This window comes from Desulfosediminicola sp. (assembly GCF_048381775.1).
GTDB classification, from domain to species: Bacteria; Desulfobacterota; Desulfobulbia; order Desulfobulbales; family Desulfocapsaceae; genus Desulfopila; species Desulfopila ganghwensis.
Genome location: NZ_JBLXGE010000005.1, coordinates 173,014 through 379,810, shown reverse-complemented (window position 1 = coordinate 379,810; position 206,797 = coordinate 173,014). Strand labels below are relative to the sequence as shown.

Below are 206,797 nucleotides of genomic sequence, written 5' to 3'. Positions count from 1 at the left end.
CAGCTCTTTTTGAGCAGGAGTGGTGGGATAGGGACAAAACGGCTTAACTAGGGTTCCACTTTATTGTTGCAAGATCAAAAGGTCTTCTCCAAAAGCCGGTTGAATAATGATTCCGGTGACTGGTACGATTGCCAATCGGTCACAGCTCACGTTTATCTGATCACCTTTTCAAGCTGAAGATTAGAGGTAATCAGGTTAAAAAATACAAAGAAGACAACGCCGAATATGAAAAAAGCTCCAATGTATACCCGTTATGCCCGAGAATATGAGCGTGCTATAGAGGATAATATCTATAATGCCCGTTTCGAGCGGCCATCCCTGCTGTCGATGTTACCCGATGTGGCTGGCAGATCGGTCCTTGATCTTGGCTGTGGTCCCGGAGTTTACGCAGAAATACTATTGCAGCGCGGAGCAGAGGTTACCGCGGTAGATGGTTCCAGCGAGATGGTGGCACGGGTGAAAGAAAAGTTTGGCTCAAGGATTAAAACGTACATTCGGGATGTGAGTGAGGGGTTGCCGCAGGAAGCCGACTTTAGCCATGACCTTGTCATTTGCCCTTTGGCTGTTCACTATATTGAGGAGCTGACGCCTCTTTTTCAGGAAATATATCGGGTGCTGAAGCATGATGGAACCTTTCTCTTTTCAACCCACCACCCGATGATGGATTTTCAGTCATCTCCTTCGGGGAATTATTTCAGAAGGGAACTCGTTACCGAGACCTGGGATACTATCGGCAATCCGGTCGATGTTCAGTTTTACAGGCGTTCCTTAACTGAATTGTTCGGTTCGATTACAGAGGCTGGGCTATATATCTCGAATTTCAGCGAGGGTATACCAGACAAGATGATCGAAGAGGTTTCTCCTGCGGATTACCAGCGCTTGTCAAAACTACCAACGTTCATGTTCATTGAGTGCAAAAAGAACAACTGATATCTTTGGCGACCAGGCTCGGTTGTGGTTGCTATAGTAACAAGCTGTTCAGGCGTTGATTACGACGCTGTATGGCTTCAGGATAACAGAAAACGAGGCACAGCCGTTTTGCCTGAGACAGTGGTGGGGACTGTCTGAGCAATTCATCGACTGCAAAAAAATGTTATCGGCTGTTTAACATTTCGGTTATTCGAACCCGATATTCAACAATATCATTGCGAAGTGAGGAGAGGCTTGCCATCTTCTCGTCTACCTTGGAGATATGTTGATCGAGGATTTCGATAAGCTTAGGAGTGATGGTGTTGAAGTTTTGCGCGTTGATGTCGAATATATCACTTAATTCCTGAATTTCTTTTAGAGATATTCCTAATTGCTTGAGCTTGAGAATAAACTTCAGTCTCAGCACGTCATCCTGGTTGTAGGTCCTGGTGCCACCGCCCAACCGTTCACTCGAACCCATAAGTCCGATCTCTTCGTAATACCGTATTGTTCTGGTGGTGATATTCAGCCGTTTGGCTAACTCACCGATCTGTACAAACGGTTCATTTTTACTGGACATTTTTTTAACCTCATAAAACTACAAAATTACCCTTGGATAATCGGGCATTTTTCATAAGTGTGGCTGATACCTGGTGAAAGGTTCACCCCGTTCTGAAACAACCTTATCAGGAATAAATTTAGTTGAAGCAACTCTTGGGATTTACCTTTACGTAATTTTTCAGAACAAGTTAGCATAGGGGATGAAGTGGTGTCAAATAAAAATAGTTAATTAGATGGTTTTGTAAAGATTGTGTGTGTAAAGCGATGTCCGCTCGATGTGAAAAATTCTTGACCTTTACGTAAACAAGGGATATATAAGGGGGAATATTTCTGCATGATTTCACTTATTGCTCAGGTTATCAACTGGAGAGTGGTTTATGATCTTTGAACTAACGGAAGAACAGGCGCTTATTCGCAGCATGGTACGGGAATTCGCAGAAAAAGAAGTTGCACCTTCTGCAGGTGAGCGCGATGAAAATGAGCGTTTTGACCGGGAACTGATGTTTGATCGGCTGGCAGAGTTGGGCCTGACGGGCATCGTATTTCCTGAAGAATATGGCGGCGCCGGCGCCGATTACATCAGTTATGCAATTGCTGTGGAAGAGCTTTCGAGGGTGTGCGCATCCACTGGTGTGACACTTTCGGCCCATCTTTCCCTGGGAGCCAACCCCATATTTCTGTTCGGTTCCGAGCAGCAGAAGCAGAAGTATCTGGCTCCTCTTGCTTCCGGTGAGAAAATGGGTGCTTTCGGGTTGACAGAGCCTGGGGCGGGATCGGATGCCGGTGGTACCAAAACCGTGGCCAGTCTCGATGGCGAGGAATGGGTAATCAATGGTTCAAAGATTTTTATAACCAACGGCGGCGATGCCGATACCTATGTGGTTTTTGCCCGGACAGACAAAGAGGCTGAAAAACATCATGGCATAAGTGCTTTTATCATTGAGAAAGGCACCCCGGGGTTTAGTTTTGGCAAAAAAGAGCAGAAGATGGGGATTCGCTCCTCACCTACCCTGGAGCTGGTCTTTGAAGATTGCCGTATCCCCAGGGAAAACCTGCTTGGTGAAGAAGGACAAGGTTTTCGGGTGGCGATGAAGACCCTTGATGGCGGGAGAATTGGTATTGCCTCCCAGGCATTGGGCATTGCCCAGGGCGCACTGGATGCCGCTGTGGACTATGCGCGGGAACGCAAACAGTTTAATAGCTCCATAGCCAGTTTTCAGGGCATTCAGTTTCAACTTGCAGATATGGCTACCCAGGTGGAGTCAGCGCGTTTGCTGGTTTATAACGCTGCCTATCGGGCGAGTAATGGCCTCGGCTACTCTCAACAGTCGGCGATGGCAAAGCTGATGGCCAGTGAAACCGCAATGAAGGTGAGTACACAGGCTGTTCAGATTTTTGGTGGTTACGGCTATACCAGGGAGTTTCCGGTAGAGCGCATGATGCGCGATGCCAAGATCACCGAGATCTATGAAGGAACCAGTGAGGTGCAGAGAATCGTAATCGGTTCCGCTCTCACCAGATAGTAAACGAGTGGGCTTTATATGCAGTAAAAGGCGTGGGCGAGGACGCCTGTTTTTGAGGCACGAGTGTAAGTACAAAAGAGTTCAATGGAGAGAGCGATGGAATTTACCCGTGAGATTTATTGGAACGTGGGGCATGGCGCTGCAACCCTTGTCCCTATGTATCTTCTAGTAGTCGTTGCTGTAGGTGTTGTTGTATGGGCTTTTCGTAAAAAACTGGATGTGTACAGGCAGGGGCTGCCGCTGGAACGAACGGATCAGCTCGGTAGCCGGATAGGCGCAATGCTGAACAATGCCATCTTCCAGAAAAAAGTAACCCAGGTGAAGATTCCTGGTCTATTCCACGGCATATTCTTCTGGGGCTGGTTTCTGCTGCTTATAGGAACCACGCTTATCGTTATTCAGGCGGATTTCACAGACCTGCTTTTCGGTTATAAATTTCTGGTCGGCAATTTCTATAAAATCTTTTCAGTTACTCTGGATATCGCCGGACTCGCTTCAATTGTTTTTTTGAGCGCTCTCTTTGTCCGGCGGTATTTTTTCAGACCTGAAGGACTCGAGACCAAAAGAGACGATGCCATTATGCACGGGCTGATGACCATCATCCTGCTTACCGGCTTCGTAATTGAAGGTAGCCGCATGGCCGTCACCGAGCTGGGAACGCCGGTCGCGCTCTGGTCTCCCGTAGGTTATCTGCTGGCGCAGTCTGTAGCCTGGATGGGTGAAGACAGCCTGCGGCTTATCCATAAACTTACCTGGTGGTTTCATCTGCTGCTGGTGATGGGCTTTATTGCTCTTATTCCATTCACCAAGTTTCGTCATATACTTACTACCAGCGCGAATTACATTTTTGCAGACAGGGGCCCGAAAGGAAAGCTTCGTTCCCTCGATCTTGAGGACGAGGATGCTGAAACCTTTGGTGCAACTTCTGTAAAGGAGCTGACCTGGAAAGATATCTTCGATGCCGACGCCTGCACCCTGTGCAAGCGCTGTCAGGATCGCTGCCCGGCCTGGAATACCGAGAAACCTTTGTCACCCATGAAAGTGGTCAATCAGATCGGCGAGGTTGCCTACAACGATCCCGAGGCGAATCTGATAGAGACCCTCAGCCGGGACGTTCTCTGGTCATGTACCACCTGTCGGGCCTGTCAGGAAATCTGCCCGGCTTCCATCGAGCATGTGAGCAAGATTGTCGACGTTCGTCGCTCCATGGTGCTTATGGAGGGTGAGTTCCCTGATGATGCGACAATGGCAGCCATGGAGGCAACCGAGGTCAATGGTAACCCGCTGGGACTGGGCTATGCCTCCCGTGGTGATTGGGCGGCTGAGCTTGGGGTGAAAACCCTGGCTGAAGATCCGGAAGTTGATGTACTCTACTTTGTCGGTTGTTACGCTTCATTTGATAAACGCAATATCGCAGTGGCCAAGAGCTTCATTCAACTCTGTGAGGCTGCAGGCGTGAAAGTGGGAATCCTCGGCAAAGAAGAGAAGTGCTGCGGTGAGCCGATGCGTAAGATGGGCAACGAATACCTGTACCAGAGTCTTGCCATGGAGAATGTTGAGCTGATCAATGGCTATGGTGTCAAGAAAATCGTTACAACATGCCCGCATTGTTACAACACTCTGGAAAAAGATTACCGTGACTTTGAGCTTGAAGCTGAAGTGGAAAGTTACACTGTATTCCTCGAGCGACTGCTGAAAACAGGCCGCCTCAAGCTCAAAGCCGAAGGGCTGGATTGCACCTATCATGACTCCTGCTATCTTGGCCGTCACAACGATATCTACGATGCGCCTCGTGCGCTTATTGAAGCCGCTGGCGGGACCATCAGAGAGATGGAGAAAAGCAGGGCTGAAGGGTTCTGTTGCAGTGCCGGTGGCGGGCGTATCATGGCCGAGGAGAAAATAGGCGAAAGGATAAGTGTCAAGCGGGTGAATATGGCAGTAGAGACAGGTGCGCCGACGCTGTTGTCAAACTGTCCTTTCTGTCTGACAATGTTTGAAGATGGTGTGAAGGGGGCAGAGGCCGAAGATAAACTGAGACCTCGTGACATCGCCGAGTTGCTTGCTGAGAGATTGTAATTGCGGTTGTAGTAAAGCAGCTCGGGCACTAGGCTTGAATTGAACAAAGCTGAAAAAAGCGAATCGTTATCGGAGGATGGAGAATGAACATTCTGGTATGCATTAAGCAGGTTCCCGACATGGAATCAAAGTTTAAAGTTGCCGCGAACGGTACCTGGTATGACAATCAGGATCTGGCCTGGCGGATGAATGAATATGATGAATATGCAGTTGAACAGGCGGTTCAGCTGAAAGAGCAGGTCAAGGATGCTGACCTCACCGTGCTGTGCATCGGCTCGGACAAGGTCAAGGAGACCATGAAGAAGGCGCTGGCAATGGGCTGTGATCGTGGCGCCCATATCGACGACGCCGATTCCTGGGCCAAGGAGCCTTTCGAAATAGCCGGAATTATATCTGAATACGCCAAGGATAAAAGCTTTGACGTCATTTTTACCGGTATGCAGTCCCAGGACCGCGGCAGTGGTCAGGTCGGTGTACTGGTGGCAGAGATGCTTGGTATTGCCAGTGTCTCAACCATCGTGGATTTCGCTTTTGATGATGGCACAATCAAGGCCAAGCGTGAACTTGAGGGTGGAATCAAGGCCAATGTTACGGTTCAGGTTCCGGCCCTGGTGACCTGTCAGCTTGGTTTGAACACCCCACGCTACCCCACCTTGCCTAATATCATGAAGGCCAAGAAAAAGGAGTTGCTTACTATTCCGGTTGCAGATGTGCTGAAGGTGGATGCACGTATGGAGACTTCTGCCATGTACTTCCCTGAGAAGAAGGGCGGCGGACTGGTGCTGGAAGGTGAGGCAGGTGATCTGGCTGACAAGCTGATTTCGATTCTCAAAGAAAAAACAAGTGTCCTGAAGTAGGAGGGGAATCATGAAAATAGTATTGATCGCGGAATACAGGGATGGACAGATGCTCTCAGGCTACACCGAGTTGCTCGGCTTTGCCGAGACCATGGGAGCAGAAACAGTGATGTTTGTTGCCGGCAGTGATGCTGTTTTACCAGCCTATGACGGCAAACTTTATCTGGCAGATGCTGCTGTCTGTGGCGAATATAATCCTGATTTGCATAAGCAGATGATCCTGGATGTTGTTGCCAAAGAACAACCTGATATGGTTGCTTTTTGTCACTCATCTTATGGCTGGGATCTCGCCCCACGAGTGGCCTTTGGCATGAAGGCTGCCCAGGTCTCTGAAGTGGTTGAGGTAAAAGACGGAGCCATGGTCGCTCCCGCCTGCAACTCCAAGCTGCGCCGTACTGTAACTTGCAAGACCGGGCAGACAGTGGTGACTCTGCAGGCAGGCGCATTTGCCCCGGTTGAGGGCGGTGGTACTCCAGAGGTTGAGAAAATTGTCGTTGACGGTCAGGGACGAGTTGTCTTTGAGGGGTATGAGGAAGCCGAGGCCGGTGGCGTTGATCTGAGTAAAGCCGAAGTCATTGTCAGTGCCGGCCGTGGTATTGGCAAACCGGAAAATGTCGAGATGATATCTGCTCTGGCTAAAGCACTCGGTGGGGAATATGGCGCAAGCCGTCCGGTTGTCGATTCTGAATGGGTTGAACATAACCGCCAGGTCGGTACCACCGGACAGACGGTTGCACCCAAGCTCTATCTCGCCTGCGGTATTTCAGGTGCTATTCAGCATCTGGCCGGTATGAAGAAGTCTGAGTTTGTGGTTGCCGTGAATACCGACAAAGATGCACCCATTGGTGAGGTGGCAGACGTGCTGATAGTAGCCGATCTGTTACAGTTTGTACCCGCGCTGACTGAAAAAGTTCAGGCGCTCTAATTGCCATAGGGAGGAATCTGAAAATGTTAGATGATACATTCAGCCAGATGGCTGAGTCCTTCGTCAAGGATGCGGTCGATGGGCAGAAGAGCTTCTATTTCTCTTTAGCTGATGTGAAAAAGACTGTGGTGGTGAGTGGTTCTGAATGTACCATCACCGAGGGCAAAACTGTAGAGCAGGCTGATTGCGTTTGTAAGACCAGCCCTGAGTTTTTTCTGCGGATCTGGGATGATGGTTATCGGCCAGGAATGGCGGATTTTATGAAGGGTACGATCAAGTCGAATGATCCTTCTCTGCTGCAAACCTTTCTGAAATGTTTCGGTAAAGAGTAGGCTGAGAATCAGCACACCACGGTGACCGTTCGAAGGGATGGGAACTCAGGTGGCGACGGAGTTGCCGTGGTGTGTGTTGTGCAAAGTGTTGAAATTGTAAATCTCAGTTGTGTTGAGTGTGCCTATCTTATAGGTGGTGATTTCATAATGTTTGTTAGACAGGGGATAGGGGAATTACATGGATGCTCTGACGGAAATTAAAGTACGTGGATATCATGCAGACTTTTACGGTCATGTTAATAACGCCAGGTACCTTGAGTTTTTTGAGGAAGATCGCTGGGCCAGGCTTGAATCCCATATAGATCTTATGAAATGGGCTGCCCGGGGGTTAGGTTTTCTGGTCGTGAATATTAACGTAAACTACCGAAAGGCTGTACAGGTCGGCCACACAGTTGTGGTTACCACTGGAATAGAGCAGGTCAATCAGAAGAGTGCGGTGTTGAAACAGGAGATACAATTCAAAGGATCCAGCGAGGTTGCGGCCGATGCGATGATCACTTTTGTGATAATTGACTCGAGTGGTAAGGCGGTTCCCCTTGAGGGAGAAATTCTTGAAGAATTACAGATGTTAGGACAATAGGTATAAATAATTGAATTTCTACAGTATAAATAATTGTCCTAGGTGAAATATCTAGACGAATCAACAGGTTTTACAACTTTTTAAGCTCTATTTATAGTTGACATTTGTGTAATTTATATTAGACAAATGAGAATATGACGATTTGCTGATCGTGGTGCTTGTGTTGTGAAAAAGAATTCACCATTACGTAAACGTCATATCATCCATTTGTTGTTCTGCTGGAAAGAGAGAGCTGGTAGGACGGAGATGTACCCGTAAAAAACATTTTGCTTCAGGTGGGCAGTTCGGCTGAAGCAGATTCAGGAGAGATGGGGCGCATCACACATCAATTGATAGAAGGGGAGATAAGCATGAAAAAAGTATTATCCGTAGTAGCATTGGCTTCGTTGTTTGGAGCCACATCCGTAATGGCATCCGGTTTCCGTATTCCGGAGCAGTCTGTTGATTCTACCGCTAAGGCGGGCGCCAACATTGCCTCTGCTAAGAAGGCAGATACTGCTTACTTCAACCCGGCGGGTATGAACCAAATGGAGGATACCTGGCATGTGGAAGCTGATCTTTCCTATATTCACCTGACCAGTATCGATTTTGAGGGAACCGGTTACCTCCCTAATGCTGCATCCCCGACTGGCAGGGTGCCGGCTGGTGGAGATGCTTCCTCTGAGAAGGAACACTTCTTTGTGCCAACCATTTTTGTGGTTTCCCCTGACTATAACGGTTTTCGCTTTGGTTTCTCATCTGTCGCTCCGTTTGGCCTGGCCAAGCGTTGGCGAGATGACTATTATGCAAGCCTAGTATCCAGCAGGTTTTCTCTGCAGGTGATTGAACTCAATCCAACGGTATCTTATGCCTTCAACGATATGTTCTCCCTCGCCGGTGGCGTGCGGATGACCTATAGTAAGGCAACCGTAATTAACGAGGCGTATCCTAATCCATCAGCCCCTTCCGGTATAGCGGTTCCTGGCAGGTATCTGGATGGTGATACAGTGGATTGGGGCTATAACCTTGCCGCGAACTTTAAGCCAAGTAAAGATTGGAATTTCGCAGTAACCTACCGCTCCAACATCGATCTCGATTTTGAGGACGGTGATACAGAATTTGATTTTGGTCTTGGGGGCATTCTGCACACCAAGGGTGATGTAACCGTTTCCACCCCGGGCGTTCTTTCCTTCTCTGCAGCCTATACCTACGATAAGTGGACTTTTGACCTCACCGTTGACCAGACCCAGTGGTCCGAATATGAGAGTCTTGATTTCACCTATGAGTCTGGTCCCTCTCCTGTACCGGGTTACAATTCTTCGGAGAAAGACTGGGATGATGTATGGGCGATCAGACTTGGCGTGGAATATGCCTTAAATCCAAAAATTACTCTGATGGGCGGTATTGCCTATGACGAGAACCCGGTTCCCGAAGAGAATGCGAGCTTCGAATTACCGGATTCTGACGCCTGGCTGTTCTCGGCTGGTGCCCGCTATGCCTACAGCGATAATCTGGAACTTGGTTTAGCTGTGCTCTATGATTACAAAGAAGAGCGTGATTTCAGCAATAATAGTATTGATGGCGAATTTTCCAACGCAGCAGCCATCCTCGTCACCGCTGGCCTGACCTATAAGTTCTAAAGCAGAAAATTTTCAGAGTGTAATAAAAAAGCCCCCTGGCTGTCAGCCAGGGGGCTTTTTTTATTGTGATGGATAGAGCTACAAAGCCCGCATATATTCAGGCTTCAAGTTCACCTTTCCTGCAAGTGCCTTTTGAATCAACTCCAGCGTCTTCACCTTGTCTTCAGGCAATTTCGCCTTAATCGGCAGATAATTTGAAGCATGGTTGGCATGGAAATAGCCATTGCTCAATTCAGTTGCCGCCAGCATAGAGCCGAGTTCTTCCAGCATTCCATTGGCATCCGGCAGTTGCCACCTCCCTTGCTGCTGATCAACAAAAAGTGGTGTATTCGGTGTCAGCATCAAGCTCAAAGCCCCAACATATTCCGGGTCTATCGCAGACAAGACTCTGCCGGTCTCAGTGGCATGCTGCTGTGACCTCTCCGTTCCGCCAACTCCCAGCAACACCGTAATTGAAAGCTTAATTCCGGCAGAACGAATTTTTCGACCCATCTCAATCATCTTTTTTGAATCGGCACCTTTCTTTATTGCGGTAAGTGTTACATCATCTCCGGACTCAAGGCCCATATAGGCGATACCGATTCCCAGTTGCCGTAACTCTTTCAGCTCATCAACACTCTTTCTTTGTATACTTTTGGTGTTGGCATAGACGCCGATCCGCTCAAGCCATGGCAGTTTTTTCCGCACTGTCTCCAGTATCTTCACCAGTCGCTTTTGTGGAATTATCAAAGCATCACCATCGCAAAGAAACAGCCGGTTTTGCCTGCGGCAATGTTTGGCGGCAAAATCAATATCAGCCATGATGGTGGCGTCGTCTTTGATGGAGAACCTGGTACCTTTATACATTCCGCAAAAGGTACATTTGTTGTGGGAGCAACCGGTGGTGACCTGTAACAGAATCGAATGCGCCTCGCTGGGTGGCCGAAAGATATTGCCCTGATAATCCATGGATCTCTCCTTGTCGTAAACGTCATGGTGTATTTCCTGTAAAGATATAGTATACTCACTCTTTCTTTCGCAAGAAGATTTAATTATTTTAGTACTATGTTGTTCGGGCACCTGAATTCAATCAAAGAAGGCTGCAAGCGCTTACCCGCAAAGGACGAAATGGTATGACATCAACACAATCCCCGTTCCCCCTCCTGTTTCAACCCCTGGACCTGGGTTTTACCCAACTGAAAAATCGCATACTGATGGGCTCGATGCATACCGGCCTGGAAGAAGAGAAGGGTGGATTCAGCCGAATGGCTGAATACTTTCGCCTGCGGGCCGCAGGTGGGGTCGGGCTGATCGTTACCGGCGGAGTAGCTCCCAACAGAGCCGGCTGGGTGGCGCCTTTTTCCCTGCGGCTGAGTAATAAGGATCAGGTTAAGGACCATAAGCGAGTGACCGAAGCGGTACATGGTGAAGATGGCAAGATCTGTATGCAGATCCTGCACTCCGGCCGATATGGGTATCATCCTTTCTGCGTGGCTCCTTCGAAACTGAAAGCACCAATAAATCGTTTCAGGCCCTGGGCTTTGAGTGTTAAGGGGATTCATTCGACCATAGCAGACTTTACCAAATGCGCTGTTTTGGCCAGAGACGCTGGCTATGACGGAGTTGAGGTGATGGGCTCTGAAGGGTATTTGATTAACCAGTTTATTGCCTCTAAAACAAATAAGCGTGATGATGACTGGGGTGGCTCGTTCACGAACCGTATTCGTTTCCCTCTTGAGATCATCCGTTCTATCCGAAAAGCGGCAGGGCCTGATTTTATCATCATTTACCGCCTCTCCATGCTCGATCTGGTCAAAGACGGCTCCAGTTGGGATGAGGTGGTGCAGTTGGCCAAAGAGGTGGAGGCAGCCGGTGCGACCATCATCAATACCGGCATCGGCTGGCATGAGGCGCGGGTGCCGACCATCGCCACCATGGTGCCACGGGCGGGATTTGCCTGGGTCACCAAAAGGTTGATGGGTAAAGTCGGAATTCCCCTCATTACCACCAACCGTATCAACATGCCCCAGGTGGCGGAATCGGTGCTGGCCGATGGTTGTGCTGACATGATCAGTATGGCCAGACCATTCCTGGCAGACCCGGATTGGCCAAACAAGGCCGCTGAAGGCAGAGAGCAGGAGATCAACACCTGTATCGGCTGTAATCAGGCCTGTCTTGATCATATCTTCCAACAAAAAACAGCTACCTGCCTGGTGAATCCGAGGGCTTGCCGGGAAACGGAAAAGGTCTTTCAACCTGCTTCGGTCAAAAAGCGGGTGGCTGTGGTTGGTGGTGGCCCTGCCGGAATGGCCTGTGCGACCACTGCGGCAGCCCGTGGTCACGAGGTTGTGCTTTTTGAGGCGGGTGAAAAGCTGGGCGGCCAGTTTCTTCTGGCCAGAAATATTCCGGGCAAAGATGAGTTTGCCGAAACCCTTCGATATTTTCATAACCAGCTTGAGCTTCATGGGGTTGACGTGAAGTTGGGCTATCGGGCGGAGCTGTCTGATCTTGAGGGATTTGATGAGGTTGTGATGGCCTCGGGTGTGGTTCCCAGAAAAGTTGATATCCCCGGTTGCAATTTGGACCATGTTGTTGCCTATAATGATGTCCTCTCCGGCAAGGCTGAGATAGGCCCGAGGGTAGCAATTATCGGAGCTGGTGGGATTGGTTTTGATATGGCCGGATATCTCTTGCAGCATGATCGGAAAGACGATGAAAGAAATCAGGTGGAAGAGTTTATGTCGGAATGGGGGGTGGATATGGATTACGGGCAGCGTGGAGGGCTGGGGATAGCGGTGGTTCCAGCTCCGGCGAGGCAGATTCACCTGCTCCAGAGAAAGAAAACCAAGCCTGGCGCGACCCTTGGCAAAACAACGGGTTGGATACATCGGTTGGAGTTGAAAAAGAATGGTGTCAGATTCTGGAACGGTGTGGACTATCTCAGTGTTGATGAAAACGGATTATGGATCAGCCATAATGATGAGGACCGGTTCATAGCCGTGGATAATATAGTGATCTGTGCCGGCCAGGTCTCGGAGCTGACCCTGGCACATGAGTTGGATGGTGCTGCAATAAAGTATCATCTTATCGGCGGTGCGTTAAAGGCGGCTGAGCTGGATGCGCAGCGGGCTATTGCGCAGGGGGTTGAAGTGGCCGACAAATTATAGATAGTGTGAGAGCTGAGAAGTGAGAAGTAAGAAGTAAGAAGTTAGAAGTTAGGGGTTAGGAGAAGGAAAATGGTTAAGGTTAAAATGACTGAAGGTGAAATTGCTCCGGCAAAAATTGTCTGTATAGGCAGGAACTATGTGGCCCATATTGAAGAGTTGGGCAATGAGGTTCCCGAAGAGATGGTGGTGTTCTGTAAACCCAATTCTTCTATAGCCCCGGTTTTGCATTCATCCCATGCTGGTCAGCAACTGCATTATGAAACGGAAATCTGCTATATGGTACAGGGCGGCCAGTTTGCGGCGGTTGCCTGTGGGCTTGATCTGACCAAGCGCGAGTTGCAAAGTGGTTTGAAAAAGAAGGGATTACCCTGGGAACGGGCCAAGGCATTTGACGGCTCAGCCCTGTTCAGCCCCTTTGTACCGATACCGGAAGGTGAAGCCGAGCTTACCTTAGAACTGTATGTAAATGGGGAACTGCGCCAGCAAGGTACGACCTCGATGATGATCTATTCCCCCAGAGTTATTCTCCAGGAGATTGGTTCATTCATGACCCTGGATGACGGTGACATTGTTATGACCGGTACCCCGGCAGGTGTTGGCGAGGTGCTTTCAGGGGACCAGTTTAAAGCACGCCTGCTGGCCGGAGAAACACTGCTTACAGAGGCAAGTTGGAAAGCGGCCTGAGGCCTCCTGCCAAATCTGAGCCGTTAATTTCTCAGGGTAGCCCGTAGCCTGTCAGGTAAAAGTAGCAGGTCTAACGCATCCAGTATAGAGGTGGTTACCACATCCGCAGCTTGCAGTGCACCCGAGGCTGCCCCTTCCTGCTGAATTATGCAGATGCCGAGGCTGGCAGCTTTCAGCATCTGCACATCATTTCTGCCATTACCAGCGGCTACAACAAACTGGGTACCAAGTTCTTCGACAAACCGCCGCTTCGCGGCAACCTGATCCTGTAATCCTATGACATGCACGGCTATATCGGTGGCGCGTAATTTTTCCCTGACCGTACCGTGGGTGTCGGCGGTCAGGACATGAATTGTCAGGCTCCTGCGCAATTGTTCCAGGCGCTGGACTACTCCGGGCAGCAATTCACCATCAAGCGCGATTGTGCCGTTATAATCCAAAACAAGATGGGTCAACGTCAAAGGGGCAGAGCCGGGTATATCAATGGTCAGCATAAGGCAAAGTACTCTCGTTGTGAATGTGCAAAATGTTACACTGGTTTGAGCGGGCTAATAATCTCTTACCGTTGTCAGCCTTACCTCTGGTTACATGTTCAGTCAAGAATAAGTTCAGGAATTGATAACGATAATTTCTCTTAAAATGGTACAGCTTCCTTGACCGGATCATGATCAGGTATTACATGGTAATACATACGAGAAAGGAGGTGTATTATGAAAAAAGAACGGGTCTTTACCTTTAAGGCGGATGAAGAGCTTGCGGAAATACTCGACCGGATTCCCAATAAATCGGAATTCATCAGAAAGGCCATTGAAATGGCAATGGAAAATCGATGTCCCTTGTGCAACGGCACCGGCTCTCTGACACCTGCGCAACATAATCATATGAAGCATTTTATGGCGGTGCACTCCCTTAAGCGCTGTGATGAGTGTGATGCGGTACACTTCGTGTGCGGTAAAGGGGAAGAAAAAGGATTGCACTGATCTGCAAAAAAAGAGGGTTGAGCGATGATGAGATTTTTAGAAAAGCAAATAGCCTTTGTGGCCTTTGGCATAGCGCTGGTCTTCCCGTCTGCCGGCTGGGCCATTGATGTCTTTGTCACTGTCCCACCGCAGAAATGGGTGGTGGAGAATATCCTCGGCAATGGGGGAACAGTCAATGTTCTGGTGAAGAATGGTCAAGACCCTCATACCTTTGAGCCGACGCCAAAGCAGATAATGGCCCTTTCCAGGGCGAAAATCTGGTTTACCATGAACATGCCTTTCGAGAACAGGCTGCGGAACAAAGTCGGCCAGGTTGCTCCTGATCTGCGCATAGTCGATATGATCGGGGATATTGAGAAACATTCCATCCATGATGATCATGGTCATGACGATCATGACCAAGAAGCCAAGGATCCCCATGTCTGGTTGTCGCCGGTCAACCTGCAGGTCATGGCGGCGACGACAGCAGCCGTTTTAAGTGAAGAGGATGCAGAAAACATGCAGCAATATAACCAGAATCTGCAAGCAGTGCAGAAAAGCCTGACAGAACTGCATGCCCGGATCGGGCAGCAATTGGCCCCATATGCAGGCTCTTCGTTCTATGTTTTTCACCCTTCCTTTGGTTATTTCGCAGAGGAGTACGGTTTGCAGCAGAAAGCTGTTGAAGCAGGCGGGAAGTCTCCGGGGCCGCGGCAGATTGCAGCGCTGGTGGCAAAGGCCAGGGAAGATCAGGTAAAGGTGATTTTTGTGCAGCCTCAGTTTGATCAGAAAAGTGGTGAGACAATAGCCAGGGCAATCGATGGCGAGGTCGTCTCCCTGGATGCCCTGGCAGAGGATGTGCCCGCAAACCTCACAGTGATGGCAGATAGCATTGAGCAGGCATTGAGTGAAAGGGGGACAAAGTGACAGAGGATAGCCGACCGGCCATAGAGATTGAAGGAGTTGATTTCGGTTATGAGAACAGGCAGATTCTGATCGATGTCAATTTGCAGATCGATGTCAAAGATTCAATCTGTATAGTGGGCCCTAATGGTGGAGGCAAGACCACCTTGGTAAAGCTGATGATTGGCTTACTGGCACCTGATCGCGGCCGGATCAATATCTTCGGCAAGAAGGTTGAGGAGGGTAATCGGCTGATCGGCTATGTGCCGCAGTATGCAGAGTATGATAAGCAGTTCCCCATTTCGGTGAAAGAAGTGGTCTGTATGGGCAGGCTGGGCAATTCCTTCATGAACCGATATTCGAAGGCTGACTGGGAAAAAACCATGGAGGCACTGCGGGAAGTCCGGTTGGAGGACTATGCGGATCGATCATTTGCGGCCCTTTCAGGAGGGCAGCGTCAGCGGGTGCTTATTGCCCGTGCCCTCGCTGCGGGTGGCAAAATTCTTATTCTCGATGAGCCCACCGCAAATATCGACCAGGAGGCAGAATCACATCTCTTTGAGCTACTTGAAGGGTTAAATACCAGAATGACAATTTTGATGGTTACCCACGATGTCGGTTTTGCATCGAAATTTTTTAAACGTATCGCCTGTGTCAACAAGAGGGTGGTTATTCACCCGACCAGTGAGCTGACCGGGGAACTGATAAAGGATATGTATGGGGGCGACTTACGCATGATCCGTCATGATCACACCTGTAGCGAGGAGGGACACCTGCATGAGTGAGTTCCTCGCTGCTCTTATGGACCCGAATCTGCCTTTTATCCGGTATGCTTTCATTACTGGCATTCTTGCCTCCGTTCCTTTTGGCATCATAGGCACCTTCGTGGTTGTGCGACGAATCAGTTATATTGCCGGGGCAATTTCTCACTGTATTCTGGGCGGGATAGGTATTGGCCTGTATCTGCAGAATGCGGTAGGCGTTGGCTGGTTTACGCCGCTTTATGGGGCGGTAATCGTGGCATTATTGGCGGCGGTGGTGCTCTCTTTAGTGAGCATGTTTGCCAAACAGAGGGAAGACAGTGTGATAGGCGCGCTCTGGGCCGCAGGCATGGGAATTGGTCTGCTGTTTCTGGCAAAGACTCCGGGGTATGTGGACCCGATGAGCTATCTGTTTGGTAACATTCTGCTGATAACCAGAACTGATATCTTTCTCGTGCTGGCGCTGGATTTGCTGGTGGTGGGTGTGGTAGCGCTCTTTTATAACGTCTTTCTGGCGATCTGCTTCGATGATGAGTTCGCCGGGTTACGTGGTATTCATACCCATTGGTTTTATTTAGTATTACTCTGCCTCACAGCACTGACCATTGTGCTTCTGGTTCGGGTGGTCGGGATTGTGATGGTGATCGCCTTGCTCACGCTTCCGGCGGCCATAGCCGGTAATTTTGCATCCAGTATCAAACAGATGATGATACTATCCGTGTTGCTCTGTGGTGTTTTTATTCTCTCCGGGTTGAGTACCAGCTACACCTTGGATTTACCCAGCGGACCGGTAATTATTGTGATTGCTGCGGGAGTTTATCTCACGGTGGTGGTGGGCACAAAACTGTTTGCCCGGCGCCGTGCCTAACCTTTTTCCATCTAAAGTACCTCTTGTGCATCCCTCGCCTTGCCTGGTCGATACGATTCAAGTATATCGGCCAGGCCTTCTTCTCCCTATGAGCATATGAGCTTGTTTCTAATTTTTTTCGTTTCGATCCTATATTATCTGAAGATAGTTCAAAAAACAGCTGACAAAATTGTATTTATGACGGTTTCGGTAGAATTTTAGCTCGGCTTTTGCGGAAAAATGAGTTATGCAGACTGCTGCTTGATCAAATGCTAAGAGTAGTAATTGTATTGTGAGGACCTTGCAGAAATAGGAGCAACAAATGGAAGGATTGCAAAAGAAGTATGGTTTCTGGACCGCTACCGCCATGGTTATTGGTATCGTTATAGGTTCAGGTGTATTTTTCAAGGCTGATGATGTTCTGAAGGCAGCCAACGGCAGTTTGCCGATTGCACTGCTGGCATGGCTCATCGGTGGTTGCATCATGGTGGTGACCGCATATGTTTTTGCCAGAATTGCCACTCGAATTCAGAAGGTTAATGGCCTGGTCGATTATTTCGAAGAGGCATACGGCTGGCGTGCAGGCTATCTTGTTGCCTGGTTTATGACCTTTATCTACTATCCGACACTGGTTGCCGTTCTCGCCTGGGTTTCCGCAAACTATACAAGTGGATTGCTTGGCCTTGATGGTGCGGTCTGGTTGATTGCCGCCATTTATATGGTGTTCTTCTTTCTGCTGAATATACTTTCGCCTGTGCTTGCCGGTAAATGGCAGGTATCTGCAACCGTTATAAAACTGATTCCACTTTTTCTGGTGGCAGTGGTTGGTATCTGCAGCGGTATTACAACCGGACAGACCTTTTCCAGTTTTACCGTCTCCGCCCAGAGTGTCTCAAACGGTGGCGGTCTGGCAGTGGCAACTCTTGCCACAGCGTTTGCTTATGAGGGTTGGATTATCGCGACCACCATTAACGCGGAGCTGAAAGATGCCAAAAAGACTTTACCAAGGGCTCTTTTCCTCGGTTCGATCGCGGTAGTGATCATTTACATGCTCTACTATCTTGGTATTTCCGGTGTGCTGTCAAATGAAGAAGTGATCCAGGCTGGCAATAATGCCCCTGTAGAAGTTATTTCCATGATTTTTGGACGCCTGGGCGGAACCCTGCTCACAGTGTTCGTCATCATTTCCTGTCTCGGAACCCTTAATGGTCTTATTATGGGCTCTTCCCGCGGGATGTTCTCTATCGCCTCGCGTGGACTGGGACCAAAGGCGAAATTCTTCGCAGCCATCAATCACAGCTATAACAGCACGGTAAACTCTGCCATGGTCGGCTTTGTGCTATCCGCCTTCTGGCTCATGGTATGGTACGGCAACTTTGCAGGCTGGTTTGGTGCCTTTATGGATATCTCCGAGCTGCCCATTGCCTTCCTCTATGTGATCTATCTTTCCCTGTATCTCTGGGTAATGAGGACATTTACGGATCTGGGCCCTGTCAGCAGGTTTGTAGCACCATTTCTGGCAGGAGCCGGTTCACTCTATATCATCTGGGGTGCAATCCAGAAGGATATGTTCATTCATTTCCTTATCCTCGCTCTGGCTATTGTTGCCGCCGGTATCCCGTTTATGAGGGTAAAAAAAGACTGATACAGGGAAGGTGGTTGAGTTGACCGGTATAAAGGCAATTCAATAGTTGCTCTTGAAAAGATTAAGGCTGTATCCGTTAAAGGCGGATATAGCCTTTTTTATTGTGAAAAATTTAAGGAATAACTAGTCCTCTTTTGGAGAGGTGAGAGGTGAGAGGTGAGAGGTGAGAGGTGAGAGGTGAGAGGTGAGAGGTGAGAGGTGAGAGGTGATACTTCTCACCCCTGTCTCCTTACTTGGCTAACAGTTTTGGCACGTTTAAGCTTTTGGCCAATCCAGAATGACCAGAGGAGCAGTAACAGGTGAATACCTGCCCAGCCACCAACCAGAACCGAGTAGCTGTTAAGACCTTTCATCAGATAAATGGTCACTGTCCAATAGATTTCAGCCGCGACAAACATGAAAAAGCTGAACAGGCCCCACCACGTACCATGCAGTTCGTATGTAATCCAGCAACTCCAGCAATGGAGCAGCAGACCAAATGCCGCTGATATGGTAAGGATCAGCTTGATAGTTGAGTGTAGATAAAGTTCCGGGGGCGGAGCCGGTTTCGGTGGGATGACTTTTTTCTTTCGTTTCTTCTTTGCCATTTATGAATACTATACGGTAATATTTTGATTTTCGTACGTGAATACGCGCTACTCTACTGTAAATAGTCAATAAAAGGCAACCCTCTCCTGAAAGGACGATAGAAAATTATGGACTTTACCGCCACCTTGGAAAAATGCCGGGTAATGCTCACTGAAGGGGCTGTTGCAGAGCGATTGCGGCGCCGAAAAGATATTGAGCTGCACCCAACCTTGTTCAATACCCCCCTTGTCAACAACGACTATGGCAGGCGGTGTATGCGAGAGATATACCGTCAGTATCGTGAGATTGCGCGCAGGGCCCAGGTACCGTCGTTACTGTGTGCACCGACCTGGCGGGTCAATCTCGAACGGCTAGAGGCTGCCGGGCAGTCAACAGAGCTGAACAGGGATGCGGTCTCCTTCATGCAGCAATTAAAGGATGAATGGCAGGATGAGACGTCGCCGCTCTTTGTCGGTGGATTGATTGGACCACGAAACGATTGCTATAAGCCGGATGAGGCACTCTCAATCGAGGAAGCTGAACAGTTTCACAGCTGGCAATTGCATAAACTTGCAGCGGCAGGGGTGGATGTTGTCATTTGCCAGACATTTCCAGCTGTATCAGAGGCAATCGGTGTGATCAGGGCCTGCGCTTCGATTGGTGTTCCATGTATCATGAGCTGTGTCATCAACCGTCGCGGGCTGGTGCTCGACCAGACCGACCTGGCAGAAGCTGTTCGAATTATGGACGAAGCTTCAGGCAACAGTCCGTTGGGGTATATGGTAAACTGCGTGCACCCGACTTTTGTGCTGCCGGAGAAACAACCACCCGAACTTTTCAGGAGACTGATCGGTATCCAGGCCAATGCCTCTTCCCTGGACCATGAGGACCTGGATGGCTCGGCAGTACTGATGCAGAGTGATATGCAGGAGTGGGGGGAGCTGATGCTCGAGCTGAACACAACCTACGGCATGAAAATTCTTGGCGGTTGCTGTGGAACCGATGAGAAGTATCTGGGCTATATCAGTTCCAGGATAAAGAGCTGAAATGTCAAATTGCAATAGTGTTGGTCAAGCGACGAGCGGCACTGTTTTCTTGCGTAAAGGCAGCAGGATCGATTCAATCTCGTAATAAAATCTATCGGGCTTGATGGGTTTGGAGATATAGCCGTCCATTCCCGCTTCCAGGCAGCGTTTCCGGTCACCTTTTACTGCATATGCAGTCATGGCAATTACCGGGACATGGTTTCCGGTAATCCGTTCCAACTCACGTATACAGCGCGTCGCCTGGAAACCGTCCATTCTCGGCATCTGAATATCCATAAGGATCAGGTCAAAGTCCTTTTTATGATCCCGGATCATCTCCACTGCTTCCTGACCATCTTTCGCAGAAGTTACCTGCCAGCCGGCACGTTCAAGTACTGTGGTGGCAACGGTGCGGTTGATGGGTTCGTCCTCGGCCAGCAGTACCTTAAGGGAATCCCTCAGTTTCGGATCGGTGCTGAATGTTTGGTTATGGGGGATAAGGCTTAAGACAGGTGAGGCCGGCAGCCTGAATTCCGCGGAGAAGTGAAATGTCGTTTCGCGGCCCGGTGTACTCGCTACCTGGATTGTACCACCCATCTTCTCGACTAATTCAGCGACAATGACCAAGCCGAGCCCTGTGCCGCGCTTATTGCAGTCCAGTCTTGTGCCGACCTGGCTGAATGGGCGAAAAACATGATTGAGTTTGTCGGAGGGGATTCCCACACCGGTATCCCGAACCTTGAATTGAAGTTCGAGTTGCTGAGAACCCGGAGTATGTTTTTGCGTTCTCGCCACGGAGAGCAATACCTGGCCATAGTCCGTGAATTTAATGCTGTTGCTGATGAGGTTGGTGATAATCTGGCAGAGCCGGGTTGCATCCCCGATCACTATCTTTGGTATGGTCTCGTCCCAGGTGAATTCCAGATGCACGTGTTTTTTCTCGATCCCGATTTTCAGAAGCTCGAGGGTCTCAGTTATTTCTTTATGGATATCGAATGGGAAGGTGACGAGATCGAGCTTACCTGCTTCTATTTTGGAAAAGTCCAGGATGTCGTTTATTAGTGAAAGCAAACGGTTAGATGAAGTTTTAACCATGCCAAGATATGTTCGAACATCGTTTTCGAGTGGTTTGTCCAGGGCAATTTCAGTCATGCCGATAATACCGTTCATGGGAGTTCGGATTTCATGACTCATAGTTGCCAGAAAGGCACTCTTTTTCTGTTCTGCCTGTTCCGCTTTCTCTTTTGCTTTATGTAGCTGCTTTATCTGTTGTTTGCGGGCGAGGGCGTCACCGATATAACGGGCAACAAAGGACATGAAACGCATGTCGTGACCAGAATAAACGATGTCTGTAAAGCATTGTAATATCAAAGCACCTGAGATGTTCCCTCGTCGGAACGGTACCCCAAGCCAGGAGACCGGCCGGGGGCCGGTGAGGTGGAGGCCATGGGTATCGATGAGTTCTTCAATGTTCTCCGGGGTGATGAGGAGCGGATCCGGATGGGAAAAGAGAAGGGAGTATAATTCTTTTTGGCCCGGATCATATTCCACACGTTGGCAGCTGTGATAGGGGAATTGTGTGTCGGAAACGTACGGGAACGAGTAGTAGAGTTTCCCGTCCTTTTCGTACCAGGTCATAATGCTGAAATTCGCTGCATGAACAAGTGTGCTTATAGTGCTATGGATTTGTTGATAGAGTTGCGGGAGTGATTTGAAATTATGGGATTGCTCACTGATCTGAAAAAGAGCAGAACGAATTTGTTCGGAGCGTTCGAGTGCCTGCATGGAGAATTTCAGCTGTCTGATGGTGTCCATGCTTTTTAAGCGTGAACCGATGACGGAGCAGAGTGTCATAAGTCCGGTGAGCTGTTCGGCGCTGAAGGTGCAGGCTTCGGCGGAGCCGATGTAGAGTGTTCCTACGATGGTGTTCTGGTCAAAAATAGGAGTAACTATATGGGTTGAGTTGCCTGTTTGTCGCAACCATTCGGGTTGCTCTTCAGCCTGAATGATGGTCGGACTTCGTGTGGAAAACGGCTCTAGGAAACGTTCCTCGTCGAGGGCAATTGAAGAGGGGATACGCGAGCGGAGTGTCGTTGCAGCATTGGCTGGTGGTTTCAGATTTCTCGTGTTGTTCTCCGAGATAAGATAAAGCTGGATTGCAAAGTTACCGATTTTAGGGAAAATCCTTTTGTGCAGAAAGTTGTGCAAGCGGACTGGTGTGTCAGCTGTGCGTTGGCCGATGGTCAATTCCTGAATGAGTTCCAGGAAAGTGGCTGAGGCAATAGGAGCTGCAGCGAAAAGGTGTCTGGGCATAATTACCTGTTGTCATGATTACGTGGGAATTGTTGCTGGTTACGTCATTGTATTATCGATAAAAATTAGCACGACAGACCAATCATATCAAAAATAGAGATGAGGTTGAAGGGTAAGTGGAAAAAAGGATGTTAAAAAAATCGGGCGACTATCTGATTTGCCATTTCTACTCAGCTCTGAGTTACCGAGAGAAAAGTAATTGATGCAATATCCAGTCAAACTCTTGGCATCGGTGAGTGGTAGAAGATATATTTTTTGATAACTGCTGTGATACACTTCATTTGAGTACAGGTTGCGCAAATTCTAAGAGCTATACAACTTGATGGGGAGTACTGATGAAAACTATGAAAGCCCTGGTCAAGGCAAAAAAAGAACCAGGATTGTGGTTGCAGGATCTTCCGCTGCCCGACCCGGGGAAAAGTGATGTGCTCATTCGTATTGAACGGACCGCAATTTGTGGCACCGATGTTCATATCTACAATTGGGATGCCTGGGCACAAAAGACGATTCCTGTACCCATGGCCATCGGGCATGAGTTTGTCGGCAGAGTTGCCTCGGTTGGAGAAAATGTCCAAGATTTCAAGCCAGGTGATCTGGTTTCGGGAGAAGGACATCTGGTCTGCGGGCATTGCCGGAATTGTCTGGCTGGCAGAAGGCATCTCTGCCCCAACACAAGTGGTGTCGGTGTCAACAGGACAGGTGCGTATGCTGAATATCTCTGTATCCCGCAAACTAATGTATGGTACTGCGACTCTGCCATTCCTCTCGATATTCTGACCTGCTTTGATCCTCTGGGCAACGCAGTGCATACCGCGCTGTCTTTTGATGTGCTGGGGGAGGATGTGCTTATAACCGGAGCGGGGCCCATAGGCTGCATGGCTGCCGCTGTTGCACGACATGCCGGGGCACGGCATGTGGTGGTAACTGATATCAACCCCTACCGACTGGAACTTGCCAAAAAAGCGGGGGCGACCCTCGTGGTCAATGCGGCTGACACCGACCTGAGGGATGTACAGAATGCCCTGGGCATGAAAGAGGGATTTGATGTGGCCATGGAGATGTCAGGCAGTCCGGCGGCCCTGAACTCAATCCTTGAGAATATGTGTCATGGCGGCAAGATCGCCATGCTGGGCATTATACCTGAGAATACCGAAGTAAACTGGAATACAGTGGTCTTCAATGGTCTGACGATCAAAGGAATCTACGGGCGTGAGATGTTTGAAACCTGGTATAAAATGACAGCCATGATCCAGAGCGGTCTGGATATTTCCGAACTGATTACCCACCGTTTTCGCTATACTGAATTTGAAGAGGCGTTTGCCGTTATGCGCTCGGGCAATTCCGGTAAGGTTGTGTTGAGCTGGGGAGAGGAGAAAGAATAATGTCCACAGAAAAACTTGACGCAGCCCTTGTAGCTGAATTGAAGTCCCTGGAGGAAGAAGGCAGGGCAAAGCCGCCGGAGAGGGTGATTACCGGTTATATCCCCCCTAAAGACGAGCGTGGTCCCAGATATACCCTTGCGGGTGTTGATGGCGAATTTATCCGGCTGAATTCCAACTCCTATCTATCTCTTTCCAATCACTCCGCGCTTATTTCCGCCGCCGATGAGGCGACTCACGCCTGTGGGGTGGGGCCCGGGGCAGTGCGCTTTATAGATGGCACGTTCAGTTATCATAAAAAGCTGGAAGAACGAATTGCCGCGTTTGTCGGTAAGCCTGCGGCCAAGATCTTTAATTCTGCCTATACCTCAAACTGTGGTCTGGCTCTGACCATAGGTAACAGGAAAACCCATTGGATTGGTGATCAGCTTAATCATAATTCCATTATCCGTGGCATGCGGATTTCCGGGGTGCCGAGTAATCACAAGGGAATTTTTGCCCATAATGACATGGGTGACCTGCGTCGCTGTTTTGCCGAAGTGGCGGATGACATCGAACGGGTTGTGGTAATTTTTGACGGTATCTTCTCCATGCGCGGAGATTTTGCTCCCATCGACAGGATTATTGAAATATGCAAAGAGAATGAAAATCGTTTTCGTGACGGTGTAATCACAGTGGTCGATGATTCCCACGGTATTGGTGCCTACGGCGATACCGGCAGAGGAACACCGGAGCACGCTGGCGCTGTGCCTGACATTATTATCGGAACTTTTGGCAAGGCTTTCGGAGTGAATGGCGGCTTTATCGCGGCCAGCGAGATGGTGGTGGAAGCCGTGCGCCAGAAGGCGGACACCTATATTTATACGAACCCGTTAAGCGTTGCTGATTGTGCAGCCGCCACCAAAGCCCTGGATATTTGTGACAGTGAAGAAGGGCTTGAGCTGTTAGCCAATCTGAAAAACAGGACGACACAGTTCAGGGAGGGGCTCGTCGATTTGGGTCTGGAGTCTATTCCCGGCCCTCATCCAGTGGTGCCGCTGATGGTACGTGATACAACCAAAACGCGCCGGATGGTGGAGCATCTCTTCAACAAAGGAGTATTGGTTGTCGGCTTGACCTTTCCTGTCGTGCCCCGGGGAGATGAGTCGATTCGCTTTCAGATCAATGCTGCTCATACCAGGAGTGATATCGAGTATGTACTTGCCTGCCTTGCGGAAAAAAACTGATCTCCGCAGTTCATTTCACAAATTCGATATGGCACCATTTATTATGTAAAAATAGATGGAGATGGTGCCAGCCCGATCGAATTTCTCATAATTTCGCATTTTCGCCATACCATCCAGATTTTTCCCAAAAGATCTTGTTCTGCAAGGAGTAATTATTCAAGGGGCTTCGTTTTATTTCCTATATATTTAGGTGTTTATGCCTATTTACAGCTGCGATTTATACTGGCTAATTAATACAGCAAGGAACTATGGAATGAGCCGCTGTGTCTGGTAGTGGCAAAAAACAGGCATAAATAGTTGGCCATGAGACATCCCTCGTACACAACAAGGAGATTTGATGAAGCGACTGACTTTTGTACTGCTGTTGGTTCTCGGAGCAGTATTGACAGGCTGTGCACAGAAGCTGCCTGTCAACACCGGTAATGATGTGGGGGTTCTCGCTATTCCGATGATGGGGCAAAAGAGTGGCAGGGGAGAGTTCATTTTCAGTTATGAGCTTACCCATTCGATGAACCATGAGATTGCTATCAGGATAACTCCTGGGGCAGGTGAAAAATTTGTTTTTTCTGAGGCTCTGCCAGCGGGTAGTTACACTTTCGACACTGTGACCATGTATGCGAAGCCAACAATAACCACGCTATCCTCTGTAAATAAGCTCTCCCGAAAATTGGATCCTCCTGTTCGTATCCAGATAGAGGCAGGGAAAGTAGTTCTTCTGCCTTCACGGTTACGGGTCTCTATTAAACCTGGAGATGCCGAGGAATTTTATCAGGTTACCAGTTGGGAAGAAATGGATGAAGAAACCATTGTTACTATGAAAAAAAGATTGGAGTCAATGGAGAACGCCGATGGTTGGCAGATACAATAGTACTCCTATAATGTTTTGGGATCTTAACTATATACGATAACCGTACCGTTCATTACGAAGGGGCATCTGTTATGCACTCAAGGCCCCGTATTCTTATCATATTCATCGTGCATTCACTTGTTGCAGGGTCCGTTTGAATGAGCTCTTTCCTGTACAGATTGCGTTCTGCAATTGGTACAGAATGAAAGTTTTCGTTTATCAGCACAATGGGAAGCGTTCAGGGTGAGAGGTTACACTAAAACATGTTTTCAGGGGGAATTATGAAACGTCTGATGTTGCTTTTGTGTTTGCTTGCTGTATTGAGTGGCTGCGGTCAGAAGGTGCCGGTTCTAGGTGATGGTGAGAATTTGGGAATGCTTGCGGTTCCCATGGATGTATACAATAACACCGGTTTTCCTTTCACCAGATACTTTGTCCTGTCAAATAGCGAAAATCCGGATTTTTCAGTGAGGCTTGATCCGTGTGTTGGTCGCTATTTTGCACTTTCAGAACCGGTTCCACCGGGCGAATATGTTTTTGACACTGAAACTACCTATCTCGTTCCATCATCCCGTTTTTCTTCTAGCACCCATAAGGGAAGCAGACGGTTAAATCCTCCCTGGAAAGTACAGGTTGAGAAAGAGACCCTGTTAATTGCAGGGCAAAAATACTCAGTAATGTTCAAAAAGGGCGAAAACCATATGTATTGGACAAATACCGATATTACTCATCTGGACTGGAATGAGAGAAAAGATTACACGGAAAAACTGAGCCAATTGGAAAATGCAGACAAATGGCGTATTTTAGGGCAATGGGAGCAGTATTGAGAGGAAATGACAATCCTGGCAATCTAAAGCAGTAGACGGGTTTTGTGGTAGAGACGCTGCGGCTTTCGGCAGTTTGCTCTGTGTTTGTAGTAAAGAGTAGGTATAACAGCTGGTTGTAATCGGGCTGGAGATCAGGGATGATCTCCAGCTTTTTTTATTTGGTCTCACCTGCGGGGGTGTTAACTGATTATTGTTCCTTTTGTATTGTAAAAGTGACAGGAGGGGGGCTTGGAGAATTAAATTCAGCAAATGATGAAGTTTGGGTAAAAAAATAATGAATAATAGCTCTACGGCGGATTTTCCATTGCCCACTTGTCACTGTTTTGTTAGTAATATTTGGATTCGTTTCTTGTATACAAAAAATCGGGGGATACTGTGATTTCGTTTAATAAGGTCAACAAGTGGTATGGGGACTTCCACGTCCTGAAGAATATTGATCTTGAGATAGAGCATGGTGAGGTTGTCGTTGTCTGCGGTCCGTCCGGGTCCGGTAAAAGTACGTTGATCAGGTGTATCAACAGGCTTGAGCCGATTCAGGAGGGAAGCATCGTCGTTGACGGTATGGACGTGAACGATCCTCGCACAAATATGACCCATCTACGGGCTGAGGTTGGTTTTGTTTTTCAGCAATTTAACCTCTATCCTCATATGACCGTGCTGGATAACATAATGTTGGCCCCGACCTTGGTGCGTCGCATAAACAAGGATGAGGCCAGAAAAATTGCTATGGATCTGCTGCATAAGGTAGATATTCCAGATAAAGCAAATTCTTACCCTTCTCAACTGTCCGGTGGTCAGCAGCAGCGTGTGGCAATTGCACGAGGCCTTGCCATGCGTCCGAAGATCATGCTCTTTGACGAGCCGACAAGTGCACTTGACCCCGAGATGATTAATGAAGTTCTGGATGTAATGAAGTCTCTGGCCCGTGAGGGCATGACTATGATCTGCGTTACCCATGAGATGGGTTTTGCCCGTGAGGTTGCCGACAGGGTAATCTTCATGGACGACGGCAATCTGGTTGAGCAGAACAGCCCGGAGGAGTTCTTTAACAATCCACAGAACAGACGTACCAAAGACTTCTTAAGCAAGATTCTCAGTCATTAACGGCTGAGGGAGAAGAGGCAGAACCCGTCGGTATAGAGCCTGCGGGGAGTACTAATCATTATTATAGGAGAAGATATGAAATTTCTGAAAGTTGGTGCAATGGCAGCGGCTTTCTGCATTGCCACCGCAAGCATGGCATTTGCAGGCCCCACCTATGACCGTGTTATGGGTGACAAGGTTGTAAAGGCAGGTATTTCCAACAAAGGTAAACCTTTTGGCTTCATCGATGCCAACAACGAGTGGGTTGGCTTTGACATGGACATGGCAAAAGAGATCGCCAATCGTCTTGGCGTGAAGTTTGAGCCTGTCGTCGTAAACAACAAAACCCGCATCTCCTTTCTGCAGACCAATCCACCCAAAGTAGATATGGTTCTGTCCAACATGACCCACAAGCGTGTACGTGATGAGAAAATCGACTTCTCCATCACCTACTTCTTCGATGGTCAGAAGTTCCTCGCCAAGAAAGGTGCAATTGCTGATGGCAAGGATCTCGCAGGCAAGAAAATCGGTTCCATGCAGGGCACAACTTCCATCGTAAACGCGAAAGCATACCTTGAGAAGATGGGTGACACTGATCCTAAGGTAACCGGTTACCAGAACGAGGTTGAGATGTTTGAGGCTCTCCGTTCCGGTCGTGTTCAGGCTATCTCCACTGATTCCACTCTGCTGATCGCTCTTGCAGCCAAAGAGCCGGGTAAATACGAGCTGGTAGGTGAATTCATTTCTGATGAGCCTTATGGCGTAGGTCTGCCGCAGGATGATTCCGCATGGCGCGATATCGTCAACTTCACCATCCAGGATATGTGGAAAGATGGTAAGTACATGGAGATCTACAACAAGTGGTTCGGACCAGATACCGAGACCCCATTCCCGATGACTGAAAAAATTGAAATGTGGCCGTAATCAATTAACCCGGTTACAGATTTTCAAATTTTCCTTATCCCGGGACCCATGGTTCCGGGATTTGTCTGTTGATGGATGCCAATGTTTACGCACTACATGAATAAGACCTGGGTGCAGAACCTGTCACTGGTTCTCATGCTGGGATTGATAGCCTATTATTTCGGGTTTGTTTTCAACTTCGATTACAAGTTCAACTGGAGTGTTCTCTACACTGAGACCGAGTATGGCAATATGGGCCATATGCTCCTGAATGGCTTGAATCTGACGGTGAGTATCTCGTTGTACTCTGCTGTGCTTGCCCTGGGGCTCGGTACTCTGTTTGGATTAGCCCGATTATCGAATTTTAAACCGGTGTATGTGTTTGCAAGCGCATATGTCGAGTTTTTCCGTAACACCCCGCTGCTGGTACAGCTCTTCTTCTGGAACTTCGCCCTGCCTGCAGGTTTGCCTGAAGAACTGAAGATGAAGCTCTTTGAACTCGATTTCGAGTTCTGGGTGGCAACCCTCGGGCTGGGTATTTATACCAGTTCATTCATGGCGGAGGTTATCCGTGCAGGTATCCAGTCTGTCCCGAAAGGGTTGCTTGAGGCTTCATACTCTTCCGGCCTTACCTACAGTCAGTCACTGAGAAAGATCATCCTGCCACTGGCTTTTCGTGAGATTATTCCACCCCTGGGATCGGAATTTCTCAATAATATGAAAAACTCCTCCCTGGCGATGACCGTCGGTGTGGCTGAGGTGTGCTGGTCTGCCCAGGAGGTTGAAGCCCTGACCTACTCCGGTTTTGAGGCAACCGCAGCAGCGACTGCTATTTACCTGACCCTTTCGCTTATTATTGCAATTTTCCTGAACCTGGTGAATGCCAAGCTGAAGATCGTGGGCAACGATGGTGCCACCACGACCCGCAGAATAGCGGATCTGATCTTCCTGCCAGTGGTGAAGGTTTCACAGATTCTTTCCGATCTGCTCTGGCATCTGGGCAAGGCTCCTGTCGATTCCCGCACGCTCTCACCGGGTGCTGCGGCATGGTTGAAATTTCGGACAACCTGCTGGGCGGCCATTGTGTTCACAGTCAAGGCGCTGTTTGTCGCTTTCCTTTTGGGGATTGTATATCAGACGGTGAAAGGGCTTGCCTCGTTCAATTACCAGATAATCTGGGACAATCTCCGTGCGCTTCTGATCTGGCGCTTTCCCAATGGTGGCTCCACCGAGGTATTCTGGGGGCTTGGTGGTCTTTCTATGTCCATCATCATGGCCGTAATCAGTATCTCGCTGAGTTTCATTATTGGCCTGGTTGTCGGTGTCGGTCGTACTTCTGACAACCGTGCGATCAAGGTTCCCTGTATGTTCTATATTGAACTTATTCGAGGGAATCCGTTGATTATGGTAATTTTCTGGGTCTATTTCTTTCTGCCGCCGATTCTCAAGATTCAGCTTGATGTATTCTGGAGTGCGACCCTGGCCATGACCATCTTTTTTGGTGCCTATATTGCCGAGATCGTACGCGGTGGTATTGAAAATATTCCTAAAGGACAGGTGGAAGCGGCCGTATCAACTGGACTCGACTATTTCCAGACCATGCGAAGGGTCATCCTGCCGCAGGCGCTCAAACAGATGCTTCCCGCCATTGTCGGCATGTTTATCGCTGCGTTCAAGGATACCTCTTTAGCCTATATCATAGGTGTTATGGAACTGACCACGGCGGCATACTCCATCAACAACCGTTTGATGCTCTATCCATTTGAAATCTATACTACTATTGCGGTATTGTATTTTGTCTGCTGCTACATCATGAGTCTTTACGCCAGGAGGCTTGAGCGTAAGCTCAGCCCAGAGAGCGTTCGCCTGGCAATGTAATATTCATAAAAAACCTCCGGGGAATTCCTTCCCGGAGGTTTTTTTCTCTTCCCTTCCCCTTCGTTTGAAGGTTGTTGGTTTGATAATGAAAATCGTTTTCATTTCAGACTGATACCTTTTCTTTTCAAGATCTCTGATATATCCTTTCTCTAGACTATTTCTTTTGCTGTAAGCTCTACCGTATTGGCTTTTTATTATTGGAACGAATATCGAAAGAGGAAGCTATGTTCAGAATAATACTGGTTTTGAGTGCCTGTTTTTTACTACTCTCTGCCGTTGGTAATGTCGGGGCTATGGAGGCCGGGACTCCTTTTAAAGTAGTCGCGTCCACCACCCAGATTGCCGATTTTGCCAGGCAGATAGTTGGTGATCGCGGCGAAGTACTGAGTGTACTGGCACCGGGCGCCGATCCCCACACCTACCAGCCGACGCCGGCTGATGTACAGTTGGTTCTGGCGGCAGATCTCTGCCTTGAAAACGGAATACATCTGGAAGGCAAGAGCTGGATGGCCACTCTGGCCAAAGATGCCGGTAAACCTCTGGTAACGACTACCGAAGGACTGGCGCCTTTGAGTATAGACCAGGGTGGCGAAAGTATCATGGACCCCCACGCCTGGTTTTCACCGAAAAATGTGGCTCTGTATGTCAATAATATCACCAGGGCCATGATGAAATTTGATCCCGAAAATTCCAGCGAATATCAAGCCCGGGCTAAACTCTATCTGCAGCAACTCAGGGTCCTCGACGGCTGGGTACGCGAGCAGGTGAATCGCATTCCGCCGGAGCGCCGTATCCTGGTAACTACCCATGATGCTTTCAACTACTTTTGCCGGGAATATAAGTTCAACCCGAATAATGATTTTCTCTCTATTGCCCCGGTCGGCTGGTCTACAGGCGCTGAAGTGGGTGCGGGTATTACGCCCGAGCGCCGGCGAATGGTGGTACAGTCGATCAAGGACTCAGGTGCTCCCGCAATTTTTGTCGAAACTACTATCAACCCCAAGCAAATCAGGGAAATCGCCAGTGAGACAGGGGTGAAAATCGGCGGGGCGCTCTATTCCGACTCCATGGGGCCCGAAGGAAGCGCCGGGGAAACCTATATCGGCATGATGCGGGAGAATGTGCTGCTGATAGTGAATGCACTCAGTCAATAATTGCCAGTGTTAAGGAGTTGTCATGAGATTTGTCCTTACAGCAGTAATCTGGATCGTCATAGTGGGAGGGCTGTGGGGATACACCCGGCAGCGGCTGCAGGCTGAGGCCGGAATTGAGCGCATTCAGCCGCAGCTGGTTCAGGTTACACAGAAGTTCGATCTTATCCTGACACCTACTTTTTCCGTTGAGCCCGACCCTTTTGCGCTGCAGGTAACGGATGAGCTTGCGGTCACTATGGATTTGCGTATCAATGGCCAGCAGGTCGCAATTGCCGCTGATAGTCTGCAGCGAGGAGTCCCGTTGGTGATTGAGGATATTCGTGGCCTGGTGGAAGGGCAGAATGAGATTTATGTCCAGGCTAGCCCACCGTTATCTGAGAGCGAAAAATCACACGCGGTGAGAGTCCAGCTCAGGAGAGCGAGTTCATCACTGATGGATAACACTATCTGGGCAAGTCAGGGAGCGAGAGTGCTGGGTACGGTAAATTTTGTTTTAACCGCCAGGGGTGATAGTGGAACAGGGGAAGCGGATGAACACTGAAAAAACAGTTGAGGCACGATCAGATTTTGCGGTTGAGGTGGAACATTTGACGGTCAGCTATCATGCGCGGGCGGCCCTGCTCGATGTAAGCGTGAGTATTGAGCATGATCAACTGGTAGGGGTTATTGGCCCCAATGGTGCAGGAAAATCCACTTTTATCAAGGCAGTTCTCGGTTTCGTCAAGCCGGATCTCGGCACGGTGAGAATCAACGGCAAGAATGTGCAGAAGGTAAAGGGGCAGGTGGCCTATGTGCCCCAGCGTGGCTCTGTTGATTGGGATTTTCCCATCACGGTCCAGGAAGTGGCGCTGATGGGACGTTATCAGAAAATTCCCTGGTATACAACACCAGGCCGTCGTGATCGGGAAGCTGCCCTGGAAGCCCTCGAAATGGTGCGAATGGAGGATTTTGCCGACCGGCAGATAGGTGAACTCTCAGGCGGACAGCAACAGCGGGTGTTTCTTGCCAGGGCGCTCTCCCAGGGAAGTGATATTCTCCTGCTTGATGAACCTTTTGCCGGAGTAGATGCGGCCACTGAAAGGGCCATCCTCGATGTGCTTGGCAGGGCCAAAGAGGCTGGCAAAACCCTGGTGGTGGTACACCATGACCTTGCGACAGCTGCAGAGTATTTCGACAAGCTCATCCTGATCAAACAGCGACTTTATGCCTACGGCACGCCGGAGATGGTGTTGCAGGAAGAACTGCTCAGTAAAGTATATGAAGGCCGCTTGCGGATCTTTGCAGATCTGAAAATGGGCGGGGCGGCTGCAGGCACACCTGTAGGGACAGTAAAGGAGGAGAGCAATGCTTGATGCATTTCTTGCACCGCTTCAGGAGACCTATTTTCAAAAGGCGCTCATTGGTGGGTCCATTGTAGCGGTGGTGGCCGGTGTGGTTGGCTGCCTGGTGGTGTTGCGGCGTATGGCGTTTTTGGGTGATGCCCTCTCCCACGCCATGATTGCCGGTGTGGCCGGCGGTTACCTGGTTATGAAGATGTTCTTTGGCCTTGAGGCCCATGCCCCGGGTATGCTGCTCGGTTCCTTGATCGCAGCAATAGCCACAGTGGCTTTGATCAGCTTTGTGTCAAGGGTATCGCGTATCAAGGAGGACACCACCATCGGGATCATGTATACCGGGATTTTCGCCCTTGGTGTTGTCGCAGTTTCCATCTTTCGGCACTATATCCATATTGATCTCATGCATTTTATCATGGGTGATATTCTCGGGGTGGCCGATACCGATCTCTGGGTAAGTGCTTTTACAGCAGCGATAGTGCTGACAATTATCATCCTCTTTTTCAGGCATTTTCAGATTGCCACATTTGACCCGGTCATGGCGGCCTCCATCGGCCTGCCTGTGCTGTTGCTCGACTACCTGTTGACGATATGCGTTTCCCTGGTGGTGGTGAGTGCAGTGAGCATGGTTGGAGTGATCCTGGTGGTCGGGCTGCTTATCACTCCCGCCGCAACCGCTTACCTGCTCAGTGACCGGTTGGATCGCATGATGGTACTCGCCGGAATTTTTGGGGTGACCAGTGTTATCGGCGGTCTCTACCTTTGTGTCTGGCTTGATTCCGCCGGTGGTGGCGCGGTGATGCTGTTTTGCACCCTGCAGTTTCTGGTGGTTCTGGCTGTCGCTCCCAAATATGGCCTGCTGGCCCGTTGGCTGCGCCTGAAACGACTTGTTCCCCAGCAAGTGGTCGAAGATGTGCTGACCACCATCCTAAGGCATGGTAAAGCCACTTCACTTCCAGTGATTCGAACCTATGTGGAAAGTGGTCAGGGGGGGCTGCGAAAAGCACTCAAGCGTATGATTCAGGATGGCCTTATCGCAGAAGAGGTCGAGGGGTATGTTCTCACGGCAGAAGGTCGCAAGGAAGCGGATAAGGTGCTCAGAGCGCACAGGCTCTGGGAGGCATATCTGGAGCGGATTGGAACACCGAAAGAAGAGCTGCATACCACCGCCCATCAACTGGAGCACATCGGCGATGCTGCCGAATATCTTGACGAGCGATTGGGGAAAACAAAGAAAGATCCGCATGGACAGGTTATCCCGGAACCTCGTTAATGTGCGGTAGCTTTTAACTAATTATAAACCGGAAAATTCAGCAGTTCAGACGGCGTCATATTCGAAGTTTTCGGCAATACACTATAGATTGTCCTATGTGTATTGCCGAAACACTGAAGAAGATGGCGCCGTATGGTTTGCTGAATTCTATAGATTAATAGCTGTTCTCACCTAGCTGCACCTTCCCTCTAAATGTCCAGTAAATGATCGCGGTGTAGGAAAGGACCATGGGCATACCAATTGCCACGATCAACAGGCCGATCTTCTGGGTCAGTGGGCTTGAGGCTCCGTTGAAGATGGTGATTGAGTATTCAGGGTTGTTTGTCGCCGGCAGCAGGTTTGGGTAAAGAGCTGCGCTGAACAGGAAAACCAGCACCGCAATGGCGAAACAACTGCTGATAAAGGCATAAAAGGGTTTTTTCTGCTGAATGGCCCTGTATATATTAGCAATGGCCAGAAAATTGAGCAGGGGAACGAGCCAGAGAATCGGGTAGTCGCTGAAATGGTGGATGGAGGCGGGTACAAAGAGTGTTGACCAGAGAGTGACAACTATAAAGAGAGCCAGGAAAGCAAAATATGTACCTTTCATCCAGTGAAAGAGGCGATCCTGTAACTCTCCTTCCGTTTTCATGTACAAATAGATTGATCCGTGCATGGCGAGGAGCGCCACGGTCATCAGACCAACATTGATACTGAAACCGTTGAGCATATCGAGCATTGTACCCTGGTAGTCACCGAGTTCCGAGATGTTCAAACCTTGCATCAGCGTACCAATTGCCACACCGAAGAGCAGTGCCGCCAGTGTCGATCCTGTAAAAAAAAGAATGTCCCATAGGGTGCGCCAGGCTTTGCCCGATCGTTTTGAGCGAAACTCGAGTGAGACGGCGCGGAAAATCAGGGCAAAGAGCAAAGCAACGAAGGGGATATAGAAGGCGCTGAATATTGAGGCGTAGGCGTTGGGGAACATGGCAAAGAGTGCCCCGCCAAAAGTCACCAGCCACACTTCGTTGCCGTCCCAAAGGGGGCCTATTGAGTTCATTACCAGTCGCCGCTCAACATCCGTCTTTGCCACAAAAGGATGCAGTATTCCTACTCCCAGATCGAATCCGTCCAGGATGGCATAGCCGATCAACAGTACATTAAGCAGAATAAACCAGATTATACAGAGTAATTCGGTACTCATATCGAGCCTCCCTCTGTCTCTTCTTTATCAAGGCGGGCGTGCTGGCGGTCCATTGCAGCGTGCCGAATGCCATGGGTGTCGGTTTCGTCATGTTCTTTAAGTGGTGTGGGGCCGGTTCGTATTTTCCTGTCGAGCACCATGATCCACACCGCAGCAAGTGCAAGATAGAGCAGGGTGAAAAGCGCCAGTGAGGTCTTTGCTTCTTCGACACTTACTGCTGCACTCACGGAGTTACTGGTCCTGAGGCCGAGAGTCTCATCATAGTTATAAAAACCGTCGGGACCTGTAACGAGGTCTGTACCATCGTCAGTCCACACAATTGGCGGATGAACGGTCCAGGGTTGGCGACCCACCTCTGCAGCTATCCAGCCTGCCTGGTTGGCAACCATGACAAAGCCGATGGCGAAAACGAAACTCCAGAGTAGCCATCGCTTATTCTGTATTGTTTTTCTATAGTTGTAGTACAACCCAAGTCCGGTGAGGACGATCATAAGTCCGCCAAAGCCAACCATGGCGCGCCAGGAAAGATAGGGGATAATGATAGGCGGCCGATCTTCTTTTTTGAAACGGTCGAGCCCTACGACTTTCTTGCTGAAGGTGAAGTCATCAAACATCATGAAGCTGAGGCCGCCGGGGATGCTCAGATCAAAGTGTATCTTCTCCGCCTCACCGTCCGGCCAGCCGATAAGGTTCAGGTCTCCCCGGCCGGTGTCAAAGTGTGCTTCAAAAGCGGCCAGCTTCTCCGGTTGATATCTGTAGGTGTTCTGGGCCTGGGTATGACCATTTATTCCTAGACCCAATGAGGCGATAAATGCAAGGACCAAAGCGCCATTAAAGGATTGCTTGGCGAATAGCTGGTGGCGATTTTTCAGGAGGTAGTAAGCAGAGACCGAGAGCACGAAGAACGCGCCGACAGCAGCTGCCCCAAGTAAGGTGTGGCTGAGCCGTTGTACCGTGGTGGGGTTAAAGACCAGATCCCAGAAATTGACTATTTCAGCCCTGCGCTGAACGACTCCATCAACCACCCAGGGAGCGAGGCTTGTTGTACCGTCGGTCAGGGTCTGTTCGCGCATGATCTCCACGATATGATGTCCGGCGGGTGTCTGCTGCCAACTGTTGGCCACGATGATCCAGATGGCCGAGAAGGTAGAGCCGAGCGCGACCATGTACACACTGAAGAGATAAAAGCCCCGCTTCACTCTTTCCCTGCCGAAAGCGACAATGGCAAGAAAGCCGGACTCCAGAAAGAACGCAAAGATTCCCTCCGCGGCAAGGGCGCTGCCGAAGACATCCCCGACAAAACGTGAGTAGGTGGCCCAGTTGGTGCCGAACTGAAACTCCATGACAATGCCACTGGCGACGCCGATGGCAAAGTTCAGGATGAAGATCCTGGTCCAGAACTGGCAGGCCACCGCGAATGATTTGTCCTTGCTGAGGTAGTTTCTCGTTTCCAGGTAGGCCAGAATGATGCCCAGACCGATGGTCAGGGGGGGGAAGATGTAATGGAACATTATCGTGAAGGCAAACTGTAGTCGCGAAAGTAGAACAACATCCATAAATGAACCTCCCAAAGACTGAGCTGTCGGAGTTTGACTCTATTGACTGACGCATTACGACGAGAATTGCCATTGTGGATATAGCAATCCTATCGTAAAAAAAACATGAAAACAAATGGATCATGCAGGGAAAGAAGGACGTTGGGGGAGTTCATGGCTTACATGAGATAAACGCTGTCAGAAGCGGGGTAGTGAATACGGTGCAGGCAATTATCTTTTTAGCTGAAAAGAGGCATTGCCTCGCATCTCCATGAGGCGACGAGGGTAGTCTTTTCTTGATGGCCTCACCAACTGTCTACGCATTGGCATCTACAGAAAAAACTCTGAATGCTTGCTAGATGTAATAGGGGAAAAAGGAATAACTCATATATCCAGTTATCTGATTCTTAGAGATGTTTTACGATTATTATCCCTGTCTTGCTGGTTGTGCAAAGAATATGTGCACATTGAAGAACGAACCAATTGATAGCAGGGGAAGAATTTCGTGCGTATTTTTCTTGATGTCAACGAGTCCAGTGCTTACCTGATAACACAAACATTGTGCCCGGGGGGGTATGGAACTAATCGCTCTAAATCCGATGGTTATTTGCCATGCAAATCTCCGGGAGGATGAAAACGCAAGGCGATTTTAATTTTAACCTGATATTTGAAGAGTTTTGTTTGTGACGTTCTGGAGTTCCAATTTTTCTGGTGTATAGAACGTGAGTGAAAAACAGCGTCAAAGATCACAGGCGAACGTTTTTTTGTAGCAATTATGTCATGTCTTGTGTAATGTGCGCGGTTTTCTGAAGAGCTTTTCGGTTGTCAGGCGAACAGCATGCCTGTTGAAGTGAAGTTCCCAGAGTTTTGAATGTTTCTCAGAGTGTCAGGATTAACGACCTGGTTTTGCTTGGGAGACCGTAGTTTATAGGGAACCGCAAGCCTGACGGGAACATGCGGGGCGATGCTTACAGTGTTCAATTCCTGACCTTGATACGTAGCATATCAGTCGAATAGGGAGTTGCAGAGTGCTGTAGCTCCTTATTTTTTTTCATTACCCAAATGACAGACAGTGGGGCCGGAACCATTCCGGTGTGCAGAGTTGGTAGAGGATAGCAGCCATGAGAGATTTATCAAAAGTACGTAATATTGGTATCAGTGCCCATATCGATTCGGGTAAAACTACCCTGACCGAGCGTATTCTGTTTTACACAGACAGAATTCACGCAATTCACGAGGTTCGCGGCAAAGATGGTGTCGGCGCTAAGATGGACTCCATGGAACTGGAGAAAGAGCGTGGTATTACCATTCAGTCCGCAGCGACGTATTGTTCCTGGAAAGATCTCGATATCAATATTATCGATACCCCAGGCCACGTTGACTTTACCGTAGAGGTTGAGCGTGCACTGCGTGTTCTTGACGGTGCGATTCTGGTTCTCTGCTCCGTTGGTGGTGTACAGTCCCAGTCCATTACCGTTAACCGCCAGATGACCCGCTACAACGTTCCGCGCATCGCTTTCATTAATAAGTGTGACCGTACTGGTGCCAACCCTGCGAAAGTAACCCAGCAGCTCCAGGAGAAGCTTGAGCTGAACGCGCACATGCTGCAGATGCCGATTGGCCTCGAGAACGACCTTGAAGGTGTTATCGACCTGATCACCATGAAGGCAATCTACTTCGATGGCGACAATGGTGAGATAATCCGCGAGGAAGAGATCCCTGCCGATATGCTCGACGAAGCTCAGGAGAGACGTGAGTCTCTGCTCGAAGAGATCTCCATGTTCTCCGAAGAGCTGATGGAAGCACTGCTGGAAGAAGGTGAAGTAGATACGCAGCTCATCTGGGATGCCGTACGAAAAGGTACTCTTGCGCTTGAGTTCACCCCGGTTCTCATGGGTTCTGCTTACAAGAACAAAGGTGTTCAGAAGCTTCTGGATGCGGTAGAACTCTTCCTGCCAGGACCAAAAGACGTTGTCAACATGGCCCTCGACCTGAAAAATGAAGAGGAAGAATTTGCGGTAACCAACGATCCTGCAGACCCGCTGATCGCCCTGGCGTTCAAACTGGAAGACGGTCGCTACGGTCAGCTCACCTATATCCGTACCTATCAGGGTACGCTGAACAAAGGTGACACCGTAATCAACACCCGTACCGGTAAAAAAGTGAAGATCGGTCGTCTCTGCCGCATGCACTCCGACGAGATGGAAGAGATCGATTCATGTGGTTCCGGTGACATCGTGGCGCTGTTCGGTATTGACTGTGCTTCAGGCGACACCTTCTGTGCTGAAGCCGTTTCCGCATCCATGACCTCCATGCACATTCCTGAGCCGGTTATTTCTCTGGCGATTATCCCGGTTGATAACAAGGCCCAGGTTAACATGTCCAAGGCGCTCAACCGCTTCACCAAAGAAGATCCAACTTTCCGCTCTTTCGTGGACAAGGAGACCGGTGAGACCATTATCTCCGGTATGGGCGAGCTTCACCTTGAAGTGTACACGGAGCGCATGAAGCGTGAGTATAAGGCAGAGGTTGAGGTTGGTGCTCCGCAGGTTGCATATCGTGAGGCGATCTCCCAGCGTGCAGAGTTCAACTACACCCACAAGAAGCAGACTGGTGGTTCCGGTCAGTTTGGTCGTGTTGCTGGTTTCCTCGAGCCGCTTGAGGACGAAGAGTACGAATTTGTTGATTCCATCGTGGGTGGTGTTATTCCACGTGAGTTTATCAGTTCCTGTGATAAAGGTTTCAAGAAGGCGATCGCTAAAGGTTCTCTTATCGGTGCTCCTATCACCGGTGTCAAGGTTACTATCAACGATGGTGCCTTCCATGCGGTTGACTCCTCCGACGTTGCCTTCCAGCTCGCTTCCGTAGGTGCTTTCAAAGAAGGTTACATGAAGGCGAAGCCGCAGATCCTCGAGCCGATCATGAAGGTTGCTGTTGAAGGTCCTTCCGAGTTCCAGGGTGGTATCATGGGTTCCATCAACCAGCGCCGTGGTATGATTATCGGTTCTATGGAAGAAGGTCTCTATACCGTAATCGAGGCAGAGGTGCCGTTGTCGGAGATGTTTGGTTACTCAACCGTTCTTCGCTCCCTTACCCAGGGTAAAGCGGAGTTCACCATGGAATTTGCAAGCTTCAAGCCTGTGCCGAAGACTGTTAGTGAAGAACTGATCAAAGCTTTTCAGGAAGAGAAGAAGAACGGTTGATTCTAAATCAATAACCGTTTAGATATAAAAGATATCGGGAGCATCGAATGGACTCCCGGTATGTTTTAAGCTGCATGAGAAGACGTGCACACGCAACCACGAAATATGACGAGGTGATTTCATGGCGAGCAATGATTTGGTAGTGAACAACCCTCTCAAGGCTATCGGCCTTGAAGAGAAGGCGAAGAGCGGAAGCAAAAGTATGGGCCTGGTTATGTCCCGCGCTGGTTTGGGCAAAACCGCAGTGTTGGTCCAGTTTGCACTCGACTGCATGCTGCTTGGTAACAAAGTTCTGCACATATCCATTGGTGAGACAGTGGATAAAACCAGAGCCTGGTATGATGATATTCTCTCCCTCATTGCTGATGGTGAGAAGCTTGAAGATCTCCCGGCCGTAATGCAGAACAGAATGATCATGACCTTCAAGGAGAGCTCTTTCTCCAAAGCGGTACTGGAAGAGCGCCTGGACGATCTGGTAGAGCAGGATATTTACAAGCCGGAGTGTCTGATCATCGATGGGTTTGACTTTGCTTCAGCTGATCGTGCTACAGTGGAGGAAATGCGCAGCTTCATGGAACAGCGTGGACTGAAAATGATCTGGTTCTCAGCTATTCGTCATCGCGATGACGAGAGATTGAGCTCCGATGGTGTTCCTGCTCCGTGTCACGAGATCGACGATCTGTTCGACACTGTTCTGGTAATCAATCCAGCCGGTGAAGAAATGAATCTCGACATCGTGAAATGCGATGAGTGCACAGTTGATCCCGGTACTTCTTTGAAGCTCGACCCTTCTACCATGCTTATTCAGAAGGTATAAGAGCTGGAGTCGTCATCGACTTTGCAGTAGAACCATAGTAAATGGAAACGGGATGTCCGCTTGTCGGGTATCCCGTTTTTTTGTTTTTGAGGGACAGTATGAAATTCAGACCATGTATTGACCTGCATAACGGCACGGTGAAACAGATTGTCGGCTCCTCACTCAGTGATAGTCAGCCAGGTGAACTGAAAACCAACTTCACTGCGGAAAAGCCATCCTCGTATTATGCCGAGATGTATAAACGGGATAATCTCACTGGAGGGCATATAATCAAATTGGGCCCTGGTAACGATGAGGCAGCGCGTGAGGCCTTGGCAGCCTGGCCCGGGGGAATGCAGATCGGTGGGGGAATTACCGCCGACAATGCTGCCCAGTGGCTTGATTTTGGGGCAAGTCATGTGATCGTTACTTCATATGTCTTCTCAGCGGGTAAAATTGATCGGGAACGGTTGCAGAAGCTCTATGCAACTGTCGGACGTGAACGGCTGGTTCTCGATCTCAGTTGCCGGAGAAGAGGTGATGAGTATTTCATTGTTACTGATCGTTGGCAGAAGTTTACTGATGTGATCATAAGTAAAGAAGTTCTGGAAGATCTGGCTGGATACTGTGACGAGTTTCTGATTCACGCCGCAGATGTGGAAGGGAAATGCTCCGGAATAGAAAAGGTGCTGGTGGAAAAGCTGGGTGAGTGGTGTCCCATTCCAGCAACATACGCCGGTGGAGTCCGGGATTTAACCGATTTGCAGGCCATCCGTGATCTGAGCAGTGGTCGCCTTGACGTTACAGTGGGCAGTGCGCTTGATATTTTTGGCGGTACCACCCTCAGCTACAGTGATGCAGTGCAATTTTGCAGAAAGGGAGAATCTGCAGCCTAGCATTGGTGATCTACGCTGCTTCATTGGCGATTCAGACATTCTTACGGAATGATTACAAACGAGAGATGCCTGAATCTTGACCTACTGACTTTCTTTATCTACAATGCCCCGGATCGCACAGATGATGAGCTGGATGTGATGGGAAGAGAATATTGTGAGCCGGGGAAGTACGGTGAGACAGAAGTTATGATCGCCGTCGAAGGCAGGTTGCTGACCGTTTAGCGGGGCGGGGGCAGCGCAAAAAACGATTGCACGGTCTTATCAAAATATGCAGCTGATTCACCTGAAGCGCTATGGTGGTGTCTGCACTTACAGGGTGTATCGTCTTTTAATCCGCTCCACGCAGGTGAGATCCGCCTGAAATGGCAGGGGTGGTGCCAGGGCATGGGGCAGTTTCAGCTCTTTCGCGAAAGGAGTCTGGGAAATATTCCTGTTGTAGGCCTCTATCATCAACTGCTCAAGGTTTACCGTATCTTCTATATTATAGGCCAAGAGAGTTTCAAGAGCCGATTCGTCATTATAGCTTTCATATTCCCGCCAGAGCAGAACCGCAAAGTAGCCATCTACTCCTTCCAGGCCACCTCGGTCTATCCCTAACATTTTTTCACAGCCTTTCAGGCCGCCCTTGAAGCCGAGCCGGGCAAGCACATATCGGAGATCTATCTGGGCGTGATCTAAGGTGATCTTGAAATATCTTTCCAGAAACGGGATATCGAATGATTTGCCGTTGTAGCTGACCAGTACCTTGTATTTCCAGATATCATTCAGGAAATCATCGAGGTTGCGGCCGTTGACATAGTATTTGACCTCCGCACCATCATAGAGGGCGATGGTGGTAAGGTCGGCATCTTCGGCAAGACCGGTGGTTTCTATATCGATATAGGCAGTCTGGTGCCGGTATTGCGGAAATATGCGCCAGACTTCATGGGAAGCCAGTCTTTCGGTAAAAAAAGACGGGTCGGTGTCGAGGGCCTCATCGGAGTTCTCGAGGAGGCTTATAATCTCATTTCTGCTGCTGTTTGGCAGGCGAACAGGTGCAGGTTCCTGCCACTGGTCCCAACTTGTCACTCCAGCTTCCCAGAGTTTTTTTTCCGTGGCCGGGCCGATACCCGGGATGTGACAAAATGTATTTTGCAGCATTTCTGAGAATGTGATTGAAACAGCGAGCAGAGTTATAATGCTCTGCTCGCCGTAGGATTATCTGTTTTCTCCTATACAGGAGAGAGGATCATGCCGCTTTTGAACGTGAGCTATTGCTCTTGGCAAGACTTTTCTGGCGAGGGCCCTTTTTGAAGTTGTTTCTGCGGGGCTTGTCACTGCGTGTCTTGCGGCCGTCGTTGCCAAAATTGTCACCATCCGGCTGGTCGTCAGCTATTCTGGTTCGCATCAGGCGGCCATTCACACGGACATTCTGCAACATGCGCAGTACCGGTTTTGGCATGCCATTGGGCAGGTCAACGGTGCTATAATCCTCAAAAATGGAAATGCGACCGATATATTCACTGCTGATATCCGCTTCGTTAGCTATGGCGCCAACAATATTGGCAGGGCGAACACCGTGGACTTCTCCAACTTCTATGCGGTACCTGTCGAAACCATCCTGGGAGTTGTGGTTCTCGTGTTTTTTGCCACGAACTTTCCTGTCGCTGCGTTTGCCACGCTCCTGCTCACCATATTGATCTCTGGAATTTTTGCGAGGCGCAGGCTTGGGAAGATCTTTCAACAGCAGTGGAGTTTTGCCCTGGGCAATTTTGGCCAGGGCTGCAGCAACATCTTCAGCAGAAGTTTCAGTCTCCTGGCAATATTCACTGATCAGCTGGGAGAAAAAATCGCAGTTACCTGAAAGGGTTTCTGTGATTCTGTTCTTATAGGCCGCAATACGTTTCTGGTTAATCTCCTTAACCGATGGCAGCTCTATCTGCTCAATACGTTTTCTGGATGCACGCTCAATGGATTTGAGCATGGATCGCTCACGTGGGGTCAGAAACAGGATGGCTTTACCTTCACGACCAGCTCTGCCGGTTCTGCCGATACGGTGGATATATGCCTCGGCATCGAAGGGGACATCGTAATTGACGACGTGACTCACCCGTTCTACATCCAGGCCACGTGCGGCAACATCGGTGGCGACCAGAATATCGAGCTTACCGGACTTCAGCTGCTCGACGGTACGTACTCGCTGGCTTTGCGCGATATCTCCGTTCAGGGCTGCGCATGAGTAGCCAAGATCACTGAGTTGTTCTGCAAGCTCAACAGTTTGCATTTTGGTACGAACAAAGATCAGCATCCCTTCAAATTCTTCAATTTCAAGGATTCGGTTCAGCGCTTCCTTTTTGAGCTGAAAATTTTTCACGATCAGGTACTGCTGGCTGATGGTGGAAGCGGTTGCCGTCTTATTCTGGATTGTAATTTCAATTGGCTCATTCAGATGAGTAACCGCAATGCGCCTGATGGAAGGCGGCATGGTAGCGGAGAAAAGAGCAATTTGCCGCTCTTTCGGTGCCTGGTCCAGGATCCACTCAACGTCTTCCAGAAAGCCCATCTTGAGCATTTCATCAGCTTCATCAAGTACAATGGATTCGATAGTGGAAAGGTCGAGGCTGCCCCGGCGAATATGGTCCATAACCCGGCCTGGTGTACCGACAACTACATGTACACCGCGGTCCAGCTGTTGAAGCTGGCCGACGTAGTCCTGGCCACCATAGATTGGCAGTACCCGCAACTGTTTCATGTTGGTGCCATACTGCTTAAAAGAATCACTGACCTGAATAGCCAGTTCGCGGGTGGGAGCTAAAACCAGCACCTTGGGCCTGGCCTTTTTGACGGGCTGAATCCGACTCAGCAGCGGCAGGGCGAATGCCGCAGTTTTACCGGTTCCGGTCTGGGCTTGGCCGACAACATCTTTTCCGGCCAGGACATGGGGAATCATCTTGGATTGAATTGGAGTCGGCTCGGTATAACCTGCGCTGTCAAGTGCGCGGAGAAGTGGTTCGGTGAGACCGAGTTCACGGAAATCCTGCGGCATTATGGTAAGAAAATCGTTAGACATGGTACATCCTATGCTGTTGTATTGATTCCTTCTGGAGAGGCGTTTGACGTCATCTACTCGGGAAATGATGGCGGTATCACTGAAGGCAAGGAAAACTATCTCTGCCTGTTATCGCTTAATCGGGGAACTCCCCACCGCCGCTCAGTGCCTCTCCAGATTTCTCAGCATGTCCATGGCTGATCTTGCTAAGCGCCGCTTAGTTATAGTTAGGTAATGTTCTTAATACCCGTTGTATAACGTTCGCGCTTTATACTGGTCCGACACTCACATAAAAAACCTTCTATCTAACAGCTATCCGTAGTATCTGCAATGCTTTTCTTTCAGGCAACGGATAGCCTCCGAAAATATTGTGCAAAAAAACAAGGATAACTGCTCAACACTTTTGACATTTATTGAAAAGATGCTGAATTCTGTTTAAATCAGTACCCATTTAAAATAGTTTCAATACCATATTCTGCAAAATAAAGTGTCCGGTAAAATGAAAAATGGCAGAAATCGATTACGAGTAACGCTGATGGAATAGATGATATCACACAATGAGCAATTATGGCGGGCCGTCGTGCACTCTTCTGAAGCTGAACTTTCTGCAAAGGCTTGAGTGATGCCGTCCTTGAGTTCTCTGAATCCTAAGGAAAGTCTGGTGGGGCGATGAAATTGAACAGGAAAAAATTACAGGAGGCGGTGGGCGCTGAGATTCTCTCCAACGAGCAGGCGGACAGACTCTGGAGCTTTTTAGAAAAACATCCCACCGCCGGGCCCCGCTTTGACTTTACCCATGTCCTCTATTATATGGGAGGGCTGACCGCTATCGGCGCAATGACCGTTTTCATGACTCTCGGCTGGGAGAATTTCGGTGGTTGGGGAATATTCGGTATCTCCATGGCGTATGCTGTGTTCGGCGTGTTCATGGCCAACATGTTCAGGTCAAGAGGATATCATGTGCCTGCAGCGATCTGTGCAACCTTTACCGTGGCGATGACTCCGCTGGCAATTTATGGTCTGCAACAGGCCATGGGATGGTGGCCTGATTCAACACAGTACCAGGATTACCATCGCTATATCCGTTATCACTGGTTGTATATTGAATTCGGTACATTGGTGGTCGGGGCCGTAATGGCCTATGTCTATCGCTACCCGTTTCTGCAGATGGTTATCGCTGCAACACTCTGGTATCTTTCAATGGATCTGGCTGCAATGATCGCCGGCGGCAGGCCGGACTGGGAGTTGCGTGCCAATGTCTCCATGTGGTTTGGCCTGGCCAATATTCTTTTTGCCTTCTATGTTGATTTTCGATCAAGGAAGTCTGCAGATTATTCATTCTGGCTGTACCTCGCCGGAGTACTGGCTTTTTGGGGTGGCATGACCTCTCTTGATTCCAGCAGTGAAGTTTCGCGTTTTTTCTATTTCGTCATTAACCTGTTAATGATCGGTTTCGGGGTATTGATCTCAAGGCGTGTTTTTGTGATATTTGGTGGAATTGGGTGTTCTTTTTATTTGGGACACCTCGCTTTCAGCGTATTCAAGGCGAGTTGGTTATTTCCCATTGCATTGGCGGCGATCGGTTTTGTTATTATTTATCTCGGAGTGCTATGGCAGAAAAATGAGAAGAAAATGACCGCAACGATGCGATCGTATCTGCCTGATTCGTTGAAAGAGATGCTTGATAATCGATCGGCCTGAAAGTGAGTGTTTTCGAATCAAAAACGCTGCAAAGCTGAATGCAGCATAAGCTCTGATTGTGGTTGAGATTATAGGATATGCCGAGATTGCTTCATAAAGCTGCCGGGATAATTGTTCAGGACAATTCGCTGCTGGTGCTTCGTTCCCTGGGGAAAACTCTTTTCTTTGCACCTGGCGGCAAGCTGGAGCGGCACGAGACTCCGCGACAAGCTCTGGTACGGGAGCTCTCTGAAGAAATCTCGATAGAGGTGGATGAGGCCAAATTGAGATTTTTTTCCACATTTACCGCTCCCGCAGCGGGTCTGGAAGAAATTACTCTCTGCATGGACGTGTTCGTTGTTCAGTGTTATGAAGGTCTGATATCGCCCCGAAATGAGATTGCCGAGTGCTGCTGGATTAACTCCGGGAATATAGATAGCATCGAGATCGGTTCAATTTTTCGTGATCAGGTTTTTCCGCGACTGCTCTCGGCCGGGCAGGTTCAATAATCGGCTTATGGACCAGCACGAAACGGTGTTGTCGCTTCGATATATGATCCTGAACCATTAGATGTAATGACAGATAAACCAGACATCTTTCTATTTGCAGATTTTGCGCAGGTCCCGCTGAGAAGTGGTATGAGCTTTTCAACACGGGTCGCGCGAGCAGATGATCTCGCTTTTCTGGACGCGCTCTATAGCGACAATATGAAGGGCTATGTGGAGCGGGTGGGCACCTGGGACCCGGATATGTTTCGGGGGAATTTCGAACCGTCCGCTATTGAATTGATAGAGGTGCAGGGGGATAGAGCGGGTTTTTTCAAGCTGGTACCTGAGCGGGATTCTATCTACCTCGCGGAATTGCAGGTGGGCAAAAAATACCAGGGGAACGGAATTGGAAGTTCGATCCTGGAAAAGCTTATTGACTATGCCGGTAAAAAGGAGAGCCTCATCACCCTGAAGGTGATTCGTGGCAATCCTGCGGAATTTCTCTATTTGAGGTACGGCTTCAGAACCTTTAAAAAGACGGGTCTCCATTCGCACCTGAGCCTCAACCCGTCAAGAAAACTCTAATAATGAACAGGGCGCCGGTGATTGGAGAAAAAATTGCGAAATGTTGTCTTGCAAAAGATAAGCGCTGCCGGGAAGAGTCGATGAAAGTGAACATCCGAATACGACAGGCTACTCCCGAGGATCACCAACGTATTGTCGAAGTGATGCGGCAATGGTGGGATGGTCGTGACCTGAGTTCAGGCCTGCTGAAAATATTTTTCCATCATTTTCAGGAAACATGTTTTGTAGCTGAGAATAGTGATACCCTGGTAGGTTTTCTGGTCGGCTTTTTCTCCCAGTCAAAGCCCGAAGAAGCATATATACATTTTGCAGGGGTAGCGCCCGAATACCGCAGGCAGGGTGTTGGCCGGGCATTATATCGGAGATATTATACTGTCTGCCAGAGGCATGGCAAAACTGTCGTCACCTCCTGTACTTCTCCCGTCAACCTGCAGTCCATTGCGTACCACCAGCGTATGGGGTTTACTCTGGTTGAGGGGAATGGGGAAGTGGACGGGTTCCCTGTATTTACTGATTATCTTCGCCCGAACGACCCCAAGGTCCTGTTCAGGTTGGAGATTACCGACTAATGGATGATTACTTGATGGCTGATCGTTTGGTATGCCGCCTTTGCGGTGCTGATGAGGTAACGTTTTTCCATGCTGATGACACTCGGGAGTATTACAGGTGTCGAGAATGTAAACTGGTGTTTGTGCCTCAACAGTTCTGGCTGAGTGCAAAAAAAGAGAAGGCCGAATATGATCTTCATCAAAACAGTGAAGATGATAGCGGGTACAGAAAATTTCTTTCCCGTCTGAGTGGCCCTGTAATCAGCCGCCTCAACGCTGGAGCACACGGTCTGGATTTTGGCTGCGGACCGGGCTCGCCTCTCGCGAAACTATTTGCAGAGCAAGGGTTTTCTGTAGAGCTCTACGATCCTCTCTATCGCAATGAACCGTCACTGCTGGAAAAGCAGTATGATTTTATCTGTGCGACTGAGGTGGCAGAGCATTTCAAGGAGCCTGGTAAAGAATTTCAGTCACTGTTTGGTATGCTCAAGCATGGTGGTCTGCTCGGTATCATGACAAAGCGGGTACTGGGACTGCAAGCTTTCCGAAACTGGCATTATATTCGTGATTCAACCCATGTCAGCTTTTTCAGTGAAGAAACATTTGATTACCTGGCCAACCAGTATAACGCCGAGTTGAGTGTTGAAGGTAATGATGTTGTTCTGTTTAACAGGCAATGAGAGAGCACATGAGAGATTCCGGCCCGTTGCCTCTCAATCTATTGGTGTTGTTGCTGAAATGTTTTTGCCGCGAAGCGGATATTCATAATTTGGGGTAGAAAAAAAGAGAGTTGCTCCATCGGGTTTCATTAACACGTCGTATTCTAAGATCAGTAACCTTGGATGCTTTTAGCAGCGTGGTTGGTTTTCAAAACAGGCCAAAGAAGAGTGCAATTTAATGAAGGCCTTGTCTATAAAAGAATAAATGCTTGTTGTGGAGGGCGGATGTTGCGTAACATGTCGCTTTTACCACTAAAAAAAGATACGTGTAGTCGATTCTTGTTGCAAAGAAAAGCCTAACATGAGAAATTAAGCAATAATAGAAGAAACTGGCAGATTACCGTTTTCTGTGAATTCTATATAAAGACCAGCCTGTTGTGGTATGAGGCTGCCACGTACTGAAGGCCTTGGAACTCTTCGAAATCTAAAATCTAAAGCAGATTGATGACTGGCCGGGGTTTTGGTCTGAACTCCCTGCCTGCACTGTTTTATCATAATACGCTATAATAGAAGACGAAGTACATGCCGACACATTCTTATTGAGTGCTTCCATGCCATACGGATCATCGGGAAAAAGAGCGGTGCCCGATGTTGTGCAACATCTGAGGAGAGCTATATATGGAAAGGCGTGTGGTAATCTATGGTGGTTCGGGTGGTATAGGTTCAGCGACGGCGCGTCTGCTTAGCCAACAGGGCTGCGTGGTACATCTTGTTGGCCGCAATATTGCGCGATTATCGTCGATAGCTGAAGAGCTCGGTGCAGGTTATACGGTAGGCGATATAGAGCAAAGCGAAACATTCAGCCAGGTGCAGCAGGATTTCTCAGCCCCATGGGATGGCCTGGTGTACTCCATAGGAACGATTAATCTTATGAGTCTTCGCAGGCTGACCCGGGAGCATTTTATTAAGGATTTTCAGGTGAACTGTATAGGTGCAGCCATGGCTGTGCAGACCGGACTAGCTGCTTTGAAAAAAAGTGAACATGGTGCATCGGTGGTTCTCTACTCGAGTGTAGCTGCGAGGCAGGGCTTTGCCTTTCACGCTTCTGTGGGAATGGCGAAAGGTGCCATCAATGGTCTGACTCTGGCTCTGGCAGCAGAATTGGCACCTCGCGTCCGTGTTAACGCCATTGCCCCTTCAATTGTCAGGACCTCTTTGTCTGAACCTCTTCTCGTCAATGAAAAGATGGTGGAAACTATATCGCAGATGCATGCGATGAAGAGGCTTGGGTCAGCTGAGGATATTGCAGGATTGACGGGGTACTTGCTCTCTGCAGATTCCGGCTGGATAACCGGGCAGATTTTCGGTGTGGATGGTGGAAGATCCACGGTCAGACCGTCCGGTTGAGTATTGGAAAAATCATAATATTTTAACACTGCAGTAAACTTCAGGGTAGAGACTCGCAATAGAAGCTTTGTTGGGAGATTGTCAGGTGGTAACCCACTTTGTACTGAAATTCAACTCGGAGTGGTATTATGTCTTCTGTCGCACAACGACATCGACGTGGTGGCCCGGATACCAGAAATTATGGTGGGCGAAGGATCAAGGCCGGCGAAAAACAGGCCATGGTGGAGCGGTATGTCTATGCGTACAATGCCTTTGATATAGATACCATGCTTTCTTTGCTGCATCCGGCTGTTGAATTCCAGAATATCTCAAATGGTCAGGTGACCGTTCAGACCAAGGGGATTGACGAGTTCCATGCCCTCGCTTTGCAGGGCAAGACATTGTTTTCTTCAAGAAAACAGACAATTATGCACTATTCCGAAAAGACCAATAGTGCCACCATAGAGGTTGTATATGCCGGGGTTCTGGCAATAGACCTCCCGGAAGGCCTGAAAGCCGGTGAAACACTAAATCTTTCAGGCAAGTCGGAGTTCACGTTTCGTGATGGAAAAATTTATAGCCTGACTGACATTGTTCTTGATTAGCTGCCGACCGTCTTCTCCCTGCCAGATCACTCATTTTAGATTTTCTATCTTCCGAAATTCCAGTTTTTATCATTATCAGAGACAAGTTTAAGCAGAAGGTTCGGCTTGGTATTCAGCCATTCCGTCGGCCTCTTTTGCTTACAGGTGGCTCAAAGGCTCGCGATTCCGTTGACATGGTACATTAAGGAGTTAGCATATTTTTGTAGCCTTTGAGTATTTTCTGTGCAAATTGCAGGAAACTTTTGACCACAAAAGTTGGTGACTTGGCTCAACGGGCGCTGGAAGTCTGCCGGGTTAAGCCCTTTATCAATTTCCCGTTATGCTTTCTAAGCTGCTCAACCCGGCATTATCGAGAGGACAGTTGTGAAAAAAAGTTAAATACTGCGACAGGCTTTCAGGGTATCGAAATGGTGCCGAAGGGCACCGTCTTTTTTTCTATTTGAGGGTGGGGTAATGAAAACACGATCAGTTCTCACGGTTACGCTCAATCCCGCAATTGATCAGACTATCTACATTGATGATTTTGCAATAAGTAAAGTGAATCGGGTACGTGATCAAAGGGAGGATGCCGGAGGTAAAGGAGTTAATGTTGCCGGATTTCTTGCCGATTACGGCATGCATGTGACCGCAACGGGTTTCCTTGGCACAGGTAATTCCCTTATTTTCAGTCAGTATTTTTCCGGCAAGGGTATACAGGATAAGTTCTTTCGTCTTAAGGGGCACACCCGAACAGGAATCAAGATAGCTGATCTGAAAAACAGAACTACCACCAATATTAATTTCCCGGGAATCGGTCCGGGGAGCGGAGATATGACCGATCTGTACGATTTGATTCGGGAGGTTGGTGCTGATTATGCATGGGCAGTGTTAGCCGGAAGTGTCCCCGAAGGTATTCCGCTTGATTGTTACGCAAACCTGATAAAGGATTTGAAGAATGTCGGTGTGAAAGTCGCCCTGGACGCAAGTGGTGAAAGTTATCGTCAAGGCCTGAAAGAAATCCCGAATCTTATTAAGCCAAATCTGGCGGAGTTGGAAGAATATTGCGGTAACACTTTAAAGTCGAAAGAGCAGGTAATTAGTGCCGGGCAGAAATTGTTGACCGAGGGAATTGAGACGGTGATCGTTTCCATGGGAGAGGAGGGTGCTCTATTTTTTGAAGGTGAGGACGTCATTCACACCATTGGAGAGAAAGTGACTGTTGAATCAACTGCCGGGGCCGGTGATGCAATGGTCAGCGGCATGATTGCAGGAAAGATTGACCAGAAATCCTTTGCTGATTGTGCACGGTTAGCAACAGCCTTTTCTGTGTTAGCGGTTACTACTGTTGGTGCAGGTATTGAGTCTATGAGTGATTTACATAAGATCGAAAAGACCATTAAGGTTATGGGAAGAAACTAAAGGTTACTGCATGTTACCCGGTTAAGACCGGTACCCGGCATGTGGTTGCGTCAGCTCAGGAACTTGATTGGCAGTTGGTAATTGTGTTTATCTTGAAAAAACTTACAGATAAAGTGAGGTAGTACATGGTTGCCCGACTTGAAGAGATGATTTGCGGTATTATTTTCTCTGATACCATGTAATCACTGCATGATAGAACAATGGTAGTTGTCACTATTGCAGATTTTTGCAATAAAATGGAAAAATGATAGCCTGGAGCTGCGTAAGGGGAGGGAGTGGCTCAAACCAAATATCCTGCTGTGTATTACATTGGACTTCTAATCGGTACTAGCCTGCAATTAAAAGGTATTCTGAATTTTCAGTAAAATGCTCATGAGGGCTCTGAGCTAATCCTCCACCTTTAGAGGGAAGATACTATGCCTAAGTTGATCGCCTATACAGAACTTGGTCTGGTGAACACCAGGAAGATGTTTCAGGATGCAATGAAAGGGCAATATGCAGTTCCTGCCTATAACTTTAACAATATGGAACAGCTACAGGCCATCATCACGGCCTGTGCCGAGTCCAACTCGCCGGTAATACTTCAGGTATCGGGAAGTGCAAGAAAATATGCCAACCCCGTTTTTCTACCCTGCATGGTGAAAGGAGCAGTCGAAATGGCCAGGGAAATGGGCAGCACTATCCCTGTTGCCCTGCATCTGGATCATGGCAGCAGCCTTGAGCTGGCAAAGGAGTGTATTGATAGCGGGTTCTCTTCGGTAATGATTGATGCTTCACATCACTCGTTTGAGGAAAACATTCGTCTTACTGCTGATGTCGTCAAATATGCCCATGAGCGTGATGTCACGGTAGAGGCTGAACTCGGTGTGCTGGCCGGTGTTGAGGATGAGGTTTCCCATGAAGTTTCCAGTTATACCCAGCCGGACGAGGTAGAGGAATTTGTCGAGAAGAGTGGGGCTGACAGTCTGGCCATCTCCATTGGTACCTCGCATGGCGCATACAAATTCAAGTTGAAGCCGGGTGAACCTCCGCCAACTTTGCGATTCGATATTCTGGAGGAGATCGAACGTCGTCTCCCCGGCTATCCGATCGTGCTGCACGGCGCATCATCTGTTACTCCGGAGCATGTGAAGATGATAAATACCTACGGCGGCAAGATGGATAGCGCAGTGGGGATTCCAGCCGAGCAGTTGCGTCGTGCAGCCAAGTCAGCAGTTTGCAAAATTAATATCGACAGTGACGGCAGACTCGCGATGACAGCAATAATACGAAAAATTTTCGCTGAAAATCCAGGAGAATTCGATCCACGAAAATATCTGGGGCCTGCCCGCGATGAGTTAATATCACTCATTAAAGATAAAAACACCAATGTGCTGGGCAGTGCCGGTAACGGCTAACTCTTTTTCATGGCCATTATGGCGGAATTTCACCTGCTGCCCATCAGCATTGTAAAGTGAGGCGCAGCTGTGGTGAAGATTATTCATTCCTCGAATGAGTAATCCGGCCATCCTGCCTTGAAGAATTTGTGAAAAAATCTCAAGTTATGTACTATATGCAGCAGTGTGGCCGGGACGTTGGCTGAACAACGTCTCGGCTTTTTTTGTAATGTTATCATTATAGAGGTGTATATGAGAAAAATTATCGTAATCCTGGCATGTTTGCTGGCAGCAGGCCCGGCATTCGCGGGGAAAGATCACGGCAAGCACAATGGTAAAGCTCTGCCGCCAGGACTTCAGAAAAAGGTTGAGCGCGGTGATGGCTTGCCTCCCGGTTGGCAGAAGAAGCTTACCAGGGGGTCGATTATGGGGGATGAGTACTATTCCCGGTCGGTGGTGATTCCTCGTACCTCACCAGAATATGTTCCTTATAAAACCCCGGGGACGGAGTTACTCAAAATTCAGGATAATATTTATAGAATCAAACGGGATACCAGAGAGATCGTTGATATTGTCACCGGCAAGGGAGGCCACTGATCGCCTGATCAGGCAATCAGTGCAATTCCCTGCGGGCAAATTTGAAATTGAGCCCAAGCTTTTATAGCTGTGGATTCCTTAGGGGGGAAGCCCGCTGCCGGCTCAGGAGAATGGATGTGAGAATTGGAGTATTGTCGGATATTCATAGTAATGTTTTTGCGCTGGAGTCGGTGCTGGAAGATCTTCAACATAGAGATGTCGATGCCATAGTCGACCTCGGAGACATTGTCTACGGCCCCATCGCTCCCCGGGCAACCTGTGAGCTTTTGCAGGAGCAGTCGATAAAGCATGTGCAGGGTAATCAGGACCGTATGCTCCATGAAGTAAAAGATCTTGAAATAGCAAACAATCCTACCCTGCAGCTGATGTTTGACGAGCTGTCAACAGACCAGTTGACCTGGCTGAAGGCATTACCCTATGACCTGTATTTGGAAGATGATGTGTATCTCTGTCACGGTTCTCCGCGAAGTGATACGGATTATCTGTTAGAAGATATATCCGGTGGAACCCCGAGGGTGAAAGAAGATAGCGCAATTTTGAAGATGCTGGGCAATGTTACAGCACCGCTTATCCTCTGCGGGCATACCCACGTGCCCCGTATCGTCGAACTCTCCACCGGTCAGATCGTTGTAAATGCAGGCAGTGTTGGGCTTCCGGCCTACAGGGATGACCTCCCTGAAGTTCATCGGATGGAGAATTTTTCCCATCATGCAAACTATTCTATAGTTGATAAACGTTCCGTCGGCTGGTGTATTGAGCAGATTCGCGTGCCGTATGACTTCGGCAGAGCACTGGAGATGGTCCGCAGCAATCAGCGCGAGAATTGGGTGAGATTGCTGGAAGAGGGGAGAGCCTGATGGGTCTTGTCGTTTATTCTATCTTTTTCCGCAGTTTTTTTACCTGACTGTGTTTTGTCTTGCTTTCAAGCCGACGTTTATGGGCAGCCTTGCTTGGCTTGGTTGGTTTGCGTTTCTTGTGCACCACTGTTGCCTGGCGGATGAATTCTGCCAATCGGTTTAAGGCATCTTCTCTGTTTTTTTCCAGGCTTCTGAATTGCTGAGCTTTGATGATTAACGCGCCGTCTGAAGTGATGCGCTTGTCGGGCAGGGCTATCAGTCGTTCTTTGATATGTTGTGGTAATGATGAGCCGTAAATGTCAAATCGCAGATGTACGGCGCTCGATACCTTGTTGACATTCTGGCCCCCTGCACCTTGAGCCCTGATTGCGGTAAACTCCACCTCGTTTTCGGGCAGTGAGAGAGATGGGGTAATTTGTAATCTTGCCATGATGTTATCCCTGACTAATAGTAATGTTAGACGCGATGTTGATATAATTCTTTGGATTTGCTATGTTTTTTTTGAAGACCATTTTGGGGAAAAGTGGTTACGAGGTCAAGAGAAGAAGGTATTCTACACGATCCTGACATAAAATCTTCTCTAAATCTTTATTAAATATAGTTCATTATCGGGGGAAATAATGGAGAATGGCAATATTCGGTGTCCCAAGTGCACGCATGAACAGGCCGGCGGTACCGAATGTGAGGTGTGTGGAGTTATTTTTGCACGTTATCAACAGATTCTGGCCAGAAAAGCCAAAGCACTCGAAGAACAGCGGGCCAGACAGGAAGAACTGGCGCAAAAAAGTAAAGGTGCTGGTAAGGGGCCGCTCATTGCGATAACCGTGCTGATGTTGGTCGTCCTGACTGCCGGTGCCACGTACTATCTTGTCCGACCCGATTCCCCGACCCCGTCAGGCGAGCAACTCGCCAATGTGGTTCCTGAGCAAAAGATAACAGAGGCTGAGCAGAAATTGCCGGTTCCGACTGCGGCTGAATCGAGTCGAAATCCGGAAAATCAGTCAAACTCGGCTCCGGGACAGGATACCAGACAATTGAGAGCAAGCGGTGGCACTATCGAGCAGGCAAGAAGAGCTACGGTATCCATCGAAACCCCCTGGGGGACAGGCTCTGGTTTTTTTATCAACGACAACTATATAGTTACCAACCGTCATGTTATTGAGCTCGATCAGAATCAGCTCGCCGAGTTTCGCAGAAAAGTGGAGGCAACCCGCGATCTGGTTGAACTGGAGAAGAAAAAACTTGGTGACTATCGGGCCGAGATGAAACGTCTACCCCAGGGAGCAACCCGCAGCCAGCTCGCGATTATCATTAAAGAGAGTGAACGGGAGCTGAATAAGGTGCTCCCCCGGTTGCAGGAAGCGGAAGAACGGCTCAGCAGAATGGAAGATAGTCTGCTGCCGTCTGATATCAAGATCATCCTTGCCGACGGCGCCAGTCATTCTGCCAATTACCTGATGGTAAGTGAAAAGCACGACCTGGCGATTATGTCTCTTTATGTCAAAGATACGCCATATCTTAAACGGGCACCCAAGAACGTTCCAATCCAGCAGGGGGACAAGGTTTTCACCATTGGCAGCCCGGTAGGGCTGAGGAATACCGTCACCTCCGGAGTTTTTTCCGGTTACAGGAAAGATGGTGCCAGCGGCAAGGTCTTTCTGCAGACCGACGCTCCGATCAACCCCGGCAACAGCGGCGGCCCTCTGATCGATGAGCGTGGCTATGTCCATGGGGTGAACACCATGATAATTAAGGATACCGAAGGCATAGGTTTTGCGATTCCGATTGCGACGGTTTTCGAGGAGTTTGGTTCATCGATCTATTGAACGCAGGGCGCTGTTGAACGTCTCTTCAGAACTCTCTTCTGCTCAGCTATCGTTTGCTTCAGCGAGCATTTTGCTGAGAAACAAGAGACACCGAGACACATCAATGCATTGGGATGATTCTAGTTTATTTTAATTGGGCAAAGCAATCCTGAGGAATTGGGGCCAGGAGAAAGCGCGACAGGCTCGAAGCCATGTACTTCGTGCCTGTCGTTTCATTGGATGGGATGGGACTATTTACCGCGTAGACTGCCGTAGCATATCTGACCGGTTGAACCATCGATCGTCACGGTCTGGTCATTTTCAAACAGCTTGGTGGCATTGGTCACGTTGCAGATAACCGGTATCCCCAGTTCACGCCCAATAATGGCAGCATGAGAGGTAAGACCGGCCTGCTCGGCAATTATGCCGCGAACAGAGGTAAGTTTATCCAGCATCGAATGATCGGTCCCCTCTAAAACGACAATGGATTCCTTTGGCAGGTGGTTCCAGTCTTCCTCCGATTCGATGATGCGCACCGTACCATCGGTGATTGCAGAACCGATACCCTGACCAGTAAAGCAGACATCAGCGACAGTATGTACTTTCAGCATATTGGTCGTGCCTATGGTTTGAATGGGGAGGCCTGCGGTAATGACTACCAGGTCTCCGTTTTTAATCAGCTGCGCCTGGGTGGAAGCGTGAATGGACATATCCAGCTGTTCGTCCATATTCGATGCGGGAGCGCAGAGTAAAGGCACTACGCCGCGAATCAGCTGAAGCTGGCGAATTGCGTCTTTGCTGGGGCTTGCTGCAATAATAGGAGCTTTGGGGCGATATCTTGCCACCATCCTGGCGGTGGAACCTGAAGTGGTGGTAGCGATTATAGCTGCGGCTTCAAGATCGGCGGCGGTGGCGCAACTGGCGTAAGAAATGGCGTCGGTCACTACCGGTCGACGGTGTCTCAGCCCTGCGGCAAGAATCTCCTCGTAGTTCAGCGAAGATTCAGCTATCTGCGCACAGCGGGTAAGAAAATTTAAAGCATCGATGGGGTTCTTGCCCACAGCGGTTTCGGCGGAGAGCATTACCGCATCAGTGCCGTCAAAGATGGCGTTGGTCACATCGCTTGCTTCGGCCCTGGTGGGGGTGGGATTGGTGATCATCGACTCCAGCATCTGAGTGGCAGTGATAACCGGTTTACCGGCGAAATTGGCAGCGCGAATAAGCATTTTCTGGATAACCGGAACTTCCTCGGCCGGCATCTCAACTCCGAGATCGCCACGGGCCACCATCAACCCATCGGCAGCGTTAATAATTTCGTCGATGTTTTCCACGCCCTGGCGGTTCTCGATTTTCGCGATAATCGCCTGGCGGCCACCATTGTCTTCGATGATTTTTCGTACCGCCCAGACATCGTCTGCCTGGCGTACAAAAGAGGCGGCTATAAAATCGACACCCTGCTTCACACCGAAGGCGATGTCCTCTTCGTCTTTTTGCGATAATGAAGGCAGGTTGACCTGCATGTCCGGCAGAGCCACACGTTTTCTGCTGGAGAGGGAGCCGCCCACCAGCACTCTGGTGTAGACGTCATCGCCTTCTATGTGCATAACTTCAAGTGCCATCTTACCATCATCGAGCAGCACCTTGCAGCCGACTTCAACGTCACTGGCAAAACCGGTATAGTTTACACCTATACGCTCTTTGCTTGCGTCCTCCGGTTTTATCATGGTCCCGTTGAGGATCAGCTCCTGGCCCGGGATCAGGCCGATATTTCCATCAAGCTCCTGCACCCTCATCTCAGGGCCGCGCGTATCGAGCAGGATAGCTGTGTCGGCATCCGCCTCTCTACGAGCCTCCTTGACCACTGCGATCAGGTGCTCATGGCTTTCACGATCGCCATGGGAGAGGTTGATGCGGGCGACATTCATGCCGGCTTTGATAAAGTTCACCAGCTGATCGACAGACTGGCTCTGGGGTCCCAGGGTGGCAATAATCTTGGTCTTGTTCATGGTGATGTCACTTACACTTTATAAAACAGGTGAAAAAGCTGAGCTCTTTGAGAGTAGCGTGCACTTAATTGAATCGTCAAAACTCTTTTGCTATAAGAAACTTCATTTCAAACATGATTACTACAGTGGTTACAAAAGAAAAAGAAGAAAAATAACAAAGCAAAACAGATGAGTTCAGCTGATGAAGGGCTTCAGAATTACTGATGTGCATGGTTCCGGTAAACGGCTGTCAGATAATGATCCGACTCAGGTTGTTTATCGATTCTCTACAACATGTTAGCAGAGAGAAAGGGCATGTATGTTCAGTGTACACTAGGCCCGGTGGGCAGTGACCTTTTTTTCGTAGCAGTAAAATCTGCCTTTTCGAAATTTCACCATACCGGCTCTATGATAGCCAAGCCTTTCATAGAGAATCAGTGCCCTTGGGTTGTTGGCAAACGCGTCGAGGCGGATTGTGTCATAGCCGTTTTTAGCAGCCATGGCCTCGGCGTGATGCATCAGCTTTGTGGCAAAGCCTCTGGACTGGCAGTTGGGGGAGACGGTGAGGCGATGGATGACAAGTACCCGGCCGCTATTGCGCCAGGCCACTTCACTGTACTCCGGTGCCTCTTGCCTGTTGATCGTGATAAAGCCGCAAATCGTGCCATGGCGGCTTGTGACGTACATCTCCTGTTGCCGGATGTCGGTTTCCAGGATCTCCCTGTCCGGGTAAATCTCGTCCCACTGATCGATGTTATGGGCTCTCATGTGCTGTATAGCGTCTTGCACAATTGCCTCTATCACAGGATAATCGAAAAGTTTGGCAGGTCGTATGGTGTTCACCCTGAAGTTTGTCCTTTGTTGCAGAGCCTGCAGGTTAGCCCCGGCATCTTGTTCAAATCGATGGAATTGTTGGCTAATGTAAACCTAGCGCAAAAATAGCTTTGGGCAACCATTTATCTCACCAACCCTGGACAAAGGCGGAAAATAATGAAAATCTGTCGGAATAGTCAGGATTCACACAGAACTTGAATGGATTTTGTGCTGTGCTATATATAGTGCCAGTTCATCGGTTACATGACCTGTGCAGCTCATTCTCGGGGATTGGGGGATATTCGCAATGCCTGTGATAAATATGGATGAAAGGTGATAATCGGTGCGTCAGGTAAAGGGTGGAGATATTTTTCGAGTCAGATGGAGCAATCAGGAAATTAATGATTAATATCTGGCTTCAATCGTGAATGTAAAACCGTTTACTCAGTGCGATATTTATACATTATTAAAACAAGGAGCAGTGATGCAGCAGGTAAAAAGTGGTGACACAGTAAAAGTACATTACACAGGTACTCTTGAAGATGGTTCAGTTTTTGATAGCTCAGAGGGACACGATCCACTTGAATTCACAGTAGGCAGCGGCCAGGTTATTGCTGGTTTTGATAACGCTGTGACCGGAATGGCTATCGGTGAGAAGAAGAGTGTATTTATTCCATGCGCAGAGGCTTACGGTGAAGCAAACTCTGACCTGGTGATGACTGTTCCCCAGGAGCAGGTACCACCCGATCTGAAGCCTGAAGTTGGTATGCTTCTCGAGGTTGGTGGTGCAAATGGTGAAGTGCTTAGAGTTACAGTGGTTGAAGTTTCTGAAGAGGTCATCATCCTCGATGCCAATCCACCGCTGGCAGGAAAAGATCTTACCTTTGCTCTGGAACTGGTCTCTATAGGCTAGAACAGTACCAAAGTTATCAAACCCGGTACGAACCATCGTCACCGGGTTTTTTTATGCCTTGTATCCCATCAATTGGTTATGAAACAGTGCAGCGTGGTTTGATGTGAAAAGGGTCGGATCATTCTGTAATATCCGTAGCAGCTTCGGGTCCCGCCTGAATTCATTGTCGAGGAACCTGCGTATCTCTTTACGGGCCCAACCTCTCGGGTGTTTGAAATCGCTGTAGATTGAAAGATCGCCCTCATAAAAATTCTGAATGTCCAGATCTTTTAGCTGGGGACTGCCAAGGGGAAGGTTAAATATTGCCAGGTTGAGAAAGGTAATCTCTTTATGGAACTCGCTGGTAAATGCCATGGTCTGTCGCGCTTCGGCCAGCGACTCACCAGGAGTGCCGAACAATAGGTATACATAGGTCATGATTCCAGCCTGGTGCAGGGCGGGAAGCACTTTGCGTACCAGTTGCAGATCAATCCCCTTTTCCATTTCATTAAGTACATCCTGACTGCCCGATTCAAGACCAAGTTTCAACATTAAGCAGCCGGAGGCCCTTAATCTCCTGCAGAAGTCAACGTCTGCAAGTTGTTTTGTGAAGCGTACGAAACCGTACCACGGAACAGGCGTCCCGTTGCGGTCTGTCGGCGGTGTATCTGCCAGACCCTTCAGGACCGCAGGGCTGACTGCGTTGTCCAGAAAATGAATCAGGCTCGGCGAGGTTTGCTTAGAGAGTTGTTGTACTTCCTGCAGCACGGTTGCACAGCTAACGGGGTGATACGGATTTTGCTCGCTGGTTTCAGGACAGAATAGACATTTCCTCCAGAAACAGCCGGTAGAAGTTGCATAGGGCAGTACAAATCCCGGAGATAGATAACGGTAATCTAAAAAATCACTGTAATCAGGGCAAAATCTTGCGTGTTGCGAGTTGAGGCCGAGCAATTCCGGTAGCAGATTTTCACCCGGTCCCGCTACCATATTATCTACTAAACCACTAAAAAGGTTCTGCCCATTTTGATTGTGCGGGCTTTGCAGCCAGGTGGTGACGAGTCCGCCGCCCAGAATAATCCGTATGCCCGGGTAGTGCTCCCGTAGATAACCGATGATGGCAAAACTACAGAGTGCCTGGCTGAGAAAGTTCAGTGAGATTCCGACACTCTCTATTGAATGTTGTTCAATGAGCGAGGCGAGCCTTTTAGAGAAAAACGGGTAGTAGAGGTTTTTGCGATAATCTGCTGCAGCCTGAATAAGCTCTTCACTCTTTAAAGGAGAAAGATTCTTTTCACCGTAATTGGCCAGACTGACATTTGCCCCGCATGCTTTGCCGGCGTTATCGATCAACTTGTTTATGTCGGTAACGGCTCTGGCATATTTGGAAAGATTGTCGTAGGTGGCCGGGTTGTTGAGCGCCTCAAGATTGCGTTGGCGGTTTTTTGCTGCCCGTTTGCTCCATGTGTCTGTGGCGGGATGGGCTTGTTCCAGAAGATAGTGCACTCCCTCTATGTTAAGGTCACATAGAGTGCAGTTGCACCCCCTCGCCCTGAGAGCGGATGCGAGCAGAGGTAATCCTGCAGGAGGTTCAGAAGGCTTGGCCTGGGGAGGGTGCAAAAGGAGTATGTTCATTGATAATGATCAGCTGATAAAAATTATCCTCATGCGAGGCGGTTGAGCGTGAGCCTGATAACGTAACCATTTTTCATGTTATGCAACAGTGATCCGACAGGAGTGGTGGATTGGTAGCGGTTGATATAGGTATCACGGCAGTTGCATATCGGCAAGAAAATAGCTCAATCCTGTTATTACAAAAAAACAAATGTTGTGAAATCATGCAGCAATTGACATTGGGAATCGATGAGCAGTATGTTTTTGCTAGGCTTTTGTGGGCGGGAATGTCAATGTTGAGACGGGGGAGAGCAGGAACAGGAGCAGGAGTGGTAAAAGCTGATAGAAGTCTTTGCTGCCAGAATGGCCCATGACCTGAATAATATAATTTCGGCAATTATCGACTATACGGATCTGAGCCTCACCTCGGAAAATCTGCCTCAAAATAACAAAAGCAATCTCCTGCAACTGCAGAAAGTATCCAGGTCCGCCTGCTATTTCATTAACAATATCGGCTTAATCAGTAGCAGAGGAATAGCAGCCCGCTGTATGTGTATGGATCCTCTTATCAGTGCGTCCCTCGAAACAATTCAAAAGAATTTCCCACCCAATATCGACATGGTAATCTCGGCACCGGAGAGGCTGGATAAGGTCAATATCGAGCCGACCCTCCTCGATCTGCTATTGGTGCAACTCTGTAAAAATGCGGTACAGGCGATTGAGAATAGTAATGGGGTTTTGCATGTAAAATATGAAAGAAAGACAGCAGGCAGTGAACCAGCCCTGAAAGTAATTGGTTCGTAGCAGACATATATGTAACTGAGTATTGCAGATACGAGGTAGGCATTCCGGCGGAGGTATTGCTTTATATTTATGCACCCTACATCACAACGAGGCGCCATGGAGAGGGCAAGGGGTTCGGTCTTTCCATCGTAAAAGGTCGTGTTATTGGCTGTGTGTGGGGGGGGGATTTAGTGGACAGCCAGCCAGGCAAAGGGAGTTGTTTCAGTCTCTGCTTTCCCTGTTACCAGTTCAAGGTAAAGCTGTTATCGGTGTCGTTATGCTGGGCTGCCTGGAACTGGTATTGCGTTGTTCTGCAAAAGTAATGTGCCATCTCATCATATTCCCGACGCTCTTGCTCCCCGGTAATTTGTGCTTATACTACAACTGGTTCCAGCAGCTTATGTGTTTGGTTATACCAAGACCCGAAAAGCACTTTCGCAGGCAGTCTGCAACCCTTGTAAACTTCGATTTTGCATGACAAGTCGTCCACCTCCTGATAAGTTCCCCTGCAGGATGTGCCGCGGGTTTTACTGGATCTGGCGAAGCCCGCTGAAACGAATTTAAACATAAACTGAAAAAAACAAATTAAAAATATGGTTAATTTTCACAAGAGATTTGTTCCGGTTCTCCTGGTGCTTTTTGGATGTTTCATCCTGGGAGGAGGACTGATGGTCGACACGGCTGAGGCCAGGTCGAAAATTGGTGGTAAATCGTTCCGTTCTGCGCCGAAATCAGCCCCGGTTCAGCAGAGAACACCTGCACAGAATACCCAAGGTCAGCAGAGCGGTTCATTTGGCAAAGGTCTTGCCGGTGGTCTGCTTGGTGGTGCGCTTGGCGGTATGTTGTTTGGATCTATGTTCGGTATGGGTGGCAGTGGTATGGGTATCCTGCCGATGCTGCTTCTGGCGGGTGGCGGATATTTTCTCTACCGCAGGTTCAAGAGTTCGCAGCAGGCTGGAGGCGCTGGATATCAGCAACAGGGCGGAGGCGGTTTGGGAGGCTTCCCCGGCAGCGGTCAGCAGGGCGGAGCCTTTGGTCAGACCGGAGGCGCTGGGGGGATGACGGACATACCACCGCCACCGCCAGGATCACCGATGGCGGTGGAAGCGGGACTTGATGAGATTCGTCAGAGCGATCGCAATTTTGATGCTGCGCATTTTAAAGAAGTTGCCTCTGATGTGTTCTTTCAGGTTCAGGCTGGCTGGATGCGTCGGGATGTTGCCTCGTACCGTCATCTGCTTGGAGAGCAACTGGCGGGCGAGTATGAGCAGCATTTTGAGGAAATGAAGGGTAACGGAATTATTAACAAGCTCGAATCCATTGCTATTCGCAAGATTGAGATTGTTGACGCAGGTTGTACCGGTACCGAAGATTTTATTACCGTTCTGTTCACAGCAAACCTGCTTGATTATAAAGTTGATGAGAAGACAGGCGATGTGGTTGAAGGCAGCAATAGCCAACCTGTCAAATTTGCTGAAGAGTGGACTTGGGCCCGGCCAATCAATACCGAGGATTGGAAGCTTGAAGGCATAAAAATAGCGGATGAGTAGCATAAACCGGCACCACAAGCCGGTAGCTTTTCCCAGTATTTGAGGAATATTACGTGGATTTAAGTCAGTTTCGCAGGGAGTATTTGAAAGGTGGTTTGAGCCGCTCTGATCTGGAACGCGATCCCCAGAAGCAGTTCAGCCTCTGGTTTGAGCAGGCGCGTAAGACCAGTGTTGCAGATCCAACGGCAATGATTCTGGCCACTGTAGGACCAAACGGCCAGCCAAGTCAGCGTACGGTATTGCTGAAGTATTACGATGACCAGGGTTATGTGTTCTTCACTAATTTTGAGAGCCGTAAAGCCCGCGAGATTGCGCAGAATCAGAAAGTGAGTCTTCTTTTTGTCTGGCTCGAGCTTGAGCGTCAGGTGCAGATCAACGGTATAGCAGAGCGTATCTCTACCGCAGAATCGGCAAAGTATTTTATGACCAGGCCCAAAGAGAGCCAGATCGCTGCCTGGGTTTCCAGCCAGAGTCATAAGCTCTCTTCCAGACAGATCCTTTTGCAGAAGTTCCAGGAGATGAAACATAAGATAGGCGAAGGCAAGGTGCCCTTGCCATCATTCTGGGGAGGTTATAGGGTAAAGCCTGAAGAAATTGAGTTCTGGCAGGGTCGCAAGAGCCGCCTCCATGATCGATTTCTTTATACCCATTCCAGTGAGTCTGAGTCAGGCTGGAAGCTCGAAAGACTTCAGCCCTGATCCGCGCGTAAGTATATTTTCGCAAAAAGAGCCATCCTGATTTGGGGTGGCTCTTTTTTTGTATAGGCTTTTTGTCACGAGGGAAGGAATACGTTGAAAGTGAATGGGGGACAGGATACCTCACCCTTCGTCTTCCGCCTCGTAAACTGCCTTTTTCCGCCGTTTTTATTGCCGGGTAAGTATGATAAAAAATTATCAATATAAAATTCCATTTCAACTAGCTGAAAGTCTGGATATTATTTTAGACTGTGTGAAGGAAGTCCCACAGTGGGATCTCGTAATTTTAGAGGAGCAAGCCGGTGTTGTGGAATGGAAACAGAAGGTATGGCCAAGGCTGGGAGTAACTAAAATCAGGGCGTATCTCAGAGAGCCAAGACCCCGGGACACTTTGGTTACTCTATATATCAATCGGCCATTCATGTTGGCTGATCCATTTAAAACCTGCGATAGAACGTTTGAGACACTGGAAGCAAAGCTCAACGACAAAATCAATACGCTGAAAGAATGCCGATAACCGGCCCATTAGGCCATCTGTGAAATGATCAAGTCAACTCAAGGGTAGATTGGCAGTCTCCTTTTTAATAATAACTGAACGAGCCAAGCAAGGACCAAACTGATTTAACGGAGGAGATGTAATGGAACTGTGGATAACATTCGCCCTGGCCAGTACCTTGATCCTGGTAATTCCGGGACCAACCATAATCCTGGTGATTACTCAATCTGTATCCTGTGGCAGGAGATCGGTGGTGCCCTTGGTGATAGGAGTGTTGTTGGGCGACTTCACGGCAATGACCATGTCTCTGTTGGGCTTAGGGGCTATTATGACCACTTCAGCTGCAGTTTTCACCTTCTTTAAATGGGTTGGCGCTCTCTATCTCTTTTATCTCGGTTTCAAGATGTTGAAGTCAAAACCAGCGGAATATGATGATGAAAAAACTTATGGCGAGAACCTGGAGACATCACATTCGCTTTTTAGAAGTTCGTTTATCGTCACAGCCTTGAATCCTAAAAGTATTGCCTTTTTTGTTGCGTTCCTCCCTCAGTTTATCAGTCCTGATAAGCCCATCGTGGCGCAATCGTTTGTTTTGGGAAGCACCTTTCTCATACTGGCAACAATAAATGCGGCGATTTATGCAATATTTGCCAGTCAGCTCAAAGAAAAGATCAGAAGAGAGTCAGTGCAGAGATGGTTTAATCGTTGCGGCGGCAGTGCCCTGATTGGGGCTGGTGTTATTACAGCCAGTATGAAGCAGTCCACTTAGCCCTCATATTTCATGAAAATCAACCGTCAGACTCCAGTGAGTGTTATAACCCTCAAGTCTCCCGGTCGGCAGACTGTCTCAACATGATAAATATTCGGGGTAGAGCGCTCGATGTCTGTTATGTAGCTGTTCTGTGATTTCAATTTCAGAACGATGAAACCAGACCTGTTTACAAAATTGAGCTTTGTTGCGCCTGGATGGCGGAACCCAGGATTGGTGTTGACGTTCACTACACGAACCCGCAATCAAGATAAATACAATGGAATGTATGCATACCTGGATTAAAGAATTACTCACCAGCTTGGATGACCTGGTTGATGAAAAAACAAAACAAAAGGTTCTGGAAAGGTGCGGGGAGAAATGCCCCTTCAGTCACATGCCTGATGAGCAACTCATGGACCTGCGAAAAAAGGCAGCTGATGAGCAGGAATTTCTGAACCAATTAAGTGATCAATGGCGTTTAACAAAAGAGGATGGGCAATACTACGTGGTGTTTGATCAATGTTACTGTCCTCTGGTAAATAAAGACATCAAGGAGGCTTCGCAAACAATGTGCTACTGCACATTGGGCAATCTGAAGCGCAAATTTTCCATCAGTCTCGGCCGAACGATTGAAGTTGAAATGAGAAAAACGGTCCTGGCAGGAGACGATGAGTGTAGATTTAGAGTTTTGATATAAAGCCCATCAACGGCCATGGCCGAAAGTGTGCATTGAGCAAAATTTCTATTGGTGCAGTAGCAGTTGTACATTATGGCGCATAGCATTCTACCCGAATACATATATCCTGAATAACTTCAGGAAGATCTTGGCACCCTTCCGGATTGGTGTTGTTGCGGCGCCCACATCCAGCCAGGTTATGCTGCAGATAACCACCTCCCAAAACACTTGAAGATTGGATGCAGATCTGGCAGGATGCTGCTCCGAATTGGAACAGGTCTGGCATATTCATATCCGGAAGAGGTGACTGCCAGATCAGGAAAGATCAACGTCTAATAAATGAAATTTACACAAACACAATGACATATGTCTACCTTGCATTGGCGATAACCTTCGAGGTTATTGCCACAAGTGCCTTAAAAGCATCAGAAGAATTTACCAGAGTAATCCCCAGTATAATAGTCGTTGTCGGTTATGGATTGGCGTTCTATCTGTTGAGTTTGGTTTTGAGAACCATGCCTGTCGGAGTAGCTTATGCGCTGTGGTGTGGTCTTGGTGTGGTGTTGGTATCCCTGGTGAGTATGGTTGTTTATAAGCAATCACTCGATATGCCTGCGGTTATCGGTATGGCTGTAATTGTTCTCGGGGTAGTTATCATCAATGTTTTTTCTAAAACAGTGAGTCATTAAGTAAAATAGCTCAATATCTCAATATACCTCGCCCAAACAGCTGCCATCTTCCGCTTGATATCCTACCAGTTTTTGCTCGGCTTCAGGGGGAATCAGATCTGGATTGAGCTTTTCAACTCTTACCCGACTTCCTGACTGGTAACCGGCAGTGTTTGGAAAAATGCTCAGTCTGGAGCACGTGAAATTCATAGGCAGAATAATATTACCTGAAGAAGACCCTGGATTTTGACACATAGTGTCCGGTAACAGAATCGTGTCATGGCACACCCCACCATCTGGTCGCTTCGATGAAGTGAAGCACCTCCCTCTTGAATGAACCATCCGAATAAAATAGAAACACGGCCAATCTTCTCTTTCAGCCCGGCTGGCCACCACGTGGCACATTGTTTGCAACTGATATACCGAGGATCATGTTGGGTACGAGGATTGGAATGTAAAGGTTTTGATTTGATCGGTCAGCCTGATGCGAGCCTTGTCCGTTGGGGTGAGAACTGGTTGAGAGTTTTTTTTTCACATTTTCATTTTTAATGAAAAGAGAGGATGTGATTTGTGCGAAGTGGTACCCAAAGAGCAGTGGGCATAACGGAAAGGGCCAAGGTTTTTGGTGCTGATTTAGCGGGGATTGTAAGTCTCGAAGATTTGATCCATTCCCCTGCCTATCTGCTGGCCCCTAAGCTGGGATTTTTCGCTAACAGGAACAAAGATAAAGAAAGGGAAATACGGCGAGATTTGCCCTGCTGGCTGGTTGAAGCAAAGTCCGCAATTGTAATAGCTGTCCGGCACCCCGAGTATGAACCTCAGCTGGATTGGTGGAGTTCCCAAAACGGTTCAGTGGGAAATACCGAAGGAAACGTGATTCTGATGAGGATCATGGCAAAGTTGGCAGACTGGCTGGAAATCGAGCAGGGGATTCGATGCTTCAAAGTCCCATACAATGTCGAACGGGGTGGAGTTTTCATGAAAGATACCGCAGTACTTGGCGGGCTCGGCTGCATTGGCAAAAACAACCTTCTGCTAACACCTGAATTTGGTCCCAGAGTGCGACTGCGGGCAATGTTGTTGTCTGTAGACTTGCCCTCAACAGGTACGATGAACTTTGTCCCGTGCGAAAAGTGTGAAGAACTTTGCCGTAAAGCGTGTCCGCAAAAAGCATTTGCCAAACAGGTGTATTCTCCGGATGAGTTTGGTATTAAAACCCTGCCAGGTCAAAGCGGTATGTATAACCGGGTACGCTGCAATAACGAAATGGTGAGGAATGAGTCTGAAGCTGAAATCGTTACCAGTGAGGACGACACTGGAAGAAGGGAACTCGTGAAATATTGTCGGCTATGTGAATTGGTTTGTCCTGTAGGTACTCAATAGGGCAGCATCTTATGAGCGGATGGTTGCCTGTAGCACATCGTGCAGTTTTACGCGTAACCCGCGATGTGACCGGTTATGGGGAATGGTTCAATACTCATTGTGGTGATAATTGCGGCACAGGTTGGTAAAAGATCTGTCTATGCTGATATTGTCTCCATCGCGTTTTTTTTCTGGAATTTGAGCTGAAACTGTTTGTAGTTGATCTGCTACCCGGCATCTCGGCCAGTACAGTCGCTGCAATTCTCACGTGTATATCCTGCTCTCTGGTTTAAACCGCGGCAGCCATAACGGCCCATCGAATATTGGTGAGAGAGATCGATTCAGTGGCTGGCAAAGCGGTATAATTCTCTCCGATGAAGAGATGAAGGCGAAAAAGGCGAATGAGAGGGACGTTCCCTTAATTGCTGATGTGTTTTCGCTGCTCCTCTAATCAAGTATTGACGGACGGTGTTAATGCTCAGCCTGCTGTACCGGTATTGGCCAGTGCCGGTTCATCCCTGGTCCGGAAATGTCATGTGTTTGCCGTGCTCCCGGCTAAAAAATAGTTTTCTACTGTTAACTCCCTATGACACCGAACTTTTGAGGGAAATTGTTCTGCTGTCATCGGAAATTATCCCTACAACAAGGATCAGTTTTCTTCTGTCCTTTACGAAGTGGAGAAATTTGGTATTTTGCTTCCAAAACAAATATGAAACCTCTGTTTCATAATTGCATGAAACAAGCTTTTTGAGTTGGAGTGTATGATACTTGACGAACACAACCTGTCGCGCTTCTGATGCTTTTGTTCGTTCCTTCAAAATTTGCTGAACCTATTCTGTGTGTCAATGTTACAGGGCTGACCTGCGGGGAATAACTTTTTTAAACATAGAAGTTGTAATAGATATCTCATGATTGAAAAGAAATATGAAGTAGATGATTTCAAAGAAAAGTATGGTCATCTCTTCGGTCATTTAGATAGTATCTTCAACGTGTTGCATGAAGGTGTTTGTGTAAGTAACGCGGAAGGGGTAATTATCAAGATGAATCCCATGTATGAAAGGCTTTCCGGCCTTGCCCCCGAAGCGTTACTTGGCAAAAAGGTTAGTTATCTGAATAGCAAAGATGGGGTCTTTGATGAAGCGGAACCAAATGCTGAACAGGTAGAAAAACAGGAAGGCATTTTCATGGGGGCTGTCAGTCCTCTCATTCTCAAGTCAAAACGGCCTGCAAATTCCATTCAGACGACCACAGGGGGAAGGAAGAATCTTCTCCATGGTTATCCCCTACTGAGCAGTGAAGGGGAAATTGAACTTATTATCACCTTTATTCGTGATATCAGCCACCTCACACTGTTCAAAGAGCAGATGGCCACGCATAAGGATATTCTCTCTGCTTTTCAAAGTACTTCGTCGAATGTCTATACCGATCAACAGGCTGATCCATCTCTGATTATTGAAAGTCCAAAGATGAAAAAGGTCCTGGGGCAGGTGGATAAGATCGGAAAAACCGACGCAACAGTACTCATCCTGGGTGCGACAGGAGTAGGTAAAGGGGTCGTGGCCCGCCAGATTCACTCACGGAGCAAAAGGGCGGATAAGGTGTTCTTTTATGCCGATTGTACCACTATTCCCGATAGTCTTGTTGAGTCGGAACTTTTTGGCTATGCGCCTGGTGCCTTTTCAGGAGCAAATCGTGAAGGGAAAAAGGGCTATTTTGAAATGGCTAACAATGGCACAATCTTTCTCGATGAGATAGGTGAGCTATCGCCTCCGATGCAGGCGAAATTATTACGTGTCATTGAAGATCAGGAAATTATGCAGGTTGGCAGCAACAGCCCTAAAAAAGTTAATGTTCGTATAATTGCAGCTACCAATGTTGATCTGGAAGATGCTGTCGCCAAGGGTAATTTCAGGCAGGATCTCTATTACCGCCTCCATGTGAGCGTTGTGAAAATTCCACAGTTGCGTGACCGGGTTGAGGATATTCTGCCGCTCGTGTCCCGATTTGTGCAAAGCTATAATAGCAAGTACAAAAAGAAAATAGCTTTTTCAGAGCAGGCCTTGATCTTGTTTCTGAACCACAGTTGGCCGGGGAATGTTCGTGAATTACAGAACCTTGTTCAAGGTATTATAATTGCACACGAAACAGATGTCGTGGAGCCTGAAGATCTGCCGACCTTGCTGGGTAGAGAGAACATTCGATCCAGTTGTCGTAAGTCGGTGTTGACCCAGGCGACCCATTCGGGCCAATCTTTGAAAGATATTGTCAACGCATTTGAGTACGAGATCCTTCAGCATGCGATGCTTGAGCATGGGTCAATGACTAAGGTTGCCAAACTGTTCAAATTGAATCGCTCTACTGTGTCGAGAAAGCTTCAGGGTGGCAAAAACTAGTCTGAATCTCTCATCCTTTTTGACTTTCCATACGTAAAATATCTTTCACGGCAAAGCCGGTGCTCTGCCATGAAAGATCCCGCTTGGCTTATCTGAAAAGTATCTTCAGCCACAAACTGTGGCAAGTTACCATACGCGTTTTTTGACGAAGCGGAGCGCAAAAAGAGCTATTGGCATTGCGATAAGATAGGCAATGAACACCGGAAGCATGAAAGATCCCTCTGTTGGCACAAAGGGAAGATTCAGGTAGATGATCTGCACAATTGGGAGAATGAACACGTTCATTATTGCAAGCTCAACTGCAGCCGGAGATTTGAAGTCGGGGTCGACGATGCGAAGTAACAGAATACCTGATGCCACTGTACCGGTGTAACAACCGAGGATTGCAAGCCCGCGTTCGAACCCATATTCAGGCATACGACGTGCAAAATACATAATTACAAGATAGGTTAAGAAACCTGCTGCCAAGACAGTAATGATGAATGGCACAAGGATTGTCTGAATATCACTCATGGAAATACCCATGAATACGGCGCAGATCATGTAATCAATAGTGCTGCTGGTGATGCGGCGAGTGCTAGCTGGGTCGAGAATGTGAATGCAATTGATCTTGTCGAGCACCTTGCGAGTGATAAGGCCTGTGATCATACCCCAGGTATAGAGAAGACCAAATCCAAGCCCGCTCACACCTTTTGGCAAAGTGAGCGACCAAGCGAGGGCAAACATGTAGCCGACTGCATAAAGAGCCGCCATAACAGCAATGTGAAAGGCGAAGTTATCAATATTTGCAGGGTGGGTAGTGCTGTTTGCGCAGTTCTCAGACTCACCTTTGGCCATCATGCCTTTACGTAATGATTCGGGCAGGGCGGCTGCGGTCTTTTCAGAAACCCACCCATTTTTGATACCGCGATTGGCAAGTGGAATACCAAAACAGATGGCACAGAGAAAGCCCATAGCGCCAAAGGCCAGGCCAACACTGCTTGCCCCCTGGATACCGTATTCACTCTCCCAGATAGTACCAAAAGCGTGTGCGGCACCTGGTGATTGAGAAAAGCCGGAGCCAATGAGATAACCGAAACCTGTAAAGAAGTCTCCGCCAATAACAAGCTTGTAGAGTTCAAACACGGTCTTTCCGGTGATGCCCTGGATTGCATAAACCATGCAGTAAATAAGCGCCATCCACAGGGCACCGCTACGCAGCCAGTTGGTGCCTGCTTCACTGGTCTTTGATTTTGCCTGTTGCATCAGGCCGATTCCTACAAAGCCGAATGCAAAAAGATGATAGACAAGAACACCAAAAACCTTTGAAGGAATAATCACCCAGCCCTCAGCGGTAGGCATGCCGATAAGACCTGTGTTCATCAGGACAAAACCGATAAGACCACCGATCAGTGCCGAAGGGATAAGTCTTTTTTGCAGGAATGAAATTTTCGCACGCAGGTAGGATCCTAAGACCAGCAATATACTGATCCAGATGAACGCTCCTACATATGGGTAAAATGTAGCTGACATAAGGTTTTTCTCTCTTTTACAGGTAGGGGCTTAGGGGGCCTGCGCTCTCACTGCAGAATGCAATAATCAGTTGGTAAAATTGTGTCGTTTTACAAAAGCTGCTTTTAGACACGAGCGTGTAACTGACTGGAAGTAGCAATAAAAATGCCATGTTAGCTGGTAGATGTGAGCGACTCGTTGTTAAGGGGTTGAAAATGAGAGAAAAAACTTGGTTTATTGAGATCAGGTCAAGTGCAGTAGAAAGGTGACGTCTTAGACCTCTTGCAGAGTTGCACAAGGGTGCTTTGTTTATCGTGCTAATAGTACGTAAAAGATACCGACAGGTGCAAAAGGCACAGGGGTGCAGAAAAGCACTGTTGAGAGAAATTGTCAACAAGTAGCAGTGAGGAGAACTATTTTTTCAAGATATGAGCATCAACGGGCGGTACATGTCGGTGAATGCGTCAGCTGTAATTTGCTGAAAATCTGAAAGGGGACGGTGTGACTATGACTGATCAAGCCGGAGTGGAGGCGGTGAGAGGTGCCTGCATACTCGACACGACTCGAAATACCCTTTTACTGAGTCGTGTCGATAAAGCTGTGTGGTTATCCCTGGCTCTTTTTTACATAGGATGCGGCAAGTCCGCCAAGGGAAGTCTCACGATAGAGTGAAAGCATGTCATGGCCGGTCTTCTGCATGGTTTCAACGACCTTGTCAAATGAGATAAGGTGGTTGCCATCAGTGAGCAGGGCATAGTCTGCGCAAGCAATGGCTTTTACTGCAGCAAAAGCATTTCTTTCAATGCACGGGACCTGAACAAGCCCTAATACAGGGTCGCAGGTGAGACCAAGATGGTGTTCAAGGGCCATTTCCGCAGCATATTCAATTTGTCGTGGTGAGCCACCCATAAGTTGAGCAGCAGCAGCTGCCGCCATGGCACAGGCAACACCCACTTCACCCTGGCAGCCAACTTCTGCGCCGGAGATCGAAGCGTTCTCTTTAACCAGGTTGCCTATAATACCCGCGGTGGCAAGAGCATTGAGAATGGACCTGTTGCTGTGGCCCTTATCATAAGAGTAATAGTAGAGCACGCTAGGCATAATTCCGCATGAGCCACAGGTCGGTGCGGTAACCACATAGCCGCCATCCGCATTCTCTTCCGAAACAGCAAGAGCATATCCGGAGAGAAGGCCACTGCGGGCCTCAATGTCTTTCAGCCTTCTGGCCTGAACCATGAAATCTCTGGCTTTTCTGGGCAGATTCAGGCCACCGTGAAGTACGCCTTCCTTCTTTAAACCGTTATTGATGCTGGTCTGCATCTTTCGCCAGATATCGCCAAGATAATCGTTTATAAAACCATCTTCTTCCACTTCGTCAACCAGTTGCCATAATGGTCTTCCTGTGCTTGCCGCCCACTGAAGAACTTCTTCCATTGATTTTTGGCTGTAAATATGGGGTTGCTCACTGACCGAATCGTTTTCACTACGCAGTTCACCGCCGCCTATGCTGTAGGTAGTCCACTCTTCTATAAGCTGTCCCTGGCCATCAAGCGCTTCAAGCTTCATGCCGTTGGGGTGAAAAGGAAGTTCTTCTTCGTGCCAGACCAGCTCGCAGGGAGAGGGTGCGAGACCGTCTATGATGGCCTTATCTGTGAGGTGACCGACTCCGGTGAGACTGAGGCTGCCATAGAGATGGACTCTATAACTCATAGCTTCGGGAGTTCTGGCTTTGAATCGTTTCGCGGCGTTATTGGGGCCAATGGTATGACTGGAAGAAGGTCCCATACCATAGCGATAAAGATATTTGAGTGATTGCACTTGCACACCTCGTGTTTGCGTGTAACAGCTCGATAGATAGCCTGATTTGCCAGCGGTGAAACCCTTGCTGGCAAATCAGGCTGTATTACCGCTTATGACAAACAGGATAGTTCGTCAGTGAGCATACTGCTCAGTGTTATTAATAGATGTCCAGACCGAGTTCAGCAATTTTTTCAGGGCTTGGGGTGCCTGTTGCAACATCCCAGCCGCAGGCTGCGTAATAGCTGTCGAGCAGCTTGGAGTAATCACTGATAACGCATTTTTCTTCATCTTTGTATGTACCGAATTCCGGAACGGAAAGAACTCTTTTCGGCAGCATATCATCTTCACGGCCAAGGCCTTCACGCATATTGAACATGCGCTGAAGATTATGGACACGCTCACCAACCTGAAGAAGCTCTGCTGCATCCATGTCCCAACCAGTGGTCTCTGCAACCAGCAGCGCCCAGTCTTCAGGGTTGATACCTGCATAGCTCATGAATTTACAGGTGCAGAGAACGTCCGGCAGAATCATTGCCCGCTGCAGCAGTGCGCAGTCCTCGCCTTTGCCTTCTTCGTCCCAGCGATCGATGGTTTCAGGGTCACGGGCGCCATGCGCTTTCATGCCCCAGTCGAGCTTACCCCGATCAAAGGCCATGCCTTCGAGCGGATGCATGTGGCACATACCACGGTTACCTGTGCCGTAGGCGATACCGAGAAGCTTGCCGGAGCGTGGATCATGGGCCGGGCCTTCGAGACCTTTAACATGAATCGCGAACTCTCTGGTGGCTTCACCAAGGGTTTCTGATGCATTACGAACACCGTTTGCGAGAATGTCGCCAAAACCTTCTCTGAAGGTCATCATCTTCAAGAGAACAGGCAGGGCTGAAGCGTTACCCCAGGTCAGATCGAGACCATCGACATCATCTGAAGTGATGATGCCCTTCTCGTAACATTCCATGGCAAAAGCAATCATGGCACCGGCAGAGATGCTGTCAATACCCCACTTATTACAAAGATAATCACAATGTACGGCGGCATCCATGTTTTTGTTGAGAACAAATGATGTGAACACACTGATGCTTTCATATTCGCCACCCTCATGAACAGGGGTCTTGAACTCACCTTCTTTTACTTCACAGACACGGCCACAACCAATAGGGCAACCGGTGTAACAGCGTTTGGAGCTAACGAGATTCTGCTCTTGAAAGTGGTCGAAAAGGCGTGCGCCTTCGCCCCAACTGTTGGAGCGCCAGTTCTGAGATGGCCAGTCACCGTCTTCATCGTTGGCAGGCATGTCGCCAATGGTACCGAATTCGTTGAAGCCACCACAAATTTCATTGCTGCGAACAGTCTTCATGGTCGCCTTGCTGGCGTCACGAAAACCTGCCTTGTTGGCAGATTCAGGCTGACTACCACCTGCAACCGAGATAGCGAGAAGGTTTTTCGCGCCCATAACAGCGCCACCACCATTACGTCCGGCAGCCCTGTCCCGGGACATGATGGCAGCAAAGAGAACTTTCTCCTCACCGGCCTGACCAATGCACATAACGCTTGGTTTCTTGCCGTTAAAGCTTTCATTCTCTTCAAGAAAGTCGGTCTTCTCATACACATCTTTACCAACCAGTGCAGATGCGTCTTCAAGTCGCGGAGTGCCGTCAGCAATAGCAAGGTAAAGAGGTGAGTCTGATGCACCTTCAACGATGATATGGTCAAAGCCTGCGCGGCGCAGATCCGGTCCAAAGTTACCACCACATCGGGATTCACCCCAGGCACCGGTTGCCGGTGACTTGAAGCAGACCATGATGGAGCCTCCACCTGCAACGGTATTGCAGGTAACCGGGCTGGTTGCGAATACAATTTTATTGTCAGGGCCGAGGGGATCTACGCCGGCTTTTACTTCATTGTAGAGTACTTCCGCACCAAAACCGGCTCCACCGAGGAACTTACGTGCTTTTTCCACATTCAGCGGCTCTATGTCACATTGTCTGGTGCTGAGGTTGACCCGCAGTACCTGTCCAGAATATCCGTTGGCCATTTTAGCCTCCTATAAGAAATCTTTTTAATTCTACTACCTGCCCCTCATGCAAGAGGGTGGTATCCTTTTTCAATACTCCGTTTTCAGAGCGAAGAATAACCGGACCCCGGGGCCTGCTTTTTTCGTTGTTCCATACGGCAGGCGATATCTCAGCCCCGGCAACGCGGCCGATTTCCTCGTACAGATCGGAGAGTTGCGCTCCCTCCTTGAGTTTGACTTCAAACTCAAGGGCCGGGAAAAACCTCTCCATGTTGGAGTGTATGTGTATTGTGATTTTCATGGTTAACCCTCCTCACTACAGGCGATACAGTTGTTGACCTGCTCAAACTCAAAGTTCTCCATAGTGCAGTTCAGCCCGTCAAAGACAACGAACCGGTTTGTGCAGAGTTCACCGGATCTGGTGAGGTATTTAACCACTTCGGTAGCCTGTAATCCTGCCACGATAGCTACAGAACTCCCTAGCGAAGGCGGCGGAGTGTCGCCAGCTTTATCGCTTTCTGATACAGGACAGATCGGGCATGCAGTTTTACCGGGTATAAAGGTGGATATTTGTCCCATCAGCCCTTCCACTGCGCCATGGATGAGCGGGATGCCATGCCGGCTGGCAGCAGCGATCAGCTCAATTCTGCTGGCCAGATTGTCAAGACAATCAACGATGATATCGGGCTGGTATCGCGATATCATCTCGTCATTGTAGAGCTCGCACAACGCAACTATGTCAGTATCGGGGTTGATCTTCTGCAGTCGTTCTGAGGCGATATCGACTTTGTTGCAACCAATCTCATCTTCGCGATATAAGGTCTGACGATTGAGATTGGACATGGCAATAGTGTCATGATCGCAGAGAATGAGCCTGCCCACTCCAGCCATGGTCAGATTGGTGGCAACGTTTGTTCCCAATCCGCCGACCCCAGCGATGAGGGCGGTTGCGTCTTGCAGTGCAGTCTGATCAAAATTCGGTGTTAAACCGCGTTGACGGCTGTATCTCTCTTTTATCACGTCGTCTTAGCGTAAAGTCCGGGCGAATAAAATTATGTCGTTTAAAAGCAACTCTGGCTCTTCAAGGGAAGAGAAGTGCCCACCTCTAGGCATCTTGGTCCATCTGGTAATATTGTAAAGGCGCTCGGCGTAGGAGCGTGGTGGCCATGGAAAGCTCTCAGCAGGAAACATTGCTGCGGCAGTTGGAACTTCAACACGAGGACGCTCTTTGGTGCCAAGAATACGGCCACCTTCCTCGCGTCGGCCATAGTAAATCCAGGTGGAGGTGTTAAAACTTCTGGTCGCCAGATACACCATGATATTGGTGAGCATACCGTCTTTGGAATGGGCACTTTCCACATCGTCGTTTTCAAGATCTGACCAGGCGTGAAATTTCTCAACAATCCAGGCGGCAACACCGACAGGACTATCCATCATGGCGTAGCTGAGGGTCTGTGGCTTGGTGGCCTGCTGGGTGCGGTAACCATCCTGTAAAACAACGCGCGGGCTGGTTTCACACTCGTGCGCCCACGCTTCTTCTTCCGGCGTCTGAGGGCCGTCAATGTGACGCATGGTCGGAAAACAGATATGGATACCATCGCAGTGTGCACCATGATCGTAACCGAGCCAGCTGGAGATCGCGGAACCCCAGTCAGCGCCGTGGGCAACATAGTTCTGGTAGCCAAGCACATCAACCATCAGGCTGTTGAGTACAGCAGCAATTTTGCGCGGCCCATAAGGCCGTGGTGGCCTTCCGGAGAAGCCGAAACCAGGCAGAGATGGAACGATGACATCAAAGGCGTCTGCGACATCGCCACCGAAACGCTCCGGGTGGGCAAGACGCTCGATAATCTCGACACTTTCAACAAACGATCCCGGCCAGCCATGGCTGATAAGCAGCGGGGTAGGGTTATCGCCACTACCTTTCTCGACGATGAAGTGCATATCGATGCCGTCAACAGGAGCTTTGAAATGGGAGAATTGGTTTATCGCTGCTTCCTGTTTTTTCCAGTCATACTCTTCAAGCCAATAAGAACACAGCTCTTTCATATAACCCAGATTGGTGCCATAATCCCAACCAGCCTCATCCGGCATTTCGTGCCAGGGGTAGTTTGCGACTTTTTTTCTGATATTGTCCAGGGTCTCTTGTGGAATATCTATGGTAAATGGCTTCATCATTATGTTCCTTTAAAAATCCTTTAGAGCGGTGTTTTCACAGCGCTCTAAAGGTAATTAGATAGTAATGTATTGAAATATTAGTATCTGTAGATCAGGGCTCGGTGCCCGCGGACCATGTATATGTTCAATCTTGTTACCAGATACGTTGTTTGACGAAGCGCAGGGTGTAGAGCGCAATCGGCATCAAAATCAGGTAGGCAACAAATATCGGCAGCATCATTGAACCCTCTGATGGAACAAAAGGAAGGTTCAGGTAGACTATCTGAATGATAGGCAGAATGAAAACATTCATAATCGCGAGTTCAACTGCAGCAGGGGATTTGAACTCAGGATCAACAATACGAAGAAGCAGCATACCCGAGGCGACGGTGCCGGTGTAGCAACCAAGTATCGCCAGGCCACGCTCAAAGCCATATTCCGGCATACGGCGGGCAAAGTACATGATGGCGAGGTAGGTCAGGGAACCGGCAACTATGACAGTGATGATGAATGGCACCAGGATCGCCTGAATATCACTCATCGAGATACCCAGAAATACGGCACAAATCATATAATCGATAGTGGAGCTGGTAATACGACGGGTGGTAGCCGGGTCGAGGATATGAATGTTGCCGATTTTATCCAGCGTCTTACGGGTGATGATACCAGCGATCATCGACCAGGTGTAGAGCAGCCCAAAGCCAAGGCCACTGACTCCCGGTGGAAAATTGACTGACCATGCAAGGGCAAACATGTAACCAACAGCATAGAGAGCTGCCATTACTGCAATATGAAAGGCGAAGTTATCAATATTCGCAGGGTGCGTGGTTGTGTTGGCACAATTTTCAGACTCGCCTTTGCCCATCATACCTTTACGCAGGGATTCAGGAAGGGTGGCAGCAGTTTTTTCAGAAATCCAGCCGTTTTTGATACCGCGGTTGGCAAGTGGAATACCAAAACAGATAGCGCAGAGAAAGCCCATGGCGCCGAAGGCGAGACCAACACTGCTGGCACCTACTATACCGTACTCACCTTCCCAGATGGTACCGAAGGCGTGAGCAGCGCCAGGGGACTGGGAAAATCCGGAGCCGATGAGGTAACCGAACCCTGTAAAGAAATCTCCACCAACAACCAGCCTGTACAGTTCGAATACAGTTTTACCGGTAAGGGACTGAATTGCGTATACCAGGCAGTAGATGAGTGCCATCCACAGAGCACCGCTACGTAGCCAACTCGTACCTTCATCACTGGTAGTGGATTTACTCTGCTGCATAAGGCCAATACCGACAAAACCAAAGGCAAAGAGATGGAAAACAAGAACGCCGAAGACGGAAGGAACGATAGTTATCCAGCCTTCTGCAGTAGGCATACCGATGAGTCCTGTGTTCATCAGGATGAAACCGATGATACCGCCAATCAGCGCTGATGGGATGAGCCCTTTTTGCAGGAAAGGGATTTTGGCACGTAAAAAGGCACCTAAAACTAGCAGAATACTGATCCAGATAAACGCACCCACATATGGGTAAAATGTAGCTGACATGAGACACTCCTCTTTTGTTCAGGGCGATTCGGAAACCCAATTTTTTAAAATGCAACTATCTATTCCTCGGCCTTTCCAGAAAACACTTATCTGGCAAAGGCGACGTATCTTGCCGCTAGATAGCAATTAAAGTGCCATTGAGGTGCGTGAGTTGAGTCTTGGGGGTTAAATGTCTGTAAGTACGAGTTAAAAATTGAGTAGTTGCAAGGGGGGGATGCATTTGGGAATTATGGCAACAATACGACGTGCAAAAAAGCACAGGGTGGTTTGGCTAAATGGTCGATTGTGCGAATAAAGGCAAAGGGTGAGAGAAATGCACAGGGGGTGCAAAAAAGCACGGGGTGCGGAACTGCACAGAGAGGTTTAGATTAATAGTAATAATTTCAAATCATTGCAGGGGCTATCCGGTTGGAAGTTTTGGCGCAAGGACCGTGAAATATTGAGTTAACCTTTAATTACAGCCAATGGTTGCAACCTGGTTTCTGTTTCGATGAGATCTTGCTGCTGGGAAATGACTTCCTCAATATCTTTATATGCTCCTGCGGCCTCGTCGAGATCGCGTTTACTGCGAATGGTGTGGAGGATATTCTGCCTGTCCAGTCGCTTGACCTCCTCCGCGAGGTCAAGGCTTTTCTGGGCCTGCTTTCTACCGAGCCTTCGACCGGCACCATGGGAGCAGGAAGAGAGGCTATCGGGGTTTCCTCTGCCGCTGACTATATAACTGGATGTCCCCTGTGACCCGGGGATGATGCCGGTTTCACCGGCTCCGGCCCGTGTCGCCCCCTTGCGGTGGACGATGACCTCCTGACCGAAATGTTGCTCGAAAGCAGCGTAATTATGAGCTACATTGATCATTCCAGAGAAATGCACCGGCGGACAAAACTGTTGCATTACGTCGATGACCCGTTCCATCATCAGTCGTCTGTTACATAATGCAAAATCCACACAGTATCTCATTTCAGCAAGATAGAGGCGGCCCTGGGGGGAGTCGATGGGCAGGAAAGAAAGTTGCCAGTTCGGGGGCACGATCATACCCTGCTGCTTGTTGTATTCGATAGCCAGTTTGTTGTAATGATTGGCCACCTGGTAGCCGATATTTCTGCTGCCCGAGTGGATCATCAACCAGATATAACCATCATCACCTTTCTGGATCTCTATAAAATGATTGCCTCCACCGAGAGTGCCGACCTGGCACCTGCCGCTACTATATTCCCTCGAAACGATTGGCAGATCGCGCAGGGTCATTCCCCCGGGAGGTTTGGGCATATAGTGAGGAGGCTGGGCCTTTTTATGGTGCTTGAAGCCGAGCGGCACCTGCTGCCTGATACCGGCCAGAATGTTTTTCAGTTCTTTCCTGCCGATGTTATGCAGTGAAGTTTGTACTGCACACATACCACAGCCGATATCGACTCCGACAGCGTTTGGAATAATGATATCCTTGGTGGCTGCGACACCCCCGATTGGCATGCCATAGCCAACATGGGCATCCGGCATGATGGCGACATGGCCCACCAGCCCGGGGTGATTGGCAAGGTTTTTGGCTTGTTGGAGAGTGTCGGTATCGATATCCGGAAGCCAGAGCTTGATCGGTTTTGCTTCGGTGGTGATTGTCTGTTCCATAATAAGATCCATCTACTTAATGGCGTGGTTATCACTGTCGCTGTTAGAGATGCGCATCATTTCACTTTTGAGAATTTGTGAGAGCTTCAGACCATGTTCGGCAATATTGTTTTTCTCGCCGGTCACGGCAGAAAACCATGCCTTGCAGACACGTACATTCTCAGCCGGCCAGGCAGTGGTGAAGCCTTCTGAACCGGCTGTTTCCGGTACGGCCAGATCACGCGATTGCTGCGGTGACTGATAGTCCCGACGCCCATGGGCCCAGTTGATGGTGTGTTGGTAAAAGAGCAGAGCCCTGTTGATGAGTATGAGCATCAGGCTGATATTGGTGGCAGGCCCGATTTTCAGCTGTTCACCACCCAGATTGAGGCCGAGAACATTTTTTATTTTACTCAATTTTTTGCCACCGGCAAGTGCACCGATGGCACCTGCCGCACTTCCCAGGCCGGTAAATACCCCGAAGGAGAGTCCGGCTGCCAGTATATCGAGTTTGGCTCCGACCACGGCTCCACCAACGGCACCGGCGATAGCGACCTGTTTCTTACTCATCCCCAGCAGGTGCCAGGTCTTCTCGCTGAAAAGATCTTCGTTGAGGATGGAGTGCGGTGGTAACTGGTAGTTGAAAATATTGTGTTTGAACAGGGCGCGAATCTGTTCGTGGGCTTTGCGTTCCTTGCTGGCGATGGAACTGCGGTACTTGTGCAGCAATTTTTGCTGGGCTAGATTCTGGTCTTCAGTTTTTTCACCAAGCCCGGCGGAGACAGAGTAATTGAGGCACTCGGTCAGCAACTCAAGCAGGATATCCACTGTCGCTTCAGTTCGTGCTTCCCAGTCTCTGCGAAAAGCACGGACCACTCCATCCAGGGTTGGCTGCCAGTCCTGATCAATAGATTTCAGCGCTTCAAACAGCAGGATGCGTTCTGCATACGTGGCGCGGTGGGCGTTGAATACCCGGTTGGAGTTAAAGTTTTTGCGAAACTCGTTCTTCCAGTTGTCGAGCTGGCTGAAATCGTCGTTCTTGCAATTGATGATGGCCATGCGCGGCCTGCCGGTGAGGCGGAGGATCTCCATTTCTGCTCTGTCCACATTGCGCACCGGCCGGGAGCCATCAACCACATAAATAATGCCGGCTCCCCGCTCAACCGGTAGCAACAGCTCGATATCGTCTCGAAGTTCGGGGACATCTTTGAATTGCGCCCGGAAATCACGTACGGCGTCACTGCTGACAGCAGCGATCTTACGCATCTCTGCCACCACCCGCAAAGGGTTTTGAAAGCCTGGAGTGTCGGTAAAGCGAAGGAGTTCCCGCCCGTCGATCACCACAGGAAAGGTCCTGCACTGAGTGGTCTCGCCAGGAATTGCGCTGACCCGTACAGAATCATCTTCGGCAAGGGTGGAAAGCACCGAAGATTTGCCCTCGTTCGGGTGACCGAGCAGGGCGATTTCCGGTGCTGCAAGAGAATTTGAACTATTTGTTTTATCAGTCATTATTCCTCAATCAGCGGCCGGATTTCCATATACGGGTCGCCCAGGGTATCGAGTTTTTGCTGCCACACTTTGAGACTGAGTTCGTCGCTCACTGGCGTGAAAATCGAGGTGGTGTCCGGCTTGCCGGTCAATCGGATCGTTATGGGCAGGGAACCGACTGCGCCACGCATTTCTTTTAAATAGCTTAAAAAGCTCACCAGTGGTGGCATCCATGCTTCTTGTATAATAGTGATTCCGGCAGAATCGGCCCACTCGGATTGGTGGAATTTTTTCAACAGTTGCTGGTCTTTTTCGTAATCGGCCATAAAGCGATGGGTGTCAGCTATGGTGAGGCCTTCCTGCTCCAGAATGTGAGCCAGTTGCTGCCGATCACAAGAATCATGAATTTCATCTGGCAGCAGTAAAGTAGTTGGTTGCAGATCTTGAGGTTCCTGCCTGGGAACCTCAAGATCTGCTGGTTCGATTGCGTGTGTAGCTGTGAATGCATCAGACTCAGGTCCGGCCTGGGTGCGTACCACCGGGGTTTTCATGCGTCGCACTATCTGTCGAGCTGACGGGGTATCGAATTTGAGGCGTTTTGCAGCACGTTGGGCGGAGAATTTACCCCAGGCATAAAACAGCAGTCGGGTAAACAGCCCGTAGAACAGAACCGAAAGCAGCAAAAATGGCCACCATGATACCAGATCTGGTGTCTGCAGGTTAACGATACCTTCCTTCAAAACTATGCGGCTGCCTTCTATTTCGCTGAGACCGGGATGCCCGATCGGGGCCGGGAGAAACCAGGACCAGGGGAGAGCCAGCCAACTTATGAAATTATAGAGAGACTGGGCAGAAAACTGCAAGGTGGACTGCCAGCCGAAAGCGATATCGCTGACTGCAATTTTCAGCATGGTTGCTGCCAGCAGCCCGAAATTGAAGCATATTCCGAAAAGCTGTACGACCAGAAACAGAGGCCAGTAGAATATACCCCTGTAGATGCTGTCTGTGGCTTGAATTCTGCCAAGTGCGGCCTGCATGGTAAGGCGTTTTTCAGCGTCCATTTCCTGTTCATTGCGGCGCAGCAGCCAAGCACCCAGACGGGCAACAGCTGTAGCAACAAACTGAAAGGATAGGGTATTTGACAGCTTAGCGCTTCTCTTCCCCAGTTTGGCAAATAATCCCCGCGAAAGTAGAAGCAGGCTCATTACCAGCTGGCTGAATACGAAGACAACCAGAAAATTCAGTACATTTATTGGGGTAGAACCGGAATAGCCAAAAAAAGCAAAGCCTGCTGAGCTGCCGATAAAAAGCCCGAGAAGTATAAGCAGAATCCGCAGCAGTCCATGGGCCTCCGCAGCGTAATTTCCAGGTAGAATTGTATCTGCGGGCGACGTTTTTCGACGGGCATCCAGCCAAAACTTTAACAGAGCGGGGGGATCGGTTTGTTCGGTTAATCCGCCTGGCTCATCGTTGGTCTTGGCCTGCTGCAAATATATTTCACGGTCCCGTTTTTGCAGTTCTTCGGTACGGACTTTGACGTCACGCTGCAAAAAGTACTCAAGGTCGATGATATCCTGATAATTCCAATTGCTTTTCATGGCACAACTATACCAGAAGCGAAGGGCTATTCCATCCATCTTCTTCACCCATTGGCCTGTTGTATGATAGGTTCTTACTGGCGGGTGTGGCTGGCACCTATCATTTCACTCCTTCAGTTTTCTTGCAATATCGGCCGGTGGTGTGTCGTATTATTTCGGCCCGGCAACGTTTTTACCCCGAATTGTAACCAGCATGCCAACGGTAACTCAATAGAATTTCAGGAGAGTGATGAATGCTCGGGGTGTGATTCAAGTCGCACGCCCTGCAGGTTAAAGAGGTGCAGCTGTGTCAGATCCGGTGCCAGGAGGATCTTTTCCGGTAGCTGGTGGAGATTGCCTGGCAGTCGGGCGGCCATGACGTGTTGCTGAAGGGTCTCGGTTGGCTCGGCGACGGTGCTCTTCGGTGAAGAGAAGTAGAGAAGGGTTTCATGCCCGAGGAGTTCACGACCGGTTATGGTGATCTCAACCTGACCGGTTGCGGCCTCTGTCGTTTTGGGCAACCGAAACGACTCCGGCCGCAGCCCGCAGATAAGCGCATCACCCGGCTGCATTCCTGCCGGGTCAAGTACCTTACTCAATTGGCGTGGTAAGGGGAGCACGGTGCTGTTCCAGTAAATCCCAGGTAGGCCGTCTGCCGTATGCCCAAGATGAGTCTGGAACAGGTTCATGCCGGGAGTGCCTATGAAATCTGCCACAAAAATGTTGGCCGGGCGGTTATAGAGTGTTGCAGGGCTGGCGACCTGCTGGAGTTCCCCTCCGCTGAGTATGGCCACCCGATGGCCGAGTGTCATGGCTTCGACCTGATCATGGGTGACGTAGAGTGTGGTGGTGCCCATGTTCTGCTGCAGCGAAACAATATCACGCCGTATCTGTACCCTGAGTTTGGCGTCGAGGTTTGAGAGCGGCTCATCCATCAGAAAAACCGTGGGCTCACGAACGATGGCCCTGCCCATGGCAACCCTTTGACTCTGGCCGCCCGAAAGTTGAGCAGGTTTACGGTTCATCAGCTCACCAAGCGATAATATTCTCTCGGCCTCTACAACTCTTTTCCGTATCTGGTCCCGGCCATACCCCCGTACTTTTAGCGGAAATTCAAGGTTTTTTCGAACGTTCATGTGCGGATAGAGCGAGTAATTCTGAAAAACCATGGCGACGTTTCGCTCCTGGGGCGTCTGTTCGTTGACGCGCTGCCCATTTATAGATACCTCTCCGCTGCTGCATTGCTCAAGGCCTGCCAAAAGGCGCAAGGCTGTGGATTTACCGCAGCCTGACGGCCCAACCAGCACCATAAACTCACCATCCCTGATGGTGAGTGAAAAATCATTCAAGGCACAGGTGTCGGGCTCGAATATCTTTGTTACCTCTTTGAATTCAACCCTGGACATGGATTTACCCTTTAATTCCAGTGGCTGCCACGCCACGCACAAACCAGCCCTGGAACAGGAGAAAAACAACAAGTACCGGCAGTACCATCATTACGCTGAAGGCGAAGATATCTCCCCATTGCAGAGGGGGCAGGGTATAAAACATTGCAATGCCAAGCGGTAGCGGTCGTACTCTCTCACCGCTGGTCACCATTAAAGGCCAGAGGAAAACGGACCAGTGCGAGAGAAAGGTAAGAATGGCTACGGTGGCGAAAACCGGTTTGGAATTTGGCAGAATGATGGCGAAAAATGTCCTGAAAAGTCCAGCCCCGTCAATATAGGCGGACTCTTCAAACTCACGGGGCAGTTCAAGGAAAAAGGTGTAGAAGAGGTAGATGGAAAAAGCGTTGGCCACGAAAGGGAGAATCTGCACCAGGTAGGTGTCGCGCCAGCCGAGCATGGTGACCTGGTAAAAGAGCGGCACGGCGATGGCTTCCAGCGGGATGATCATGATTGCGGTCACGGCAGCAAAGAGCAGCTTTCGGCCTCTGAAGCGGAGTCTGGCAAAGGCATAGCCTGCCATGGAGTTGATGGCAAGCCCCACCACTACCACTGTGGTTGTGATATAGAGTGAGTTCAGGCAATATCGCAGGAAGTCGGCACGCCTGAAGACATCACGATAGTTTTGCAGACTGGCCCCGGTGGGCCGGAAAGCGAGCAGGGACCCTGATTCAATCAATACCTTATCATCGGGTTTCAGGCTGCCGATCAGCATTACCAGCAGCGGGGAGATAAAGACGGTGGCGCTGATACCAAGTACAATTATCACGCTATAGCGAAGCAGTAGATGAGTTGTCTTTCTTTTCATGAATTATGCTCTCCCGATCCGGATTTATTAGCCAACGTACTGCGCCGAACCAGATAGCGCTGCATGAGCGTGAGCAGCAACACGATGAGAAAAAGTATCACGGTCATTGCAGATCCTTTTGCTATTTGTAAACGCACAAAGGCGGTCTGCACTGCTTCATACATAACGGTGGTTGAACCGTCGTTGGGTCCACCTCTGGTCATCACCTGTACCTGATCGAAGAGCCGGAAGGAGAGAATGGTGGTGACCAGGATCACGAACAACAGGGTATTACGGAGCATGGGTAAGGTGATGCGGAAAAGCTGCTGCAGCCGATTGGCTCCATCGACTGCGGCTGCTTCGTAAAGGTTTTGGGGTATAGCCTGAAGTCCGGCCAGGATAATGATCATCTGGAAGCCGACGCCCTGCCAGATTGAGGTGAGCATTATTGAGGGCAGGGCGAGATATGGGTCTCGCAGAAAATTTTTTGGTTGCCAGTGACCGAAAGTGACATATTCCAGAAAGCTGTTCAGCATCCCGTCCGGACCCGGTGCCAGGATAAGCACCCAGATTACAGCCACCAGCGAGAGTGGGAAAATCACCGGCATGAAAAAGAGTGTCCTGAAGACTGCCATACCGCGAAGCGGGGTGTTCAGCATCAGGGCCAGCAACAGGGCGCAGATGGTCTGCAGGGGAACAACCACTGCGGCAAAGAGGCTATTGTTGATAATAGCCTGTCGGAAGGTGGGGTCGGAGAGGATTCGCTGATACTGACGCAGGCCAACAAATTCTGATGGTACTGGTGAGCCGAGCCGCACGTTGGTCAGTGACAGGATAATTGCCAGCACGAACGGCAGCAGCACGAAAATGGTAAGCCCGGTGAGTGCCGGAGCTGTAAAAAAAAATGTGCTGAATGTTACCGCCCGACCAGAGGGCGGAGGTGGTTTTTTCATGGTTGTTACGCAAAAAACGCTCCAGGAAGCATAGTGCGAAGTGAAGCACCTCCATTGCGGCGAGTCTACTTTATGACAGACTTGTATCCCGTATCCTCAATGTCTTCGTCTATCAGCTTCGCTGCCCGGTCCAGGGTATCCTGTATTGGTGCCTTGTTGATGATTTTCATAAAGCTGCTCTGAAAGGTTGAAGAGATTATCGGGTACGCGGGGGTACGTGGTCGCGGAACTGAGTAGCCTTCCAGTAGCTGCTCGGAAAAGAGGTGAAGTGGTCCGTCCGGGCCATAGAGATCTGATTTGGCGATGGCGTCTTTGGTGGCCGGGACAGCACCATTACCATTAGCCATGGCGAGAACCTGGTCCGTTTCCAGTAGAAAACTTAAAAAGTCAATCGCTGCATCCGGGTTACTGCAGGCTTTGGTGATGCCCCAATTCCACGAGCCCTGACCGGTTTTGCTGCCGCTGCCGAAATCGGGGAGGGGAACAATGGCGAGTTTTTCACCAAGCGCTTTGGAGTAGCGGTCGTATTCCCAGTGGCCAACCCAGGAGATTGCCACTCTGCCAGTGGTAAAGGCGGCATCGTCGGTGTTGTAGTCCACCAATTCCTGCGCTACCCAGTTTTGTATATACTTCAGGGCAGTCACTGCAGAGTCGCTGTTCAGTACGCCGGTGGCGAACATGGTCTCCCGGTTTATCAGGTCGGCTCCGGCAGACTGCAGAACAGGGGAGAAGGCATAGCTGTACCACTCTCCGCTATAGTTCAGCTTAAGATCAAGCACTGCACCGTCCGGGTCTTCATCAGAGAGTCTGGTCAGGATGGTGTTGAACTCATCAATGGTCCAGGCATCGCCGGCCGAGGTTGGGATCCTGGCATTAATGGCCTCGAGCATGTCTTTATTGACATAAAGTCCCAACCCCGAGTCAAAAGTCGCCACAGAATACAGGCTGCCCTGGTAGGTTCCCTGGGCGATGATGGAGGGGAGCAGGTCCTCTTTGATTTTTTGCGGGATATAGTCGTCGAGGGGGAGCAGGTGGTTCTGCCAGACATAGTTGTAGAGGTACGGGCCGTCAAACTCGAGTACATCCGGCAAATCGTCAGCCATTGCTGCGGCCTGGATCTGGGCATTGTAGTCGCGTTCGGGGATAAAGGTGAGGTTCACTTCCACCGTTTTCCGGCTTTCGTTGAAACGGATAACCTGCTCCTGAATAATCTCGCGTTCGGCTTCCTGCCCGGCATGGAACCACACATCAAGGGTGGTTTTCCCGGCTGAGGTCGACTCCATTTCAGCAGGATTGCCGCTGAGTGCGCACATGATAACCACTAAGGCCTGAAGTTTCTGAGAGGGGAGCGCACTAAGCATGATCTCTTCTCCGTTACAGCATATATCCAAGAAAGATAATTTGTGATCTTTTTGCTTGTCAGGCTGATGCTCCATCGTAACATAATAATTTGATAAGGGTCAAATTGTACCTGCACGTGATATATGCGCCGACAGCCCTGAGAATGGGCGAATGAGGGAGAGAGGCTGCTCTCTTCTGATTTCAGAAGGGTGGTGTTGAGGTGTAGCTCAATCGTTCTCCGGAAACGGGGTGGATAAAGCTGAGCATACTGGCATGGAGCAGCATTCGGTCGCCATCAACGCCCCTGCCGTAAAGACTGTCACCAACTATTGGAAAACCAAGGCCAAGTTCATGGGCAGCATGGATTCTGAGCTGGTGAGTACGGCCGGTAAGGGGGATGAAATGCACCCGACTGCGGTTATTCTCATGGCCAATCAGGCTCCAGCGCGTGGTACCCATTTTACCATGAACAGGGTCATACATCTGCAGGGGGCGGTTGTCCAGGTCCACCCTAAAGGCAAGCTCGATTTCACCGGATTCATGTTGGATCTCTCCATCCAGCAGCGCTGTATATTCCTTGTCGACCAGTCGCTGTTCAAACTGCCGGTTGAGATGTCGGTGCGCTTCCCGGGTAATAGCGACAACCATCAGGCCGGAGGTGTACATGTCGAGCCTGTGTACCGATGGTTGCTCGATCATTTCCGGATAGATCTGCCGCAACCGGCTGGTGACGCAATCCTGCTTATCGGCGCCGCGGCCGGGCACGGACAGCAGCCCGCCGGGCTTGTTGATCACCACCAGTTGCTGGTCTTCATCGACTATTTCTATATCACCGTATATCATTGCCACCTGTATAGCCCTTGTTCGCTGCTCTTTCACCTTTGTCACTTTCCTGCGCTCCGCAGAGCAGGTAGCCGAGTATCGGCTGGCACTTTTCCCTGCATGAAGGATAAAAGCGGCCATGATGGCGGGTATTGGATTTATTATCAAGTCCCCAGTAAAATTCCGCGATGGAAACCGGGGTCAGCCGCATTCGGGCTGCGTGGTTAAGTAATTTCGGCGCGCAGCAGTCACCAGTGCCGGTGGGGATACCGTTTTCACCTGCATAGGCTTTGCTGAGGCTGACAACCTGATCACGAAAATTGTGAAGTTGATACAGCCCATGAAGATCCTTCATCAACTGGCGGGACATGCTCCGTCTCATCTGGCGGAGTGTGCGCCACTCTTCTGAACCGTGTTCCAGCCCCTCCATCTGCGTTCCAAGTGCCTTTATCTGCCGTTCAACCGGGTTGTTGGTGTTTTTGAATTCAGTCAGATCAAACAGGGGAGGTGCCCAGCCGGCTACGCTCCACTCGCCATTGTACTGGCCTGAAAAGGCCCGAATAATGACGGTTGTACCCTCGGTGTCAAGGCATTCGAGTACCCCGAACATCTTGCCCCGTGCTCTACCGAAAAGGTAGTCGGTGGAGAGCTGCCTCTCGGCTCTGCCCGTTACTGTTGATTCTTTGTCGAAGTCAAGATCGATGGTTTCATTCTGCTGAAAATGGTGTATCAATTCCTGGCAATGGTACTGTGCTCTGCCCATGGGAAGACCATGAATCACTTTACATTTCCGGCAATATCCGGATGTGGCGACAATCCCATTCTCCTGAAGAGGCAGCTGGTGCGCTGGTGGTGGCATGTATTTTTCCGGGACCTGGGGCATTACGATTTACCGGTGATAAAGGTAACGATGTGTTAATCTACTGTTTGGGAAATACCATATAACATAGATTAATCTTTCCGGTGATCAATAAAAAAACAACAGCCAGTGCAGGCTGGGAGCGATATGCAGATAACTCAATATGAAGACCACATCTTTCACGATCTGGGCCCGGACCTGGTGCTCGGCCTGGTTGAGAAACATCTCGGTGTTGAACTGACCAACCTGTTTCGTCCACTTAATAGCTATATTAACAGGGTCTACGAGCTTGAGCAGGACGATGGCAATGGTCTGGTGGTGAAGTTCTATCGTCCCGGTCGCTGGTCCACCGAAGCGCTCAAAGAGGAACATGAGTTCCTGGCTGAGCTTGCAACGGAGGAAATTCCGGTTATCGCTCCGCTGCCGCTGAAAAATGGCGAGACCCTCGGTAATCACGAAGGTGCGAATTTTGCAGTGTTTCCAAAGCGTGGCGGCCGCAGTGTCGATGAATTTGATGACGAGCAGTGGCTGCAGCTTGGCCGGCTGCTTGGTCGTGTTCACGCTATTGGAGAGAGAAAACAGTCACGTAGTCGGCCGATTATGTCCCCTACTGAATCCACCAGACAGCAGCTCGATTATCTGCTTGCTTCCGGACAGGTGCCGCCCGAAACACAACCTGCCCTGAAGCGGGTTATTGAGGAAATTATCGCTGAGATAGAGCCGGTATTTGAAGGAGTCCAGCCTATCCGTATTCATGGTGACTGTCATTTTGCCAACTTTATCTACCGGCCGGGAGAGTCGTTTTACCTGATAGACTTCGATGACATGGTCATGGGCCCGCCGGTGCAGGATATCTGGATGCTGTTACCGGGAACCCTCGAGGATGCTTTCGTCGAGATGGATCTTCTTCTTGAAGGGTATGAAACCTTCCGACGTTTCGACCGTCGCTCTTTCAGGATGATCGAGCCGCTCAGAGCCATGCGATTTGTTCATTATATGGCCTGGTGCGCCCATCAGGTGGCAGCAGACGGTATGACCCGGGTGGTGGACGACTTTGGCACCCATGCCTACTGGTCGAAAGAGATCGCCGATCTCCATGATCAACTGGAACGCATAAGAGAAGGGGCAGCAGACAACATCGGGAATATGTTGTGATACCAATTGTAAGAAATGAAGAGAGGAGTTAGGGGAGAGGGGAGTGGATGTCAGAGGTATCGCAGAAACCAGCGTAAGCGTGCTGGCAGTTTCATGTTTTTTCTGATTGCCAGCTTGCCGATGGTGTTGAATTCTATCTGGTATTTCTCCTGGAGGTTTCTGGACTGTGCTTTTCCGGGCAATAACCGTTGCCAGGCAATTGGCTTGTGCAGCATATTGGCGATAACATTGCCCCTGTAAGGTATTGGCAGCAGGTAGTTGTGTGGAAAACTACTCTGCAGCCCCCTGATTACGCTTGAAATGACAGTCTTTTTGTTGTGCCAGATATTGAAGCTGGCCACGCCATCCGGGTGTAATCTGTCACTGCAGAGCGTGAAAAATGAAGCTTCATAGATTCCTGTGGCCATGCCCTCTTCATCGAAAGCGTCAATGAGGATGAGATCATACGGTAAAGGTGAAGGGGGCGAGGCCAGAAACTCCCTGCCGTCGCAACAATGAATGGCCACCCGGTCACATTCCTTTACCTCAAAAAAATCCTCGGCGATCTCGATAATCCGTTTCGAGTGGTCAACGCAATCAATATGGCAATCAGGGAAATGATGGCGTAGGAAATGTATGAGTGAGCCAGCGCCAAGGCCTATGATCAGTACCCGGCGAAGTTCCGGGAGCAGCAATAGCGCCGAGACCATGTAGCGTGTATAGACCAGTGCAAGCCGCTCCGGTTCGTTGTGCAGCATCTGAGACTGCAGGTACTTCCCACCGAAATAGAGAAAGCGGCTTTCCCTGGTGTCAAAGATCTCCACCAGACGGGGCCCGAGAAGCTCCCTGTGGATTTTATGTTTGATGTTCAGGTCCATGAATTTTAGCAAACTCCTGCTTCTGGCAGCTTACCATATTTCATCTCACCTAGAAAAAACCGGCCTGCTGCAAAGGCTGGATAAATCGAATTTCTGCTCTGTTTCAAGCTAATTTTATTGACTGGAATCAAACACATCTGGCATAGTATCCCTGCTGCTTTTTCTCCGGGGGAGAAGAGTGGAAAATAGTGGGAGAATATTGAATTGTCGAATATAAGCACCAAAGGTAAAGTCCTCATTCTGGATGATGAGGAGATGGTTGGAGAGATAACCTGTCACATGTTGAGTTACCTTGGCTACCAGGCAACCCTGGTTGAGGAAGGTGAACTGGCAGTCACAGAATATCAGCAGAAGTTCCGCGACGGTGAACCATACGATCTGGTCATAATGGACCTGATGGTTCCGGCAGGGATGGGGGGCAAAGAAGCTACCCGGGAAATCCTGGCCATTAATCCCGCAGCACGGGTCATTGTTTCCAGCGGACTCGGCACAGATCCCGTGATGACCGATTATGCTGATTACGGTTTCGCCGGCACACTCAATAAACCGTTCAACCTGGATATCCTGCAGAGTTCATTGGAAATGTTCAGCACATTTTCAGCCTGATCGCCAATGAGTTACGATGTGAATTTCAAACTTCTGCAATTCATGATGGCGGATTGGGCCGGATGCATTCAGGCTCAATCCGTTTTTTTATGTCGTGCTTCTTTTTCAATCACCAGCATATGTTGCCATTTCCCGGTGAGATATCGCCCGGCAGAGAGTAGAAACAGGGCTACTACAAACAGCAGGACACAGGACCAGGCTCCGGTAATTCCCATACCGAACCTGGTGATGCCGAGATAGACGGGCAGCACCAGGCAGACCAGGGAAGAAATCCCCACACTCACCATAATAAAACGGGTATCGCCCGCACCTTTCAAAACTCCGCTAAACACCATATAGAGCGCGTCCAGCAGTAGGTAGATGGAGATAATCTTTAACAGGGCCGCTCCAGTCGTCATGATGGCAGCCACAGATTCCGTGTCCCGCTCACCATGGATGAAGGGGCTCAGCACCTGTTCAGGGAAGAAGATAAAGAGCAGATCAATGAACAGAATGTAGAGCATTAAAAGATGAATCGATGACCAGATTGCCCTCTTGGCGAGGATTGGTTTTCCCTTGCCCAGCGCCTGGCCCACCATGATGCTTACCCCATGACTGACGCCCATGGACGGCATAAAGGCCACGGCATTGATGGAAAGTACGATGTTGGTGGCGGCAAGTTCAAGAGTACCTATGCGGCCCACTAAAAGAATAAAGAGAGTAAAGGCCAGGATGTCGAGGGTGAACTGCAACGAGCCCGGAATGCCATAGTGCAAAAGTCTTTTAAACAGCTTTGTATTGAGTCTGTAGCCGCTGAAAATCCCGAATCTGCAATTGTCTTTTCTGCAGAAAATCAGTACGGCCAGGATCAGCGCATTGACTCCCCAGGCAAGTACAGTGGCGATACCTGCGCCGGTGATGCCCATCTCAGGCAATCCCCAACGGCCATAAATGAGTGCGTAGTTGAGCGGAATATTGAGAAGGACAGAGGCGAAGGTTATCAGCATCACCGGCCGGGTGATTCCCCGGCCGGTAAAAAATGTTCCCAGAGTGTTTGCGGCCACCTGCAGGACAGCGCCCTTGCAGAGTATGGAAAAATAGATCTCCTCAAGTTCGCGTACCGCCGGTTCATGTCCGGCCAGGGCGAATATCGGTTGGGTGGCGAAGAGCGCCAGCAGCCAGAAAACCAGGCCTGAAAAGAGGGTAAAGTAAATGCCTTGCCAGAGTACTTTGCCGATTCTGTCATTTGCACCGCTGCCGTAATACTGGGCGATGAACACGCCGGCGTAGCTGCCCACGCCCCCAAAGAAAGCGATGAACAGAAATGCAGTAATACCAGCGGGGACTGCGGCGGAAATTGCCTCTATACTGTAATTGCTTAAAAAGGCGCGGTCGGTGAACTCCATTACCGTGGTGGCAGACATACCCAGCACCAGCGGCAGGCACACTTTGATCACTTCGCTGTAATTATATCGGCGCTTCCAGTGCCGCAGGATGTTATGCATTATCTATCGCCTCAACGGTGTTCCGCTGTTTACGAAAAGTAGTGAAATGGCAGCCCTCTGTTTGAGCAAGTGGCGTAACCATGGAAACTTGTTAATAGTTCGCAGGGTGGGTATTGTGTACCATATAATTTTTATTGGCAAGCGCTTAACCCGAATACATCAATTTCCGGCAAAATACTCATGGGAAATCCGGGTTGACAGAATTTATTACGACTTTCCGACAGAGGATAATGAAAAATCCTGTAAACATAGACAGTGTAGTTATTAATGGCGAGGTATGCACGGGTTGTGCTCTCTGTGTAGATGTCTGCCCGCATCGGTTGCTGGCGTTGAAGAAGGAGAAGGCCGTATTTGACAACGGGCAGGACCAGGATTGTATGGAATGCGGCCATTGTGCGGCCATATGCCCGTTGGAGGCGGTAAGCGTTGAAGGTGTGTCGGCCATCCTTGATTTCCAGACATTTCCTGAGAAGCTGAAGGTTTTGAAGCCCGAGGAATGCGATTGCTCCTCTCTGGTGCAGTTGATGCGTTCGCGGAGATCGTGTCGAAAGTATACCAGCCAGCCTGTGGAAACGGCCCTGTTGGAAGATCTGGTGAAGATCGGTATCACCGCTCCATCCGGCACCAACAGTCAGTCGTGGGATTTTGTTATTTTACCGACGCGGGCAGATGTGGAAGCACTCGGCAACCTGACCGCAGACTTTTATCGCAAACTCAACTCCCAGGCGGCCAACCCGTTATACCGTCTGCTGGCAAAGTTTTTTGCCAATGATGCTCTGAACCGATATTACCAAAATTATTACCAGTCGGTTGCAGAAGCGCTTCGGGAGTGGGATGAAGATGGTGTGGATCGCCTCTTCCACGGGGCAACTGCGGCGATTGTGGTGACTGGTAGAAAAGATGCGAGTTGCCCTGCCGAAGATGCGCTGCTGGCCACCCAGAATATCCTTCTCGCTGCCCATACCATGGGGTTAGGGAGTTGCCTGATCGGTTTTGCAGTGGAGGCTGTCAAGAGGAGCACATCTGCCAGGGCTGCGCTTGCTATGGCAGGTAATGAAGAGATCTACAGCGTAATCGCTCTTGGCTATCCGGCGGTGACATTTCGTCAGGTAGCAGGTCGAAAAGAAGTTCAACCGCGGGTGCTTCATCTGGCAGGGGGGACGCTTGTAAGGTAGAGTCAAATCGCAGGGAGCGGTGAAAGAAGGATGGGTGAGTTGTACTGTGAAGAAGAGTTTTTTGAGAAACGGGACTTTACCAGCACCCGGCTGAAAAAGGGTACATATGAATATTGCACCTTTGTGGAATGTGATTTTTCAGCTACAGACCTGATGGGTATGAAGTTCATGGAGTGCGAATTTGAAAGGTGTAATCTGAGCATGGTGAAGCTGGCAGGTACCGTGCTGAGAGATGTCAAATTCAAAGGGAGCAAGCTCCTCGGGGTGCAGTTCGAGAGATGTAGCGATCTGTTACTCTCGGTTATGTTTGATAATTGTATATTCAGTCACGCCTCATTTTTTAACCTCAGCCTGAGAAAGACGGTATTCAGTCATTCCAACCTTCAGGAGGTAGATTTTTCTCAGGCTGATTTAACCGAGGCGGTCTTTACCAGTTGTGATCTTGCCGATGCCATTTTTAACAGGACAAACCTTGAGAAAGCTGATCTTGCCACATCATGGAATTACCTGATAGATCCTGACGAGAATCGAATACGAAAGGCACGGCTCAGTATAGCCGGAGCTCTGGGTATGTTGATGAAATATGATATTGAAATCAGCTGATATAAAAAAAATTGTAATCACACGTTAAAAATAGAAGAGGCGAGCGCATGGGTGGGGAGAGCACGACTGAAGAGTTTGAGCTGACCATTTTTTCATTTGGGTTCAAGTATGGTTCACCGGGGGACGATGCCACCATGGTCTGGGATGTGCGGTTTCTCCCTAACCCGTACTGGCAAAAAGCAATGCGAGACCGCAACGGTTTGGAAAAAGATGTCGCCAGCTTTGTGCTCGAGAGTGTCTCCGGTAGTTCTTTTTTTGAAAAATTATTGCCGATGATTGAATTTCTGATTGAGCAGAACAGGCAGGCAGGCAAGGCCGAAATGAAAGTAGCAATTGGTTGCACCGGCGGCCATCACAGATCAGTTGCAGTGGTGGAGAGACTCGCGGAGGAATTGGCTGGCGAAAAACTTTTAAAACTGCACGTTTACCACCGGGATATCAAAAAAGAGTAACCAGCGTAATCGGCTGCTGTGAAAAGATGACGCCTGGCCGAATGTTCCTTGGATATCCGGTTCGTTTCCGGGTAGCCCTTGTAATCCTGTCGACGTAGCTAGGGCTAAGGGAGACTGATTGCACCCAGCGTGATGATGCTCAAAATAGCACCGAGCACCAGTCCAAGCAGAAAGAGCGTTCCCAGCAGTATATAGATAATACATCTGAATGAAAGCCTGGTTATTGCCCGAATGGTTCCGAATAACAGGGAAAGGCTCAAACTCACTATTGTGACGACAAAGGCGATGAGCCAGGTGAAGAGTGATACAGTTGCCGTGCTCAGCAGTGCTGTGATGGATGGGCGGCGCGTAACGTGCTGCATTGCAATTGAATTAGCTGTGTTCATTCTGTAAGTTATAGGTAATCCGTTATATTTTAATAGAACAATTGTGTCGTACGTACATTTGCAACATGAAATGCAAAATGCGGTCCAGTTTCAGAGAGTTAGAGTGTTTGATGTGGGGTAGATTTTTATGTGGTTGATAAGGCGTGGTAAAAAGGCCTGTGGGGGGTGTGTTCGCTGGGCGAAATAGAAGGGCAATGCCTGATAACCCGCACAAATGTGCACAATAGAGTGTAAAAAATTTCGATATTGTGTGTTTTACGCAACAGTTGTCCGGGAATCTTCGGACTCTACGTTTATCTGCAGTGAACTCCAGGCGATGGCGGTATTTCGCCCCACAGCCTTGGCGTGATAGAGCGCTTTGTCTGCTTTTTTCACCAGCTGTTCGACGCTGTCGCCGGGGCTATACTGTGCTACACCGATTGAGGTTGTAACTCGTAAGGGGATTGAGGTATTCAGTCCTTCAAGAAAGCTGTTCCTAATGCGCTCTGCAAAGCCCAGAGCCTTTTTCTCATCAGTATCAGGCAACAGGATGATGAACTCTTCACCTTCCCAGCGGGCCAGGTTGTCGTATGGTCGGCAGTTTTGTACCAGATGCTCCGCCGCTACACTGAGAATTTCGGCTCCAACCTGGTGTCCGAACCTGTCATTGATAGACTTGAAATGATCTAGATCGATAAAGACGAGTGAAAGCGGTGTTCTTTTACGCCTGTTACGGGCGAGTTCTTCTGAGAAATTCTCAAGAAAATAGCGTCTGTTACTAATACCGGTGAGCGGATCGAGGATTGCTTTCCTGTTTAGAATTTCAACCTTTTCCAGTACTTTTCTTGATTTCTCCTGGTATAAGGTGCCGATTATGCCGAACAGCCAGCCTGAGATGAGTGGCGGGATAAGCAACAGCCAATATTCCGGTTGCATGGCGAGCAAGGAAGATAGAGTTCCGCTTGGCGCTGCGGAATCAACAACCAGGTGAGTACTGTGAAAGAGAACAAGAGCAAGCGGTATAGGGAGCGCAACTGCTATTCCAAGCGGAATGAAATAGTTTTTTAACGGGTTGTAACTCTGGGCGCACAAGGCTGCGGCAAGAATTTTTTTGGTATACTTGCGCAGGTTATCTTGCATCGTCATGTTTTTTGAATGTATTTTCAGATTATCTGCCTGCTATCGCCTGGCATCCTGCTTTAAAATTTGCTCGCCTTCGCAACAAGGTGAAAAGCTGTTTCTTGTGCAAAGAAAAATACCGTTACCTGGTCAGTTAATCAAATTTAAAGAGTAATTACTTAATCTGATAGTCTCTTGGTCTTGCGAAATGTGCATATACCTTTCTTATAACGTATTGTATCTAATAAAGAAATACCATTGCAGAATGGCCTTACGTTGTTTTTGAGTAAATATATCATGTACATATCATTTTAATTCTTTCTGTGTGCGCGGCTTTGTCTGCCATGGGAGGAAATAGGCTGGAAGTCTGTTTGTATTTCAACCATATGACCGGAAAAAAAGTATTCACCAGCCGGATGCGGGTGGGTAATAATTATACAGCAGCAAGGGGCTGGCAGACTGGCACGGATAGTGTTTTGAATTATAAACAACAATATATTAGTTAGTTAGTCTCTTTGTGGTCGATGTGGCACATGACTTGCTTTATATTCTGCAAGAAGTGAAAAGGCAATGTCAAGCCAGTTGATCGCATTATGCATCAACTGAGAGAAAGACAAATTATGTTGCAAGGAGTCAGGTTATGAAAAAGAAAATAATTGCAGCGGTTCTGGTATCCGGGTTGGCAGTTTCTACAGTGGCAATGGCAGGTTGGGGTCGAGGTGGTGGAAATCCGGCTGGTTGTTACTGTGGTCAGCAGGGCGGTTACTATCAGCAGTTAGATCCAGCCACTCAAGAGAAGCTTGATGCTTTCTACAACGATACCGCAGATCTCCGCAAACAGATGGTCATGAAGCAGGCAGAGCATCGTGCGCTGCTTAACAGTGATAACCCCGATCCCGCGGCGGCGAGCAAACTGGCAGGCGAGCTTTTTGATCTGCGCACCAGTATAACAGAAAAAGCCGAGGCTGCCGGAGTTGACCAGTACGTAGGACCACGAGGCCCTAGAGGCGGCGGAATGGGCAGAGGCATGATGGGCGGTGGTGGCAACCGCTTCTAGATTCAGCAGATAAGCATTCTTTCTTCTCCTCCCCTAAAACCCCCCAGGTGACCCTCCCTTCACCTGGGGGGTTTTGTTTTCAGCCATGATGTTCATATGGGGAGTTCAGGTAGGTTCTCACCCGTTTTTGAGAAGTGCATGAGCATTATGCAGTTGTTCAAGAAACAACTCGGTTATTGCGGGATACTTTTGCTGGATTTCCTCAAAATTAACAGCTTTTATAAATGAGGCATCATTGCCCTGAACCCAGGCACTGCCATTGTTCAGCATCCCATAGCGTGTGCGGGAAAATTCCTCTAAATCCCAGCCACGGCGCAGGTTGTAGAGCCAATGGATAAAGCGCAGATTGATTGTGCCCGGGCAGTTTTTCCAATGGGGCAGTTCATCCCAGTTTGCTTCAGGGCGTCTATGACCGGTTTTCTCTACCATTCTTTCTTCAAGTTTTCGGATGATATCGAGCACCAGTGGTGTCCGCTCAGTGGTGTCCGCTGCCTTGAGATGTTCGTCGAAATCGCTTGTTCTGCTCGCGCCTACACTGATACTGGTGACTCCTGGCTGGCTGAGGCAATAGCTGTCATTGAACAGAATAGGTGAGATTGGTTCACAGAGCGTTTTTAGCGTCTCAGGCGGGTTGTGCAGCATACCACCCTTGTCGGTTGGGCTGATGATGTAGACTCCCAGGTCGCGTTTTGCCGCGCGCTCTATAGCTGGCTGATTAACGTTATAAATATAGTACCAGTGCAGGTTGACGAAATCGAAGCCGCCGTCTTGCTCATGGTTGATAGCCTCCAGGATAACGTCAAGCGGGCCATGGCCGGAAAAGCCAATATGCAGGGCTTTTCCCTGTTGCTGCAGCTTCCTGGCTGCAGCAAGGCAGCCGCCTGGCCGGCAGCTTTGCCAGAGTGACTGGTGGTCGTTTATGCCGTGGATGGCAAGTAACTCGACATGCTTCACCTGGAGTCTCGCTAGGGAGTCGTGGAAGTTGGCCGTAAATTCTTCCGGGTCATCTGTGGGGCCGATTTTGGTCTGCAGAATATATTTGTCACGTTGAAATTTCGGCAAAACCAGACCTAATTGTCTCTCCGATGAGCCATACCCGCGGGCTGTCTCGAAATGGTTTATACCATGGGAGAGTGCAGTGCGGACAATAGATTCAAGTGTTGTAGTAGAGTCTTCTGGTATCTGGTTGAAATTGGTGTCTGTCCAGCTGTGCATTGAGCGCATGCAGCCAAAACTTATGACCGGCATTTGTAGCTCTGTCTTGCCAAAACGTCTGTAGCGCATTGTCTTTCCTTGCAGTATTTCAGGTGAATAACGGTACTGCCTGTTGTCCCTTGATCCTGTATAGTTGGGAATATCAGCCTCAGTAAATTATGCAGGGTACGTAGCTGAAGGTGTTTTTCCACAGGGGACGAATATTGATTATCAGATTTTCAGGCTATTGATAGCCCATGACTATAACCAAAAATCGTCAAAGGGCAAAAGAAACTGCTCCAGGCTCAAGGAGGACCAGCGTACCAATGACTTTAGATAATGTAATTGAAAGCGATGAAATGAAGGTCAGAACTATCTGCTGTGGCTATGATAATTTCAGTTATCTGCTGATCTGCAAGGCAACGGGCGAGGCGGCGGTAATTGACCCTACAGAGGCCTATCCAGTCTGGCGGGAGGTTGAGGCGAGTGGGGTACGGTTGGTCGCGGCACTCTGCACCCATCATCACAATGATCATATAGCAGGGCTGGAAGATTTGCTGGCTGAGCAACCCGGGCTTGCCGTTTACGGTTTTGAGAATGAGGCATTGCGTATTGCACATTTGACAAGGCAATTAAAAGACGGCGACAGCCTCACCATAGGCAAACTGAGTGGCAGGGCTCTGCATACGCCCGGGCATACTACCGGCAGTATCTGTTATCTGTTCGGTGACAGGCTCTTCACAGGTGACACTCTGTTCGGTGGCGGTTGTGGCCGCCTTTTTGAAGGTACAGCCGAACAGATGTACGTTTCGCTCAATAATGTAATCGGTGCATTGCCTGATGACACGCTGCTCTACTTCGGCCATGAATACACGGAGCAGAATCTGAGGTTCGCAGCCCAGGTTGAGCAATCTAACCGGGAGATAACCAGGCGCCTTGAAGGAGTGCAGCAGGCCAAAATCTCCGGCCGGCATTCGACTCCCTCATCACTTGGGACTGAAAAAGCGACCAATCCTTTTTTGCGTTGCAAAAGTGATGCGATTCGCAAACCGTTTTCGGAGGCTGGTTCAACTGCATCGGGAGCAGAAATTTTTTCCCTGCTCAGAACCATGCGGAATAGCTTTAAAGGCTGATGTATCAGCGCGTGAATACATGTTTTGTTGCGGTAAATTGGGCTTTTGTCAGCGATTGTGAAAAGATTTTGGGTAAATGGAACATTGCCAAAAAGACAATAATGGTATAGATGTTCGGCGTTAAAAACATCATCGTCAATGGCAGAGAAAGTTGTGATTGTCGAGGATGTTTTCCGGATATTTACGGCAGATTTTTATGATTACCTGACGGAGGAGAAGATATGAAGCGGATTATGTTCGCGGCCCTGGCCATGGTTGCCATATGCGGCCTTGCGGCGCAGAGTGTCAGCGCCCAGACCTACACAATTTCAGTTAACCAGTTTGTTGAGCATCCAGCTCTGGACGCGGTATTGAAGGGTTTTCAGGATTACCTGAAAGAAAATAATATTGATGTGGAATACAACGTTCATAATGCTCAGGCCAATATGGGAACTGCAACTCAGATCGCCCAGCAGATGATCGGTGAAAATCCTGATCTCCTTATGGCAATTGCTACCCCTTCTGCCCAGGCTGTTGCTCAGGCGAATGCCAAGGCTCCTGAGAACATGAAACGGCCATATCTTTTCACCGCGGTTACCGATCCGGTTGCAGCTGGTCTGGTAAAAGATATTGAGCATCCGGGCGGATTGACCACCGGTGTTTCCGATCTGCTGCCGCTCGATAAGCATATCGAGATGGTTCTCACCTATATGCCGAACCTGAAAAAGCTCGGTATCCTCTACAACGCAGGTGAGGCAAACTCCAAGGCCAATGTGGCAGGCATCAAGGAACTTGGCGAGAAGATGGGTTTTGAGGTGGTTGAAGCAACTGCCGCCAAGACCGCAGATGTCTACCAGGCTGCAAAAAGTCTGATAGGCAAGGTTGACGCGATATTCATCCCGACTGACAATACTATTATCTCGGCACTTGAGTCTGTGTTGAAAATTGGTATTCAGAACAAGCTGCCCATCTTCTGTGCTGACACCGACTCTGTTGAGCGTGGTGCGATTGCGGCCATGGGCTTTGATTACTACAAGCATGGCTACCAGACAGGTGCTGTTGCCCAGCGTATCCTCGGCGGTGAGAAGCCGGCCGACATCCCGGTGGAGTTCCAGAAAGATCTCCAGCTGCACATCAATACGAAAGCTTCCGCACAGATGGGTGTAACCCCACCTGAGGCACTGCTGCAGAAAGCGACCAAGATTTACGAATAGTGAGCGGTACTGAAATATGACAATTTATGCAGCACTTGGTGCCGTAGAGCAGGGACTGGTCTACGGCATCATGGTTATCGGGGTGTACCTGACTTTCAGGATTCTCGATTTCCCTGATTTGACTGTCGATGGCAGCCTGCCGCTGGGGGCCTCTATCTCAGCGGTGGCTATCACCAGTGGCCTGAACCCTTACCTGTCTCTGCTTCTGGCAGTGGCAGGCGGTTTTCTGGCCGGTATGATTACCGCAGTCTTGAATACCAAGTTCAAGATTTTGCATCTGCTGGCTTCTATCCTCACCATGATTGCCCTCTACTCGATCAATATCCGCATCATGAGCGGGCCGAATGTGGCCCTGCTTGGTGCCGATACCGTTTTTGATCCGGTAATTGCCATGGGGGTTCCTTCTCAATACGCAGGAATTCTGGTCTTCGGGCTGTTTGCCGTGTTGGTTGTGAGCTTTATCGTCTGGTTCCTCGGCACCGAGCTGGGGCAGGCTGTACTGGCAACGGGCGACAATCCCCAGATGATCACCAGTCTTGGTGTAAACACCCATACCATCATCATCCTCGGTGTCGGCATGTCAAATGCCCTGGTGGCGCTTTCCGGTGCCCTGGTGGCCCAGAATCAGGGTGCGGCTGATGTGGGGATGGGTATTGGTACCATTATCGCCGGCCTGGCCTCGGTTATCATTGGTGAGACGGTATTTGGTTGCAAAACCATCCTGCGTGCGTTTATTGCGGCCCTGCTTGGCTCTGTGCTGTATCGACTGGTGATTGCCATGGCACTCGGCGTCGAGTTTGGTTCATTTAAGTTCAATCCCAGTGATCTCAACCTTATTACCGCTCTGCTGGTAATTTGTGCGTTGATTACCCCCCAAATCAAGAAGAGACTTATCGAGCGGTGATTTCCTTACAAAACATTCAGAAATACTTCCATAAGGGGAGTGTCAACGAGGTATTTGCCCTCAACAACATCAATCTTGAGATTGAAGAGGGTGATTTTATCACGGTGATTGGTTCCAACGGTGCGGGAAAGTCGACGCTTTTAAACTGTATTGCCGGTTCTTTTTTTCCTGACTCAGGCTCCATCACCATTAACAACTCCGACGTGACCGCTTGGCCCGAATATAAGCGGGCAAAGTTTATTTCCCGTGTTTTTCAGGATCCACTGCTCGGTACCTGTCCTTCTGCCACCATTATGCAGAATATGGCGCTGGCAGTTCGCCGCGGCATGAAACGTGGCCTGGCACCGGGAGTGAAAAAGAAAGATAAGGTGATGTTTCGCGAACAACTCGCCCATCTTGGCCTCGGCCTTGAAGAGAGATTGTTGGATACAGTTGGCCTGCTCTCGGGTGGCCAGCGCCAGGCGCTGACCATGCTGATGGCCACCATGATCAGGCCGGACGTGCTGTTGCTCGATGAGCATATTGCCGCCCTCGACCCGAAAACCGCCAATCAGATCCTCAACCTGACCCGGGATATCGTGCGTGAGCAGAACCTCACCACCCTGATGATTACCCACAATATGAAACACGCCATCGGCTTCGGCAACAGGCTGATCATGCTGCATCAGGGCAGAATAATTCTCGACCTTAAAGGCAAGGAGAAGGAGAATCTTACCGTTAAGGATCTGCTTACCAAATTTTACCAGTCGCAGGGGGAGGAGCTGGCTAACGACTCTCTCCTCCTCGGGTAAATCTGCAGCGAGTCGATCAGGCCGCTCTTCTTCGTCGCTTTTGAGACCCACACACTAAAAGTGTAGTGGATCTCAAGTTTCTAGCTGGGAGGCGCTTTTTCAGGGCTGCTTTGCATATCGTGGTACAGCCCCTGTATTGATTTTATCCCCGTTCGGTGCGTATAACTAAAAGAGCACCTGACGGGGATTTTTTTATGCTTTGTGGGTGAAGATGATCTATTTTCATAAAATCGGTGCAAGTGATTATCGTTGCGGCTATAGTGTGCTGCCTGAAATTGGGATGAGAACTTTGAAATAACGCACACAGGCCGGCTTAACCATTTTGGGTTGGTACGGTGAGTGCTGATAAATAAAGAGTATTACGCACCAGGATTGGTGCGGCAGCTTGTGAAGACCGGAGGTAATTGTGGATAATAACGATGTATTACGGCGTGTACGCTATATACTTGATCTTGAAGATGACAAAATGATAGCGACCTTTGCGGCAGCTGATTGCAGGGTGTCGCGGACGCGTCTCAGCAACTGGCTCAAACGGGATGATGATCCTGCCTTCAAGCATATAGATGACAAGCATCTTGCAATTTTCCTCAATGGTCTGATCACCAGGATTCGCGGCAAGCGTGAGGGGGAGCAACCTGCTCCGGAGGACCGCCTCGACAACAATATTATCCTCAGAAAGCTGAAAATTGCCTTTGACTTGCGCGATGATGAAATTCTTGAGATTGTCGCACTGGCTGGTTTTGCCTTGGGTAAATCGGAATTGAGCGCTTTTTTCAGGAGCAGGGGACACAAGAATTACCGGGCCTGCAAGGATCAGATTCTCCGCTATTTCCTGCTCGGACTCCAGGCTAAGTATCGTGATAATGTACTCAAGCGGGTCAAAGAGGCGGAGAAACAGAAACGTCAGGGGGTCAAGTTGCCATCCGGAGTGATGGTGCGACGCAAGAACGGATAATCCCCGGTTTCTGACTGGATACCCAGGGATTTTGAACCGCTGATCGGCTTGGGCCGGTTGGCGGTTTTTTTTGAAGTGAGGAGTGATGAGGGCAAGGCAAAAAAAAACGGTCTTCAAAAAATGAAGACCGTTTTTATATATGGAGCGGGAAACGAGATTCGAACTCGCGACGTCAACCTTGGCAAGGTTGCACTCTACCACTGAGTTATTCCCGCAAATGCGTTGTTGGAGAAGGACTATTTACCAAAACCCTTGTTTGAAGTCAAGCTTCTATTTTAAGAATTTCGGTACCTGATATACTCAGGTTACGTAGTCATTCTATTGGCCGGTTTGATCCGGCCTTGTGTTTGCAATCAGCATTTTGAGAGAAAAAAGCGACTTCCAAAAATTTGAAAGCCGCTTTTTATATATGGAGCGGGAAACGAGATTCGAACTCGCGACGTCAACCTTGGCAAGGTTGCACTCTACCACTGAGTTATTCCCGCAAATGCTGCGCTGCAGTGAGGCGATTATTTACCAAAAGCGGTGGAGAGGGTCAACACCTTTTTTGCTCTTTTTTAGATTTTTTCAGAGTGGATTTTCGATGTGACGGAAATTGCGTCGAAAAGTCAATTGTCGCATAAATCACCATGCAATAGCGGATGATACCTGACCTTTCTCCCTGTGATATAACCTCGACCTTCTAATTTTGTTCCCCATCACCTCTACAGCAGGTTACCTGCAAATTCGAGTTGTTAAAAATCGTATCTTTTCTTTTATTCGGCTGAAATCACGTTCAAGGTTTCAGCCACTCCCTGAACTCCGGTTCTGTATCTTTCATATCTTCGTAAATCCAGACCATGCGGTCGACAAACCAGACCTTGGGGTAGATGGTTACCATGTTGCCGAGGGCTATCAGCAGTAGTTGGTTGGTATACAGTCCGTATATGAGAGCAGGTAACCCCAGCCCGGCGAGCACTGAAAGGATATAGGCTATCCGGATATGATGGCCGGGGATTGTCAGTTTTTTGCGTCTGAGAAAAATTCTCTCTCCAAATGTACCCTTTGAGGCCCAATTATTGGTTGAGGTTGGCGGTGGAAAGGCTCTGGGGTTGTACCATATCCAGAATAATGAGAGAGAAATTGGAATGAGCGACCAGAGTCCGAGATACTCACGCGACCAAATTGCCAGCGACAGCAGCGGCAGGCAACTGAAGCGGGTGTAGACACTCATCGGGTTTGAATGTCTTGCCCAGGCTTTCTCATCCATTGTCATTAGTTTCTCTGCCGACTTAAACATATTCATTCAGTTCCGGTTGATCTGTCGGGGTGGGGGCGCTGGTTGTCGTATTAAAGGATAGTCAATACTTACCCTTCAAGAATAAAAAGCGTACATTCAGCATTATCTAGACGCATTTGCTTTACCGGTGCATATTCCTCGGAATCAATAAAGGTCTGGGCACTTTCCACATCAGGAAATTCGACGATTACAATACGGGTAGGACTCCAGAGTTCGCTCTGGTGGATCTCCATGGCTCCGCCACGAGCCCGGTAAACACCGCCGAATTTCTCGACGATGGGCCTGGCAAGTTTCTTGTACTCTTCGTAGGCTTCAGGGTTGTTGATTTTGGTGTCAACCACTAAAAATGCGCTCATAGTTCCTCCGTAAGAAGTAAGATAATGCGATTATATGGTACTATTTTCCATCCGATAGCGTTTGAGTTATTGGAGTTTTGTATTACAAGGCAAGATCTTCGTTGACCACTATTACTTTTATCCCGCCTTTTGGATAAGACTTATTTTTTATTGTCAACCTATTGCAGATTCGATCCGGACTTTTGCAGTTATGGCAGCGGCCGATTTTAACACAGGGCGAAGAACAGCCACACATTATTTTGAATGGCCTCCCCACCCCTCGATGAGGCGTATATCCCTGATCAATCCACCCTGGAGGGCTGCAACGGCCTTCTGGTAGGCATCGCTGTTGTGGTGAGCCAATGCAGCTTCAAAGCTCACCAACTCGACAATTATCGATCGTTCTTCAATAGCACATTCCAGAAGAGGAGCGGGGGGAGTATCAGGTGATCAGGATAGATGCCCGAAAGAATGGAACAGAAAAAACAGAAAAGTAACTCGATTCGATCTTGATAGCCTTAACCAGCCAGGTGCTAAAAGAGAAAAGAGATTTATAAAGCCATATGCAATCCAGATCTCTCTAAATGATCTGCTGGTTAAGATGTTTCCTGAGTATACGCAACAGAATCCATCAGAAGAATTTAGGATGCTATTTTCTTCGACAACTCAAGCTAAGTAACTGCTCCTGGAAAAAAGTGGAGGTCTCAGCCAAGTTTATATAGGAAGGCATAGTATCGGATATCTTCTACACCACTCAGAGACTCACGCAATTGACAAGAGAATCCTCTATCAGAGGCAGGTATACAGTGAAGCTAGATCCCTTACCAACCTCGCTTTGAACAGAGATGTTTCCCCCTTGATCCTGGATAATCTGGTTGATCAAAGCCAAGCCCAACCCGGTTCCGCCATTTTTGCGCTTGGTTGTAAAGTACGGATCAAAAATCCGCTCTATATCAGCCTCCTCAATACCATCACCGTTATCACTCACAGTTAGGCAGAAGTAGTCTCCGAATAGCGATTTCACCTGTTCAACGTGTTTTGTCCGTTCAATTCGCGCCCGGGTTAAGCTGATGTGAACGACGCCTTTTCGGCCCCTCATGGCGTCCGCCGCATTCAAGCATAAATTCATCAGTATCTGATAGAGCTTAGTGGGCTCCAGCTGAATCCTTTCATTATCAATGTTAATTTCCTGACAAAGTTTGATGTTTGGTGGCAGAGCCGCCTGAATAAATTCCAACACCTCCCTCATGAGAGGTGTTAACATGACAGGCTTATTATTGTTTTCGCCAGTACGACTGAAGGAGAGTATCTGTGCTACAAGGTCTTTTGCTCGACCTGAAGCCTTTAACGCCTGGCTGAGATTTGCACGTATATTTGGTGTAATATGTTTGTCAACCATCGACATCTGCAGACAACCATTGATAACGAAGAGAACATTATTAAAATCGTGAGCAATACCGCTGGCCAGGTTACCCAAGGCTTCCATTTTATGAGCTTGCTGTAACCTTTCCATCAGGTACTGGTTCTTCTCTTCCAGGCTTCGATTCAACTCAATCAACTGATCAGCTTCGCTGGCCTGCCGGCTGATAACACCGCCGCCATTTCTCAAGGTATAATCGTCAACTGCTGTCTTGATAATCCGCTTCAACTCCATCTCATCCCAGGGTTTAAAGATAAGGTTGTAGATGTGCCCCTTGTTGACAGCATTCAGGATTATGTTCATCTCCTGGTAAGCGGTCATGAGGATGCGGATGGTAGCTGGCCACTGATGTTTTATCTTCTCCAGGAAATCGGTGCCGCACATTTCAGGCATGCGATGATCTGAGACAACTACGGCGAAATCAATTTCATCCATGAGTTTCAAGGCTTCCTGTGGTGTTTTGCACGTCAAGCAGCCATAAGGTTCATCAGAAAAAGTCCACTCCAGAGCGTCGAGTATTGATGAGTCGTCGTCAACGAACAGTATATTGCTTTGCATGGTTATCTGTTTCTCTTACTTTCTCATTAGTGCAGTACAACAGCGGCAATATCTTCCACTTCGTCCACATCAAGGGGTTTTTGCAGGTATTTGTACACACCGTACTCGTAGGCCAGCTCTTTGTATTGCTCCTGCGGTAATGCGGTAACGACGACGATGACAGTCGATAAATTTCTCGCTGCCAGATTTTTCAACAGTTCCAAACCATTCATCCGCGGCATTTTTAAATCCAGGAACATCAGGCAAGGCTGGTGCCGATCCAGATATTCCAATGCATCGACACCGTTGTTCACCATATGCAGTGGATAGTCATCGCCCAGCATGGCATCGAAAGAATCCAAAATACCTTGGTCATCATCTACGACAAAGATTGACTCGTTTTGTATTGTTTCCATCTCATACTCCAATTTTATAACTCTGATTGCGTCAAGGTATTCAGGCATGACGGCCCTGAAATCACTTTGTAAACAGCTTCACTGCTACGACTGGAATTTTGCAAATATGGTGCCAACACAATTGACTGCATAATCAGCAAAGCACGGATGGATCTTTAAAGAGACCTGGCTTGAAATGTTATTTCAGTATTCTAGTACCTTATATCTTGTTCGTTGCACTCACCCAGCCGATCAAATTCTTCCAAATCCAGCCTGCCTCCAATAAGAAACCGGTCCATCGGTCCTTATTCGCTGCACATTTTTATGTGCACAGCACAGGAATGTGTGCATATTGCGTTTATCGACGCTAATTCAGAGTCTTAAGCACGCATCTCTTAGATGACTCACACTACTGTGTTCAATCTCCCAAATCTGTTCGAACCTTGGCGTTACACAATAATAACACGCACATACAACCATTTGCCCGGATGTTCGGGGGCGGGAGTAATTGGCATGGACATTGCTTTAATGGGATGCAAAGACGAGAAATTCCATTCTTGAGTTCGAATGGGGAATACCTGATAACAACAGTTGCATCAAGAAAACTCAGAAAGAGGAAATGAAGATGAAAAAAGTAATGATCCAGCTCTTTATCGTTAGTGTTGCAGTTGCCAGCTATGCCTTACCTGCTTTGGCAAGGGGTGGAGCCGGATTCTGATTTGAGATAGAAATACCTCATCATACTTTCGGAACCACAGTGACTTTTGCTCGGAGCAGCCATCAATGAAGATCTGTCCCAGCACTATGCCACCTTTATCGAATTGATAAATCAGCAACATCGAGAAAACTCAGCAGGAGAAAATGAGAATGAAAAAAGTAATGATTCAGCTTTTTATCGTCAGTGTTGCAGTTGCAAGTTATGCTTTACCAGTTTTAGCACGTGGTGGAGCCGGATTCTGATTTGAGATAGAAATATCCAATTAGATTTGTGTAACCACCGTGATTTTTATACTAAGCATGCTATGAATCATAGCCAGCTTTCGGCATCATGGTCCCTTGCCGCCTGGGTCAACATTATTGGCCTGGGCGGGGCAGGGAATGACACAGAATCACCTGCTGTATCTCGTGCCTAACGTGTTGGAGTCGCACTGGTGGGGTTGGTAAGGAACCTGTAGTGCTTCAGTGATGATATCCTCTTGTTTGACCGAATAATGATGTGAAAAATACGGTAGTAGCCTTCACGCCACCTCGCCCTTTAAGGGTTCTTCTTAACGTTATGTCCCCTACCCTGTAGAGCTGTTGCTGCTGTTGTACATCCAGCTACATCTTTAAGCCTATCCTGGTTTTCAGGTCTACGCATATCCCCCTCCGCTCAAATAGTGCCAGAAAACGCATAATGGTCAGGGGCAACAATAACAGATACCCCAACTACTACTTTTTACCATCAGTCACATAAAGCTATTACATTACAATGTATAATCTGATATCCTACAGCCCTATTTATAATCGAGGGAGGGGGTTGAATGGGTTCGTACCGATTTCCGAGGCTGATGTTTATCTGCATCGGCTTCCTTGTTCTATTCTTTATCAGTTCATGTGAGCAGTCAGCTGAAAAAAAGGCAGGAACGATAAATACCGCCGGCCAAGGTGAAAAACAGGTAACAAAGGGAGGCACGTACCACGCACCTTTGTTGAATAGCCCTGCCACCCTTGACCCTGCTTATGTGCAGGATCAATATGGCACAGCGGTGGTCCAGCAGCTTTTTGACGGCCTGGTTCGTTTCGACCCTTATCTCCTGGTGCTTCCGGCCCTGGCTGAAACCTGGCAGGTGGAAGAGCAAGGCAAAAGCTACAGATTTACCCTTCAGAAAAGTGCCCATTTCCATAATGGTGAACAGGTCACTGCCGAAGATGTTATCTTTTCTCTCAGTCGCCTCCTAAGAGTTACACCTTCTCCTGCGACGTTACCTCACCTGCTCAAAATACAAGGGGCACAAGCATATCACGACCACCAGACTGAGGTTGTAGCTGGATTACAGGCTATCGATGAGCACACCGTATTAATACAGCTCGAAGAACCCCATGCCCCATTTCTTACAGCTTTGGGCATGTACCAGGCCAAAATTGTCCCCAAAGCAGTAGTACTCAAGTCAGAAGAGGAGTTTGGTCGAAATCCGGTGGGCAGTGGGCCGTTTCGATTTGTCTCATGGGAGCCGGACAAACGCATCCGGTTGGAGCGTTATTCAGACCATTTTGCAGGGGAGGCCCTCCTGGATGGGGTGGAGTATAAGATTTACCCCGGGGTGGAAATTGATCAAATACTCACTGATTTTCAAAATGGTGAACTTGATGAAATGATTGTTCTGGGCAGTATACGGAAGAAACTGTCTTCACAAAAAGATCTCCAGTGGTTTCACCGGCCCGCCCTGAGTCTAATGTTCTACGGTCTCAAGGTTGATCACCCCAATCTGAATAATCCTGAATTCCGCAGGAAACTTTCTGCAGCAATCGATCGTGAAAAATTACTCAATGAGGTCTATGGTGGTCAGTTCGAACCGGCTGAGAGGATTCTGCCGCCCGTTATGCCAGGTGTGAGTCAGGAAAGTAAGCAATCAGGTACCGGTGCAACCCACGTGACCAGTTCGACAACCACCAGTAGCACCTTGAAAGAAAAAAACGGGGACACTATCTCTGTTGAAATTGTTTCTGGCTCGCAGTCCGCCTATGCGCAGGCCGAGCTGAGTTTTGTCCGTCAGGCATGGGCTGAATTGGGAATCGACTTAACAATAAAATACATCACCGACTGGTCTCAGTTCGAAAAATATATCAATTCTGATAAGGTGCAGATTTTTCGTTACGCCTGGTTTGCAGATATGCCGGACCCGGACAGTTTTTTGGATCCGCTTTTCGCATCCAATTCTCCGGCCAACTTCATGGGATTCAAGGATGAAAAGGTAAACCGCCTGCTTTTGTCTGCCCGAGGAGAGAGCGACCCTGCTGAACGAACAGCAATGTACCGTGAAATAGAAGCGTTGATAATGGAATCTACGCCCATTATCCCATTAATTTATCCGAGTGTTGACCGGGTTTATACGTCCCGTGTTCAGGGCGCCCAGCCAAGTGCCTTAGGAGCTGATTACATGCCTCTGCATCGGGTCTGGATAAAGAACGATGCCTCAACTCAGTAGTTACATGTTCGATCAGCATTATTATCATGCAAAACTGGCCACTCCAGCTTCGACTGTTCCGCAAACCCCGCTTTATTCCGCTTCGGTATCGAGTTGTTCTGGCCAGTGCCGGCATGCTTATCCTGCTTCTTGGAGTTCTCCTTCTTACGCTGGTGTGGTTTCAGAATCGCAGCATCCGTCATCAGTTGGAGCAACGCGGAAAAGCTATTGCCCAAAGTCTTGTGGCCACCTCTACCAAGGCACTGCTCAATTACGACTATATAACCCTAGAACAATTCGCCAATCGGGCGGCTCAAGACCCAAATATCCTCTACGTTGTTGTACATGACAAAGAGCACCGTGTAGCTGGTTTTAGTAATCGGCCGGAACTTCAGGGGCAAAAGTTAACCGATGCGATCAGCCTCGATGCAGTTGCTACCACCTTCCCGCTGGTCCAAAGATTTGAGGAGGGGTTCGGCTCACAGCCTGGGCTGGATGTGGCCCTGCCTGTTTTTCTGCCGGATTCGACGAACCGATGGGGAACCATACGGGTTGGGTTATCCCTGACGTCCATGTATCGACAAATACGCCAGACGATCTGGATAATTGCAGGAATCGGCATGGTAGCATTGTTTACAGGAACCATAATATCCGTGCTGGGCGCCCAGCGGGTGACCCGGTCATTGGGTGAACTGGTATGGGCTACCAAGGATGTTGCCGAGGGGAATTTCACCTATAAGGTAGGTGTTAAAACCGGAGATGAAGTTGAAGTGCTGGCAGCCAATTTTGCTGTAATGACCAAGGAAATCCTGGAACACCAGGAAAGGCAGGGGGAGCAACTTAAAGAGATACAGCGACTCCAGGACTACACTGAAAAGTTGATGATTACCATGGCCGATGGTCTGTTGTCGGTGGATATGAAAGGGACTGTTGTAACCATTAATCCTGCGGCCAGGACGCTCCTGGGACTCTCGTCCGTCAATGGGGTTGAGGGAAAAAACATTGCAGCCATCCTCGGTGAATCCTGCCAGCTTGTTTCGCTGGTGCAGAAGATCATTCATCAGTCGGCCGCAGTTGCTCACCGGGAGATTGAAATTACAAAAGAGCCAGAAAGTCAAACAATCCTGGTTGGTTCCAGTATTTTGCATGGTGACCAGGGACAACCCCTCGAGATTATTCTGAACCTGCACGACATCACCGAGCTCAAGAAACTTGAAGCCCGTATTCGCCAATCAGAGCGGTTGGCAGGATTAGGCACATTAGCTGCAGGTATGGCCCATGAGATTAGGAATCCGCTATCGGCCATCAAGACATTTGTTCAATTGCTTCCCCGTAAGGTCGACAAACCCGGATTTCTGGAGAAATTCAATCGAACGGTTCCAAGGGAGACAGAGCGGATAAACTTTCTGGTTGATGAACTCCTGGAACTCTCTCGATTGCCCAGGTATGAATTCGCTGCAACCGATATCAACGGATTATTGAGACAGGCAATTGATACAACGGAAGAAGAGTTACAGCGCTGCAATATTGAATACCAGCAGGACCTGCAAGATAAACTGCCCCCTGTACAGGCCGATTCGAACCAACTTATTAAAGCGTTTAACAATTTGATTCGAAATGCAATCCAGGCTATGCCCACCGGAGGTCAATTGACAATCAGAACATTTATTGCCGAATCAACCGATTCGGGAAAAAGGGCAAGCGGAAACACAGACAGTAAGGTCGTGATAATTTTCCAGGATACTGGCCAGGGGATAGCCTCGAAGGAACTCAAGCAGATTTTCAATCCATTTTTTACCACCAAAGACGCCGGTACCGGCCTTGGACTGGCTATAACACATAAGGTGGTTACCGAACATGGGGGGCTGATCGAAGCGGAAAGTAAAAAGGAACAAGGCACCATGTTCACCATCCAGCTGCCCCTGGATGATACGATCTCTGTTCAGGCAGTATCCAGTCTGGAATTGATATAGGTATTTCCAGGCTGCCGGATGAGATGATACAGTTTACGCCCGTATACCAGCACCATCTCTTTAGCTGCGGGGCCGGATATTCAGGGTTTTCATCTTTTGGATAAGGGTATTTCTATGAATTTTCAGCAGCCGCGCAGCCTCGGTCTGGTTCCAGTTACATTTTCGCAGCGCCTGCATTATATAGCTCAGCTCGAAAGAGTGGCGGGCTTGTAATAACCCGATATTGCTTCCTTCAGGTCCCGGCAAATTATGCACGGTCTCTTCGTGAAAAAGGACGTCATAAGGTAGGTCCCCCTGGTCTATCCTGGTATCATCAGTTCCTAAGACCACCATACGCTCGATCAGATTTTCCAGTTCGCGGATATTTCCCGGCCAGGGATATGTTTCTAAAACCGCCATGGCCTCTGTTGTTATAGCTTTTATATTCTTATTCAATTTTCGGTTGAATTTTGCCAGGAAGTATTGTGCCAAGAGAGACACATCTCCTTCGCGATGACGCAATGGAGGCACATTAATGGGAATCACATTCAGCCGGAAAAAGAGATCTTCGCGGAATGTACCTTCACGGACCATGTCTTCCAGTTTGGTGTTGGTGGCTGCAAGGATTCGCACATCCACCTTTATTACCCTGTGTCCTCCAACACGTGTAAATTCACGCTCCTGTAAGACTCGTAACAACTGGGCCTGAAATTCACTTCTGAGTGAGGAAATCTCATCCAGCAACAAGGTTCCACCATTGGCGAATTCAAACTTGCCAGGGGCACGGTGATGCGCACCTGTGAATGCGCCTTTTTCATGACCGAACAATTCGCTCTCGATCAACTCTGAAGGAATTGAAGCACAATTCAAGGCCACGAAGGGTTTCTGAACTCGCTCGCTGGCGTTATGGATTGCCCTGGCAATCAATTCCTTTCCAGTGCCACTTTCACCTGTAATCAGTACATTACTCGAAGTTCCCGCCACCTTCTTGATAGTCTGGAAAACCTCCTGCATCTGTTTAGACTGACTTATGATTTGCGACTGTTCAGAGCGCTCCGCCATTTCGGAGCGCAGAAAGGATACCTCCTGTTCGAGATATCGCTTCTGCAAGGCACGATCAACCCTGGTGAGAATGGTTTCCGGGTCAAAAGGTTTGGTGAGATAGTCGTAAGCACCTTTTTGAATAGCGGAAGTCGCTTCCAACGCCCGATCGATGGCCGACACAATAATCACATCAAGAGACTTGTCGTGACTCTTAATCTTCTCGAGGGCTTCAATGCCACTCATTTTGGGCATCGACATGTCGAGCAGCACGAGGTCGAATTCCTCTTTTTGGATGACAGCCAGAGCTTTCTGCCCGTCTTCGACACAGACCACTTGATAGTCATCTTCAAGAATAGCTTCAAGAGACTCTCGTGCACCTGCTTCGTCATCGACGACAAGCAGCCTGGCTTTTTTAGGAAAATCTATAGAAGTCATGAAAATATCAAACCAGATAACAAGTAAAGCATAATGTTGAGCTCAGCAGCCCCAGGGCCATATAAAAAAATATAAGTAAATATTACGTAAATATACCTAGTAACTATTGGTTATGCCAGCCCTTTGCTGCCAGCTATGTGATAACCCATTTTCTGACATGAAGCACTCTTTGGCTCAATCTGCACAAACTTTAGCTGAATTGCAAGTTGAACTTCTTCCTGAAGATCCTGAAAATCCTGAGGCACCTCTTCGAGGAAAATGTCAGATAGGGTTGAACCCTGCTATCCAGATCCGTCAGGGATGATCACGATTTCTTGCCTTATAATTGTCTGGTTACGTTGCTGCCGGATCATCTCGGAGTCTGTAATGACTCCTTGTCCGGGCGTTAACAGGTTGGGGACCCGGCCTCTTGCATTGCACTTCTGAAATGAAGGCTATATATTAGCGGCCTTTTCCATGAGTGTGTCGGACGGAGCCATTTCCCCCATCGCTTCTTTATCAGAAAAAAAAATCATGATTTCAGGTGGGCGAGCACAATGTGGCTCTGCTTAAAGAGTGCAATTTCGGCAAGCCGGTGGGGTGTTGTCACCGGCGATACGATATTCTTTGGTCCTTCGTGCCGGGAAATTGTATATCAATATAGAAGTTATCCCCCTATCTACAGGTTTAAATATTATGGAGTTTTTAGCTCAATACGGTTATCTCGGTTTGTTTTCCTCAGCGTTTCTTGCTGCGACTCTTTTACCGTTAAGTTCAGAGGTTGTACTCTCAGTGCTGCTGTACAACGAACTGAGTCCGATGTTGCTGGTAATAGTCGCTACCCTGGGCAATGTCCTGGGTTCTGTGGTGAATTACGGCATGGGGCTGGGTGGTGGGAAACTCTTTAAAAAGAAATTTTCCACCGCCTCAGAAAAGGAGGTAAATGCTGCACTTTCAAGGTTTGAGAAATACGGGACCTACTCGCTGCTCTTTGCCTGGGTGCCGGGAATAGGTGACCCGTTGACCGTCGCAGCAGGTGTTTTACGGGTGAATTTCATACTGTTTTTGCTGCTGGTCACCGCGGGTAAACTTGGGCGTTATATTGTTCTGTCGTATTTAGTGCTGAAAAATATGCCATCATAATTCGGGTGTTATGATAAAATAACTCCTGAATTCAACACATAGGGATCTAAGCCATGAAAACACTCTTTGACAAAACAACTATTGGCACGATGACCTTGAAAAACAGGCTCTGGCGATCGGCTACCTGGGAGAATATGGCAGACGAGAAAGGGCATCTCACTGACCGGTTGCGTACTGTTTATCGAGGTCTTGCCCAGGGCGGTATTGGTACTATCATCACCGGTTACGCCTTTGTGCTGGAGGAGGAGCAACCAAATCCGGGCATGATGGGTATTTATGATGACAGCTTTATTTCTGAATATAAGGAATTAACAACAGAAGTTCAGGCCGAAGGGGCGAATATCGTCATGCAGATCGTCTATGGTGGTTCGAGCACCGGTTTCAACATTGGTGAGCGGGATATCATGGGGCCTTCTGCTGTGCCCAATCCATCGCGCGGCGTCGTACCCAGAGAGATGACCCGCGATGATATAGCCAGGGTGGTTGAAGCATTTGCCCAGGCAGCGCGCAGGTGCAAAGCGGCAGGTTTTGACGGAGTGCAGATTCACGGAGCCCACGGCTATCTGCTCAGTCAGTTTCTCTCACCCTATTTTAACCGCAGAAAGGACGAATACGGCGGTGAGATCCATAACAGGGCCAGGATAATATACGAAACCCTTGAGGCGGTTCGAGCTACTGTGGGGCTTGATTATCCGGTATTTATCAAGATGCACTGTACAGATCACTGGGACAGTAACGGTTTGAGTGTCGAGGATAGCCTGCAGGTGGCGCTTGAGCTACAGCGACGTGGAATCACCGGAATCGAGTTCAGCGGCGGCAACCCGGATGCTGATAACTATCCCGGTAAAGCACCGATCCGTAATAAGATTATCGCTGAAGAAAAACAGTCCTACTTTGCCATAGAGACGGCTCAGATTGCCGAAAAGCTGGTTGTCCCGGTGATTTCTGTCGGCGGGCATCGCAGCCCTACGAAGATGAAAGAGCTGTTGAACACCACCTCAATCAACTATTTTGCCATGTCCAGAACTTTGCTGAGTGAACCGGACCTGCCAAATCGCTGGCAGCGGGGGGATTTTAGCCGGCCACGGTGTGTTTCCTGCGGCAAGTGCTGGGATGCGGCTGGCAACATCTGTATTCTCGATAGGAAAAAGAACGACTCCGATGATGATTAAAGCGATGCGGGTAATGGTGCTGCTGGTGCTGTTGCTCTGTTCCGGTTGTATTGGTCAGCGGGAGCAGCAACTGGAGGGGGAATTTCTGTTCGAGAATACGGGGCTGGTGCTGCAGCTCCCCGAAAATTGGCAGGCTGTGGTTATTCCAGGCTCCGAATGGCCGCTGCTGGCTACAGAGATCGATTATGGTATACGTCCCAATATCCGCTTGCTTCGATACTCCAGCGATCCCTCCCTGACCAGTGACGTTGAGTCTTTTTTGGCTCAGGAGCAGAAGGCGGATTCCTCCTACCGGGTAGTGACAGAGGAAAATTTCCCGGTAGAAGGCTTTCTCTCGGGGCTGAAGGTTACGGCAAAAAGAAAGAATTCGGATAACATCCCGATAATACATTTCAGCTATATTCTGCGGGGGGAGCAGGGAAGTTATATCCTCTATGCGACCTGTGCCGAACCGGGCCTGGTTGGGCTCGAACCGTTGTTTGACGGTATTATCCGTTCGGCACAGATCAAAATGTAGCCTAGTGCTTTTCAGGACCGATAAGGTTTACCCGAAAAAGTGATAGCCCGATTCCCACCACACTCATAACTGCGAAGGTGGTCATGCAGACGTGCATGGACTTGAGGTATACGAGATAGTTGTCGCCGGTGATGGGTGCATCTCCCATGAAAAGTGCAATAACAGAGGTGTTGATGACGGTGCCGGCCAATATGCCTCCGGTACGCATGGTGCCGGAGATGCTTGCTGCGGTTCCATAATGACGTGGTCCGACGCAACCCATCACCACTTTCAGGTTGGGTGAGGCAAAAATGCCGAACCCAACCCCCAACAGGCTCATAATGACCACGATAGTGGCAAAGTGTGTGGTCTCGTTCATGAGCAGTGTGCCAAAGAGTCCGACAGCGCAGATCGTCATACCAATAGTAGCGACTTTTCGGGGAGAGTAGATATCTGCCCAACGGCCGGCAATGGGAGAAAAGATAGCCTGCAGGCAGGGTGTTATCATGATGACTAACCCTGCCTGCTGGGCGCTGAGACCTTTTACATATTGCAGGTAAAGAATAATCAAAAACATCACCCCGAACGAAGCCCCGTAATTGATCAGGGTAGCGATATTGGTGAGTGTGAAGGTCTTGTTTTCCACCAGTAGCCGGACATCGAAGAGCGCGTTGGTTTTGTTCGCCTCCCATTTCAGGAAGAGGCCGAGCCCGACAAGGCCGGCAATGGCTATCAGCCACGCAAAGCTGATATCATTCATCTGGGTGGCACCGAAGATAACCAGGGACAATGAGGCGATATAGACCATACTGCCGCTCCAGCCAAATTTTTCTCCCCTGGCGTCTGCCCATTCCCCTTTGAAGCGTACCAGCGTCAAAATCAGCACGATCATCTGCAGCGGCACCATAAGGAAGAACAACCATCGCCAACCGAGCTGAGTGGTTATGGTGCCGGCCATGGATGGCCCGGCGGCCAGGCCAAAATAGGCAAAACCAGCGACAATTCCCAATGCCCGGCCCCGGCGCTCGGGCGGAAAGACGGCGGTGAGAATGGCGAGGCTGGTGGCGTTGATCATTGCGGCTGACACGCCCTGCAAAAAACGGAAGAAAATAAATATTTCGGTATTTGGCACAAATCCTATGGCCAGAGTCGAGATGATGGCCATGACGATGCCAAGATTGAAGATCAGCTTTCTGCCGTGGATATCGGCAAATCGTCCCAGGGGGATCATCAGCACCGCCAGGGCGAAGATATAGCTCAGCTGGATCAGGCTGAGCTGGGTGGCGCTTGCCCCGAACTCCTTGCCGATTGCCGGTAAGGCGATGCCGACAGATGAGGCCATCATCGGTGTTATGAACTGCACGCATGAGACGACAAAAAGCACCAGGGAGGCTGATACAGCATCGGCTGCCGGTTTGCTCGCTGTATTATTCATGGAGAGCCTCCTTGGCGTTGGCGATCATGCGGTCCATCTGAGCCAGGATGGTGGTGCATTCCTCTTCGGAAAAACCTTTCATAAAAATTTTGAGCGATTTTTCAAATGAGAGCAGCAGTGTATTGGTAATTTCCGTTGCTTTAGGAGTGGCGCTGACGAGATTTTGCCGTCGGTTTTCAGGATTGGCTCTGCGAGTCAGGTAACCGTGCTGCTCGAGTTGGTTAATGGTTCTGGCCGTGGGGCCCTTGTCTATGGCAAGAGCCTTGGCAAGGTACTCCTGCGTTACGGGTTCGTTCTCAAAGGTCAGCTTGGCGAGAAAGGGAAACCAGCTCGGCTGGATGCCTGCGGCCAGGATATCTGCCCTGCACATGCTCATCTGCAGCCTGTGCAGCATGGCAAACCTGTGTCCAAAAAGGGTTATTGGCGGGAATGGATGTTGGTTCATATTTGTAGCCTGTAAAATTATAGTTGCCAAAGCAACAGTTGTTGCGGCAACAATAGTGTGTGGGTATCGAAAGTCAAGGGCAGAATATCTGGCCGGTGCAGAATTACAGTGGGTATAAGGTTGCCCTCTATGCTCAGGGGGAGAGGGAAGGCGACTCCATGAGATCAGATGCAACAGTTGAGGTGATTGCATATTCCATAATCAAGGTATAACGATCACCAACGCAGTAGTATGTCATTGGTATTATATCAAATCTAATAATCGGACCTTCCTTGCCGACGTGGTCGACCACAGAAGCGGCAGCCACCACTATGACTGTGGCCTTCAGGGATCAAAGCAGCGAGCTGTCGTAATCCGACTCCCCAGGAAAAGTAGGCTGTAAGCGCTGTGAGCAAAAGACTCATCGGCCTAGCCCTGGTTGCAGGTAAACGCAGCAGAACCAGTAACACGAGTACCCCTATTACCGGAGTAACGGCTGTGAGGAGTTGAAGAAGTGTCATGATGGCAAACCCTTGTGAGAGGTGAAGTCAGCGTGATCCTGAATGAGGACAAGCAAAAGGCAAGTATCAATGGTAACGGGAAAAAGGGCCGCCGAAATTCCTTTGTGCCGAACACTACTGGGAGGGGGGTTGATGGAGCTGCGCGGCTAGCTGAAAACTTGAGCATGTCTTATAACTATACGAAATTAGTCTTAAAAATGTTGGAAGTGGAGCCCCGTTGCGGTAAGGTGGTTATGTAATAAATGTCCAGATGTATAGTAGCTGTACTCATCAAGTCTGCAGTCTTCGGGAGCCCGGTTATGTCCTTGGAATGTTCGTTGCACCGTGCGCGTCCAGCGCACTTTGTATGTTATGAATGTGGAACTTCCCTGTGTGATGAGTGTGTTTCCACTCGCGTCTCTCAGGGTTATGGCGGCAAGGAGAAAAACTATTTTTGTCCGGCATGCGATTCGCAAGTTCAGCTGGCTGGTCTTGGCAATGTCATGGTGCCATTCTGGCACCGGCTCAGTTCTGTATTCCTGTACCCCTTTCAGTTGGTGCCGCTTATTCTGACCGCAGTACTGTCACTGCTGGCAGCGGTTTTCCCAACAAATATTCTCGTAAGTCTCGGGGTATGGGTAATCATGATGAAGTACGCCTATGCCGTGCTGATCGAAACCGGGCGAGGTTCACTCAATGCTCCGGGCGTAAGCGTGGAACTGATCAATCAGGATGTGATGCAGGTGCTGAAACAGTATCTGGTCTTTGCGCTGCTGGGGGGCAGCATTGGCTTCGTCGCAAGCCATTCGGTTATGGCGGCAATATTCCTGGGGGTGCTGGCGATAGCCTGTCTCCCAATGATACTGATGCTGCTGGTCTCGACCAACTCGGTGCTGCAGGCGTTGAACCCAATGCTTTTTGTGCCGATAATTTTTCGGATAGGTTGGCCATATCTCTTGATGTATCTCTTCCTGGCTTTTTTCATGGCAGCCCCAGCCGCTTTTTTTGCATATTTGCCGGTGGAGGTTATTCCCCCGCTACTATATGCCTTTGTGATCAGCTTTGTTTCCCAGTGCTACACGATAATGAGCTATCACTTAATGGGGTATGTGTTGCTGCAGTATCATGATCGCATCGGCTATGTTGTAGATTATGAGTTTTTCATTGAGAACCAGGGTGGAAGGGCTAAACGAAAGCCTAAGAGCGCCGAGGAAGATCTGAAGACCGGCCTGTCAATTCTTGTTAAAAATGGCAAATACAGGGAGGCGCTGGATAAGCTGCTCCCATTTGTGAAACAGAAAGACCCGGACTGGGAACTTTCAGAAAAGTTCTATCAGCTATTGAATATGTCGGGAGAGCAGGATAAGGCGTTACGCTATTCTGTACGCCATTTCGAGGTGCTGGTTAAGAATAATCGTAAAAAACAGGCGACTGAGCTATTTCCAAAAATCACTGCAAGTCCTACCGCTCCGCCAGCTGCCGGAAGTGTCTTTGCCATGGCTGGCTGGTGCGAAGAGATGAACGATTTCAAATCCGCCTTAAATGGCTATGTCTATTTCACCAAACATTTCAAGAACGACCCGCTTCTGCCAGAGGTCTATTTCAAGCTGGCGATGCTCCTCCATGAAAAGGGGCGAAAGAGCGATAAGGCCAGGCAGATTCTCAGAGGAATCATTAAGGCATTCCCAGGCCATGATCTCACTCCAAAAGCTATGCAATATTTGAAAGCGGTTGGTTGACATTGCAAAATATATCAGACCATTTCTGCGATTTTTTCCAGTTAAAGGCCTGCAACACCTGCCGTAATTATAGGTGAAGTGCGTAGCAGTCCAGCCCGTATTTTCCAGGAAATATCCGGGCTAGTTGGGCTGCTCTCCAAAGCCGGGACTGCGCAGCCGGGTCCTGGCCTGTAATGCTTCATCGCTGCCAGGATATTTGTGTATGAGTGCCTTGAGGCACTGGCTTGCCTCTGTACTTCTGTTGTCGTGTAAAAGGCCTTCTGCCAGGGTGAGAAGGTAGTGAGGCAGGCCCGGGCGATCTGGATTTTTTCTGAAAAGGGTGGAAATAAGTGGGGCTGCCTTGCGGTATTCTCTGACTTTGAGGTAAAGATGGCTGGCGTGCTCTATTGTTACGAGTTGCAGGCGTGGCTGGGAGGCAGTTTGGGTGTAGTCTTCTAATATTTCCAGAAAATCTTCTGGCGGTTTGGGGATAAGCGCTCGAAGTATGCATCGGGCGCTTTCATGAAACTGCTCGCTGTTTGGGCGGCTCTTGTCGACCGAGTAGAGCTGGCGGAGTACCATCAGATTGTCTGGAGCGAGCTCCAGGGCTTTGGCAAAGGCAGCTCTTGCCTTGGGCAGGTCAAGTTTTTCGAGGTAATCGAGTCCTTCATCCAGGTACTTGTCCAGGGCGTTTTGGGTTGTCTGGGGAGTGAAGAGTGCCTCGATCTGTTCTGCTCGAAGCAGCTTATAGGCCGTGCCTATGAGCAAACCGGAGAGCAGGCCGCCGATATGGGCGACATAGGCGACGTTGCTTTCAGTATTGAGAGAGAGTTGAAAAAATTCTTTGAGCAGCCAGAAGGGGAAGAGCGCCAGCGCCGGAACCATGGCGTAGTTGAAATAAAAGCCCAGTGAATAGAAAACACGAATTTTACGCATGCCAAAAATGACCCCGTAACTTCCCATCAGGCCGGAGATGGCTCCAGATGCTCCGACCAGAGGGCCGCTTGCCGTGGGGTAAACAATTCCGAAAAGCACACTGGCGCATACGCCTGTGATCAGGTACAGACCAAGAAAAAGGGAAGGTCCCAGGGCAACCTCAAGGATAGCGCCTACCAGGTAGAGAAACACCATGTTGCCCAGGAGATGCATGAAGCCGCCGTGCAGAAATATGCAGCTGAACAGGCCGGTGACGTTGTTTTTTCGCGGTGAATATCCGTACTTGATGATAGCGGCTGATCCAAGGATTTCCTCGAAACGATTGCGTTTGTCACGCCACTGCTGATAATTCGGACTCTCCAGAGTGATGATCTGATCCTGTTCGAGGAGTATGGCAAACTGGTCATCCTGCAGCATTTGCCTGGCCAGCCTTTCTTTTCCTTCTTCTGTCTCGGGGAAGGCAATCTCTTCGGGTGTACCTTTTTTCTGTAAAAAATCGCCATAAGCCTGCACTTCGATATCAACGAGCCGGGACTGCTCGTAATATTGGTAGGCCCTGTTGTAGATGGAGCTATCACCAGCTTGAAGGGTGAAGAGGATCAGCGTGTTGATGACGATAAGCAGAATACAGATCCAGGGTACGTTTGTGCTATTACTTCTGGTGAAGACCGGTACAACAAGCATAGTGAGGCCTCGCTTATGGAGTTTACAACCGGATGAATGTAATCGCTACTCAGGGGGTGAGGTGATGATATCAGATAATAGTCTGTTATAACAGTATAAAATAGTGACTTTGCGGTGGCGACAGGTGGCCGGTGGCAGGTGGCGAAGGTGGTACGAGGGGGCTGTCAGTCGACAGAAAAGAGGTAGGAGGTTGTTGCCTTATACTGTTTTTCCGCGGGAAGAATAGCCTCTGGGAAATGGTCGTGATTGATCGCGTCAGGGAAGTTTTGTGTCTCCAGGCAGAGACCTGCGCCGGGGGTGTAAGACTGACCGCCTTTGCCATGTTGTGGTGCCAGCGAGGAACTGTCATACAGTTGCAGACCCGGTTGGTTGGTAATAATCTTCATGGTGCGGCCGGAGGCGGGATCGTGCAGGATAGCCGCTGGATTCTGCTCGCTCATTGGTGAGTTCAAGACGTAATTGCAATCAAAGCCGCCTGCGATACCCGCCTCCGACAGGGCTTTGTGCCGGTTTGCCATGGTATCGAAATCACGGAAATCGTAAGGAGTGCCGGCAACGGGAACAATTTGGCCGGTGGGAATGAGTCTCTCATCAGTTTCAGTTCGACTATCACTGTTGATCTGAAGTCGATGGTTGCCGATTGAACCGGAGCCATGGCCTGCCAGATTGAAATAGCTGTGTTGAACGATGTTGACCGGTGTGGCCATATCGGTTGTTGCGTGTGCTTCGAAAGTAAGACTGTTCCGGTCGAGTCTATAGATTATGGTCACATCGAGGTTGCCGGGGTAGCCTCCTTCCAGATGCGGGGAGACTCGGTGAAGTCTGACACAGAGGGTGTCGGCCTCTCGATACGCTTCGCTCTGGTAATGCTGGCGGTCGAATCCCGAGAAACCGCCATGCAGATGGTTCAGGCCGTCATTCTGGTCGAGTTGATAGCGGTTACCGTTAAGAATATAACGGCCATCAGCGATGCGATTGCCATATCTACCGACAACAGCGCCGATGTATCCGGTATTTTTCAGGTATCCCTTCAGGTTATCGAAACCCAGTACAACATCGGCCGAGCCCTGTCGTCCAGGCAGATGGAGCTGGGTGATGATACACCCGTAATCGAGAATGTGTACCTGTATCCCTTTGGCATTGTCGAGGGTATACTCATGGACGTCTGTTCCTTCACTGCTCCCGAAATTGCGGCACTCGATGGACATGGCTTTCTCTTGCGGTTTACTTGCTATCTGTTCAGCGGTTTGAGCTGCTCTTCAAGTTGCAGATACCGATGGTAAATTTTACGGTAGACCAATACCATATCCGGCTGGGGTTCGCACCTGCTTGATTTATCGAGTTTGACATGCTGGTTACATATTGCGATGAGTGAGGTTTTATCGGAATTGTTGGTAGGTGGCATTAATATAACACCACATGGCCTGTAAGACAGCATTAAGAGCACCAGCCTCGGTTGTTGACCGGAGAGACCACCGGCTGGTTAAAAATGTCCGCGACCATCTGCCGCCAGACTAAACTCTCCGTTTCACCACCAACCAGGTGAATTTCACCTGGCTCTAATCCATTTCTCTCCATCCCCTCAGCGCCATAGCGGAGGACCATGGTTGCCCCTTCTATGGCGGCGCGACAGATGTTTTCCACCTTTAAGTTGGTTGTGGTCAGCCCATGCAGGGCGAATTGTGCCGTAGGGCTGATCCTGCTCGATGAGGGGAGGCAGGGTAGTGGTCATCTACAGCAAGGGTCGATTGCATCGATCACTTATATTCCCCTCCTCAGCCTGGCATGCTTGGCTGAAATTGCAGCTGATCCACGCCTGTGCTACACTGTAAACAGGCAGAGCAGCTGTTTCTTATCTTTACAGATTATCGTCCTTCGCCTCGACTTCGGCTGATATCGTATACGGCAGCTGCTCTATTTCCCTAACCTTCGTATTGTAAAAACTTTATGCCGGCTCGCTCTCACCTGCATTGGTGCAGCATCACCAGTGTACGTCATGGCTGCTTCGCGCTGTTGATCATACTTTTGGGGATCTCCTTTGCCTTGTCGCAGCAATCAACGCCGGAGTCTTCGTCTGATGTGAACAAGGATGATGAAATTCGCAGGGTTTTATTTATCAGCTCGTATCATCCTGGTTTTCCTACTTTTTTCAGGCAGATTGACGGGTTACGTTCTGTTTTCTCAAAAGTCGGGTACATACGGCTCGATGTGGAATTCATGGATAGCAAGCGATTTGGTGAGTCATTCGGTCGTCAGCATATTCTTGAGATCTTATCTAAAAAGCTCGAAACAATACCCCGTTATGATCTGATAATGGTAGCCGATGATAACGCCTTGAGTTTTGCGCTTGATTATCAGGTTCAGCTATTCAATGAGATCCCCATAGTGTTTTTTGGCATAAATAATTACAAGAAAGCCATACAGTTGAACAGCAATCTGCTGGTAACCGGCGTTGTTGAGGCAGTTTCCATGGATGAGACTATCAGGCTCATGTTGAAGCTGAGACCTAAGGCCAGGGAAATTGTGGCAATAGTCGATTCAACACCGAGTGGTTTAGCAGACCTTGAACATTTCAAGTCAATGAAAGACCTTTTCCCAGATCTCGATTTTCGTAAATTATCCCTTGCCGACCATACTTTTGCTGAGCTTGGAAATCTGCTTGAGGGAATTGATGAAACAAGCGCGGTCTTGTTGCTCTCGGCGTACATTGATAAAGAGGGGAATCGCCTGACATTTTCAAGAAGCCTGCAGGGGCTTCTTGAACATCTCCATCAGCCATTGTTTCACCTCTGGTATCACGGTATTGGTGATGGCATTATCGGCGGTAAGGTTATCAGTCATATGGAGCAGGGTCGGGTGGCTGCAGAAATTGTGGTGGAAATTTTCGAAGGCAGAGACATTGCCGGTATACCGGTCGTTGCCGAGAGTCCGAATAAGTTTGTTGTCGATCACAATGTGATGGAACGTTATGGAATCAGCGAGCAGTTATTGCCAGAGGGTACGGTTGTGGTAAATCTGCCGCTGTCCTTTTACCGTCAACACAAACAGTTGGTATGGGTTGCAGTGACATTATGCTTAGTACAGAGTGTAATTATCCTGCTGCTGATTTATTCAATACACCGTAGAAAAATTGCCGAGGAGAAACTTCGGGAGAGCGAAGAACGCTACTATGCACTTTTTGCTAAAAATCATTCCGTAATGGTTCTGACCGATCCTGAGACCGTGACTATTGTTGACGCCAATCCCGCGGCCTGTCTTTATTACGGCTATGACAAGAATGACTTGATCGGGAAGAAGGTCAGCGAGATTAATATATTGCCGGAAGATGAACTTAAGGAAGTTGTGACAGGGCTGGCCACCCAGAAGAAAAAACAGCTGGTATTCAAGCATCGCCTTGCCAGTGGAGAAATCCGTGATGTGGAGGTGTTTACCGGTCCGATTCCTCTGAAAGGGCGGCAGGTTCTGTGTTCCATAATTCACGATATTACCGATCGGAAACAACTGGAGGAGAAGCTCCTGCAATCCCAGAAGTTGGAGGCGATCGGCACATTGGCAGGTGGCATCGCACATGATTTCAATAATATTCTGGCCTCGATCATGGGGTATGCAGAGTTGGCAAAGGTGGAGCAATTTCCAGGTAGTGAAGTGGATGAATATCTGCAGAATGTCCTGACCGCCAGTGAGAGGGCCAGGGAGCTCATCGCTCAGATTCTCGCCTACGGCAGGCAGGATATTGGCAAAAAAACTCCAATCTCAATGAGGCTGGTTGTGGAGGAGTCATTGAGGTTGCTCAGGGTATCTTTGCCTGCCATGGTAAAGATTGAATCGGATATCTGTGCTGAGGAGTGTACGGTGGATGCCAACATAAGTAAGCTCCACCAGATGGTGCTTAATCTTTGCACCAATGCGGCCCATGCTATGGAAAAGAGCGGGGGAACGTTGTCGGTGGTGCTGCAAAAAGTACATCTGCAGCGTGGTGATTTGAAAGATACTCCTGATCTGCAGCCAGGAGAATATGTGCGATTATCAGTGCGAGATACCGGGGTCGGGATTGATCCGGAAATTCGCTCCAGAATTTTCGATCCATATTTTACTACCAGGTCAGGTCGAAAAGGCTCTGGTTTGGGCTTAGCGGTGGTAACTGGAATTGTGCAGAGTATACAAGGGTATATCACGGTGGACAGCAAACAGGGGGAGGGGGCCCAATTTGATGTATATCTTCCTATTTGCGACAGGGCCATTGCTGTTTTCGAAGGGACGGAGCCGGAACAGATTACAGGTCATGAACGGGTGCTGGTTGTGGATGACGAACCGGCGCTTATCCATATCCTGAAGCAGAAGCTCTCACGGCTGGGCTATTCAGTGACTGGAGCCAACAGCGGTGATGAAGCCTGGCAACTATTCGAGGAAGACCCGCAGGCTTTCGACATCGTTTTGACGGACCATGCCATGCCCGGAATCAGCGGTGAAGTACTGGCCCGCAGAATGAAGGAACTGAGAGCTGATATTCCGGTTGTGATACTTTCAGGCTATAGTACAAAGTTGGAACTTGTCTGTGATGAGCCGTTTATAGACGCGATTCTGGATAAACAGGTGGATGACCAGGTACTTGGTTCAACCCTCAGGCAACTGCTTGATAAATACGCCTCTGCAGTTCGCTGACTTTTTCCGGTAGAAGTATGTGCATAATTGTCTCAGCCTATATATTTCTGCCAGTCGATTTTCTGGAATGTGCCGTGCAGCATATGGTCGTCATCAACCACTTCTATCTCCAGATTGCGAAAGGTACTTTCGGCAGCCGGGAGTACCAGCGCCGGAGGGCAGACATCATCTTTATCCCCGACCACCAATAGGGTTGGAACATCAATCTTGGTTTCCGGCGGAGTGAACTCAAAGTTCAGTGCCGGAGCCAGCAGCACCAGCTGTTTGACCCTGTGGGGAGAGGAGCAGGCGTAGGCAGTGGCCATCAACCCCCCAAAGCTTGAGCCGATAAATGTCAGGTCGTTTTCAACCCCACACAATACCGCGAGCTGGTCCAGCCGTTCTCTAAGGCTGCCAGAGAAATCTGGGCATTGCACCTGGGGGAAACGGTTGGCGAAATACCTTCCTTTGGTGCCTTTGCCGGATGAATCGAGTCCGTGGAGAAAAAATGTGGTCATATCGTTTCAGTCTCAATGTTTGCGTAACAGGTTGAAATCGTCAAAAACAGAGTAGATCGCCGGGATTACCAGTAATACCAATACAGTGGTCATAAGTAACCCGAAGACCAGCGAGCAGGCAAGCGGAATGAGAATCTGGGCTTGCATGGAGCGCTCTGCCAGCAGTGGCAACAGTCCCATGATGGTGGTGGCAGAGGTGAGCAGCACAGCGCGGAAACGGTCACGACTGGCGAGCTTGGCCGCGTCAGTAGCAGATTCGCCACGATCCATGTGGTTACGGATAAAGGTCACCAGCAGTATTGAGTCGTTGACCACAATTCCTGCCAGTGAAATAAAACCCATAATGGATGGCATCACCAGATCGAGGCCAAGCAACAAGTGGCCCCAGATAACCCCGATCAGCGCAAATGGTATCAGTATCATGACGATGATTGGCTCAAGATAGCTTTTAAACTGCAGGCTCAAGACAATGAAGACACCGAACAGACCGATGATAAATGCTTTTTTAAAGCCTTGCATGGCCGCGCCGCGTTCTTTCTCCTGGCCTTCGGCTATCACGGTGATGTCGGGAAATTGCTGTTTGAGCCGGGGAAGGAAATTTTTGCTGGTATGGTCAATGATTTCCTTGGCGTTTGCCAGGTTTACATCAACATCGCCCGTTATGGTGACGGTCCGCATGGAGTTGATCAGGTTGATGCTGGCGTAACCGCGGTCCTGACTCACGGTGGCCACCGATTGCAGGGGAACCCGTTTGCCATCCGGGCTGATCAGGTGAAACTGAGAGAGGTCGGTGATAAAGTCCCTGTCACCGCTGTCCAGTCGTACCATTACCTCATACGATTCTCCGCCATACTGGATTTCGTTGGCCACGCCTCCGTAAAAAGCTGCTCGTAACTGGCTGGCTGCCGTCCTGGCGGTGAAACCCATGGCCAGAGCTCCTTTATTGAGTTCTATCCTGAATTCAGGCTTGCCGGGCCGCAGATTATCGTTGAGATCGACAACACCATCGTAACCATTCAACCAGTCCATGAGCTGGACCGAGGCAAGTTTCAGTCGGTCAAGGTCCCGGCCCTGCAGCAGCAACTCGATGGCGAGACCACCGGGGCCTATGCTGGGCTCTTTATAGGCGATGTTGATGATGTCCGGTATCTCCCCGACATATTCACGCCAGAGGCTGGTGATCTCATCAATTGTGGTGTTGCGTTTTTCAGCGCTGAGCAGGTCAAGCGAGACGGTTGCCACATGGGGTCCATTTTCACCAGCGTCTTCATTGGTGTTAAATAGTACAGTGTAGTTTTTAACCAGTTCATTGTGCTCAGGTTGATCAGGAGTCAACTCTTTGTTAATTCGCTGAACAGCGTTAACCACCGTGTCCACCACCTGTTCGGTGCGGTTCAGTGAGGTGCCCTGGGGCATGAGAATCCTGGCTTGCAGCACATCGCCCTCAGTTTCCGGGAATGCTTTGATTTTGAGGTGACCTCCTGCAATCATGGACAGGGAGAGAAGGAATATAAAGATCACGAAGCCAAGGGAGAGATAGCGCCATTCCACCACAAAATCGACAGCCCTGCCCAGAACGTTTTCGCGAATTCTCTCTATCTGGCCGTCAAACCTGGCCCTGAATTTTGATTTCGCTTTCGGGTTGTAATCTTTCAGTGAATGGGCGAGGTGGCTTGGCAGGATGCAGAACGCCTCGACAATACTGACCGTCAGGGTCACTATCAGCACCACCGGAATAGCGTAAAGGACCTTGCCGATATCCCCCTCCATCGCAAGTGCCAGCGCTCCAAAAACAAAAAGAGTAGTAAGAAAAGAAGAAAGAACACCTGCGGCAACTTCCGCCACACCGTCAATGGTGGCTTCCAGCGCATTTTTGCCCTTCTCCAGGTGGGCGGCCACATTTTCGGCGATGACGATAGCATCATCCATCAGGATGCCAATGGCGATCAATAAGCCGACCATGGAGAGCATATTGAAGGAGAAACCGATCTGTTTCATGATGAAAAAGGTCATGCAGAAAGAGACCGGGAGCCCCATAGCTACCCAGAACGACATACGGATATTGAAAAACAGCCAGAGGGTAAGAAAAACGAGAAACAACCCCTGAAGGCCATTCACGGTCAGCATCTGCAATCTGTCCCGGACTATCTCAGAGATGTTCTGGGTGATGGTGAAGGTAACCTCAGGCGGGGCTATACTCCGTTCCACCTCCAGAAACTCTTCGATCTGGTCCATGATATCCAGTGCGTCTTCCGATTTGTTTTTGCTCACCTGCAAGAGCCCGGCCCGGTGCCCGTTGAAGCGGATGGTATTTTCCCTATCCTCAAAACGATCGGTAATTGCGGCGATTTCCCTGAGCAGAATTTCGCCACCCAGAGGGTTCGAGGCGACGACCAGCTCTCCAAGTTGCTGGGGGGTGCGTCGTTCTTCCGTAAAACGGATCAGGTAATCGGTCTGATTGGTCTCGATGGTCCCGGCGGGCAGATCTATGGACTGATTGCGGATAATGGATTCGATATCGCTGATGGATAAACCGAGACGCATCAGCTGGTAGGCTGGAACCTCAACCAGCAACTGGTGGTCGGAAAACCCAAGAAGCTCAACCTGGCTGACCAGAGGCAGCTGTTTGATTCTGGCTTTAAGCTGCTCACAGTACAGTTTCAGATGAGACTCGCTCATGGGGCCGGTGACAGCGATAGAGAGCACCAGATCGGTTCGATTCAGCCGTTTGACGATAACGTCTTCAACTTCGTCAGGAAAGTTTGAGATGGCGTCTACTTCTGTTTTGATATCGTTGAGAAACTCTGTTGTATCAGCACCGTCACGCATCTCGAGGATGACCGTCGCCATCCCTTCACTGGCTTTGGAGGTGACTTTTACCAGGTTCGATATCCCCTCGACGGCCTCTTCAATACGCTGACACACAGCCGATTCGATATCTTCAGCGGTAGCCCCGGGGTAGACTGCGGTGACCGATACCTCTGTTGAGGTATAGTCGGGAAAGGTCTCGCGGCGGATATCGCCCATGGATAGTAAGCCAAGCAGCAGAAAAAGAGCCATCAGCAGGTTGGCTGCAGTGGGGTGAGCTGCGAGAGGAGCCAGCCATGATTTCATGAAAGTCATCTGCTCAGCTCCTGTCCGCAGCGATATTCAGCGCCTGGATTCTGTCGTTCAGCTCGCTGTCGACCATTGGCTTGACCAGCATGCCTTCAATTACCGGAACCAGGTCGGTGGTGATAACCGTTACCGTGTCACTGAGGCCCTGGCTGATTATGGCCAGATCGCCCATGACCATCTCAACCTCAACTTTTTGTCGCTGCAGCCTGCCTTCACCATTGACGGTATTGATAAAGCCGTCATGAATTGCCTGAAACGGCAACACATATCTGTCGCTCCGCGAGCTGCCCTGCAGCTCAACTTCTGCGTAGAGATTCGGCACCAGCGGTGGACGCCTGGAGGGGATTATTTTTTCATACGGCTGCTGGACTGAAACAAAAATGGTAATAGCGCCGGTAGTAATATCCACAGAGTCGCTGGTACGCATGAACCGGGCAGGCCACTCCGCTTCCCGACTAAAGAGCGGGACACGTACCGTGGCGGATATGCCTATCATTTCACGGATGGCGTCCATGCCTGATTTGGCAGCTTCAAGCGGTGATTTTTCGCCAACTTCGGGAGAGAGCAGATTGGAAAAGGAGGTGGGGGAAAGCTGGACGGGGATTTCCACCTCAGAAACGTTGACTGCTTTCAACAGGATAGCCCCAGCAGGGGTGAACTGATTGAGCTCGATGTTCACCTCAGAGATCCTGCAGTCAAATGGGGCGCGAATCACTGTTTTTTCTATATCCAGCCGCCGTTCAGATAGACTCGAAACATCAGACTCCTTTCTGGCCAGCAAGGCGTTTTTCTGGGAGGGGATGAGTTGCAGGTTGTTCAGCAGATTGTCCACACTGGTCTGCTGGATCAGCAGGTTTTTCTCTTCCTGGTCCAGCTCCGAGGCGGAGATGAAGCCATCTGCAAAGAGCGTACGTTTTCTGTCAAGCTCCTGCTTGGTCAGCTGCAACTTCTGTCTCTCAATTTCGAGGAGCTTTTCAGTATTGATGCGCTGCTGCTCCAGTTCCTTGAGCTGAGCCTCCAGATTCATGATGGAAGCTACGCTCCTGCTTTCGGCAAGTCCGTAGCTCTGGGGGTCTATCCGGACCAGCAGCTCGCCCTTGGTGACAAAGGTCCCCTTGTTCAGCTCAGGGTGAATTTCCACGATCTTACCGCTCACCTCCGGAAGAGCTTCCCAGGTATCAGTTGGTTGTACATAGCCGTAACCTGTGACTTTCGGAACTATGGTCATCGGCATGGCGGTTACCACGCTGACGGCACGGCGCTGCTCAGCCCGCTCCGGCCTGGTAGGCCCCTGTTTGTTAATGACCATATTGGCAATAACGATTACCCCGGCAATAATGGGTATAAAGAACAGGAGTTTCTTGGAAAGCTTGGGCTTTTTCATCTGCTGGCCTCGTCAGGGACTGTCGTGTAAGATCTGGTGATTATAATTGCGACGTTAGATTCTGTTCGGAGTGTATGCTCCGCAACAATCGCTGGTTTCTATCATCTTCGTATTGCTTCCCAGCACGAGTAGGTAATAATTTCTATGCGGTCTTCGCTTAATTCCATAAAGCCCTGGGCGGCATTTTTCAACATGAACGACATCGGTCCCATTGAGAGGGCAACCAGATACTGTATCGGCAAATCTTTTAATATTTCGAGTTGCGTACCCTTTACCAGGATAGCGTTCAAGGGGAAAAAAATTGGTTGTATATCTGAGTTCACCATGACGGTTTCAAGAACTTTTTTCCGGTAGGCTATGCCCAGCGGGGAATTGAGATACTGTTCAAGAAACTGGTGGTGGATCTGTAAGTTTTTGCCTGCACTCAGGAAGTCAGTACAAAAGCGGACGAACTGGGCATGAACGGAAGAATCAGGGTTGTAGTTCCTGCGCGCAGATCCGAAGATCTTTCGGGCCGAGTAGAGTGCCGCGACCTGGATAAGATCATCCTTGTTCTTGAAATGACGATAGATAGATCCCTCACCTGCCTTGGCATTTCCGGCAATCCTGGCTGTTGTGGTACGGGCAAAACCTTCCTGTGCCAGAGTGGATATGGTGGCTTCAATAATGGCTTTTTTTTTGGGTGACCAGCTTTCCGGCTGTTTGTCCATGGTGATCGCTCTGGGTTGTTGTGAGTAAATACTCCGTAATACTAGGGCTGGTAATGCTTGATGTCAACTGGTATTTTTGCTGTAACAATTTGTAGTTGTTACAAGGGGCTTGCCCTGAATAAACGAACAGGAATCAGCAAATGGCAGCAACAAGCCAAGCGAGGAAGGTATGAAATACAGTGTAGCAACACAGGGCAGAGTTTTTGTGCTCCGCCTTGAAGATGGGGAAATAGTACATGAAGTGATCGAGAAGTTCGCGACAGACCAGAAAATCGAGGCCGCATCACTTATCATTTTAGGTGGCGCAGATGATGGCAGTAAACTGGTGGTTGGTCCGAAAGAAGATCGTGGTGTCCCTGTGGAGGCGATGAAAACAGAGCTTACCAATGTTCATGAGGTAACGGGCACCGGTACCCTGTTTCCAGACGAGAATGGCGTACCGCTGCTGCATATGCATCTCGCCTGCGGCCGGGAGAACAGGACCACCACAGGTTGCATTCGCGAAGGGGTAAAGGTGTGGCAGGTGATGGAGGTGGTAATTCATGAGCTGGTGGGGAGTAGCGCCAAGAGAGTTCTGGAAGAGCCGCTGGGTTTTAAGTTGTTGCAGCCGTAGTGTTCAGTTCTCTTCCAGCAATTCATCACTTTTTCTACAGTGAGTTATTAAAGCTCGCTGTAGAAAATTTCGAATCTGAAATTGCCTGGAATGGTAAAGATTATAATTTACTTACCCTGACAGGCTTTAAAAAAACGATAGATAACGGGGTGGGGATGCTCTGGTGCTGAATTCAACTGTGGCTGAAAAAGCATGGCCAGGAAAAAAGGGTGATCGGTAATTTCAATAATTCTTGTCTCGCCGTCGGGGTTGCGACCTGAGAGGAGCATGTCGCTTGCGGTGAGATGATTTTTATATTGGCTGTTGAGGCTATAGCTGCAATTGAATTTTTCGCTGATAGTGGCCGTGGTGTAGATATCCCGGGCAAGTGACTCAGGTGCCAGCAAAATTTCCTGACATTTAGCTGTCAGCGAGCAGGACATGGGAGTGATCATCTGGTTGAAGAACTGTTTCACCTCGTCCCTGTTTTTGGGTGCGGCAAGTTTCAGCACGTGCAAGGCATACTCTACCAGAGCATGTTGGAAGCCGCTTCAGGTACCAAGGTAGGGGATGTTCTGCTCTCTGGCAGCCCTGATGGCGTTGATCATGCCCAGCGAACTGTCATGGTCTCCGGGTGCACCCCATAAACCGGAATAGCTCTGCAAGGCCGTGCACGATTCGTCGGTCTCCAGTTTTCTGGTGGGCAGCCAACATATCTCAAAATCACCAGATGTCAGCTCTGCGGCATGAATAAGGGCATTGTTTGTCGCCAGGTGAGAAGGGCGTGTTGCATCGAAATCGCCAATTATCCCAATTTGTATCTTCAGTGCACTCATTTTTCACCTGCCGTTTTCTGACAATGAAGTATTCAAATGTGAAAAAAGGATAGTAAACAAATTGTTATGTTTTGTCAGCAAGGGGATAGTTGTCAGAAGCGATGTATGTTTTGGGCCTCATTGAAGCCGATCAGGCAGATATCGCGGGAAAAGTGTGGAACATTCCAGAATGCACGGTGGATTTTAGATTGCAAAGCAAGATTCAGAGTGTTTCTTCGGCTGGTCAATTTATAGTAAAGAAAAGTTCGAAAGATGGCTCGCGCAACATAACGATGGTGATAGTGTATGAGCATGAAAATGAATAGGGGTATGAATAGCGTTCGATCTGGAGAAGAGCTGTGAAGAAGCCTGAGATTCTGGATCAGTCTCTGTGTTGGCAAGCTGTTCTCAGCCGTACAGATAATGGTGACGGCAGTTTTTATTATGGTGTGAAAACCACTGGTATATATTGCCGCCCAGGCTGTTCGTCGCGCTTGCCGAAGCGGGAAAATGTCGAATTTTTCCTAAGTTGTGAAGAAGCTGAGGCGAAGGGGTATCGTGCCTGTAAAAAATGCCGGCCGACCGAGCTCGGTAAAGAGCATTACCTGAAGGAAAAAATAGTGACTGCCTGCCGCATCATTGAGAGCAGCAGTGAACATATCAAACTCGCCGACCTGGCGGCAGAGGTGGGGCTCAGTCCGTATCATTTTCATCGGCTATTCAAGAAATATCTGGGAGTGACACCGAAACAGTATTCGATGTACAGACAGTCGGTACGGTTTGGTGACCATGTGAAAAGTTTCGGGTCTGTCACCGAGGCAATTTATGAGGCCGGTTTCGGCTCCAGTAGCGTTGCCTATCAGAAAAGGAATAGAAAGCTTGGGATGAAGCCGAAGATCCTGAAGAAAGGGGGAGAGGGGCTGACTATTCGTTATGGAATCAGCTCATGCTATCTGGGCGCAATAATTGTAGCAACCACCGGGAGGGGTGTTTGTGCCATTGAATTTGCGGATGATCCGGAGGACTTACCCACTCTCGTTCAGGCGCGTTTTCCCAAGGCGAAACTTATGGAAGGCGGGGGTGATTTTGCTGAGCTCCTGGAGATGGTTGTACGCAGCATAGAGGTGCCGCAGCAAGCGCACAATATTCCGCTCGACATTCAGGGGACGGCGTTCCAGCTCCAGGTCTGGGAAGTGGTAGGCAGCATAAACTGCGGCCAAACGCTTACTTACACCGAAGTTGCCCAACGCATGGGCAAACCTCAGGCGGCCCGTGCCGTAGCCTCCGCCATTGCAGCAAATTCCTTGGCAGTGGTTATCCCATGTCACAGGGTGGTGGGAAAGGATGGCAGACTTGCCGGATATCGTTGGGGAATTGAACGAAAACAGCAATTACTTGCAAAAGAGCGCACGGAAGAAACTTGACATAAGTGAATGATCGTTTATTTTATCCGCCATGAGAACGCGAGATGATAAAAAACAGGAGGCGCTCTTCCTGGCCACTATCAAGGTAGTGAACGAGATCGGCTTTGCCGCAAGTTCTGTATCGAAGATTGCCAAAGAGGCCGGTGTATCTCCGGCAACCCTCTATATATACTTTAAAAACAAAGAAGATCTGCTTGTCTCGACCTATCTTGAGATCAAGCAAGGCATGGGTGTGGCAATGCTGGAAGGGTTTGATGAACGTGATCCTGTCCACGATATCTTTCACCGTATCTGGCGTAATACATTCGCTTACGTTGCTGAAAATGCCGAAGAGTTTCATTATGCCGAGCAGTTCTCCAATTCACCGTTCAGTGACCGCATAGACATGGCGCAGATTCAAAAATATTTTGAACCGCTGTTCCGGGTTGTTCGTCGTGGTGTCGAAGAGAAAATTCTTAAAGATGTAGATATGGATATGATTGCAGTGTTCCTTATCTATCCTATCATGGCATTGGCAAACCCCAGGCATTGCAAAGGGTTTGAAGTGACAGAAGACAATATTGAAACGGCTTTCCGAATGGCCTGGGATGCCTTGAGGTTGTAAGGTACCGGATACAGGGGTTGTAGGGATGTGTGAGGAACCACCGCACGGTAGAGTTCATTTAAACTGAAAATAAATGATTGTTCATTAATAAAAGAATGCAAATGAGCTATAAGACTATAATTGGCGCTCTAGTGGTGTTGGGCGCCATGTTTACAGGAGCATGTATCATGCAGGAACATAAAGCAAACGCATCAGACAAGATGACAAATGATAATGAAACCGAGGTATCCACTTTAGCTTTAAAGGAGTATCCGAAAATGCTCTGGAAATTCTTTTTTGAAAGAGGGGAGAAATTTCCCGAAGGTGTACTGCCGCAAAAGCAGCTCAATTTTTCTGAAATGTTTCAGGAAGAAGGAAGTAAAGGAGTCTTGAAGGCTGCCTGGCTTGGTCACTCGACCATGTTAATCAATATAGACGGTTTTTCGGTGTTGACTGATCCGGTCTTTGAGGAAAAAGTCTCGCTGGTCGGCCCGAGCCGTTTTAACGGAGAGCTACCTCTCGATCCTGATTATATTCCGGCTGTTGATGTGGTGCTCATATCACATAACCACTATGATCACCTGAATAAATATTCAGTCAGGAAACTGGCCGACAAGGCCGGTATGTTTGTTGTACCTCTTGGAGTTGGCAAGAAGTTGATTCAATGGGGAGTACCTGCTGACAAGGTGTTCGAGCTGAATTGGTGGCAGGAGGTGCAAACCTTTCAGGGATTGGAAATTATAGCAACTCCCAGCCAGCATTTCTCTGGCAGGGGATTGTTTGACAGAAACAAAACCCTTTGGTCTTCCTTTGTGATCAGGACGGAAAACCATTCTGTATTCTTCAGTGGAGACAGTGGGTATTTCGAGGGATTTAAGCAGATTGGTGAGAAGTACGGGCCGTTTGATGTCACTTTTCTGGAGTGTGGGGCGTATGACGAACGCTGGAAAGATGTGCATATGATGCCAGAAGAGACCGTGCAGGCGTTTTTTGATCTCGGCGGTAAAGTGTTACAACCGGTTCATTGGGCGACATTCAACCTCTCCCTGCATCCATGGTATGAACCGATCGAACGGGTCACCAGTGAAGCCTGGAAGAAAAGCGTGCACGTTTCAGCGCCAATCATAGGCGGAATAGTTGATTATCAGCAACCGATAGTCACCAAATTCTGGTGGCACCAGGCCATGGAGGAGAGCAGGTTGAAAAACAGTGAGCCGCAACTTGCAGCAGAGTTTGAAAACTAGGAGTTTATAGCACCGAGCAGGTTTTGTGAGACTCGATGTAATCGAAAAAAGAACCATCTGATTACCCATAATTTACAGCTTGAAAAGGTGAGAAGGGAAAGAGAGGTGCAAGGCGTGCCAGATAGGGAAGTTACCCTCCTGAACTCGATTCATTATATCGAGTTGCCGGGGCCAGACGCGGCTCTCTCCTCTTCATGACCTTCTGCCTTTCATGGGAGCCTGGTTTGATCTGGCATGGGGCGCATTCCGGTGTCAGAATGTGCTACCATGAAATCAAATCATCCAGATTAGCCGCAACGATCAGTCAAAAAACTCTTCAAAACCAGAGGACAGTATGGATCTCAACGAAAAGAGAAGTCTGGGCAAAACCGGACTCCTGGTTGGCCGGTTAGGTGTCGCCAGCGGGTATGGTGCCAGTGCAGAGGCATATGAGATGGCCTTTGAGCGGGGGTGCAACTATTTTTACTGGAGTTCACCGCGCAAGCCGGGTATGGGCGAGGCGATTCGCAATATCTGCCGCCAGGGGAAGCGTGATGAGCTGGTGATCGTTTTGCAGAGCTATTCCCGCTCGGCTCGTCTTATGGAGTACTTTTTCACCAAGGGCTTGAAGGATATCGGCTTGGATTCGGTCGATGTACTGCTGCTCGGTTGGCACAACAGTGCCCCCTGGAAACGGATAATGGCGCGAGCCAGACAGATGCAGGAAAAAGGCATGTTTCGCCATTTGGCACTATCGGGCCATAATCGCGGACTGTTTCCGGAACTGGCCAGCCAAGGCAGTTTCGATCTCTTTCACCTGCGCTACAATGCAGCACACCGTGGAGCGGAAAGGGAAATATTTGCCAAACTCGACCCCCCGCAACGGCCGGGGCTGGTGAGTTACACCGCGACCCGTTGGGGGCACCTGATCAACCCGAAGAAGGTGCCGCCAGGCGAAGCTCCGCTTACCTCCAGTGACTGTTACCGTTTTGTGCTGAGCAACCCGGCGGTGGATGTCTGTATGTGCGGGCCAGCCGATGTGGGGGAGATGGCTGCGGCATTGCATACCCTGGATGCCGGCCCATTGGATGAAACCGAGATGGCCCGGGTGAAGAGTATCGGTGATTATGTCCATCAGCACTCGGGGAAATTCTGGTAAGCATCTCCATAATGATATTATTTCAAAAAATTAGAGGCGTTACGGAACTCCTGCCTGTCGGCGGAGGAGGCATTTTGTAGCGCCATCACTTTACGGTAATACTCCCCGGCAGCTTCTTTATCTCCGGCCATTTCCGCTGAGCGGGCAGCGCCATGCAGACTCCTGAGCCTGTTGACGGAGATGTCCAGAGCGCTCTCATATGCTTGTCTGGCCTCATCATAGCGTTGCAGGGTGAACAGCATGTCCCCCAATAACTCACGGGCGGGAAGAACCGACCCGGGAGTAACCGGATGTTTGTCGACTGAATCCTCAAGATCAGCCGCCCTGGTCATCAATTCGAGAGCCTGCTCCTGGTCGCCATCAGCTAAGGCTATCCAGGCGGCCACACTGTTACGCTGGCTATCAACCAGCACCGCCCAGTAGTTCTCTTTGGCAGCAATGGTTTTCTGATGGTAGTTTTCCAGCTCAGCCAGACTTTCGTGAGCAGCATCCAGGTCACCGCTACGTGCGGCACCGACACCTCTGGAGAAATAGGTTATCGCTTCAAACCAGGGATAGTTTTCCCAGGGAAAAGTTGTGTGGTGCCGCAGTGGAAGGTCGGCTGCCTGCTGCCAGTTCTCCTGCTCCATGGGGATTCGGGCCTGGGCGGCAGCTATGGCGTAGGCAGAGGCAAAACTGTCTTGAATTGTTTCGACCTCAAGCAGGAGTTCAAGGGCCTCGGCAGCTTTTGCCTCATCGCCAAGCTGCATATAACCGTAGACCAAATAATCGATGGCGTGGGCGAAATGCAGTGAAGTTGCCTCTCCCACGGGCTGATTCCAAGCAACTTCGGCTGAGCGAATATTCCAGTTGATTACGTCCTCCCATGAACCGAGTCGCACAAAAATATGCGTTGGCATATGCAGGGCATGTGGAATATCAGGGGCGATGGCACCATATCCCCGCGCGACCAGAAGTGCTTTCTGAGCCAGCAACGGGTTATCGTAGGCATGTATCAGGTAATGATAGCCAGCAGGGTGTAGGGGCTTGTCGCGATTGATTTTCTCCAGGATAGCCCCTGCCTGCTGATGGTTGGTGAAGGTCTTGTCGGCCTTGGGGGCTGTTGCCAGGAGTGCAAGCGCATTAAACGCAGCAGCATCGATATCATCCGGGTAGTTTTCAGCCAGTTCCGCCTGGGCTGCAGCCCATTTTTCGAGTCGTTCGGGATGGGGCCTGTTATGCCAGTCGTCGTAGTAACTTTTTATTGCCTGGATGTAGTACTTTTCACGTTCATTTTCAGGTTTCAGACTTTCGGCAAGCAGCACAGCTCCCTCTCCCTTTCTCAACTCATCCTCTTTCGGTGGAGCCCAGAGAGGGTGCAGATGGGTCATGGCAATCCCCCATTGCAGCATGGCGCAGTCAGGGTGGTCGGCGGCAAGAGAGCTGAGCAGTTCCCGTGATTGAGCGTACATCATGTGATGCAGCATGGCCACCCCGCGGTTGAATGATGTTTGTACTACAGGTCCGCAGGATATAGGAAAATCAACCGTGCCAACAGATCGGTTTACAGATGACTCAACCGGGTTTGAACTACTTGTGTTTGCGGGGAGTTCCGACAAAGCAGTCGAAGAACCAGCCAGCAGGAAAGAGACAATCATAACAAAATGTATTACCTGAATGCGATTCATTACCCGTCCTCCCGGAGAAAAATGACCGTACTGCCTTGTTGTCTAATGAAAGCGTTTCAACAGGCAACTGGGAATATCTATGAATGTAAGACTGCGGAAGGAAAATTCCAGAATACTGTTTGTGGGCAATAGCCAGCGAAGAGACATTGCAGCAAGACTGGGAACAATTGACCTGATATGGGAGATACGGTTGAGTAAAAAATACGCACCCGACAGGGCTACCTGATGAATGATTTTCGTTGCATATACCCCCCACAAGTGAGATGCGCGGAGCGCAGCGTACAGTATTACAATGAGATAAAAAAAACGTGATGTGCCTGCAACAATGTGGTGTGCCATTTGCTATGGAACTGATGCGTAACGCCCATATCTGTTGATAGAATCTCCCGGTTACGCGGATCGGTCATTAATCACAGAAAAATACTATTATTTTGGAGTTATAAATTTTATGGAGAGAAAAACATTTTCATACAGTCAGTATCTGCGTTCTTTACACAGGGATATCGGTTATTTCGTTATTGGTCTGACGGTGATCTTCACCCTGAGCGGACTGCTGCTGGTGTTCCGCGATACAGCTTTCTTGAAGTATCCCTCAGTGGTAAAAAAGGATCTGCAGACAGAAATGGGCACAGGTGAAGTGCAGTCTGCTCTTAAGCTGAAGCGGGTCACGGTTGTGGATACTGAAGGCGAAACCTACCGGATTGTATCGGGGAATGAGCAAATAGGAATCTACGATCTGGTATCCGGAAAAGCCGAGTACACGACCTACACCTATCCGAATCTTGTCAATAAACTAAATATGTTGCACAAAGCAACTTTCGCCAGTGCCCATTCCTTTCTGGCTATTATTTATGGAATACTCCTACTTTTTCTGGCGCTGTCACCACTGTGCTTCCATAGGCCCGGCAGCAGATTGTTTCGGCGCTCGCTCACGTATCTCGGCGGCGGTCTGGTTTTCGCGGTGGCGGCTATTGCACTGGTGTAGGTGAACTGTTGATTGCCCTGCTTAAAGCCCGTTTGAGGGTTTCAGGGTCGATGGGTTTGGCGAGATAGTCATTCATCCCCGAGGCAAGAAATAATTCCCTATCTCCATCCATGGCATATGCGGTCATGGCAAGAATCGGAATATTGGCAAATGGCTTGAAATCATTATGTTGACGAATAAGGTGGGCGACTTCAACACCATTTTTGCCGGGCATCTGGATATCGATGATAAGCAGGTCAAAATCCTTTTCAGCCTGTAAAACCTGCAGTATTTCGTTGCCGTTGCTTACGGAGCGGACCTGATGCCCCATTTTATTCAACATGGTCCGGACCAGAACTCTGCTGATGGGGTCATCCTCGGCAAGCAGTATCTGCAGGTTGTCTGGTGTGGCAGGGATCTGCCCCGCTTGTTTGTCCTCAAGCTGGATTTTTGTGGCGGATTCAAATGGAATACTGAGGGAAATTGTAGTACCTCTGCCTTTCTCGCTTGAGATAGCCATGTTGCCGCCAAGCAGGGAGGTAAGCTGTTTGCAGATTGACAAACCCAGTCCGGCTCCCTGGTGTTGTCTGGTAAGGCTGTTGTCTGCCTGGACAAAAGGGGTGAACAGGGTGGTAAGAGCCTCATCGTCTATACCGATTCCCGTATCTTGAATACAGAAAAAAGCTCGAATGCTATCGGGGGCTAAGGTAGTGATGGCAGATACTTCAACCCGCACTATTCCTGTTCTGGTGAATTTCAGGCTGTTGCCAATCAGGTTGGTGAGTATCTGTTGCAGGCGTATGACGTCGCCTATGAGAAAGTGGGGAAGGTTATCATCAATGCTGATCTGGAGTACAACATCTTTTTCGTAAAACGCTGGGGCGAAGAGCTGCTCTATACCGTAAATGGCCTCCCTGCTGTCAAAGCCCACAGGCTGTATTTTCAGCATACCCGCCTCAACCTTTGAGAGGTCGAGTATATCACCAAGAAGGCGGGTCAGTCGCTCTGAGGCTATGAGGGCATTGCTGATATATTGCTCATGGCTGCTGGAGAGAGATTCAGCTTGTATGAGTTTCAGCATGCCGATAATGCCATTTAAAGGAGTGCGGATTTCATGACTCATGTTGGCCAAAAACTCAGATTTATACCGGTTGGCCTTCTCTGCTTCCAGCTTGGCCTGAACGAGTTGCTGTTCAGCCTGTTTACGATCCGTAATATCTCTTAAGGCGGTGAAACGAAGCCGTCTGCCCTCATCGCAATTTTTTGCCATACGGGCCTGGATTTCACATGGAAAGACAGAACCGTCTTTTCGAAGTGCAGTCGCCTCATACGGGCTCTCGTTACATTCGCGCATCATCACAGCGACCTTTTCTCTGTCATCAGGATGGATCCACTCAATGCCTTTGCGCCCACATGCCTCTTCATCAGAAAAGCCAAACATTTTCCTGGCAGCATTATTCTGGCTGATGCATATGCCGTTTTCTGAAATGAAGATCGCTTCAAAGGTGGCATTGTTAAGTAGCCGGTAGTGCTCGTTTATTCTAACTAGTTGTGAAAGAGATTCATATTGTTCCGTTACATCGTCTAAAGCACAAAGAACAGCTTCCGGCTTGGTCTCTGGAGAGCTTTTAATAGGGAAGCAGGAGATATTTAGCCAGATCGTCTCTTTTTGAGAGTTTGAAATTTGGTATCGTTGTTTGAAGAGTGGCTCGCCCGTGGTGAGGCAGCTGCGATGGGGATAATCAGCGATATCCAGATGTGTTCCGTCAACCGTCATTAATTTGAGGCTACTGACATGGTGAGCAGTTTCAGCTTCAGGATCGAGAATGAAGAGAGTTTTTGCAGCAGCATTCAGGTGCTGGATGAGGTTGTCTCTGGAGATAAGCAGCAACCCGGCCTCAACACTGTCCCAAAGCAAACTGCTGGTAGTGCTTATGCCCACTTTGCCGTCTTTAAAAGTATAATTAAGGAGGTTTTGCATATTATACGAGGGACTTTCAGTCTGGCTGGGAGACGTCTGCTCTGTATTTGCATCGGAATGTTTCATCAAAACTTTGCTGTAACCATGATTCATAAAGAGGATTGATACAATACTATTTACCCAGCATAACGATGTGGTGCAACGTAAATCAATGTGAAAACATAGTGTTAATGGTGCCGGTTGTACACCTTCCCCGATGGTGGGTGGTGTGGGTCTGTAAAATACAGCAATTTTTCTGTAACGACTTCAATTATTTCGGCGAATATAGAAGGTGAGAGATTGTATTTTATGACCCATTATGGAGAAGGGTGTTGACGAAAGAACAAAAAAGTACGAGCTCTGTAGATGAGGGGCAGCATTGCAGGTACGGCAGATTCAGGGTACAGGTGCAAGCCTGGGTGAGAGAATTTAGCCTCTGCCTGTTTCCTGCCTTACTGATAATCGTTTTATCTGCAGACAGTCTGCAAGAAGCGGACGCCAACGGCGCTTCAGTGCATGCTGATGGCTCTATTGGGACAGGACTATCTCTGGAAGAAATTGTGAGGAGCTTAGGCAGGGAACTCAAGCTGACGGAAACCGAAATGGTGCACCTGGGCCGTGCTCTCGAAAACGCCAGGTTACAGTTGTCGCGCCTGAATCAGGCCAGCGTTGTTGACGTATATGGTGACCCGGCCGGATTTTTGACTCAGCAGCAGCGTATAATCGAAGAGAGTCTGGAAGGCACTGCGGAATTTCTCAGCAAAAAGCAGTATCATAAGCTCAGGGTGGAGATTGCCTTTTTGTTAAATAATTGGCAACGTTAACGGGTGCTTAAGCTGTAGTTTGAAAAAAAATCTAAAAAAATTAAAAAAAGTGTAACCGGCAAAACGTCTCGTGCGATTAAGAGAGTAAGTGAATAGATGCCGGATAGACGCGTTGGGCTCCCAGGCTTTCGTACCCCCTCCCCAACCCTCCTCTCTCCAAACGGAACCCGGGAGTCCAACATGTTTACCTCCAAAAATACCGGCAACCATGACTTGAGTTCTTGAGTTGTCTATGTTGCCTCAGGTCAGGAGCCTGGTCAAACGGGGATAGGTATCAAAAGAATAGATAATATAACAGAACCGCCGGATGATGTTGTCATAGAGAATATCCTGTCGGGTGATACAGAGCAGTTTCAGGCCCTCCTGGAGCGTTACCAGGCATATGTCTTCACAATTGTGAGAAAATATGTGCCGCCGCAACTCGTGGAAGATGTGGCTCAAGAGGTGTTTCTTAAACTTTTCCGTTCGCTTGCCCTTTATCAGCCTCAGGGGGCCGGGCATGGAACAACCGGGAGTTTCAAGAGCTGGCTGGCGACTATAACAGTTAGAACAAGCTATGACGCGCTTCGAAAGATGTACAGGTCTTCAGAGGTGACGATAAGTGAGTTGGCAGACAATCACGCACAATGGCTCGATTCACTTCTTTCTACTTCTTCCCTCGAAGACTTTACCAGACACAGCCAGGCCAGAGAGGCAAAAGAAATTGTAGATCGGGTGATGACCAGGTTGAGTCCCGAGGACCAGATGGTTGTACGGCTGGTTCATTTTGAAGGGAACAGTACTGCTCAGGCAGCAGAAATCCTGGGTTGGTCCACCGCTAATGTTAAGATCAGGACGTTTCGGGCTCGTACTAAGCTGCAGAAACTGATTGGAAACCTGCTGCGCGAAAATGAAAGGTGACGTGATGAACAGTAGAGAGAAAGAAGATATTAAAAAGCTTGAAGAAGTATTTAAAACTGTTCACCTGCAGCAGAACGATGATGCGGTTCAGCCAACTTTGCGCTGGCAAAATAGTGTAATGCGAGAGGTTCGGCATATTGCCGCCCCTGGGCGAACCGATGTGCAGCGCTCTTCTCTCTTCTGGCCGTTGGCCCAGCTCGCCGCCGCAGTCGCAATTGTCCTGGGGGTAGCTTTTATCACCGATCAATCGCTGACCACCCTTGATATGGCCGTTTACGACTCGGAGATCTCAAGTAAAAATAATAGCTTGGTATCCTATTACTCTTTCTGACACACCGACGGTTAATTATGAAAAATGTTCGAATCGTTGCCACGCTTCTGGTTGTTTTCACTGTCGGTGCCGCTAGCGGTGCCCTGGGGACTCGCTCAATACTGCTTGAGCGTTTCAGGTTGATTCAGGCAGGTCCGACAGAAAAGCATGTGGAATTACTTATGAAGCGTTTTGATCAGAAACTTGCTTTGACGGAAACACAGGAGCAGCAATTGAGAGCGGTTCTGGTTTCAGCAATGGAACAAATCCATGTTGTCAGGCAGCAGGTTGATCCGCAGATTAAGGAGATAATCGCAGAGAGCAATAAGGAAGTCATGACTATCCTTGATGAAGAGCAGGATGAAATATTTCTGCGATTGCTCAAAAATAAATTTAAAGATGTCCAGATGTGAATCTGGAACCGGGTTCACTTGGGCTAAAAGGCAAACGTTACCCCGAGCAGGGGGCCTTCTGTCGATAAATCATAGACGTAGCCATCTTCTTCATAGTCGGCCTCGAAGTAACGGTAGGCCAGATCCAGAATGATGAGGTCGCTGACTCTGTAACGAATTGCCGCTGTCCCCTGCCAGGTGAAATCGGAACCGACACCAAATCCTCCCATGTCAGCACGAAGTATCATCCCCCACTTTTCGTTGAGAGGGTATTGAAAATTCACTCCAACGATCGGGTCTACCCAGGTATCACCAATATCTGTGCCGGCACTTCTTCCCATCGCTCCGATAATGTCAATCTCGGTATTCGCGTCAATGAGGCGGAAGCCTGCGAACACGTCGAAATACTTCCATCTCTCCGGCTTATAGAACAGTGCCGTGGTCCAGGCGGTTTCAGACACCTCAAGCTCGGCCCGGGCCGCATTGACTGTGGTGCCGGTGGAAACCGTCATATGTACGAAATCCATTCTGATTCCCCAGGGACCCTTTTGGGCCTGGCCGTTCACGAGTAATGCCATGTCCAGGTTTTCAAGGATATCACTGAAGCTCAGATCGACGTCGGCGATGAGATCGACCCCGGTGTCGCGAACATTTTTGACTCCTGTCCGGCCATCTTTCCCGACGGCCCAGAGGTATGGGCTGACTTCGAACTGCCACTCATCGGGGCTCCCGGCATGGCAAAGAGTGGGCATTACCAAAAATAACAACGCGATAGCTACGGGTATCCTGGTCATGTGCTCTCCTCTCAATCACTGATATTTTCTTCACATACCTCTTTTAAAACTGAGCCATCGGCAGAAGACGGTGGCTTGATATGAAGACAATTCGCAAGTGTTCTCGCTATATCCACCGGGTGGATTAACCGGGAGACGGTTTTTGCCTTTATGCCGTTGCCTGCAAAAACAACCGGTACAAAAAGATCATAGTTGTATGGGGAACCGTGCATGGCTGCTAAAGGTGTTGTTTCTTCAGAGACCAGATGATGATAGGGTTGCTGAATAATATAGATGTCGCCCGATCTTCCCTGATAGAAATTGTTGCGCACCAGCTGGTCGAATCTGCTGTTGATGAATCGCTGCCGCTGCAGGGCAGAGGAGGAGAGGGCTGCAGCTATGCCGGGAATTTTTGTCATCTCTTCGGCTATGGTGAATTCGACTTCCTGCCGATCCAACCCTTTGTCAGCTATGACCTGGTGGTTGAGATAGATATAGGGATGGTAATAGAGTTCGATCAACTCTTTCCCCAGGCCAAATTTTTGCTGGAGTCCGGCCATGATTTCGTCGGTGCTGACACGTTCAGGAGACATGCGCCTGGTCTGCATTCCCAACTGAGCCATTACCTCCGGGGCTTCAGGGTTGCCATGGTCGGCACTCAGCACGATAAGGGTCTTATCAAGACCTATTACCTTGTCTACCTCTGTAATAAGCGCTGCGAGAGTACGGTCGAGCCGGTAGAGGTTATCTTCACTTTCCAGGCTTGCAGGGCCGAAAATATGACTCACATAATCGGTTGAAGAGAAGCTGACTGCAAGGTAGTCACAGACCTGATCACGGCCGATTTGTTCCTGTTCTATGAGGGTTTGGACAAAATCGAGAGTGAGCTCATCTCCCACCGGGCTGAGGGTGAGGAAGGTATAGAAATATTTTCGGTCATCACCATAATTATGGGGAAAGGTGCGGCCGAACCCCTTGATATCGATCTCAAAAGACCTGTCATCGGCATCGGCCTGCATATATCTGGCCTGGGGCTGACTCAACTCCCAGCTGGTGTTCAACAGCTTATCTGCCTTATACTCATTGTTCCAACTCTTCACCCAGCCCGGATAGGCGTCGTAATAGTAGGTAGAGCTGATGAATTCGCCTGACTTTTTATTGAACCAGAAAGCTTTTCCACCGTGGCCGGCCAGCGGCACGGCGCCGCGGTCTTTTACTGATACCGCGAAAACCTTTGCCTGGCCGGCGGAGGCGAGCAGTAATTCATCGCTGAACGTTGAGCAGGGAATCGCCCTGGCCGAACGTCCCTCACTGCGGGCGGCGCGTTGAGTGGGGTCGATTTCGGTCTTCTTGTCGATGAAGCTTTTATCGCCGACCACGGAATACTCCGCATCTTCGATGTTGTAATGAAGTTGGCCTGATTCGCGGTCCAGCCAGATATTACCAATCATGCCGTGTTCGGCAGGCTGGGCACCTGTGGCCAGGGTTGCGTGTCCGACAATGGTTTCCGTATTCGAGTGTTGATAATATGCGTTGGTGAACCAGATGCCGTTTTCATAAAAGTACCTGAATCCGCCTGGTGGAAGTGCATCCATAAAGCGGAGCGGCATATCTCCGCGAAGACCATCAATGGTTATCTGTAATACCAGTCGCGGCTGTTGCTGCACGGCCGGAGCGGTTCCGCAACAGAACGAACATGCCAAAAAAGAGCTAAGCAAGGTGATCAGCCGGATCTTTGGGAGAATCATTGTTCAGGCTCAATAGAAAATAAGGCCGGGATAATCCCGGCCTGTTGTGTGTGGCTTTATCTCGCTCCGGCAGGTTGAGTCAATGTTTCCATAACCTGATTCAGGCTGAAACTGGCGGCTTTCTGCCTGGGAGGATATTCCTTGAACGTCTGCAGAAAATCACCGACATAAACTTGGGCTGGCACCAGCAGGAATACGCGGTCAATAACCCAGTCATAGTAGGTGTTGGAGGTCTTCTGGGAACGTTCGTACGGATCGCGGCGCAGATTAAAGATCAATGGCACCCGTAAAGGCACAAATGGCTCAGCCCAGGCCTGGAGGGTCGCTTCAACCCGTTGCTCCATGAATATGATCTTCCAGTCGTCGTAACGAAGAGCGGTGAGATCGCCGTCGTCCGAGAAATAGAAGATCTCACGGCGTGGCGCTTTCTCCTCCTGGCCGGTCAGGTAGGGGAGAAAATTGTAGCCATCAAGGTGAACCTTAAAATTCTTGTCGCCTGCGACGTGCCCTTTCAGTAGCTGATCTTTGACATCGGGATTGCCGGCGGCGGCCACGAAGGTGGGCAGCCAGTCCATATGGTGCATTATATCGTTGGAGATCGAACCAGGCTCGATTTTGCCAGGCCAGCGGATCATGGCGGGAACGCGCCAGCCACCTTCCCAGTTGGTGTTTTTCTCACCGCGAAATGGTGTTGCGGCCGCATCGGGCCAGGTGTTGTAATGGGGGCCGTTATCGGTGGAGTAGAAAACGATGGTATTGTCGGCAATGCCAAGTTCGTCGATCTTGTCGAGTAATTTACCAACGTGCATGTCGTGCTCCACCATGCCGTCGCTATATTCATCCTGCCCTGAGATCCCGCGTAATTCTTCTTTTACGTGGGTACGGAAATGCATGCGGGTGCCATTCCACCAGAGGAAAAACGGGGTATCCGAGCTGGCTTGGCGTTCCATGAAATCCAGGGCCGCCGCGACGGTCTCATCATCCACGGTCTCCATCCGCTTTTTGGTCAGGGGACCGGTGTCTTCGATTCTGCCGTCGGCGAAGGATTTTATTACACCGCGCGGGCCAAAACGTTTTCTAAACTCAGGATTCTTGGGATAGTCTTCGTTTTCCGGCTCTTCTTCCGCGTTGAGATGATAAAGATTGCCGAGGAACTCATCGAAACCATGGGCCGTCGGCAGATGCTCGTCGCGGTCACCCAGGTGGTTTTTGCCAAACTGGCCTGTGGCATAGCCGAGAGGCTTGAGCAATTCGGCAATAGTCGGATCTTCTGCTGCCAATCCCTCTTTGGCACCGGGGAGCCCGACTTTGCTGAGACCTGTGCGAAATACTGACTGGCCGGTGATGAAAGAAGACCGGCCTGCAGTACAACTCTGCTCACCGTAGTAATCGGTGAAGAGCATGCCTTCATCGGCAATTCTGTCGATATTCGGCGTACGATACCCCATCATTCCCCTGGAGTAGGCTGAGACATTTGTCTGGCCAATATCATCCCCCCATATGACAATGATATTCGGTTTATCCGCACCTGCCGCGAGCGTTGAGAACGCTGTCAGAACGCCAAAGCAAACAGCCGCAGAAACAATTGTTTTCAAATGTGAAAAGTGTATACCACTACCCATAGCCTCCTCCTTGGAAAGAACACCTTGAGATATGGTGCGCTGGTTAGATAATATTCAGCTGTAATCTGATAGCTGGCCGAATGCCTTCAGGCCTTGATTGGTCGGGAGTTACAGGAAAGAAATAGACCAGTTTCAGGATAGTTCAGAGAATTCTGGAAATCAAGGAAGTGTTGACGGTTTAGAGGTGTTAGGTTACGCTGGTTTGACAGTTTATAAATGATTATCTCGCTCTAGCTAGGGAGGGGACTGTTGACGGCCGGAAGCAGGGAAAAGCAGGTGACTGATGGCGTGCTGAGCCAGTTCGTACTTCATCTGCATCCGAAGAGGGTGCCTGAAGAGACGCTGCGATTTACGCTGAGCTTCGGCCTGGGGGGAATCAGCCTGACCCTCCTGGTCCTGCTGGGTATATCAGGCGCAATGCAGCTGATGAGTTATGAACCGACCGTTCAGCATGCCCATGACTCGGTGCGGGCCATGTATGGGGACAGCAACATCTCGGGCTGGTTCCGTAATATCCACTACTGGTCCTCCAATCTGCTGATAGTGAGTATGGGGTTGCATCTGCTGCGGGTGCTCTGTACCGATGCACTTACCGGGGGCAGGCGCCTTAACTGGGTGGTGGGTACATTCATGTTGCTGCTGGTATTGCTGATCTGCTTTACCGGTTACCTGTTGCCCTGGAGCCAGCTCTCATATTGGGCTGTTACTATTTTCATCAATATGGCCGGTTATATCCCTGTGGTCGGCGAAGTACTTACCGCTCCCTTCCGGACAGGCGGTACGGCCGTTGAGGTCGGGCAAGGTACGCTCAGTACCTTTTTTGTGCTGCATACGGGCTGGTTGCCGCTGACGCTCAGTGCTCTGGTACTCCTCCATATCTGGCTTATCCGCAAGGCAGGCGGACTGGTAACCAAAGATGCAGAATCCCGGAATAGACGTGTTGCTGTCAAACCTGCTCTTATAGTGCGGGAGGCCGCTGTGGGGTTGGTGGCTACCGCCCTGATTTTTCTGCTGGCATCATTTTTCGATGCGCCCGCAGGCGAGCCGGCGATGGTTGGGGTGAGCCCGAATCCTGTGAAAGCGGCCTGGTATTTCATGGGCGTCCAGGAGATGCTGATTCATTTTCATCCGGTATTTGCGGTATGTGTTTTTCCGGCCCTGACGTGTATCGCCTTCATCAGTCTGCCGTTCTGGCAACAAAGGCTTGAATCACCCGGAACCTGGTTTGGAGGACGACGTGGCCGAAAACTGGCCCTGGTCGCCGCCATAGGAGGTGCTTTTGCTGCCACGATTCTTGTTGCTTATGATGCAATCGGGGGGCTGGACGGCAACGGTACTGAAGTACCGGCAATGGCTCTGGTCAGCCGAGGCTGGTTCTCCTTGGTTTTACTCGGTGTTGGGCTTGGGGCCGGTTTCCTTCTGCTTACCCGGAAGAAGCACTACTTGAAAGGCGAAGTAATTCTCGCCGCCTGGATGGCTGTTTTCGCCTGGATGGTGACGTTGACGATAACCGGTATCTGGTTCAGGGGTCCCGGTATGCAATTACTCTTTCCCAGTTGATACGGTAACCATATGAGTAAACGCCAGGGTGCTGAGGCTGCGACAGGAGAAGTTGCTGGGCGCAGGAAGTTCTTAAACCGGATCTGGACTTTTCTGGTGGCTCTTGCCTGCCTGGAATTCGGTTGGTTGTCTGTGCGGCTGGTACGTTCAGCCGGGCAAAAACGAATAGAGGCAGGCAAGGCAGATTTAATCCGGGTAGGGCGTGTGGAAGATTTCTCACCAAACACCGTTACGGCGATTCCCCAGGGACAGTTTTATCTGGTTTGTCTGGAAGGCGAAGACTTTCGCGCCCTTTCGAGGCTCTGTACACATCTTGGCTGTGCAACGCTCTGGGACCAGGAGACAGAGCGCTTTGTCTGCCCTTGCCACGGTTCATCATTTGATATAACCGGCAAAGTACTCACCCCACCTGCCTTGAAAGGTTTGAGTTCCCACCCGTTACGAATTGAAAATGGAGAGATTCTGGTGAACCGGGCGATTTCGGTACCGGCCCCATCAGCGGAGCCAGCTGCCAGCAACGGAACTGTGAGGGGGTAACATGGCTCACCGCAATTCAGCTGACAGAACACTGGGCTGGGAGATGACGGCTCTTGCGGCGTTCTGTTTACTATTGCTCACTCCTTTTATCTATCTCTGGCGGATGCAGGCGAATGTGCCGGTGCACTCTGTGTCGGAACCCGAATTTGTCGGCACCAGAACATGCGGGGAATGCCATCTGGAACAACACCGCAAATGGCAGGGATCGGATCACGACAAGGCAATGGCCCCAGCCACACCGGAGACCGTGCTTGGCGATTTTGCTGATACCGTTTTCACAGACCCCTATACCGGCAAGAAGAGTCGTTTTTTCAGGCGGGACAACAACTATTTCATAGAGACCGAAGATGTAGCGGACCAAAAGGGTGTGTACCAGGTGGCCTATACCTTCGGCCATTACCCTTTGCAGCAATACCTGATCCCCATGCCAGGAGGCAGAATGCAATGTTACAATATTGCCTGGGATGTGGATCAAAAACGCTGGTATCGCCTGCCGCCCTATGATGTCGATGGGGTTGATGACTGGCTGCACTGGACCGGAAGCGGTCAGAACTGGAATGGTATGTGTGCAGAATGTCACTCAACCAGGTTAAAGAAAAATTATGATCCGCAGAAAGACAGCTACTCCACCAGCTGGTTTGAGATAAACGTTGGCTGCGAAGCGTGTCACGGGCCAGGCTCAGAGCATGTGAAGTGGGCCAGACAGCCGGCTTTGGGGCGATCTCAGGCGGGTGCAGGTTTAGCCATAGAGGGGGATGAGGCCTTGCGGGAGCGGCAGATCTCTCTTTGTGCGCCTTGTCATGCCAGGCGATATCAACTTGGCGATAATCAGCACGATGGGGTCGATCCTCTGGATATGATGGTGCCCGCGTTGCTCACCGAAGAACTCTACTATCCTGATGGTCAGATCAAAGAAGAAGTTTATGTCTACGGGTCGTTTATCCAGTCAAAAATGTATTTGCGGGGAGTGCGTTGTAATGATTGCCATGACTCGCATTCGCTGCAGACACACCGGCAGGGAAATGAACTCTGCACCCAGTGTCATCGCCGTCAGGATTACGATACTCCCGGCCACCACTTCCACAAAAAAACGCACGAGGGAAAACCGAGTAAAGGGTATCTCTGCGTCAGCTGCCATATGAGCGGTCGCGTCTATATGGGTATAGATTATCGGCCCGATCACAGCTTGAGAGTCCCGCGGCCTGATCTGAGCATATCAATCAAGACCCCCAACAGTTGCTCCACTTCAGCGTGCCATGGAGACAAGTCGCTTGACTGGGTGAACGAGAAGTACGGAATATGGTATGGGCAGCAGAACAGGCCACACTACGGTGAAGCCATAGAAGCTGGCAGAGCCAGAAAACCAGAGGGGCTGGAGCAACTGAAAGATGTGGCTGAAGACACGCTGCTTCCACCTATAGTGCGAGCCACGGCAATATCTCTTCTGGCGAACTATCCGGGGCAGGGGATTGAGTCGACCATCGTCAAGGCTCTGGAGAGTAAAGAAGGTCTGCTTCGGCACGCCGCTCTGCGAACTTTTGAGCGGTCCGACACAGACAGAATCAGGGCTCTGGTCGCCCCCAAGCTCTACGACCCGTCGCGGGCAGTGCGCCTTGAGGCGGCGGCGCGGCTGGCGGGTGTCCCTGGTGAAAGTCTTCGCCAAGAGGATCGCGCAGTATTTCAGGAGACGTTGTCTGAGTACAGGCAATCACTGGCATATAATGCAGATTTTGCCAGCCAACGCCATAACGAAGGGAACCTGGAGTGGGAGCTGGGCGACGAGGAAAAAGCGGCCCGCAGTTATCTGGCAGCATTGAAGATAGATGATCGCTTTATCCCGGCCAAGGTGAATCTGGCAATGTTGTATAACCGGCAGGGCAATAACCGGGATGCTATTGAATTGCTGCAGGAGGTGTTAACGGATCGGCCGACAATGTATGAAGTTCACTATTCCCTCGGGCTGCTGTTATCGGAATTGAACCGGTATGACGAGGCAGTAGTTTATTTGCAGCAAGCGGCCGAGGGCATGCCTGGCTATTCGAGGGTGCGCTACAACTTTAGCCTGGCGCTGTTCAAGCTGCAGCGCTGGCAACAGGGCGCAAATGTGTTACGCGAACTGGTATTACAAAACCCAGAGGTCAGCGAGTATTTCGTTACACTGGTCAATCTGTACCTCAACTTTGGTATGGGGCCTCAGGCTGAGCAGCTGGCCTATGACGTTCTGAAAATCATGCCTGATCATCCGGGGGCAAAAGATCTGCTCAAGGCAATGCGGCAGAACAGGAAGCCTCAGAGGTAACGCAACGAGCTACGGTTCAAAGAAAAGAGGAACGTATCTGATGGGTGTGATCAGGTGCAACGATGCCTGTGCATGTGATGAACTATCACAGTGATATGATTTACGGCGGTGACTCCAGCCACTGGCCCGGTATCAACCTGTATGATGATGTCATAGCAGAGGAGCGGAATTGGTTGAAGTGGGAGCAGAAATATGACATTGTGTCAGGGTTATTCCAGTTGCCGTCAGCCTGTTTCAGGGCGTTGTCCTGCGGCAATCAACACTCTTATCAGATAACTCTTGTCTTTCAGCGTAAATTATGGACCCAATTATTCTTACCGTAGCCTTTACATTAGGCTATCTTGCCCACAGGGCAAGCCTGCCGCCGATGATAGGCTTTCTGCTTGCCGGGCTTGGCCTCAATTTGCTGGGCTACACCACAGACCCTATTCTGGCCCAAATTGCCGAGTTCGGTGTAACCCTGCTGCTTTTCACCATTGGTCTCAAACTCGATATCAAGAATCTGTTCAAGCCGGAAGTATGGGCTGGCGCATCGATCCATATGGTGCTCACCACGGCACTCTTCGGTCTTCTACTCTTTCTGTTAAGCCATAGCGGGCTTCAGTTTTTCCTGGGCCTTGATATGACCACGGCAATGCTCGTGGCCTTTGGTCTCAGCTTTTCATCCACAGTTTTTGCCGTGAAAGTGCTTGAAGGGAATGGCCGAATGGATTCGCTGAACGGCCGTACCGCTATCGGTATACTCATTATTCAGGACCTGATAGCCGTTGTCTTTCTTACTGTCTCGGCTGGTAAAATGCCGTCTCCGTATGCGATCCTGGTCTTGGCAGCACTTCCTTTGGCAAGGGCACTGATTTTTCGGATGATGGACAGGGTAGGCCATGGCGAACTGCAGCTAGCCCTGGGGATGTTCCTCACCTTTGTCGTGGGGGCCGCCTTGTTTGATCTGGTCGGCTTGAAGGCAGATCTGGGAGCACTGATAATGGGTGTGCTGGTGGCGCCTCATAAGCGGGCCAAGGAGCTTGCTAATTCGCTTTTGAGTGTGAAAGAGCTGATGCTCATCGCATTCTTTATCGATATCGGCCTTGCCGGGTTGCCGGGCTGGTCGGGATTCCTGGCATCGGTGGTGCTGGTGCTTATGCTTCCCTTGAAAATGGCACTCTATTTTTTCATTCTTGGTCGCTTCAAACTCAGCGCCCGCAGTTCGTTCAAATCGACCATGAATCTCTCAAACTATTCAGAATTTGGTCTGATAGTCTGCTACATGGCGGTTTCGACCGGAATGCTCGATAAACAGTGGCTGGTGGTTATGGCCATTGCCCTCTCTCTTTCCTTTGTTGCGGCATCTCCCCTCAATAAATTCGGTGATCGTATTTACGAGCGTTTTGGAGATCTCCTGAAAAAGTTTGAAAGTAAAGAGAGGCATCCTGAAGAGAAGCCTGTTCCTGTTGGCAATTGGCGGATAGCGATCATTGGTATGGGGCGAATCGGTTCCGGCGCTTATGATGTGTTTCGTAAGCAGTATGGTGATGTTGTGGTCGGCCTCGACTACGATCCTGCCAGTGTTGCACAGCAGAAGGAGGAGGGCAGACAGGTACTGCTGGGTGATGTTACAGACCCGGATTACTGGCACAGGTTACCAAGGGGGAAATCGAAACTGAAAATGGTAATCCTGGCCATGCCCTGCATGGATGCAAAACTCTATGTCACCAGCGTACTGAAAAAAAATAACTTTCCCGGAACCATCGCTTCCGTTGCCATGTTTGATGACGAGATAAACACACTCCTGGAAGCGGGGGTTGATACGGCTTTTAATGTGTACACAGAGGCTGGTGCCGGATTAGCTAACCACATTAAAGAAAATATAACGCTTGAAGACGGAATGTTCAGTCCGGTTGTCTCTTCTGTTTCACCGAAAAGCGTAAAGTAGGATTATGCCCTTGCCTACCAACCGGTACTCAGAAAAGGCTGGTTAGCAGCCAGGAGTGAGAGGGCAGGTGCATAGGCTGTGTACGTTACGTTAGTATGCTCAATATAGCTTATGTGCCTGCTGCAATTCATTAGAGAGAATTGTAATGATCAGCGATTCTGGTGTCGACTCACTCCTTGCTTATCTCTCTCATCTCACCGATCTCAAGTCTCGGATTTGTGAAAATCAAATATGTTTTGTGAAGTTGTGGTTTCTCTTTCTGTAAAAGGAAAATCTGTTTAGAGAGAAACTATACTGGCAGAAATTTCGAAAAAAATATTCCCAAAACGTTACAGGGATTCTGAACCATTTGTAATGCTACTCCCGATTCAAACGGCATATACGATTTACCCGCATTTATAAGCTACCAACTCAAATAATAAAACGACAACGTGTCGATGCGGCGATGGGGCTGTATGTGGTGTAGTTCAAGCGTAGTACTCTAGATGTAAGATTTGGCGGGCCTAACGTTTATTGGGGTTGCGTAATATACCCATACTCCTATATCACGGTTATTTGCGTATTATAGGAACTCGATAGTTTAACCTGATTATCGCTTGCAACTTGAATTTCAATGGCCTACTATGCGTAAAACAGTGTTATTTTAGTGACATAGGATGGTTTTTGCGCAAGCTCCAAAATGCCATACCACGCTGTGGAGCTACCCATTGTGGTACTCCATTTTTGAATGAATTGGATAATACTCCGCAAAAAGGGAGTACTCCTATATTACACGTTATGATTACAAAAAAAATCATTACGATATCTCCTAAGAATAAGTATGCTTTGTGGTCAATATTGGCGATAATATATACAGCTATATTACATTATGAAATTAGACCAAAAATATCCTTTGAATGGATACAAAGCCTGCCTCTTTACATATTGGTCCCTTCTGTAATTCTGGCTTTTATTGGTCTGATGGCAATATCAGCCTATGCTTCAATGTACAGGCCAATTGTACCTGGACCACCAAACTGGCGAGAACCAGACATTTCTGGCTCATTGACAGTAGAATTATCTATAAACGGTTTCCTAGTGTTTGCCTTATGGTTATCGAAAATAATTATCTTTGCTACATTACTATATTTTTACTTTGATTTAACAGTTAATACCTATATCGAAAACTTTGATTGTCTGTTAGGTGGTGGTTGTCAGTTAGATCGTTATGATAGAAGTATAATATTGGTTCCAGTCATAATGTTAACGCTAATATTTATTTATCTAGGCCTAAGAGTATACGATAAGCTTAAATAATAAATGGAAAATATATCATAACCAAGCGTTCGTAGGGACGCGCAAAAGGCGCGCGCCCCACAACTTCACGTTAGAAATTGAAAAAAGAAGAAAACATTAAAAGAGACAGGAGTAAAAAATGCAATACAGAATTGTTTTTCTTCTTTTTGTGTCAATAACCATTAGTGGCTGTACTGGCATGGCGCAGAAAGGTGCTCTTAGCAGGGCTTACAGCAATTTTGAAGATGGTGATTATGAGGATGTGGTCGAGTTAACAAACCGTGCTGAGAATTATCAAGAGCCAACCCATCAAATGAAATCTGAAATTATTTACCTTAAAGCATTAGCACTGGAAAAATTGGGTAGAGATAGTGAAGCTCACGGATTATTTAAGTACCTCTCTCAGGAATTCAATGATACGCAATATGGGTTCATGGCTAAAGAAAAAATAGATTAAAAATATTCTAACCAACTGTTACACAGGGCCTGCAAACAGCGAGGGCATGTGAACTTAAACGTTATGCGAAAAAATAAACTATTTTGAAGAATAAAGGTTACATAAGCCTAGTTTTTTCATTCGTTACTGGTATGATAATATGGTGGTTTTCACCAATAGCTACCGGTAGTTTAGAACCTTGGGATTCAGATTCAATTTATTATATTATTTCTTTGCTAATCTCCGGCATACTATTAGGCTATTTCTTCCCAACAAAAACTCTAATTATTTATTCAGGTATCTTGCTAGGTCAAATCTTCTATATACTTGTGTTCTTGCCAAGTGGCCCATTACTATCAATTGGAATATTTTACCTTGTAAGTTATACATTATTGGCATTGCTAAGCGCTTTTGGTACTTCTAAAATTTTGAACTAATATTAAACGCATAACCAACCGTTCCCAGGAACGCGCAAAAGGTGCGCCCTTGAACTAAACGATATGTGAATTTTAAAAATATCTCATTTGTGGAGGGCAAAATGAATACCAAATTCAATCTTATGCAATTGCTCGCTAATCCCTTCATCATTGCTGCATTCTGTTTGTCGCCTGCATATGCAGACGACAAACAGAAAGAAAAATATGAACGTGAATCATTCTCCGCTATTACGAATGAAACCTATAAGCAAGAATGTGGTGCCTGTCATTTCAATTATCAACCAGGTCTGCTTGCTTCAGCATCTTGGGAAAAACTAATTAATACTTTACCGTTCCATTTTGATGAAGACGTTTCAATAGATGAAAAATCAGTAAATGAAATTGAAAAATACTTAATAGAAAATTCAGCAGAGAATTCTTCATCAAAAAGAGCCAGAAACATATTACATAGACTTAAAGGCCAAGTTTCTCTTAGAATATCAGAAACTCCATATATTAAAGAAAAACATCACGAATTGAACTCATCCGTTTTTGACAGGCCTTCAATCGGCTCACGATCAAATTGTATAGCTTGTCATACAACGGCCGAACAAGGTGACTACGACGATGATAATGTAAAAATACCAAAATAAAACACATGTCAAATCGTTCCAAGTGACAGCAAATAGCCGCGGCTCCTCAATTCCACGTTATAGAAATAAAATCTATTCTAGATTGATAAAAATGAATGATAAAAACATCCCATTTCAAACCATAGATTGGTCAAAAATTCCTAAGAATGAACATAAAGGTGAAACCGGTGTTGCATACTGGCAAACCCTCCAATTCGATGGTTTACGAATAAGAATTGTTGAATATTCTGCTGGCTACGTTGCCGACCATTGGTGCCAAAAAGGTCACATAGTTCATTGCCTTGAAGGTGAAGTTACAAATGAACAAGAAGAAGGTATTAGTTCAGTATTAACTTCAGGTATGTCGTATATTGTATCAGATGATTTGAGCTCTCATCGTTCTGTAACAAAAAATGGTGTAAAACTAATGATAATCGACGGTGATTTTCTCCAGCTTAAATAAAAAAAATATTATAACAGGGAGTTAGATGCGAAGTCGCTGAAGCTCGCCGGTTATGTCCACGTTAGCTTCCAAGGAAGTTCCCAATGCTACTCAAAACATTAATTGTCGGATTATTAATCGCTATAGGTGAAGTAGTAAACGGAAATTTGAGAGTAAGATATCTACATAAGAAGTATGGCGTAAAACGTGCTAAAAAAATAAGTTTTCTTTCTGGGATTATAATTATTTACTCTATTTGTTGGTTTACCCTGTCTTGGGTGGAGCCAACTAATTATGTTGATTGTCTTATAATTGGGTCTGTTTGGTTAGTTATTATGATCTCATTAGATATTCTTTTTGGGAAATATGTATTTAAAATGAAATGGCATAAGATAATTGATGATTTTAACATACTGAAAGGGAATTTACTCGGAGTTGGGATGGTATTCTTGTTCATTTGTCCAACTATTGTTTTTTTGTTTATTAAATGATCCAGCTAACCAGGCGGTCAACACGGCCTCGATGAAGCTCACCGGTTACCTTCACGCTAGCTACAATGGATTATCTGCACTGAACATAGAGAGTTTGTGGCAACAGGTAGCAAACTACAATCCACCAGCATCATAAATTCAAATACTGACCACATAATTAAATAATTATAATAGCATTATTCGACGTTACTTTTAGATATAAAGCCCCTGTTGTGTGGTAAAATATATAGATTGTCTTATCAGACCGGGTGGCTGACCTAGCATGGCAGAGAGCGATAACTGCCAAAGGAGAACAAATTTTGATCCAACAACTTTATAGGTTTTTTCTCTCGTTGTTTTTTTTCTTTGCAGCGAGCTCTCTGTCTTTAGCCCAAAACTACGATCTTGTTATTTTGAACGGCCGTGTCATGGACCCAGAGAGCATGTATGATTCAGTCGCCAACGTGGGTATAAAAAACGGCCGGATCGAAGTCATCACAAAGGATAAAATAACTGGTGCCGAAAAGATTAACGCAAAGGGCCTCGTGGTTGCTCCCGGTTTTATCGATACCCATGTCCATGGCTTAGATCCCTTCACCATTAAGATGGTTTTGCGGGATGGGGTGACCACGGCCATGGATCTTGAGGCCGGTGCGTGTCATGTGGGTGACTGGTATGAACAAAAGGCCAAAGGAGGATGGCAGGTCAATTATGGCACAACATCCAGCCATGCGCTGAACCGAATGATTGTACATGATCCGGAAACTGCCATTGACGAGCCCGTAGATATGGCCAACGCTGCCCATTACATGCATGTCGCAGGTGAAGACGGCGTTGCGGGCTGGGCCATGACCAAGGACACTATCGAAACCATGAACAAGGTGTCACGCCTGCTTGATGAAGACATGCGGCAGGGGGCCCTTGGTCTTGCCGCGGTTCCTGCCTACATGGCCCGGGGATTGACAACCTATGCATTATTCGAGGGCCAGCGCGCGGCATCCCGCTATGGACGTCTTACGGCCGTGCATACCCGTTTTCACCTTTCGTCCGAGCCGCCCACGGAAGCCGCCCTCGGCTTTGACGAAGTATTTACCAATGCATTTCTTCTCGATGCGCCGCTGCTGGTGCAACATAACAATGATTACGGATGGTGGGAAATAGAAGAAAAACTTCAGCTCGCCCGCGCCAGGGGCCTTAACATGTGGTCCGAGCATTATCCATACGCTTCAGGAGGAACAGTTATTTCTGCAGATTTTCTCCGTCCTGAAGTATGGGAAGATATTCAGGGCAATCGTTACGAGGAGACCATCTTTGATCCCCAAACGGACAGCTTTTTCACTCGCGAGACTTTTAAGAAGACTGTTGCCAATGATCCCAGCCGGAACATCGTGATATTTATGCCATGGCGTGAGGAATGGATCAAGTATTGGCTTACCATGCCACACATGGCAGTGGCAAGTGATGGCCTGCCCGGACATGACGCAAACGGGAATCTTCTCCCAATGAACGCGGATTATTCGGAATATGCAGGCAATCCACGCACGGCCGGCACGCATGCCAGGACCTTGCGCCTGGGGCGGGAGCAGGGTGTGCCCCTGATGTTTCAACTTTCACAACTCAGCTACTGGCCGGCCCTCCATCTCGGCGACACTGGGCTCCAGGCCATGAAGGACAGGGGGCGCGTTCAGGTGGGCAAGATTGCCGACCTGACACTTTTCAACCCTGATAAGGTTACTGACAATGCCACTTTTACGGCAGGTGAAAACGGCCTTCCCTCCACAGGCATTCCCTATGTGATTGTAAACGGCGCTGTTGTCGTGAAAAAGTCCAAAGTGCTCGTGGACGTGAAGCCGGGCCTGCCTATACGGTTTCCCGTGGAAGAAAACAGTCGGTTCGAGCCGGTAACCGTGAAACGATGGATCAACGAGAAAACCATTGCACCTTTTGAAAATCACGTGGAGGATGCTTGTGGAATGAGTGAGATTATCAATGACAATGAACTCAAATAATATTTCATAGAAATTAAATATATATCCTCGATCCGTGATGGTTGATTAATAACCAGCTAGCCAAGCGTTAAACACCGCTCCACCACGTTCCGCTCGGACTCGCTTAAGCTCGCGTGTGCCACGAAACTTTAAAAGGGAAGGGGAGGTCGGCCTCCCCCCCCGATTTCGGGTTGCAGGACCTGGAATCAAACCGCCTGAAGTTGCTGTGGCAAAGAGCCATGGTAGTGAGCGTGTAGGAAAAGGCAGGAGGTAAACCTGTCAGGTGTGCTTCAGGAAGATGAACGAGAGTGAACCACCGTTGAGGTGTCGAAATCAGCGTTGACAGATGTCATCAAAACCAGTGTTTCGCGAGCTGAACTGGGATAAGTGTGGAAGTAACCTGCTCACTGACCAGATGGTGACCGGCATAGAGGTGGCATGATCCTGTTGCAGGCTCTTTTAAGGAACGTGGGAACCTGTCGTTCTGATGTTAAGGAAAAAATCCAAGATGAACTGGGTCGTCTCAAGCGCAACTATCTGTAAACGATGTATTGACATAGTTGTAAACGATGAAGTGCACTAAAAAAAAATAATGACAACTCGATATAGAAATAGTTTTTCAGGTAAAGGTGTGTTTCCACCTAAGTATGCTTTTACTCTCTTAATCCCCTTCCGTAACTTATTTCTGTCTCCCAAAAAGTTGATCCAAAGATTAGATATAAGCGGAGGCCAAAACATATTAGAGATAGGTCCAGGTCCTGGCTATTTCAGTTCTCATGTTGCAAAAAAACTGGAAAGCGGTAGGCTTGTCTTGATAGATATTCAACAAGAAATGTTGGATATGTCAAAAAAACGACTCGATAAAAAAGGAATTACTAATGTAGATTACAAGTTAACTGATGGCTACTGCCTTGATCTGGAAAGCAACCTTTTTGATAGAGTATTTATGGTAACAGTCTTAGGTGAGGTTGACAATAAAGACACATATTTAAAGGAGATTTATAGGGTTTTAAAAGAAGGGGGAATTTTGTCGATCTCAGAGTTAGTTGGAGATCCCGACAAGATTAGTGTCGAGGATCTTAAATCTTTAGTTGCAAAATATGGTTTTACAGTATTTCAAGTTTTTGGAAACAAGTATAACTACACTATCAATTTCAGGAAGATAACTGAAAAATAATTTAACAAGCCGTCCAGGGGACGCGCAAAAAGCGTGCGGCCCTGAACTCAACTATATGCCAGATAATAATAAAATACCTCCTATTGAGACAAATAGACTTATACTGAAGAGTATGAGCATTCCTTTACTTCGTATGATTAGTGAAGGAAATTATGAGAAGGCCCAACAGCTTTCCGGATTTGTAATACCTCCTGGTTTACCAATGCCGAATAGAATATGGCTCAATAGAAGACTTGAGATGATTGAGCGAGATAGCAGTCAGCAAAAGTGGATGTACCGAGCAATTCTCCAAAAGAATGATAATAGAATGGTTGGGCACATAAGCTTTCATCACAAAGCACCAGACCCGGAGCTTTTGGAAATTTCTGAATTAGCGGTCGAATTGGGATATACAATAGACCCAGAATACAGAAGAAGAGGGATTGCTAAGGAAAGTGCCATTGCGATGATGGAGTGGGCTAACTATGAATCGAATGTAAGAACTTTTATACTAACCATCAGTCCTGCAAACTACCCCTCTATTAAATTGGCTGAAGCAATGAACTTCAAAATAATTGGAGAGCATATTGACGAAATCGATGGGTTGGAATACACGATGATGGGTGAAATAGAAGATGTTTTAAGAACAAAGCACGCATAATATGGCGTTTCACTCGGACTCGCTGAAACTCTTCGGTGAGTTAAACCTTAAAAGTTTGTAGTTGAATAAAAAATGTCTATAACCAATAGTTGGAATCCAAGTGAATATATATCGTTAGCTGCTTTAGTGGTTGCAACTATGTCTTTGCTGTATAGTTTTTCAGCCGGTAGAAAACAACAAAAGTTTAATTCAAAATTAGCACACTATCAGAACATGCAAGAATTCTATGCTTTATTAAACAAGGTTGTAGGTACTAAAAATAAAGCTGATGTAAATATAAAACAAGCAATAGGTATTAACAAGAAAGCAATCGAATCGATTAAGCTATACAAAAAAATTGTAACGGATGAGCACTATATGGGGCAAGAGCTTTCTGATCTTGAGGAATTTGAAACAATTCTTGAAGAAAGGAGAGCTAAGGTGGATGAATGGGAGGAAACAATAAGCTCTATGTGGAACTATCAAGAAGCGGATCAGCAAATATGGCAAGCATTAAATCAATTGAATTCGGTTTTAAATGCAGAGATTACTCAAATAGCACCACTGCTTCTAGAGCTAGAAAATAAAAAAAATACTCTATTAGATTCATATGATAAAATTGAGAAATTAATTAAATAAGCCACAAAAACAGTCGTTTAACCAATCGTTCGCAGGGACGTGTAAAGGCCCTGTGCACCACCACTCCATTTTAGAAAGTAAAGAAAGAAGATAGTGTGGTCTTAGTAAAATCATCTTTAACCATGTATATGAAAAAAGACAGTCCTGATATATTGGATTATGAAATGTTCGAAGACGAAATGTTTTTGGATATCAACTTGCCACAACACACTAAATTTGTTGAGGTAGAGTTTTGTGACTGTAAATTTGTAAACTGTAAATTGTCCAAAGTGAATTTCTTTAACTGCAGGTTTGAGCGTTGTAGCTTTACAAATTGCGATTTAAACTCAATTTCAGTAAAACATACTGTTTTTGATGATGTCCTCTTTGAGGAATCAAAACTAACAGGAATTCAGTGGGCTGAAACTGGCATACCTCTAGATGTAATATTTAGACAATGTTCATTGAATTACTGTAGTTTTATCAATGTGGATCTGAAAGGCACAGAAATTACCAATTGTAAAGTGAAAGAGGCTGATTTTTCTGAAGCAAATTTGTCCAGAGCGGATTGTCGCCACTCTGATTTTACCGGAACCCGATTTGTTAATACAAATTTGGAATATACTGATTTGTCTGATGCATCCAACTATTCGATCCATCCAGGCGCCAATAAACTTAAGAAAACGGTATTTTCTTCACCCGATGTTTTGTCGCTATTAGATGTGTATGATATTGTAATTAAATAATACTGCTAACCAGGCAACAAGTACGGGCCCGCAAGAGCATGCGGCCGAGTTTTCTCAATGTTAGCGATTGAAAATTAAATTTCAGTAGAAATTATGATATTTACAAATAAACAAAACGCACATGCTGTTATCTTCCCAGCATTTAGTTGCCTTTCGTTGAGCGATTCTGTTAAAGAGTTTTTATCAGAAGGAGGTTGCTCAATTTTAGTGGGTGAAACCCGTGAAGAGTATGTTTCCAGGCAGGTCTCAATTGAACGGAAATTATTAGAGACTCCAGAAACCGTACTTTGCTTTAATAACGAGGCCAAATCTTTTTCAAAACAAATAATAATAGCTGTAGATCAAGAGATTTCTGGAATATGTAGACTACACGATTTAGTTGAACCATTCCCTTCTATAGAAGAACTTCAAACCATACATCTTTCTGATTTCGAGCATTTATCATCAAAAATCGCAACAGCAGCAAAAAAACTAGGTTTTAATTGTTTTCTGGGGCCAATATTAGACATAGTATCTGGCATTAACCCATGGTTGCTGGGAAGGACATGGACAACTGATCCAATACGACTTTCAGATATCTCATCAGCTTTTATCAGAGGGATCCAATCTAGTCATGTTGCTGCTGCAGCAAAGCACTTTCCAGGATATTCGACTATCGAATTAGACCCTGCAATTGAGTCTGAAGCAATAATGGATGGCTCTTTAGAATCAATTCAAGCAGGTTACATCCCTTTTGAGGATGCTATCAAAAATAATGTTGAGATTATCATGACTGGTCCAGCTATAATTGAAACATTAGATCCTAACCTTCCGGCATCGCTATCGCCTAAAATTATACAAACCCTTAAATCAGAACTGGGATTCAAAGGTCTTATATTATCAGATGATTTAGATTCTAAGGCAACCTTGAGAAACAAAACCATTAGTAGTGTTGCTATAGATGCATTGAATGCAGGTTCTGATCTACTCCTTGTAGCTGATACAGGTAGCCAGATTCAAGATGTTGTAAGTTCAATAATCCAGGCTGTAAACTCAGGTACCTTGTCTGAACGCCGACTATACGAAGCAGCTGAGAAAGTTCGTACAGTGGCAGCTAAATACTCAACATAGATATTGACGCTAACCAACCGTACCATCACTCCACTGCGTTTCGCGGACTCGCTGAAATTGAATGGCGAAATTTAAATTTTAAAAAACAGTTGCATGCATTAAATCAATGTACTGTCATTCAATCCTACCCAGTAAATATGAGGAATAAGAATAGTGAAAAAAATAATCACTGTTGTTCTAGCCACCTTTTTGTTACTTGCAGGATGTACAGGGTCATCACCTGAATTAGGTCTTGAAAATGGTTACCTGAAGAAATGCCCTGACAAACCTAATTGTGTGAACAGTCAGATAAATGATAAAGAACATTTTATTAAGCCAATTCTTGTTACGAGTACCCAAATTGACACAAAAAAACATATCTTGCAAATACTCAGGGAGTCAAAGAGGACAGAGGTCAAGGATGTTGGAAACGACTACATTCGAGCAGAGGTGTCCTCCGCGGTCTTTCGTTTCGTGGATGATGTTGAATTTTATTTTCCTGAGACTCAATCAAAAGAAATGCTCATACACGTTAGGTCGGCTTCCAGGCTAGGCTATTATGATTTCGGTGTAAACCGAAAACGAGTAGAGGATATTCGTAATAAACTTTCGAGTTATACAAGTAATTGAAATAGTACCTTGTTACTCCTAAACTTCAATTTCAAGTAGTGATGGGAGCGGGGAAACTCGAAATATTATAGCAAGACGATCCTTTATCTGAAAATATATCAAAAGCCTGTTTACCCATTATACTCAGCACTGCAATTGAATTTTTGACCAGGAGTCTGATTTAACTTTCTTGTCTATTGCAGAAGATAAGTTTATCTACACAGGGCTATGTAAAAATAACAGGCCTCACCGTATGGCCTGGAAAAAAACTGTCTTCCCACATGATTGCTAGGCTTGAGGGGGGCAGTTTGACAGGACCTGTCCCATGAAGACGCCATACTTCAAGTAAGAGTGAATTATTGCGCTTGCATTAGCCATTCAATTTAATCTACTCATCCAGCCTTCCTCTGCGTAATAGCCTCATCTGTTTCCTGCTGCGTTAGAGAAGCACAACCTGACGGTTGGTATTTATCACCTTCGCCGATGGAACGTTTGGTCATAGAGGGTGCTCAGAAATTGATCATAAGAGATTGGTTCAGTTGAAATTGATCAGCCCTGAGATCAGAAGATGAAAGTCGGGCTATCTCTCTGTTCTTTCCATTCATTGTCTGTTACAGTTGTGCCTCAATTACATATTTATATAAGTGGTGGACCAAGGTTGGTACGCTAACCTTGCCATATGTCACGTTATTATCAGATGGTTAAAAAAAGATGCAGAGATTGATTAGCGCAACCGATAATGATCCGCTGGGTGCGATGATGCTGGCGCATCTAGATGGTACAACCAGTGTTTCTCTTGAGGTTGAGTCGACTACTCTTGAGATGTCCACCATGACTGGTGAGGTGATGTTTCGTGACTATGAACAGATGGACGAACTCGAAAAAAAAGCACTTTCTCTTTGCAAGGGCAAGGTGCTTGATGTTGGGGCAGGCAGTGGCAGTCACAGCCTTTTTTTGCAGCAGCATGGGCTAGCGGTTGATGCTATAGATATCTCACCAGGTGCGGTGGAGGTGATGCAGCGGCGTGGTGTGAAAAACGTCGCGCACACTGATTTGTATTCGATAGAAAAAGGTGAATATCAGACGCTACTTTTTCTGATGAATGGGTTGGGGCTGTGCGGCACTCTTGAAGGGTTGCGTACTATGCTTTGTCATGCGGCAACCATTATTACAGAAGGCGGCCAGATCATTGCTGACTCGACAGATCTCAGCAGTCTCTATGCGGAGGTCGATGAGGAATTTCGTTTCGAAGATGATGTGTATTACGGAGAGACAGAATTTGTTATGCGCTTCGGCTCTATTGTCTCCGAACCATTTCCCTGGCTGTATGTCGATTTTGCAACTTTACTTGAGGTAGCAGAAGGGTGTGGTTTAGGCTGCGAAAAGCTTTTGTTTTTAGACGATAATCGTTATCTTGTCCGGTTGTCTATGAACTCAAGGGCATAAAATCTGGTTGGTTAGGGGATTGATCCGGGAAGGTCTATGAAAATCAAACTACTGCGGTTATACGAGTTCCTATATCGGGAAAATGTACTGAAACTATTAGCTGTAATTGGCATCATAGTGCTGGTGAGCGGTTACCTTATCTCCAGTTTTGAGCCTTCGATCTCTTTTGCAGGTGGAGTCTGGTGGAGCGTGGTCACCCTGACTACTGTGGGTTACGGCGATATCTCGCCTACTACTTTAGAGGGCAGGGTACTGGCAGTAATAATAATGTTTTTTGGCATCGGTCTGCTTGGTGTGCTGAGCGCCAGCCTTGCTTCGATGCTCATCAATATGCGAATACGGGAGAACAAGGGCATGCAGACCTCTAAAGTGAGCGGGCACATCATCATTTGCGAGTGGAACCACAGGGCGAAAACGGTCTTGCAGGAACTGCGCACGGATTCTGCGACATTGCAGCAGCCTATAGTGCTGATAGCCGATATTGAGGAGAAACCTGTTGATGATCCGAAACTTATCTTCATCCGTGGTGTGGTAAATGAAGAAAGCCTGGGCAAGGCGAATCTGGCCGAAGCTGATACCATCATCATTTTAGGTGATGACTCCATAGAACCTACGGCCCGCGATGCCAAGGTTGTTTTGACCACTTTAACAGTAGAGTCCATCAATCCTGAGGTCTACAGTGTGGTGGAACTGGCGGACAAAGCCAACAAACCCCATTGCCAGAGGGCCAACGCGGATGAAATTATTATCGGCAGCGAGCTGAACAGCCACCTGATAGCCAGTGCCGCAAGCGATCACGGTATCAGCCAGATTGTTTCGGAACTTTTGAGCAGTCGCTACGGTAATGAACTATTTTCGATGCAGTTGCCCCGGGAATTTATCAATAAAACTTTTCTGGATGTTTTCATCACCATGAAAAAGGAACACAACACTACGGTTTTCGGAGTTCAGAAGGGCAAGGGGGGAGAAGTGGTATCGAACCCTGCGGGTGACTGTGTGCTGGCTGAAGGTGATTATCTGCTGGTGATTTCAAAAGACAGAAAATAGCCAGGTTTACTGTTGCCTGGTCAACCAGTTCAAGACCCGTTCGCGGCTGCTTATCTATATTTTGACCCCAATAAGGTTCAATCCGCAAAAGGTGTTTGAGCCGATGCGCTCTGCCAGCTGTGACTATTGACACCATCATGCATTGTGCTCTGTCCTGTCACGACATATTATAATATCTGGAATTGAGGAGCCATTTGTCTCTGGTACAGTATTTTCAAACTCCGACATTGATAACATATGGGCGAGCACGAAGAGAAGTCGCGGGAAGAACTCATTCATGAGATACAGCAGCTGCAGGCAAAGGCCGACAGCGCAGAGTTGTTGCATCAGAGGCTGAAAAAGGCTGAGGCCGATCTGTTCTTTTTCAAGCAGAGTTGTGAAGAGCGGAACAGGGCTCTGGCGCTTGAGTGTGAAGAGCACGAAAAAGTTTCCGATGAGTTGAGGATGGCCAAGCTGATTGTGGAGCGGAGCCCTGTCATATTGTTTCGGCGAAGTGCAGGCGAAGATGCACAGCTGCAATATATTTCTGAGAACATTCAGCAGTTCGGGTATTCTCCCCAGGATTTTTTTGATAATACACTGACATTTGGCGATATCGTCCACCCGGATGACAGGGAGCGGGTGGAAAAAGAACTCATTGCCCTGGCGGAAGCGAACATTGAAGAGTATAGCCAGAGATATCGCTGTATAACCAGGAGCGGTGAGATTCGCTGGGTGGAGGATAAAACCTCTGTGGTGCGGGATGAAAATGGCAACAAAACCAACCATCAGGGAGTGCTCTATGATATCACGGCGCGGACTCTGGCAACCCGGGAGTTGAAGAAAAGTGAGGAGAAATATCGGCGGATTGTCGAAACCGCAGCAGAAGGTTTTGTGCTGGTCGATGATGAGCAGACAATCATTGATGTGAACCAGGCATATTGTAACATCTTCGGCTATAGCCGCCAGGAGCTGATCGGAAAAAATACAGCTGATCTGGCAAGTAAAGATTTCAGGGATTTTCTCGAGCACAACCGTGGAACGTTAATGAAACAGGAGTTTCGCGTAATCGAGGGGTCAGGGGCCAGGAAGGACGGAAGCTCTGTGCCGATACTCATCCATGGTAATGTGCTGCGGGACGACCAGGGTAAAATGATCGGCAATATGGCGTTTGTCACCGACATGACCGAGCATAAAAAGGCGCTGATGCTCGCTGGTGAAGTGCAGAAAAGTCTGCTGCCCCAGGAAAAACCAGTGGTGAATGGCCTGGATGTGGCCGGTCGCAATGTTTCCTGCGATGAGATCGGTGGTGATTATTATGATTTTATCTGGCATCCGGGTTCGGGCCGTGATCCGTTCAGCGTTGTGGTTGGAGATATTTCCGGTCATGGTGTCGATTCGGCGTTGCTGATGACCACAGCCCGCGCGTTTTTACGAATGCGTGCCTCCCAACCGGGAACCATATCTGAGATCGTTTCTGCCATGAACAGTCACCTTGCAAAGGATGTGCTTGAATCCGGCAGATTCATGACCCTGTTTTATCTTTGCATAGATCGGGGCAAAAGGCAGATAGATTGGGTCAGGGCCGGGCATGATCCAGCCATCCTGTATGATGCTCAGAAAGACAGGTTCGAGGAACTGAAGGGAAACGGCATCGCACTCGGGGTTATGGATGATATCAGCTACGAGGAACATCATCGGCTCGGCCTGGAAAATGGTCAGATCATCGCGGTTGGCACAGATGGTATCTGGGAGTCTTTCAACACTGAAGGTGAAATGTTCGGTAGGGAAAGGCTGAAAGCAATTCTCAAGGACAATGCACACCGGAGTGCTTCAGAGATTCTGAACACTGTCTACGACGAGGTGGCCAGATTCTCTCTCGGGGTTAAAACCGAAGACGATATTACCCTGGTAATTATCAAGGTGGAAGGGCTTGCCGACAGTTAATTCCTTTTCAACCCAAAACAGAGCATTCCCTCTAGCTCTTCATTGCCCGGACAATCTTCTTCTCAGGTAAAACTTGTTCGAGCGTCCAGAATCAGAGGGAAGCCCAGTGTATTACAGGTGAGCAATGGGTCAGGATTCAAAATCATCAGAAGCTTTCGGGTATTCTGACAGTTTTGGTTTGATGGCCCTGCCCAGCCAGTCTATCGCTTTACCCAGGTGGTGCATGTTGGCAACACCTTCAGCGTCATCTTTTGCTTCCCCCTTTTCCAGCCCGAAGCAGAAATTCCAATAAGTTGAGCCGGGGATGATCATCTGGGACATCTGGAACATGTGATTTATGCTGTCATAGACGTGGATTGCTCCTCCTCGCCGGACAGCCACCACCGCCGAACCTATTTTACCGGCGAAGGTGTGTCCATTTGCATAAGCGACATATCCGGCTCGGTCGGTCAGTGATTTCAGGTCTGAAGCAACAGCGGCGAAATAGGTGGGTGAACCTATTATTATGGCGTCCGCTTCCACCATTTTCAGATATATCTCGTTGAATTTATCCTTTTTCTGGATGCAGCTGTTATCCTGGGTTTCAAAGCACTTGTTGCAGGCGATGCAGCCGCGGATAGCGGTGCCGCCTACCTTGACCATTTCGGTCTTCCAGCCAGCCTGGTCCAGCTGTGTGAGAACTTCCTGCAGCGCAAATTCGGTATTACCGCCTTTACGGGGACTTCCATTGACAGCTATGGCGTACATAGGTTTCTCCTTGAGTTGATAGGGGAAAAGGTGCTGAAGAGACTGCTTCAGTTTGGATTGTAGCTGTCTTGGAAATGGACTGTCAAACAGAGAGGGCAAAACGTTTACGGTAGGCTGTGGGGGTGAGGCCGGTATGGAGCTTGAACAGGCGACGAAATGAACTAGTGTCTTCGTAACCTACCTCACAGGTAATGATCTCAACGGGTTCTGTCGTTTTTTCCAGCAGGCGGCGGGCAGCTTCTATCCTGGTGGACTGCAGATATTCGGTGGGGGTGTCGCCGGTGGCTTTTTTAAACCGACGTAGAAAGGTCCGTTCACTCAGGGCAACCATGCTGGCCAGACGGGCGATTCTGACCGGCTCCCGAAAATTATTTTCCAGCCATCGCTGGGCAGTAAGGATCTCCCGGTCTTTGTGGTTTTTCGGCAGGCTGTAGCTGCAGTAGGGCAGTTGAACTTCCCTGGCTCCGTCGATCAGAAATGTGCTGGAGACAGCGCCGGCCAGCTCTACAGAGCCGAATCTGCGGACCAGATGCAGGCAGAGATCAAGGTAGGCGGTAACCCCACCGGCCGTAATGACATCACCTTCATCAACCAGCATTTTTTCCGCCTTGAGCTGAATATCGGGAAAGCGAGTTCTGAAGTTGTCTGCCAGGGCCCAGTGGGTGGTGGCTTTGCGACCGTCAAGAATGCCGGCTTCTGCAGCAAGGAATGCACCGGCGCAGACTGTGGCAATGCAGCATCCGCCGGCGTGCTGAATTGTCAGGAGCTCGCAGATCTCTCTTCTATGCTCGACCTGCCCCATATCACCATAAAGAGCAGGGACTATAAGAATGTCATATTGTTCTCCTGCTTCCATTGAGGCGGTGGCGGAAAGGCTCAGACCGCCAAAGGCTGTTACCGGTGCCCCATGTGGGCTAATGATACTGAGTTCAGCGAACGGCTTTGTATTACCATGGATTTCCTGCCATTTCAGTGAGCTGACCGCAAAAATATCGAAAGATCCGGTTACGCTGGAATGAACACAGTTTTCAAGGGCAAGAATTGCTATTTTAAGCATGTCGTGTCGGTCCTTAGTAGATGGGGGGAAGAGAGGTTGGGGTAAAGCTAGTCCATGTTGTGTCGTATTTCACTCTCTTTATGTCGAATCAGACACTTTCTGAATGTGACAAGTTGTTCTACATTTTCTGACAGATCGGCAGACAGGAGTCTGTCGCCAGGATAGCCATGCATCATTTAGAGAAGCAAAAAATCAGAGAAAGGGCAAATTATGAAGAATAGAGCATTACTTATCATCGATGTGCAAAACGACTATTTTACGGGTGGGAAAATGGTCTTGCCGGGGGCAGAGCAAGCTGCGGAAAATATCAGCAGAATACTCGAAAGGTTTCGTGCTAACGATCTTCAGGTGGTGCATGTTCGACACCACTCACAAGGGGAGGACGCGAGTTTTTTCATACCGGAGACCCCGGGGGCAGGGTTTTTTAAGAGTGTACAACCCGTGACCGGGGAAGAAGTGATAACAAAGAATTTCCCCAACTCATTTAAGCAGACAGAACTGCAGGAGTATCTCAAGGGCCAGGGAATCACGGAACTGGTGATAACAGGAATGATGGCGTTTATGTGTGTTGATGCCACAGTCAGGGCCGCCAGGGATCTGGATTATAGTTGTACACTGGTGCATGACTGTACAGCGACCCCGCCGACAGAGTTTGGGGGAATCGCCTGCAGCTCAGAACAGGCAAAGTCGGTGATTATGGCTGCCCTGTCATATTTGAGTGTCCGGGTGGTTGCCACCGAGCAAATTCTGGGCGAGTTGTAAGATAGGGTTCTGACCTGGCAGGAGGAGTTGATTATGAAGTTTCCGTGCGGGCGTTGATCGGGTTTAAAGCCGATATTGCCGATATGGACTCGGGGTGGAGCATGTCTTGATATGGGTGGGCTTGTTCAGATGCCAGGGGAGGATTTTCTTTGTTCAGAGCCTCCAGGTGGCTCTGAATCGTTGTTCGATTTCCCGGAAAGTGTTGTTCACCGAACTGGCGAAGATGTGCCTGACAGAATAAGTGATCACTTTGAAGGATGGTGAAACTCTGAGCTTGCAAGGTTAAAGTTCTCTCTGGAAGTAGAGCGTTTCTAGTTTACGTTATATGTCGGGCTTATCGGTGGGGTGCGGGTTGAGAAAAAATTATCTCAACCCGTTTTTTTGTCTCAGCTTTACAGGGAGTTCAAGTGATACGGCTGAAATGCCCAGCTGCTCAGGGTTGTAGCAGGGCAAGAGATAAAGCAAATGCTTGAATAGCTGACGGCAAATTGGCGCTAGGGTATGAATTTGTTCAAAAAACCAATTGACTCGTTGGAATGGTATGCTACTTTGTATCAAATATCCTGAATGTTTCTTTCAAGATTACTGTTCCTGGCGCAACATCTCTCTTAACGTAAACGGATGGAAAATCCATCATACCAATATTGGGACTGTTTTGTTGGGTTGGTAAGTGCATGTTAACATGAGTACATTCCTGATTATTACGACAATGTAGTGATGAAATATTTCAAAGAGTTGCTTAAATCATCTTGATTTGTTAACAACTCAGTAATGAATGATGAGTCATTCATAAAGTCGTGTAATTCTATTTGTATTGTCGGTTTGTTTAGGAGATTCCAGTGGGCACTGGGGTAATGATAATAGACCAAATTCATCTATTTGACAGGGGGTGCATCAGTAGCAGCCAGGATATGTAGCATTATGTAGTGCATCCATGTTTTGCGTGAGGAGCAATGCATTGGGTGCTGAGTTGCCTAATTATGGAGGAGGACTGACTATGTCGTTAGCAGTTTGGGATCGTTTATGGCAGATGCATTATGAAACAAAAGCTCTTGTGCTATTTAGGCCACGGGAAATCGTCAAGCACTTTTCGCGCGACCATGTCGTCGAAAACAGAGCTGTGCATGATGACGATCCATCGATAGAACGCCTCAACGAGGCACCTGCAGAACACAGCCGTCGTTTAAAAACAGGCCCTGACGGCGTAAAAGAAGAAGAACCGAAGGAATATACCAATCGGCAGAAATTCGGACTCGCCCTTGGACCGTTACTCTTTTTCCTGATGCTGATACTGCCTGCTCCCGGTGGAATGGAGCCTGTAGCCCAGAAAATGGCGGCGGTCGCCTGTCTGATGGCAACCTGGTGGATGACTGAGGCAATTCCCATTCCGGCAACCAGCCTTATACCGATTGCGTTTTTTCCATTCATGGGAATCATGGGAACCAAGGCTGCGGCTGCACCTTATGCAAGCCACCTGATCTTTCTTTTCATGGGCGGTTTTATCATCGCACTTTCCATGCAGCGCTGGAACCTGCATCGTCGCATAGCAATGAACATCGTACGGGTTGTGGGTTTTTCTCCCGGTAGGCTCATCTTCGGTTTCATGGCCGCGACCGCCGTGCTTTCGGCGTTTGTCTCCAATACCGCTACCACGGTTATGATGATGCCCATTGGTCTGGCCATTATCCACCATGTAATTGCTGAAGGCAAAAAAGAGGGGCTGGATTCTGAGATCGATTTCTCTCCCGAAAAGTTTGCCTTTGGTCTGAACCTGATGCTGGGCATCGCCTATGCGGCCTCCATCGGCGGTATCGCCACTTTGATTGGTACTCCGCCGAATACCGTTCTGGCTGGTTACCTCAATAAAACCTATGGTTATGAGATAACATTTGCCAGCTGGATGATGGTTGGTGTTCCTCTGGTAATAGTTTTACTGCCGCTCTGCTGGCTTTGGCTTATTCGTGTCGCCAACCCGATGAAACTTAAGCGTGTACCGGGTGGACGTGACCTGATCGACCGGGAACTTGAAGAGATGGGTTCCATGAACCCTGGCGAGCGCTGGACTGCAGTGGTGTTCCTGCTCACTGCTTTGGGCTGGATATTTAGAAAGCAGTTGGGATTTCTCTTTCCTGACCCGAAGATGGTGACTGACGCAGCCATCGCCATGATCGGTGCGCTGGTACTTTTTACCATTCCGCTCAATCTGAAACGTAACGAATTCGTCATGAACTGGACCTGGGCATCCAAACTGCCATGGGGTGTTCTGATTCTCTTTGGTGGCGGCCTGGCACTTGCTGCAGGTTTCAAAGTAACCGGTCTTGCTGCCTGGATCGGTGGTCAGGTAGGTTTGTTGGAAGCGGCACCGATCTTCGTTCTGGTGCTGGCAGTGGCGACGCTCATTATTTTTCTCACTGAGCTCACCTCCAACACCGCGACCTCTGCCATGGTTATGCCGATCCTCTCTGCAATCGCCATCGGTTTAGGGCAGAACCCATTGCTGCTGGTTGTTCCGGCTGCCATTGCCGCATCCTGTGCCTTTATGCTGCCGGTTGCTACTCCGCCGAACGCCATCGTCTTTGGTTCCGGTTATGTTTCGATTCCGCAGATGGTTAAATCCGGTTTCGGGCTGAATATTCTCGGTATTATTATCACCGTAGCCCTGACCTTTTTGCTTGTTATACCTCTGTTTGGCATAGATATCGGTGTCGTGCCCGAATGGGCGTTAAGCGCAGCTAAGTAATTCATTAGCGAAGATATCCCGCTGTATGAAAAAGGCAGCCTTTGCGAAACCGCAAAGGCTGCCTTTTGTATTTGTGCTTTAAGAGCCAGCTTGGGTGGCAGGGTTTGGGAAGTCCGGTTACTTTTTCTCCGCTGCGGCAAGGACCTCATCTTCAATGGTCACCAGACGGGAATCTGCCGGGCCGCTGTTAAAGAGCAGGGTCTGCAGCAGAAAGGCATAGGCAATAACTGCCGCCAGCGCTGCCAGTGGCACAAAATAGCCAAGAGGGCAGAGGATAAGCACCGTCAGCCAATGGAGGATAATAACCTTCTGAGAGTGAAGACGAATCGGGAAGTCAGCGTGCCTGCTGATCACGGCCAGGCCGCTCAGGTTCCAGCCGTAGAGTGCGGTGAAGGCATGCAGGCGAAGCAGGGGCTGGGTCTGTTGCGGATCGTAGTCTGCTGAAAAGGCCCAAAGGATGTAAATGATGCCGGTGATTGAGGTTATCAGCAGAAAAAAGATTCCTGAGGTGAGAAAGGTTTTTTGCTGCAGGCGGATTCCCTGGTGGTAATAGAGATAGAGCACCAGGGTGACTGCCAGAAAGAGCGTCGTGGCAATCATCACCTGCGGTACAAACCACTTGGCCAGGATAAAGAGAAAAAAGACTATTACCCCGAGATTTATGGTCCAGAACAATGCCTCTTTGATGTGAATGGTAACCTCTACCTCATGCTTTTTCATCAAAGAGAAAATAACAGACATACTGATCAGGGATACCGGGAAGGAGAAGCCGAGGAAGAAGGTGTCGAGCTTGAGCTTTTCGAGGTAGAACCATTTCGCGTAGATCTCGTTGAAGATCACAAAACTGGAGATGAACAGGGCAAGCGACAGGCAGAGCAGTGCAGCCTGATGGAACTTGCGGGCAACATCCTCTCTCGAGGAGAAGAGGTCCTTGGGAAAAATCGACCCGAAATGGACAAGACGTACGCGCTCAACCAGTACCCCGAGAATAAGGGGGATAATCAGGGTTGGCAAATACCATTCAAGAAAACTGAACAGGGCAAAACAGATTGAGAGTACGAAAAAGGTGCGGGCTGTCCTGCTAAGATTTTTTTTGTCTTCGGTGTAGTAAAGGAGCAGGGTGCCGCCACTGCAGAGATTGAAAAGAAATATGTGCAGCCGCTCGAAATTGAGTTGTTCTTTCGGGATGAAGTGATGAAAAAAGCCGAAGGCAAGGGCCATTGTCATCAGGACCATAAAGGTGATTTTGAGTTGCCGGCTCAAGGTGTTACCTCAAAGTTGGTTGAAATGATCAGCAGGCGCTACGGTTTTGCCAAGCAGCACCCTCAGCGCCGTTTCAAGGTCGGGATGACGGAATTCAAAGCCTGTATCAATGAGTTTCTGTGCAGACGCCCGACAACCGGACAATACAATCTCATTGGCCATCTGTCCATGCAGAATCTGTAGCATTTTTGCGGGAATAGGCACCAGCAGCGGTCGATGTACTACCCGGGCCAGTGTTGCCATGAGTTCCTGGTTGGTAACCGGATTCGGGGCAACAATGTTTACCGCTCCGGATACCTCTTCGGTTACCAGGCAATGGAGCATGGCGGCGACCATGTCATACACACTCATCCAGCTCACATATTGCTCCCCGCTGCCAAAGTAGCGAATAAAACCGATAGCACGGCTGACCAGCAGACGTTGCAGGGCGCCTCCCCTTGGTGTGAGACCCACTCCAAAACGCATGTACACGGTGCGAATACCGGCATCTCTCACCGGCCAGGTCGATTTCTCCCAAACCTTACAGACACTGGAAACAAAATCATCTCCCGCCGGTTGGCCTTCATCAATGATTGTATCATGACAGTTGCCATAATAGCCCACGGCTGAGGCAGAGAGGAATACTCTGGGGGGAACCGGGAGGGCGGCTACCGTTTGGGCCAGCAGTTCGGTACCGAGAATCCTGCTCTCCACCACTCTGCGTTGCTGCGCCTCACTCCAGCGGCCGACCCCGATGTATTCACCAGCAAGATGGATGACAGCATCTATTTCGGGAATGTCTGCCGGATTCAATGTTGAATTTTGCGGGTCCCAGAAAATTTCGTGTTTGCCGGGGGAGGGCTCGCGCCGGACTAGGGTCCAGACCTGATGGCCGCCGGTGGTAAGCAGGGGGATCAGGGCGGAGCCCAGCACCCCACTGGCCCCGGAGATGAGAATTCGCAAGGGCTTTCGACTGTATTTGCTGTGCAGCTTCAAGTCAGCGCGAAGTACATGCTCCCGGTGGGAAAAGATTCTCCCGAGCATTTTCTGAACTTGTTTCTCCGCGATGGCGGGCAGGTATTTCTGTGCCGGCAAGGCGAAAGTGATGGAGTCATCAAGCCGGGAACCATGTGCTGTACTGCTGAAACGATGGGTATGTGAGAATGTCGCAAAGGGGCCTTTGTGCTGAATATCCCGAAACATGACTCCTGTGGTTTCGGCAATGTGACGGGCTTCCCAGGGAATGGTGAAGGGGCCGAATTTGAGGTGCATCAGTACCTTGCCGCCGGGAGCTATGGAGCCTTCTTTTCTGATGACCTCAGAGCCGTCCCAGGGGGGAAGCAGCCTTTCAAGTGCCCCGGGGCGACTATGGTAATCATAAAGTTCTTTTACGGTGCAGGGAAAGTCGGCACTGTAGTGAAATTCTTTAAGTGTACTCACTCTATCTCCTTTACTTGAGGTCGAAATGCGTTTTTATCGTAACTATTCTGGATTACATGGATTTTTGATATATCAATAGTGATAATCATTGCTAAAAGTTTTGCCAGACCGGTTTTCACGAACCATTGAATATAAGTGCAGGTTACAGCAAGGTTTCGGATAGAGAAAGGTATGGGTAATTACCCATTGACAATCAGGTACATTAGAGCGATTATGCGACTGTTGTGTGTATATGAACATATCACTTTGTAGTAATGTCTTATTTTCGGCAATGCCCGAGATGGTGCTCATGTTGAGACTCGGGTAGGCCTGGAGAATATCAGCAGCAAGGAGATCCCATGCAAAACAGTAAGATAGTGGTAATCGGTGGTTCGGCGGCAGGTGCAAAAGCAGCGGCTAAGGCAAGACGTCTTGATCAACAGGCGGAGATAACAATTGTCCAGAAAGATCCGGATCTTTCCATGGCGAGTTGTGGCTACCCCTATTACATCGGCGGCACCTTTGATGAACGGAACCAGCTGCTGGCTACCCCGACAGGTGTGGTCCGTAATCCTGATTTTTTCTATAAGACCAAAAGAATAAATGCGCTGGTTAACACTGAATGTACCGCGATTGATCGTAATGAAAAAAAAGTGACGTGCCGCAATCTCGAATCGGGCGAAGAAACAACTCTTTCTTACCACAAGTTGGTTGTGGCAACAGGCGCCAGTGCGGCTGTTCTGCCGGTGCCGGGGCGTGAGCTAGAGGGTGTCAGCACGCTGGTTTCCATGCAGGATACAGACAGAATACATGATCTCTGTGCTTCGGGTACCGTAACAGAGGCGGTGGTGATCGGTGGTGGCCTGATTGGTGTTGAGACGTGCGAGGCTCTGGTTGCAAAGGGTGTGAAGGTGACCCTGGTAGAGATGGAAAAGCAGGTGCTGACATTTCTCGATGCACAGTTTGCCGGGTTGGTGGCCAACCATATGAAGGCGAAGTCGGTGAGCGTGCGTCTCGGCATGAGGCTGGAGCGCTGTCTGGGTGAAGATGGGCGCCTGACCGGTGTTGAGCTTGCCAATGGCGAGGTTCTCCCCTGTCAGCTTGCCGTTGTCGCTGCAGGTGTACGGCCCAATATTGGCCTGGCGGAGGCAGCGGGGCTGGAGATCGGTGAGAGCCGGGCAATTGCGGTCAATGAATATATGCAGACTTCCGATGCTGATATTTATGCAGCCGGAGATTGTGTGGAGTGTGTGAACAGCGTAACCGGCAAAAAGGTGTACGCGCCCATGGGAGATCTGGCAAATCTCCAGGGCAGGGTGCTGGGCGAGAACCTGATTGAAGGCAATGTGGTAAAATTTGGTGGAACCCAGCAGACCGCTATCTGCAAAGTCTTCGATTTTGTGGCAGGTGCCACAGGTTTGAGTGAGAAAGCTGCGATCGCGGCAGGCCTTACAGATTTTGAAACGGTGGTCAATGCCAGCCCCGATAAGCCCGGTTTTATGGGGGCCAAATTGTTGGTGAGTAAAATACTGGTGGAAAAATCCTCCCAGAAAATTCTCGGCTATCAGTGTGTCGGTTCCGGTGATGTTTCCCGTCAGATAGCTACTGCCGCCATGGCCATTAAAGGCAGACTGACCTTGGATGACCTCAACTGTGCCGACCTGCCGTATGCACCACCATTTTCCCTGGCAATCGATCACTTTATCGCTTCGGCCCACATCATCTCGAACAAGTTGAAAGGTCGCATCAAAACTGTCACGGCCGAAGAGGTGTATAAACGAGTTCAGGAGGGGAATCCTCCATTTTTTATCGACGGAAGAGGGCCGGACGAGCATGAAGTGTTGCGCCTGGGGATAGGTGAGAAGTATATTCCCTTGGGCATGCTGCGTAATGTTCTTGGTGAGTTACCGCAAGAAAAGGATACGGAGATCGTCTGTTTCTGCAAAATATCCCTGCGGGGTTATGAAACTGCGCTTATCCTTGAGGCAAATGGCTATACCAATGTTAAAGTGATGGAAGGTGGCATCATGGCATGGCCATATTCCAGAGAAAAGTGACGGTCGCTGGTGAGTGAGTCGGATTGACCGTACAAGATAATCAGAAGGGGACTGTACAGTGACAATGATGGATGACGGAAAAGTTCTTGGCGGACATGATAACTGCATTATCTGCGGCAGGAACAATCCGTTTTCACTTGGTTTGAAGTTTCAGCAGGCAGGAGCCAATACCGTGGAGGCTACCTTCACGGGCGGACCCCATCTGCAGGGGTATGAAGGGATTCTGCACGGAGGAGTAATCTCTGCCGTACTCGATTCCGCCATGGCGCATTGCCTGCTGGTACAGGATGTCAAGGCGGTTACGGGGGATCTGCGGGTGCGGTTTCTGCATGCCATTCCCTGTACCAGTCGGGTAAATATCCGTGCCTGGCTCACCTGTGCAGTCTCCAGCCTCTACGAACTGAAAGCGGAAGCCCGGGTTGATGGCAAACTTGTGGCCCGGGCCAAAGCCAAATTCATGAAAAAAGAAGGTGTCAAGTGAGTATCGCAAATGAGGTCAGTACCCTGACCGTTGTGGTCAATAATGTGGCAGCCGATGGTCTGACTGCCGAGCACGGTTATGCTTTGCACGTTGCGACCCCCCAGGGAAATATTTTGCTGGATACCGGCCAGAAGAGCCTGATGGATAATCTGCAGACTCTGCAAATTTCACCGGAGAAAATAGATAAACTTGTACTCAGTCACGGCCATTATGACCACAGCGGCGGCGTTGCCGATCTTTTAGCAGCCAACAGAGGTGCGGAAATCTACCTGCACTCCGCAGCATTTGAACCACGGTATGCGTGGGATGGCAAAAAGAGTGAATCTGTAAGGATGCCACTGCCGGATATGAACGCGGTAATGCATCACAAGGATGACAAAACCCACTGGTTAACCAGGCCAATGGAACTGCTGCCCGGCGTGGGAGTGACGGGGCCTATTCCCAGGAAGAATGAGTTTGAGGATACCGGTGGCGAGTTTTATCTCGACCCTGATGGCACTGATGTCGATTCAATCAAAGATGATATCGCTCTCTGGATCAGGACACCTGAAGGTCTGGTGGTCTGTATCGGCTGCTGCCATTCGGGATTGATCAATACCCTTGATCACATTGTTGCAGTCACGGGAGAGAAGCGTATACGCACCATCATCGGCGGTATGCACCTTCTGCACGCCACCAGCACGCGCCTTCGGAGAACTGTGGCCGAGTTGAAAAAATTTTCAATTGGCAGCATCATTGCCTGCCACTGCAGCGGTGAAACAGCAGTTGAATTTTTGCAGAATGAGCTTGAGGCGGAGGTTGTTACCGGTTATGCCGGTCTTACTTTTGCTGTTTAAGTGTGACAACTCCAGTCAGGTGAAAAATGGGGTTGGGCTTTTGGCCCAGCCCCATTTTGGTACAACCTCACATCATCGTTTACAATTATAGCGGATTATCGTTTACACTTTTGGGTTATAATTTCCACAAGCCTGAAAGAAAAGTACGTTGGCTTAGAGGAAATAGGCAATGGCTTTTGGCGTGTTCGCTTTCGCCAAAAGCTGTTAGGCTTTTTCGATGCAAGGAACCTACGTATCATGGATGAGTTGGGCAGATTAAAGAGAAACAATGTGTAAAGGATGATGTGCTACAACTGTACGTCATGATGTGAACAGAACAGATGAACTACATCATACTGATTACTTTACTGCTTACGCTCATTGCGATAATCACTGGGGTTATCTTCGCATTCAAAAAAATACGCCGTGTTTACTTTTTTCTTATACTCATAATGGTTATTGCAAGCCCTATCGTGGTCTTCAAGATATATGAGAGAGACTTCAAGATAAGTGTCGTTCCGGATGCTCTCCAAGTAAGCTCTATTTCTTATGTTGAAGAGAAATCTTCGGGGTTTGGTCCTGGTTGTAATGGAGCTGGTATAAGGGTCTATCCTCTATCTGAGAAAATTGCAAATCAAATTACAAAGCGTGGCATGGAATATTTTAACCATCTCCCAGAAAATAAGAATCAGCAAAAGAGGCGATGGCGCGGAAGATATGATTCTTGGAATGAAACACCGGTAAAAGAAGACAGGTTTTGGAAGCAAAAAGAAGGAGGAGATCTTCTACTTTATGACTATATATGCAGGTATGGTTTTTGTATTAATATTGATGAAAAAGTTGTGGGACAGGCAACCGATATAATAAATAGCGAGGGTAATTACTATGCTTACGGGCGAATTGGTTTAATTGTTGTAAGCCCAAGTAAAAAGCTCGTTATTTATATGTACAATGGATAGTGGAATGCCTGGCATAGTGGTCAAATTCACTCTGGCCACCAAAAGCGTGACCTCCGTTGGGATCTCCGCTACGCTGCAGCCCCTTACCTCGATCCTTGAGCAGTACAAACTTATTCTTGATAATTATTGGATAATGAAAACCAACAAACATAATCTGCATAGCAAAATAAGGTATCGATCATAGTTAACGAAAAGTCGGTAATTAAAATTGAACCATCCCAATGGTTCAGTATAATCATCATTCACCTTTCCATACCCATAATTCTATTGGTTTGCGGATGGGATTTCAGTTGGTGGCAAGCGTGGGTCTTTTTTGTGCTGATCGTTACGGCTGGCATAGGGGGACGCATATGGGCAGAACATAGACATCCGGGGATTCTGGCTGAACGGTCTCAATGCTTTAAGGCTCAAGATGTAAAGTCCTGGGATAAAGTAATTGGCCCATTGATGGCGTGGAGCCTATCATTTCCGCTTGTCATAGTAGCAGGCCTCGATCACCATTTCGCATGGTCTCTTCTCTTCCCGATTTGGATGAATTTACTCGGCTTTGTTCTGGTAACATTTGGATACGCCTTCGCCGCATGGGCCTTGATTGAGAATCGCTTCTTTAGCAGTTTGGTGCGTATCCAGAAAGATCGAGAACATAAAGTGTGTAATAGCGGTCCTTATAGAATTGTACGGCATCCGGGCTACGCAGGGAATATTTTGGCACTTCCAGGTATTGTTCTCGCTCTAGGTTCAGTGTGGACATTGATTCCAGTGGTCATAGCCATAATAATTGCCGTGATAAGAACGGAATTAGAGGACAGAACACTGCAAGCAGAATTGAAAGGTTACAAAGAATATGTAAAACGGGTGCGATATAGATTGATTCCTGGAATATATTAAAATCTGATTACCACCAATCCTTAGCAAGCCTGAGTTGGCGCTCTGGAATCGGGACAGTTGGTGACGCATGATAAGTAAGAGTTTGCAATAAACGTTGAAGATCAAAACGACGATTAAAGCGTTAACAGAATTCAGTCAAGTATCGTTTTCCCTTCAGCATCTCGCCCACGCTTTCCACCAGAGTGCTTCGCACCCCAATAGACATCATCGACTTGTACAAAATCTCCGAGGCGTTTTGAATCGTCAGAAAACTTCATAACCATCTGGATCTTAAGCTTAATACGCATGGCAGCTGTTTGCGAAATACCAAGAAAACAAACTGACACCTGATTGAAAGTGTATGTCGCTTCGTTTAGCCATATCAGAGCCCCTGTTGAGTTTCGTGGAGTATGACATGGCCGGGGGATCATATAGTGACCACCCATGAAAAAAATGTGTCAGGCTGAGCTTTAGTGGTAAGCAGATAATCTTAAGTATTACGATAGTTGTGTTCGCGAGATCAATTATCTGTAAACGATAAAGTGACATTGTTATAAACATGAAGTGAACTCAATAAAAACACTCGTTTGGGATGGAGATCCATCAATTCAAATCGATTTTGCCGCTCGACTCGAAAGGCAGCTTATGTGAGAAACCGCTCATTTTCACATTGACCGTGCCTGACAGCTTGTAATTCACATCTTCAAACTGGGCCTCTTTTTTCGAGGCCGATTTCACCATACTTATGGCTGAGCCCACCATGTCGATAACAGAGGCGTAAACTTCCACCGGCACCAGCGCCGTACCGTATGGGGGAATAGTCTGTTGGGCGCCTTGCAGGCCAGAGGCGAACTTGCGGCCGTCCAGTTCCATCTCGCAACTGAGCCCTTCTATATCCAGTGGCTTCTCGTTGGGGTTTTGTACCCTGAGCTGCACAAGAAAAACAGTTTCAAAGCTGCGAATTTCACTCACCTGAACGTCAGCGAGGGTAACCTCAGGCGACTCGAGTGAGGTGAGGGCGCAACCGGCTATAAAAAGAAAATAAGTGAACAGAAAAATGAAAGGTATGGCAGCCCGGGATATGTTTTTCATAATATTTTATCAGGTTGTATTTATGGAGAGTGATAGTGATTGACTGGTACTACCCTTCTTTTCTTATCTTATTCGGGTGTTATGATAAGATCATTTACCCGTTTTGGGGCAATTCGCGTCAAAAAAAAATGATGGCTGGAAATCGTGCCTGGTCTTGTACTGAAATTTCAAGAATGACAAGGTCAGACTCCGCTATCGCCGTGACCGTTCATTTTCTCCTCCTGTCAAAGTAGGCCATTTCCACAAAAATCTCACTCTCTTTCAGTATCGTCAGAAGGTTCATTTCTTTATCATCAGTCCCTGCATCAAGATGGTATGAACCGTCCAGGAGGTTCTATACCTACCGGACCATTTTCGGGTATATCGAGCAGGCTGAAGAGCTTATGGTGATAACCACTGACAAAGTTTCTGGATTCGACAGGATGAATCAGGACCGTTTTTTGTGCAACTATACGGTTTCGAACGTGAACTTTGAGGTACGTTTTGTCTAACAGAACCGACTCGATAATGAAATTGTACGTGAGAGTATTAGTGTAGGCAAGCGGGTTCGCAAGTAGCGTACCGGACTGTCGATTGAAGAGGGCCAGCCATTCGCGAAGTGAAGACGAAAGCAGCCCCGGTTTTTATCTCAAGTTTTTCCTGTGATATACTGATTTGGAGCCTGAAAAAACACGAAATTAACGTATTGGCAATTTCCTCCATTCAGGGAGTTGAGTATGACACCTGCCGCTACATCTGCTGCCAGCCTGGTCGGGCTGGATTTTGGTCTCGGTGATACAGTAAATTTGCTTCGGGAATCGGTACAATCCTTTGTTGCCGAAGAAATTGCTCCCATTGCTGCGGAAATTGACCGGGAAGATCGTTTCCCAGATGAACTCTGGCAGAAGATGGGTGGTCTCGGGCTCTTGGGTATTACTGCTCCGGAGCAATTTGGCGGGGCGGCAATGGGGTACCTGGAACATGTGGTAGCCATGGAAGAGATCAGTCGCGGTTCCGGTTCGGTGGGGCTTGCCTATGGGGCTCACTCCAATCTCTGCGTTAATCAGCTTTGTTTAAACGGCAGTGCGGCCCAGAAAGAGAAATATCTGCCTCGCCTGGTCAGCGGCGAACACATCGGGGCACTGGCCATGAGTGAGGCCGGATCGGGCTCTGATGTGATCAGCATGCAGCTGCGGGCCGAGAAAAAGGGCGATCGTTTTATTTTGAACGGCACTAAGATGTGGATCACCAACGGGCCTATTGCCGATGTGCTGCTGGTCTATGCCAAAACGTCACCTGAGAAAATGCAGCGAGGCATTTCCACCTTTATAATCGAAAAAGGCATGGCCGGCTTCTCCACCGGCCCAAAGCTGGATAAGCTGGGCATGCGCGGCTCGCCCACCTGTGAGTTGATCTTCAACGACTGTGAAGTGCCTGCCGGCAATCTGCTGGGCGAAGAGGATGGCGGCGTGAAAGTACTGATGAGGGGGCTTGATTCGGAAAGGTTGGTACTTGCAGCAGGACCATTGGGGCTTATGGCCGCCTGTATGGATACCGTCATTCCATATATCCACGAACGGAAGCAGTTTGGCCGGTCCATTGGCGAGTTTCAGCTGATGCAGGGCAAGATCGCCGACATGTACTCCACCTGGAACGCCTGCCGGGCCTATGTGTATAGTGTCGCACGGGCAGCAGACCGGGGCGCGGGGATCAGAAAAGAAGGTGCCAGTGTTATCCTTTACTGCGCTGAGAGAGCGACCAGACTTGCCCTTGAGACCATCCAGGTGCTGGGGGGAAATGGGTATATCAATGAATATCCCGCAGGCCGTTTTTTACGGGATGCAAAGCTCTACGAGATAGGCGCCGGTACCAGTGAGATACGGCGAATGCTTATCGGCCGCGAGATTTTTAGGGAAACAGGCTGAGAAATCGGCTGATACCTTTACATATTTGACCACAGGTGCAGATGAAAACCTTGCGCTCTGCCATACGCACTGATTCAGACGAGTTTGGCGCTAACAAATCGGCGATGGATGCCCTTGTGGCTGATCTGCGTGAAAAGGTGACGTTGATTCGGCTTGGCGGTGGTGAGCAAGCGCGCAAAAAGCATCTCGATCGAAACAAGCTGTTGGTGCGGAAGCGAATTGAAATCATGCTCGATGCCGGTTCACCTTTTCTCGAACTCTCCCAGTTTGCCGCCTGGAACATGTATGGTGGCGACATTGCCGCCGCTGGTATCGTCACAGGCATTGGCAATGTCTCCGGCCAGCAGTGCATGATAGTGGCCAATGACGCAACGGTCAAAGGCGGCACCTATTTCCCGATGACTGTCAAAAAGCATCTCCGTGCCCAGGAAATAGCCGCACAGAATAATCTGCCCTGTATTTATCTGGTCGATTCCGGCGGAGCCTACCTGCCGGAGCAGGACCGGGTCTTTCCCGACCGCGATCATTTTGGCAGAATTTTTTATAACCAGGCCATTATGTCTTCGAAGGGAATTGCCCAGATTGCGGTGGTCATGGGTTCATGCACTGCCGGCGGAGCCTATATCCCGGCCATGGCTGACGAGTCTGTCATAGTGCGGAAGCAAGGCACAATCTTTCTCGGCGGCCCGCCACTGGTCAAGGCTGCCACCGGTGAGGTTATCAGTGCGGAAGAGTTGGGTGGGGCAGAAGTTCATTGCAGGGAGTCGGGGGTAACGGATCATTATGCGGAAAACGATCACCATGCGTTACTGCTGGCGAAAAAGATAGTTGCCACGTTAAACCGGACCAAGGGGACGACCCTTGCGATAAGAGAGCCGGTACCGCCTCGCTACGATCCGGCGGAGCTCTCCGGTGTTGTTCCTGAAAACCTGAGAACGCCATACGATGTGCGGGAAGTGCTCTGCAGGTTGGTGGATGGCTCGTTTTTTGACGAGTTCAAGGCCCTGTTCGGTACGACCCTGGTTTGTGGGTTCGCACATATTATGGGTTACCCGGTGGGCATTATCGCCAATAACGGGGTGTTGTTTTCTGAATCGGCAGAGAAAGGCTGTCACTTTATCGAATTGTGTGCGAATCGGCAGATACCGATTGTTTTCCTGCAGAATATCAGCGGCTTCATGGTGGGGGGCAAGTATGAGCAGGGTGGCATTGCCAAGCATGGTGCGAAAATGGTTATGGCCACTTCCTGCGCGGCGGTTCCCAAATTTACGGTGATAATCGGTGGCAGTTTCGGGGCGGGAAATTACGCCATGTGCGGTCGTGCCTATGACCCTCGATTTGTCTGGAGCTGGCCAAACAGCAGGATCTCGGTGATGGGTGGTGAACAGGCTGCAAATGTGCTGGCGGAGGTTGGCATGTCACGATCAGAAGAAGACCTGAAAAAGTTTAAACAAGAGATACGGGATCAGTATGAGTCTCAGGGGCATCCCTACTATGCCAGCGGGCGACTCTGGGATGATGGCATAATTGAACCTGCGGATACCCGGATGGTTTTGGGGTTGTCGATTTCAGCAAGTCTCAATGCACCGATCGAACAGACCCGGTTCGGCGTCTTTCGCATGTAAAGGTGTTGCTGACAACATCCGCGTATCACGCTTACAGTGAAGAAGTTGGTGCTATATGACAGATATTATATCGAAAAGAGATGGTCGCGGAGTAGCGACCCTTACTTTGAACAGGCCCGGCAAGCATAACGCTTTCGATGACGAATTGCTTTCTGCCCTGCTCACGGAATTGCGTGCCTGCAGAGACGATGAGCAGGTTCGGGTGATAGTGCTCGCAGCAGCCGGAAAGAGCTTTTGCGCCGGTGCGGACTTGAACTGGATGAAGCGCATGGCGGGGTATAGTGCTGAAGAAAATTACCGTGATGCCAGAGCCATGGCCTGGTTTTATCAGGAGTTGTCAACTATTGCCAAGCCGACCATTGCCCGGGTTCAGGGGGCAACTTTTGGCGGTGGCCTGGGGTTGCTGGCAGCCTGTGACATCGTTGTGGCGGCGGAGGATGCGGTCTTCGGCCTTACCGAGGTGAAAATAGGTCTGATTCCGGCGGTGATCTCCCCTTATATACGTAAAGCCATCGGTCATCGCCAGGCGTTGCGTTATTCGATAACCGGTGAGCGTTTTGGTGCCGAAGAAGCGCTGCGACTCGGTCTGGTGCATAAAGTTGTTGCCGGCTCTGAGTTGGATCATGCGGTGGAGATGTTGTGCCGGGAGTTGCTTGAAAACGGGCCTGCCGCCATGGCTGCAGTCAAGAGCCTGCTCTATGGAGCCAATGAGGATGACCTGCAGAAAGAGGGACAATTCACCTCCGGCTGCATTGCAGAGGTACGGGTCTCGCCGGAAGGCAGGGAAGGGGTGGCCGCTTTTCTGGAGAAGAAAAAAGCATCCTGGAGAATGGACTGAATAGGCAGATATGTTCAATAAAATTCTGGTAGCAAACCGAGGTGAAATCGCCTGCAGGATAATCCGCACCGCCAGTAAGCTGGGTATCGCCACGGTTGCGGTCTATTCCGAGGCCGATAGAAATTCCCTGCACACCAGACTGGCGGATGAAGCCTTTTGCCTCGGGCCCCCTCCGGCGGTACAGAGTTACCTGAACATAGGGGCTATTATCGAGGTGGCCATAAAGAGTGATGCCGAGGCAATTCACCCCGGTTACGGTTTCCTCTCAGAGAATCCCGAGTTTGCCCGAAGGTGTGTTGATGCGGGGCTGGTCTTTGTCGGCCCACCTGCTGATGTCATTGAAGCCATGGGTATCAAGAGCAGGGCCAAAGAGCTCATGGAGCGGGCAGGTATTCCGGTTATTCCCGGCGGATATATCAGCGCCATGAGTAAAAGCGAGAGAAGCCAACTGGCCGAATCCATAGGCTACCCGCTGCTGATCAAGGCCGATCTGGGAGGGGGCGGTAAGGGTATCCGGCTGGTGACAGGAGCGCAGGATCTGGAAGAAGCCGTAGCCGCAGCCGGCAGAGAAGCGGCCAGCGCTTTCGGTGATGCCAGTCTGCTGCTTGAAAAACATGTTACCAACGCCCGCCACATAGAGGTTCAGGTTTTTCGCGACAGCCACGGCAACTGTCTGCATCTGTTTGAACGGGATTGCTCCATGCAGCGCAGGCATCAGAAAATAGTCGAGGAAGCTCCCGCACCCGGCCTTGAGGCAAAGGTCAGGGATGGTCTGCATCAGGCGGCGGTAAAAGCAGCTGACTCCATAGGGTATTTGGGGGCGGGAACTGTCGAGTTTCTGGTAAGTAACGACGATCATTTCTTTTTTCTTGAGATCAATACCCGCCTGCAGGTTGAGCATCCTGTCACTGAGATGATTACCGGCCTGGATCTGGTGGAGTGGCAGTTGCTGGTGGCTGCCGGTGAACCATTGCCCCTGCGGCAGCAGGAGGTGCAGTGCAATGGTCACGCGGTCGAAGTGAGGATTTACGCCGAAGACCCGGAGCGGAACTTTATGCCTTCATCTGGGAGGATACGCTATCTTGATGAACCAAGCCCGACGGGTAGCCTTCGAATAGACAGTGGAATAACTATCGATAACCTGATAACTCCCAATTATGATCCAATCCTGGTCAAATTGATCAGCCACGGTCCGAATCGTGATGAAGCGTTGAAAACCCTGGTCGCCGGGATGCGCAGCTATAGACTTGCCGGTTTGACCACCAACCTGAATTTTTTGCAGAGACTGCTGGCAAGCGAAACCTTCAAGGCCGCACAACACACCACCCGGACCATTGACAATGATCTGGAGCAATCTCTTGCCATCGATAGTGTCAATCTCGAGACCGCGGCCCTGGCAGGGCTGTACAGTTTTCTGGAAAACCGGGAAATTCTCAGATCGGCAGTCAGCTCGACACCAGATCCTTTCTCCCCCTGGAGCGGCGGCAGCTGTTTCAGGCTGAACCACGAAAATATCTTTCATTGCAGGCTTGGCAGGGGGGAGGAAATTCTGGAAATTGAAGTGACTGAAGATCCACTGGGTATACAGGTCAAAATCGAGGATACAATTTTCTGTTTTACCGACCTCATGTTGTCGGGGCAGGTGCTTCAATGCAGGCAGGATGGCAGAAATAGAACATTGCACTGTCATCGGGACGGCCATCACCTGACCTTGTTTATAGATGGCAGAACAGAAATATTCGCCACGCTTACTGAAAATGATTGGATTTCTGCACTGTCGGGTGCTGCAGATTCGTTGCGGGCACCGATTCCCGGTAATATTACCGAGATTTTTGTGGCAGATGAAACCGAGGTGAAAAAGGGTGAACCGATTCTTGTAATGGAGGCGATGAAGATGGAGTATGTCATTAGAGCCCCGGCTGATGGCAGAGTGGTTGCTGTGCTCTTTGCCAAAGGCGATTCCGTGCAGGAGCGCCAGCGATTGGCACAATTTGAAGCCTATGCAGAAACTGAGGAGGAATCCGATGAATCTTCCTGAACGGGTGAAGATCGTAGAGGTCTCGCCGAGAGACGGTTTACAGAACGAAGAACTCACGGTGCAGACTTCTGCAAAACTGGAATATATAGATCATCTTGTTGCGGCGGGTTTGCCGGTGGTGGAGGCAACCAGCTGGGTGCCTGCCGATCACATTCCCCAATTGGCAGATCACGCTGAGGTGATCGCAGGCCTGAAATCACAATCTCAACCATCGCAAATGGTGGTGTTGGTGCCAAACTTGTATGGTGCCAGACAGGCGATTGCTGCCGGGGCCGCCTATCTCAGTATTATGGCCTCCGCCTCTGAGCGGTTTTCTGAAAAAAACAATAACTGCACCATTCGTGAGGGGCTGGAGCGGTGTGCCGAGATAGCGAAGTTTGCCAAGTCAGAGGGGGTGCCGGTACGCGGCTATGTATCATGCACCCTTGGTTGCCCGTATGAGGGGGAGGTGGCCCTCTCCAGAGTGGTTGAAGTTACAGGGGAATTATACTCACTGGGGTGTGAGGAAATAGCGCTTTCCGACACCATCGGTGTTGGCACGCCGGGTAAGGTGGAACAGATGATTCGGGCCGTGTGCCGAGAAGTCCCTGTGCATCATCTGGCCGTGCATTTTCATGATAGCTACGGCCAGGCGCTGGCCAATATTTACGCGGCACTGCAACTTGGGGTGCAGACTGTAGACAGCTCTGTGGCCGGGCTTGGCGGCTGTCCCTATGCGCACGGTGCGACCGGGAATGTGGCCACTGAAGATCTGATCTATATGCTGAACGGATTGGGGATTGAGACCGGGGTTGATCTCAGTCAATTGGTTGAGGCGGGGCGCTATATCTGCTGGGTGTTGCAGAAGACCACCAATTCGAAAGTGGCGAGGGTGTTGTTGCAGGAGTGAGTCGTCGCTGGTTTTTAATTGCTATAGCGCACCTGTCGTAAGACCGGTGCGCTATATGGTGATTTGGACAGAGCGGCCCCTGTTAGCCCGGATATTTCACGGGTCTGGCGGATTCATGTGCAAGGCATCAAGGGTGAAGCTGTAGCAATTTACCGCAAGCCCTTGATAACGCCGCACATGAGTCTGTCAGACACGCCCGAAGGGTGAAACGTCAGACTCTGATCACGGGTACAAACTGTACCCTGAAAATAGAGGTGCTGTTAGTTCCAAGTAGCCGATACAACTTAGTAAAATGCCATTGACTCAAACATTTCATGAAATATTCAGGTTAGAAGGTTTGCTCTCTTAGGGCAAACTCTTCTTCGGTAAAACTGTATACCTGGGTTCCGTGCTTTTCCACTGCAAAAGAAGCGCAAATGGAACCAAGTCTGGCACTTTCTGCAAGGTCAAGCCCTTTGGCAAGCCCGAACAGCAACGCACCGCGGAAAGCGTCTCCACAGCCGGTGGGGTCGACAACCTGTGCGGGAGTGGCTGCTGCGATAGCAGTTTCTGTTCCGTTTACAAGCAGTTGGGAGCCGTGCTCTCCGAAAGTGATGATGGTAGCCTGGGGGAGGGCCAGCAACTCCTCACGGGTTTTGTTGGTCTTATTCTTGATCATGTCAAATTCATAATCGTTGACGATGAGCAGAAAAGCATCGGTGATGGCTTCGATCAGGTCCTCGGCCTGGAGTACAGGCAATGCCTGGCCTGGGTCAAAGATGCAGCGAATACCGCGTTCCTTACAGGCACGCGGGTAATTGATCATATCTTCCAGATTGCCGGGTGAAGCGATGACAATGGTGTTTTCACTATCGAGCGCGTCAAAGTCCAGATCTGAAGAATGTTTCATAGCGCCCGGGTTGAATCCGGTAATCTGATTATCCGCCTTGTCGGTGGTAATATACGCACCAGCGGTGAACTCCTCGTCGATCACCTTAATACCACCTGCAGGGATGCGGTTTTCTTCCAGCCATTTGAAATAACGATGGTAATCATGGCCAATGGTAGCGGAGACATGGGCCTGCGTGCCCATAAGTCTCAGGGCGTAGGCAATATTTCCGGCTGTGCCGCCGAAATGCTCTGTTACCCCATCGACCTGGAAGCAGACATTGAGCATGTGGATTTTATCTGGAAGAATGTGGTCGGCAAAGTACTCCGGAAAGGCCATGATCCGGTCATAGGCCATGGAGCCGGAAATGATGATGTTCATGTGATCCTCTATATCTCTTGGGGATAATTGTCTAAAGTGCTGTTTCATTCAAAACCATTACGGCGGGTAGTATAATTTGCAGCCTGCTTTGAGGCAAAGCATTTTTATTTTATCACCTGCGGCACTTCGGCTGGCCACCCTGGATCTACCTGAAAAAATGTAATCATCATTGCAGATGATCTGTCTAAATGACAGGCTTGTAGTGCACGGTAATGAAGTTCGGATGCCCGTGGGTCTGTTGCTTGTCTGCGCGGCGGTTGATCCGCTGCACTGTTGATCCGCACACTTATAATCAAGAACAGCTGATAATTATGGGAGCAGTTGTCGCTTGGGGGTTGGCAGTTTTTTTCTGCTGGTTGCTGTTGTCCTTCTGACTCTGATAAAAAGGAGTCGGGGTGATTTGAAAAATAACCTTGAAGAAGTTACCACGCTTCGAGGGAGCTACGATGAGATGAGCAGTTAACTTGTAAGTATGCCTGTGCTCAACTTAAAGAAAAGACAACGGATCTGGAAGCGTTGCAAAATGAGTTTGATGAAAGGATGGATAAGGTTGTCCAGTCGTCGATTCAGAAAATCGAATATGCAGAGCAGGTGAAAGAAGAGGCCATTCAGGTCGCACAGGATAATCTTGAGGCTGCAACAGAGATCCATGCGTTGTTAAAGGAAAAAGAGGGACTTATTACAAGATTGCAGGAGCAGGTTGCCACCTGACCGTGCTACGTGTCATCAGGCAATCTCAGGTAAGAGATGGATTGCAGCGCTGCGGTGTTTTTTGTGCTCGTTTCGGGCGATCTCTCTCATGCACTAAAGTCAAATTCAGACCTTCCTGACCAGGGAAGGTTTCTGCCTGTTTGTCGTATTTCTGCAAAATATCATTGATATTTTAAGTTTCACATCCGATTTTTTTCATTTCTATTTTCACCGCTACCCTTTACAATCATCTGCAGTTCTTTCGTTACGTCATTCTCCCTGATCCCGGTGATTTGTATCCCGGTGAGACAGAAGGGGGATTTCGAAATAAACGTTACGACAGTCGAATGAGTCGGAGGAGGGTAGATGCTACGCCGAAACGCATGGGTGTTGGTGTGTGTGTTGTTCTACACTGTTGCGCCGCAGTGGTCGCATTTTGCCGCAGCGGCCAACATCGCAGAGACCCCAGCTCAGACCGATCAGACTATCCCTGTTGCCGCTATTTTTTCACGTACCGGTTTTGCCGCGGTTCATAATACCTTGCTTATAGAAGTCACCAAAATGACGGTCGATCAGATCAATCAGCGAGGTGGCGTGTTGGGAAAGCGGCTTGAGTTGCTGCTGCTTGATAACGCTTCAACACCTATAGGTTCGAAAAAGGCCGCACTGAAGGCTGTCGAACTCGGGGCAGTTGCAGTGATCGGTGCCCATTGGAGTTCGCACTCTCTTGCCATGGCTCCGACCTTGCAGAAAGCCGGTATACCTATGATCAGCCCTGGCTCCACACATCCTGAAGTTACCCTTGGCCGGGATTATGTGTTTCGGGCCTGTTTTATGGATGCCATGCAGGGAGAAGCCATGGCGCGCTTTGCGACCAGCAATCTTGGTCTGGAATCAGTGGTGATTCTTAGAAATGTAGATGAGGTGTATTGCACTAAACTGGCCGATTTTTTTCTCTACGCATTTTTAAATCAAGGCGGCGAGGTCCTTTACGATGCCTCCTATCGTGGCTTAGCCACAGATTTTTCCGAGATCATCAGCGAAATATTAGAATTGCAACCTGACGCTGTGTATATACCCGGCTACACCAGGGATACTGCACTGTTTATGAAGCAGGCTCGAAAACAGGGGGTTAAAGCTATCTTTCTGGGTGGTGATGGTTGGGAAATGCTCGAAAGGCTCATTGCCGATGCGGTGGAAGGCAGCTATCAGACCCTTCACTGGCACCCCGACGTACCGTATCGGGTCAATAGTGATTTTAAAAAGTTGTACAAAGAAACCACCGGCAACGAGTTGAAGAGTTTTACCGCTCCTCTTGCTTATGACTCTGTAAATATGTTGGCTACGGCAATTGAGAAGGCGGGTGAGGCTGATCCTGCCAAGATACGTGACGCCCTGGCAACCATGCAGGATTTTGAAGGGGCCACTGGAACATGGTCTTTTGATGAACAGGGAAATCCCAAGGGGAAGAAGATTATAATCGCCACCTATAGAAATGGCGAAATTCAGTTTTTGGATGTCGTAGAGCCTTATGTTGTGCCGGGAGAACTGGAATAAGTTGTTCCCGGGGACTGGATTCTTTTATTGCATGTGAGGATATGAGGAAACTGACAATTTCACTGAGGTTGCCACTTAAGATCAACCTGGCAATGATCTCGACTATGCTGGCTATTGCATTGGTCTTCCTGGCTTTTGTCTATCCGCTTGAGGTGAGAAGAACAAAAGATCAGATCGGGCGAGTTCAAGTATTGCTGGAGACTATATATCAACAGCGAAAAGACGATTTTGCCAATGCCTTCTTCTCAGATCAGCACCTGATAATGGTGCTGACTATTCAGGAGATCAGTAAAACGGTCGAGGAGATAGATAATGTCTGTATTTATCTCGGTGAAGGGGCGGTGCAATATTGCACAGGTAAAAATCAAGGTCCTCCGGCTGAGTTGAGTCGTCTGGCGTCAGGCAGCACTACCGCCTTTATGGAATATGATGTAGATGATCAGCATATGGCGGGTTTTCTCGGTGCGATAGATGTGATTGGTGAACGGGCTGGTTACCTTGCTATCTACTACGATCTCACCGATATCAAGAGTGAAAATTTTCGCCTGATGTTTATCTTCGGAGGGCTGTTTCTATTGGGGCTGGGCGGAGTTATCCTGCTTTTGAACCTGTTCTTGTTCAATTCAATTATCAGGCCTTTAGAATATCTGGGCGAAGGTATTCGGCGGGTGGCAGACGGTGATCTTGGTAAAACTGTCCCCCTGCTGGGCAATGACGAAATCTGCAACATCGGAAAGTCGTTCAATAATATGTCGAGAAGACTGTTAAGCAGCCGTGTAGAGCTTGACCGGCACCAACTGCACCTGGCTGATCTGGTGCGGGATCGTACCGATGAACTGCAGTCGGCAAAGGATCAGGCTGAACAGGCCAGGGAAAAGCTGCGTGAGCAATGGGATCTGCTGATGACGGTTATGGAGACCATTCCCAATCCGCTATTCTATAAAGATCTCAACGGGAGATACGTCGGCTGCAACCTGGCCTTTGAAGAGTTTATGGGGAAGTCCAGAGAGGCCATTATCGGCAAAACAGCGGCTGATATTAACACCACGGGTTATGAGGCGTACACAAGAGCTATGGACCGGGATCTGTATGCGAAAGGCGGAACCCAGAGCTATCAGCGCCATATCATGCGCGGGGACGGAGAGCTTCGGGACGTAACGTTTTCCAAAGCTGCTCTCACAGGGCCGACCGGTGAGGTCATGGGGATCGTTGGCATCATGTCTGATATCACCGAGCTTGTTCGCGCGCGCGAAGAGGCGGAACTTGCCAGCAGGGCCAAGAGTCAGTTTCTGGCTAACATGAGCCACGAAATACGTACGCCTATGAATGGCGTGATCGGTATGACCACTTTGCTGAAAGACACTCATCTCGATGCCAGGCAAAACGTATTTGTAGAAACCATTGAGGCGAGTGGCAACTCTTTGCTGCGGGTTATCAATGACATCCTTGACTATTCCAAGATCGAGGCAGGTAAACTTGATTTGCAAAAAAGAGAGTTTGACCCCCGTGCGCTGGCTGATAGCTGCATAGATCTGTTGCGGATTGATGCAGAACAAAAAAATCTCGAATTAATCTTCGAGGTAAACCCCAATGTGCCTGTTACGGTCATCTCTGACAAAGACCGACTCCAGCAGATTCTGCTCAACCTGGCCGGAAATGCCATCAAGTTTACCGAGCGGGGAGAAGTGGCGGTGGTAGTTGAGATGGTGAGCCGGATTGGTGATGATGCCGTCATCAGCTTTCTGGTCAGGGATACCGGTATCGGCATTGCCGAAGCACAGCAGGAGAAGCTTTTTGAGAGTTTTGCCCAATTGGATGGATCGTATACCCGTAAGTATGGTGGCACCGGGCTTGGTCTGGCAATTTCAAAGCAGCTGGTGGAGTTGCTCGGCGGAAATATCAGCGTTAAAAGTGAGGTTGGTAAAGGCAGTGAATTCAGTTTTATGCTGAAACTGAAGGCGCAGCAGTCAGAGGTACAAAAGGCTGCGGTTTACAGCCTGAATGGACATCGTATTGTGGTCGGTGTGGCAAATGATTCACTGTATTCGATGCTGGCGGGATATTTTTCGGGCCATGGTGCCGAAATTGAGCGATATGTCCCCGGGTCTGGTTCATCATTGAAGGCGGCATCTGATCGGGAAACTCCCGTAGTTCTTTTTATCGAGGCGGAGTTCTATTTTGCTGAAAAGTTCTCGCTGGCGGAGGTTTTTGGGAAAAATGGTGCAAAGGAATTAGACTCTATATTTCTCATAGATTCCGTGAAATCGGTTGAGAGGGAGCTGGATGACCAAATTTCAGGGAAAATGTTCAATCCTGTTAAGCAGGCAGACCTGAAACGTGTTGTGAGGGTGCTGAATGGGAAGGAGCAGGGGCCGGTAGCGGATGCTCCAGAGGCGGTAAACATGGGTGGGAAAAAAGGTGGCTGCAGATTGGACCGAATCCTTCTGGTTGAAGATAACAATATCAATGTTCAGGTGACCGTTGGTATCCTGAATAAAATCGGTTATCGGCATGTTGAAGTTGCAATGAACGGTAAGCAGGCCCTTGAGATGCAGGCGGCAAAAACATATGATCTGGTGCTGATGGATTTATCCATGCCGGAACTGGATGGTTTCGAAACCACCAGAATTATCCGCAACGGCACCCATGGTGTGCTCAACTGTGAAATACCCATAATTGCCTTGACCGCTCATGCGATGCAGGGAGACAGGGAACGATGTATCGCGGCAGGCATGAATGGCTATCTGGTTAAGCCGTTGGATGCAGGGGAACTCGAACACGAGCTTGAAACAGCCTTTCCGGAAATGGTATCGACCCCGGTTGAACAGCAGGCGCAAACCATCCATTCGACAGTTTCGAGAAAAGAACCATTGATTATAAATCATGAGGAACTGTTTACCCGATTGATGGATGACCAGGAACTCATTCAACTGGTATTGCGTGAATCTTTACGGGAACTCCCAAAACAATTGGACGAATTTAAAGTAGTAATGGAAGAGGGAGATGCTGGCCAGATCAGCAAGCAGGCACACAAAATGAAGGGAGCAGCAATGAATTTGGGGGCTGAGCCTCTCTTTCAAATCATGCGAACTATGGAAAAAATGGGTGAAGATGGCGACCTTGCCAGCCTGAGAAGGCTCGCTCCCGTGGCGACAACCGCCACCGGTGAAGCTGTGAATGAGATAGCACGTCTATTAGATCAGCTGCTTGAGCAGGAAGCAGCGGGACCAGACCCGGCTGCTGCTGATCTGCCCGACAAGGAGCAGGAAGAGCTGGTAGCCTAAAAGAGGGTGGATTATGTTCTTTTTTGCATAGTCCTGCTTCGCTCACGCACCGGTCTAGCTCTTTTTTATTGAAAGAGGGTAATGACCTCAGGTGTGTGAACGAAGTGAGACTACGATATCAGCCACATTGCTCCGCGTAATTTTCTGCTGGTGCTTTGCCTATTTGCTTGGTGAAAAGGCAATACCCTAACATGACCGTGGTGATAAAATTCCGGTTGTTACCGCCGAAGGCTTCTTCTTAGGCACAGTTCTGTTCCCAATTGTTGTCAATCTTTCTTGATTACCTTAAAAGATGCAGAGAAGTCATCCTCAGCATACCCTTCCTGCCTGGCTTTTATATAGATGCTGTTAGCGGCACTGGCGGTAAACAGTGGTTGGTCATGCTCGTCACCAAGCAGCAGCGCCAAACGCATATCTTTTTGCATATGTTTCAGCGGAAAGGCCGGACTGAAGTTGCCATTGGCCATCTGGGGACCTTTCAACTGAAACATCGGATTGTTGATAGCTCCCTGGGCCAGCACATCGATAATGTCGCCCATTTCAAGCCCAACCTTATCACCCAGAGCCAAACCTTCACCAAAGGCGGTCATCATCGAACCCATGATCATGTTGATCACCAGCTTCATCTGCGCGCCCTGGCCGATTTGATCGAAATAAAATGATTTTTTACCCATGACATCAAGCGCCGGCTGGGCATCGTCAAAAAGGGCTTTATCGCCGGAACATAAGAAAACCAGGGTGCCGTCTTCGGCTGGCTTTTTACTGCCGGAGACGGGTGCTTCGAGAAAACGTCCGCCTTTATCCTGTATTGCCTTGGCAATTTTGGCTGAAGTCTCCGGATCGACTGTAGATACATCTACATACGATTTACCGGCAGTGATACCTGCCAATACTCCTCCTGCGTCAAAACAGAGCGCTTCTGCCGCTGCCGGATCCGACACCATGGCAAAGGTGATATCAGAGGTAGCAACCACTTCTGCGGGTGTCTGATACTGCACTGCACCCTGACCGACAAGCGGTGCGCACCTCGAACCTGTCCTGTTCCATACATTCACTGAAAAGCGGGCCTTGAGTAAATTCTCGACCATTGCTTTTCCCATAATGCCGATTCCTAGAAAGCCGTAGGTTGTCATGGGTGTATCTCCAAAAGTGTTCATGAAATTATGTGGCGTTCGCGTGGATACTGTTGTGGAATTCCAGATGTATACTTAACAAAATATAGGTTAAGCCATGGTTAAAGATGTGCAATTAGTTTCTTTAACATTTGCTATAAGTTGATGAACGGACTTCTAATCCGTAGGTCGCAGGATCGAATCCTGTCTGGCGTAGCAGATATAACAGCCGCTTAGCGATTTCGCTGGAGGGCTGTTTTTGTTTGAGGTGTGTACAGGGCAACCTTTGGGTAACTTTTGCACGCAATTACCTGTAATGTCGCAGGTAAGTTGAGAAAGTGTTGCAGGGGGGAGGATTTTCGGATCTGGATGAGGTTATTGGCCGAAAGTGGTTGGGACTTGTTCGCGGGCTTGGATGCTTTGGCAGGATTTGAGTTTGAGTTCTTTGGTTTCCTGCCAGGTGAAGCAGGGGATGAGGTATTGTTCGGCTGCTGTCATGAGGGCTTCGAAGAGGTTGGCGATTATGCCTGGCCAGGTTCCTTCTAAGGCTTTCCAGCGGACAGTGTTAGTCTGGATCTGTTTGTAAATACTGTGGTCTGAACCCGGAATTATTACTTCGGTGTAGACCCGTCTGGGTTGCCGCAGTCGCCCAGGCGGGTCTGTCGTTGTTTCTTATGCTACCTTGGCATAAGAAACAATTTTAAACCGTTCAGTTTTGAACTCGAAATACCACATCAACACTTTTGGCAGGGTTAGAATATAGGCATGGACGAGATCACAAGCCTTTACAACGAGGTGCGTCATAGATGCTCCTTCATTAATATTGATGCCAAGAAGAAAATCAGGCTGATTAGTTGCCTTAATTTCCCTCTTGACTGAAGGCCCATTCTATAGTCTAAGAAAGGAGTCTATACCGTTCATTTTGACTCAGAATGAACCGATTAAAAGAGCCGGTTATCAGTGCCACCTGATGATCGGCTTTTTGCGTTTCCGATCAGGCTCTCACTATTTCCGCTTATACACTACATTCATGGTATGCTCAACAACAAAATACCAATATATTGCGTAGTGTTAGGGGCGGTGGAATTGCTATTAATAATGCAAATTTTTTTAATCTGTCTTTAACCATCCTTTAACTACCCTTTAAAAGATTTTAAGCTCTCCCAAGGGGGCCAGGATGAAAAATTTCCCGCATTATTTTTTTTAAGCACCGGAACTAATACTGAGCTAAATATGGAAAGCATAAAACTCAACAGAATAATATGGTGTCTCACCGCGGCCATCAAAAAAGTCATTTTCGCTCTGTCCTGAGTCCAGCACAACAGTTTTATATACACCCTTCAAAAATAGGAATACGATCTTGACTTTATGCTCGCCTTTGGCGACATCAGTACTTAAGGGATGTTGTCTATATTGATAAAAATATGTGAAAAAATCAATAGAATAATGGTTGAAAAAGATCCGTATTTACAGGTGCTTGGTCAGTTAAAAATTGACTGCAGCTTACTATCTTTCACCCCGTTCTCCACAACAGCTTGAAATTACCTAACCTATCGATATGACTTCTGGCAGATAGTACAGCACTATCTGCCAGAATCGCCAGTTCCAAACTAATAGTATTTTATCAGATAGTTGCCCTTTGTCCTTTTCGCTTCATCTTTAGCAACCCAAAAGCTCCACATTCTCTTTTATAAACTCTGGAGCAGCCGCTAGACGCAAAACGGCACCAGCTTAAGAAGGTGAATTCAAATTGCAAGTGCACCACGCACCTCTTTCCAGAACACTTCATATGGAGTCTGGTAATTGAGACATTTACGTGGCCGATGATTTATTCTCTTTACGGCTTTTGCTATTTCAACTTCAGTAATGCTTCGGAAGTCAGATCCTTTAGGAAAATACTGCCGCAATAGCCCATTGGTGTTTTCATTAGCACCACGTTGCCAAGGTGCATGTGGCTTGGCAAAATACACATCGAGACAAGCATTTTTCTCCAGCAGCTTATACTGGGCAAACTCTGTCCCGTTATCAACAGTTAACGTCTTACGTGCTTTGCGGGGAATATGGCTCAATGCATTTGTGGTTTGCTTCGCTAACCTAGCTGCCTGTTTATCTTGTAATTTCGTTGCCACTAAGTACCGACTTTTACGCTCAACTAGCGTGACGATAAGCCCACTGCTTTTTTGCCCTTCCATTGTATCGCCTTCCCAGTCGCCTAGGCGCTGACGGCTTTCTACGATTGGTGGCCTTTGGGTAATGCATTTCCGGTCAGAAAAGCGTCGGCCGGATCCATACCGTTTTTGCCTACGCCGTTTTTTTCGTCCTCTTCTCAGGTTACGGTGGAGTTGTCCACCTGAGTTGGCCTCCAGGTAGATCCAGCGATAGATAGACTCGTGACTGATACGCATCTGCTGATCGTCATGGTAATCAATGCGAATTCGTTGAGAAATTGCCTCAGGAGACCATTGTTTTTGTAGCCTGGTGACAACATACTGCACAAGTCTATAGCGGGTGAACCGTCGATAATGCCTGGCTTTTTTCCGGTTGTGTAGAGCCAGGGCTTGGCCGATGCTGTACCAATAAACAGTGTGAGGGTATGCAACTTTCAGCCTTTGAATCTCTCGACTTATTGTTGTGTGGTGTCGGTGAAGCCGACGACCAATTTCACGTAAACTACAACCAGCCATCTGCAAATGACTGATGACATAGCGTTCGTTTTCAGTAAGATGTGTGTAGGACATAGGAGGGCTCCTTCTGGGATTGAGTTGGTGGTGCTTCTCAATATACCAGAAACCCGCCTGTGTCCTACCTTAGGTCCTTGTGGTGCACTTTGAATATGAATCTACCTTTCATTGTGATGAAAACGTGGTCTGCCCCCAATAAATATACAGGCCCAGGGGGTTGATGTGGATGTTATTGCACAAAAGGTGGCACAACTGTTGGCTATGGATGTGCATGAGGTCTGGCAACCTGGGAAGTATAAAAGGTTGGTAACAGCCCGCAGCTTGCTCTGTTTTTGGGCGGTACGAGAATTGGGAGAGAGCATGGCTTCAATTGGGCGACGACTGGGAATTTCTACTGTTGCAGTAAGTAAGTCTGTTGCCAGAGGTGAAGGAATAGCAAAAATTAATGGGTACTTATTGACTTTAAGTTAATAAGTTCAGGGCGTCCCCACCTCCTCACAATGCGAGCGATTAAATAGGGTCAGAACGACCCTATTTAATCGCTCGATAACAGATTGCTAACCTTCTATATCTCCACCACGACTCGTAGCCGGGTATCGACATAATTATCCACGAAAGATCTCTCTAAGATGATCGAATCTGTTGCCTCTGACCGGCGATTTTGAATTTAGAGTAAATCATCGACAATAACTGTGTCG

General features: G+C 48.8%; 188 protein-coding genes and 2 tRNA genes (1 of these 190 cut by a window edge). 119 read left to right on the top strand and 71 right to left on the bottom strand.

Annotated features, from left to right (window positions below; all coding sequences use genetic code 11):
- Positions 1–225: 225 nt before the first annotated feature.
- Entirely contained in the window at positions 226–930 is a 705-nt protein-coding gene (locus tag ACN5NT_RS11050; RefSeq protein ID WP_419175470.1) for a class I SAM-dependent DNA methyltransferase, read from the top strand.
- Positions 931–1,093: 163 nt separating this feature from the next.
- Here ACN5NT_RS11050 and ACN5NT_RS11045 read toward each other — a convergent pair whose 3' ends face one another.
- Positions 1,094–1,489 (bottom strand): MerR family transcriptional regulator, encoded by a 396-nt coding sequence (locus tag ACN5NT_RS11045; protein ID WP_136796290.1) that lies wholly within the window; start codon positions 1,487–1,489, stop codon positions 1,094–1,096.
- 358 nt (positions 1,490–1,847) lie between these two features.
- Between ACN5NT_RS11045 and ACN5NT_RS11040 the strand changes: the two genes are divergently transcribed.
- The 7 genes from ACN5NT_RS11040 to ACN5NT_RS11010 all read left to right on the top strand — a co-directional run bounded on the left by ACN5NT_RS11040 (position 1,848) and on the right by ACN5NT_RS11010 (position 9,382).
- The gene (locus ACN5NT_RS11040) at positions 1,848–2,993 is read left to right on the top strand and encodes an acyl-CoA dehydrogenase (RefSeq protein WP_136796291.1); all 1,146 of its coding nucleotides are present in this window, start codon (positions 1,848–1,850) and stop codon (positions 2,991–2,993) included.
- A gap of 96 nt (positions 2,994–3,089) precedes the next feature.
- Entirely contained in the window at positions 3,090–5,069 is a 1,980-nt protein-coding gene (locus ACN5NT_RS11035) for a heterodisulfide reductase-related iron-sulfur binding cluster (protein ID WP_419175469.1), read from the top strand.
- An 83-nt stretch (positions 5,070–5,152) separates the two neighbouring features.
- The gene (locus tag ACN5NT_RS11030) at positions 5,153–5,926 is read left to right on the top strand and encodes an electron transfer flavoprotein subunit beta/FixA family protein (RefSeq protein WP_136796293.1); all 774 of its coding nucleotides are present in this window, start codon (positions 5,153–5,155) and stop codon (positions 5,924–5,926) included.
- Positions 5,927–5,936: 10 nt separating this feature from the next.
- Positions 5,937–6,851 carry an electron transfer flavoprotein subunit alpha/FixB family protein gene (locus ACN5NT_RS11025; RefSeq protein ID WP_419175468.1) on the top strand — a complete coding sequence of 305 codons (915 nt, stop codon included), beginning with the start codon at positions 5,937–5,939 and terminating at the stop codon, positions 6,849–6,851.
- Positions 6,852–6,874: 23 nt separating this feature from the next.
- Positions 6,875–7,183 (top strand): hypothetical protein, encoded by a 309-nt coding sequence (locus ACN5NT_RS11020; RefSeq protein ID WP_136796295.1) that lies wholly within the window; start codon positions 6,875–6,877, stop codon positions 7,181–7,183.
- 178 nt (positions 7,184–7,361) lie between these two features.
- Positions 7,362–7,763: an acyl-CoA thioesterase gene (locus ACN5NT_RS11015; protein ID WP_136796296.1), complete on the top strand. Its 402-nt coding sequence runs from the start codon at positions 7,362–7,364 to the stop codon at positions 7,761–7,763.
- A gap of 350 nt (positions 7,764–8,113) precedes the next feature.
- Complete coding sequence (locus tag ACN5NT_RS11010; RefSeq protein WP_419175467.1) at positions 8,114–9,382, top strand: OmpP1/FadL family transporter; 1,269 nt, start codon at positions 8,114–8,116, stop codon at positions 9,380–9,382.
- Positions 9,383–9,460: 78 nt separating this feature from the next.
- On the opposite strand, the gene ACN5NT_RS11005 is transcribed toward ACN5NT_RS11010, so the two are convergent.
- Positions 9,461–10,330: a radical SAM protein gene (locus ACN5NT_RS11005; RefSeq protein WP_419175466.1), complete on the bottom strand. Its 870-nt coding sequence runs from the start codon at positions 10,328–10,330 to the stop codon at positions 9,461–9,463.
- Between the two features lie 164 nt (positions 10,331–10,494).
- Between ACN5NT_RS11005 and ACN5NT_RS11000 the strand changes: the two genes are divergently transcribed.
- Both ACN5NT_RS11000 and ACN5NT_RS10995 read left to right on the top strand, forming a co-directional pair.
- On the top strand, positions 10,495–12,528 hold the full coding sequence (locus tag ACN5NT_RS11000; RefSeq protein WP_419175465.1) for an FAD-dependent oxidoreductase: 2,034 nt from the start codon (positions 10,495–10,497) through the stop codon (positions 12,526–12,528).
- A 69-nt stretch (positions 12,529–12,597) separates the two neighbouring features.
- Positions 12,598–13,212 carry a fumarylacetoacetate hydrolase family protein gene (locus ACN5NT_RS10995; protein ID WP_419175464.1) on the top strand — a complete coding sequence of 205 codons (615 nt, stop codon included), beginning with the start codon at positions 12,598–12,600 and terminating at the stop codon, positions 13,210–13,212.
- Between the two features lie 23 nt (positions 13,213–13,235).
- Here ACN5NT_RS10995 and ACN5NT_RS10990 read toward each other — a convergent pair whose 3' ends face one another.
- A complete protein-coding gene (locus ACN5NT_RS10990) occupies positions 13,236–13,706 on the bottom strand; it encodes an HAD family hydrolase (protein ID WP_419175463.1) in 471 nt (156 codons plus the stop codon).
- A 216-nt stretch (positions 13,707–13,922) separates the two neighbouring features.
- Between ACN5NT_RS10990 and ACN5NT_RS10985 the strand changes: the two genes are divergently transcribed.
- The 5 genes from ACN5NT_RS10985 (at position 13,923) to ACN5NT_RS10965 (ending at position 18,327) form a co-directional block, all read left to right on the top strand.
- Positions 13,923–14,192, top strand: coding sequence for a CopG family transcriptional regulator (locus ACN5NT_RS10985; protein ID WP_419175462.1), 270 nt, complete (start codon positions 13,923–13,925; stop codon positions 14,190–14,192).
- A 24-nt stretch (positions 14,193–14,216) separates the two neighbouring features.
- The gene (locus tag ACN5NT_RS10980; RefSeq protein WP_419175461.1) at positions 14,217–15,098 is read left to right on the top strand and encodes a metal ABC transporter solute-binding protein, Zn/Mn family; all 882 of its coding nucleotides are present in this window, start codon (positions 14,217–14,219) and stop codon (positions 15,096–15,098) included.
- Complete coding sequence (locus ACN5NT_RS10975) at positions 15,095–15,859, top strand: metal ABC transporter ATP-binding protein (RefSeq protein ID WP_419175460.1); 765 nt, start codon at positions 15,095–15,097, stop codon at positions 15,857–15,859. Before ACN5NT_RS10980 ends, ACN5NT_RS10975 begins: the two co-directional genes overlap by 4 nt.
- Positions 15,852–16,703 carry a metal ABC transporter permease gene (locus tag ACN5NT_RS10970; protein ID WP_419175459.1) on the top strand — a complete coding sequence of 284 codons (852 nt, stop codon included), beginning with the start codon at positions 15,852–15,854 and terminating at the stop codon, positions 16,701–16,703. The genes ACN5NT_RS10975 and ACN5NT_RS10970 overlap by 8 nt, the downstream gene beginning before the upstream one ends.
- Positions 16,704–17,004: 301 nt before the next feature.
- Entirely contained in the window at positions 17,005–18,327 is a 1,323-nt protein-coding gene (locus tag ACN5NT_RS10965; RefSeq protein ID WP_419175458.1) for an APC family permease, read from the top strand.
- A gap of 215 nt (positions 18,328–18,542) precedes the next feature.
- On the opposite strand, the gene ACN5NT_RS10960 is transcribed toward ACN5NT_RS10965, so the two are convergent.
- Positions 18,543–18,914, bottom strand: coding sequence for a hypothetical protein (locus tag ACN5NT_RS10960; RefSeq protein WP_419175457.1), 372 nt, complete (start codon positions 18,912–18,914; stop codon positions 18,543–18,545).
- Between the two features lie 108 nt (positions 18,915–19,022).
- Here ACN5NT_RS10960 and ACN5NT_RS10955 point away from each other — a divergent pair, with 108 nt between their 5' ends.
- On the top strand, positions 19,023–19,940 hold the full coding sequence (locus tag ACN5NT_RS10955; protein WP_419175456.1) for a homocysteine S-methyltransferase family protein: 918 nt from the start codon (positions 19,023–19,025) through the stop codon (positions 19,938–19,940).
- A 24-nt stretch (positions 19,941–19,964) separates the two neighbouring features.
- Here ACN5NT_RS10955 and ACN5NT_RS10950 read toward each other — a convergent pair whose 3' ends face one another.
- Complete coding sequence (locus ACN5NT_RS10950) at positions 19,965–22,232, bottom strand: response regulator (RefSeq protein WP_419175455.1); 2,268 nt, start codon at positions 22,230–22,232, stop codon at positions 19,965–19,967.
- A 344-nt stretch (positions 22,233–22,576) separates the two neighbouring features.
- Between ACN5NT_RS10950 and tdh the strand changes: the two genes are divergently transcribed.
- From tdh to ACN5NT_RS10895, 11 genes are all read left to right on the top strand, one after another.
- Positions 22,577–23,614, top strand: a complete 1,038-nt coding sequence (gene tdh / locus ACN5NT_RS10945) for an L-threonine 3-dehydrogenase (RefSeq protein ID WP_419175475.1) — start codon at positions 22,577–22,579, stop codon at positions 23,612–23,614.
- Positions 23,614–24,837 (top strand): aminotransferase class I/II-fold pyridoxal phosphate-dependent enzyme, encoded by a 1,224-nt coding sequence (locus ACN5NT_RS10940; RefSeq protein ID WP_419175454.1) that lies wholly within the window; start codon positions 23,614–23,616, stop codon positions 24,835–24,837. The genes tdh and ACN5NT_RS10940 overlap by 1 nt, the downstream gene beginning before the upstream one ends.
- A 337-nt stretch (positions 24,838–25,174) precedes the next feature.
- Positions 25,175–25,705, top strand: a complete 531-nt coding sequence (locus ACN5NT_RS10935) for a hypothetical protein (protein WP_136796311.1) — start codon at positions 25,175–25,177, stop codon at positions 25,703–25,705.
- Positions 25,706–25,965: 260 nt separating this feature from the next.
- Entirely contained in the window at positions 25,966–26,511 is a 546-nt protein-coding gene (locus ACN5NT_RS10930) for a hypothetical protein (RefSeq protein WP_419175453.1), read from the top strand.
- 375 nt (positions 26,512–26,886) lie between these two features.
- Positions 26,887–27,615: an amino acid ABC transporter ATP-binding protein gene (locus tag ACN5NT_RS10925; protein WP_136796313.1), complete on the top strand. Its 729-nt coding sequence runs from the start codon at positions 26,887–26,889 to the stop codon at positions 27,613–27,615.
- A 75-nt stretch (positions 27,616–27,690) separates the two neighbouring features.
- Positions 27,691–28,518: an ABC transporter substrate-binding protein gene (locus ACN5NT_RS10920; RefSeq protein ID WP_136796314.1), complete on the top strand. Its 828-nt coding sequence runs from the start codon at positions 27,691–27,693 to the stop codon at positions 28,516–28,518.
- A gap of 81 nt (positions 28,519–28,599) precedes the next feature.
- Positions 28,600–30,375 carry an amino acid ABC transporter permease gene (locus ACN5NT_RS10915; protein ID WP_419175452.1) on the top strand — a complete coding sequence of 592 codons (1,776 nt, stop codon included), beginning with the start codon at positions 28,600–28,602 and terminating at the stop codon, positions 30,373–30,375.
- Between the two features lie 224 nt (positions 30,376–30,599).
- Entirely contained in the window at positions 30,600–31,529 is a 930-nt protein-coding gene (locus ACN5NT_RS10910; protein WP_136796316.1) for a metal ABC transporter solute-binding protein, Zn/Mn family, read from the top strand.
- 22 nt (positions 31,530–31,551) lie between these two features.
- The gene (locus tag ACN5NT_RS10905) at positions 31,552–32,070 is read left to right on the top strand and encodes a hypothetical protein (protein WP_419175451.1); all 519 of its coding nucleotides are present in this window, start codon (positions 31,552–31,554) and stop codon (positions 32,068–32,070) included.
- Positions 32,060–32,881: a metal ABC transporter ATP-binding protein gene (locus ACN5NT_RS10900; protein WP_136796318.1), complete on the top strand. Its 822-nt coding sequence runs from the start codon at positions 32,060–32,062 to the stop codon at positions 32,879–32,881. The genes ACN5NT_RS10905 and ACN5NT_RS10900 overlap by 11 nt, the downstream gene beginning before the upstream one ends.
- Positions 32,874–34,136 (top strand): iron chelate uptake ABC transporter family permease subunit, encoded by a 1,263-nt coding sequence (locus ACN5NT_RS10895; RefSeq protein WP_419175450.1) that lies wholly within the window; start codon positions 32,874–32,876, stop codon positions 34,134–34,136. The genes ACN5NT_RS10900 and ACN5NT_RS10895 overlap by 8 nt, the downstream gene beginning before the upstream one ends.
- A 154-nt stretch (positions 34,137–34,290) precedes the next feature.
- Here the strand turns inward: ACN5NT_RS10895 and cydB are convergent, their stop codons facing one another.
- Positions 34,291–35,319: a cytochrome d ubiquinol oxidase subunit II gene (cydB, locus tag ACN5NT_RS10890; RefSeq protein ID WP_136796320.1), complete on the bottom strand. Its 1,029-nt coding sequence runs from the start codon at positions 35,317–35,319 to the stop codon at positions 34,291–34,293.
- Positions 35,316–36,875 carry a cytochrome ubiquinol oxidase subunit I gene (locus tag ACN5NT_RS10885; RefSeq protein ID WP_419175449.1) on the bottom strand — a complete coding sequence of 520 codons (1,560 nt, stop codon included), beginning with the start codon at positions 36,873–36,875 and terminating at the stop codon, positions 35,316–35,318. Before ACN5NT_RS10885 ends, cydB begins: the two co-directional genes overlap by 4 nt.
- A gap of 1,100 nt (positions 36,876–37,975) precedes the next feature.
- On the opposite strand from ACN5NT_RS10885, the gene fusA reads away from it, so the two are divergent.
- The 4 genes from fusA to ACN5NT_RS10865 all read left to right on the top strand — a co-directional run bounded on the left by fusA (position 37,976) and on the right by ACN5NT_RS10865 (position 41,971).
- The gene (gene fusA / locus ACN5NT_RS10880) at positions 37,976–40,057 is read left to right on the top strand and encodes an elongation factor G (protein ID WP_136796322.1); all 2,082 of its coding nucleotides are present in this window, start codon (positions 37,976–37,978) and stop codon (positions 40,055–40,057) included.
- A 121-nt stretch (positions 40,058–40,178) separates the two neighbouring features.
- On the top strand, positions 40,179–40,874 hold the full coding sequence (locus tag ACN5NT_RS10875) for a hypothetical protein (protein ID WP_136796323.1): 696 nt from the start codon (positions 40,179–40,181) through the stop codon (positions 40,872–40,874).
- 98 nt (positions 40,875–40,972) lie between these two features.
- Positions 40,973–41,749 (top strand): phosphoribosylformimino-5-aminoimidazole carboxamide ribotide isomerase, encoded by a 777-nt coding sequence (hisA, locus tag ACN5NT_RS10870; protein WP_419175448.1) that lies wholly within the window; start codon positions 40,973–40,975, stop codon positions 41,747–41,749.
- Between the two features lie 48 nt (positions 41,750–41,797).
- Positions 41,798–41,971: a hypothetical protein gene (locus tag ACN5NT_RS10865; RefSeq protein ID WP_419175447.1), complete on the top strand. Its 174-nt coding sequence runs from the start codon at positions 41,798–41,800 to the stop codon at positions 41,969–41,971.
- 87 nt (positions 41,972–42,058) lie between these two features.
- On the opposite strand, the gene ACN5NT_RS10860 is transcribed toward ACN5NT_RS10865, so the two are convergent.
- Together ACN5NT_RS10860 and ACN5NT_RS10855 are read right to left on the bottom strand one after the other, a co-directional pair.
- The gene (locus ACN5NT_RS10860) at positions 42,059–42,889 is read right to left on the bottom strand and encodes a ribonuclease H-like domain-containing protein (RefSeq protein WP_419175446.1); all 831 of its coding nucleotides are present in this window, start codon (positions 42,887–42,889) and stop codon (positions 42,059–42,061) included.
- Between the two features lie 88 nt (positions 42,890–42,977).
- The gene (locus tag ACN5NT_RS10855) at positions 42,978–44,798 is read right to left on the bottom strand and encodes a DEAD/DEAH box helicase (protein ID WP_136796326.1); all 1,821 of its coding nucleotides are present in this window, start codon (positions 44,796–44,798) and stop codon (positions 42,978–42,980) included.
- A gap of 648 nt (positions 44,799–45,446) precedes the next feature.
- Between ACN5NT_RS10855 and ACN5NT_RS10850 the strand changes: the two genes are divergently transcribed.
- The 11 genes from ACN5NT_RS10850 to ACN5NT_RS10800 all read left to right on the top strand — a co-directional run bounded on the left by ACN5NT_RS10850 (position 45,447) and on the right by ACN5NT_RS10800 (position 54,956).
- Positions 45,447–46,478 carry a DUF2157 domain-containing protein gene (locus tag ACN5NT_RS10850; RefSeq protein ID WP_419175445.1) on the top strand — a complete coding sequence of 344 codons (1,032 nt, stop codon included), beginning with the start codon at positions 45,447–45,449 and terminating at the stop codon, positions 46,476–46,478.
- Positions 46,479–46,555: 77 nt separating this feature from the next.
- Entirely contained in the window at positions 46,556–46,966 is a 411-nt protein-coding gene (locus ACN5NT_RS10845) for an NUDIX hydrolase (protein WP_419175444.1), read from the top strand.
- Positions 46,967–47,095: 129 nt separating this feature from the next.
- Positions 47,096–47,530 carry a GNAT family N-acetyltransferase gene (locus tag ACN5NT_RS10840; protein WP_419175443.1) on the top strand — a complete coding sequence of 145 codons (435 nt, stop codon included), beginning with the start codon at positions 47,096–47,098 and terminating at the stop codon, positions 47,528–47,530.
- A 17-nt stretch (positions 47,531–47,547) separates the two neighbouring features.
- Entirely contained in the window at positions 47,548–48,099 is a 552-nt protein-coding gene (locus ACN5NT_RS10835; RefSeq protein ID WP_419175442.1) for an N-acetyltransferase family protein, read from the top strand.
- Positions 48,099–48,758, top strand: a complete 660-nt coding sequence (locus tag ACN5NT_RS10830; protein ID WP_217907712.1) for a class I SAM-dependent methyltransferase — start codon at positions 48,099–48,101, stop codon at positions 48,756–48,758. The genes ACN5NT_RS10835 and ACN5NT_RS10830 overlap by 1 nt, the downstream gene beginning before the upstream one ends.
- Positions 48,759–49,415: 657 nt before the next feature.
- Positions 49,416–50,144: an SDR family NAD(P)-dependent oxidoreductase gene (locus tag ACN5NT_RS10825; RefSeq protein ID WP_136796331.1), complete on the top strand. Its 729-nt coding sequence runs from the start codon at positions 49,416–49,418 to the stop codon at positions 50,142–50,144.
- Between the two features lie 128 nt (positions 50,145–50,272).
- On the top strand, positions 50,273–50,728 hold the full coding sequence (locus ACN5NT_RS10820; protein WP_419175441.1) for a nuclear transport factor 2 family protein: 456 nt from the start codon (positions 50,273–50,275) through the stop codon (positions 50,726–50,728).
- Between the two features lie 453 nt (positions 50,729–51,181).
- Complete coding sequence (gene pfkB, locus ACN5NT_RS10815; protein ID WP_419175440.1) at positions 51,182–52,126, top strand: 1-phosphofructokinase; 945 nt, start codon at positions 51,182–51,184, stop codon at positions 52,124–52,126.
- 416 nt (positions 52,127–52,542) lie between these two features.
- Entirely contained in the window at positions 52,543–53,523 is a 981-nt protein-coding gene (locus ACN5NT_RS10810) for a class II fructose-bisphosphate aldolase (RefSeq protein ID WP_136796334.1), read from the top strand.
- A 231-nt stretch (positions 53,524–53,754) separates the two neighbouring features.
- Positions 53,755–54,099, top strand: a complete 345-nt coding sequence (locus ACN5NT_RS10805; RefSeq protein WP_419175439.1) for a hypothetical protein — start codon at positions 53,755–53,757, stop codon at positions 54,097–54,099.
- Between the two features lie 116 nt (positions 54,100–54,215).
- Positions 54,216–54,956: a metallophosphoesterase family protein gene (locus ACN5NT_RS10800; RefSeq protein ID WP_419175438.1), complete on the top strand. Its 741-nt coding sequence runs from the start codon at positions 54,216–54,218 to the stop codon at positions 54,954–54,956.
- A 13-nt stretch (positions 54,957–54,969) separates the two neighbouring features.
- On the opposite strand, the gene arfB is transcribed toward ACN5NT_RS10800, so the two are convergent.
- A complete protein-coding gene (gene arfB, locus ACN5NT_RS10795; RefSeq protein WP_136796337.1) occupies positions 54,970–55,386 on the bottom strand; it encodes an alternative ribosome rescue aminoacyl-tRNA hydrolase ArfB in 417 nt (138 codons plus the stop codon).
- Between the two features lie 190 nt (positions 55,387–55,576).
- Between arfB and ACN5NT_RS10790 the strand changes: the two genes are divergently transcribed.
- Positions 55,577–56,782: a S1C family serine protease gene (locus ACN5NT_RS10790; RefSeq protein ID WP_419175437.1), complete on the top strand. Its 1,206-nt coding sequence runs from the start codon at positions 55,577–55,579 to the stop codon at positions 56,780–56,782.
- 230 nt (positions 56,783–57,012) lie between these two features.
- On the opposite strand, the gene pyk is transcribed toward ACN5NT_RS10790, so the two are convergent.
- Positions 57,013–58,767, bottom strand: coding sequence for a pyruvate kinase (gene pyk / locus ACN5NT_RS10785; RefSeq protein ID WP_419175436.1), 1,755 nt, complete (start codon positions 58,765–58,767; stop codon positions 57,013–57,015).
- Between the two features lie 312 nt (positions 58,768–59,079).
- The gene (locus ACN5NT_RS10780) at positions 59,080–59,589 is read right to left on the bottom strand and encodes a GNAT family N-acetyltransferase (protein ID WP_136796340.1); all 510 of its coding nucleotides are present in this window, start codon (positions 59,587–59,589) and stop codon (positions 59,080–59,082) included.
- A 454-nt stretch (positions 59,590–60,043) separates the two neighbouring features.
- Here ACN5NT_RS10780 and ACN5NT_RS10775 point away from each other — a divergent pair, with 454 nt between their 5' ends.
- The gene (locus tag ACN5NT_RS10775) at positions 60,044–60,472 is read left to right on the top strand and encodes an FKBP-type peptidyl-prolyl cis-trans isomerase (RefSeq protein ID WP_419175435.1); all 429 of its coding nucleotides are present in this window, start codon (positions 60,044–60,046) and stop codon (positions 60,470–60,472) included.
- Positions 60,473–60,523: 51 nt separating this feature from the next.
- On the opposite strand, the gene ACN5NT_RS10770 is transcribed toward ACN5NT_RS10775, so the two are convergent.
- Positions 60,524–62,086, bottom strand: coding sequence for a B12-binding domain-containing radical SAM protein (locus ACN5NT_RS10770; protein WP_419175434.1), 1,563 nt, complete (start codon positions 62,084–62,086; stop codon positions 60,524–60,526).
- Positions 62,087–62,428: 342 nt separating this feature from the next.
- Here ACN5NT_RS10770 and ACN5NT_RS10765 point away from each other — a divergent pair, with 342 nt between their 5' ends.
- The 9 genes from ACN5NT_RS10765 to ACN5NT_RS10725 all read left to right on the top strand — a co-directional run bounded on the left by ACN5NT_RS10765 (position 62,429) and on the right by ACN5NT_RS10725 (position 71,439).
- The gene (locus ACN5NT_RS10765; RefSeq protein WP_419175433.1) at positions 62,429–62,869 is read left to right on the top strand and encodes a hypothetical protein; all 441 of its coding nucleotides are present in this window, start codon (positions 62,429–62,431) and stop codon (positions 62,867–62,869) included.
- 5 nt (positions 62,870–62,874) lie between these two features.
- A complete protein-coding gene (locus tag ACN5NT_RS10760; RefSeq protein WP_419175474.1) occupies positions 62,875–63,171 on the top strand; it encodes an ATP-binding protein in 297 nt (98 codons plus the stop codon).
- Positions 63,172–63,516: 345 nt separating this feature from the next.
- Positions 63,517–64,398 carry a Tim44 domain-containing protein gene (locus tag ACN5NT_RS10755; RefSeq protein ID WP_228721472.1) on the top strand — a complete coding sequence of 294 codons (882 nt, stop codon included), beginning with the start codon at positions 63,517–63,519 and terminating at the stop codon, positions 64,396–64,398.
- Between the two features lie 53 nt (positions 64,399–64,451).
- Complete coding sequence (gene pdxH, locus ACN5NT_RS10750; RefSeq protein ID WP_136796344.1) at positions 64,452–65,096, top strand: pyridoxamine 5'-phosphate oxidase; 645 nt, start codon at positions 64,452–64,454, stop codon at positions 65,094–65,096.
- A gap of 635 nt (positions 65,097–65,731) precedes the next feature.
- The gene (locus tag ACN5NT_RS10745) at positions 65,732–66,358 is read left to right on the top strand and encodes a LysE family translocator (protein ID WP_136796345.1); all 627 of its coding nucleotides are present in this window, start codon (positions 65,732–65,734) and stop codon (positions 66,356–66,358) included.
- A gap of 259 nt (positions 66,359–66,617) precedes the next feature.
- Entirely contained in the window at positions 66,618–67,037 is a 420-nt protein-coding gene (locus tag ACN5NT_RS10740; protein ID WP_136796346.1) for a DUF6144 family protein, read from the top strand.
- A 338-nt stretch (positions 67,038–67,375) separates the two neighbouring features.
- A complete protein-coding gene (locus ACN5NT_RS10735) occupies positions 67,376–67,705 on the top strand; it encodes a DMT family transporter (RefSeq protein ID WP_136796347.1) in 330 nt (109 codons plus the stop codon).
- A gap of 549 nt (positions 67,706–68,254) precedes the next feature.
- Positions 68,255–69,067, top strand: a complete 813-nt coding sequence (locus ACN5NT_RS10730) for an epoxyqueuosine reductase (protein ID WP_136796348.1) — start codon at positions 68,255–68,257, stop codon at positions 69,065–69,067.
- An 887-nt stretch (positions 69,068–69,954) separates the two neighbouring features.
- On the top strand, positions 69,955–71,439 hold the full coding sequence (locus tag ACN5NT_RS10725; RefSeq protein WP_419175432.1) for a sigma-54 interaction domain-containing protein: 1,485 nt from the start codon (positions 69,955–69,957) through the stop codon (positions 71,437–71,439).
- Positions 71,440–71,565: 126 nt separating this feature from the next.
- Here the strand turns inward: ACN5NT_RS10725 and ACN5NT_RS10720 are convergent, their stop codons facing one another.
- From ACN5NT_RS10720 to ACN5NT_RS10645, 16 genes are all read right to left on the bottom strand, one after another.
- Positions 71,566–72,951, bottom strand: a complete 1,386-nt coding sequence (locus ACN5NT_RS10720; RefSeq protein WP_419175431.1) for a sodium/glutamate symporter — start codon at positions 72,949–72,951, stop codon at positions 71,566–71,568.
- 585 nt (positions 72,952–73,536) lie between these two features.
- Positions 73,537–74,748 (bottom strand): L-serine ammonia-lyase, encoded by a 1,212-nt coding sequence (locus tag ACN5NT_RS10715; RefSeq protein ID WP_136796351.1) that lies wholly within the window; start codon positions 74,746–74,748, stop codon positions 73,537–73,539.
- A 139-nt stretch (positions 74,749–74,887) separates the two neighbouring features.
- On the bottom strand, positions 74,888–76,765 hold the full coding sequence (locus ACN5NT_RS10710) for an aldehyde ferredoxin oxidoreductase family protein (RefSeq protein ID WP_136796352.1): 1,878 nt from the start codon (positions 76,763–76,765) through the stop codon (positions 74,888–74,890).
- Between the two features lies 1 nt (position 76,766).
- Complete coding sequence (locus ACN5NT_RS10705; RefSeq protein ID WP_136796353.1) at positions 76,767–77,045, bottom strand: hypothetical protein; 279 nt, start codon at positions 77,043–77,045, stop codon at positions 76,767–76,769.
- A gap of 2 nt (positions 77,046–77,047) precedes the next feature.
- Positions 77,048–77,764, bottom strand: coding sequence for a HesA/MoeB/ThiF family protein (locus tag ACN5NT_RS10700; protein WP_136796354.1), 717 nt, complete (start codon positions 77,762–77,764; stop codon positions 77,048–77,050).
- Positions 77,765–77,770: 6 nt separating this feature from the next.
- Positions 77,771–78,922, bottom strand: coding sequence for an epoxide hydrolase family protein (locus tag ACN5NT_RS10695; RefSeq protein ID WP_419175430.1), 1,152 nt, complete (start codon positions 78,920–78,922; stop codon positions 77,771–77,773).
- A gap of 133 nt (positions 78,923–79,055) precedes the next feature.
- Complete coding sequence (locus tag ACN5NT_RS10690; RefSeq protein WP_136796356.1) at positions 79,056–80,441, bottom strand: sodium/glutamate symporter; 1,386 nt, start codon at positions 80,439–80,441, stop codon at positions 79,056–79,058.
- Positions 80,442–80,885: 444 nt separating this feature from the next.
- Entirely contained in the window at positions 80,886–82,061 is a 1,176-nt protein-coding gene (locus tag ACN5NT_RS10685; RefSeq protein ID WP_136796357.1) for an RtcB family protein, read from the bottom strand.
- A gap of 12 nt (positions 82,062–82,073) precedes the next feature.
- On the bottom strand, positions 82,074–83,549 hold the full coding sequence (locus ACN5NT_RS10680; RefSeq protein ID WP_419175429.1) for a GTPase/DUF3482 domain-containing protein: 1,476 nt from the start codon (positions 83,547–83,549) through the stop codon (positions 82,074–82,076).
- A complete protein-coding gene (locus ACN5NT_RS10675) occupies positions 83,549–85,165 on the bottom strand; it encodes a DUF2868 domain-containing protein (protein WP_419175428.1) in 1,617 nt (538 codons plus the stop codon). The genes ACN5NT_RS10680 and ACN5NT_RS10675 overlap by 1 nt, the downstream gene beginning before the upstream one ends.
- A 179-nt stretch (positions 85,166–85,344) precedes the next feature.
- On the bottom strand, positions 85,345–86,511 hold the full coding sequence (locus ACN5NT_RS10670) for an ABC transporter ATP-binding protein (protein WP_419175427.1): 1,167 nt from the start codon (positions 86,509–86,511) through the stop codon (positions 85,345–85,347).
- A 4-nt stretch (positions 86,512–86,515) separates the two neighbouring features.
- Positions 86,516–87,358, bottom strand: a complete 843-nt coding sequence (locus ACN5NT_RS10665; protein WP_419175426.1) for a carbohydrate ABC transporter permease — start codon at positions 87,356–87,358, stop codon at positions 86,516–86,518.
- Positions 87,355–88,290 carry a carbohydrate ABC transporter permease gene (locus ACN5NT_RS10660; RefSeq protein ID WP_136796362.1) on the bottom strand — a complete coding sequence of 312 codons (936 nt, stop codon included), beginning with the start codon at positions 88,288–88,290 and terminating at the stop codon, positions 87,355–87,357. Before ACN5NT_RS10660 ends, ACN5NT_RS10665 begins: the two co-directional genes overlap by 4 nt.
- Positions 88,291–88,355: 65 nt before the next feature.
- Positions 88,356–89,651, bottom strand: coding sequence for a sugar ABC transporter substrate-binding protein (locus ACN5NT_RS10655; RefSeq protein ID WP_167495696.1), 1,296 nt, complete (start codon positions 89,649–89,651; stop codon positions 88,356–88,358).
- A gap of 181 nt (positions 89,652–89,832) precedes the next feature.
- Entirely contained in the window at positions 89,833–90,474 is a 642-nt protein-coding gene (locus ACN5NT_RS10650; protein ID WP_136796364.1) for an RluA family pseudouridine synthase, read from the bottom strand.
- The gene (locus tag ACN5NT_RS10645; RefSeq protein WP_419175425.1) at positions 90,461–91,312 is read right to left on the bottom strand and encodes a hypothetical protein; all 852 of its coding nucleotides are present in this window, start codon (positions 91,310–91,312) and stop codon (positions 90,461–90,463) included. The genes ACN5NT_RS10650 and ACN5NT_RS10645 overlap by 14 nt, the downstream gene beginning before the upstream one ends.
- 147 nt (positions 91,313–91,459) lie before the next feature.
- Between ACN5NT_RS10645 and ACN5NT_RS10640 the strand changes: the two genes are divergently transcribed.
- Positions 91,460–92,467, top strand: a complete 1,008-nt coding sequence (locus tag ACN5NT_RS10640; RefSeq protein WP_419175424.1) for a serine/threonine protein kinase — start codon at positions 91,460–91,462, stop codon at positions 92,465–92,467.
- Positions 92,468–92,517: 50 nt separating this feature from the next.
- Here ACN5NT_RS10640 and ACN5NT_RS10635 read toward each other — a convergent pair whose 3' ends face one another.
- Positions 92,518–93,324 (bottom strand): spermidine synthase, encoded by an 807-nt coding sequence (locus ACN5NT_RS10635; protein WP_419175423.1) that lies wholly within the window; start codon positions 93,322–93,324, stop codon positions 92,518–92,520.
- A gap of 204 nt (positions 93,325–93,528) precedes the next feature.
- Between ACN5NT_RS10635 and ACN5NT_RS10630 the strand changes: the two genes are divergently transcribed.
- Positions 93,529–93,930: a response regulator gene (locus ACN5NT_RS10630; RefSeq protein ID WP_136796368.1), complete on the top strand. Its 402-nt coding sequence runs from the start codon at positions 93,529–93,531 to the stop codon at positions 93,928–93,930.
- A 74-nt stretch (positions 93,931–94,004) separates the two neighbouring features.
- Here the strand turns inward: ACN5NT_RS10630 and ACN5NT_RS10625 are convergent, their stop codons facing one another.
- The gene (locus tag ACN5NT_RS10625) at positions 94,005–95,414 is read right to left on the bottom strand and encodes an MATE family efflux transporter (protein WP_419175422.1); all 1,410 of its coding nucleotides are present in this window, start codon (positions 95,412–95,414) and stop codon (positions 94,005–94,007) included.
- A gap of 230 nt (positions 95,415–95,644) precedes the next feature.
- On the opposite strand from ACN5NT_RS10625, the gene ACN5NT_RS10620 reads away from it, so the two are divergent.
- The 3 genes from ACN5NT_RS10620 to ACN5NT_RS10610 are packed head-to-tail and all read left to right on the top strand — an operon-like array spanning position 95,645 to position 97,644.
- Entirely contained in the window at positions 95,645–96,589 is a 945-nt protein-coding gene (locus tag ACN5NT_RS10620) for a nitroreductase family protein (protein ID WP_419175421.1), read from the top strand.
- A gap of 30 nt (positions 96,590–96,619) precedes the next feature.
- Entirely contained in the window at positions 96,620–97,192 is a 573-nt protein-coding gene (locus ACN5NT_RS10615) for a pentapeptide repeat-containing protein (RefSeq protein WP_419175420.1), read from the top strand.
- Positions 97,193–97,239: 47 nt separating this feature from the next.
- Positions 97,240–97,644, top strand: a complete 405-nt coding sequence (locus ACN5NT_RS10610) for an RNase adapter RapZ (protein WP_136796372.1) — start codon at positions 97,240–97,242, stop codon at positions 97,642–97,644.
- A gap of 104 nt (positions 97,645–97,748) precedes the next feature.
- On the opposite strand, the gene ACN5NT_RS10605 is transcribed toward ACN5NT_RS10610, so the two are convergent.
- Together ACN5NT_RS10605 and ACN5NT_RS10600 are read right to left on the bottom strand one after the other, a co-directional pair.
- On the bottom strand, positions 97,749–98,030 hold the full coding sequence (locus ACN5NT_RS10605) for a hypothetical protein (protein ID WP_419175419.1): 282 nt from the start codon (positions 98,028–98,030) through the stop codon (positions 97,749–97,751).
- 255 nt (positions 98,031–98,285) lie between these two features.
- The gene (locus ACN5NT_RS10600; protein ID WP_419175418.1) at positions 98,286–99,155 is read right to left on the bottom strand and encodes a GGDEF domain-containing protein; all 870 of its coding nucleotides are present in this window, start codon (positions 99,153–99,155) and stop codon (positions 98,286–98,288) included.
- Positions 99,156–99,768: 613 nt separating this feature from the next.
- Between ACN5NT_RS10600 and ACN5NT_RS10595 the strand changes: the two genes are divergently transcribed.
- Entirely contained in the window at positions 99,769–100,185 is a 417-nt protein-coding gene (locus ACN5NT_RS10595) for a Spy/CpxP family protein refolding chaperone (RefSeq protein WP_136796375.1), read from the top strand.
- 117 nt (positions 100,186–100,302) lie between these two features.
- On the opposite strand, the gene ACN5NT_RS10590 is transcribed toward ACN5NT_RS10595, so the two are convergent.
- A complete protein-coding gene (locus tag ACN5NT_RS10590) occupies positions 100,303–101,469 on the bottom strand; it encodes an aldo/keto reductase (RefSeq protein ID WP_419175417.1) in 1,167 nt (388 codons plus the stop codon).
- Between the two features lie 236 nt (positions 101,470–101,705).
- Here ACN5NT_RS10590 and gloB point away from each other — a divergent pair, with 236 nt between their 5' ends.
- From gloB to ACN5NT_RS10565, 5 genes are all read left to right on the top strand, one after another.
- The gene (gene gloB / locus ACN5NT_RS10585) at positions 101,706–102,512 is read left to right on the top strand and encodes a hydroxyacylglutathione hydrolase (RefSeq protein ID WP_419175416.1); all 807 of its coding nucleotides are present in this window, start codon (positions 101,706–101,708) and stop codon (positions 102,510–102,512) included.
- A gap of 221 nt (positions 102,513–102,733) precedes the next feature.
- Entirely contained in the window at positions 102,734–103,705 is a 972-nt protein-coding gene (locus ACN5NT_RS10580; protein WP_136796378.1) for an ABC transporter substrate-binding protein, read from the top strand.
- A gap of 16 nt (positions 103,706–103,721) precedes the next feature.
- Complete coding sequence (locus ACN5NT_RS10575) at positions 103,722–104,609, top strand: ABC transporter permease (RefSeq protein WP_136796379.1); 888 nt, start codon at positions 103,722–103,724, stop codon at positions 104,607–104,609.
- Positions 104,606–105,400, top strand: a complete 795-nt coding sequence (locus ACN5NT_RS10570) for an ABC transporter ATP-binding protein (protein WP_136796380.1) — start codon at positions 104,606–104,608, stop codon at positions 105,398–105,400. The genes ACN5NT_RS10575 and ACN5NT_RS10570 overlap by 4 nt, the downstream gene beginning before the upstream one ends.
- Positions 105,401–105,806: 406 nt before the next feature.
- Positions 105,807–106,355, top strand: a complete 549-nt coding sequence (locus ACN5NT_RS10565; protein WP_136796381.1) for a DUF1456 family protein — start codon at positions 105,807–105,809, stop codon at positions 106,353–106,355.
- Between the two features lie 140 nt (positions 106,356–106,495).
- Here the strand turns inward: ACN5NT_RS10565 and ACN5NT_RS10560 are convergent.
- The 7 genes from ACN5NT_RS10560 to ACN5NT_RS10530 form a co-directional block, all read right to left on the bottom strand.
- Positions 106,496–106,570 (bottom strand) — tRNA-Gly (locus tag ACN5NT_RS10560).
- Positions 106,571–106,765: 195 nt separating this feature from the next.
- Positions 106,766–106,840, bottom strand: a tRNA-Gly gene (locus tag ACN5NT_RS10555).
- Positions 106,841–107,130: 290 nt separating this feature from the next.
- Positions 107,131–107,610: a DUF6653 family protein gene (locus ACN5NT_RS10550; protein WP_419175415.1), complete on the bottom strand. Its 480-nt coding sequence runs from the start codon at positions 107,608–107,610 to the stop codon at positions 107,131–107,133.
- Between the two features lie 92 nt (positions 107,611–107,702).
- Positions 107,703–107,990 carry a DUF1330 domain-containing protein gene (locus ACN5NT_RS10545; protein ID WP_419175414.1) on the bottom strand — a complete coding sequence of 96 codons (288 nt, stop codon included), beginning with the start codon at positions 107,988–107,990 and terminating at the stop codon, positions 107,703–107,705.
- Between the two features lie 234 nt (positions 107,991–108,224).
- Positions 108,225–108,380, bottom strand: coding sequence for a DUF1330 domain-containing protein (locus tag ACN5NT_RS10540; protein ID WP_419175473.1), 156 nt, complete (start codon positions 108,378–108,380; stop codon positions 108,225–108,227).
- A 343-nt stretch (positions 108,381–108,723) separates the two neighbouring features.
- Entirely contained in the window at positions 108,724–109,947 is a 1,224-nt protein-coding gene (locus ACN5NT_RS10535) for an ATP-binding protein (protein ID WP_419175413.1), read from the bottom strand.
- A gap of 26 nt (positions 109,948–109,973) precedes the next feature.
- Positions 109,974–110,342, bottom strand: coding sequence for a response regulator (locus ACN5NT_RS10530; RefSeq protein WP_419175412.1), 369 nt, complete (start codon positions 110,340–110,342; stop codon positions 109,974–109,976).
- A 1,502-nt stretch (positions 110,343–111,844) separates the two neighbouring features.
- Between ACN5NT_RS10530 and ACN5NT_RS10525 the strand changes: the two genes are divergently transcribed.
- Positions 111,845–113,509, top strand: coding sequence for an ABC transporter substrate-binding protein (locus tag ACN5NT_RS10525; protein ID WP_419175411.1), 1,665 nt, complete (start codon positions 111,845–111,847; stop codon positions 113,507–113,509).
- A 26-nt stretch (positions 113,510–113,535) separates the two neighbouring features.
- Complete coding sequence (locus ACN5NT_RS10520; RefSeq protein WP_419175410.1) at positions 113,536–115,461, top strand: ATP-binding protein; 1,926 nt, start codon at positions 113,536–113,538, stop codon at positions 115,459–115,461.
- A 60-nt stretch (positions 115,462–115,521) separates the two neighbouring features.
- Here the strand turns inward: ACN5NT_RS10520 and ACN5NT_RS10515 are convergent, their stop codons facing one another.
- The gene (locus ACN5NT_RS10515; protein ID WP_419175409.1) at positions 115,522–116,919 is read right to left on the bottom strand and encodes a sigma-54-dependent transcriptional regulator; all 1,398 of its coding nucleotides are present in this window, start codon (positions 116,917–116,919) and stop codon (positions 115,522–115,524) included.
- A gap of 675 nt (positions 116,920–117,594) precedes the next feature.
- Between ACN5NT_RS10515 and ACN5NT_RS10510 the strand changes: the two genes are divergently transcribed.
- The 3 genes from ACN5NT_RS10510 to ACN5NT_RS10500 are packed head-to-tail and all read left to right on the top strand — an operon-like array spanning position 117,595 to position 119,730.
- Positions 117,595–118,041, top strand: a complete 447-nt coding sequence (locus ACN5NT_RS10510) for a YqaA family protein (protein ID WP_419175408.1) — start codon at positions 117,595–117,597, stop codon at positions 118,039–118,041.
- Positions 118,042–118,094: 53 nt separating this feature from the next.
- On the top strand, positions 118,095–119,213 hold the full coding sequence (locus tag ACN5NT_RS10505; RefSeq protein ID WP_419175407.1) for an NADH:flavin oxidoreductase: 1,119 nt from the start codon (positions 118,095–118,097) through the stop codon (positions 119,211–119,213).
- Positions 119,203–119,730 carry a hypothetical protein gene (locus tag ACN5NT_RS10500; protein WP_136796391.1) on the top strand — a complete coding sequence of 176 codons (528 nt, stop codon included), beginning with the start codon at positions 119,203–119,205 and terminating at the stop codon, positions 119,728–119,730. The genes ACN5NT_RS10505 and ACN5NT_RS10500 overlap by 11 nt, the downstream gene beginning before the upstream one ends.
- A 1-nt stretch (position 119,731) precedes the next feature.
- Here the strand turns inward: ACN5NT_RS10500 and ACN5NT_RS10495 are convergent, their stop codons facing one another.
- The 3 genes from ACN5NT_RS10495 to ACN5NT_RS10485 all read right to left on the bottom strand — a co-directional run bounded on the left by ACN5NT_RS10495 (position 119,732) and on the right by ACN5NT_RS10485 (position 122,089).
- Positions 119,732–121,144, bottom strand: coding sequence for an MFS transporter (locus tag ACN5NT_RS10495; RefSeq protein WP_419175406.1), 1,413 nt, complete (start codon positions 121,142–121,144; stop codon positions 119,732–119,734).
- Positions 121,137–121,589: a MarR family winged helix-turn-helix transcriptional regulator gene (locus ACN5NT_RS10490; RefSeq protein ID WP_136796393.1), complete on the bottom strand. Its 453-nt coding sequence runs from the start codon at positions 121,587–121,589 to the stop codon at positions 121,137–121,139. Before ACN5NT_RS10490 ends, ACN5NT_RS10495 begins: the two co-directional genes overlap by 8 nt.
- Positions 121,590–121,843: 254 nt before the next feature.
- On the bottom strand, positions 121,844–122,089 hold the full coding sequence (locus ACN5NT_RS10485; RefSeq protein WP_419175405.1) for a hypothetical protein: 246 nt from the start codon (positions 122,087–122,089) through the stop codon (positions 121,844–121,846).
- 242 nt (positions 122,090–122,331) lie between these two features.
- On the opposite strand from ACN5NT_RS10485, the gene ACN5NT_RS10480 reads away from it, so the two are divergent.
- Positions 122,332–123,807 (top strand): hypothetical protein, encoded by a 1,476-nt coding sequence (locus ACN5NT_RS10480; RefSeq protein ID WP_419175404.1) that lies wholly within the window; start codon positions 122,332–122,334, stop codon positions 123,805–123,807.
- 120 nt (positions 123,808–123,927) lie between these two features.
- Here the strand turns inward: ACN5NT_RS10480 and ACN5NT_RS10475 are convergent, their stop codons facing one another.
- The 4 genes from ACN5NT_RS10475 to ACN5NT_RS10460 all read right to left on the bottom strand — a co-directional run bounded on the left by ACN5NT_RS10475 (position 123,928) and on the right by ACN5NT_RS10460 (position 127,050).
- A complete protein-coding gene (locus tag ACN5NT_RS10475; protein WP_419175403.1) occupies positions 123,928–125,406 on the bottom strand; it encodes a rhomboid family intramembrane serine protease in 1,479 nt (492 codons plus the stop codon).
- Between the two features lie 164 nt (positions 125,407–125,570).
- The gene (locus tag ACN5NT_RS10470; RefSeq protein ID WP_419175402.1) at positions 125,571–126,614 is read right to left on the bottom strand and encodes an aldose epimerase family protein; all 1,044 of its coding nucleotides are present in this window, start codon (positions 126,612–126,614) and stop codon (positions 125,571–125,573) included.
- Positions 126,615–126,637: 23 nt separating this feature from the next.
- Positions 126,638–126,811: a hypothetical protein gene (locus ACN5NT_RS10465; protein ID WP_419175401.1), complete on the bottom strand. Its 174-nt coding sequence runs from the start codon at positions 126,809–126,811 to the stop codon at positions 126,638–126,640.
- A gap of 32 nt (positions 126,812–126,843) precedes the next feature.
- The gene (locus ACN5NT_RS10460) at positions 126,844–127,050 is read right to left on the bottom strand and encodes an FGGY-family carbohydrate kinase (protein ID WP_419175400.1); all 207 of its coding nucleotides are present in this window, start codon (positions 127,048–127,050) and stop codon (positions 126,844–126,846) included.
- Here ACN5NT_RS10460 and ACN5NT_RS10455 point away from each other — a divergent pair.
- Both ACN5NT_RS10455 and ACN5NT_RS10450 read left to right on the top strand, forming a co-directional pair.
- Entirely contained in the window at positions 127,010–127,300 is a 291-nt protein-coding gene (locus tag ACN5NT_RS10455; RefSeq protein WP_419175476.1) for a hypothetical protein, read from the top strand. The two genes, ACN5NT_RS10460 and ACN5NT_RS10455, sit on opposite strands and share 41 nt — an antisense overlap.
- 185 nt (positions 127,301–127,485) lie before the next feature.
- Complete coding sequence (locus ACN5NT_RS10450; RefSeq protein WP_419175399.1) at positions 127,486–130,068, top strand: ABC transporter substrate binding protein; 2,583 nt, start codon at positions 127,486–127,488, stop codon at positions 130,066–130,068.
- 32 nt (positions 130,069–130,100) lie between these two features.
- Here ACN5NT_RS10450 and ACN5NT_RS10445 read toward each other — a convergent pair whose 3' ends face one another.
- The 4 genes from ACN5NT_RS10445 to ACN5NT_RS10430 all read right to left on the bottom strand — a co-directional run bounded on the left by ACN5NT_RS10445 (position 130,101) and on the right by ACN5NT_RS10430 (position 135,776).
- Complete coding sequence (locus tag ACN5NT_RS10445) at positions 130,101–130,565, bottom strand: alpha/beta fold hydrolase (protein ID WP_136796399.1); 465 nt, start codon at positions 130,563–130,565, stop codon at positions 130,101–130,103.
- 12 nt (positions 130,566–130,577) lie between these two features.
- A complete protein-coding gene (locus ACN5NT_RS10440; protein WP_419175398.1) occupies positions 130,578–133,679 on the bottom strand; it encodes an efflux RND transporter permease subunit in 3,102 nt (1,033 codons plus the stop codon).
- A 13-nt stretch (positions 133,680–133,692) separates the two neighbouring features.
- Positions 133,693–135,066, bottom strand: a complete 1,374-nt coding sequence (locus tag ACN5NT_RS10435; RefSeq protein ID WP_419175397.1) for an efflux RND transporter periplasmic adaptor subunit — start codon at positions 135,064–135,066, stop codon at positions 133,693–133,695.
- A gap of 101 nt (positions 135,067–135,167) precedes the next feature.
- On the bottom strand, positions 135,168–135,776 hold the full coding sequence (locus ACN5NT_RS10430) for a TetR/AcrR family transcriptional regulator (RefSeq protein WP_419175396.1): 609 nt from the start codon (positions 135,774–135,776) through the stop codon (positions 135,168–135,170).
- 169 nt (positions 135,777–135,945) lie between these two features.
- Here ACN5NT_RS10430 and ACN5NT_RS10425 point away from each other — a divergent pair, with 169 nt between their 5' ends.
- A complete protein-coding gene (locus ACN5NT_RS10425; protein WP_419175395.1) occupies positions 135,946–136,389 on the top strand; it encodes a PPC domain-containing DNA-binding protein in 444 nt (147 codons plus the stop codon).
- A 107-nt stretch (positions 136,390–136,496) separates the two neighbouring features.
- Here ACN5NT_RS10425 and ACN5NT_RS10420 read toward each other — a convergent pair whose 3' ends face one another.
- Both ACN5NT_RS10420 and ACN5NT_RS10415 read right to left on the bottom strand, forming a co-directional pair.
- A complete protein-coding gene (locus ACN5NT_RS10420; protein ID WP_419175394.1) occupies positions 136,497–136,886 on the bottom strand; it encodes a hypothetical protein in 390 nt (129 codons plus the stop codon).
- A 33-nt stretch (positions 136,887–136,919) separates the two neighbouring features.
- Positions 136,920–137,204 (bottom strand): hypothetical protein, encoded by a 285-nt coding sequence (locus ACN5NT_RS10415; RefSeq protein ID WP_136796405.1) that lies wholly within the window; start codon positions 137,202–137,204, stop codon positions 136,920–136,922.
- A gap of 89 nt (positions 137,205–137,293) precedes the next feature.
- Between ACN5NT_RS10415 and ACN5NT_RS10410 the strand changes: the two genes are divergently transcribed.
- The 5 genes from ACN5NT_RS10410 to ACN5NT_RS10390 all read left to right on the top strand — a co-directional run bounded on the left by ACN5NT_RS10410 (position 137,294) and on the right by ACN5NT_RS10390 (position 141,572).
- Complete coding sequence (locus ACN5NT_RS10410; protein ID WP_136796406.1) at positions 137,294–137,509, top strand: hypothetical protein; 216 nt, start codon at positions 137,294–137,296, stop codon at positions 137,507–137,509.
- 33 nt (positions 137,510–137,542) lie between these two features.
- Positions 137,543–138,607: a bifunctional DNA-binding transcriptional regulator/O6-methylguanine-DNA methyltransferase Ada gene (ada, locus tag ACN5NT_RS10405; protein WP_419175393.1), complete on the top strand. Its 1,065-nt coding sequence runs from the start codon at positions 137,543–137,545 to the stop codon at positions 138,605–138,607.
- A 31-nt stretch (positions 138,608–138,638) separates the two neighbouring features.
- Positions 138,639–139,211: a TetR/AcrR family transcriptional regulator gene (locus ACN5NT_RS10400; protein WP_136796408.1), complete on the top strand. Its 573-nt coding sequence runs from the start codon at positions 138,639–138,641 to the stop codon at positions 139,209–139,211.
- A 101-nt stretch (positions 139,212–139,312) separates the two neighbouring features.
- Complete coding sequence (locus ACN5NT_RS10395) at positions 139,313–140,434, top strand: MBL fold metallo-hydrolase (protein ID WP_419175392.1); 1,122 nt, start codon at positions 139,313–139,315, stop codon at positions 140,432–140,434.
- Between the two features lie 334 nt (positions 140,435–140,768).
- Positions 140,769–141,572, top strand: coding sequence for a hypothetical protein (locus ACN5NT_RS10390; protein WP_419175391.1), 804 nt, complete (start codon positions 140,769–140,771; stop codon positions 141,570–141,572).
- Positions 141,573–141,589: 17 nt separating this feature from the next.
- Here the strand turns inward: ACN5NT_RS10390 and ACN5NT_RS10385 are convergent, their stop codons facing one another.
- Positions 141,590–143,239: a hypothetical protein gene (locus ACN5NT_RS10385; RefSeq protein WP_419175390.1), complete on the bottom strand. Its 1,650-nt coding sequence runs from the start codon at positions 143,237–143,239 to the stop codon at positions 141,590–141,592.
- 448 nt (positions 143,240–143,687) lie between these two features.
- Here ACN5NT_RS10385 and ACN5NT_RS10380 point away from each other — a divergent pair, with 448 nt between their 5' ends.
- A complete protein-coding gene (locus ACN5NT_RS10380) occupies positions 143,688–144,224 on the top strand; it encodes a hypothetical protein (RefSeq protein ID WP_419175389.1) in 537 nt (178 codons plus the stop codon).
- On the opposite strand, the gene ACN5NT_RS10375 is transcribed toward ACN5NT_RS10380, so the two are convergent.
- Positions 144,208–146,250: an ATP-binding protein gene (locus ACN5NT_RS10375; RefSeq protein ID WP_419175388.1), complete on the bottom strand. Its 2,043-nt coding sequence runs from the start codon at positions 146,248–146,250 to the stop codon at positions 144,208–144,210. The two genes, ACN5NT_RS10380 and ACN5NT_RS10375, sit on opposite strands and share 17 nt — an antisense overlap.
- A gap of 245 nt (positions 146,251–146,495) precedes the next feature.
- Here ACN5NT_RS10375 and ACN5NT_RS10370 point away from each other — a divergent pair, with 245 nt between their 5' ends.
- The 4 genes from ACN5NT_RS10370 to ACN5NT_RS10355 all read left to right on the top strand — a co-directional run bounded on the left by ACN5NT_RS10370 (position 146,496) and on the right by ACN5NT_RS10355 (position 148,610).
- Positions 146,496–146,987, top strand: coding sequence for a hypothetical protein (locus tag ACN5NT_RS10370; RefSeq protein ID WP_419175387.1), 492 nt, complete (start codon positions 146,496–146,498; stop codon positions 146,985–146,987).
- A 267-nt stretch (positions 146,988–147,254) separates the two neighbouring features.
- Complete coding sequence (locus ACN5NT_RS10365) at positions 147,255–147,887, top strand: RNA polymerase sigma factor (RefSeq protein WP_419175472.1); 633 nt, start codon at positions 147,255–147,257, stop codon at positions 147,885–147,887.
- A gap of 4 nt (positions 147,888–147,891) precedes the next feature.
- Entirely contained in the window at positions 147,892–148,218 is a 327-nt protein-coding gene (locus tag ACN5NT_RS10360; protein WP_136796415.1) for a hypothetical protein, read from the top strand.
- A 17-nt stretch (positions 148,219–148,235) separates the two neighbouring features.
- Positions 148,236–148,610: a hypothetical protein gene (locus ACN5NT_RS10355; RefSeq protein WP_136796416.1), complete on the top strand. Its 375-nt coding sequence runs from the start codon at positions 148,236–148,238 to the stop codon at positions 148,608–148,610.
- Between the two features lie 23 nt (positions 148,611–148,633).
- On the opposite strand, the gene ACN5NT_RS10350 is transcribed toward ACN5NT_RS10355, so the two are convergent.
- The 3 genes from ACN5NT_RS10350 to ACN5NT_RS10340 are packed head-to-tail and all read right to left on the bottom strand — an operon-like array spanning position 148,634 to position 152,732.
- Positions 148,634–149,383, bottom strand: a complete 750-nt coding sequence (locus tag ACN5NT_RS10350; protein ID WP_419175386.1) for a hypothetical protein — start codon at positions 149,381–149,383, stop codon at positions 148,634–148,636.
- Between the two features lie 11 nt (positions 149,384–149,394).
- A complete protein-coding gene (locus tag ACN5NT_RS10345; RefSeq protein ID WP_419175385.1) occupies positions 149,395–151,110 on the bottom strand; it encodes an alkaline phosphatase family protein in 1,716 nt (571 codons plus the stop codon).
- Positions 151,111–151,166: 56 nt separating this feature from the next.
- On the bottom strand, positions 151,167–152,732 hold the full coding sequence (locus ACN5NT_RS10340) for an arylsulfatase (RefSeq protein ID WP_136796419.1): 1,566 nt from the start codon (positions 152,730–152,732) through the stop codon (positions 151,167–151,169).
- Between the two features lie 249 nt (positions 152,733–152,981).
- On the opposite strand from ACN5NT_RS10340, the gene ACN5NT_RS10335 reads away from it, so the two are divergent.
- The 19 genes from ACN5NT_RS10335 (at position 152,982) to ACN5NT_RS10245 (ending at position 173,994) form a co-directional block, all read left to right on the top strand.
- Complete coding sequence (locus ACN5NT_RS10335) at positions 152,982–154,292, top strand: cytochrome b N-terminal domain-containing protein (protein ID WP_419175384.1); 1,311 nt, start codon at positions 152,982–152,984, stop codon at positions 154,290–154,292.
- A 12-nt stretch (positions 154,293–154,304) separates the two neighbouring features.
- Positions 154,305–154,829 (top strand): ubiquinol-cytochrome c reductase iron-sulfur subunit, encoded by a 525-nt coding sequence (locus tag ACN5NT_RS10330; RefSeq protein ID WP_419175383.1) that lies wholly within the window; start codon positions 154,305–154,307, stop codon positions 154,827–154,829.
- Position 154,830: 1 nt separating this feature from the next.
- On the top strand, positions 154,831–157,128 hold the full coding sequence (locus tag ACN5NT_RS10325) for a tetratricopeptide repeat protein (RefSeq protein WP_419175382.1): 2,298 nt from the start codon (positions 154,831–154,833) through the stop codon (positions 157,126–157,128).
- Between the two features lie 298 nt (positions 157,129–157,426).
- On the top strand, positions 157,427–159,058 hold the full coding sequence (locus ACN5NT_RS10320) for a cation:proton antiporter (protein WP_419175381.1): 1,632 nt from the start codon (positions 157,427–157,429) through the stop codon (positions 159,056–159,058).
- 663 nt (positions 159,059–159,721) lie between these two features.
- Complete coding sequence (locus ACN5NT_RS10315) at positions 159,722–160,354, top strand: hypothetical protein (RefSeq protein ID WP_419175380.1); 633 nt, start codon at positions 159,722–159,724, stop codon at positions 160,352–160,354.
- Between the two features lie 118 nt (positions 160,355–160,472).
- Positions 160,473–160,790 (top strand): hypothetical protein, encoded by a 318-nt coding sequence (locus ACN5NT_RS10310; RefSeq protein ID WP_419175379.1) that lies wholly within the window; start codon positions 160,473–160,475, stop codon positions 160,788–160,790.
- Positions 160,791–161,307: 517 nt separating this feature from the next.
- Positions 161,308–161,838, top strand: a complete 531-nt coding sequence (locus tag ACN5NT_RS10305) for a diheme cytochrome c (RefSeq protein ID WP_419175378.1) — start codon at positions 161,308–161,310, stop codon at positions 161,836–161,838.
- A gap of 91 nt (positions 161,839–161,929) precedes the next feature.
- Complete coding sequence (locus ACN5NT_RS10300) at positions 161,930–162,280, top strand: DHCW motif cupin fold protein (protein WP_419175377.1); 351 nt, start codon at positions 161,930–161,932, stop codon at positions 162,278–162,280.
- An 83-nt stretch (positions 162,281–162,363) separates the two neighbouring features.
- Entirely contained in the window at positions 162,364–162,750 is a 387-nt protein-coding gene (locus ACN5NT_RS10295; RefSeq protein ID WP_419175376.1) for a hypothetical protein, read from the top strand.
- A 422-nt stretch (positions 162,751–163,172) separates the two neighbouring features.
- Entirely contained in the window at positions 163,173–164,738 is a 1,566-nt protein-coding gene (locus ACN5NT_RS10290; RefSeq protein WP_419175375.1) for an aminoacylase, read from the top strand.
- A gap of 610 nt (positions 164,739–165,348) precedes the next feature.
- Complete coding sequence (locus ACN5NT_RS10285) at positions 165,349–165,894, top strand: class I SAM-dependent methyltransferase (RefSeq protein WP_419175374.1); 546 nt, start codon at positions 165,349–165,351, stop codon at positions 165,892–165,894.
- Positions 165,895–165,949: 55 nt separating this feature from the next.
- Entirely contained in the window at positions 165,950–166,534 is a 585-nt protein-coding gene (locus ACN5NT_RS10280) for a GNAT family N-acetyltransferase (protein WP_419175373.1), read from the top strand.
- Positions 166,535–166,606: 72 nt separating this feature from the next.
- On the top strand, positions 166,607–167,152 hold the full coding sequence (locus ACN5NT_RS10275; protein WP_419175372.1) for a hypothetical protein: 546 nt from the start codon (positions 166,607–166,609) through the stop codon (positions 167,150–167,152).
- Between the two features lie 95 nt (positions 167,153–167,247).
- Positions 167,248–167,877 (top strand): pentapeptide repeat-containing protein, encoded by a 630-nt coding sequence (locus tag ACN5NT_RS10270; protein ID WP_419175371.1) that lies wholly within the window; start codon positions 167,248–167,250, stop codon positions 167,875–167,877.
- A gap of 93 nt (positions 167,878–167,970) precedes the next feature.
- On the top strand, positions 167,971–168,987 hold the full coding sequence (locus tag ACN5NT_RS10265; protein ID WP_419175370.1) for a glycoside hydrolase family 3 N-terminal domain-containing protein: 1,017 nt from the start codon (positions 167,971–167,973) through the stop codon (positions 168,985–168,987).
- Between the two features lie 153 nt (positions 168,988–169,140).
- Positions 169,141–169,596 carry a DUF1499 domain-containing protein gene (locus tag ACN5NT_RS10260; protein WP_419175369.1) on the top strand — a complete coding sequence of 152 codons (456 nt, stop codon included), beginning with the start codon at positions 169,141–169,143 and terminating at the stop codon, positions 169,594–169,596.
- A gap of 690 nt (positions 169,597–170,286) precedes the next feature.
- Positions 170,287–171,021 carry a class I SAM-dependent methyltransferase gene (locus tag ACN5NT_RS10255; protein ID WP_419175368.1) on the top strand — a complete coding sequence of 245 codons (735 nt, stop codon included), beginning with the start codon at positions 170,287–170,289 and terminating at the stop codon, positions 171,019–171,021.
- A gap of 36 nt (positions 171,022–171,057) precedes the next feature.
- Complete coding sequence (locus tag ACN5NT_RS10250; protein WP_419175367.1) at positions 171,058–172,068, top strand: potassium channel family protein; 1,011 nt, start codon at positions 171,058–171,060, stop codon at positions 172,066–172,068.
- 237 nt (positions 172,069–172,305) lie between these two features.
- Positions 172,306–173,994 carry a SpoIIE family protein phosphatase gene (locus tag ACN5NT_RS10245; RefSeq protein ID WP_419175366.1) on the top strand — a complete coding sequence of 563 codons (1,689 nt, stop codon included), beginning with the start codon at positions 172,306–172,308 and terminating at the stop codon, positions 173,992–173,994.
- A gap of 129 nt (positions 173,995–174,123) precedes the next feature.
- On the opposite strand, the gene ACN5NT_RS10240 is transcribed toward ACN5NT_RS10245, so the two are convergent.
- Both ACN5NT_RS10240 and ACN5NT_RS10235 read right to left on the bottom strand, forming a co-directional pair.
- On the bottom strand, positions 174,124–174,741 hold the full coding sequence (locus ACN5NT_RS10240; RefSeq protein WP_419175365.1) for a flavodoxin family protein: 618 nt from the start codon (positions 174,739–174,741) through the stop codon (positions 174,124–174,126).
- An 82-nt stretch (positions 174,742–174,823) separates the two neighbouring features.
- Positions 174,824–175,798 carry a GlxA family transcriptional regulator gene (locus ACN5NT_RS10235; RefSeq protein ID WP_419175364.1) on the bottom strand — a complete coding sequence of 325 codons (975 nt, stop codon included), beginning with the start codon at positions 175,796–175,798 and terminating at the stop codon, positions 174,824–174,826.
- Between the two features lie 210 nt (positions 175,799–176,008).
- Here ACN5NT_RS10235 and ACN5NT_RS10230 point away from each other — a divergent pair, with 210 nt between their 5' ends.
- A complete protein-coding gene (locus ACN5NT_RS10230; protein WP_419175363.1) occupies positions 176,009–176,560 on the top strand; it encodes a cysteine hydrolase family protein in 552 nt (183 codons plus the stop codon).
- Positions 176,561–177,557: 997 nt separating this feature from the next.
- A complete protein-coding gene (locus ACN5NT_RS10225) occupies positions 177,558–179,300 on the top strand; it encodes an SLC13 family permease (protein ID WP_136799376.1) in 1,743 nt (580 codons plus the stop codon).
- Between the two features lie 117 nt (positions 179,301–179,417).
- Here the strand turns inward: ACN5NT_RS10225 and ACN5NT_RS10220 are convergent, their stop codons facing one another.
- Positions 179,418–180,563, bottom strand: coding sequence for a hypothetical protein (locus ACN5NT_RS10220; protein ID WP_419175362.1), 1,146 nt, complete (start codon positions 180,561–180,563; stop codon positions 179,418–179,420).
- Positions 180,564–180,572: 9 nt separating this feature from the next.
- Positions 180,573–181,982: a TIGR01777 family oxidoreductase gene (locus ACN5NT_RS10215; RefSeq protein ID WP_419175361.1), complete on the bottom strand. Its 1,410-nt coding sequence runs from the start codon at positions 181,980–181,982 to the stop codon at positions 180,573–180,575.
- Between the two features lie 338 nt (positions 181,983–182,320).
- Between ACN5NT_RS10215 and ACN5NT_RS10210 the strand changes: the two genes are divergently transcribed.
- The 5 genes from ACN5NT_RS10210 to ACN5NT_RS10190 all read left to right on the top strand — a co-directional run bounded on the left by ACN5NT_RS10210 (position 182,321) and on the right by ACN5NT_RS10190 (position 187,161).
- Positions 182,321–184,018 carry an FAD-dependent oxidoreductase gene (locus ACN5NT_RS10210; protein ID WP_419175360.1) on the top strand — a complete coding sequence of 566 codons (1,698 nt, stop codon included), beginning with the start codon at positions 182,321–182,323 and terminating at the stop codon, positions 184,016–184,018.
- 64 nt (positions 184,019–184,082) lie between these two features.
- Positions 184,083–184,499 (top strand): PaaI family thioesterase, encoded by a 417-nt coding sequence (locus ACN5NT_RS10205; RefSeq protein WP_136799389.1) that lies wholly within the window; start codon positions 184,083–184,085, stop codon positions 184,497–184,499.
- Positions 184,496–185,335, top strand: coding sequence for an MBL fold metallo-hydrolase (locus ACN5NT_RS10200; protein WP_167495884.1), 840 nt, complete (start codon positions 184,496–184,498; stop codon positions 185,333–185,335). Before ACN5NT_RS10205 ends, ACN5NT_RS10200 begins: the two co-directional genes overlap by 4 nt.
- A gap of 320 nt (positions 185,336–185,655) precedes the next feature.
- Entirely contained in the window at positions 185,656–186,273 is a 618-nt protein-coding gene (locus ACN5NT_RS10195) for a hypothetical protein (RefSeq protein WP_419175359.1), read from the top strand.
- Between the two features lie 315 nt (positions 186,274–186,588).
- A complete protein-coding gene (locus ACN5NT_RS10190) occupies positions 186,589–187,161 on the top strand; it encodes a methyltransferase family protein (RefSeq protein ID WP_419175358.1) in 573 nt (190 codons plus the stop codon).
- A gap of 131 nt (positions 187,162–187,292) precedes the next feature.
- Here ACN5NT_RS10190 and ACN5NT_RS10185 read toward each other — a convergent pair whose 3' ends face one another.
- Both ACN5NT_RS10185 and ACN5NT_RS10180 read right to left on the bottom strand, forming a co-directional pair.
- Entirely contained in the window at positions 187,293–187,448 is a 156-nt protein-coding gene (locus ACN5NT_RS10185; RefSeq protein ID WP_136799371.1) for a transposase, read from the bottom strand.
- Positions 187,449–187,743: 295 nt separating this feature from the next.
- Positions 187,744–188,232, bottom strand: a complete 489-nt coding sequence (locus tag ACN5NT_RS10180) for an LEA type 2 family protein (protein ID WP_136799370.1) — start codon at positions 188,230–188,232, stop codon at positions 187,744–187,746.
- Between the two features lie 716 nt (positions 188,233–188,948).
- Between ACN5NT_RS10180 and ACN5NT_RS10175 the strand changes: the two genes are divergently transcribed.
- The 5 genes from ACN5NT_RS10175 to ACN5NT_RS10155 are packed head-to-tail and all read left to right on the top strand — an operon-like array spanning position 188,949 to position 195,526.
- Positions 188,949–190,136 carry an isovaleryl-CoA dehydrogenase gene (locus ACN5NT_RS10175; protein WP_419175357.1) on the top strand — a complete coding sequence of 396 codons (1,188 nt, stop codon included), beginning with the start codon at positions 188,949–188,951 and terminating at the stop codon, positions 190,134–190,136.
- A 41-nt stretch (positions 190,137–190,177) separates the two neighbouring features.
- Positions 190,178–191,761 carry a carboxyl transferase domain-containing protein gene (locus ACN5NT_RS10170; RefSeq protein WP_419175356.1) on the top strand — a complete coding sequence of 528 codons (1,584 nt, stop codon included), beginning with the start codon at positions 190,178–190,180 and terminating at the stop codon, positions 191,759–191,761.
- A gap of 55 nt (positions 191,762–191,816) precedes the next feature.
- Positions 191,817–192,599 carry an enoyl-CoA hydratase-related protein gene (locus ACN5NT_RS10165; protein ID WP_419175355.1) on the top strand — a complete coding sequence of 261 codons (783 nt, stop codon included), beginning with the start codon at positions 191,817–191,819 and terminating at the stop codon, positions 192,597–192,599.
- Between the two features lie 10 nt (positions 192,600–192,609).
- Positions 192,610–194,637 carry an acetyl/propionyl/methylcrotonyl-CoA carboxylase subunit alpha gene (locus ACN5NT_RS10160; protein WP_419175354.1) on the top strand — a complete coding sequence of 676 codons (2,028 nt, stop codon included), beginning with the start codon at positions 192,610–192,612 and terminating at the stop codon, positions 194,635–194,637.
- A complete protein-coding gene (locus tag ACN5NT_RS10155) occupies positions 194,624–195,526 on the top strand; it encodes a hydroxymethylglutaryl-CoA lyase (protein WP_419175353.1) in 903 nt (300 codons plus the stop codon). Before ACN5NT_RS10160 ends, ACN5NT_RS10155 begins: the two co-directional genes overlap by 14 nt.
- Positions 195,527–195,854: 328 nt before the next feature.
- Here the strand turns inward: ACN5NT_RS10155 and ACN5NT_RS10150 are convergent, their stop codons facing one another.
- Positions 195,855–196,775: a carbohydrate kinase family protein gene (locus ACN5NT_RS10150; RefSeq protein WP_419175352.1), complete on the bottom strand. Its 921-nt coding sequence runs from the start codon at positions 196,773–196,775 to the stop codon at positions 195,855–195,857.
- Positions 196,776–197,315: 540 nt separating this feature from the next.
- On the opposite strand from ACN5NT_RS10150, the gene ACN5NT_RS10145 reads away from it, so the two are divergent.
- The 3 genes from ACN5NT_RS10145 to ACN5NT_RS10135 all read left to right on the top strand — a co-directional run bounded on the left by ACN5NT_RS10145 (position 197,316) and on the right by ACN5NT_RS10135 (position 202,306).
- Positions 197,316–197,486 carry a hypothetical protein gene (locus tag ACN5NT_RS10145; RefSeq protein WP_419175351.1) on the top strand — a complete coding sequence of 57 codons (171 nt, stop codon included), beginning with the start codon at positions 197,316–197,318 and terminating at the stop codon, positions 197,484–197,486.
- Between the two features lie 345 nt (positions 197,487–197,831).
- Positions 197,832–199,022: an ABC transporter substrate-binding protein gene (locus tag ACN5NT_RS10140; protein ID WP_419175350.1), complete on the top strand. Its 1,191-nt coding sequence runs from the start codon at positions 197,832–197,834 to the stop codon at positions 199,020–199,022.
- 41 nt (positions 199,023–199,063) lie between these two features.
- Positions 199,064–202,306 carry an ATP-binding protein gene (locus tag ACN5NT_RS10135; protein WP_419175349.1) on the top strand — a complete coding sequence of 1,081 codons (3,243 nt, stop codon included), beginning with the start codon at positions 199,064–199,066 and terminating at the stop codon, positions 202,304–202,306.
- 266 nt (positions 202,307–202,572) lie between these two features.
- Here ACN5NT_RS10135 and ACN5NT_RS10130 read toward each other — a convergent pair whose 3' ends face one another.
- Positions 202,573–203,439, bottom strand: coding sequence for an NAD(P)-dependent oxidoreductase (locus ACN5NT_RS10130; protein WP_419175348.1), 867 nt, complete (start codon positions 203,437–203,439; stop codon positions 202,573–202,575).
- A gap of 348 nt (positions 203,440–203,787) precedes the next feature.
- Here ACN5NT_RS10130 and ACN5NT_RS10125 point away from each other — a divergent pair, with 348 nt between their 5' ends.
- Positions 203,788–203,964: a hypothetical protein gene (locus ACN5NT_RS10125; RefSeq protein ID WP_419175347.1), complete on the top strand. Its 177-nt coding sequence runs from the start codon at positions 203,788–203,790 to the stop codon at positions 203,962–203,964.
- A 126-nt stretch (positions 203,965–204,090) separates the two neighbouring features.
- Here the strand turns inward: ACN5NT_RS10125 and ACN5NT_RS10120 are convergent, their stop codons facing one another.
- Positions 204,091–204,222 carry a hypothetical protein gene (locus tag ACN5NT_RS10120; protein ID WP_419175346.1) on the bottom strand — a complete coding sequence of 44 codons (132 nt, stop codon included), beginning with the start codon at positions 204,220–204,222 and terminating at the stop codon, positions 204,091–204,093.
- A 941-nt stretch (positions 204,223–205,163) separates the two neighbouring features.
- On the bottom strand, positions 205,164–206,156 hold the full coding sequence (locus ACN5NT_RS10115) for an IS30 family transposase (protein WP_419175345.1): 993 nt from the start codon (positions 206,154–206,156) through the stop codon (positions 205,164–205,166).
- Positions 206,157–206,321: 165 nt separating this feature from the next.
- Here ACN5NT_RS10115 and ACN5NT_RS10110 point away from each other — a divergent pair, with 165 nt between their 5' ends.
- Positions 206,322–206,570 (top strand): hypothetical protein, encoded by a 249-nt coding sequence (locus ACN5NT_RS10110; RefSeq protein WP_167495851.1) that lies wholly within the window; start codon positions 206,322–206,324, stop codon positions 206,568–206,570.
- 196 nt (positions 206,571–206,766) lie between these two features.
- Here the strand turns inward: ACN5NT_RS10110 and ACN5NT_RS10105 are convergent, their stop codons facing one another.
- A protein-coding gene (locus ACN5NT_RS10105; RefSeq protein ID WP_419175344.1) for a fasciclin domain-containing protein crosses the window boundary here: on the bottom strand, positions 206,767–206,797 show its 3' end. 581 nt of this gene lie beyond the right edge of the window; 31 of the gene's 612 nt are visible here — the last part of the coding sequence; its start codon lies off the right edge, out of view; it ends in the stop codon at positions 206,767–206,769.

Coding starts and splice junctions, on each gene's coding strand:
- ACN5NT_RS10130 (WP_419175348.1), bottom strand. CDS start 203,439: ATGACAACCTACGGCTTTCTAGGAATCGGCATTATGGGAAAAGCAATG.
- ACN5NT_RS10520 (WP_419175410.1), top strand. CDS start 113,536: ATGCAAAACTGGCCACTCCAGCTTCGACTGTTCCGCAAACCCCGCTTT.
- ACN5NT_RS10170 (WP_419175356.1), top strand. CDS start 190,178: ATGAAAACCTTGCGCTCTGCCATACGCACTGATTCAGACGAGTTTGGC.
- ACN5NT_RS10910 (WP_136796316.1), top strand. CDS start 30,600: ATGTTCAGAATAATACTGGTTTTGAGTGCCTGTTTTTTACTACTCTCT.
- ACN5NT_RS10915 (WP_419175452.1), top strand. CDS start 28,600: ATGTTTACGCACTACATGAATAAGACCTGGGTGCAGAACCTGTCACTG.
- ACN5NT_RS11035 (WP_419175469.1), top strand. CDS start 3,090: ATGGAATTTACCCGTGAGATTTATTGGAACGTGGGGCATGGCGCTGCA.
- ACN5NT_RS10995 (WP_419175464.1), top strand. CDS start 12,598: ATGGTTAAGGTTAAAATGACTGAAGGTGAAATTGCTCCGGCAAAAATT.
- ACN5NT_RS10400 (WP_136796408.1), top strand. CDS start 138,639: ATGAGAACGCGAGATGATAAAAAACAGGAGGCGCTCTTCCTGGCCACT.
- ACN5NT_RS10840 (WP_419175443.1), top strand. CDS start 47,096: ATGAGCTTTTCAACACGGGTCGCGCGAGCAGATGATCTCGCTTTTCTG.
- ACN5NT_RS10325 (WP_419175382.1), top strand. CDS start 154,831: ATGGCTCACCGCAATTCAGCTGACAGAACACTGGGCTGGGAGATGACG.
- ACN5NT_RS10845 (WP_419175444.1), top strand. CDS start 46,556: ATGCCGAGATTGCTTCATAAAGCTGCCGGGATAATTGTTCAGGACAAT.
- ACN5NT_RS10770 (WP_419175434.1), bottom strand. CDS start 62,086: ATGAACATACTCCTTTTGCACCCTCCCCAGGCCAAGCCTTCTGAACCT.
- ACN5NT_RS10930 (WP_419175453.1), top strand. CDS start 25,966: ATGAAACGTCTGATGTTGCTTTTGTGTTTGCTTGCTGTATTGAGTGGC.
- ACN5NT_RS10905 (WP_419175451.1), top strand. CDS start 31,552: ATGAGATTTGTCCTTACAGCAGTAATCTGGATCGTCATAGTGGGAGGG.
- ACN5NT_RS10185 (WP_136799371.1), bottom strand. CDS start 187,448: ATGCGTATTAAGCTTAAGATCCAGATGGTTATGAAGTTTTCTGACGAT.
- ACN5NT_RS10145 (WP_419175351.1), top strand. CDS start 197,316: ATGGATAAGGTTGTCCAGTCGTCGATTCAGAAAATCGAATATGCAGAG.
- ACN5NT_RS10740 (WP_136796346.1), top strand. CDS start 66,618: ATGGAATGTATGCATACCTGGATTAAAGAATTACTCACCAGCTTGGAT.
- ACN5NT_RS11025 (WP_419175468.1), top strand. CDS start 5,937: ATGAAAATAGTATTGATCGCGGAATACAGGGATGGACAGATGCTCTCA.
- ACN5NT_RS10725 (WP_419175432.1), top strand. CDS start 69,955: ATGATTGAAAAGAAATATGAAGTAGATGATTTCAAAGAAAAGTATGGT.
- ACN5NT_RS10210 (WP_419175360.1), top strand. CDS start 182,321: ATGCAAAACAGTAAGATAGTGGTAATCGGTGGTTCGGCGGCAGGTGCA.
- ACN5NT_RS10160 (WP_419175354.1), top strand. CDS start 192,610: ATGTTCAATAAAATTCTGGTAGCAAACCGAGGTGAAATCGCCTGCAGG.
- ACN5NT_RS10580 (WP_136796378.1), top strand. CDS start 102,734: ATGAAGCGGATTATGTTCGCGGCCCTGGCCATGGTTGCCATATGCGGC.
- ACN5NT_RS10680 (WP_419175429.1), bottom strand. CDS start 83,549: ATGACTGATAAAACAAATAGTTCAAATTCTCTTGCAGCACCGGAAATC.
- ACN5NT_RS10330 (WP_419175383.1), top strand. CDS start 154,305: ATGAGTAAACGCCAGGGTGCTGAGGCTGCGACAGGAGAAGTTGCTGGG.
- ACN5NT_RS10180 (WP_136799370.1), bottom strand. CDS start 188,232: ATGAAAAACATATCCCGGGCTGCCATACCTTTCATTTTTCTGTTCACT.
- ACN5NT_RS11045 (WP_136796290.1), bottom strand. CDS start 1,489: ATGTCCAGTAAAAATGAACCGTTTGTACAGATCGGTGAGTTAGCCAAA.
- ACN5NT_RS10665 (WP_419175426.1), bottom strand. CDS start 87,358: ATGAAAAGAAAGACAACTCATCTACTGCTTCGCTATAGCGTGATAATT.
- ACN5NT_RS10250 (WP_419175367.1), top strand. CDS start 171,058: ATGAAAATCAAACTACTGCGGTTATACGAGTTCCTATATCGGGAAAAT.
- ACN5NT_RS10340 (WP_136796419.1), bottom strand. CDS start 152,732: ATGGGTAGTGGTATACACTTTTCACATTTGAAAACAATTGTTTCTGCG.
- tdh (WP_419175475.1), top strand. CDS start 22,577: ATGAAAGCCCTGGTCAAGGCAAAAAAAGAACCAGGATTGTGGTTGCAG.
- ACN5NT_RS10140 (WP_419175350.1), top strand. CDS start 197,832: ATGCTACGCCGAAACGCATGGGTGTTGGTGTGTGTGTTGTTCTACACT.
- ACN5NT_RS11020 (WP_136796295.1), top strand. CDS start 6,875: ATGTTAGATGATACATTCAGCCAGATGGCTGAGTCCTTCGTCAAGGAT.
- ACN5NT_RS10625 (WP_419175422.1), bottom strand. CDS start 95,414: ATGCATAACATCCTGCGGCACTGGAAGCGCCGATATAATTACAGCGAA.
- ACN5NT_RS10710 (WP_136796352.1), bottom strand. CDS start 76,765: ATGGCCAACGGATATTCTGGACAGGTACTGCGGGTCAACCTCAGCACC.
- ACN5NT_RS10280 (WP_419175373.1), top strand. CDS start 165,950: ATGCCAGATAATAATAAAATACCTCCTATTGAGACAAATAGACTTATA.
- ACN5NT_RS10545 (WP_419175414.1), bottom strand. CDS start 107,990: ATGAGCGCATTTTTAGTGGTTGACACCAAAATCAACAACCCTGAAGCC.
- ACN5NT_RS10530 (WP_419175412.1), bottom strand. CDS start 110,342: ATGGAAACAATACAAAACGAGTCAATCTTTGTCGTAGATGATGACCAA.
- ACN5NT_RS10790 (WP_419175437.1), top strand. CDS start 55,577: ATGGAGAATGGCAATATTCGGTGTCCCAAGTGCACGCATGAACAGGCC.
- ACN5NT_RS10495 (WP_419175406.1), bottom strand. CDS start 121,144: ATGAATAATACAGCGAGCAAACCGGCAGCCGATGCTGTATCAGCCTCC.
- ACN5NT_RS10390 (WP_419175391.1), top strand. CDS start 140,769: ATGGATCTCAACGAAAAGAGAAGTCTGGGCAAAACCGGACTCCTGGTT.
- ACN5NT_RS10775 (WP_419175435.1), top strand. CDS start 60,044: ATGCAGCAGGTAAAAAGTGGTGACACAGTAAAAGTACATTACACAGGT.
- ACN5NT_RS10590 (WP_419175417.1), bottom strand. CDS start 101,469: ATGCGCTACAGACGTTTTGGCAAGACAGAGCTACAAATGCCGGTCATA.
- ACN5NT_RS10605 (WP_419175419.1), bottom strand. CDS start 98,030: ATGAACACAGCTAATTCAATTGCAATGCAGCACGTTACGCGCCGCCCA.
- ACN5NT_RS10765 (WP_419175433.1), top strand. CDS start 62,429: ATGGCCCATGACCTGAATAATATAATTTCGGCAATTATCGACTATACG.
- ACN5NT_RS10305 (WP_419175378.1), top strand. CDS start 161,308: ATGAATACCAAATTCAATCTTATGCAATTGCTCGCTAATCCCTTCATC.
- ACN5NT_RS10490 (WP_136796393.1), bottom strand. CDS start 121,589: ATGAACCAACATCCATTCCCGCCAATAACCCTTTTTGGACACAGGTTT.
- ACN5NT_RS10645 (WP_419175425.1), bottom strand. CDS start 91,312: ATGCCACCACCAGCGCACCAGCTGCCTCTTCAGGAGAATGGGATTGTC.
- ACN5NT_RS10660 (WP_136796362.1), bottom strand. CDS start 88,290: ATGAAAAAACCACCTCCGCCCTCTGGTCGGGCGGTAACATTCAGCACA.
- ACN5NT_RS10980 (WP_419175461.1), top strand. CDS start 14,217: ATGATGAGATTTTTAGAAAAGCAAATAGCCTTTGTGGCCTTTGGCATA.
- ACN5NT_RS10850 (WP_419175445.1), top strand. CDS start 45,447: ATGAAATTGAACAGGAAAAAATTACAGGAGGCGGTGGGCGCTGAGATT.
- ACN5NT_RS10295 (WP_419175376.1), top strand. CDS start 162,364: ATGCTACTCAAAACATTAATTGTCGGATTATTAATCGCTATAGGTGAA.
- ACN5NT_RS10265 (WP_419175370.1), top strand. CDS start 167,971: ATGATATTTACAAATAAACAAAACGCACATGCTGTTATCTTCCCAGCA.
- pyk (WP_419175436.1), bottom strand. CDS start 58,767: ATGAACAAGACCAAGATTATTGCCACCCTGGGACCCCAGAGCCAGTCT.
- ACN5NT_RS10885 (WP_419175449.1), bottom strand. CDS start 36,875: ATGGATGTTGTTCTACTTTCGCGACTACAGTTTGCCTTCACGATAATG.
- arfB (WP_136796337.1), bottom strand. CDS start 55,386: ATGGCAAGATTACAAATTACCCCATCTCTCTCACTGCCCGAAAACGAG.
- ACN5NT_RS11015 (WP_136796296.1), top strand. CDS start 7,362: ATGGATGCTCTGACGGAAATTAAAGTACGTGGATATCATGCAGACTTT.
- ACN5NT_RS10745 (WP_136796345.1), top strand. CDS start 65,732: ATGGAACTGTGGATAACATTCGCCCTGGCCAGTACCTTGATCCTGGTA.
- ACN5NT_RS10855 (WP_136796326.1), bottom strand. CDS start 44,798: ATGTCTAACGATTTTCTTACCATAATGCCGCAGGATTTCCGTGAACTC.
- ACN5NT_RS10675 (WP_419175428.1), bottom strand. CDS start 85,165: ATGGATGGAATAGCCCTTCGCTTCTGGTATAGTTGTGCCATGAAAAGC.
- ACN5NT_RS10950 (WP_419175455.1), bottom strand. CDS start 22,232: ATGCCCAGACACCTTTTCGCTGCAGCTCCTATTGCCTCAGCCACTTTC.
- ACN5NT_RS10255 (WP_419175368.1), top strand. CDS start 170,287: ATGCAGAGATTGATTAGCGCAACCGATAATGATCCGCTGGGTGCGATG.
- ACN5NT_RS10225 (WP_136799376.1), top strand. CDS start 177,558: ATGTCGTTAGCAGTTTGGGATCGTTTATGGCAGATGCATTATGAAACA.
- ACN5NT_RS11005 (WP_419175466.1), bottom strand. CDS start 10,330: ATGGATTATCAGGGCAATATCTTTCGGCCACCCAGCGAGGCGCATTCG.
- ACN5NT_RS10505 (WP_419175407.1), top strand. CDS start 118,095: ATGAAAACACTCTTTGACAAAACAACTATTGGCACGATGACCTTGAAA.
- ACN5NT_RS10600 (WP_419175418.1), bottom strand. CDS start 99,155: ATGACGATGCAAGATAACCTGCGCAAGTATACCAAAAAAATTCTTGCC.
- ACN5NT_RS10810 (WP_136796334.1), top strand. CDS start 52,543: ATGCCTAAGTTGATCGCCTATACAGAACTTGGTCTGGTGAACACCAGG.
- ACN5NT_RS10935 (WP_136796311.1), top strand. CDS start 25,175: ATGAAGCGACTGACTTTTGTACTGCTGTTGGTTCTCGGAGCAGTATTG.
- ACN5NT_RS10655 (WP_167495696.1), bottom strand. CDS start 89,651: ATGCTTAGTGCGCTCCCCTCTCAGAAACTTCAGGCCTTAGTGGTTATC.
- ACN5NT_RS10960 (WP_419175457.1), bottom strand. CDS start 18,914: ATGGCAAAGAAGAAACGAAAGAAAAAAGTCATCCCACCGAAACCGGCT.
- ACN5NT_RS10475 (WP_419175403.1), bottom strand. CDS start 125,406: ATGCTTGTTGTACCGGTCTTCACCAGAAGTAATAGCACAAACGTACCC.
- ACN5NT_RS10595 (WP_136796375.1), top strand. CDS start 99,769: ATGAAAAAGAAAATAATTGCAGCGGTTCTGGTATCCGGGTTGGCAGTT.
- ACN5NT_RS10395 (WP_419175392.1), top strand. CDS start 139,313: ATGAGCTATAAGACTATAATTGGCGCTCTAGTGGTGTTGGGCGCCATG.
- pfkB (WP_419175440.1), top strand. CDS start 51,182: ATGAAAACACGATCAGTTCTCACGGTTACGCTCAATCCCGCAATTGAT.
- ACN5NT_RS10425 (WP_419175395.1), top strand. CDS start 135,946: ATGAAATACAGTGTAGCAACACAGGGCAGAGTTTTTGTGCTCCGCCTT.
- ACN5NT_RS10825 (WP_136796331.1), top strand. CDS start 49,416: ATGGAAAGGCGTGTGGTAATCTATGGTGGTTCGGGTGGTATAGGTTCA.
- ACN5NT_RS10465 (WP_419175401.1), bottom strand. CDS start 126,811: ATGCCACCTACCAACAATTCCGATAAAACCTCACTCATCGCAATATGT.
- ACN5NT_RS10150 (WP_419175352.1), bottom strand. CDS start 196,775: ATGAACATCATCATTTCCGGCTCCATGGCCTATGACCGGATCATGGCC.
- ACN5NT_RS10720 (WP_419175431.1), bottom strand. CDS start 72,951: ATGTCAGCTACATTTTACCCATATGTAGGAGCGTTCATCTGGATCAGT.
- ACN5NT_RS10865 (WP_419175447.1), top strand. CDS start 41,798: ATGATTACAAACGAGAGATGCCTGAATCTTGACCTACTGACTTTCTTT.
- ACN5NT_RS10940 (WP_419175454.1), top strand. CDS start 23,614: ATGTCCACAGAAAAACTTGACGCAGCCCTTGTAGCTGAATTGAAGTCC.
- ACN5NT_RS10155 (WP_419175353.1), top strand. CDS start 194,624: ATGAATCTTCCTGAACGGGTGAAGATCGTAGAGGTCTCGCCGAGAGAC.
- ACN5NT_RS10650 (WP_136796364.1), bottom strand. CDS start 90,474: ATGATATACGGTGATATAGAAATAGTCGATGAAGACCAGCAACTGGTG.
- ACN5NT_RS10550 (WP_419175415.1), bottom strand. CDS start 107,610: ATGACAATGGATGAGAAAGCCTGGGCAAGACATTCAAACCCGATGAGT.
- ACN5NT_RS10990 (WP_419175463.1), bottom strand. CDS start 13,706: ATGCTGACCATTGATATACCCGGCTCTGCCCCTTTGACGTTGACCCAT.
- ACN5NT_RS10620 (WP_419175421.1), top strand. CDS start 95,645: ATGAAAAATCCTGTAAACATAGACAGTGTAGTTATTAATGGCGAGGTA.
- ACN5NT_RS10275 (WP_419175372.1), top strand. CDS start 166,607: ATGTCTATAACCAATAGTTGGAATCCAAGTGAATATATATCGTTAGCT.
- ACN5NT_RS10435 (WP_419175397.1), bottom strand. CDS start 135,066: ATGAAAAAGCCCAAGCTTTCCAAGAAACTCCTGTTCTTTATACCCATT.
- ACN5NT_RS10635 (WP_419175423.1), bottom strand. CDS start 93,324: ATGGACCTGAACATCAAACATAAAATCCACAGGGAGCTTCTCGGGCCC.
- ACN5NT_RS10615 (WP_419175420.1), top strand. CDS start 96,620: ATGGGTGAGTTGTACTGTGAAGAAGAGTTTTTTGAGAAACGGGACTTT.
- ACN5NT_RS11040 (WP_136796291.1), top strand. CDS start 1,848: ATGATCTTTGAACTAACGGAAGAACAGGCGCTTATTCGCAGCATGGTA.
- ACN5NT_RS10300 (WP_419175377.1), top strand. CDS start 161,930: ATGAATGATAAAAACATCCCATTTCAAACCATAGATTGGTCAAAAATT.
- ACN5NT_RS10345 (WP_419175385.1), bottom strand. CDS start 151,110: ATGATTCTCCCAAAGATCCGGCTGATCACCTTGCTTAGCTCTTTTTTG.
- ACN5NT_RS10900 (WP_136796318.1), top strand. CDS start 32,060: ATGAACACTGAAAAAACAGTTGAGGCACGATCAGATTTTGCGGTTGAG.
- hisA (WP_419175448.1), top strand. CDS start 40,973: ATGAAATTCAGACCATGTATTGACCTGCATAACGGCACGGTGAAACAG.
- ACN5NT_RS10135 (WP_419175349.1), top strand. CDS start 199,064: ATGAGGAAACTGACAATTTCACTGAGGTTGCCACTTAAGATCAACCTG.
- ACN5NT_RS10195 (WP_419175359.1), top strand. CDS start 185,656: ATGAACTACATCATACTGATTACTTTACTGCTTACGCTCATTGCGATA.
- ACN5NT_RS10455 (WP_419175476.1), top strand. CDS start 127,010: ATGGTTGCCCCTTCTATGGCGGCGCGACAGATGTTTTCCACCTTTAAG.
- ACN5NT_RS10820 (WP_419175441.1), top strand. CDS start 50,273: ATGTCTTCTGTCGCACAACGACATCGACGTGGTGGCCCGGATACCAGA.
- ACN5NT_RS10860 (WP_419175446.1), bottom strand. CDS start 42,889: ATGCTGCAAAATACATTTTGTCACATCCCGGGTATCGGCCCGGCCACG.
- ACN5NT_RS10205 (WP_136799389.1), top strand. CDS start 184,083: ATGATGGATGACGGAAAAGTTCTTGGCGGACATGATAACTGCATTATC.
- ACN5NT_RS10875 (WP_136796323.1), top strand. CDS start 40,179: ATGGCGAGCAATGATTTGGTAGTGAACAACCCTCTCAAGGCTATCGGC.
- ACN5NT_RS10755 (WP_228721472.1), top strand. CDS start 63,517: ATGGTCGACACGGCTGAGGCCAGGTCGAAAATTGGTGGTAAATCGTTC.
- ACN5NT_RS10125 (WP_419175347.1), top strand. CDS start 203,788: ATGAGGTTATTGGCCGAAAGTGGTTGGGACTTGTTCGCGGGCTTGGAT.
- ACN5NT_RS10175 (WP_419175357.1), top strand. CDS start 188,949: ATGACACCTGCCGCTACATCTGCTGCCAGCCTGGTCGGGCTGGATTTT.
- ACN5NT_RS10245 (WP_419175366.1), top strand. CDS start 172,306: ATGGGCGAGCACGAAGAGAAGTCGCGGGAAGAACTCATTCATGAGATA.
- ACN5NT_RS10115 (WP_419175345.1), bottom strand. CDS start 206,156: ATGTCCTACACACATCTTACTGAAAACGAACGCTATGTCATCAGTCAT.
- ACN5NT_RS10610 (WP_136796372.1), top strand. CDS start 97,240: ATGGGTGGGGAGAGCACGACTGAAGAGTTTGAGCTGACCATTTTTTCA.
- ACN5NT_RS10690 (WP_136796356.1), bottom strand. CDS start 80,441: ATGTCAGCTACATTTTACCCATATGTGGGTGCGTTTATCTGGATCAGT.
- ACN5NT_RS10985 (WP_419175462.1), top strand. CDS start 13,923: ATGAAAAAAGAACGGGTCTTTACCTTTAAGGCGGATGAAGAGCTTGCG.
- ACN5NT_RS10970 (WP_419175459.1), top strand. CDS start 15,852: ATGAGTGAGTTCCTCGCTGCTCTTATGGACCCGAATCTGCCTTTTATC.
- ACN5NT_RS10360 (WP_136796415.1), top strand. CDS start 147,892: ATGAACAGTAGAGAGAAAGAAGATATTAAAAAGCTTGAAGAAGTATTT.
- ACN5NT_RS10445 (WP_136796399.1), bottom strand. CDS start 130,565: ATGACCACATTTTTTCTCCACGGACTCGATTCATCCGGCAAAGGCACC.
- cydB (WP_136796320.1), bottom strand. CDS start 35,319: ATGAGTACCGAATTACTCTGTATAATCTGGTTTATTCTGCTTAATGTA.
- ACN5NT_RS10965 (WP_419175458.1), top strand. CDS start 17,005: ATGGAAGGATTGCAAAAGAAGTATGGTTTCTGGACCGCTACCGCCATG.
- ACN5NT_RS10575 (WP_136796379.1), top strand. CDS start 103,722: ATGACAATTTATGCAGCACTTGGTGCCGTAGAGCAGGGACTGGTCTAC.
- ACN5NT_RS10670 (WP_419175427.1), bottom strand. CDS start 86,511: ATGTCCAGGGTTGAATTCAAAGAGGTAACAAAGATATTCGAGCCCGAC.
- ACN5NT_RS10640 (WP_419175424.1), top strand. CDS start 91,460: ATGCAGATAACTCAATATGAAGACCACATCTTTCACGATCTGGGCCCG.
- ACN5NT_RS10415 (WP_136796405.1), bottom strand. CDS start 137,204: ATGAGTGCACTGAAGATACAAATTGGGATAATTGGCGATTTCGATGCA.
- ACN5NT_RS10525 (WP_419175411.1), top strand. CDS start 111,845: ATGGGTTCGTACCGATTTCCGAGGCTGATGTTTATCTGCATCGGCTTC.
- ACN5NT_RS10830 (WP_217907712.1), top strand. CDS start 48,099: ATGGATGATTACTTGATGGCTGATCGTTTGGTATGCCGCCTTTGCGGT.
- ACN5NT_RS10485 (WP_419175405.1), bottom strand. CDS start 122,089: ATGACACTTCTTCAACTCCTCACAGCCGTTACTCCGGTAATAGGGGTA.
- ACN5NT_RS10430 (WP_419175396.1), bottom strand. CDS start 135,776: ATGGACAAACAGCCGGAAAGCTGGTCACCCAAAAAAAAAGCCATTATT.
- ACN5NT_RS11050 (WP_419175470.1), top strand. CDS start 226: ATGAAAAAAGCTCCAATGTATACCCGTTATGCCCGAGAATATGAGCGT.
- ACN5NT_RS10375 (WP_419175388.1), bottom strand. CDS start 146,250: ATGAAACATTCCGATGCAAATACAGAGCAGACGTCTCCCAGCCAGACT.
- ACN5NT_RS10290 (WP_419175375.1), top strand. CDS start 163,173: ATGTATGATTCAGTCGCCAACGTGGGTATAAAAAACGGCCGGATCGAA.
- ACN5NT_RS10165 (WP_419175355.1), top strand. CDS start 191,817: ATGACAGATATTATATCGAAAAGAGATGGTCGCGGAGTAGCGACCCTT.
- ACN5NT_RS10535 (WP_419175413.1), bottom strand. CDS start 109,947: ATGCAAAGCAATATACTGTTCGTTGACGACGACTCATCAATACTCGAC.
- ACN5NT_RS10895 (WP_419175450.1), top strand. CDS start 32,874: ATGCTTGATGCATTTCTTGCACCGCTTCAGGAGACCTATTTTCAAAAG.
- ACN5NT_RS10695 (WP_419175430.1), bottom strand. CDS start 78,922: ATGATGAAGCCATTTACCATAGATATTCCACAAGAGACCCTGGACAAT.
- ACN5NT_RS10350 (WP_419175386.1), bottom strand. CDS start 149,383: ATGACCAGGATACCCGTAGCTATCGCGTTGTTATTTTTGGTAATGCCC.
- ACN5NT_RS11030 (WP_136796293.1), top strand. CDS start 5,153: ATGAACATTCTGGTATGCATTAAGCAGGTTCCCGACATGGAATCAAAG.
- ACN5NT_RS10240 (WP_419175365.1), bottom strand. CDS start 174,741: ATGTACGCCATAGCTGTCAATGGAAGTCCCCGTAAAGGCGGTAATACC.
- ACN5NT_RS10440 (WP_419175398.1), bottom strand. CDS start 133,679: ATGAAATCATGGCTGGCTCCTCTCGCAGCTCACCCCACTGCAGCCAAC.
- ACN5NT_RS10705 (WP_136796353.1), bottom strand. CDS start 77,045: ATGAAAATCACAATACACATACACTCCAACATGGAGAGGTTTTTCCCG.
- ACN5NT_RS11000 (WP_419175465.1), top strand. CDS start 10,495: ATGACATCAACACAATCCCCGTTCCCCCTCCTGTTTCAACCCCTGGAC.
- ACN5NT_RS10955 (WP_419175456.1), top strand. CDS start 19,023: ATGGACTTTACCGCCACCTTGGAAAAATGCCGGGTAATGCTCACTGAA.
- ACN5NT_RS10355 (WP_136796416.1), top strand. CDS start 148,236: ATGAAAAATGTTCGAATCGTTGCCACGCTTCTGGTTGTTTTCACTGTC.
- gloB (WP_419175416.1), top strand. CDS start 101,706: ATGACTTTAGATAATGTAATTGAAAGCGATGAAATGAAGGTCAGAACT.
- ACN5NT_RS10805 (WP_419175439.1), top strand. CDS start 53,755: ATGAGAAAAATTATCGTAATCCTGGCATGTTTGCTGGCAGCAGGCCCG.
- ACN5NT_RS10380 (WP_419175389.1), top strand. CDS start 143,688: ATGGAGAGAAAAACATTTTCATACAGTCAGTATCTGCGTTCTTTACAC.
- ACN5NT_RS10310 (WP_419175379.1), top strand. CDS start 160,473: ATGCAATACAGAATTGTTTTTCTTCTTTTTGTGTCAATAACCATTAGT.
- ACN5NT_RS10920 (WP_136796314.1), top strand. CDS start 27,691: ATGAAATTTCTGAAAGTTGGTGCAATGGCAGCGGCTTTCTGCATTGCC.
- ACN5NT_RS10685 (WP_136796357.1), bottom strand. CDS start 82,061: ATGGAACAGACAATCACCACCGAAGCAAAACCGATCAAGCTCTGGCTT.
- ACN5NT_RS10470 (WP_419175402.1), bottom strand. CDS start 126,614: ATGTCCATCGAGTGCCGCAATTTCGGGAGCAGTGAAGGAACAGACGTC.
- ACN5NT_RS10120 (WP_419175346.1), bottom strand. CDS start 204,222: ATGACGCACCTCGTTGTAAAGGCTTGTGATCTCGTCCATGCCTATATT.
- ACN5NT_RS10235 (WP_419175364.1), bottom strand. CDS start 175,798: ATGCTTAAAATAGCAATTCTTGCCCTTGAAAACTGTGTTCATTCCAGC.
- ACN5NT_RS10320 (WP_419175381.1), top strand. CDS start 157,427: ATGGACCCAATTATTCTTACCGTAGCCTTTACATTAGGCTATCTTGCC.
- ACN5NT_RS10735 (WP_136796347.1), top strand. CDS start 67,376: ATGACATATGTCTACCTTGCATTGGCGATAACCTTCGAGGTTATTGCC.
- ACN5NT_RS10230 (WP_419175363.1), top strand. CDS start 176,009: ATGAAGAATAGAGCATTACTTATCATCGATGTGCAAAACGACTATTTT.
- ACN5NT_RS11010 (WP_419175467.1), top strand. CDS start 8,114: ATGAAAAAAGTATTATCCGTAGTAGCATTGGCTTCGTTGTTTGGAGCC.
- ACN5NT_RS10510 (WP_419175408.1), top strand. CDS start 117,595: ATGGAGTTTTTAGCTCAATACGGTTATCTCGGTTTGTTTTCCTCAGCG.
- ACN5NT_RS10515 (WP_419175409.1), bottom strand. CDS start 116,919: ATGACTTCTATAGATTTTCCTAAAAAAGCCAGGCTGCTTGTCGTCGAT.
- ACN5NT_RS10480 (WP_419175404.1), top strand. CDS start 122,332: ATGTCCAGATGTATAGTAGCTGTACTCATCAAGTCTGCAGTCTTCGGG.
- fusA (WP_136796322.1), top strand. CDS start 37,976: ATGAGAGATTTATCAAAAGTACGTAATATTGGTATCAGTGCCCATATC.
- ACN5NT_RS10500 (WP_136796391.1), top strand. CDS start 119,203: ATGATGATTAAAGCGATGCGGGTAATGGTGCTGCTGGTGCTGTTGCTC.
- ACN5NT_RS10385 (WP_419175390.1), bottom strand. CDS start 143,239: ATGAATCGCATTCAGGTAATACATTTTGTTATGATTGTCTCTTTCCTG.